The sequence below is a fragment of the Bacillus sp. UNC69MF genome (assembly GCF_000746035.1).
Classification (GTDB): Bacteria; Bacillota; Bacilli; order Bacillales; family Bacillaceae; genus Bacillus; species Bacillus velezensis.
The window spans coordinates 461373-692058 of the sequence record NZ_JQKM01000003.1; the positions used below are offsets into that span (position 1 = coordinate 461373).

The 230686-nt window shown below is 46.7% G+C and carries 224 protein-coding genes, 1 tRNA gene, 1 other RNA gene, 2 pseudogenes and 1 other annotated feature (2 of these 229 only partly in view); of the genes and pseudogenes, 177 read left to right on the forward strand and 51 right to left on the reverse strand.

All coding sequences use genetic code 11. The annotated features are described in order from the left end of the window. A protein-coding gene (locus BR62_RS0102325; protein WP_007407503.1) for an N-acetylglucosaminidase crosses the window boundary here: on the forward strand, positions 1-1916 show its 3' portion. 730 nt of this gene lie to the left of the window's left edge; 1916 of the gene's 2646 nt are visible here — the last part of the coding sequence; its start codon lies beyond the left edge, outside the window; the stop codon is at positions 1914-1916. Positions 1917-1977: 61 nt separating this feature from the next. On the opposite strand, the gene BR62_RS0102330 is transcribed toward BR62_RS0102325, so the two are convergent. Beyond that, entirely contained in the window at positions 1978-3144 is a 1167-nt protein-coding gene (locus BR62_RS0102330; RefSeq protein ID WP_032869531.1) for a CDP-glycerol--glycerophosphate glycerophosphotransferase, read from the reverse strand. Positions 3145-3176: 32 nt separating this feature from the next. Next, positions 3177-3947: a WecB/TagA/CpsF family glycosyltransferase gene (locus BR62_RS0102335; RefSeq protein WP_007407501.1), complete on the reverse strand. Its 771-nt coding sequence runs from the start codon at positions 3945-3947 to the stop codon at positions 3177-3179. A 355-nt stretch (positions 3948-4302) separates the two neighbouring features. Here BR62_RS0102335 and tagD point away from each other — a divergent pair, with 355 nt between their 5' ends. The 5 genes from tagD to tagH all read left to right on the forward strand — a co-directional run bounded on the left by tagD (position 4303) and on the right by tagH (position 11646). Then, the gene (tagD, locus tag BR62_RS0102340) at positions 4303-4692 is read left to right on the forward strand and encodes a glycerol-3-phosphate cytidylyltransferase (protein ID WP_003151361.1); all 390 of its coding nucleotides are present in this window, start codon (positions 4303-4305) and stop codon (positions 4690-4692) included. 162 nt (positions 4693-4854) lie between these two features. Continuing rightward, on the forward strand, positions 4855-6873 hold the full coding sequence (locus BR62_RS0102345; protein ID WP_032869533.1) for an alpha-glucosyltransferase N-terminal domain-containing protein: 2019 nt from the start codon (positions 4855-4857) through the stop codon (positions 6871-6873). A 49-nt stretch (positions 6874-6922) separates the two neighbouring features. After that, positions 6923-9091: a teichoic acid poly(glycerol phosphate) polymerase gene (locus BR62_RS0102350; protein WP_032869535.1), complete on the forward strand. Its 2169-nt coding sequence runs from the start codon at positions 6923-6925 to the stop codon at positions 9089-9091. 154 nt (positions 9092-9245) lie between these two features. Then, positions 9246-10073, forward strand: coding sequence for a teichoic acids export ABC transporter permease subunit TagG (gene tagG / locus BR62_RS0102355; protein WP_015240701.1), 828 nt, complete (start codon positions 9246-9248; stop codon positions 10071-10073). Between the two features lie 19 nt (positions 10074-10092). After that, positions 10093-11646 (forward strand): teichoic acids export ABC transporter ATP-binding subunit TagH, encoded by a 1554-nt coding sequence (gene tagH / locus BR62_RS0102360; RefSeq protein WP_025285364.1) that lies wholly within the window; start codon positions 10093-10095, stop codon positions 11644-11646. Between the two features lie 34 nt (positions 11647-11680). Here tagH and galU read toward each other — a convergent pair whose 3' ends face one another. Next, a complete protein-coding gene (galU, locus tag BR62_RS0102365) occupies positions 11681-12559 on the reverse strand; it encodes a UTP--glucose-1-phosphate uridylyltransferase GalU (protein ID WP_015240700.1) in 879 nt (292 codons plus the stop codon). A gap of 277 nt (positions 12560-12836) precedes the next feature. Here galU and wecB point away from each other — a divergent pair, with 277 nt between their 5' ends. Then, positions 12837-13976, forward strand: a complete 1140-nt coding sequence (wecB, locus tag BR62_RS0102370) for a non-hydrolyzing UDP-N-acetylglucosamine 2-epimerase (protein WP_032869538.1) — start codon at positions 12837-12839, stop codon at positions 13974-13976. Between the two features lie 51 nt (positions 13977-14027). Here wecB and tagU read toward each other — a convergent pair whose 3' ends face one another. Then, positions 14028-14948 carry a polyisoprenyl-teichoic acid--peptidoglycan teichoic acid transferase TagU gene (gene tagU, locus BR62_RS0102375; protein WP_015240698.1) on the reverse strand — a complete coding sequence of 307 codons (921 nt, stop codon included), beginning with the start codon at positions 14946-14948 and terminating at the stop codon, positions 14028-14030. A gap of 176 nt (positions 14949-15124) precedes the next feature. On the opposite strand from tagU, the gene BR62_RS0102380 reads away from it, so the two are divergent. From BR62_RS0102380 to BR62_RS0102435, 12 genes are all read left to right on the forward strand, one after another. Further along, positions 15125-15427, forward strand: coding sequence for a membrane protein (locus BR62_RS0102380; RefSeq protein ID WP_017418804.1), 303 nt, complete (start codon positions 15125-15127; stop codon positions 15425-15427). Positions 15428-15449: 22 nt separating this feature from the next. Next, positions 15450-17567, forward strand: coding sequence for a SpoIID/LytB domain-containing protein (locus tag BR62_RS0102385; protein WP_015240696.1), 2118 nt, complete (start codon positions 15450-15452; stop codon positions 17565-17567). A gap of 25 nt (positions 17568-17592) precedes the next feature. Further along, on the forward strand, positions 17593-19083 hold the full coding sequence (locus BR62_RS0102390; protein WP_032869540.1) for an N-acetylmuramoyl-L-alanine amidase: 1491 nt from the start codon (positions 17593-17595) through the stop codon (positions 19081-19083). A 239-nt stretch (positions 19084-19322) separates the two neighbouring features. Then, positions 19323-19982 (forward strand): exopolysaccharide biosynthesis polyprenyl glycosylphosphotransferase, encoded by a 660-nt coding sequence (locus BR62_RS0102395; RefSeq protein WP_003151373.1) that lies wholly within the window; start codon positions 19323-19325, stop codon positions 19980-19982. Between the two features lie 36 nt (positions 19983-20018). Continuing rightward, entirely contained in the window at positions 20019-21467 is a 1449-nt protein-coding gene (gene tuaB / locus BR62_RS0102400) for a teichuronic acid biosynthesis protein TuaB (protein WP_032867093.1), read from the forward strand. Next, positions 21464-22660: a teichuronic acid biosynthesis protein TuaC gene (gene tuaC, locus BR62_RS0102405; protein WP_032869542.1), complete on the forward strand. Its 1197-nt coding sequence runs from the start codon at positions 21464-21466 to the stop codon at positions 22658-22660. Before tuaB ends, tuaC begins: the two co-directional genes overlap by 4 nt. A 4-nt stretch (positions 22661-22664) precedes the next feature. Beyond that, positions 22665-24005 carry a UDP-glucose 6-dehydrogenase TuaD gene (tuaD, locus tag BR62_RS0102410; RefSeq protein ID WP_007407490.1) on the forward strand — a complete coding sequence of 447 codons (1341 nt, stop codon included), beginning with the start codon at positions 22665-22667 and terminating at the stop codon, positions 24003-24005. A 66-nt stretch (positions 24006-24071) separates the two neighbouring features. After that, positions 24072-25559: a teichuronic acid biosynthesis protein TuaE gene (gene tuaE / locus BR62_RS0102415; protein WP_032869544.1), complete on the forward strand. Its 1488-nt coding sequence runs from the start codon at positions 24072-24074 to the stop codon at positions 25557-25559. Beyond that, positions 25556-26236 (forward strand): teichuronic acid biosynthesis protein TuaF, encoded by a 681-nt coding sequence (tuaF, locus tag BR62_RS0102420; RefSeq protein ID WP_007407488.1) that lies wholly within the window; start codon positions 25556-25558, stop codon positions 26234-26236. The genes tuaE and tuaF overlap by 4 nt, the downstream gene beginning before the upstream one ends. 23 nt (positions 26237-26259) lie before the next feature. Then, positions 26260-27018, forward strand: coding sequence for a teichuronic acid biosynthesis protein TuaG (gene tuaG / locus BR62_RS0102425; RefSeq protein ID WP_012118576.1), 759 nt, complete (start codon positions 26260-26262; stop codon positions 27016-27018). Between the two features lie 19 nt (positions 27019-27037). Then, entirely contained in the window at positions 27038-28225 is a 1188-nt protein-coding gene (gene tuaH / locus BR62_RS0102430) for a teichuronic acid biosynthesis protein TuaH (protein ID WP_032869546.1), read from the forward strand. Positions 28226-28366: 141 nt separating this feature from the next. After that, on the forward strand, positions 28367-29443 hold the full coding sequence (locus BR62_RS0102435) for a glycosyltransferase family 4 protein (RefSeq protein WP_003151382.1): 1077 nt from the start codon (positions 28367-28369) through the stop codon (positions 29441-29443). 98 nt (positions 29444-29541) lie between these two features. On the opposite strand, the gene BR62_RS0102440 is transcribed toward BR62_RS0102435, so the two are convergent. Together BR62_RS0102440 and BR62_RS0102445 are read right to left on the reverse strand one after the other, a co-directional pair. Next, positions 29542-30822 carry an LCP family protein gene (locus BR62_RS0102440; protein ID WP_032869548.1) on the reverse strand — a complete coding sequence of 427 codons (1281 nt, stop codon included), beginning with the start codon at positions 30820-30822 and terminating at the stop codon, positions 29542-29544. Between the two features lie 4 nt (positions 30823-30826). Next, on the reverse strand, positions 30827-31474 hold the full coding sequence (locus BR62_RS0102445) for a YigZ family protein (protein ID WP_007407485.1): 648 nt from the start codon (positions 31472-31474) through the stop codon (positions 30827-30829). A gap of 222 nt (positions 31475-31696) precedes the next feature. On the opposite strand from BR62_RS0102445, the gene degS reads away from it, so the two are divergent. The 26 genes from degS (at position 31697) to ftsX (ending at position 53966) form a co-directional block, all read left to right on the forward strand. Next, positions 31697-32860: a two-component sensor histidine kinase DegS gene (gene degS / locus BR62_RS0102450; protein ID WP_007407484.1), complete on the forward strand. Its 1164-nt coding sequence runs from the start codon at positions 31697-31699 to the stop codon at positions 32858-32860. Between the two features lie 76 nt (positions 32861-32936). Continuing rightward, positions 32937-33626: a two-component system response regulator DegU gene (gene degU / locus BR62_RS0102455; RefSeq protein ID WP_003219701.1), complete on the forward strand. Its 690-nt coding sequence runs from the start codon at positions 32937-32939 to the stop codon at positions 33624-33626. Positions 33627-33723: 97 nt separating this feature from the next. Further along, the gene (locus BR62_RS0102460) at positions 33724-34572 is read left to right on the forward strand and encodes a DegV family protein (RefSeq protein WP_032869550.1); all 849 of its coding nucleotides are present in this window, start codon (positions 33724-33726) and stop codon (positions 34570-34572) included. 108 nt (positions 34573-34680) lie between these two features. Continuing rightward, complete coding sequence (locus tag BR62_RS0102465; RefSeq protein ID WP_032869552.1) at positions 34681-36066, forward strand: ATP-dependent helicase ComFA; 1386 nt, start codon at positions 34681-34683, stop codon at positions 36064-36066. A 57-nt stretch (positions 36067-36123) separates the two neighbouring features. After that, a complete protein-coding gene (locus BR62_RS0102470; RefSeq protein WP_007407481.1) occupies positions 36124-36408 on the forward strand; it encodes a late competence protein ComFB in 285 nt (94 codons plus the stop codon). Positions 36409-36413: 5 nt separating this feature from the next. After that, positions 36414-37103 carry a phosphoribosyltransferase family protein gene (locus BR62_RS0102475; RefSeq protein ID WP_231559573.1) on the forward strand — a complete coding sequence of 230 codons (690 nt, stop codon included), beginning with the start codon at positions 36414-36416 and terminating at the stop codon, positions 37101-37103. Between the two features lie 73 nt (positions 37104-37176). Then, positions 37177-37596 (forward strand): TIGR03826 family flagellar region protein, encoded by a 420-nt coding sequence (locus BR62_RS0102480; RefSeq protein WP_012118571.1) that lies wholly within the window; start codon positions 37177-37179, stop codon positions 37594-37596. Positions 37597-37665: 69 nt separating this feature from the next. Further along, positions 37666-37932, forward strand: coding sequence for a flagellar biosynthesis anti-sigma factor FlgM (flgM, locus tag BR62_RS0102485; protein WP_003151393.1), 267 nt, complete (start codon positions 37666-37668; stop codon positions 37930-37932). A 14-nt stretch (positions 37933-37946) separates the two neighbouring features. Then, positions 37947-38429: a flagellar protein FlgN gene (locus tag BR62_RS0102490; RefSeq protein ID WP_003151394.1), complete on the forward strand. Its 483-nt coding sequence runs from the start codon at positions 37947-37949 to the stop codon at positions 38427-38429. 15 nt (positions 38430-38444) lie between these two features. Further along, positions 38445-39962 carry a flagellar hook-associated protein FlgK gene (gene flgK / locus BR62_RS0102495; protein ID WP_032869556.1) on the forward strand — a complete coding sequence of 506 codons (1518 nt, stop codon included), beginning with the start codon at positions 38445-38447 and terminating at the stop codon, positions 39960-39962. Positions 39963-39973: 11 nt separating this feature from the next. Further along, positions 39974-40891 carry a flagellar hook-associated protein FlgL gene (gene flgL / locus BR62_RS0102500; protein WP_032869558.1) on the forward strand — a complete coding sequence of 306 codons (918 nt, stop codon included), beginning with the start codon at positions 39974-39976 and terminating at the stop codon, positions 40889-40891. 90 nt (positions 40892-40981) lie between these two features. Next, the gene (locus BR62_RS0102505) at positions 40982-41551 is read left to right on the forward strand and encodes a DUF6470 family protein (RefSeq protein WP_032869560.1); all 570 of its coding nucleotides are present in this window, start codon (positions 40982-40984) and stop codon (positions 41549-41551) included. Between the two features lie 29 nt (positions 41552-41580). Beyond that, positions 41581-42012, forward strand: coding sequence for a flagellar assembly protein FliW (gene fliW, locus BR62_RS0102510; RefSeq protein WP_007407475.1), 432 nt, complete (start codon positions 41581-41583; stop codon positions 42010-42012). After that, on the forward strand, positions 42006-42230 hold the full coding sequence (gene csrA, locus BR62_RS0102515) for a carbon storage regulator CsrA (RefSeq protein WP_003151402.1): 225 nt from the start codon (positions 42006-42008) through the stop codon (positions 42228-42230). The genes fliW and csrA overlap by 7 nt, the downstream gene beginning before the upstream one ends. A gap of 143 nt (positions 42231-42373) precedes the next feature. After that, the gene (gene hag / locus BR62_RS0102520) at positions 42374-43204 is read left to right on the forward strand and encodes a flagellin Hag (protein ID WP_007614094.1); all 831 of its coding nucleotides are present in this window, start codon (positions 42374-42376) and stop codon (positions 43202-43204) included. A gap of 250 nt (positions 43205-43454) precedes the next feature. Continuing rightward, complete coding sequence (locus BR62_RS0102525; protein WP_025285350.1) at positions 43455-45002, forward strand: flagellar hook-associated protein 2; 1548 nt, start codon at positions 43455-43457, stop codon at positions 45000-45002. Positions 45003-45021: 19 nt separating this feature from the next. Continuing rightward, a complete protein-coding gene (gene fliS / locus BR62_RS0102530) occupies positions 45022-45423 on the forward strand; it encodes a flagellar export chaperone FliS (protein WP_032869562.1) in 402 nt (133 codons plus the stop codon). Continuing rightward, positions 45423-45767 (forward strand): flagella biosynthesis regulatory protein FliT, encoded by a 345-nt coding sequence (fliT, locus tag BR62_RS0102535; RefSeq protein WP_007614086.1) that lies wholly within the window; start codon positions 45423-45425, stop codon positions 45765-45767. The genes fliS and fliT overlap by 1 nt, the downstream gene beginning before the upstream one ends. A gap of 9 nt (positions 45768-45776) precedes the next feature. Next, positions 45777-46154 carry a DUF8042 domain-containing protein gene (locus BR62_RS0102540; protein WP_003151412.1) on the forward strand — a complete coding sequence of 126 codons (378 nt, stop codon included), beginning with the start codon at positions 45777-45779 and terminating at the stop codon, positions 46152-46154. A 194-nt stretch (positions 46155-46348) separates the two neighbouring features. Then, a complete protein-coding gene (gene hpf / locus BR62_RS0102545; protein ID WP_003151413.1) occupies positions 46349-46915 on the forward strand; it encodes a ribosome hibernation-promoting factor, HPF/YfiA family in 567 nt (188 codons plus the stop codon). Between the two features lie 166 nt (positions 46916-47081). Next, positions 47082-49607: a preprotein translocase subunit SecA gene (secA, locus tag BR62_RS0102550; protein WP_015240681.1), complete on the forward strand. Its 2526-nt coding sequence runs from the start codon at positions 47082-47084 to the stop codon at positions 49605-49607. Between the two features lie 74 nt (positions 49608-49681). Beyond that, a protein-coding gene (prfB, locus tag BR62_RS0102555; RefSeq protein ID WP_096034905.1) for a peptide chain release factor 2 occupies positions 49682-50783 on the forward strand; the annotation gives its coding sequence in 2 pieces (ribosomal slippage) (positions 49682-49753 and positions 49755-50783; 1101 coding nt in all). A gap of 169 nt (positions 50784-50952) precedes the next feature. Then, positions 50953-51801, forward strand: a complete 849-nt coding sequence (locus BR62_RS0102560) for a YitT family protein (RefSeq protein WP_012118565.1) — start codon at positions 50953-50955, stop codon at positions 51799-51801. Between the two features lie 35 nt (positions 51802-51836). After that, positions 51837-52178: a cytochrome c551 gene (gene cccB / locus BR62_RS0102565; RefSeq protein ID WP_007614074.1), complete on the forward strand. Its 342-nt coding sequence runs from the start codon at positions 51837-51839 to the stop codon at positions 52176-52178. Positions 52179-52396: 218 nt separating this feature from the next. Then, the gene (gene ftsE, locus BR62_RS0102570; protein ID WP_007407465.1) at positions 52397-53083 is read left to right on the forward strand and encodes a cell division ATP-binding protein FtsE; all 687 of its coding nucleotides are present in this window, start codon (positions 52397-52399) and stop codon (positions 53081-53083) included. Then, the gene (ftsX, locus tag BR62_RS0102575; RefSeq protein WP_007407464.1) at positions 53076-53966 is read left to right on the forward strand and encodes a permease-like cell division protein FtsX; all 891 of its coding nucleotides are present in this window, start codon (positions 53076-53078) and stop codon (positions 53964-53966) included. The genes ftsE and ftsX overlap by 8 nt, the downstream gene beginning before the upstream one ends. A gap of 46 nt (positions 53967-54012) precedes the next feature. Here ftsX and BR62_RS0102580 read toward each other — a convergent pair whose 3' ends face one another. Then, complete coding sequence (locus BR62_RS0102580) at positions 54013-55419, reverse strand: right-handed parallel beta-helix repeat-containing protein (protein WP_032869564.1); 1407 nt, start codon at positions 55417-55419, stop codon at positions 54013-54015. Between the two features lie 209 nt (positions 55420-55628). Between BR62_RS0102580 and ctpB the strand changes: the two genes are divergently transcribed. From ctpB to BR62_RS0102595, 3 genes are all read left to right on the forward strand, one after another. Further along, positions 55629-56987, forward strand: coding sequence for a carboxy-terminal processing protease CtpB (gene ctpB / locus BR62_RS0102585; RefSeq protein ID WP_395940148.1), 1359 nt, complete (start codon positions 55629-55631; stop codon positions 56985-56987). A gap of 372 nt (positions 56988-57359) precedes the next feature. Next, positions 57360-57713: a swarming motility protein SwrAA gene (gene swrA, locus BR62_RS0102590; RefSeq protein ID WP_014305920.1), complete on the forward strand. Its 354-nt coding sequence runs from the start codon at positions 57360-57362 to the stop codon at positions 57711-57713. Positions 57714-57787: 74 nt separating this feature from the next. Continuing rightward, positions 57788-58978, forward strand: coding sequence for a cell division topological determinant MinJ (locus tag BR62_RS0102595; protein WP_032869568.1), 1191 nt, complete (start codon positions 57788-57790; stop codon positions 58976-58978). 229 nt (positions 58979-59207) lie between these two features. Here the strand turns inward: BR62_RS0102595 and BR62_RS0102600 are convergent, their stop codons facing one another. From BR62_RS0102600 to BR62_RS0102610, 3 genes are all read right to left on the reverse strand, one after another. After that, entirely contained in the window at positions 59208-60545 is a 1338-nt protein-coding gene (locus tag BR62_RS0102600; RefSeq protein ID WP_022553858.1) for an MFS transporter, read from the reverse strand. Continuing rightward, entirely contained in the window at positions 60518-61141 is a 624-nt protein-coding gene (locus BR62_RS0102605) for a TetR/AcrR family transcriptional regulator (protein ID WP_015240677.1), read from the reverse strand. Before BR62_RS0102605 ends, BR62_RS0102600 begins: the two co-directional genes overlap by 28 nt. A 71-nt stretch (positions 61142-61212) precedes the next feature. Then, the gene (locus tag BR62_RS0102610; protein WP_032869571.1) at positions 61213-63714 is read right to left on the reverse strand and encodes a PEP/pyruvate-binding domain-containing protein; all 2502 of its coding nucleotides are present in this window, start codon (positions 63712-63714) and stop codon (positions 61213-61215) included. A 301-nt stretch (positions 63715-64015) separates the two neighbouring features. Between BR62_RS0102610 and BR62_RS0102615 the strand changes: the two genes are divergently transcribed. The 3 genes from BR62_RS0102615 (at position 64016) to uvrA (ending at position 69294) form a co-directional block, all read left to right on the forward strand. After that, positions 64016-64252 (forward strand): CsbA family protein, encoded by a 237-nt coding sequence (locus BR62_RS0102615; protein WP_003151438.1) that lies wholly within the window; start codon positions 64016-64018, stop codon positions 64250-64252. Positions 64253-64427: 175 nt separating this feature from the next. Further along, positions 64428-66413 (forward strand): excinuclease ABC subunit UvrB, encoded by a 1986-nt coding sequence (gene uvrB / locus BR62_RS0102620; RefSeq protein WP_003151439.1) that lies wholly within the window; start codon positions 64428-64430, stop codon positions 66411-66413. 7 nt (positions 66414-66420) lie between these two features. Continuing rightward, entirely contained in the window at positions 66421-69294 is a 2874-nt protein-coding gene (uvrA, locus tag BR62_RS0102625) for an excinuclease ABC subunit UvrA (RefSeq protein ID WP_020954334.1), read from the forward strand. Between the two features lie 25 nt (positions 69295-69319). Here uvrA and BR62_RS0102630 read toward each other — a convergent pair whose 3' ends face one another. Next, positions 69320-69580, reverse strand: a complete 261-nt coding sequence (locus BR62_RS0102630; protein ID WP_007407450.1) for a hypothetical protein — start codon at positions 69578-69580, stop codon at positions 69320-69322. A gap of 197 nt (positions 69581-69777) precedes the next feature. Between BR62_RS0102630 and BR62_RS0102635 the strand changes: the two genes are divergently transcribed. The 6 genes from BR62_RS0102635 (at position 69778) to BR62_RS0102660 (ending at position 76489) form a co-directional block, all read left to right on the forward strand. Next, the gene (locus BR62_RS0102635) at positions 69778-70104 is read left to right on the forward strand and encodes a hypothetical protein (protein ID WP_003151444.1); all 327 of its coding nucleotides are present in this window, start codon (positions 69778-69780) and stop codon (positions 70102-70104) included. Between the two features lie 24 nt (positions 70105-70128). Next, positions 70129-71226, forward strand: a complete 1098-nt coding sequence (locus tag BR62_RS0102640; RefSeq protein WP_032869573.1) for a DUF4097 family beta strand repeat-containing protein — start codon at positions 70129-70131, stop codon at positions 71224-71226. Between the two features lie 4 nt (positions 71227-71230). Next, a complete protein-coding gene (locus BR62_RS0102645) occupies positions 71231-71425 on the forward strand; it encodes a PspC domain-containing protein (protein WP_003151448.1) in 195 nt (64 codons plus the stop codon). Continuing rightward, on the forward strand, positions 71426-71785 hold the full coding sequence (locus tag BR62_RS0102650) for a phage holin family protein (protein WP_020956409.1): 360 nt from the start codon (positions 71426-71428) through the stop codon (positions 71783-71785). Positions 71786-71878: 93 nt separating this feature from the next. After that, complete coding sequence (locus BR62_RS0102655) at positions 71879-75748, forward strand: metallophosphoesterase (RefSeq protein ID WP_032869575.1); 3870 nt, start codon at positions 71879-71881, stop codon at positions 75746-75748. Between the two features lie 165 nt (positions 75749-75913). Continuing rightward, a complete protein-coding gene (locus BR62_RS0102660) occupies positions 75914-76489 on the forward strand; it encodes a TetR/AcrR family transcriptional regulator (RefSeq protein ID WP_015418312.1) in 576 nt (191 codons plus the stop codon). Positions 76490-76632: 143 nt separating this feature from the next. On the opposite strand, the gene BR62_RS0102665 is transcribed toward BR62_RS0102660, so the two are convergent. The 3 genes from BR62_RS0102665 to nagA are packed head-to-tail and all read right to left on the reverse strand — an operon-like array spanning position 76633 to position 79290. Further along, positions 76633-77364 carry a GntR family transcriptional regulator gene (locus BR62_RS0102665; protein WP_015418311.1) on the reverse strand — a complete coding sequence of 244 codons (732 nt, stop codon included), beginning with the start codon at positions 77362-77364 and terminating at the stop codon, positions 76633-76635. 13 nt (positions 77365-77377) lie between these two features. Then, positions 77378-78103: a glucosamine-6-phosphate deaminase gene (nagB, locus tag BR62_RS0102670; RefSeq protein ID WP_032869576.1), complete on the reverse strand. Its 726-nt coding sequence runs from the start codon at positions 78101-78103 to the stop codon at positions 77378-77380. Next, on the reverse strand, positions 78100-79290 hold the full coding sequence (gene nagA / locus BR62_RS0102675) for an N-acetylglucosamine-6-phosphate deacetylase (protein ID WP_032869577.1): 1191 nt from the start codon (positions 79288-79290) through the stop codon (positions 78100-78102). The genes nagB and nagA overlap by 4 nt, the downstream gene beginning before the upstream one ends. Before the next feature lie 169 nt (positions 79291-79459). On the opposite strand from nagA, the gene hprK reads away from it, so the two are divergent. Genes hprK through BR62_RS0102695 form a run of 4 tightly spaced genes read left to right on the forward strand, consistent with a single transcriptional unit; the run spans position 79460 to position 82420 of the window. Beyond that, the gene (hprK, locus tag BR62_RS0102680) at positions 79460-80392 is read left to right on the forward strand and encodes an HPr(Ser) kinase/phosphatase (RefSeq protein WP_003151456.1); all 933 of its coding nucleotides are present in this window, start codon (positions 79460-79462) and stop codon (positions 80390-80392) included. A gap of 14 nt (positions 80393-80406) precedes the next feature. Next, positions 80407-81222 carry a prolipoprotein diacylglyceryl transferase gene (gene lgt, locus BR62_RS0102685; protein ID WP_032869578.1) on the forward strand — a complete coding sequence of 272 codons (816 nt, stop codon included), beginning with the start codon at positions 80407-80409 and terminating at the stop codon, positions 81220-81222. A gap of 25 nt (positions 81223-81247) precedes the next feature. Further along, positions 81248-81898 (forward strand): pyrophosphatase PpaX, encoded by a 651-nt coding sequence (ppaX, locus tag BR62_RS0102690; RefSeq protein WP_007407439.1) that lies wholly within the window; start codon positions 81248-81250, stop codon positions 81896-81898. A 3-nt stretch (positions 81899-81901) separates the two neighbouring features. Next, positions 81902-82420, forward strand: coding sequence for an acyltransferase (locus tag BR62_RS0102695; protein ID WP_007407438.1), 519 nt, complete (start codon positions 81902-81904; stop codon positions 82418-82420). A 16-nt stretch (positions 82421-82436) separates the two neighbouring features. Here BR62_RS0102695 and BR62_RS0102700 read toward each other — a convergent pair whose 3' ends face one another. Next, positions 82437-83162, reverse strand: a complete 726-nt coding sequence (locus BR62_RS0102700) for a C39 family peptidase (protein ID WP_032869581.1) — start codon at positions 83160-83162, stop codon at positions 82437-82439. Positions 83163-83403: 241 nt separating this feature from the next. Between BR62_RS0102700 and BR62_RS0102705 the strand changes: the two genes are divergently transcribed. The 20 genes from BR62_RS0102705 to BR62_RS0102800 all read left to right on the forward strand — a co-directional run bounded on the left by BR62_RS0102705 (position 83404) and on the right by BR62_RS0102800 (position 102902). Next, entirely contained in the window at positions 83404-84576 is a 1173-nt protein-coding gene (locus BR62_RS0102705; RefSeq protein ID WP_032869583.1) for an ATP phosphoribosyltransferase regulatory subunit, read from the forward strand. Further along, entirely contained in the window at positions 84569-85210 is a 642-nt protein-coding gene (hisG, locus tag BR62_RS0102710; RefSeq protein WP_012118547.1) for an ATP phosphoribosyltransferase, read from the forward strand. Before BR62_RS0102705 ends, hisG begins: the two co-directional genes overlap by 8 nt. Next, positions 85207-86520: a histidinol dehydrogenase gene (hisD, locus tag BR62_RS0102715; RefSeq protein ID WP_032869585.1), complete on the forward strand. Its 1314-nt coding sequence runs from the start codon at positions 85207-85209 to the stop codon at positions 86518-86520. The genes hisG and hisD overlap by 4 nt, the downstream gene beginning before the upstream one ends. Then, positions 86486-87070, forward strand: coding sequence for an imidazoleglycerol-phosphate dehydratase HisB (hisB, locus tag BR62_RS0102720; RefSeq protein WP_015240671.1), 585 nt, complete (start codon positions 86486-86488; stop codon positions 87068-87070). Before hisD ends, hisB begins: the two co-directional genes overlap by 35 nt. Next, complete coding sequence (hisH, locus tag BR62_RS0102725) at positions 87071-87709, forward strand: imidazole glycerol phosphate synthase subunit HisH (protein ID WP_007407432.1); 639 nt, start codon at positions 87071-87073, stop codon at positions 87707-87709. Then, the gene (gene hisA, locus BR62_RS0102730) at positions 87706-88443 is read left to right on the forward strand and encodes a 1-(5-phosphoribosyl)-5-[(5-phosphoribosylamino)methylideneamino]imidazole-4-carboxamide isomerase (protein ID WP_032869587.1); all 738 of its coding nucleotides are present in this window, start codon (positions 87706-87708) and stop codon (positions 88441-88443) included. The genes hisH and hisA overlap by 4 nt, the downstream gene beginning before the upstream one ends. Next, positions 88440-89198, forward strand: coding sequence for an imidazole glycerol phosphate synthase subunit HisF (hisF, locus tag BR62_RS0102735; protein ID WP_032869589.1), 759 nt, complete (start codon positions 88440-88442; stop codon positions 89196-89198). The genes hisA and hisF overlap by 4 nt, the downstream gene beginning before the upstream one ends. Then, positions 89195-89815 (forward strand): bifunctional phosphoribosyl-AMP cyclohydrolase/phosphoribosyl-ATP diphosphatase HisIE, encoded by a 621-nt coding sequence (gene hisIE, locus BR62_RS0102740; protein ID WP_007407429.1) that lies wholly within the window; start codon positions 89195-89197, stop codon positions 89813-89815. The genes hisF and hisIE overlap by 4 nt, the downstream gene beginning before the upstream one ends. Before the next feature lie 211 nt (positions 89816-90026). Then, positions 90027-91796, forward strand: coding sequence for an ABC transporter ATP-binding protein (locus BR62_RS0102745; RefSeq protein WP_012118541.1), 1770 nt, complete (start codon positions 90027-90029; stop codon positions 91794-91796). A 201-nt stretch (positions 91797-91997) separates the two neighbouring features. Beyond that, on the forward strand, positions 91998-92675 hold the full coding sequence (locus BR62_RS0102750; RefSeq protein ID WP_012118540.1) for a response regulator transcription factor: 678 nt from the start codon (positions 91998-92000) through the stop codon (positions 92673-92675). Then, complete coding sequence (locus tag BR62_RS0102755) at positions 92672-93733, forward strand: sensor histidine kinase (RefSeq protein ID WP_032869591.1); 1062 nt, start codon at positions 92672-92674, stop codon at positions 93731-93733. The genes BR62_RS0102750 and BR62_RS0102755 overlap by 4 nt, the downstream gene beginning before the upstream one ends. Positions 93734-93848: 115 nt before the next feature. Beyond that, positions 93849-95303, forward strand: coding sequence for a tetratricopeptide repeat protein (locus BR62_RS0102760; protein WP_032869593.1), 1455 nt, complete (start codon positions 93849-93851; stop codon positions 95301-95303). A 396-nt stretch (positions 95304-95699) separates the two neighbouring features. Continuing rightward, entirely contained in the window at positions 95700-97112 is a 1413-nt protein-coding gene (locus BR62_RS0102765) for a peptidoglycan DL-endopeptidase CwlO (protein WP_007407424.1), read from the forward strand. A 206-nt stretch (positions 97113-97318) separates the two neighbouring features. Next, on the forward strand, positions 97319-98269 hold the full coding sequence (trxB, locus tag BR62_RS0102770) for a thioredoxin-disulfide reductase (RefSeq protein WP_007407423.1): 951 nt from the start codon (positions 97319-97321) through the stop codon (positions 98267-98269). Positions 98270-98542: 273 nt separating this feature from the next. Further along, complete coding sequence (locus BR62_RS0102775) at positions 98543-99010, forward strand: 8-oxo-dGTP diphosphatase (protein ID WP_003151491.1); 468 nt, start codon at positions 98543-98545, stop codon at positions 99008-99010. A 25-nt stretch (positions 99011-99035) separates the two neighbouring features. Beyond that, positions 99036-99923, forward strand: coding sequence for an RNase adapter RapZ (gene rapZ, locus BR62_RS0102780; RefSeq protein ID WP_012118535.1), 888 nt, complete (start codon positions 99036-99038; stop codon positions 99921-99923). After that, positions 99920-100873 (forward strand): gluconeogenesis factor YvcK family protein, encoded by a 954-nt coding sequence (locus BR62_RS0102785; protein ID WP_007407422.1) that lies wholly within the window; start codon positions 99920-99922, stop codon positions 100871-100873. The genes rapZ and BR62_RS0102785 overlap by 4 nt, the downstream gene beginning before the upstream one ends. 26 nt (positions 100874-100899) lie before the next feature. Continuing rightward, the gene (gene whiA, locus BR62_RS0102790; RefSeq protein ID WP_007407421.1) at positions 100900-101850 is read left to right on the forward strand and encodes a DNA-binding protein WhiA; all 951 of its coding nucleotides are present in this window, start codon (positions 100900-100902) and stop codon (positions 101848-101850) included. 23 nt (positions 101851-101873) lie between these two features. Next, positions 101874-102131, forward strand: a complete 258-nt coding sequence (locus BR62_RS0102795; RefSeq protein WP_003151495.1) for an HPr family phosphocarrier protein — start codon at positions 101874-101876, stop codon at positions 102129-102131. A 24-nt stretch (positions 102132-102155) separates the two neighbouring features. Next, a complete protein-coding gene (locus tag BR62_RS0102800) occupies positions 102156-102902 on the forward strand; it encodes an arylamine N-acetyltransferase family protein (RefSeq protein WP_007407420.1) in 747 nt (248 codons plus the stop codon). A 60-nt stretch (positions 102903-102962) separates the two neighbouring features. Here BR62_RS0102800 and BR62_RS0102805 read toward each other — a convergent pair whose 3' ends face one another. Together BR62_RS0102805 and BR62_RS0102810 are read right to left on the reverse strand one after the other, a co-directional pair. Beyond that, positions 102963-103352: a ribonuclease gene (locus tag BR62_RS0102805; RefSeq protein ID WP_223204413.1), complete on the reverse strand. Its 390-nt coding sequence runs from the start codon at positions 103350-103352 to the stop codon at positions 102963-102965. A gap of 204 nt (positions 103353-103556) precedes the next feature. Continuing rightward, positions 103557-104522 carry a 2-hydroxyacid dehydrogenase gene (locus BR62_RS0102810; protein ID WP_007407418.1) on the reverse strand — a complete coding sequence of 322 codons (966 nt, stop codon included), beginning with the start codon at positions 104520-104522 and terminating at the stop codon, positions 103557-103559. A gap of 400 nt (positions 104523-104922) precedes the next feature. On the opposite strand from BR62_RS0102810, the gene BR62_RS0102820 reads away from it, so the two are divergent. Together BR62_RS0102820 and BR62_RS0102825 are read left to right on the forward strand one after the other, a co-directional pair. Further along, on the forward strand, positions 104923-105504 hold the full coding sequence (locus tag BR62_RS0102820; RefSeq protein WP_003151503.1) for a beta-class carbonic anhydrase: 582 nt from the start codon (positions 104923-104925) through the stop codon (positions 105502-105504). 2 nt (positions 105505-105506) lie between these two features. Beyond that, the gene (locus tag BR62_RS0102825) at positions 105507-107096 is read left to right on the forward strand and encodes a SulP family inorganic anion transporter (RefSeq protein ID WP_032869864.1); all 1590 of its coding nucleotides are present in this window, start codon (positions 105507-105509) and stop codon (positions 107094-107096) included. A 44-nt stretch (positions 107097-107140) separates the two neighbouring features. Here the strand turns inward: BR62_RS0102825 and BR62_RS0102830 are convergent, their stop codons facing one another. Beyond that, positions 107141-107461, reverse strand: a complete 321-nt coding sequence (locus BR62_RS0102830; protein ID WP_003151506.1) for a MazG nucleotide pyrophosphohydrolase domain-containing protein — start codon at positions 107459-107461, stop codon at positions 107141-107143. 115 nt (positions 107462-107576) lie between these two features. Between BR62_RS0102830 and BR62_RS0102835 the strand changes: the two genes are divergently transcribed. Further along, a complete protein-coding gene (locus BR62_RS0102835) occupies positions 107577-108152 on the forward strand; it encodes an LOG family protein (RefSeq protein WP_015240657.1) in 576 nt (191 codons plus the stop codon). A 242-nt stretch (positions 108153-108394) separates the two neighbouring features. On the opposite strand, the gene BR62_RS0102840 is transcribed toward BR62_RS0102835, so the two are convergent. After that, a complete protein-coding gene (locus BR62_RS0102840; protein WP_032869595.1) occupies positions 108395-109771 on the reverse strand; it encodes an MFS transporter in 1377 nt (458 codons plus the stop codon). 43 nt (positions 109772-109814) lie between these two features. After that, positions 109815-110945, reverse strand: coding sequence for a 2-methylaconitate cis-trans isomerase PrpF family protein (locus tag BR62_RS0102845; protein WP_032869597.1), 1131 nt, complete (start codon positions 110943-110945; stop codon positions 109815-109817). A gap of 173 nt (positions 110946-111118) precedes the next feature. Between BR62_RS0102845 and BR62_RS0102850 the strand changes: the two genes are divergently transcribed. Then, a complete protein-coding gene (locus BR62_RS0102850; protein WP_003151510.1) occupies positions 111119-111979 on the forward strand; it encodes a LysR family transcriptional regulator in 861 nt (286 codons plus the stop codon). 42 nt (positions 111980-112021) lie between these two features. Here the strand turns inward: BR62_RS0102850 and clpP are convergent, their stop codons facing one another. Both clpP and BR62_RS0102860 read right to left on the reverse strand, forming a co-directional pair. After that, positions 112022-112618 carry an ATP-dependent Clp endopeptidase proteolytic subunit ClpP gene (clpP, locus tag BR62_RS0102855; RefSeq protein WP_003151513.1) on the reverse strand — a complete coding sequence of 199 codons (597 nt, stop codon included), beginning with the start codon at positions 112616-112618 and terminating at the stop codon, positions 112022-112024. Positions 112619-112865: 247 nt separating this feature from the next. Next, positions 112866-113840: a LacI family DNA-binding transcriptional regulator gene (locus BR62_RS0102860; RefSeq protein WP_029325818.1), complete on the reverse strand. Its 975-nt coding sequence runs from the start codon at positions 113838-113840 to the stop codon at positions 112866-112868. 390 nt (positions 113841-114230) lie between these two features. On the opposite strand from BR62_RS0102860, the gene BR62_RS0102865 reads away from it, so the two are divergent. The 3 genes from BR62_RS0102865 (at position 114231) to BR62_RS0102875 (ending at position 117239) form a co-directional block, all read left to right on the forward strand. Then, positions 114231-115463, forward strand: a complete 1233-nt coding sequence (locus BR62_RS0102865; RefSeq protein WP_020956388.1) for an MFS transporter — start codon at positions 114231-114233, stop codon at positions 115461-115463. Between the two features lie 14 nt (positions 115464-115477). Beyond that, positions 115478-116947, forward strand: a complete 1470-nt coding sequence (locus BR62_RS0102870) for a glycoside hydrolase family 32 protein (RefSeq protein ID WP_032869599.1) — start codon at positions 115478-115480, stop codon at positions 116945-116947. 216 nt (positions 116948-117163) lie between these two features. Beyond that, positions 117164-117239, forward strand: a tRNA-Arg gene (locus BR62_RS0102875). Between the two features lie 57 nt (positions 117240-117296). On the opposite strand, the gene BR62_RS0102880 is transcribed toward BR62_RS0102875, so the two are convergent. After that, the gene (locus BR62_RS0102880; protein ID WP_007407407.1) at positions 117297-117608 is read right to left on the reverse strand and encodes a hypothetical protein; all 312 of its coding nucleotides are present in this window, start codon (positions 117606-117608) and stop codon (positions 117297-117299) included. A 16-nt stretch (positions 117609-117624) separates the two neighbouring features. Continuing rightward, a complete protein-coding gene (locus BR62_RS0102885; RefSeq protein ID WP_032869600.1) occupies positions 117625-119043 on the reverse strand; it encodes a lipase in 1419 nt (472 codons plus the stop codon). A gap of 110 nt (positions 119044-119153) precedes the next feature. Here BR62_RS0102885 and BR62_RS0102890 point away from each other — a divergent pair, with 110 nt between their 5' ends. Then, entirely contained in the window at positions 119154-119441 is a 288-nt protein-coding gene (locus tag BR62_RS0102890) for a DUF1433 domain-containing protein (RefSeq protein ID WP_017418857.1), read from the forward strand. 272 nt (positions 119442-119713) lie between these two features. On the opposite strand, the pseudogene BR62_RS19995 reads toward BR62_RS0102890, so the two are convergent. Continuing rightward, positions 119714-120101: pseudogene (locus BR62_RS19995) on the reverse strand (hypothetical protein); the annotation flags it as partial. Between the two features lie 21 nt (positions 120102-120122). Here BR62_RS19995 and BR62_RS0102900 point away from each other — a divergent pair. After that, positions 120123-120437, forward strand: a complete 315-nt coding sequence (locus BR62_RS0102900; protein WP_020954330.1) for a DUF1433 domain-containing protein — start codon at positions 120123-120125, stop codon at positions 120435-120437. 180 nt (positions 120438-120617) lie between these two features. On the opposite strand, the pseudogene BR62_RS19665 reads toward BR62_RS0102900, so the two are convergent. Further along, positions 120618-120728 (reverse strand): annotated as a pseudogene (locus BR62_RS19665) (sporulation transcription factor Spo0A); the annotation flags it as partial. A gap of 66 nt (positions 120729-120794) precedes the next feature. On the opposite strand from BR62_RS19665, the gene BR62_RS0102905 reads away from it, so the two are divergent. The 3 genes from BR62_RS0102905 (at position 120795) to BR62_RS0102915 (ending at position 122398) form a co-directional block, all read left to right on the forward strand. Next, positions 120795-121136 (forward strand): DUF1433 domain-containing protein, encoded by a 342-nt coding sequence (locus tag BR62_RS0102905; protein ID WP_032869603.1) that lies wholly within the window; start codon positions 120795-120797, stop codon positions 121134-121136. Between the two features lie 296 nt (positions 121137-121432). Beyond that, positions 121433-121888, forward strand: a complete 456-nt coding sequence (locus BR62_RS0102910; protein WP_031378297.1) for a DUF3237 domain-containing protein — start codon at positions 121433-121435, stop codon at positions 121886-121888. 21 nt (positions 121889-121909) lie between these two features. Continuing rightward, on the forward strand, positions 121910-122398 hold the full coding sequence (locus BR62_RS0102915; RefSeq protein ID WP_007407400.1) for a phenolic acid decarboxylase: 489 nt from the start codon (positions 121910-121912) through the stop codon (positions 122396-122398). 41 nt (positions 122399-122439) lie between these two features. Here the strand turns inward: BR62_RS0102915 and BR62_RS0102920 are convergent, their stop codons facing one another. Then, positions 122440-122958 carry a spermidine/spermine N(1)-acetyltransferase gene (locus BR62_RS0102920; protein ID WP_032869605.1) on the reverse strand — a complete coding sequence of 173 codons (519 nt, stop codon included), beginning with the start codon at positions 122956-122958 and terminating at the stop codon, positions 122440-122442. 133 nt (positions 122959-123091) lie between these two features. Here BR62_RS0102920 and BR62_RS0102925 point away from each other — a divergent pair, with 133 nt between their 5' ends. Both BR62_RS0102925 and BR62_RS0102930 read left to right on the forward strand, forming a co-directional pair. Continuing rightward, a complete protein-coding gene (locus tag BR62_RS0102925; protein ID WP_032869607.1) occupies positions 123092-123721 on the forward strand; it encodes a YczE/YyaS/YitT family protein in 630 nt (209 codons plus the stop codon). Positions 123722-123800: 79 nt separating this feature from the next. Further along, positions 123801-124331 (forward strand): dihydrofolate reductase family protein, encoded by a 531-nt coding sequence (locus BR62_RS0102930; RefSeq protein ID WP_032867038.1) that lies wholly within the window; start codon positions 123801-123803, stop codon positions 124329-124331. Between the two features lie 31 nt (positions 124332-124362). Here the strand turns inward: BR62_RS0102930 and BR62_RS0102935 are convergent, their stop codons facing one another. From BR62_RS0102935 to slrR, 3 genes are all read right to left on the reverse strand, one after another. Further along, entirely contained in the window at positions 124363-124563 is a 201-nt protein-coding gene (locus BR62_RS0102935) for a hypothetical protein (RefSeq protein WP_020956378.1), read from the reverse strand. Positions 124564-124714: 151 nt separating this feature from the next. Continuing rightward, a complete protein-coding gene (locus BR62_RS0102940) occupies positions 124715-126163 on the reverse strand; it encodes a carboxylesterase/lipase family protein (protein WP_020956377.1) in 1449 nt (482 codons plus the stop codon). An 80-nt stretch (positions 126164-126243) separates the two neighbouring features. After that, positions 126244-126699, reverse strand: a complete 456-nt coding sequence (gene slrR, locus BR62_RS0102945) for an HTH-type transcriptional regulator SlrR (RefSeq protein WP_007407395.1) — start codon at positions 126697-126699, stop codon at positions 126244-126246. Positions 126700-126942: 243 nt separating this feature from the next. Here slrR and BR62_RS0102950 point away from each other — a divergent pair, with 243 nt between their 5' ends. The 15 genes from BR62_RS0102950 (at position 126943) to BR62_RS0103020 (ending at position 142657) form a co-directional block, all read left to right on the forward strand. Further along, the gene (locus BR62_RS0102950) at positions 126943-127650 is read left to right on the forward strand and encodes a YveK family protein (protein WP_032869609.1); all 708 of its coding nucleotides are present in this window, start codon (positions 126943-126945) and stop codon (positions 127648-127650) included. A gap of 5 nt (positions 127651-127655) precedes the next feature. Continuing rightward, positions 127656-128336 carry a CpsD/CapB family tyrosine-protein kinase gene (locus BR62_RS0102955; protein ID WP_007407393.1) on the forward strand — a complete coding sequence of 227 codons (681 nt, stop codon included), beginning with the start codon at positions 127656-127658 and terminating at the stop codon, positions 128334-128336. A gap of 221 nt (positions 128337-128557) precedes the next feature. Further along, positions 128558-130375 (forward strand): polysaccharide biosynthesis protein, encoded by a 1818-nt coding sequence (locus tag BR62_RS0102960; protein ID WP_180375362.1) that lies wholly within the window; start codon positions 128558-128560, stop codon positions 130373-130375. A 15-nt stretch (positions 130376-130390) separates the two neighbouring features. Further along, on the forward strand, positions 130391-131530 hold the full coding sequence (locus BR62_RS0102965; RefSeq protein ID WP_032869610.1) for a glycosyltransferase family 4 protein: 1140 nt from the start codon (positions 130391-130393) through the stop codon (positions 131528-131530). After that, on the forward strand, positions 131527-132369 hold the full coding sequence (locus BR62_RS0102970) for a glycosyltransferase EpsE (RefSeq protein WP_032869612.1): 843 nt from the start codon (positions 131527-131529) through the stop codon (positions 132367-132369). The genes BR62_RS0102965 and BR62_RS0102970 overlap by 4 nt, the downstream gene beginning before the upstream one ends. Next, on the forward strand, positions 132362-133498 hold the full coding sequence (locus BR62_RS0102975) for a glycosyltransferase family 1 protein (RefSeq protein WP_032869614.1): 1137 nt from the start codon (positions 132362-132364) through the stop codon (positions 133496-133498). The genes BR62_RS0102970 and BR62_RS0102975 overlap by 8 nt, the downstream gene beginning before the upstream one ends. A gap of 3 nt (positions 133499-133501) precedes the next feature. Next, on the forward strand, positions 133502-134605 hold the full coding sequence (locus tag BR62_RS0102980) for an EpsG family protein (protein ID WP_032867035.1): 1104 nt from the start codon (positions 133502-133504) through the stop codon (positions 134603-134605). A gap of 18 nt (positions 134606-134623) precedes the next feature. Next, positions 134624-135661, forward strand: a complete 1038-nt coding sequence (locus BR62_RS0102985) for a glycosyltransferase family 2 protein (RefSeq protein WP_032867033.1) — start codon at positions 134624-134626, stop codon at positions 135659-135661. Positions 135662-135665: 4 nt separating this feature from the next. After that, positions 135666-136742 (forward strand): polysaccharide pyruvyl transferase family protein, encoded by a 1077-nt coding sequence (locus BR62_RS0102990; protein WP_032869616.1) that lies wholly within the window; start codon positions 135666-135668, stop codon positions 136740-136742. Then, a complete protein-coding gene (locus BR62_RS0102995) occupies positions 136739-137773 on the forward strand; it encodes a glycosyltransferase (RefSeq protein ID WP_032869618.1) in 1035 nt (344 codons plus the stop codon). The genes BR62_RS0102990 and BR62_RS0102995 overlap by 4 nt, the downstream gene beginning before the upstream one ends. After that, positions 137770-139287, forward strand: coding sequence for an MATE family efflux transporter (locus BR62_RS0103000; protein WP_007407384.1), 1518 nt, complete (start codon positions 137770-137772; stop codon positions 139285-139287). The genes BR62_RS0102995 and BR62_RS0103000 overlap by 4 nt, the downstream gene beginning before the upstream one ends. Next, on the forward strand, positions 139284-139892 hold the full coding sequence (locus BR62_RS0103005; RefSeq protein WP_012118505.1) for a sugar transferase: 609 nt from the start codon (positions 139284-139286) through the stop codon (positions 139890-139892). The genes BR62_RS0103000 and BR62_RS0103005 overlap by 4 nt, the downstream gene beginning before the upstream one ends. After that, positions 139889-140536, forward strand: a complete 648-nt coding sequence (locus BR62_RS0103010; protein ID WP_007407382.1) for an acetyltransferase — start codon at positions 139889-139891, stop codon at positions 140534-140536. Before BR62_RS0103005 ends, BR62_RS0103010 begins: the two co-directional genes overlap by 4 nt. Positions 140537-140540: 4 nt before the next feature. Beyond that, on the forward strand, positions 140541-141713 hold the full coding sequence (locus BR62_RS0103015) for a DegT/DnrJ/EryC1/StrS family aminotransferase (protein ID WP_007407381.1): 1173 nt from the start codon (positions 140541-140543) through the stop codon (positions 141711-141713). Then, entirely contained in the window at positions 141692-142657 is a 966-nt protein-coding gene (locus BR62_RS0103020) for a polysaccharide pyruvyl transferase family protein (protein WP_032869621.1), read from the forward strand. Before BR62_RS0103015 ends, BR62_RS0103020 begins: the two co-directional genes overlap by 22 nt. A 13-nt stretch (positions 142658-142670) precedes the next feature. On the opposite strand, the gene yvfG is transcribed toward BR62_RS0103020, so the two are convergent. After that, on the reverse strand, positions 142671-142889 hold the full coding sequence (gene yvfG, locus BR62_RS0103025; RefSeq protein WP_003151570.1) for a protein YvfG: 219 nt from the start codon (positions 142887-142889) through the stop codon (positions 142671-142673). 77 nt (positions 142890-142966) lie between these two features. On the opposite strand from yvfG, the gene rpoN reads away from it, so the two are divergent. After that, on the forward strand, positions 142967-144277 hold the full coding sequence (gene rpoN, locus BR62_RS0103030) for an RNA polymerase factor sigma-54 (RefSeq protein ID WP_015240629.1): 1311 nt from the start codon (positions 142967-142969) through the stop codon (positions 144275-144277). A 37-nt stretch (positions 144278-144314) separates the two neighbouring features. Here the strand turns inward: rpoN and lutP are convergent, their stop codons facing one another. Continuing rightward, the gene (lutP, locus tag BR62_RS0103035) at positions 144315-145991 is read right to left on the reverse strand and encodes an L-lactate permease LutP (RefSeq protein ID WP_032869623.1); all 1677 of its coding nucleotides are present in this window, start codon (positions 145989-145991) and stop codon (positions 144315-144317) included. A 205-nt stretch (positions 145992-146196) separates the two neighbouring features. Between lutP and BR62_RS0103040 the strand changes: the two genes are divergently transcribed. The 5 genes from BR62_RS0103040 (at position 146197) to BR62_RS0103060 (ending at position 151215) form a co-directional block, all read left to right on the forward strand. Beyond that, positions 146197-146916, forward strand: a complete 720-nt coding sequence (locus BR62_RS0103040; protein WP_032869625.1) for an L-lactate utilization/bacilysin biosynthesis transcriptional regulator LutR — start codon at positions 146197-146199, stop codon at positions 146914-146916. A 30-nt stretch (positions 146917-146946) separates the two neighbouring features. Next, positions 146947-148137, forward strand: coding sequence for an aminotransferase-like domain-containing protein (locus BR62_RS0103045; RefSeq protein WP_032869627.1), 1191 nt, complete (start codon positions 146947-146949; stop codon positions 148135-148137). Between the two features lie 181 nt (positions 148138-148318). Next, on the forward strand, positions 148319-149035 hold the full coding sequence (locus BR62_RS0103050; protein WP_007613889.1) for a (Fe-S)-binding protein: 717 nt from the start codon (positions 148319-148321) through the stop codon (positions 149033-149035). Between the two features lie 27 nt (positions 149036-149062). Continuing rightward, the gene (locus BR62_RS0103055; protein WP_007407375.1) at positions 149063-150493 is read left to right on the forward strand and encodes a LutB/LldF family L-lactate oxidation iron-sulfur protein; all 1431 of its coding nucleotides are present in this window, start codon (positions 149063-149065) and stop codon (positions 150491-150493) included. Further along, positions 150493-151215, forward strand: a complete 723-nt coding sequence (locus tag BR62_RS0103060) for a LutC/YkgG family protein (protein WP_032869628.1) — start codon at positions 150493-150495, stop codon at positions 151213-151215. The genes BR62_RS0103055 and BR62_RS0103060 overlap by 1 nt, the downstream gene beginning before the upstream one ends. 35 nt (positions 151216-151250) lie before the next feature. Here the strand turns inward: BR62_RS0103060 and BR62_RS0103065 are convergent, their stop codons facing one another. The 3 genes from BR62_RS0103065 to BR62_RS0103075 form a co-directional block, all read right to left on the reverse strand. Then, positions 151251-152579 carry a GntP family permease gene (locus tag BR62_RS0103065; protein ID WP_007407373.1) on the reverse strand — a complete coding sequence of 443 codons (1329 nt, stop codon included), beginning with the start codon at positions 152577-152579 and terminating at the stop codon, positions 151251-151253. Positions 152580-152605: 26 nt separating this feature from the next. Then, positions 152606-154150 (reverse strand): gluconokinase, encoded by a 1545-nt coding sequence (gene gntK / locus BR62_RS0103070; protein ID WP_007407372.1) that lies wholly within the window; start codon positions 154148-154150, stop codon positions 152606-152608. Positions 154151-154322: 172 nt separating this feature from the next. After that, positions 154323-155180 (reverse strand): MurR/RpiR family transcriptional regulator, encoded by an 858-nt coding sequence (locus tag BR62_RS0103075; protein WP_003151588.1) that lies wholly within the window; start codon positions 155178-155180, stop codon positions 154323-154325. 502 nt (positions 155181-155682) lie between these two features. Between BR62_RS0103075 and BR62_RS0103080 the strand changes: the two genes are divergently transcribed. The 3 genes from BR62_RS0103080 (at position 155683) to BR62_RS0103090 (ending at position 158278) form a co-directional block, all read left to right on the forward strand. After that, the gene (locus tag BR62_RS0103080) at positions 155683-156570 is read left to right on the forward strand and encodes a Cof-type HAD-IIB family hydrolase (protein ID WP_032867017.1); all 888 of its coding nucleotides are present in this window, start codon (positions 155683-155685) and stop codon (positions 156568-156570) included. Continuing rightward, entirely contained in the window at positions 156567-157235 is a 669-nt protein-coding gene (locus BR62_RS0103085; RefSeq protein ID WP_012118492.1) for a YczE/YyaS/YitT family protein, read from the forward strand. The genes BR62_RS0103080 and BR62_RS0103085 overlap by 4 nt, the downstream gene beginning before the upstream one ends. Before the next feature lie 68 nt (positions 157236-157303). Beyond that, positions 157304-158278: a LacI family DNA-binding transcriptional regulator gene (locus tag BR62_RS0103090; protein WP_007407368.1), complete on the forward strand. Its 975-nt coding sequence runs from the start codon at positions 157304-157306 to the stop codon at positions 158276-158278. Between the two features lie 29 nt (positions 158279-158307). Here BR62_RS0103090 and BR62_RS0103095 read toward each other — a convergent pair whose 3' ends face one another. Beyond that, positions 158308-159615, reverse strand: a complete 1308-nt coding sequence (locus BR62_RS0103095) for an amidohydrolase family protein (protein ID WP_032869630.1) — start codon at positions 159613-159615, stop codon at positions 158308-158310. Positions 159616-160298: 683 nt separating this feature from the next. Further along, positions 160299-160538 (forward strand) — a binding site (T-box leader). Between the two features lie 61 nt (positions 160539-160599). On the opposite strand from BR62_RS0103095, the gene BR62_RS0103100 reads away from it, so the two are divergent. Next, complete coding sequence (locus BR62_RS0103100; RefSeq protein WP_007407366.1) at positions 160600-161940, forward strand: amino acid permease; 1341 nt, start codon at positions 160600-160602, stop codon at positions 161938-161940. A 33-nt stretch (positions 161941-161973) separates the two neighbouring features. Here BR62_RS0103100 and BR62_RS0103105 read toward each other — a convergent pair whose 3' ends face one another. Then, positions 161974-162891, reverse strand: a complete 918-nt coding sequence (locus BR62_RS0103105; RefSeq protein ID WP_003151595.1) for a DMT family transporter — start codon at positions 162889-162891, stop codon at positions 161974-161976. 97 nt (positions 162892-162988) lie between these two features. On the opposite strand from BR62_RS0103105, the gene BR62_RS0103110 reads away from it, so the two are divergent. Beyond that, positions 162989-163867, forward strand: coding sequence for a LysR family transcriptional regulator (locus BR62_RS0103110; RefSeq protein WP_007613879.1), 879 nt, complete (start codon positions 162989-162991; stop codon positions 163865-163867). Between the two features lie 33 nt (positions 163868-163900). Here BR62_RS0103110 and BR62_RS0103115 read toward each other — a convergent pair whose 3' ends face one another. After that, positions 163901-164308, reverse strand: coding sequence for a hypothetical protein (locus BR62_RS0103115; RefSeq protein ID WP_003151600.1), 408 nt, complete (start codon positions 164306-164308; stop codon positions 163901-163903). A gap of 275 nt (positions 164309-164583) precedes the next feature. On the opposite strand from BR62_RS0103115, the gene BR62_RS0103120 reads away from it, so the two are divergent. Beyond that, positions 164584-165591 (forward strand): LLM class flavin-dependent oxidoreductase, encoded by a 1008-nt coding sequence (locus BR62_RS0103120; protein ID WP_007613877.1) that lies wholly within the window; start codon positions 164584-164586, stop codon positions 165589-165591. A gap of 35 nt (positions 165592-165626) precedes the next feature. Here the strand turns inward: BR62_RS0103120 and BR62_RS0103125 are convergent, their stop codons facing one another. Then, on the reverse strand, positions 165627-166715 hold the full coding sequence (locus tag BR62_RS0103125; RefSeq protein ID WP_007409953.1) for an arabinose utilization transcriptional regulator AraR: 1089 nt from the start codon (positions 166713-166715) through the stop codon (positions 165627-165629). 256 nt (positions 166716-166971) lie between these two features. On the opposite strand from BR62_RS0103125, the gene BR62_RS0103130 reads away from it, so the two are divergent. The 17 genes from BR62_RS0103130 (at position 166972) to BR62_RS0103215 (ending at position 186625) form a co-directional block, all read left to right on the forward strand. After that, entirely contained in the window at positions 166972-168366 is a 1395-nt protein-coding gene (locus BR62_RS0103130) for an arabinose-proton symporter AraE (protein WP_032867015.1), read from the forward strand. A gap of 264 nt (positions 168367-168630) precedes the next feature. After that, positions 168631-169665 carry a gapA transcriptional regulator CggR gene (gene cggR, locus BR62_RS0103135; protein WP_003151607.1) on the forward strand — a complete coding sequence of 345 codons (1035 nt, stop codon included), beginning with the start codon at positions 168631-168633 and terminating at the stop codon, positions 169663-169665. Between the two features lie 33 nt (positions 169666-169698). Continuing rightward, a complete protein-coding gene (gap, locus tag BR62_RS0103140; RefSeq protein ID WP_003151611.1) occupies positions 169699-170706 on the forward strand; it encodes a type I glyceraldehyde-3-phosphate dehydrogenase in 1008 nt (335 codons plus the stop codon). Positions 170707-171027: 321 nt separating this feature from the next. Then, positions 171028-172212, forward strand: coding sequence for a phosphoglycerate kinase (locus BR62_RS0103150; RefSeq protein ID WP_016937889.1), 1185 nt, complete (start codon positions 171028-171030; stop codon positions 172210-172212). A gap of 25 nt (positions 172213-172237) precedes the next feature. Further along, the gene (gene tpiA / locus BR62_RS0103155; protein WP_003151618.1) at positions 172238-172999 is read left to right on the forward strand and encodes a triose-phosphate isomerase; all 762 of its coding nucleotides are present in this window, start codon (positions 172238-172240) and stop codon (positions 172997-172999) included. Next, positions 172992-174527 (forward strand): 2,3-bisphosphoglycerate-independent phosphoglycerate mutase, encoded by a 1536-nt coding sequence (gene gpmI, locus BR62_RS0103160; protein ID WP_007409955.1) that lies wholly within the window; start codon positions 172992-172994, stop codon positions 174525-174527. The genes tpiA and gpmI overlap by 8 nt, the downstream gene beginning before the upstream one ends. A 27-nt stretch (positions 174528-174554) precedes the next feature. Continuing rightward, the gene (gene eno, locus BR62_RS0103165; RefSeq protein WP_007409956.1) at positions 174555-175847 is read left to right on the forward strand and encodes a phosphopyruvate hydratase; all 1293 of its coding nucleotides are present in this window, start codon (positions 174555-174557) and stop codon (positions 175845-175847) included. Positions 175848-176015: 168 nt separating this feature from the next. After that, positions 176016-177296: a M20/M25/M40 family metallo-hydrolase gene (locus BR62_RS0103170; protein ID WP_032869635.1), complete on the forward strand. Its 1281-nt coding sequence runs from the start codon at positions 176016-176018 to the stop codon at positions 177294-177296. 265 nt (positions 177297-177561) lie between these two features. Further along, positions 177562-178896, forward strand: a complete 1335-nt coding sequence (locus BR62_RS0103175; RefSeq protein WP_007409958.1) for a nucleotide sugar dehydrogenase — start codon at positions 177562-177564, stop codon at positions 178894-178896. Positions 178897-178944: 48 nt separating this feature from the next. Beyond that, positions 178945-180075, forward strand: a complete 1131-nt coding sequence (locus BR62_RS0103180) for a DegT/DnrJ/EryC1/StrS family aminotransferase (protein ID WP_032869638.1) — start codon at positions 178945-178947, stop codon at positions 180073-180075. Further along, positions 180072-181001, forward strand: coding sequence for an NAD-dependent epimerase/dehydratase family protein (locus tag BR62_RS0103185; protein ID WP_032869640.1), 930 nt, complete (start codon positions 180072-180074; stop codon positions 180999-181001). The genes BR62_RS0103180 and BR62_RS0103185 overlap by 4 nt, the downstream gene beginning before the upstream one ends. Next, positions 180967-182223, forward strand: a complete 1257-nt coding sequence (locus BR62_RS0103190; RefSeq protein WP_032869643.1) for an aminotransferase class V-fold PLP-dependent enzyme — start codon at positions 180967-180969, stop codon at positions 182221-182223. The genes BR62_RS0103185 and BR62_RS0103190 overlap by 35 nt, the downstream gene beginning before the upstream one ends. An 11-nt stretch (positions 182224-182234) precedes the next feature. Next, a complete protein-coding gene (locus tag BR62_RS0103195; RefSeq protein WP_032869646.1) occupies positions 182235-183116 on the forward strand; it encodes a GNAT family N-acetyltransferase in 882 nt (293 codons plus the stop codon). After that, positions 183089-183847 carry a WbqC family protein gene (locus tag BR62_RS0103200; protein WP_007409964.1) on the forward strand — a complete coding sequence of 253 codons (759 nt, stop codon included), beginning with the start codon at positions 183089-183091 and terminating at the stop codon, positions 183845-183847. The genes BR62_RS0103195 and BR62_RS0103200 overlap by 28 nt, the downstream gene beginning before the upstream one ends. Beyond that, positions 183810-184487, forward strand: a complete 678-nt coding sequence (locus BR62_RS0103205; RefSeq protein WP_007409965.1) for a PIG-L deacetylase family protein — start codon at positions 183810-183812, stop codon at positions 184485-184487. Before BR62_RS0103200 ends, BR62_RS0103205 begins: the two co-directional genes overlap by 38 nt. 7 nt (positions 184488-184494) lie before the next feature. Beyond that, the gene (locus BR62_RS0103210) at positions 184495-185415 is read left to right on the forward strand and encodes a sugar phosphate isomerase/epimerase family protein (protein WP_032869649.1); all 921 of its coding nucleotides are present in this window, start codon (positions 184495-184497) and stop codon (positions 185413-185415) included. Next, a complete protein-coding gene (locus BR62_RS0103215; RefSeq protein WP_015418240.1) occupies positions 185390-186625 on the forward strand; it encodes an MFS transporter in 1236 nt (411 codons plus the stop codon). The genes BR62_RS0103210 and BR62_RS0103215 overlap by 26 nt, the downstream gene beginning before the upstream one ends. Before the next feature lie 43 nt (positions 186626-186668). On the opposite strand, the gene BR62_RS0103220 is transcribed toward BR62_RS0103215, so the two are convergent. Further along, positions 186669-187130 carry a GNAT family N-acetyltransferase gene (locus tag BR62_RS0103220; protein WP_007409969.1) on the reverse strand — a complete coding sequence of 154 codons (462 nt, stop codon included), beginning with the start codon at positions 187128-187130 and terminating at the stop codon, positions 186669-186671. Between the two features lie 131 nt (positions 187131-187261). On the opposite strand from BR62_RS0103220, the gene BR62_RS0103225 reads away from it, so the two are divergent. After that, positions 187262-189052, forward strand: a complete 1791-nt coding sequence (locus BR62_RS0103225; protein WP_020956357.1) for a zinc ribbon domain-containing protein — start codon at positions 187262-187264, stop codon at positions 189050-189052. Positions 189053-189092: 40 nt separating this feature from the next. Here BR62_RS0103225 and BR62_RS0103230 read toward each other — a convergent pair whose 3' ends face one another. Beyond that, positions 189093-189803 carry a hypothetical protein gene (locus BR62_RS0103230; RefSeq protein WP_032869650.1) on the reverse strand — a complete coding sequence of 237 codons (711 nt, stop codon included), beginning with the start codon at positions 189801-189803 and terminating at the stop codon, positions 189093-189095. Positions 189804-190240: 437 nt separating this feature from the next. Between BR62_RS0103230 and BR62_RS0103235 the strand changes: the two genes are divergently transcribed. Continuing rightward, entirely contained in the window at positions 190241-190873 is a 633-nt protein-coding gene (locus BR62_RS0103235) for an NAAT family transporter (RefSeq protein ID WP_007409973.1), read from the forward strand. A gap of 20 nt (positions 190874-190893) precedes the next feature. Here BR62_RS0103235 and BR62_RS0103240 read toward each other — a convergent pair whose 3' ends face one another. Next, a complete protein-coding gene (locus tag BR62_RS0103240; protein WP_007409974.1) occupies positions 190894-191451 on the reverse strand; it encodes a GbsR/MarR family transcriptional regulator in 558 nt (185 codons plus the stop codon). Between the two features lie 260 nt (positions 191452-191711). Between BR62_RS0103240 and opuCA the strand changes: the two genes are divergently transcribed. From opuCA to opuCD, 4 genes are read left to right on the forward strand one after another with little or no spacing between them, the layout of a single operon-like run. Beyond that, positions 191712-192851: an osmoprotectant ABC transporter ATP-binding protein OpuCA gene (gene opuCA, locus BR62_RS0103245; protein WP_003151651.1), complete on the forward strand. Its 1140-nt coding sequence runs from the start codon at positions 191712-191714 to the stop codon at positions 192849-192851. 20 nt (positions 192852-192871) lie between these two features. Then, complete coding sequence (locus tag BR62_RS0103250; RefSeq protein ID WP_003151654.1) at positions 192872-193525, forward strand: ABC transporter permease; 654 nt, start codon at positions 192872-192874, stop codon at positions 193523-193525. A 37-nt stretch (positions 193526-193562) separates the two neighbouring features. Beyond that, a complete protein-coding gene (gene opuCC / locus BR62_RS0103255; RefSeq protein ID WP_088005516.1) occupies positions 193563-194456 on the forward strand; it encodes an osmoprotectant ABC transporter substrate-binding lipoprotein OpuCC in 894 nt (297 codons plus the stop codon). A gap of 17 nt (positions 194457-194473) precedes the next feature. Continuing rightward, the gene (gene opuCD / locus BR62_RS0103260; protein ID WP_012118473.1) at positions 194474-195148 is read left to right on the forward strand and encodes a glycine betaine/carnitine/choline/choline sulfate ABC transporter permease OpuCD; all 675 of its coding nucleotides are present in this window, start codon (positions 194474-194476) and stop codon (positions 195146-195148) included. A 33-nt stretch (positions 195149-195181) separates the two neighbouring features. On the opposite strand, the gene BR62_RS0103265 is transcribed toward opuCD, so the two are convergent. Further along, complete coding sequence (locus BR62_RS0103265; RefSeq protein ID WP_003151660.1) at positions 195182-195715, reverse strand: GbsR/MarR family transcriptional regulator; 534 nt, start codon at positions 195713-195715, stop codon at positions 195182-195184. A 285-nt stretch (positions 195716-196000) separates the two neighbouring features. Here BR62_RS0103265 and BR62_RS0103270 point away from each other — a divergent pair, with 285 nt between their 5' ends. From BR62_RS0103270 to BR62_RS0103310, 9 genes are all read left to right on the forward strand, one after another. Then, positions 196001-197146 (forward strand): betaine/proline/choline family ABC transporter ATP-binding protein, encoded by a 1146-nt coding sequence (locus tag BR62_RS0103270; RefSeq protein ID WP_032869653.1) that lies wholly within the window; start codon positions 196001-196003, stop codon positions 197144-197146. A gap of 16 nt (positions 197147-197162) precedes the next feature. Continuing rightward, entirely contained in the window at positions 197163-197816 is a 654-nt protein-coding gene (locus tag BR62_RS0103275) for an ABC transporter permease (protein ID WP_007409977.1), read from the forward strand. A 14-nt stretch (positions 197817-197830) separates the two neighbouring features. Next, a complete protein-coding gene (locus tag BR62_RS0103280; RefSeq protein WP_015240602.1) occupies positions 197831-198748 on the forward strand; it encodes an osmoprotectant ABC transporter substrate-binding protein in 918 nt (305 codons plus the stop codon). An 18-nt stretch (positions 198749-198766) separates the two neighbouring features. Further along, positions 198767-199441, forward strand: coding sequence for an ABC transporter permease (locus BR62_RS0103285; RefSeq protein WP_032869656.1), 675 nt, complete (start codon positions 198767-198769; stop codon positions 199439-199441). A gap of 113 nt (positions 199442-199554) precedes the next feature. Continuing rightward, entirely contained in the window at positions 199555-200268 is a 714-nt protein-coding gene (locus BR62_RS0103290) for a lantibiotic protection ABC transporter ATP-binding protein (protein ID WP_003151665.1), read from the forward strand. Continuing rightward, entirely contained in the window at positions 200265-200999 is a 735-nt protein-coding gene (locus BR62_RS0103295) for a lantibiotic immunity ABC transporter MutE/EpiE family permease subunit (RefSeq protein WP_007409981.1), read from the forward strand. The genes BR62_RS0103290 and BR62_RS0103295 overlap by 4 nt, the downstream gene beginning before the upstream one ends. Next, entirely contained in the window at positions 200996-201766 is a 771-nt protein-coding gene (locus BR62_RS0103300; protein WP_015240598.1) for a lantibiotic immunity ABC transporter MutG family permease subunit, read from the forward strand. Before BR62_RS0103295 ends, BR62_RS0103300 begins: the two co-directional genes overlap by 4 nt. Positions 201767-201787: 21 nt before the next feature. Continuing rightward, a complete protein-coding gene (locus BR62_RS0103305; protein ID WP_007409983.1) occupies positions 201788-202450 on the forward strand; it encodes a response regulator transcription factor in 663 nt (220 codons plus the stop codon). Beyond that, positions 202441-203844, forward strand: coding sequence for a sensor histidine kinase (locus BR62_RS0103310; protein WP_032869659.1), 1404 nt, complete (start codon positions 202441-202443; stop codon positions 203842-203844). The genes BR62_RS0103305 and BR62_RS0103310 overlap by 10 nt, the downstream gene beginning before the upstream one ends. 84 nt (positions 203845-203928) lie before the next feature. Here the strand turns inward: BR62_RS0103310 and BR62_RS0103315 are convergent, their stop codons facing one another. From BR62_RS0103315 to BR62_RS0103325, 3 genes are all read right to left on the reverse strand, one after another. Next, entirely contained in the window at positions 203929-204246 is a 318-nt protein-coding gene (locus BR62_RS0103315; RefSeq protein ID WP_003151672.1) for a winged helix-turn-helix transcriptional regulator, read from the reverse strand. An 81-nt stretch (positions 204247-204327) separates the two neighbouring features. Continuing rightward, on the reverse strand, positions 204328-204759 hold the full coding sequence (locus tag BR62_RS0103320; RefSeq protein ID WP_032869661.1) for a helix-turn-helix domain-containing protein: 432 nt from the start codon (positions 204757-204759) through the stop codon (positions 204328-204330). A gap of 24 nt (positions 204760-204783) precedes the next feature. Next, a complete protein-coding gene (locus BR62_RS0103325; RefSeq protein ID WP_003151677.1) occupies positions 204784-205194 on the reverse strand; it encodes a transcriptional repressor RghR in 411 nt (136 codons plus the stop codon). Between the two features lie 195 nt (positions 205195-205389). Here BR62_RS0103325 and BR62_RS0103330 point away from each other — a divergent pair, with 195 nt between their 5' ends. The 8 genes from BR62_RS0103330 to BR62_RS0103360 all read left to right on the forward strand — a co-directional run bounded on the left by BR62_RS0103330 (position 205390) and on the right by BR62_RS0103360 (position 211568). Next, entirely contained in the window at positions 205390-205575 is a 186-nt protein-coding gene (locus BR62_RS0103330) for a helix-turn-helix domain-containing protein (RefSeq protein WP_087920807.1), read from the forward strand. Between the two features lie 123 nt (positions 205576-205698). Next, complete coding sequence (secG, locus tag BR62_RS0103335; protein WP_003151681.1) at positions 205699-205929, forward strand: preprotein translocase subunit SecG; 231 nt, start codon at positions 205699-205701, stop codon at positions 205927-205929. A gap of 118 nt (positions 205930-206047) precedes the next feature. Continuing rightward, on the forward strand, positions 206048-206788 hold the full coding sequence (locus BR62_RS0103340) for an alpha/beta hydrolase (RefSeq protein ID WP_007409986.1): 741 nt from the start codon (positions 206048-206050) through the stop codon (positions 206786-206788). An 18-nt stretch (positions 206789-206806) separates the two neighbouring features. Then, a complete protein-coding gene (gene rnr / locus BR62_RS0103345; RefSeq protein WP_031378334.1) occupies positions 206807-209140 on the forward strand; it encodes a ribonuclease R in 2334 nt (777 codons plus the stop codon). Between the two features lie 139 nt (positions 209141-209279). Then, positions 209280-209750 carry an SsrA-binding protein gene (gene smpB / locus BR62_RS0103350; RefSeq protein WP_003151688.1) on the forward strand — a complete coding sequence of 157 codons (471 nt, stop codon included), beginning with the start codon at positions 209280-209282 and terminating at the stop codon, positions 209748-209750. A 167-nt stretch (positions 209751-209917) separates the two neighbouring features. Further along, positions 209918-210280: a transfer-messenger RNA gene (gene ssrA / locus BR62_RS18975) on the forward strand. Positions 210281-210353: 73 nt separating this feature from the next. Next, positions 210354-210620, forward strand: coding sequence for a barstar family protein (locus tag BR62_RS0103355; protein ID WP_032869663.1), 267 nt, complete (start codon positions 210354-210356; stop codon positions 210618-210620). Positions 210621-210773: 153 nt separating this feature from the next. Further along, complete coding sequence (locus tag BR62_RS0103360; RefSeq protein ID WP_015418226.1) at positions 210774-211568, forward strand: SDR family NAD(P)-dependent oxidoreductase; 795 nt, start codon at positions 210774-210776, stop codon at positions 211566-211568. A gap of 38 nt (positions 211569-211606) precedes the next feature. Here BR62_RS0103360 and BR62_RS0103365 read toward each other — a convergent pair whose 3' ends face one another. After that, positions 211607-212497, reverse strand: coding sequence for a LysR family transcriptional regulator (locus BR62_RS0103365; protein WP_032869665.1), 891 nt, complete (start codon positions 212495-212497; stop codon positions 211607-211609). A 151-nt stretch (positions 212498-212648) separates the two neighbouring features. Here BR62_RS0103365 and BR62_RS0103370 point away from each other — a divergent pair, with 151 nt between their 5' ends. The 9 genes from BR62_RS0103370 to BR62_RS0103410 are packed head-to-tail and all read left to right on the forward strand — an operon-like array spanning position 212649 to position 219707. Continuing rightward, a complete protein-coding gene (locus tag BR62_RS0103370) occupies positions 212649-213188 on the forward strand; it encodes a GNAT family N-acetyltransferase (RefSeq protein ID WP_003151702.1) in 540 nt (179 codons plus the stop codon). Then, positions 213185-213997: an amino acid ABC transporter substrate-binding protein gene (locus BR62_RS0103375; protein ID WP_032869667.1), complete on the forward strand. Its 813-nt coding sequence runs from the start codon at positions 213185-213187 to the stop codon at positions 213995-213997. Before BR62_RS0103370 ends, BR62_RS0103375 begins: the two co-directional genes overlap by 4 nt. Before the next feature lie 25 nt (positions 213998-214022). Beyond that, entirely contained in the window at positions 214023-214835 is an 813-nt protein-coding gene (locus tag BR62_RS0103380; protein ID WP_020956346.1) for an amino acid ABC transporter substrate-binding protein, read from the forward strand. Between the two features lie 22 nt (positions 214836-214857). Continuing rightward, complete coding sequence (locus tag BR62_RS0103385) at positions 214858-215580, forward strand: amino acid ABC transporter permease (RefSeq protein WP_007409997.1); 723 nt, start codon at positions 214858-214860, stop codon at positions 215578-215580. A 15-nt stretch (positions 215581-215595) separates the two neighbouring features. Beyond that, positions 215596-216303, forward strand: a complete 708-nt coding sequence (locus BR62_RS0103390; RefSeq protein WP_020956345.1) for an amino acid ABC transporter permease — start codon at positions 215596-215598, stop codon at positions 216301-216303. Beyond that, positions 216300-217079, forward strand: a complete 780-nt coding sequence (locus tag BR62_RS0103395) for an amino acid ABC transporter ATP-binding protein (protein ID WP_015418222.1) — start codon at positions 216300-216302, stop codon at positions 217077-217079. The genes BR62_RS0103390 and BR62_RS0103395 overlap by 4 nt, the downstream gene beginning before the upstream one ends. After that, the gene (locus tag BR62_RS0103400; protein WP_021494132.1) at positions 217076-218083 is read left to right on the forward strand and encodes an LLM class flavin-dependent oxidoreductase; all 1008 of its coding nucleotides are present in this window, start codon (positions 217076-217078) and stop codon (positions 218081-218083) included. Before BR62_RS0103395 ends, BR62_RS0103400 begins: the two co-directional genes overlap by 4 nt. A gap of 11 nt (positions 218084-218094) precedes the next feature. After that, positions 218095-218382, forward strand: coding sequence for a glutaredoxin family protein (locus BR62_RS0103405; protein ID WP_031378341.1), 288 nt, complete (start codon positions 218095-218097; stop codon positions 218380-218382). Then, on the forward strand, positions 218379-219707 hold the full coding sequence (locus BR62_RS0103410) for an LLM class flavin-dependent oxidoreductase (RefSeq protein ID WP_032869669.1): 1329 nt from the start codon (positions 218379-218381) through the stop codon (positions 219705-219707). Before BR62_RS0103405 ends, BR62_RS0103410 begins: the two co-directional genes overlap by 4 nt. A gap of 201 nt (positions 219708-219908) precedes the next feature. Here the strand turns inward: BR62_RS0103410 and BR62_RS0103415 are convergent, their stop codons facing one another. The 3 genes from BR62_RS0103415 to BR62_RS0103425 are packed head-to-tail and all read right to left on the reverse strand — an operon-like array spanning position 219909 to position 222331. Then, positions 219909-220694 (reverse strand): amidohydrolase family protein, encoded by a 786-nt coding sequence (locus BR62_RS0103415; protein ID WP_032869671.1) that lies wholly within the window; start codon positions 220692-220694, stop codon positions 219909-219911. A gap of 3 nt (positions 220695-220697) precedes the next feature. Beyond that, the gene (locus BR62_RS0103420; RefSeq protein WP_007410005.1) at positions 220698-221114 is read right to left on the reverse strand and encodes a carboxymuconolactone decarboxylase family protein; all 417 of its coding nucleotides are present in this window, start codon (positions 221112-221114) and stop codon (positions 220698-220700) included. Beyond that, entirely contained in the window at positions 221114-222331 is a 1218-nt protein-coding gene (locus tag BR62_RS0103425; protein WP_032869673.1) for an MFS transporter, read from the reverse strand. The genes BR62_RS0103420 and BR62_RS0103425 overlap by 1 nt, the downstream gene beginning before the upstream one ends. A 103-nt stretch (positions 222332-222434) precedes the next feature. Between BR62_RS0103425 and BR62_RS0103430 the strand changes: the two genes are divergently transcribed. Both BR62_RS0103430 and azoRB read left to right on the forward strand, forming a co-directional pair. After that, a complete protein-coding gene (locus BR62_RS0103430; RefSeq protein ID WP_007410007.1) occupies positions 222435-223286 on the forward strand; it encodes a helix-turn-helix transcriptional regulator in 852 nt (283 codons plus the stop codon). 354 nt (positions 223287-223640) lie between these two features. Further along, positions 223641-224276, forward strand: coding sequence for an FMN-dependent NADH-azoreductase AzoRB (gene azoRB, locus BR62_RS0103435; protein WP_032869675.1), 636 nt, complete (start codon positions 223641-223643; stop codon positions 224274-224276). A gap of 44 nt (positions 224277-224320) precedes the next feature. Here azoRB and BR62_RS0103440 read toward each other — a convergent pair whose 3' ends face one another. Further along, a complete protein-coding gene (locus BR62_RS0103440) occupies positions 224321-225361 on the reverse strand; it encodes an oxidoreductase (RefSeq protein WP_032869676.1) in 1041 nt (346 codons plus the stop codon). Between the two features lie 138 nt (positions 225362-225499). Between BR62_RS0103440 and csoR the strand changes: the two genes are divergently transcribed. The 4 genes from csoR to BR62_RS0103460 all read left to right on the forward strand — a co-directional run. Next, on the forward strand, positions 225500-225805 hold the full coding sequence (gene csoR, locus BR62_RS0103445; protein WP_003151723.1) for a copper-sensing transcriptional repressor CsoR: 306 nt from the start codon (positions 225500-225502) through the stop codon (positions 225803-225805). Positions 225806-225880: 75 nt separating this feature from the next. Then, positions 225881-226087, forward strand: coding sequence for a copper chaperone CopZ (gene copZ / locus BR62_RS0103450; protein ID WP_015240581.1), 207 nt, complete (start codon positions 225881-225883; stop codon positions 226085-226087). An 83-nt stretch (positions 226088-226170) separates the two neighbouring features. Beyond that, positions 226171-228600 (forward strand): heavy metal translocating P-type ATPase, encoded by a 2430-nt coding sequence (locus BR62_RS0103455; RefSeq protein WP_032869677.1) that lies wholly within the window; start codon positions 226171-226173, stop codon positions 228598-228600. Positions 228601-228749: 149 nt separating this feature from the next. Then, positions 228750-230686 carry the 5' portion of a heavy metal translocating P-type ATPase gene (locus BR62_RS0103460; RefSeq protein WP_032869680.1) on the forward strand. Its footprint extends 175 nt past the window's final position, so only the first 1937 of its 2112 coding nucleotides appear in the window; it begins with the start codon at positions 228750-228752; the stop codon falls past the right edge of the window.

Below are 230686 nucleotides of genomic sequence, written 5' to 3' on the forward strand. Positions count from 1 at the left end.
CAAATGCAAATGATGCGGCAGGTTTAGCGAAACAGCTGCAGCAGAAAACGGGCGTCAAAGGGAATGTTCAAAAGTATGCCCATAGCAAAACAGCAACCGTGTACAACGTGCAGTCAGGATATTTTAACGGAGTAAGCGCCGTACAAAATGCTATCACCCAAATCAAGAAGAATACGGGTGTCAGCGGAAACTATCAAAAAGCCGGCAAGAAAAATAATTACACGGTCGCGATGAGCGGACTGACGGCTAAGCAGCTGCAAAGTGTTCAAGCTTTCTTTAAAAAGAAAAAATGGCATTGCGACGCATCGCCTGTCAAAAAGACAGCATCAGTGTCCGTTTATCGGATCACGGCAGGGCAGCTTACCGCTGCACAGGCAGATCAAGCGGAGGCGTTTTTCCGCCAGCAGCATGTAAAGACGGCAAGAACAGCGGCGGGAAAAACAGCAGAAAACGAATATCAGCTGCTTTCTCAGCAGACGGCAGACCAGTCGAGGATAAAAAAAGGATTGAATCTGCTGGCGGGATATAAACTGACCGCCATTTCAAAAACAATATCCAAGCAGACGGACACAACGTACGAAGTCACAACCGAATCACTGCTTGATACGGCAAAGATCAATCGTTCGCTGGACTTTTTCAAAGGGAAAAAAGTATCCGCCTCCGCACAGAAAACAGGTGAAGCAGCGTATACACAATTCAGAATTGAAACGGCACCGCTGCTTAAAAAGGAAGACATTGACCGCGTGACTGCTTTTTTCAAGCAAAACAAAGCGGCCGGCACTGTGAAGGAGACGGGGAAAACCGGCTCTGCACAGTACGTCATCAAAACCGAAACATTCAGCAGTAAAACCGTTTTAAATAAAAGTATGAGCTTTTTCAGCGCCAAACAATTACAGGCCGGCTATACGAGTGAAAGCCATCCGGTTTATGAACTCCGCATTCGCGATCAATTCACGGGAGCGCAGTCAGCGGACGCCGCCTCCCAAAAGCTGAAAAAGCTGTACGGATGGACGATGGCTATTTTGAAAATAAAAAACGGACCGCAAATCATGAATACCAATTACAACATCTCGCTGGCAGATATGGTCAAAAAACAAATGACAGTCAGCCCGCAGACTGATGCCGCGGCTTATGCATCGCTTACGTACATCAATACGGCCTCCGGAACGGTCACAGCCGACGTCCTGAACGTCCGGTCAACCCCGGAAGTCAGCTCCGGCAATATTATCGGGCAGTTGAAAAAAGGCGATAAAGTCAGCATCACAGGCCAGACAAACGGCTGGGCCAAACTCAGCATGGGCTGGAGAAACGCCAGCAGTGACGAAGTCGGGCAGTATGTCAATCCGGCTCACTTCGCACAAGACAGCAAGTATTACTTTCAATTTCTGAAGCTCTCTCAGACAGCCGGACTGAACGCATCGGAACTGAATCAAAAAGTGCTGGTCAATAAAGGAATACTGACAGGGAAAGGCCAGGCCTTTATTACAGCCGCCGGCAAATACAGCATCAATGAAGTGTATTTGATTTCGCATGCTTTGCTTGAAACTGGCAATGGCACGTCAGAGCTTGCGAACGGCATTATGTATAATGGTAAAAAGGTTTACAACATGTACGGCATCGGGGCTTATGACAGCAACCCGAATTACTACGGCGCACAATACGCGTATAATCAAGGCTGGTTTACTCCGGAAGCCGCGATTATCGGCGGAGCCCAATTTATCGGTGCGTCTTATATTCACAATCCTTCATACGAGCAGGATACGCTGTATAAAATGAGATGGTCTCCAGCCGCGGCCCATCAGTATGCGACAGACATCGGCTGGGCGTATAAGCAGGTAAACCGCATGTACAGCTTATACTCACTGCTGGATGACTATACGCTTTACTATGATGTTCCCGTGTATATGAAAGTATAAAAAAAGGGCTGAAGTGTATGCTTCAGCCCTTTCTTCATGCAAAAAACACCCGCTGTCGGATTCAGGCAGGTGCTTCAGCACAATTCTTCATTTTTGTTTCCGCAAATTTCAATAACGCTTCACTCGAATTCCCATCTGAATACATATTCCATTTGTCCGAGAACCGCTTCATTTCTTCTGCACGAAATGGCTTTTTCGTCATTTCCTCCAGAAGGGCTTCGCTGTCATGACAAGCCTTTCCGGGGATGACGGACGTATAATTGTCGATTAAACCGCGCTTTTGATCATATTCTTCCAGATCATACGTGAAAAAGAAAATCGGTTTATTTAAGAGCGCGAATTCAAAAGGCACGGAAGAGTAATCCGTAATTAAAATATCAGCCGCTTTCAAGAGATCATGAAGACGCATGTCAGACACGTTCTTGATCAGTTCGCTTTCAAACGAAGCCGAAATCTGATGCAAAACGGCAGGGTGAAGCTTTACAAGCAGCATATACTCTCCGTTTAACGCGTTTGTGAGCTGTTCTTCGGTGAATGGCAGCCGGAAGGATTGCATATCATAATCTCTGAATGTCGGTGCGTACAGGATGATTTTTTTCGGCCATTTGTGCTTCAGTTCCGGCTTGTGTTCTTCATAATAGTCGTCAGTCAGGGGGACACCCGTTTTTAACAGCTGGCCGTCCCGTATGCCGAACGACTTTTTAAAAACGTCAGCCATCGCGTCTGAACCGACGGTGACAAAGTCAAACGAGCGGTACACTTTTTTAAACCGGCTGATATCTGATGCCGGACGGTTTTGATTCGTCACATCCTCAAGGCCGAACTTTTTCAAAGAGCCGTTCGCATGCCACACTTGAATGCATGTCGTTTGCGGCCGGCGGTTTAAGACGCTTGTCATGAGGAAATAGTTATCCGTTATCACCACTTTGCTCTTAAAAAGGATCAAAACAGCCTTCAAAAGATGCAGCGGATGTTTTTCGTTCAGATAAAAAGAGCCGATACCTTCCAGCTCTTTTTTCAGACTGACGGCATGTCTCGTATACAAAACCGTCATTTCATAAGAAAGCGATTCAGCGTGCGCTTTGTAAGAACGGATGAGAGCCTGCGCATTCTCTTCAAAAGATACCAGCAGGGTCAGATGGTTCTTGGGCTTTACAGGCTTGAACAAAACGCCGAGAACAGACAGATATATAGAATAAAAAGCGGCGAATAAAGATCGCAAGTTCATAGATTACCAATCTCTTTTGCTGTTTTATTTGTTTAAAGCTGTTTCGTTTGATCTTCTGCCTGCTTGGAATACAGGCTTTTATTTGATTTATTATTTCTCAAAACGGTAAAAGCATACTTCGGAATGTTCAGCATCCTTTTCCATCTCCACGGATTCGTCACCAGTCTGTACAGCCATTCCAGATTCGTTTTGATCATCCATTCAGGGGCGCGTTTCACCGTTCCGCTGAACACATCAAAGCTTCCGCCCAAACCGATCGATACAGCCTGAGGGAAAAGATGTTTGTATTCATAAATAAATTGTTCCTGATGGGGATATCCTAAGGCGACAAACACGAGATCGGGTTTCGCCCGGGAAATCTGTTTGGCGACGAAGCGTTTATCCGCTTCATAACCGTTGCTGGCTCCGACAACCTCAATATTCGGATACTCTTTGCTGATCCGGTTCAAAACGGCGTCAAGCACGTCTTGCTTAGCTCCGTATAAAAATATTTTTTTAGACTGCCGGTTTGCGAGGCCGAGCAGCGCAAGAAACACATCGAATCCCGCAATTCTTGATTTCAGCGGGTGCTGCGTCAAACGTGACATTAACACGACGCCGATACCATCCGGCAGGACGAAATCCGCGGAAGAAATGACTTGATGATAACCTTTGTCTTTCGCCGCAGCGTATCCGATCTCAGGATTGACCGTCGCAATGACGGCTCCTTGCTTTTGTGCGATATAATAAGTGTCTAAATATGAAATAAACTCCTGTAAATTTCCATTAACGTAAGAAAGGTTGTGCACCATTTCAGTCTGCATCTGCCGTCCTCCTTTTTGTACGGGATTTTCTTTCACTTTTTCGTGACTTAGGCTAAGCTTTATTTTAACATAATACCTTCAGATAAACTTAACAATAGTTTTACAAAAATATAAATAAGATAACAATTTCTTTAATCATACGCGCAAAAACCCTGCTAAACTCCTATTGTAATAACATTTGTTAATAAGTGGATTTTAACTTCGTTTTACATTGGCTTAACCTTTTCAGGGCTATGTGATATAATGAGGTTCCATGAGTACGAAATTGGCACTTTAGTGATTAAGGATACAGCTGCGCAGCATTTCAGGGCAGTTGCTTGTTATACGTATGATGATAGAAAGGAGCTTTTGTTTCATGAAGAAGGTCATTACTTACGGTACGTTTGATTTACTGCATTGGGGTCATATTAAACTGCTTGAGCGCGCAAAGCAGCTTGGAGATTACCTTGTTGTTGCCATCTCAACAGACGAGTTCAACCTGCAAAAACAAAAAAAGGCCTACCACAGCTATGAACACAGAAAGCTGATTCTGGAAACGATCCGTTATGTCGACGAAGTCATTCCGGAAAACAGCTGGGATCAAAAAGTACGTGACGTAGCGGATCACAACATCGACGTGTTCGTAATGGGAGACGATTGGGAAGGCAAATTCGATTTCCTTAAAGATCAATGCGAAGTCATCTACCTCCCTAGAACCGAAGGCATTTCCACCACACAGATTAAAAAAGAAATTGCCGGGGTGTAATACGGAAATATAATAGATTGAGTGAAAAACCATCAAAGTACTTCTTATTTATTGATAAGAAGTACTTTTTGATGCTTAAATTGGTTTTGCTAATTTAATCTGCGGGAATAGTATTATTTTGCAGTGTTTTACTAAATTCATATGGTGAAAGGGAGAAAAAATTTGTCCAATCAGCCTATTAACTATAATAATGAGCTTCCCGATATGATGTATTATTTTATCTCAGGCGGACTGCCGGATAATTACGGCGGTCTGACCAAATCACTATTATTGCGTTCTAAACTATTCGGAGAAGAAAGCCAAAAGAAAACCGCCTTTCTTACTTTTAGATTTGATTTAGAGTTTGCTAGAAAAAAGAACGAGCTGTTTGAAAAGGGAAAAGCTGACTCTGAATACACTCAAGTTATAAACATGTATGATGACTTTTTAAGTAAAAAAACAAAAGGCAAGCGGATTTATTCGGAGAAAATTGAGCTGGATCAAATAAAAAGACATGTCAGCAAGGGGAAAGTAAGCAAGGCAATTTCAAAAATCTTCGGCAAATCATCAAATGATTATATTCTTTCCTATTATTCAGGCGGTGCGGCGGTGCGTTACGTAGACTATCTGAATGATGAGAAACAAGTAATCAAAAGAGAAGAATACAATAAAGAAGGAAAACCCGTCATTGTCTCTCATTTTGACACAAAGATTAATCAAATTTTCCTTCAGGAGTTTATCAACAGCGAAAGTGTCGTTTACCTGGAAAAACACTACATGTGGGACAGCCAAAGTGAAGAAGTGAAATTTACCCATTTTACGTGGTACACGGAGGAAGGTCCATTAACATTTAGAGATGAATCTGAGCTGCGCCGGTATTGGATAGACGTTCTTCAAAATGAAAACGATCAGCCTAAACTATTTCTGGTAGACAGCAGACCTCAGGACAAACATGTCTTCAGAGTGAAAAAAGCGCCGTCATCATATTATGCCGCGATTATTCACAATAAACATTATGGTGATAATAAATTCCAGATCAAAGGGCGTTATAAAGAAGTTTTTGGCCAGATGAATAATCTGGATGCTGTATTTTTTATTACTGAGGAGCAGATTGCAGATTTCACCTTGATTACAGGGGAAAAAGAGACTTTCTTTTTTACGCCGCATACCATTAATAAACCGCTTGATGAAGAGGTACTGAACGTTCCGAGTGAACGAAATAAAGCGGTTATTATCTCAAGGCTTGCCGCAATGAAAAACCTGACGCATGCCGTTAAAGCGTTCAAACTTGTCGTAAATGAAATCCCGGATGCAAAACTGGAAATATTCGGGTCCGGAGAAGATACAGAAAAAATCAAAAAGGAAATTGAAGCTCAAAACCTCCAGAAAAATGTATTGCTGAAAGGCTACACGAATAACCCTGATTACGAGTTTCAAAAAGCGTGGCTGACAATTTCAACTTCTCACTTTGAAGGCTTCGGTCTGTCCAACATGGAAGCATTGAGCAACGGATGCCCTGTGGTAACTTACGATTATGATTACGGTGCCAGAAGCTTGGTAGAAGACGGAGTAAACGGCTATGTAATCGAGCAATATAATATAGAAAAATTAGCCGAGGCCATTGTCTCTTTAATGAGAGATGACAGCACTCATCAACAATTTTCACGTCAGGCCTTTAAAATGGCTGAGAAATACTCAAAACCAAATTATGTTAAAAATTGGTCATATGCTCTTTCCAAAATGATTGAAGTGAGAAAAGAAAAGGAACGGCTCGCTGAAAAAGCGGGTTCTAAAGAACAGCCGATTACATCCTTTGAAAATAACGGCACCGGATTGACGATCAGCGTTTCAGTGTGCGATCAGAATGATGGCTTTGAAAAAGTCAGACTGGTCGGGATTGATCGGAAAAACAAAGCTGAAATCATCTCCGTATCCGCTGATCAACCGGCTCAGCCGTTTACTATTGATTTTGAAAAGGATATCAAAAAAGAAAAAATCGATGCTAATCATACTTCGGTTCTTGACTTTTACATTCAGTTTGTAACAGCTGACCATATCAGTATTCTTAGAAGGGTATCCAGCCGTGAAGTTATTTTCGGCGAAAAGGAACGGTTTATGAATAACGGATATACTTTCGAACCTTATACGACTGTGAAAGGGAATTTCTCTATTAAGTTAAACAAAAAGGATCACATCGATTAAGTAAATCGGCAAAGTGAAGAGCTTTAATACAGAGGAGCAGAAAATAAGTATGGATGAAAATACTGTGAGTAAATGTATTTTGAAAAGCTTAAAAAATAATGTGGGCGATCTGGCGCTCTCTATTTCACTTGAAAGCGAAGAACCGTTAGCTGAGGAAGTGAAATGTTATTTAAAATTAAAAGAACGGCGTTCCGGAGCCGAGGACTTTATTATTTTAGAGAAAGAGAGCCCGGCTCAATACAGCGCATCAATTAATATTCACTCGTTTCCTGAACCTTTAGAAATGGGACAGACTTATGATTTTTATGTGGTACTTGGTGAACCGGAAGCGGAAGAAGAAGAAGCACAGCCTCAGCAGGTGCGTTTATCTGTGGAAGCTGAAGCGATTGAGCGTGCCTACCACCTTGATCATACGACTGAGCTGTTAATTTTGCCTTATACAACCGATAAGGGGAATTTTTCCTTAAAGGTAAAAAGAGAAGCGAAGATTGTGAAGTTTGATGAGATTCAGCTGAAGGCAGAAGAGATTATGATTTCAGGGTATGCAGGATATCTAAGTTCGGAGAATCAGCTTTCAGTTAAAAACCTGCAATTTGTCATTAAAAAAGGGGGAGAAGACCCCGTAGAAAAACATTTCCCTATTGAAATGACGAAAAAAACGGAGAATATTGAACAGCTTCGGGAAGATGCATTCACCCCTGAAATTTTTGATTTCCAAATAAAAATTCCATTAAAAGATATTCCTTATTCTCTGGAAAAACGGTTTGTCTACCGTATGTTTATGGAGTTTCATTGTGAAAACGACGAAGCTGAACCTATTGTTCTCAGCAGCACTCCGCTTGTGCTCGGAGACAGAAAAAATAAACTGAAAGGCCTAATAAGCGTTGTGAATAAAGACAGCGGGCCGGTCAGATATGAAGTATATAAAAAGAAGAAAAAGCAGACTGTCTGTATCCGTGTGAACGACTACAGCCTGAAAACAAGGATGAGATACTTCATAAAAGGGAAGAAAAAACGTTTCATTTCCAAAATGAAAAAACTGAAAAAACGCAGAAATTCCCTTATTACGAAAGGTTATAAAGTTGTTTTCAGAATGGCGAGCAAAATGCCAGTTAAAAGCAAGACCATTATTTTTGAAAGCTTTAACGGCAAACAATACAGCTGTAATCCGAGAGCAATTTATGAATACATGCAAATCAATCACCCGGAATATAAAATGTATTGGAGCGTAAATAAACAGTATGCAGCGCCTTTTAAAGAGAAGGGCATTCAATACGTTAACAGGCTTTCTATCAAGTGGCTGTTTGCTATGGCGCGGGCAGAATATTGGGTCGTCAACAGCCGTCTGCCTTTATGGATTCCAAAGCCGGAACATACAACCTATCTTCAAACATGGCACGGGACGCCTTTAAAAAGACTTGCAATGGATATGGAAGAAGTTCATATGCCGGGTACTAATACGAAAAAATATAAAAAGAATTTTATTAAAGAGGCATCCAATTGGGATTATTTAATTTCCCCTAATGCCTACTCGTCTGAGATATTTGCGCGCGCCTTCCAATTCGATAAAACTATGATCGAATCAGGTTATCCGAGAAATGATTTTCTTCATAATGACAATAATAATGAGACAATCACAGCGATAAAAAGAAGGTTAAACCTGCCTGAGGATAAGAAAATTATTCTTTATGCGCCGACATGGAGAGATGACCAGTTTTATGCTAAAGGGCGTTATAAATTTGACCTTGATTTAGACCTGCATAAATTAAGGGAAGAGCTCGGGGATGAATATCTCGTTATTCTGAGAATGCATTATCTTGTGGCCGAAAATTTTGACCTCGGTCCGTTTGAAGGGTTTGCTTACGACTTTTCTGCACACGAAGATATTAGGGAATTGTATATGATTTCAGATCTGTTAATCACCGATTACTCTTCTGTATTTTTCGATTTTGCAAATCTGAAACGCCCGATGCTGTTTTTTGTTCCCGATATTGAAACATACCGGGATAAACTCAGAGGGTTTTACTTCGATTTTGAGAAAGATGCTCCTGGTCCGTTAGTGAAAACGACAGAGGAAACGATCGAGGCAATTAAACATATTTCATCACCGGATTATCAGCACCCGGTTTCATTCAAACCTTTTTATGACAAATTCTGTTACCTTGAGTCAGGACATTCTTCTGAGAAAGTCGTAAAGATTGTGTTTGAATCTGAATAATAGAAAAACCCCTTTGTATCAAGGGGTTTTTCTATTATGCTTTACAAACCTTTTAGCAGCATTTGCATGCGGCTTGAAAGTGAAAAAAAATTTGATTTCTGGTACAATTATCAGCGATGCTTTATAAAATCAAATCAACCTAAGGAAGATTAAAATGAATGCTGTAGTGAAAATACTAAAAGAGCAAGTAACATCATTTCCTTTAATCATGCGATTAGCGGCCTACGAAACAAAGTCTAAATATCAAATGAATTATTTAGGCGTTTTATGGCAGTTTTTAAATCCTCTTATTCAAATGCTCGCCTATTGGTTTGTTTTTGGATTGGGGATCAGAAAAGGGGGGCCGATGGCTACAGGTGCCGGAGAAGTGCCTTTTATTCTGTGGATGCTTGCAGGTCTGATACCGTGGTTTTTTATAAGCCCGACAATACTGGACGGATCAAATAGTGTATTTAAAAGAATTAAAATGGTTGCTAAAATGAATTTCCCAATCAGTTCTTTGCCGTCTGTCGCCATCGCTTCTAATTTGTTCAGTTATGCAATTATGATGGTGATCTATATCATTGCATTGCTCGCCAGCGGAATCTATCCGAGCCTTCATTGGCTTCAATATATTTATTATTTTGTTTGTCTGATGGCTTTCTTATTTTCGTTCAGCTTGTTTAATTCGACAATCAGCGTGCTGATCCGAGACTATCAGTTTCTTCTGCAGGCAGTGACAAGACTTTTATTTTTCCTGCTGCCGATTTTTTGGGACATTCACTCGAAACTGGGGGCAGATCACCCGGAATTGGTGCCGGTCCTGAAGCTGAATCCGCTGTTCTATATTATTGACGGATTCAGGAACAGTTTCTTAGATGGCCAGTGGTTCTTTCAAGATGTGAAGTATACACTGTATTTCTGGCTGTTTACCTTATTTTTATTAACAGTCGGTTCTGTTTTACACATGAAATTCAGAGATAAGTTTATTGACTTTCTTTAATACGTAAGGAGATTGTACAATGAAACTAAAGGTTTCGTTTCGAAATGTTTCAAAGCAGTATCATCTTTATGAAAAACAGTCGGACAAAATAAAAGGTTTGTTTTTCCCTGCTAAAGATAACGGCTTTTTCGCTGTGCGAAATGTCTCCTTTGATGTATATGAAGGGGAGACAATCGGCTTTGTAGGAATTAACGGATCGGGTAAATCGACGATGTCCAATCTGCTTGCAAAAGTAATACCGCCGACAAGCGGTGAAATTGAAATGAACGGCCAGCCGTCGCTGATCGCGATTGCAGCCGGTTTAAATAATGCTTTGACGGGCCGGGATAACATTAGACTCAAATGTTTAATGATGGGGCTGACCAATAAAGAAATCGATGAGATGTATGAAAGCATAGTTGAGTTTGCTGAGATTGGTGATTTTATTAATCAGCCGGTGAAAAACTATTCTAGCGGTATGAAGTCCCGCCTCGGCTTTGCGATATCCGTGCATATAGATCCGGATATTTTAATCATTGATGAAGCCCTCTCTGTCGGGGATCAGACATTTTATCAGAAATGTGTCGACCGAATCCAGGAATTTAAAGAACGAGGAAAAACCATTTTCTTTGTGAGTCATTCCATCGGTCAGATTGAAAAAATGTGTGACCGTGTGGCTTGGATGCACTATGGTGAATTAAGAATGTTCGACGATACTAAAACCGTAGTCAAAGAGTACAAAGCATTTATCGATTGGTTTAATAAGCTCTCCAAAAAAGACAAAGAGAAATATAAGAAAGATCAGGTTGCTGAACGTAAAAAAGAATCGCCTGAGCAGCAGGCAATTGTGAAGGAACAAAAGAAAAAAAATAAATCCGGATCAGCAGTCAATGCTGTTCAAATTGCTATTTTATCAATACTGCTTGTGTTTATGGCCGGAACCATGTTTTTCAGCGCCCCGCTTCGTACGATCGCTTCGTTCGGTAAGATCGGATATCAAGATGATGTTAACAAGGGGAAAGACCAGATATTGGTGAACAAAAAAGGTTTCGTATTAAAAGACCAGACGCAGGCCTATAAAGATACAGAGCTGAAAAAAAAGGCGGACTTCCTTATTCCGTTCGGTGCTCAGGTAAAAGTGGTATCTGAAGACAGGCAATCAGCAAAGATCGAGGTCAACAATAAAACGTACTATATCCCGGAAAACGCAGCGGTCTATAACGAAAAAATTTCAAATGTGAAAGCATCCGCTTTTTCTCCGTATGTAAAGCAGGGTGATGCTGATCAACTTGTGTCGCATCTTGGTGAGCGCGTTAATGATATCCAGCAAGAAATGAAAGAGCTGCAGAAAGAAGTGGTGAACGGCCGGGAGACGCTATATCTTAAAAATGGCGAGGTCAGTTATGCAGTGAATAATGGCAAGGCCGAGCAGCTTGTTTTCAGAGGAATATCAGCTATTACTCCGGCAGATCTATCCCTGAATAATAAAGGTGTTATAAAGGGAAGCAGTGATCGGCAATTTATTGCGGCAAATGATAAATACGCTTTTATTATCAATAACGATAATCAAACTTTAACCTGCATTTTAAAATAAAAAGCTGTTGGAATAAATCCAACAGCTTTTTTTCTTATAATTCATCTTTTCTTAACAGGTCTTCCATGAAAGGGATAAGGTGATCACGCAGTTCACGATCCTGCATCGCAAATTCTAATGTAGTGGTAATAAAACCTAGTTTTTCACCAACATCATATCTTTTGCCCTCAAAATCGTAAGCAAAAACCCGCTGGATTTCATTCAGCTTTTGAATAGCGTCTGTAAGCTGAATTTCTCCTCCGGCACCAATTTGCTGTTCTTCAAGATACATGAAGATTTCAGGAGTGAAGACATAACGTCCCAGTATTGCCAGATTGGACGGAGCAGTCCCTTGAGCCGGCTTCTCAACAAAGTTCTTCACCTGATATCTGCGGCCTTCACTTGTCAGCGGATCAATAATTCCGTAACGATGGGTTTCTTCTTCAGGCACTTGCTGAACCCCTATAATAGAAGAAAGTGTTTTTTCATATTCATCCATCAGCTGGCGAAGCCCTGGTTTTTCAGCTTGAACGATATCATCTCCGAGAAGGACGGCAAATGGCTCGTCACCGATAAAATTACGTGCGCACCAAACGGCATGTCCAAGACCTTTTGGCTCCTTTTGCCGGATATAATGAATGTCAGCAAGATTAGAGGCTTTTCGGACTTTTTCTAAGAGTTCGACCTTCCCTTTTTCTTCTAGGTTTCTTTCCAGCTCTGGTGAGTAATCAAAATGGTCTTCAATGGCTCTCTTGCTTTTTCCCGTAACAATAATAATGTCTTCAATACCCGCTTCAACCGCTTCTTCAATTATGTATTGAATCGTTGGTTTGTCTACAATCGGAAGCATCTCTTTCGGCATGGCTTTTGTTGCCGGCAGAAAGCGTGTCCCTAAACCTGCAGCGGGAATTATGGCTTTGCGTACTTTTTTCACTTTAAAGCACCTTCCTTAGCATCACTTAAATATAAGTTATGATATCTATACAGACTCAGGCTTGCTGATATTTTCTGTATACCCGATATTTCATTTTTAACACTTTTAATGATATAAGATAAACCATTATTAAACAAGTTTTATCCGTAAAGCCTTAATGATATATCCTTTTTCATTTAGGGGAAAAATAATACAAGATATTTAACCGGTGGATCATATCGTGTAAAATGGGTTGATAATGAAAAATGATCACAAACTTGATACAGGAGAAAGAGATATGAAAAAACTTAAAGTCATGACGGTATTCGGTACAAGGCCTGAAGCGATAAAAATGGCGCCCCTTGTGCTCGAATTAAAAAAACGCCCTGAAATAGAATCATATGTCACTGTGACTGCACAGCATAGACAAATGCTGGATCAAGTTCTTCACGCATTTCAAATTAAGCCTGACTTTGATTTGAATATTATGAAAGAACGGCAGACGCTGGCTGAAATTACTTCAAACGCCCTGGTAAAACTGGACGGCCTGTTTAAGGAAATCAAACCTGATATTGTTCTTGTTCATGGTGACACGACAACAACCTTTGCCGGAAGCCTTGCAGCTTTCTATCACCAGATTGCAGTCGGACACGTGGAGGCCGGATTGCGGACGGGCAACAAATACTCACCTTTTCCGGAAGAATTGAACCGCCAAATGACCGGAGCGCTTGCTGATATCCACTTTGCTCCGACTCAGCAAGCGAAGCAAAATTTATTGAATGAGAATAAAAAAGAAAGCTCCATTTTTGTTACTGGAAATACAGCGATTGATGCTTTGCATACAACGGTTCACTCTGAATATTCCCATAACATTATTGAGAAAATCGGCAATGACAGAATGATTTTACTGACGGCGCATCGCCGGGAAAATTTAGGTCAGCCGATGGAACATATGTTTAAAGCCATCCGCCGGATCGCAGATGAATTCAGCGATGTGCAAGTCGTTTATCCGGTACACCTGAATCCTGCTGTACGTGAAGCTGCTGATAAGCACTTTGGTGATTCGGAGCACGTCCATTTAATTGAACCTCTTGAAGTGATTGATTTCCACAATTTTGCGTCAAGGTCGTATTTTATTTTAACTGATTCAGGAGGCGTTCAGGAGGAAGCTCCTTCCTTAGGAAAGCCGGTTCTCGTATTGCGCGATACTACTGAACGGCCCGAAGGAGTGGAGGCGGGCACTCTGAAATTAGCCGGTACTGATGAAGAAACGATTTATCAGATGGCAAAACAGCTGCTAACAGACAAGCAGGAATATGAAAAAATGTCGCGGGCATCTAATCCCTATGGAGATGGCATGGCGTCAAGAAGGATTGCTGAGGGACTGCTCTATCAATTCGGACTGCGTTCAGAGCATCCTGATTCTTTTGAAGTGTAACAAAAAAGCAGCTCCGCATAAAGTATGCGAAGCTGCTTTTTCTGCATTAGTTTAAAGGTTGAGGTTGCTTCTCAATTCTTTAGTAATGGAGGCAAGTCCATTTTCATCTGCTTTATAATAGTAAATTCCGTCAATTTTGGTGCCGTCACCCTTCAGCTCATGCTGAATCACTTTCTTGCGGGCATCTTTATAACCGGATTGAATATCCCACATATCATCAAAGGTTAAATTCGTTTTTACATTGTTCTCTACTACTTTAAACATATCTCCGAATTTCGTGACAGAAGAGATACTTGCCCCTTTATTGATAATACCCTCTATAATCTGCCGCTGTCTGTCTTGGCGGCCGAAATCCCCTTTAGGATCTTCTTTTCTCATTCGTGAGTAAGCGAGGGCTTCATCACCGTTTAATGAAATATTGCCTTTGCTGAAGGAATAACCGTCATAGTTGAAAGCGAATGTACTGTTGACAGTGATGCCTCCTAAAGTGTCAACGACATCTTTAAAGCTTTCCATGTTTACTTTAATGAAATAATCTACAGGCAGGTTCAAGAAATTCTCCACAGTATCTACTGCCATTTGCGTACCGCCAAATGCATATGAATGATTGATTTTATCCATCGTGCCCTTGCCGATAATTTTTGTATAAGTGTCACGCGGAATACTGACCATTTCCGTTGTTTTTGTCTTTGGATTGACTGTAAGGTAAATGAGCGAGTCTGCCCTTCCTTTATCATTTTTACGTTCGTCTACTCCCATGATCAAGACAGAGAACGGTTCGTGTTTATTTATTTTCACCTCAGTCCTGCGTTTATTCGATTTGTTAATGTCTTCGTGAATGCTTGCGACGGTTGATGCCGCTTTATGCCATAGGTAGTATGTAAAGCCGCCGGAAACTAAAATAAAAATACCGATGATTGTCAGAAAGACCAGTAACAAAGTCTTTTTCTTTTTTCTTCGTTTACTTCTCATCTCAATACACCTCATCTGTTTTAATTGGAAATCGGACTCCCAGCAAATGCATTTTTTTATAATAGAATACAATAAATCCTAATATAGTCGAATGTTATCGAAAAAAGTTTCAATGTTTCTTAATTTTTCTTTAAAATAATAATATAATGTCGATAATCCATAATGAGGTGAAAAAAATGAAAAAAATTTTCGGATGTTTGTTCTTTATACTGCTTCTCGCCGGGTGCGGAGTTAACAATGAAAAATCTCAGGGCGAGGATGCGGGTGAAAAGCTGGTCACGAAAGAGGGCACTTATGTAGGACTGGCGGATACTCATACAATAGAAGTCACTGTGGATCATGAACCAGTAAGTTTTGATATCACTGAAGAATCAGCCGACGATGTTAAGAATTTGGATAATGGCGACAAAGTGACAGTAAAATATCAAAAAAATAGCAAGGGACAGCTTATGCTGAAGGATATCGAACCGGCAAATTAATGAACAGGGGGACGCTGTAATCTTGAAAACTTGCAAACATTTAATAGGACTGACTCTAGCTGCTGTTATATTGCTTATACCGGCGGTTTCCTTTGCGGCAGATTCAAATATATCTGTTAAGCTGACAAATTACATAGGAAATCAATCAAGCATTTCTTTATCTCCAACCGGTTTTTATCAGGTTACCGGTGATCATGTGTCTGTAACCAACCGCTTTTCGGGGGCATCCCGATATGAGACGGCGGCTCTTGCATCTGACTCCCAATGGACGAATCCTAAAACCGTTATTCTCGTCAATCGTGATGTTTTTATCGACGCATTACCAGTAATTCCTCTGGCGAAAAAATTGGATGCGCCGGTGTTATTTACACAGCCGGACACTTTGACAAAAACAACAGAAAAACAGATTGCCAAGTTCAATCCCGATAATATTCTGGTCATCGGCGGGGCTAAAAGCATTTCAAAGGACGTTGAAAATAAGCTTAAGTCTTATGGAGCTGTGAAAAGAATCAGCGGGAAAAACCGTTATGTTCTGTCTGAAAACATTGCAAAACAAATGGGGAATTACGATAAAGCAATTGTTGTAACAGGGAATGTTTTTCAAGACGCTTTAGCCATTGCTCCGTATGCTGCTGCAAACGGCTATCCCATTTTACTGACTGAAAAGGATAAATTGCCGGATTATGATCTTCCGAAGCAAGTCATAATTATCGGGAGTTCGTTCAGCGTGAGTGATGCTGTAGAAAATCAAATTAAAAAAACTTCAACTGTGCAGCGAATACCCGGATCAACACGGTATGAATTGACTGCTAATATTATTAATCAGCTAAAGTTGAAGGCTGATAAAGTCGTCATGACTAATGGAACGAAATATGCTGATGTCCTGGTTGGCGCTTCTTTAGCCGCCAAAAAAAACAGCCAAATATTATATATCAAACAAGATGATGTTCCTTCAGCAGCTAAATCAGTGACAAAAGAGAAGGCGTCGTATGCATACGACTTTATCGGAAGTACAAGCTCCATTTCCGCCGCGGTTGAAAATGAGCTTTCAAACCATTTTTACTTAGCCGGCGGAAGCACATACAACTTACAAATCAATAATGGAAAGTTAAATCTTAATCATATTAAAACATATGGGAATTCATTGAGAATAAAACCGGAAACGTACAATGAATCCAACCGGATCAGTTTGAATGGAAAAGAATACTTGGGGACGGTTAATTTTTCAATAGAGTCAGGCAAATATATCAGACCTGTAAATGAAAACATTCCTTTTGAAGATTATTTAAAAGGTGTCGTACCGAATGAAATGCCTGCAAGCTGGTCTCTTGAAGCGCTGAAGGCGCAAACGGTTGCGGCAAGAACATACTCAATTACGAAGACCGGGAGCACTGTTGCTGATACTACTGCTTTTCAAGTATATGGCGGGTACAGCTGGAATGCCAATACAACGAAAGCGGTGCAGCAGACAAAAAATAAGGTGCTGACTTACAAAGGGAATTTAATTACGGCGGCTTATTCATCAAGTAATGGCGGTTATACAGAATCAAGCGGCGAAGTATGGGGTTCAAGCGTTCCTTATTTAACTGCGAAAAAAGACACAAAAGATCCTCAAACTGCCTGGAGTCTGACGCTTTCTAAGCAGCAAATCAATCCGGATTCAATTGATGTAAATAAGCCGGCCTCTTGGTTTGCTTCAAAGAATGAGACAAATGCATCTCAACTGAGCGGTATTAAAAATTGGATTTTGAAAAATAAGGAAACAGGCGCTTCCGCCATTAAAATTTTAAAAATAGAAGATTTTACATTCAGCGGAACAACTAAAGGACAGCGGGCTAAAACAGCAACTTTGAAAGTGAATTACGCTGTCAAACAAAACAATGGAAATTACGAGGCAAATAAAACATCTGCAATGACTGTGCCGGTGACTGAACTGAGAACGATGATCGGAGCCTCCGTGTTTAAAAGCACTTATGTGACCGTCAGTCAAAACAGTTCTGCTTTTACAATCAGCGGAAAGGGATATGGACACGGCATCGGTATGAGCCAATACGGCGCTAAGGCAAGAGCGGATTCAGGAGATTCATATAGTTCAATTTTAAAATTTTATTATCCGGGCACCACATTGACTGACTATTAAATAAACGAGAGCAGGAGGAAGGCAATTGCGTTCTTATCTTAAAGTCCTGATCATTTCTATGCTGGGACTCATCTTATTTATCCCGTCAGCCTTAGCTGACAACGCGGTTAAAAGAGTAGGGGGAAGCAACAGGTACGGTACGGCTGCTGCGCTTTCCAAGCAGGTGTATTCAACAGCGAGTACAGCTGTTGTCGTCGGCGGAGGTTCGTATGCAGATGCTATATCTGCTGCCCCGATGGCATATCAGAAAAATGCGCCGCTGCTTTACACAAACAAAGATAATTTGTCATCAGAGACGAAAACCCGTCTGAAAGAATTAAAAACAAAAACGGTCATTATTGTCGGCGGAACGCCTGCTGTGTCAGCAAGTACAGCAAATCAAATCAAAGCGCTCGGCATCAGTGTTAAGAGAATTTCAGGAAGCAACCGATATGATACGGCAGCTAAAGTAGCAAAGGAAATGCCTGCCGCTTCAAAAGCCGTTATTGCAAACGGATTTTTATATGCTGACGCAATAGCTGCAATTCCATATGCCGCAATGAACGGATATCCAATTTTGTTTACGAATCAAACAGATATCAACAGTGCGACAGCAGGAGCTATAAAAAGCAAGGGGATCAAAAGCTCTATTGTAGCAGGGGGAACCGGGAGCATAAATGCCTCTGTCTTTAATAAACTTCCTTCTCCAAAAAGAATCAGCGGAAGCAATCGATACGAACTTGCGGCCAATCTAGTTCAGCAATTAAATCTTCCGACAGGCAATGTATTCGTCAGCAATGGTTTCGGGTATGCAGACTCCATAGCGGGTGCTGCTCTTGCTGCAAAGAAAAAACAATCTATCATTCTGACAAACGGCAGCAATCTTTCAAAAGAAACAAGAGTCATCATCGGGAGAAAAAAATTAAGCAGCTTTACCATTATCGGGAATACCCCGGCTGTCAGCTCAAATGTTGCAAACCAGCTGAAAAATCCGGCAGCAGGAAAAACAATTTTAATTGATCCGGGTCATGGAGGGAAAGATTCCGGTTCTATAGGTAACGGCATTTTAGAAAAAGACGTCAATCTTGATATCGCTAAAAGGCTGAATACAAAATTAAATGCTTCAGGTGCTCTGCCGGTCATGACGAGGTCTAATGATACATTTTATTCCTTGCAGGAAAGGGTAAATAAAGGTGCAACCGCAGGAGCGGATTTATTCATCAGCGTTCACGGCAATGCAAATGATGCAACTTCTGCAAACGGAACTGAGACCTACTATGATGAGACATATCAAGCCGCTGCAAGCAAACGCCTGGCAGGACAAATTCAGCCTAGGGTTGTTAATGCATTAAAAACAAGAGACAGAGAGGTTAAAACAGCTCCGTTCTATGTCATTAAGTATTCCAAAATGCCTAGTGTATTAGTAGAGACGGCTTTTATTACGAATCCGTCTGATGCAAGTAAATTAAAGCAAGCATCCTATAAGGAAAAGGCAGCTGCAGCCATCAATGATGGAATCGTGTCTTATTATAAGTAAAACTTTTATATATTTGTGTACGAGCCTGCTGGTCAAAATTGACCGGCAGGCTTTTTCATTGTGATCCTTTTCAATTATAGTAACCGCCGTTTATGGATATGAATAGATTTACAATAAAAAAACAATAATCGAAACATTCTAATAAACATTAACGCTTCCTTTACTTCCAATTAACATCCATCTGCTAAACTCACGGCATAGGTCATCAAACATCCCAACAAATCGTGAGGTGTGTGTCAGTGGGAGCAGAGAAAAGCATGAATGTAAATAATAACTATGCAGTGCGGCAGGGGACTTCCGCTGCCGTTACGGAAAGAACGGCCCGTTATTTGGCTTTTAAGCGATTCATGGACATTGTGTTTGCGCTTGCGGGGCTTTTGGCGGCGCTCCCGGTGATGGGCCTGTTCTCCATACTGATTCGTTTGGAGTCGCCCGGCCCGGCTTTTTATAAGCAGGAGCGGGTAGGCAAAGACGGGAAGCCGTTTTATTTGTATAAGCTCCGCTCTATGAAAATAGATGCTGAAAAATCGGGGGCGGTCTGGGCGCTGAAAAAGGATCCCCGCGTGACAAAGGTCGGCGCTTTTATCAGAAGGACCCGTATTGATGAGCTGCCGCAGCTGGTAAATGTGCTTCGGGGAGAAATGAGCCTGATCGGCCCGCGTCCCGAGCGTCCCGTGTTTACGGAACAGTTTCAGGCTGAGATTCCGGGGTTTACGGAGCGGCTGGCCGTTAAGCCGGGATTAAGCGGCTGGGCGCAGGTCAACGGGGGATATGACATGACACCGAGGGAAAAACTGATGTTTGACTTATATTATATCCGCAACCTGACCTTTTCATTGGAACTGAAGATTATGCTCAAAACGTGCAAAGTGATCTGGACCGGTGACGGGGCGCGATAAAAATTCTGGTCAGCAGACAAAAAAGTAGGGAAAACGATGCCTAGTATTACAAATCAAATCTTGAGCGGCGCCAAATGGACAAGTATTTCGACAGCGTGTATTACGGTCATTCAAATCGTCCAATTCGCCCTGCTCGGGCGGGTCATGTCACTGGCTGAATTCGGCCTTGTCGGCATGATCACAACGGTAGTGGTGTTTGCCCAAATTGCGCTGGATATGGGTTTTGGCGCCGCGCTCATTCAAAAAGATCATGTGACTGATAAACAGATGTCTTCCTTGTACTGGCTGAATATCATAACGGGGCTTGCGCTGTTTGCGCTGCTGTTTTTCAGCAGTCCGCTCATCGCCGATTTTTATCGGCGGGAGGAGCTTGTCTATTTAATCCGCGTGCTGGCCGTCATGTTTTTAATCGCGCCGATCGGTCAGCAATACCAGTATATGCTGCAAAAAGCGCTGGCATTTAACACGTTAAGCAAGATTGAAATCTTTTCAAATGTGCTGTCCTTCGTGTATTTGGCGGCCGCGGTTTTTTATACGGACCCGATTCTCGCCTATGTGATTTCCCAGGTGCTCCTGCAATCGTCAAAAGGTATTCTGTACTGGATGGCCTGCAGAAAAACATGGAGACCGGCGTTGGTTTTTGATCTGAAAGGAATGAAAGGCTTCTTTTCTTTCGGGGCCTTTCAGCTGTCTTCCCGGCTTGTGAACCGGCTCGGAGCGAATATTGATATGATTCTGATCGGCAGTTTTATCGGCGCTGAGGCGCTCGGCATTTACAATCTGGCCTACCAGATTGTCACGCTTCCGGTATTAAAAATTAATCCGATCATTACGAGAGTCGCGTTTCCCGTCTTTGCGAAAAACAAGCATGAAAACAGCGTTATCAGAGAAGGATTTCTCAATATGACCAAAATACTCGCGCTGATATCCTTTCCGCTTTTGCTCGGTTTGGTTTCAGTGTCGGATGCATTCGTGGCTTCGGTATTCGGAGAAAAATGGCTGGCGGCTGTCCCGGTTTTAAACGTTCTCGCCATCGTCGGGATATTAAGGGTTCTGATGAATCCGAACGGATCTGTGCTGCTCGCAAAAGGGCGGGCCGATCTGGCGTTTTATTGGGACGCCGGGGTGATGCTGCTGTATGGTGCATCTTTGTACGCCGCCGTGCTGTCCGGAAATCTCTTGACGGTAGCCTGGACGTACGCTTTCATCAGCATCCTGAATTTCCTGATCGGGCGCTGGCTGTTGGCATATGTCATTAAGCTGCGGCTGTCGGCTTACTTCAAAGCCGTGGCCAAACCGTTTGTGCTTACGGCGGCAATGGGTGTCATCGCCTTTACAGCCAGCTTCGGCACGGAGCGGATCAGCCTTGATGTCAAGCTGCGGCTGGCGATCTCCGTAGCCTGCGGCGCGTTGTGTTATTTATTCCTGTTAGGAAAAGCTTATCCGCATATGAAAAGTAAATTAAGAAAAGGACGTTTGCTATGAAGGTATTGTGGATGACAAGTGTCTATCCGAGCAGTGAGAAGCCGGGAGAAGGCGTTTTTCATGAGACGCAGGCCCAAGAACTGAGAAGGCTTGGCGCGGAGATGACCGTCATTTGTCCGCGGCCGAAACTCGCCGCGCCATTCCGGGTGCTGAAAAAGACGTATCGGCAAAAGGATATCAGGCCGGCGCATGAATGGCGGAAAGGCGTGTCCGTCCACCGGCCGTTTTATCAGGCGGTTCCCGGGCAGCTGAAATGGGCGCAGCCGCATAAAAGAATGGCGGAATCCATTCTTTCCGAAATTAAAAATCATGGCCTGAAGCCCGATCTGATTCACGCGCATTTCGCCATGCCGTCAGGCGGAGCGGCCGCCATTGTGTCAAAGGCTTTAGGCATTCCGTATGTGCTGACCTTGCATGGCAGTGATGTCAATGTCTATCCGCATTACAGCAAAAGCGCTCATCGCGCATTTACATTTGCGGTGCGGGAAGCAGCCGATATTTACGCTGTGAGCGGCAGTCTGCGGGAACAAATGAAAAAGCTTATCGAAGCGGAGTGCACCGTGCTTCCGATCGGCATCACGCTTGACGCCTTCCGAAAAAGGAACGAGACGAAAGAAGCCGTCAGAAAACGGCTCGGCCTTCCTCCGGATAAAAAACTGATCGTGTTCATCGGCAGGCTTGTCAAAGAGAAAGGTGTTTTCGACTTATCAAAAGCCGCTCAGTCATTGGATGAAAGATATGAAGCCGTCTTTGTCGGTGACGGTCCCGCCGCATCTTCATTGCGTGAAGCCGCTCATATCGTCACGGGGCAAGTGCCGAACGACAAGGTACAGGACTATCTGCTGGCTTCGGATGTAATGGCGCTGCCGTCCTACAGCGAAGGCATGCCGACTGTGGTCATTGAGGCGCTCGCTCTGAAGGTGCCGGTGATCTGCACCGATGTCGGAGGATTAGCTTCTTTATTCGGGAAACACCGGGGGTTGCTGATCAAGCCGGGTTCACCTGAGACGCTTGCAGAATCGATTCTGCAATATGACGAAGGAGAGGCTTGGACGCCGCAAACAGCCGAGGAACTTTATCAAACCGTCCGCACGTATTTTGACGCAAGCCAAAACGCGAAAGCGCTGAAAGAGAAATACCGATCCGTAATGAACCGGGCCGGGCAAGAGGAGAACCTTTCGAAAGAGGGATGAAGCTGTGAAAAAAATCGCTGTATTAGGAACAGGGTATGTAGGTCTTGTATCTGGAACTTGTTTTGCGGAAATCGGCCATCATGTGACTTGCTGTGACATCAATGAAGCGAAAATCAGAAGCTTGCAAAACGGAGTCATCCCGATATATGAACCGGGGCTTGAGGAATTAGCCGAAAAAAATGTCAGTGCCGGGCGCTTATCCTTTACGGCCGGCACTGAGCCGGCTGTGAAAGCCGCTGATATCATCTATATCGCCGTCGGTACGCCGATGTCAAAGACGGGTGAAGCCGATTTGACCTACATTAAGGCAGCGGCGCAAACAATCGGAGAACAGCTGAACGGATACAAAATCATTGTCACCAAAAGCACTGTTCCGGTCGGGACAGGAAAGCTCGTTTACCAAATCGTCAGCGAAGCGTCAAAGGGAAAATATCCGTTTGATGTCGCGTCAAATCCTGAATTCCTCCGCGAAGGTTCGGCGGTGCGGGATACGATGCAGATGGAGCGGGCGGTCATCGGCGCCACAAGCGAACATGCCGCTTCGGTCATTGAAGAGCTTCATAAGCCGTTCCGTACGAAGATCGTAAAGACCAATCTTGAAAGCGCGGAAATGATTAAGTATGCCGCAAATGCTTTTTTAGCCGCCAAAATATCTTTTATTAACGATATCGCCAATATTTGCGAACGTGTCGGGGCGGACATTTCCCACGTGTCAGAAGGCGTCGGTCTTGACAGCCGGATCGGGAATAAATTTCTCCAGGCGGGCATCGGATTCGGCGGATCCTGCTTTCCGAAGGATACAACGGCTTTATTGCATATCGCAAACGCCGCCGGCTATCCGTTTCAAATGATGGAAGCCGTCATTGAAACCAATCAGAAGCAGCGGGTCCGTATTACGGAAAAATTGAACCGCGCCATCGGTCCCTTAAAAGGGAAAACCGTGGCCGTACTGGGGCTGGCCTTTAAACCGCACACAAATGACGTCCGCTCTGCCCCGGCTCTTGATATCATCACAAGTCTTAAAGAGCAGGGCGCTCACGTGAAAGCGTATGATCCGATCGCGATTCCCGAAGCGTCAGCGATATTAGGAGACGGCGGCATTGAATATCACACAGAGCTGTACAGTGCCATCAAAAACGCGGACGCATGCCTGATTACAACAGATTGGCCGGAAGTCAAGGAGATGGATCTTCAGAGAGTGAAGCAGCTGCTCAAACAGCCGGTCATCATTGACGGCAGAAATATGTTTCCGTTGGAATATATGAGGGTTTCAGGATTCACTTATCATTCCGTCGGACGTCCGGCGGTTCATGCCGATCGGCAAATAAAAGAACTGGCAAGATAGAAAAAGATTGTCTTCAGGCTCTCGGCAGCCCGGCTCGGCTGCCGGTTTTGGAAAGGGGTTTGCCATGTGAGTATCAAACGTTCAGCGGCACATGTTCTTGTGCTGCTTGCCGCTCTCATTACAGGAGGATTCATCATGCTGGAGGCGGTCAGGGCGGATGCCGGCTTCGGAAAAATCACCGTGCTGCTGTTTGCCGCCATGATCGGCTTTGCCGGACTTGCTTTGCTATCCGCCTTTACAACAAACGGTCAGATGTTTATGGGGCTCATTTATATACTGATCGCGTGTACATTTTTAAACCAGGCCTTCTTTGCGGTCCATCTCGGATTTTTCAGCTTATTTATATACCGGCTGTTATTAATCGGAGCGGGCGCCCTTCACGTCGCCGGCATCCTGACAAACCGCCATCATATTGACAGATGGAATCGGGTGAATGTAAAAGGGGTTCTGATGTTTTTCGCCTTATGGTTTACATACGGTCTCCTATCGTTATTGTGGGCAAAATCCGTGACGTACGGGATTAAATATTTAGCTTTAATGGGAATGGGCATGTTTTTGATTTATCTTATTGTCATGTTCATTCAGCGCTTTGATCAGCTGATGGTTTTTTACGGCATATGGCTTGTGATGACCATTTTTGTGATGGCGATCGGCTTTTACAACCATTTTACACACCACCATCTGCCGAGCTCCACGCTTTATAACGGCCCGCAGTACAAACAGCATTATCCGACGTCCGTTTTCTTTAATCAAAATGATTTCGCAACGTTTTTGTGCATCAGTTTCTTTCTGTATGCGGCGGCGGTGAAAAATATGAAAAACGGCTATGTGAAGGCCGTCAGCCTGCTCTTTGCGATCTGCGCTTTGTATTTAATCATTTTGACCGGTTCGCGCGCGAGTCTGCTGGGCATATGCGCGGGGGCGGCTGTATACGTCTTCATCCTGCTGCCTTCCCTGTTGAAAAAACTCGCGCTGTACGCAGCGGGAGCGGGTGCGGCGCTGTTTGCGGTTTTATTTGCGGGCCGTATCACCAATGCCGTCTTGAATCTGTTTTCAGCTCCGCAGGCGATGCCGGGACAGCAACCGCTTCCTTCCAACCTTGCGAGGGCGAATCTTTTAAAAAACGCCTTTCACTATGTGATTGATTCCTGGGGGTTCGGAGTGGGTGCCGGAAACGTCTCTTACTATTTAAAAGCGGAGCCCGTTTATGATACGGGCGGCGTAGTTGAGGTGCACAACTGGCTCGTCGAGATTATGGCGAACTTCGGCGTTCTTACGATGCTCGGTTACCTGACAGTCTATTTGTTCCTTTTTTGGACACTTTATAAATGTCATGAAAGAAAATCGGAAAATCAGTCAAGACTGATCACAGAAGGACTTATCACGGCGATGGCCGGTTTTTTGGTAAGCAGCATCAGCCCAAGCTCCGTATCAAATTTATTTTTCCACTGGGTATTTCTCTCGCTCGTGATCGCGGCGGTCAATATATTGAGGCGTTTACAAAAGGAGCCTGCCGTCACGGCGTACTATGAAAAACAGGGAGATGCGAGATGAAGGATATGTTGACAAGAATAACCCGGCGTATCAAAAAGAATATCATTTGGATCATTGCGCTGCCCGTTGTGTTAGGGGCGGCGGGATATGTATTGCCGTCAAAAATCAGCGGGGGCAGCAGTTTTACATCAGAAGCCGCGATCGCCGCGGGAAATTATGATCATCCGCTTTATAACAATACAAAAGAAATCCCGCTCCTTTTGACGAGCGATGCCTTTTTAAAGCAGGCTTTGCCTGATAAAACAGACGAAGAAAGAGCGGCCGTGAAAAGTAAACTGACTGTCGAAACACAATCAGATTCATTGATCACGGTCAGCTACAGCGGCCAAAACAAGCAGGAGACCGAATCGGTGTTTCAAGCCGTCATAAAAACTTTTCTGAAGAATGATCAGGACCTGTTTGAAAAACGGGCAAAAGTAGTGCGGCAGAGTATTGCTGCGCTTGAAGGAGAAACCGTCAGCGCGGACGCCAAAGTGGATAAGGAACGATTTTTATACGAATTGAAAAATACGCAGCTGAACCTGAAAGCGGCCGGCATCATCAATTCAGAGCCGATGAATGAAACGGCGGGACAAGGCATGCCGCCGAAAAAGAAAGCGGTTCTGGGCGTTTTAATCGGTATTGCAGTTGCATTTATGTTCATTGTCATTCCTGAGTTTTTTAGAGAGTCCTTGTAAAAATCTGCGATGGAGATGTGACCATGACAAACTGGAAACCTTTCGTATCTGTCATTACACCGTCTTATAATGCAAGTGAATATATCGAAGACACGATTCAGTCCGTTTTACATCAAAGCCACCCGCATTGGGAAATGATTATCGCGGATGATTGTTCAACGGACGGAACGAGAGATATTTTACGGCAATATGAACAAAAGGATGAGCGGATCCGCGTCGTTTATTTAGAGAAAAACGGGGGAGCCGCGGCTGCCAGAAATACAGCCCTTAAACATGCCAAGGGCCGTTATGTCGCTTTTCTGGACAGCGATGACAGATGGAAAAAGGAAAAGCTTCAAAAACAGCTTGCGTTTATGGCAGAGCGGTCCTGCGCTTTTTCATTTACGGGCTACAGCGTCATGGAGCAGGACGGAACGCCGACGGACAAAACGATTCAAGCCCCTGAAAGCCTGTCATATGATGAAGCTTTAAAAAACACGATTATCGGATGTTTAACGGTCATGATTGACAGAGAGCAGACGGGACAGATTCAAATGCCTGATATCAGAACGCGGCAGGATTTAGCGACATGGCTTTCCCTGCTGAAAAGGGGATTTACGGCTTACGGCCTGAATGAGTGCCTTTCAGAATACAGGCTTGTGCAGAATTCGATTTCAAGCAACAAGTGGAAAGCCGCAAAAAAAACGTGGTTTGTTTATAGAGAAATTGAGCGCCTGCATTTTATCAAGGCTTCGTGGTGTTTTATGCAATATGCAAAAAACGCGGTCTTGAAAAGACTGTAGGCGTCAGAGGAGCTGGGTGATGAAGGTGGAACCGATTATTCACGTAATCGTCGGAGCGGCGGAATGGGGTCATGACCGGCTGAGATACAGACGGCACCGGCTGGCTGAATTTCTCGCCCGGCAAAAAGAAACGAAAAGCGTCATTTGGGTATGCCCGTCTCCGCGAGCCAATGATGGTCAGATGGCCGGGATCGCCGAGGGAATCCGGCAGTTCACTGTAAAGGATCTCATGCGGCACAAAGCTTTCCGCTTCGGCAGGTATACAGACATGTGCTACAGGCATAAGCTTTCACCATTGGTGAACATGCTGAAGGAAGAAGGAGAAGGGGCCCGCTGCTGCTTATGGTACACCTTCCCCGGTTTTCCGCTTCTGGCAGATCTGTTTCCTTGGGATGGAGTGATTTATGATTGCAGTGATCTGTGGGCCGCTCCGATCAGCGGCCGGTCCGGGGTGCTGTCAAATGTTAGAAGAAACATCATTAAACAGGCGGAATTGAGAATCATTCAGCGTGCCGATTCCATTACGTGTACATCTGACTGTCTGCACCACGAGGTCGGAAAAAAGCTGGAGAACCCGCACCAGAAAGTGTTCACCATTGAAAACGGAGTGGAATATGACCTGTTTTCACGGGAAAATAAACAGCCGGATGAAGACATTTTACGGGGACGGAACGGAACGGTTCTCGGTTTTATCGGCGGAATCAAACCGAAGCTCGATTTTGCGCTTATGGCGGAAACGGCAGATGTGAGGCCTGACTGGACGATTTTATTGGTAGGCCCGAACACGGCTCAGGACGATCCGGATTTCAAGTCGCTTCTGGAGCGTCCGAATGTCATCTGGACGGGACCTGCCGCGCCGAATGAAGTGCCGTCCTATATGCAGCTTGTCGACATCGGCATCATGCCGTATAAAAATTCACCTTATAATGACGCGGTATTTCCGCTTAAGCTTTTTGAATTTTTAGCCGCCGGGAAACCGGTTGTCGGCTGCAACCTTTCTTCTACGTCAAAAATCAAAAGGCCTTTCGTCTATGAATACGTTGAAGGCAGTGACCCCGCAGATTTCATTGCGGCCTGCGACGCGCTTCTGGCAGCGGACCGCAGCGGATCATATGAGGCTTTGCGCCGTGAATTGGCCCGGAGACGGGATTGGAATGTTTTATTCGGCCGAATGCTCGAATGCACGGGTATATTGAAAAATGCGTAATCCCATTAAAAGGGAAAGCGCATTTTTTGATTTGCGTGTTTCTTTTTGATGATGCTTGTTATAATAACTAGTAAGAATTATAATGGAAGGAACGGTTCAATATCAGAAAAGACTTCATATAATTCCAAAGGAGACTTCTTTATGCTTGACGAACGCATGTTTCGCATAGTTGTTGCGTTTTTTGTCTCTCTGCTAACGGTTTTAATCCTAACTCCTATCGTAAAAAAAATTGCGATCAAAATAGGTGCAGTTGACCAGCCCAGCAACCGAAAAGTACATGATAAAATAATGCCCCGTATGGGCGGCCTGGCCATCTTTATCGGCGTAGCGGCGGGTGTGCTCGCGGCCGGCATATATAATGAAACGAAAATGACCGCCATTACAGTGGGTGCGTTTATTATTGTTATTTTAGGAATCCTTGATGATAAATACCAATTAAGCGCAAAGGTAAAGTTTTTCGTCCAGCTGGCCGTGGCCATTATGATTGTGAGCACGGGACTGAAAATGGACTTTTTCTCCGTACCGTTTTTAACGGAACGTTTAGAATTGGGATGGGTCGCTTACCCGCTGACTGTGTTATGGATCGTCGGTATTACGAACGCGATGAACCTGATTGACGGTTTGGACGGACTCGCTGCCGGCCTGTCGGTCATCGGACTCTCCACTATCGCCGTTATGGCGTTGTCCGGAGGGAAAATCCTTATTCTGTCACTTTCACTTGTCGTGATAGGAAGCACACTCGGATTTTTATTTTATAATTTTCACCCGGCAAAGATATTTATGGGAGATACCGGATCGCTCTTTCTCGGATACGTCATCTCAGTACTCTCATTATTAGGTCTTTATAAAAGTGTTACTTTATTCAGCATCATCATTCCGATCATCATTTTGGGCGTGCCGATTTTTGATACGACATTCGCCGTCATCAGACGGATTTTAAACAAACAGCCGATCTCAGCGCCTGATAAGTCACATATACACCACCGGCTGATGGCCTTCGGGCTGTCACACCGTACGGCTGTCATTATCATTTATTTAATCGGCTTTATTTTCAGCGTCAGTGCCATCCTGCTGAAAAGCGCGACCATATGGCTTTCGCTGTTTATTATTTTTGTATTGATTGTATTTATGCAAATCATAGCAGAGGTCACAGGGTTAGTAAATGAACAATTTAAACCATTTACCAAGTTTTACAAGAGATTGGTAAAGAAAAATTAAAAAGAGCAGATCATGCGAATGGTCTGCTTTTTTGTGGATTCTGCTATTCTCTTATTATATAAAAAAACCCGATCCTTCTCAAAGGATCGGGTTTACTCTTAATAGCCTGTTGTGCCGCCGGACTGTGTGCTGCCGGACTGTGTGCCGCCGGACTGTGTGCCGCCGGACTGTGTGCCGCCGGACTGTGTGCTGTCCGTACCGTTTGCACCGGCAGTACCGTTGGTTGAATCAGTGGTACCGCTTGTTCCTGCGCTGCCGGAAGTCGAATCAGCCGTACCGCCTGTTCCTGTGCTGTCAGAAGTCGAATCAGTCGTACTGTCCGTTCCGGTGCTGTCAGAAGCAGGATCGGACGCCGTGCTGCTTCCGGACGGGTAATCCAGGTGTTTCTGCAATTCCTGCCGTACTTTTTCGAGATTGGTCGGATCGGGCTGGAAATAATACGTTCCGCCCGTAGACGCGGTTCCGCCGCCGCCTAAATATAAATCTGATCCTGTTATGGTCAGTGTATCAATCTTTTTGCTGGTAAAGCCGTTGTAAATCTGCTGAAGGGCGAGTCCTTCAGTGATTCGAATATTCGTTTGGACATTATTGCTTGCTGTTTCAGCGATTTTATCGATTTTAGCAATATTTCCAGCCTTAGACATTTGGTCGATCAGTGCATTTAGGATTTGCTTTTGGCGGTCATTACGGCCGAAGTCTCCGCGTTTATCCTGCTTTCTCATGCGTGCGTAAGCCAGAGCCTGCTCACCGTTCAAATGCATGTTTCCTTTCTTGAAGTAGATCCGTTTCTTTTTACTGACGTCACTCATCTCGTCGAAGTCAAAAGGCACTTTTACATTGACTCCGCCGACTTCATCAATAACATCCTTAAAGCCGTTAAAATCGACAGTGACATACTTATCAATCGGTATGCCTAATAAGTCTTCGACGGTTGAGACGGTTTCATCCGCCCCGCCTTTAGCAAAAGCCGCATTGATTTTTGATTTTTTACCGGTTGTATCGCCGGCAAGCGTCACCCGCGTATCACGCGGAATACTCAGCATTTTCATTGTTTTATTTCTCGGATCAAGGGTAACGACAATAAGAGAGTCTGATCGTCCGCCTTTTCCGCTTGTAGCATAATTTTCGATCCCCATAAACAAAATGGAGAACGGTTTTTTCTTCATATCGATGACTTTATCCCGAAGTTTTGATTTGTCTCCGCGGGAAAGGGCATCATATGCATTATCTGCCGCATTGATCGTTTTGTATACTTTGTATCCGCCAAACCCGGCAGCGACTAACAAAACGAGGGTAAGCAGCAGCAAAATTCGTTTGAATATGATCTTTCGTTTGCTTTTCTTTTTCTTTCGAACACGCACTCTTACACGTTCAGCCATTACATTAGTCTCCTTTAGGGCTGACGTCTGTTTCTAAATACGTCAGTTCTCCCTCTGTATTCTTACTCTTGCCGTTCGTCAGCTCTGTCATCCATTTGATAAACGCTTCTTTGTCTTTTTCTTCAACGTACGTTTCAAATTCGACATGATCCGCATAATGGATATCTTTCAGTAAAAAAACTGATTCTCTCAGTTCGTTCTCTATCTTGCCGAGCCACGTATAATCCGCTGATGTATGCATAATCCGCATCAGCTTCCGCTCCGTAACTCCTATATGATTTAAGCCTTCAGACACTGACTTCCCATATGCACGAATCAATCCGCCTGCACCGAGCTTTATTCCGCCGAAATACCGGGTAACCACCGCGCAGGTATCTTTCAGACCGCGTTTTTTTAGCACTTCCAGCATGGGGACGCCGGCTGTGCCGCTTGGTTCTCCGTCATCATTCGCCTTTTGTATATGGTCGGTTTCGCCGATCAGATAAGCTGAGCAGTTATGAGTCGCATTCCAGTGCTGTTTTTTTATCTTTTGTATAAATTCCTGCGCTTCCTCTTCAGAAGCAGCACGGCTCAGGTGACAGATAAAACGCGATTTTTCAATCACAATCTCATGTTCACCCGTTTCTTTAACTGTTAAATAGCTGTGCAGCATGATTGCTGGACCCTCCTGACAAGCATTAAAAGACTTGTTTCTACAAATTCGAACAGACTTTAGAATTTTTGCGCATATTTTGGTATCATGAAAGAGTAAGATACTATATAAAAATGTTTTTTTCTAGAATATACGCATTCTTTCATTATAATTCGACATAAATTGCAGTTCAATTACATTTATAATAAAAATACATAACAACACCGTTACGGAGGGAGACAGATGAATAAATCGAAGATGGACTCCAAAGTTTTGGATTCTATACTTATGAAAATGCTGAAAACCGTGGACGGGAGTAAGGACGAGGTTTTTCAAATCGGAGAGCAGTCGCGCCAGCAATATGAGCAGCTGGTTGAAGAACTTAAACAGATCAAACAGCAGGTCTACGAAGTCATTGAGCTGGGCGACAAACTTGAAGTTCATACGCGGCACGCACGAAACCGCTTGTCTGAAGTAAGCAGAAATTTCCATAAGTTCAGCGAAGAAGAAATTCGCAACGCCTATGAAAAGGCGCACAAACTTCAAGTGGAACTGACGATGATCCAACAGCGTGAAAAGCAGCTGCGGGAGCGCAGAGATGATTTAGAACGCCGGCTTTTGGGGCTTCAGGAAATCATTGAACGGTCAGAATCATTGGTCAGCCAAATAACCGTCGTTCTGAATTACCTGAATCAAGACCTTCGCCAAGTAGGGCTTCTTCTTGCCGATGCGCAGGCTAAACAAGATTTCGGTTTAAGAATCATTGAAGCCCAAGAGGAAGAAAGAAAAAGAGTTTCCAGAGAAATTCATGACGGTCCCGCGCAAATGCTGGCAAATGTCATGATGAGATCGGAATTAATTGAACGGATCTTCCGCGACCGCGGCACGGAGGACGGATTTCAGGAAATCAGAAATCTGCGGCAGAATGTGCGGAATGCCCTTTACGAAGTCAGAAGGATTATATATGATTTAAGACCGATGGCATTGGACGATCTCGGGCTGATTCCGACACTGAGAAAATATCTTTATACAACTGAAGAATACAACGGAAAGGTGAAAATACATTTTCAGTGTATCGGAGACACGGAGAACCAAAGGCTTGCCCCGCAATTTGAAGTGGCGCTTTTCCGTCTCGCTCAGGAAGCCGTCACAAATGCACTCAAGCATTCAGAATCAGAGGAAATTACAGTAAAAGTGGAAGTAACCGCTGATTTTGTCGTTCTCATCATTAAGGACAACGGAAAAGGCTTTGATATTAAGGATGCTAAACAAAAGAAAAACAAGTCATTCGGCTTGCTGGGAATGAAAGAAAGAGTAGATCTGCTTGAAGGAACGATAACGATAGACTCTAAAATAGGTCTTGGGACATTTATCATGATTAAGGTTCCGTTATCTCTCGGCCTATAATTTGTTAAATAGAGCCAAAAGACATATTGACCGAACAGCGGCGTATATAGAACAATAGGATAAGGAGGCGTAGCGTGTGACTAAAGTAAATATTGTTATTATCGACGACCATCAACTATTCCGTGAGGGTGTAAAAAGAATATTGGATTTTGAACCTACCTTTGAAGTGGTAGCAGAAGGTGACGATGGAGATGAGGCGGCTCGAATCGTCGAGCATTATCATCCCGATGTTGTCATAATGGACATCAATATGCCGAATGTAAATGGAGTAGAGGCTACTAAACAGCTTGTTGAGCTGTACCCTGAATCTAAGGTGATTATCCTCTCCATCCATGATGATGAAAACTATGTGACTCATGCTTTAAAAACAGGTGCAAGAGGCTATCTCCTGAAAGAGATGGACGCAGATACTTTAATCGAAGCAGTGAAAGTGGTAGCCGAGGGCGGTTCTTACCTTCACCCGAAAGTAACCCACAATCTTGTCAACGAATTCCGCCGTCTTGCGACAAGCGGAGTTTCTGCTCATCCTCAGCATGAGGTTTACCCGGAAATCCGGAGACCATTACATATATTAACGAGACGGGAATGTGAAGTGCTGCAAATGCTTGCAGACGGAAAAAGCAACCGCGGAATCGGTGAATCATTGTTTATCAGTGAGAAAACAGTGAAAAACCACGTGAGTAATATTTTGCAGAAAATGAACGTTAATGACCGGACACAAGCCGTTGTCGTGGCCATTAAAAACGGCTGGGTAGAGATGCGTTAGCCATGTGTGAGAAGACTTGCCTGTTATGGCAAGTCTTTTTTTACAGCTGCATATCTATTAAAATACTTATTAAGTACTTAATAAGGCAGGTAAAGTGATGAAGATTGCAGTTGTAACAGACAGTACAGCATATATTCCGAAAGAGATGAGAGAAGAACATCATATTCATATGATTCCTCTCCAAGTGGTTTTCGGTGAAAAAACATTCCGCGAAGAAACAGAACTCGACTGGAGAAGTTTTTATAAAGAAGTAAAAAATCATGATGAGCTGCCGACTACGTCTCAGCCTTCTTTCGGTGAATTAATCGCATTGTACGAAGAACTGGGCAAAACATATGATGCAGTCATAAGCATACATTTGTCCAGCGGAATCAGCGGAACATATAACAGCGCCGCCTCGGCAAACACTATGGTTGATCATATTAAAGTTTATCCCTTTGATTCAGAGATCAGCTGTTTGGCACAAGGTTTTTATGCATTAAAGGCAGCACAGCTCATTAAAGACGGTATTGACTCACCGGAAGAGATTATAAAAGAGCTGGAAGAAATGAAAAAAACAGTCCGTGCGTATTTTATGGTGGACGATTTATCACACCTCCAGCGGGGCGGGCGTCTAAGCAGTGCTCAGGCTTTTATCGGTGGTCTGTTAAAGGTAAAGCCTATTCTTCATTTTGACAATAAGGTAATTGTTCCTTTTGAGAAGATTCGGACACGCAAAAAAGCGATTTCGAGAATTTTTGAGCTGTTTGGGGAGGATGCAAGTAAAGGAATCCCGATGCGGGCCGCTGTCATCCATGCAAACAGGGAAGAAGAAGCGGCGGATATTATACAGGAGTTAAGCGGTAAATATCCTCATGTCGAATTCTATAACAGCTATTTCGGTGCCGTGATCGGAACCCATTTGGGCGAAGGCGCCATCGGAATCGGCTGGTGCTTTAAAAACTAAGTGAAAATCTCCGTTTTCAAGGGCGGAGATTTTTTTATTTTTTAATTTTCGCAATTCGACAAGTGGGTTCCCGACAAGGCATACTTTGAGCAGAAAGGAGGCAGGGAGATGTCCGAAGGTGCTTCAGAATTTTCAGAGGTGCGGGATTTCTTTTACGGCCGGCATTTATTGAGATCTGAGATACCGTTTTCAGACCAGCGCATCAAGCGTTTTACAGAAAAAGAATATATAACGGCCGAGCCGTCAATCATCCGCCGGAAAAACCGTTACGTCTGCCAACGATGCGGTCAGTCTGATCAAGCCTGCTTTGCGGCATTTTGGGCGCCCTCTGCCAAAAGGCAGATTACCTATTGCCGTGCCTGTGTCGTGATGGGAAGGGCTGATGAACTGACATCATTATATTCTTGGAATCAAGCCCATGAAAACAGCTGGGAGCCTGTAAAGCTTTCTTGGGAAGGAACACTGACAGACGGACAGAAGCGGGCGGCCGCCGCGCTTACAGATGCGATAAAAGAGAGACAAGAGCTGTTAGTATGGGCGGTTTGCGGATCGGGGAAAACAGAGATGCTGTTTCCGGGTATCGAGTTTGCGCTGAATCACGGTTTGCGCGTCTGTGTCGCGACTCCGCGTACAGATGTCGTACTTGAACTGCTGCCGAGACTGAAAAAAGCATTTGAGAAAGTCGAAGTTTCTGCTTTGTACGGCGGCAGCGAGGACAAAGGCCGTCTGACTCCGTTAATGATTTCAACCGCTCACCAGCTGATGCGCTACCGAGACATTTTTGATGTCATGATAATAGATGAAGTAGATGCGTTTCCTTTTTCAGCCGATGAGACATTAAGATTCGCTGTTGATAAAGCGAGGAAGAAAAACAGCGCCCTTGTTTATGTAACGGCAACTCCTTCAGACACATTAAAAAAGAAGGCTGAAGCCGGTTTGCTGAAAAGCGTCCGCATACCGGCCAGATATCATCGGAAACCCCTCCCGGAGCCGCGTTTTTTGTGGTGCGGAAATTGGAAGAAGAAGCTTCAGAAAGGAAAACTGCCGCGCCCTGTAACGGATTGGGTCCGCCAAAAACTTCAATCACAGCTGCCGGTTTTCTTATTCGTTCCGTCTGTACATGTATTGAAAAAGACAACGGATTATTTTCAGAAATTAAATGTAAGGGCAGAAGGCGTTCATGCGGAAGACACATTCAGAAAGGATAAAGTGAAACGGTTCAGAGACGGCCGGCTTGACCTGCTGGTAACGACTACGATTTTAGAAAGAGGGGTTACCGTGCCCAAAGTTCAGACATGTGTCCTCGGCGCAGAAGCACCTATCTTTACTGAGAGCGCGCTCGTACAGATCGCGGGCAGAACGGGAAGGCATTATAAACATTTCAGCGGTGATGTCGTCATGTTTCATTTCGGAATTACAAACGGAATGAAAAAAGCAAAAAAACATATAGAACATATGAACAAATTGGCACAAAAAAGTAAATTGTTGGACTAGTTAATTTCAGAAAACGTGATACAGTATACTCATACTTTCCTATGAGGAGCTGTCAGCATGCTTGTCAATTCAAAAGAAATCGTATTAAAGGAACTTCTCGACCGCCATATGTCTCAGCTTCATATGAAATGCACATGCCGGGTATGCAAAAATGATGTACTGGCACTTTCATTAAACCGGGCTGAGCCGGCATATGTTACAGATAAAAAGAAAGTTGCTTATGCAAAAGCAGAGATAGTTGATAAACAGAAAAATACGGCGCTGCTTGTCATTCTGGCTGAATCAGCGGCGATTGTTTCGGTTAATCCAAGCGAGTTCTGTGAAACTCGGGAAGGAGCGTAATATCTCTGAATTGTTTATTGTGTGACTCACCAATTTCAAGTTCATTGACTTGGAGATCTCTGTTTTCTCTGGCACCCGAGCAAGAGATGTGCAGCATATGCAGCAGCCAATTCGAAAAAATTGAAGGCCCCGTATGCAGTATATGCGGGAGGCCTCAGGAATCAAATGAAAAATGCGCTGATTGTGCGGCCCGGGAATCAAAAACGGAAAAGCGCTTTTTGCTGCGGCAAAACCGTTCGGTATATTTGTATAATGATGCGATGAAGGACTCATTGGCCCGTTTTAAATTCAGGGGTGATGCGAAAATCATTCAAGCATTTGAACGTGACTTTTCTGCCGGCTTTAAAGCGGCATATCCATCAAATACACATACTCTCATCCCTACTCCGCTGAGCGGCGAACGGCTGGCGGAACGCGGATTCAATCAATCCGAACTGCTGGCCTCTCTGCTCGGAATGCCCGTCATTTCCCCCCTCATCCGACTGAACAACGAAAAACAATCCAAAAAGAGCAAAACAGACAGGCTGTCTGCAGAAAAAAAGTTTTCAGCAGCCGAAAACTCCGCCGAAGGTATGAACGTCATTTTAATAGATGATATTTATACGACGGGCGCCACACTTCACCAAGCCGCCGAAGTCCTGCTGACAGTGGGTAAAGCGTCATCGGTCTCCTCTTTTACTTTAATCAGGAGCTAAATCATTCTTTTTTTCTGCCGATATAATTGATAGAAATATAAGGCAGATTAAAGAAGGAATAGGAGTTAATACGATGGGTGAATTGGCGAATTGTCCAAAATGCAATGCTTTATTTTTTAAAACGAACCTGCAGACCGTGTGCCAGGCATGTATTAAAGAAGAAGAAAAAGCATTTGAAACCGTCTATAAATTTTTGAGAAAGCAGATCAACAGACAGTCGACGATGCAGCAGATCACTGAGGAAACAGGTGTGGATGAAGAGCTGATCCTCAAGTTTATCAAACAAAAAAGAATTCAGATCAGCCAGCTTCCGAATTTGGCATATCCTTGCGAAAGGTGCGGAAATCCAATCAGGACGGGGAAATTTTGCAAGTCCTGTCAGACAGATATTGAGTCGCAATTAGACCATATGAACCAAAAAACAGCCGCTGAATTCGAAGAGAAAAACAGTACAAAAGACACATACTATGCCTATAATACCAAAAACACCTGATTCCCTAAACTAACTGATAACGCAGTCGATAAAAGAATTAGACTGCGAACAGAAAGCGAGAGGAATCCTATGAAAATCAATCAGTACGGAACACAATCCGTTAATCCATACCAAAAAAATTACGAAAAGCAAGCCGTACAAAAAGAGGCTGCAAAGCCGAAGGACAAAGTGGAAATTTCTTCTCATGCAAAAGAGCTTCAAAATGCGTCAGATGCGGTCACTAAAACACGACAGGAAAAAATCGCTCAGCTTAAAGCGGATATAGAGAGCGGAACATATAAAATAGATTCAAACAGCATCGCTGAAAACATAGTGAATTTCTATAAAAAGCAATAAAAAGGAGAAAGCCAATGTCAGCAAAGCCAATTATTGATCAACTGAAGCGACTTTGCGCACTGCATGAACATCTGCTCACGCTGTCTGAGGAGAAAACGGAAGCGCTGAAAGCAGGTAAAACAAAAGAGCTCTCCAACATATTGACCAAAGAGCAAAAGTATATTCAGGCAATCGGGCAGACTGAGGAAGAGCGAATCAGGTTAACTTCTCAGTTTCTCAGCCGCGGTGAGGACAATACAATTGCTGCATGCATCTCCAGAACTTCAGGCAGTGAAAAACAGGAGCTTGAAGGGTTATTTCACTCTTTGTCTGCGCTTCTTGACCGTCTGAAAGAAGTGAATGAGATGAACAAACAGCTCACGATTCAGGCTTTACAATTCATCTCCGGGGCATTCGATATGATCATGCCGGGTGAAAAAGAGAATATGAATTATAAAGAGCCGCAAGCGGCGCGCAAGCCTGTCAGCCGTTTGACATTATTCGATTCAAAAGCTTAGAACGGAGGATTTTCAATGCCATCGACTTTTATGGGGCTCGAAACAGCAAGGCGTGCATTGAGTGCGCAGCAGACTGCATTGAGCACAGTTTCAAATAACGTTGCAAATGCAAATACAGAAGGATATACGAGGCAGCGCGTCACATTACAATCGACGAGCCCTTATCCCGCAGTATCAAAAAACAGTGATCTGACGGCCGGCCAAATCGGAACAGGAGTAAAAGCCGGTTCAGTTGAGCGCGTCAGAGACAGTTTTTTAGACTATCAGTACAGAACTGAAAATACAAAATTAGGGTACTATACAGCCCGTTCCAATTCATTGTCGCAAATGGAAGGCGTCATGAAAGAGCTTGATGATAACGGATTAAACGGATCGCTCAGTTCGTTTTGGAATGCCCTTCAGGATCTGGCGACGAATCCGGAAAATACGGGAGCGCGCTCAGTTTTGCAGGAGCAGGGGAAATCTCTTGCCGAAAGTTTTAACTATATATCTACCTCTTTGACTAACATTCAGGGTGATATTAAAAAGAACCTGGATAACACAGCGGATCAGGTCAATTCCATTCTCAATCAGCTGAATGACCTTAACAATCAAATAGCGGCAGTTGAGCCGAGCGGTATGCTCCCTAATGATTTGTATGACCAAAGAGACAGATTGATTGATCAATTATCTTCTATGGCAAATATTAAAGTTTCATATAATAAGTCGGGCGGACATGCCTTGGCGACTGCTGAGGGCACGGTTAACGTCGAATTGCTGAACGGAAACAACAATTCTCTCGGTACGCTGCTCGACGGTAACACAAAAACAGTTTCAGAAATGAAAATCAACTACGATAAGGACAGCGGCCTCGTGTCGAGTGTGTCAGTCGGCAGCAATACGGTCAATGCGGATGCATTTACCGGAAAAGGCTCACTCTTAGGTCTTATTGAATCATACGGCTATATGTCAAACGGAGAAGAAAAAGGTCTTTATCCTGAAATGCTGACGGCTCTTGACAATATGGCGCTGTCCTTTGCTGACGCGTTTAATGCAGTTCATGAAAAAGGGAAGACCTATACAGGCGAACAGGGTGCAGCATTTTTTGATTTCAGCGGCGGTGAAGCGGTGCCGGCAAAAGGTGCGGCAGCGAAAATAAAAGTCAGTGACAAAATCCTTGCGTCTACTGATAATATCGCAGCGTCGTTAAACGGAGAAAAAAGTGACGGCACCAACGCGACAAATCTTGCAGCCGTACAGAACAGCAAGCTGACTATTAACGGTGAAACCACTACAATTAATGACTTTTATGAATCCCTTATCGGAAAGCTGGGCGTTAATTCACAAAAAGCGGCCAATCTTATGAACAACTCTGAAAGCAACACCCTTTCAGCCGATGAACGGAGACAATCAGTCAGTGCAGTGTCTTTAGATGAAGAAATGACAAATATGATTCAGTTTCAGCACGCTTATAATGCTGCTGCGCGGATCATAACGATGCAAGATGAAATATTCGATAAAATTATTAACGGTATGGGCACCGGAGGAAGATAGGAGATAAGTAAATGAGAGTAACTCAAGGGATGATCGCAAAAAATTCTCTTCGATTTATCGGCTCAAGTTATGACAAGCTCGATCGGCTTCAGCAGCAAGTGTCTACGGGGAAAAAAATCACGAAAGCTTCTGATGATCCGGTCGTTGCAATGAAGGGAATGCAGTACCGTACTCAGCTTGCGCAGGTAAACCAGTATCAGCGGAATGTTTCGCAAGGCTTTACATGGCTGGAAAACTCGGAATCAAGCGTAAACTCGGAAACGGATATTATGGGGAAAATCCGGGACTTGATGGTTCAGGCGAAAAGTGATTCGAACGGTGAAACAGAATTGAAAGCAATCGGTACAGAAATCGGCCAGCTGAAAAAGCAGCTCGTTTCTGTCGCGAATACTCAGGTAAACGGACGTTATCTGTTTAACGGAACAAATTCAGACGTCCCGCCGATCACTGAAAATGCCGACGGCACATATACGTACAACTATGAGAATTATACAGGTACTTCGGATGTTAACATCAACATCTCGAACGGAGCAGTGCTGAAAGTGAATTCTGATCCGAACTCAGCTTTCGGAGGCGTCGCACAAAATGGAGATAATGTTTTTGAATTTCTTAACTCCTTAGAAGCCTCTTTAAGCAAAGGCACGCTGTCCGAAGCAGATTCAGATCAAATTCTGTCAGATATTGACGGTTTTACTGATAAAATGAATGCTGAAAAATCCAATATCGGCGCACGCACAAACCGGTTGGAACTCATTCAGACAAGATTGGAATCACAAGCGGCAACCGCTGAAAAAGTATTGTCCGATAATGAAGATGTAGAAATGGAAGATGTAATTGTTGATTATTTATCTCAACAGACGGTTCATAGAGCAGCGCTGTCAGTGAATGCGAATATCATTCAGCCGTCACTGATTGACTTTCTGAAATAATATAACTGACCGTCTTCAGTATATAAAAAAGCGACTCACACCAGGGAGATCGCTTTTTTTACTAAAATATTATAAATAGGAGGGGTCTCTGTGCAGATGCCGAGATTGATTATTGACAGTGTGCCTGCTAAAATCGGTATAACCTTTCAAAAGGAAGAAATCGAGATGGAACAGCCGCCCGCTGACCTGGAAATCGAGCAGCCGCCGGCAGAGCTGAACATTGAAAGCACGCCGGCCAAACTGACGATTGACCAGACGAGGGCGTGGGAGAACTTGAATCTCAAATCATTTGAAAAGCTGAACGCTGAAGCCGCCCAGAAAGGTGCGGAAGCCTGCAGCGAGTTTATCGCAAAAACAGTCAGGGAAGGGAAGGAAATGGCGGCTATCGAAAAGAAAACGGGCAATGTGATGGCCCGGCAGGCAGCAGATGTCAGACCGCCCGATCCATTCGGCGAATTCAGCGACTTTCTGCCTGCGCAGTTTCTCGTCGACATTGACTGCATTCCTTCAAAGCTTACGATTGGTATTGAAGCCCGCAAACCTTCAATTGAAGCAGCCGTCAATAAACCTGTATGGAATTATACGCCGGGGAAAGTTCAGATTGATATGATGCAAGACCCTAAGGTGACGATTTCGGTTGACGATGGCAACGCAGAATAAAAGATGAAAGTGGTAAAGGATTGTGAAGCATGATAATTAAAACAAAATATCACGGAGAAATCAGAATAGACGAAGGGCAGATTATCTCATTTGAAAACGGCCTGCCGGGATTTAATGACGAGACTCAATTTGTTGTTCTTCCTTTGTCGGAAGATTCACCGTTTTTGGCGCTGCAGTCTGTCAAACAGGAGCACATCGCCTTTATTGTCGCCAGTCCGTTTATTTTCTTTAAAGGGTACGAATTTGACATTGACCATGCGACGCTTGAACTTTTGCATATTGAAGATATAGAGGACGTCGAAGTGATGGCGATTTTAACGCTGGAAGAGCCTTTTGAAAACACGACCGCCAATTTAAAAGCGCCGATTATCGTCAATAAAAAGGAAATGAAGGCGAAACAAATCATTTTACATGATGCTTCCTATGAAACAAAACATCTGATAGGAGGAGGATCATGCTAGTTCTCTCAAGAAAAGTGAATGAGTCCATTCAGATCGGGCCGGATATTGAAATAAAGGTGATCGCCATCGAAGGAGAACAAGTGAAGCTGGGAATTGAAGCGCCTCAGCACGTAGATATTCACAGGAAAGAAATCTACTTGTCGATCCTGGAAGAGAACAACAGAGCTGTATCTTTTAATACTGATTTATTACTTAACTTATCCTCACAAAAAAAGTGAGGATTTTTTTATTTTCAATATAAACAATAGAAACGGCCATCCGATATATATAGTGTAGCCAATGAGAGGAAATATTTTCTTCAGAATGACGCTGCGCAAATGCACAAGGACGTGCGAAAAACAATTCAGGGAGGAAATACAAAATGAGAATCAACCACAATATCGCGGCTCTTAACACTAGCCGTCAGCTGAATGCAGGTTCAAACTCTGCTGCAAAAAACATGGAAAAATTATCTTCAGGTCTTCGCATCAACCGCGCTGGTGATGACGCTGCGGGTCTTGCGATCTCTGAAAAAATGCGTTCCCAAATCCGCGGTTTAGACATGGCTTCTAAAAACGCTCAAGACGGAATCTCTCTTATCCAAACGGCTGAGGGTGCATTAAACGAAACTCACAGCATTCTTCAGCGTATGAGCGAGCTTGCTACACAAGCGGCTAACGACACGAACACTACTTCTGACCGTGCTGAGTTACAAAAAGAAATGGATCAGCTTTCTTCTGAAGTAACTAGAATTTCTACAGACACAGAATTCAACACAAAGAAATTACTTGATGGTACAGCAACTGACCTGACTTTCCAAATCGGTGCCAATGAAGGTCAAACTATGAAACTTTCAATTAATAAAATGGATTCTGAAAGTCTTGCTGTTGGGACTGCTACTGCAGGAATTGATATCTCTACTTCCGCAGATGCAGCATCTACTGCTCTTACAACAATCAAAACAGCTATCGACACAGTTTCAAGCGAGCGCGCTAAACTTGGTGCGGTTCAAAACCGTTTAGAGCACACAATCAACAACCTTGGTACTTCTTCTGAGAACCTGACTTCTGCTGAATCACGTATCCGTGACGTAGACATGGCTTCTGAGATGATGGAGTACACGAAAAACAACATCCTTACTCAGGCTTCTCAAGCTATGCTTGCGCAAGCTAACCAACAGCCTCAGCAAGTTCTTCAATTGCTGAAAGGTTAATGACGGAAAGATCCTGGTTCTCCAGGGTCTTTTTTTTATTTCTTCAGCTATCTCCCCCTTCAGCAAGCCAAAGAACCCTATTGACAAAATGAAACATTATATTTTGCAGTTAAATTATTGAAAACCTTTTAATATGACCGATATAAGAATAAGATCATACATTTATGGAGCTGTGATATGATAAACAGTCGGAAACTCACTGTTGTCATAGAGCCGTCTACGACTAAACGCCGAAAAGGAGAGGGTACATATGGTCACAAGAATCACAGGCCTTAATTCCGGTCTTGATGTAGATTCTCTGGTGAAAAAAATGATGGATGCCGAAAAGCAGCCGCTTAATAAATTAAACCAGCAAAAGCAGACGCTTGAATGGAAGCGCGATGCTTATCGGGAAGTGAATACCCAGATTGCCGACATGTATTCTACGACATTTAATAATATGCTGATGTCCACAAACTGGAATAAAAAAACAGTAACAAGTTCGGATTCCAGTGTCAGCGCGGTGGCCGTCAGTGCTGAGCAGAATATTTCAACGAGTATGTCTGTACAGCAGCTGGCCACTTCGACGACATATAAATCATCAGGGGCCATCAATTTCACTTCAGGTCAGAGCCAAACATTGAAATTCAATGTCACAAATCCGGGTGAAACGAAGCCGACTGAGGTAAACGTCACGATCGCCGCAACCGATACGATTGACGATGTCATTTCCAAACTGAACAGCTCGGGTCTCGGAGTGACGGCTTTAAAAGAGAAAATTTCCAACGGCACGGATTATGTGGACACGATTGCGTTCACTTCCAATAAAACGGGGGAAGGATTTACCCTTGCCGCAGGTGATGACGCAACCAAAAGCTTTCTGAAAGATCAGCTCGGTTTTGCCGTTGATGATGCAACAAATGAACTGACGGCCAATGCCGAAGGGAAAAACGCGAAGTTTACGTTCAACGGGCTTGAAATGACAAAAACGTCAAATAACTTTACGATCAACGGCATCAAATACACGCTGAACAGCGTGACGGACAGCAATAAAACGGTTACGATTAACAGCACGACTGATACGGACGGCATTTTTGACAACATTAAAGATTTCGTTGATAAATACAATACGTTAATTAAAAGTGCAAACGAGAAGGTAACAGAATCAAAATACCGCGATTATAAGCCGCTAACCGATGAACAAAGAGAAGCGATGACCGATAAGCAGATTGAGCAGTGGGAGGCAAAGGCCAAAAGCGGGTTATTACGGAGCGACAGCACGCTGCAGAACGGTTTGGCTGAAATGCGGCTTGATCTGTACTCAACGGTTACGATTGACGGAAAAAAATATCAGCTTGCCGATTTCGGTATAGAGACGTCTAGTTATGAGGATCAAGGAAAGTTTGGAAAGCTCGTCATTAAAGACGAAGCGAAACTGAAACAGAAAATTACCGAGAACCCCTCTCTCGTGGCTAAGCTGTTTAATGCAGACAGTACAAGTACGATTACAGACAGCTCAACCGGTAAGACTATCAAAAACCCGGAGGAGCAGGGGATTGCCCGGAGATTAAAAGACACATTAAACAAAATGCAGACTCAAATTTCAAAACAGGCGGGTACAGAAAGCTCGGTATCATCCAGCTTTGCCATCGGAAAAAGTTTGAATGAAATAGAAACAAATATTTCCAATATGAAAACGAAGCTGGATGACATCGAATCGAGATATTATAAAAAGTTCAGCGCACTGGATACGGCATTGGAGAAATTGAACAGCCAATCTTCATATCTCACGTCAATGTTAGGATCTTCAACATCATAACCTTGGAGGTTTTATAAAAATGGCAATAAATAATCCTTTTGCTGCTTATCAGCAGACATCCGTCTTTACAGCCGCTCCGGAAGAGCTGACCCTTATGCTTTATAACGGCTGCCTGCGATTCATTAAGCTGGCAAGGCAGGCGATGAAGCAAAACAACCTTGAAGCCAAAAATGAAAATATCGTAAAGGCGCAAAACATCATTCAAGAGCTCAGCATCACGTTAAACCGGGAGATTGAGATATCTGAACAGATGTCATCCATTTATGATTACATCCGCCGCCGACTGATCGATGCGAACGTGCAGAATAACGAAGAGTTTTTAGATGAAGCGGAAAAGCTCGTTACTGAATTTCGCGACACGTGGAAGCAGGCCATGCAGAGTGAACGGAAAAACAGCCACGGCGCGGGCGGCCTTGCCTGATGAACAGCAATGTCTTTTCTTTGTATAACGAAACGAAGAACATGTACGCCGCACTGAAGGACGCCCCGGAAAGCGACGGTCTCATCAGCAGCGTTACGGCATTTACGGAGAAAAGGGAGGAGATGCTTGCGGGCATAAAGCCGCCTTTTTCCGAAGAAGAAAAAACGCTGCTTCAGCAGGTGGCCGCGATGGACCGCCTGATTACCGGCGAAGTAAAACGGATTCAGGATGGTATCCGAAATGAAATAAAAACGCTTAAGAAAAAACGAATCTACCATAATACGTATTTCAATCCGTATCATCAAACGACAAGTGACGGCCGTTTTTACGACAAACGCAAATAGGTGAGTGTTTTGAGAAGTTTGAACGATTACCATTTGGTGTCAGCCTACTACCAGCTTCTTTTTACGATTGATGAGGGGCTTTGCTACCTGTTGGACACGCAGGATGATTTTTTTAAGACGGAGGGCGAGCGGATTTACAACGATTTGATTCAGGCTTTTTTTCATCTCGATTCCTCTCATGCGCTTCTGCTGTCTATCATTGAGTGCCGATGCGTGGAGACGGCGATCCGCTCATTTGACGAGATCTTTCAGGATTTCAGCATGTTAAATGATTATGATTTCCCGTCCGCCCCTTTTCAGGAGTTTTTAAAAACCATCTTTCTGCCGCATTATAAGCTGTGGATGGAGCAGACGCACGACTGCATCAAACCGTATGTTCTTCACTAGACCTGCTGCAAGCGGCAGGTCTTTTGCCTGCGTCCTCCGCATATACTTATAATCCTGGCGGAAGCTGCCGGATAAAACCGACACCATTCGTCATCGTTCACCGAATTTACACATTATTTTAACGTTTCAGCAGGGATCAGAAGGGGTAAAAGAGAAATAGTTACATATCCTTAGATAAAGGGAGGCGTTCTTTGATGAACTACAATATCAGAGGAGAAAACATTGAGGTTACACCTGCGTTAAAGGATCATGTGGAGAGAAAAATCGGCAAGCTGGAGCGATATTTCGAGCAGAGCGTCAATGCCGATGTGAACGTCAACTTAAAATTCTATAATGATAAGGAATCCAAAGTTGAAGTCACCATTCCGATGACTGATCTGGCGCTTCGTTCTGAAGTGCACAACGAGGATATGTACAATGCAATTGATCTCGCAACAAACAAGCTGGAACGTCAAATCCGAAAGCATAAAACTAAAGTCAACCGAAAATTCCGCGAGCAGGGTCTTCCGAAACATTATTTCGAGAACGGCAGCGCTGCTGATACGGGCGTAGCGGTTCAGGACGAAATTGAAGATGACAGCCCGGAAATTGTCCGTCAAAAGCGTTTTAATTTAAAACCGATGGATAATGAAGAAGCGATTCTCCAAATGAATATGCTCGGACATAATTTCTTCGTATTCACCAACGCGGAGACGAATCTCACAAACGTCGTTTACCGCAGAAATGACGGCAAATACGGATTAATTGAACCGACTGAATAAACCCATCCAGCCTTCCGTGAACGCGCGGAAGGTTTTTCTCTATCTTTACCTGCAAATTCTTTGGAAATAGCAAAAGGTATGTTATGATAATGAGAGGTATACATGGACAGAAAATTATCATTTATTCCATGCAAAATCTGCATGTGAACATAGAGGAGCGTTATAGATGCTTGGGATTTTAAATAAAATGTTTGATCCGACCAAACGTGCGCTGAACAAATACGAAAAAATAGCAAATGACATTGATGCCGTAAGAGGAGATTATGAAAATCTCTCTGACGAGGCGCTTAAACATAAAACGGCAGAATTTAAAGAGCGGCTTGAAAAAGGAGAAACGACGGATGACCTTCTTGTCGAAGCGTTTGCCGTCGTTCGTGAAGCTTCCCGCCGCGTAACCGGCATGTTCCCGTTTAAAGTACAGCTGATGGGGGGCATCGCCCTTCATGAAGGGAACATCTCCGAAATGAAAACAGGGGAAGGGAAAACGCTGACGTCCACGCTTCCCGTGTATTTAAATGCGTTGACGGGAAAAGGCGTTCACGTCGTAACGGTCAACGAATATCTGGCGAGCCGTGATGCCCAGCAAATGGGAGAGATTTTTGCGTTTCTCGGGCTTACAGTCGGCCTGAACCTGAATTCGATGTCAAAAGACGAAAAGCGCGAAGCTTACGCAGCCGATATCACGTATTCAACGAACAATGAACTCGGTTTTGATTATTTGCGTGACAACATGGTGCTCTATAAAGAACAGATGGTGCAGCGCCCGCTTCATTTTGCCGTTATTGATGAAGTCGATTCAATTTTAGTCGATGAAGCGAGAACGCCATTGATTATTTCCGGACAAGCTCAGAAGTCCACAAAACTGTACGTGCAGGCAAATGCGTTTGTCCGCACACTCAAGAAAGATCAGGATTATACGTATGACGTCAAAACGAAGGGCGTTCAGCTGACGGAAGAAGGAATGACGAAGGCTGAAAAAACGTTCGGCATCGACAATCTGTTTGATGTCAAAAACGTGGCCTTGAACCACCATATCAACCAGGCTTTAAAAGCCCATGCGGCGATGCAGAAAGACGTGGATTATGTTGTTGAGGACGGCCAGGTCGTCATCGTTGATTCCTTCACCGGCCGTCTGATGAAAGGACGCCGCTACAGCGAAGGTCTTCACCAGGCGATTGAGGCGAAAGAAGGCCTGGAGATTCAAAATGAAAGCATGACATTGGCGACGATTACGTTCCAAAACTATTTCCGTATGTACGAAAAGCTGGCCGGTATGACCGGTACCGCAAAAACGGAAGAGGAAGAATTCCGCAATATTTATAACATGCAGGTTGTATCCATCCCGACCAACCAGCCGGTCATCCGTGACGACCGTCCGGACTTGATCTACCGCTCAATGGAAGGGAAATTCAAGGCGGTGGCGGAGGATGTCGCCCAGCGCTACATGACCGGACAGCCGGTTCTTGTCGGTACGGTTGCCGTTGAAACGTCTGAATTGATTTCTAAACTTCTGAAAAACAAAGGGATTCCGCATCAGGTGCTGAATGCCAAAAACCATGAGCGTGAAGCTCAGATTATTGAAGAAGCGGGACAAAAAGGCGCTGTCACGATTGCGACCAACATGGCGGGACGCGGAACCGACATTAAACTCGGCGAAGGCGTAAAAGAGCTTGGCGGCCTTGCAGTCGTCGGTACGGAACGCCACGAATCCCGCCGGATTGACAATCAGCTCCGCGGACGTTCAGGACGTCAGGGAGACCCGGGCATCACACAATTTTATCTTTCAATGGAAGATGAATTGATGCGCCGTTTCGGAGCTGAACGGACGATGGCGATGCTTGACCGTTTCGGTATGGATGACTCCACGCCGATTCAGAGCAAAATGGTGTCACGCGCCGTGGAATCATCTCAAAAACGTGTCGAAGGAAACAACTTTGATTCACGTAAACAGCTTCTTCAATATGACGACGTGCTCCGTCAGCAGCGCGAAGTCATTTACAAGCAGCGTTTTGAAGTCATTGACTCTGAAAACCTGCGTGACATTGTGGAAGGCATGATCAAGTCTTCTCTGGAGCGTGCGATTGCCGCTTATACGCCGAAAGAGGAGCTTCCGGAAGAATGGAATCTCGACGGCCTCGTGGAGCTGGTGAATTCAACGTATCTTGATGAAGGCGCACTTGAAAAGAGCGATATCTTCGGAAAAGAACCGGATGAGATGCATGAGATGATCATGGACCGCATCATGACAAAATATAATGATAAAGAAGAGAATTTTGGCACAGAGCAGATGCGTGAATTTGAAAAAGTCATCGTATTGCGTGCCGTTGATTCAAAATGGATGGATCATATTGATGCGATGGATCAGCTGCGTCAAGGGATTCACCTCCGCGCTTATGCGCAGACAAATCCGCTTCGTGAATATCAAATGGAAGGCTTCGCAATGTTTGAGCACATGATTGAGTCCATTGAGGACGAAGTTGCGAAATTCGTCATGAAGGCCGAGATTGAAAGCAATCTGGAACGCGAAGAAGTTGTTCAGGGCCAAACGACGGCTCATCAGCCGCAGGACGGCGATGAGGCCAAACAAGCGAAAAAAGCGCCGGTGCGCAAAGTTGTGGATATCGGACGCAACGCGCCTTGCCATTGCGGCAGCGGAAAAAAATATAAAAATTGCTGCGGCCGGACAGAATAGTCTCGACTGTATGAAGCGAACATGACCGGGTCTGCGTCTTATGGCGCCCCGGATCTTTTAATGAGGTGAATGGAATGGAATTATCAGAAATCAGGGCAGAGCTCGAAAATATGGCTTCTCGTTTAGCGGACTTCAGGGGGTCTCTTTGACCTCGAATCAAAGGAAGCCCGCATTGCAGAATTAGATGAAAAGATGGCGGAACCGGAATTCTGGAATGACCAGCAGAAGGCCCAAACCGTCATCAATGAAGCGAACGGTCTGAAAGAATACGTGAACTCCTATCATCAGCTGAGCGAGTCTCACGAAGAGCTGCAAATGACACATGATCTTTTAAAAGAAGAACCTGACCAGGACCTTCAGCAAGAGCTTGAAAAAGAGCTGAAGTCATTAACGAAGGAATTGAATGAATTTGAGCTTCAGCTGCTGCTCAGTGAACCATATGACAAAAACAACGCGATTTTAGAACTTCATCCGGGGGCCGGCGGTACGGAATCCCAGGACTGGGGTTCCATGCTGCTCAGAATGTATACCCGCTGGGCGGAAAGACGCGGTTTCAAAGTTGAAACGCTTGATTATCTCCCAGGAGATGAAGCAGGAATTAAGTCAGTCACACTGCTTATTAAAGGCCACAATGCATACGGCTATTTAAAAGCGGAAAAAGGCGTACACCGCCTCGTGCGGATTTCTCCATTTGATTCATCAGGCCGCCGTCACACGTCATTCGTGTCATGTGAAGTCATGCCTGAATTCAATGAAGAAATCGACATTGATATTCGTACCGAAGATATTAAAGTTGATACGTACCGGGCGAGCGGTGCCGGCGGACAGCACGTCAATACGACTGATTCAGCCGTTCGGATCACCCACCTGCCGACAAATGTAGTCGTCACGTGCCAGACGGAACGTTCACAAATCAAAAACCGCGACCGGGCGATGAAAATGCTCAAAGCGAAGCTGTATCAGCGCAGAATTGAAGAACAGCAGGCGGAGCTTGACGAAATCCGCGGCGAACAGAAAGAAATCGGCTGGGGCAGCCAAATCCGCTCGTACGTCTTCCATCCGTACTCCATGGTGAAAGATCACCGCACCAATACAGAAATGGGGAACGTGCAGGCGGTTATGGACGGAGATATCGATATCTTCATTGACGCCTATTTACGTTCTAAACTGTCGTAATCCGGGAACACACCTGCCTTTGGCAAGGTGTGTTTTTTTATCCGTTCTCTTTTTCCATTTTTCACAACAGCGCTTTAGCAAATTAATACGGTATTTGGCTGTTATTTACTTCTAAGCCGGGAAGACTTAAAATGCTATCGAGAGAAAATCGGAGAACGGAGGATTTTGCATGGATGTGAATCACAATAAGCCGCTCCGTCTGATCAAAGATTATATATACATCATGATCGGCGCGGCGATTACGGGGATCGTGTTTAACGTATTTTTGCTGCCGAACCGTATAGCAGCGGGGGGAGTAAGCGGGATCAGCACCATTTTAGAAACGTTTGGTTTTGAACCGGCTTACGTGCAGTGGATTATTAACATCCCTTTGTTTATCGCCGGAGTGATCATTCTCGGCGGGAAGTTCGGAATGAAGACACTGGTCGGTTCCATCGTTCTGCCGCTCGCCGTCTATTTAACAAGAGATCTGCCTGCCGCGACGACCCATGAACTGCTGGCGGCGATTTTCGGAGGCGTCGGGATCGGAACGGGAATCGGCATCGTGTATCTCGGCAAAGGCTCCACGGGGGGAACGGCTCTGGCGGGGCAGATCATTCACAAATACACGGGGCTGTCGCTGGGAACGTGCCTTGCCATCATGGACGGATTAATTGTGCTGAGCGCGATGCTCGTTTTCGGAGTGGAGCAGGGACTGTATGCGATGCTCGGGGTATTTATTTCAAGCAAAACGATTGATGTCGTGCAGGTCGGGTTCAACCGCTCCAAAATGGCTTTAATCATTACGCAGCATGAAGAAGCCGTCAGATCGGCTGTGTTTAAAGAAATCGACAGGGGCGTGACGAAGATTTCCGCAGTCGGCGGGTATACGGAACATGACCGGCCGATCTTAATGTGTGTCGTCGGCCAGACCGAATTCACAAAACTGAAACAAATCGTCAAACAAATTGATGAGTCAGCCTTTGTCATTGTCGCAGACGCAAGCGAGGTGCTCGGCGAGGGTTTCAAACGCGCGTAAACGGGGTTATAATAGCGAAGGGGTGCATCTTACATATGAAATCAAAATGGGCGCTGCTGGCGCTGGTTCTGACCATGTCCGTCCTGCTGGCGGCATGCGGCGGATCCAATGAATCGAAAAAAGAAAGCTCTGACAGCTCAGGCGGATCAAAAGCTTCTGCGTCAGCAGGAGAAGAGCTTTATCAGCAAAGCTGTATCGGCTGCCACGGAAAAGACTTAGAAGGCGGCGGAGGTCCGAATTTACAGGAAGTCGGCGGGAAGTATGATGAAGCTAAAATTGAAAGCATCATTAAAAACGGACGCGGCAATATGCCGAGCCATCTTGTAAATGATAAGGAAGCCGCTGAGATCGCAAAATGGCTGTCACAGAAAAAATAACAGAAAAACCTTGCCTGTTATAGGGGCAAGGTTTTTTCACGGTCTGGGAATGAAAAGAAACTGTAATAGTAATATGTCTAAATTTGACGTATAATGAAGTGTACTGAGGAAAAGGAACTTTCAGATTTTTCATCTGTTTCCTGGTAAACCGGCCATAAACCGCAGTATTTTTACGAACTCTATGGCTGCAAGACATAATTAAAAGATTAGGTGATTTCATGATAGAGATGAAAGAAGTATATAAATCCTATCCGAACGGTGTAAAAGCGATTAACGGGCTGTCAGTCATGATTCATCCCGGAGAATTTGTATATGTCGTGGGACCGAGCGGAGCCGGTAAATCTACTTTTATTAAAATGATTTACAGAGAAGAAAAGCCGACAAAAGGACAAATATTGATTAATCATAAAGATCTCGCGTCTGTAAAAGAAAAAGAGATTCCTTTCGTGCGGCGTAAAATAGGTGTTGTTTTCCAAGATTTTAAACTTCTTCCGAAACTGACGGTATTTGAAAACGTCGCGTTCGCGCTTGAGGTGATCGGAGAGCAGCAGTCCGTTATTAAAAAACGCGTGCTCGAAGTGCTCGATCTTGTGCAGCTGAAGCATAAAGCGCGGCAGTTTCCCGACCAGCTTTCCGGAGGAGAACAGCAGCGTGTTTCCATCGCAAGATCCATCGTCAACAATCCTGACGTCGTGATAGCTGACGAACCGACGGGCAACCTTGATCCGGTAACATCATGGGAAGTCATGAAGACGCTGGAAGAGATTAATAACCGCGGAACGACCGTCGTGATGGCGACACACAATAAAGAAATAGTAAACACCATGAAGAAACGGGTCATCGCGATCGAAGACGGAATTATTGTGCGTGATGAGTCAAGAGGGGAGTATGGTTCTTATGATTAAAATTCTCGGGCGCCATTTGCGTGAGAGTTTTAAATCTCTCGGAAGAAACACATGGATGACATTTGCATCCATCAGCGCCGTTACCGTTACATTGATTTTGGTCGGCGTGTTTTTAGTCATTATGCTGAATTTAAACAACATGGCTAAAAATGCTGAAAAAGAAGTGGAAATTAAAGTATTAATCGATCTGACGTCTAATAAGAAAACGCAGGATACGCTGCAGAATGAGATTAAAGACATCTCGGGAATCCAAAGCGTAGAGTTTTCATCTAAAGATAAAGAGCTTGATCAATTGGTCAAAAGCTTCGGCGACAGCGGAAAGGCCATGAAAATGCAAGATCAGGAAAACCCGCTGAACAACGCGTTTATCGTCAAAACGACAGATCCGCATGATACGCCGAAAGTCGCGAAAAAAATTGAGAAGCTGGATCATGTGTATAAAGTGACATACGGGAAAGAAGAAGTCAGCCGTCTGTTTAAGATCGTCGGGGTGTCACGCAATATCGGGATTGCGTTAATCATCGGCCTTCTGTTCACGGCGATGTTCTTAATTTCAAATACAATTAAAATCACGATTTTCGCCAGAAGAAAAGAGATTGAAATCATGAAGCTTGTCGGCGCGACAAACTGGTTTATCCGCTGGCCGTTCTTCCTGGAAGGGCTACTGCTGGGGGTATTCGGTTCTATCATACCGATCGCTCTCGTGCTGAGTACGTACCAATCGATGGTCGCTTGGGTGGCCCCGAAAGTTCAGGGCTCATTTGTTTCACTTCTGCCGTACAGTCCGTTTGTGTTCCAAGTATCACTTGTGCTCATTCTGATCGGCGCGGTTATCGGAGTATGGGGAAGTCTGACTTCCATCCGGAAATTCCTTCGTGTATAAATACAAAAGCCAGTCTGATATAGACTGGCTTTTTTTAATGGTTTCGTTACTGAATGACGGGCAGGGCCGGTGATCCGGGCTTTAATGTAAAGTCATAAGACGATTCGTCACGGTACATCGGGTCCGCATAAATGGAATCCGAATCGTTTGCCGTTCCTTTTTGGTACGCTGTGAATGAATCATATTCTCTGTTCTTCCAATTCCAAATGCCGTCTTTTCCCGCTTCTTTGTGATAGACGTTATGATTAACGGTATTGCCTTCGTTTTTCGTATAATCATTTGCGATAAAAATCCGTGAACCGCTTGCCGTCATGATGTTTTTTTCGATCGTGTTCCCTTTTGTGCCGTACTGCAGCAGCAGCTGGCCGCCGTCAAGGTCCTTCGTGTCATTTCGATACATAATGTTATGAGCGATCACCGAATTGATGGTGCCGCCGCGTTTCGTGTCATAGCCTCCGATTGAAATACCGGTGTAAGCATTGCCGTACACCTTGTTATCCGTAATCCGGATATCTTGTGCGTATTTCCCTTTATGTTCGGAAGTGGCTTCAATGCCGAGGTCATTGTTGTAAACGGTGTTATTCTTAATGTCCACATGTTCTGCGCCGTCAACGTAAATACCGCCCGCTGAATATTCATCTCCGTAAGCGGGATTTCCGTAAGAAGAGTTATGGCTCACCGTATTGTTTTCAATGACGCCGTTTCGCGCATAGTCGTTTTGCTTGGACGTTCCTTCGTATCCGATCACGTCAATCCCGATATTGTTATTGTCCCGGATGGTATTGCCGGCAATCTTAAATCCGTCAACATTCCCGTTCAGCACGACCGCTTCGCTTGCGCCGAGCGTCAGTTTTTCAACCGTATTATTTGTGATGCTGACATCCTTCATGGCGCCTGTGCCGTAAAATGCGATGCCGTGTGCATTTCCCTCATCAGCCGTGGTTTTAATGTTTCGGATATGGTTGCCGTCAATGTTGATATGACTGCTTGATCCGGTGACGCAGATCCCCATGGCCGTCGCATCTTCTGATGATACGGAGAGATTCTCAAGCGTAACGCCGTGAATGGTAATGTACTGTTTATTGCGGATTTGAATTAACGGAGTTTCAGAATTGCTTTTTGGCGCAGATTTGCCGCTGATTGAGACATGCTCATTCTGATAGTTCCGAAATGTAATCGGCTTTTCGGCCGTGCCGCTGTGCTTTACTTCAAACGTTTCATCGTACGTCCCTTCCCGAATCAATACGGTTGTTCCGGCCTCTGCCTTTTCAGCCGCATGTTTTAATGTGCGGAACGGCTTTTCTTTCGTTCCTTCATTTTGGTCGCTGCCTGCGGGAGAAACATACAAGGCGTCCGCCTGCATTTTTTCATTGGCCTCTGTTTTTGGCCAGACAAAGGCGGTAATTCCTGCGGCCAGAACCGCCGCGGATAAAATCGATAATTTTATTTTCATATCACATTCTCCTGTATATTTAATGAATTGCATACAAAATATTATACGTTACCCATATATATGTAACAATCTCGCGTTTTCATTTTTTTGTTGCCGTTACATGAATTCTTTGCAATTTACACATACTATCTCCAGGTTTTCGTAAAAGGACTAAGAGGAGGTAAACGATGAAGCAGAAAATGATCGCAGTGATAGCGGCCGTCAGCATCATGTGCGGCGGAGCTCATATTGCCGGGGCGGCACAGCCGAATTCATCAGACGCAGAAAGAAGCCGGGCAATGGAAAAAATCGAAAAAGCATATGAGCTGATCTCGAACGAATACGTGGAAAATGTAGATAACGAAAAGCTTCTTGAAGGAGCGATTCAGGGGATGCTGTCTACATTAAACGACCCTTATTCCGTTTATATGGACAAGCAGACAGCTAAGCAGTTTTCCGATTCTCTTGATTCTTCTTTCGAAGGGATCGGCGCTGAAGTCGGTATGAAAGACAATAAAATCATTATCGTATCACCGTTTAAGCAATCTCCGGCGGAAAAAGCGGGACTCAAGCCGAATGATGAAATCATCAGCATAAACGGCGAGTCAATGAACGGGAAAGGTTTAAACGAAGCCGTGCTGAAAATCAGAGGAAAAAAAGGATCGAAGGTTTCTATTAAAATACAGCGTCCGGGTACTGATAAACAGCTGTCATTCCGGATTAAAAGAGCGGAAATCCCGCTTGAAACCGTATTTGCTTCCCGCAAAGAATCAGGCGGTCATCATGTCGGCTACATCGGCATATCGACATTTTCCGAGCATACCGCCCAGGACTTCGCCGCGGCGCTGAAAAAGCTTGAAAAACAAGGGATTGACGGTCTCGTCCTTGATGTAAGAGGGAATCCCGGCGGCTACCTTCAAAGCGTCGAACAAATTTTAAAGCATTTCATCACAAAAGACATGCCGTATATCCAAATTGCGGAGCGTAACGGCGATAAAAAACAATATTTCTCAACCTTAAAACATAAGAAGCCGTATCCCGTCAATGTCATTACGGATAAAGGAAGCGCCTCCGCTTCAGAAATTCTTGCGGGCGCGTTAAAAGAAGCGGGACATTATGACGTTGTCGGCGACACTTCTTTCGGTAAAGGAACGGTTCAGCAGGCCGTGCCTATGGGAGACGGGAGCAACATTAAATTGACGCTTTACAAATGGCTGACACCGAAAGGCAATTGGATCCACAAAAAAGGCATTGCTCCGACAATTGCCGTGAGCCAGCCGGATTATTTTGCGGCGGGACCGCTTCAGCTGAAACAGCCGCTTCAGCCTGATATGAACAGCGCGGATGTCAAACACGCCCAAATCCTGCTGAAAGGCCTAGGCTTCGACCCGGGCAGAGCAGACGGCTATTTCAGCAAAACAATGAAAAAAGCCGTTCTGGCGTTTCAAGACCGGTACAGGCTTGATAAAACAGCGGTCATTGATAAAAAGACAGCGGAAAAAATGAATCAACTGATGAATGAAAAGAAATCTGACGAAAAAAATGATTTACAGCTGCAAATGGCGTTAAAATCATTATTTGTAAAATAAATGAAAAGGAGGCGTTTTTTTCGTCTCCTGTTTCTTTTGTCATACCCTAAAAATGAACTAAAAGACATATAATTATGTCGGTTTTGACAAGATATTAAAAAAATTTTCACATTTAAACATTTATAAAGGACAAACATTACCCGATATTTATAGAGAAGAGAGACTTTATGCCGAGTTAATATGTATTCAAAATGAAACTTTTGAAAGTTGCCTCAGTCAGTTTTAGTTCTTACAATAAAAGAAGGTTCTAATAGAGAACAGTTTTAGTTTGGCAGCTGCATTTCAGTATCGAAAGCAGAAGTGTTTGCGGCGCTTCAGCACGGCAGCTGTAATCACCCGTGCTTATCTGGATAAAAAAATGGGGGTTCACAATTGAAGAGGGCAAGTATTGTGCGTGAAAAAAAATATTATGAATTAGTGGAACAACTAAAAGACAGAACAAAAGACGTCACATTTTCATCAACAAAAGCACTAAGTCTTCTTATGCTGTTCAGCAGATACCTGGTCAATTACACAAATGTTGAATGCGTTCACGAAATCAATGAAGAGTGTGCGAAGCATTATTTCACTTACTTAATGAAAAACCATAAACGTTTAGGGATCAATCTGACGGATATTAAGCGGTCCATGCTTCTGATCAGCGGCGTGATCGAGGTGGAGGTTGACCACTATCTGAAAGATTTCTCTCTCTCAAATGTAACGCTCTGGATGACGGAAGAGAGATAAACGTTTGAGATATTCAAGCCAATGATTATTTGGTAGAATAGAATTAAAATGTTTGGCTTGAGGCGGTGAAAGCAGTGTCTGTTCAATGGGGAATTGAACTTCTGAAAAGTATCGGTCTGTTTTTTTTGCACCCGATGTTCTGGTTTTTTATCATCATAAGTCTCGCATGCGGATATTTGCGGATCAAACGTGAACGCCATACGTTTCATACAAAAATCGCGGATATGTATGACGAGCTTATCTTTACATACATAAAAGGACTTATACCGGGTATTCTTCTCTCCATATTATTTTTTGGACTGGGAATTTCGATTCCATTCGGTCTTCTCGGCATAATCGCGGCTGTGACGGCTTTGGCTTCGCTGACGTTCCGTATGAATTGGCTGTCCTCAGCTTATATTGTCAGCGCCGGCATGTTCATTGCGTTTATCCTTCAGTATACCCACACAGTGCCGTTTGCGGATCGGTTTCCGCAGGCATTCGGCGTGAATTGGGCATCGGCGGCCGTGTTTATGGGCCTTTTGATTATCACGGAGGGAGCGGCTGCCTGCCGTTCAGCGCATCTGAAAACATCTCCGGCGCTTGTCGTCAGCAGCAGAGGCCTGCCCATCGGCCGACAATTGGCGAATCGCGCATGGCTGCTTCCGCTTTTCTTATTGGTGCCGGGCAGCGGGCTTGAGTCACACCTTTCTTGGTGGCCTGTCTTTACCGTGCCGGGCGGCTCTTTCCATTTGATCTGGATTCCTTATATCACCGGCTTCGGACAGCGTGTGCAGGGGTCACTTCCGGAAGTCAGCATAAGGATAACGGCGAAACGTGTCATGATTCTCGGGGTTATCGTGACCGCATTCGGGGCAGCGGCCCTTTGGTGGACTCCGCTTGCCGGAGCTGCCGCTTGTATTGCGGTGCTCGGACGCCTGTTTTTATCATTAAGACAGCGGCTGAACGATAACGCGGCTCCGTTTTATTTCTCTAAGCGGGATCAGGGCTTAATGGTGCTCGGCATCATTCCGAATACACCCGCGGACGATCTTGAGCTGAAGATCGGTGAGATTATTACGAAAGTAAACGGCATCCCCGTGAAGCATGTATCGGATTTTTATGAAGCACTTCAAAAAAACCGCGCATTTGTAAAAATGGAGATCATCGGCCTGAACGGTGAGATCCGGTTTGATCAGCGCGCGTCCTATGAAGGCGAACATCATGAATTAGGTATTTTATTCGTGCAGGATGAACACGAGCACGAAGAAATGACAGCATTATAAAAAAGCCCGGTGCCGCTAACAACACGGCGGCCGGGCTTTTTTTACGGCCGGATTACGATGTCAGCGCCGAACTTGATCGGAACTCTCAGCCATTTACATTCACCTTTTCTCTTGTGAATCAAAAGATTCTCATAGAGCAAACGGCATTGCGGTGACACTTTGAGAGAGAAAATGAAGAAGGAAAACTAGAAAAGGTTCCGGAAAGCAGATGCTTACGGAACCTTTTTCGTTATGCCGAATGGCTTTTTTTCGTCTGAACGGTTTCCCCGGACTTGATACCAAGCGATACGAACAAGCCGATCACAGAAACTCCGATCAATATGATAAACAGAATATGAAACCCGGAGATTAAACCGATCAGCGCTGAAGAAATAATGCTTCCGAAATAACGGAAGGTGGAGAAAATCCCGGATGCGATGCCGGACATGCCCGGTTCTACCGTCGCAAGGGAAGATACCTGCATGCTCGTCAGCCCCGCACCTGACGCGATGCCTCCGACTATAAGCGATGCCATAAGAAACGGAACGGAATGGGAATAAACCAAAAGCAGAAATAAGAGATTGGCTACGGCCATCAGCCCGAAGGACAGAAAAATCATTCTTCGCGCGCCCCATTTCTGATGCAGCTGAGCTCCGCCCCAGTTGCTGGCGGACATGAAAACAGAAAAGACTGACAGCGCCATGCCGCTGTGCGACGTATTCATGCTGAAGTGGCCGGTCATAAAGAGCGGCATAATCAATAACACGGCGTACATCATTAAATTGCTTAACAGAACCGACAGATTGGCGCTCGTAAAGGTCGTGTTTTTAAACAGGTCAAAATCAATAATCGGATGTTTCGTGCGCAGCTCCCGCCTGAAAAATAGCGGAACAAATATGAGAATGAGCAGCGCGTACACCCAATAGCCCAAAGAGCTTTCATTTTTCGTCAGAAGAATAATAGATACAATGCTTCCGGCAAGCAAAACGGACCCGATGATATCAAGCGGAGCGTCAGACGTTTCTTCTTTATATTTAGGAAACATCACTAATGCCGTCACGAGTGCGATTGCAAGAAACGGAATGTTGACCCAAAAGATCGAATGCCAGCTGAAGCTCTCAATTAAAAGAGAGCCGATAAACGGACCGAGAGCCGCGCCCAGCCCGGCACCGAGGCCGAAAAAGCCGAATACTTTCGGAAGCCGTTTTTCAGACACGACATGGCGGATGATGGCGATGCTGTTTGGCGTAAGCAAAGCGCCGCCGGCAGCCTGAAGCGCCCGGAAGAAAATCAATAAGAAAAGACTTGGCGAGAGGGCGCACCCCAATGATGCGATGAGAAAAAGGCCGACGCCCCATAAATACATTTTTTTGTTTCCGTACATATCACCGAGTTTGCCGGCAATGGGCTGTGTCACGGCCATCACGATTAAATACACGGTCACTACCCATGTGATGCTGGCAATTGATTCGCTGAATGAGCGGGAAATGGATGAAAGGGCGACTGCGATCATCGTAGAATTGATGGGAACGAGTATGGCTCCCAGCAAAAGCGAAACAATCAGCGCCCATTCTTTCTTTGAACCCATCCTTCATCCTCCTTGGAGCCGGAAAATGACCGGCCGGTAATGCCTTTCATGAAAATCTCAGTGCTGTGTTTCAGCATCGTTTCCTCAGAGAGAGTAATGACTCTTTTCCCCAGCTGCAGCCGGTGTATAAAATAACCGAAAATCATCGTCATAAAGACGTCTGCATTAGCTTCTTCACTGCCGGGGCTTATCATATTTTTCTTTGTCAGCTCCTTAAAGTAAACGATTAAATGCTTTTTCACGGATTGCGGATATACGACAATATCCTGCAGGACGTCTTCGAATAGTTCCGGTTCGCGCAGGCAGATGCGGAACACTTCTTTTTTTTGTTCCAATTGCTGAAGAAGGGTCGCGGCGAAATGAAGAAGATCCTCATACAGATCGCCTTCCGCCTTAGTGATCATGCTTTCCGGAACCGGCGTCTGCTGTTCAATCATGGCTTTCATTAATCCTTGTTTGTTTTTAAAATTACGGAAAATCGTTGCTTCGCTTACTTTTGCTTTTTCTGCGATTTCTTTTGTTGTCGCTGCGCGGTATCCTTTTTGGATGATCAGATTCATCGCGGCGTCAATAATTCTCTTGTTCGTCGTTCTCAACATGTTTCACCTCGCGTAAATACTGGCAGGACAAGTATACACCCGCCCTGCCCGTCAATAAAGAGGGAAACCTAGCATGAAGCGCGTTTGACAATCGTAATCTTGCCGTTTGTCCCGTCCACCGTGACGATATCTCCGTCGTTGAGCCTGTCAGTCGCGGCACGTGTGCCGAGAACGGCCGGGAGCCCGTATTCCCTCGCGATGATCGCCGCATGTGACAGGATGCCGCCCGTGTCCGTAATGACGGCCTTTGCATCCTGGAACAGACTGGTCCACAGCGGTGTCGTCATTTTGCAGACAAGCACGTCTCCTGTTGAAAAACGGGAAAATTCACTTGCGTCACGAATGACTTTCACCGGGCCGCTTGCGATTCCGCTTGACGCCGCAAGTCCGTAAATTTGATGTTCAGTGTTTTTTTCATCTTCTGTGATGGAGCCGGTAATCTGTTCAGCCGTTTTCAGCTGTTCCGAAGTCGGAGTCCCGAGATAAGCGGGGGCTTCAAGCAATTGATATTGCTGGAAGAGCTGTTTTCGTTCAGCGGCTTTTTCCTGCATCGGAACCGGCGACACGAGCGCTTTCTCGACTTCATCGCTGTATAAGTACCACATATCCTCCCGATCATCGATTACGCCTTGTTTTTGAAGCAGCTCGCCGATTTTCAGAAGGCAAAGGCGCGCTTTGGCGTCCAGCATCGCATCAATATAAAAATGGTGATCATCTTTGATGACGGATGAAGACAATGTCCACTGATAATAGCGGTCAAACGTCTCCCGGAAGCCGTCATCTTCAATTCTATCCATAAAGTCGGCGTAGAGCTGTTTTCGTTTTTCTATCGTTTTATGAAACTCACTGTCAAAATCGTATCCGTTCCGGACATAGTTCTGAATGTTGGCCAAAGCGAAATAAGGGTTTTCCGCCCAAGTTTCTTCAATGAGATCATGACTTTTCACGGATCTCCAGCCGTATTCCTGTAAAAATTCACCGACTTGTTCGAGAAAGCGTTTTCCCTCATTTGATTGCAGAAGCGTCTGATGCAGCTCATCGGCATGAGAAACCGTAAAGACGCGCCGCAGCTCAGGGCTGTCTTTTACTTGTCCGGAAAGCAGCCAGAGCTGTCTGTCGGTCTCCAATGACTTATTCATGACGCCAGCCAGCATTTCGTACAGAAGGGATGTGTTTTCTTTCTCAACCTGTCCGTACATGGATTCCAGTATCATGTTTAACGCAACCTGCGGAAAGACAATATTGAAATGTTCTGCGTATCCTTTTAAATAGAAGTCTTGCAGGTTTCGGAACGCATTAAGGGCAGTCTCCGGCGTATGGTCTGTATGCGCCAGTTCGTCCAGCTTTTGATAAAAAGGCAGAAAGGTTTCCTGAATAATATCGTACATGCGGTCAGCCAAGACGGGGAAAAGCGCTTCTAACTGTTCTGCGGGCAGCTTGTCGTCCGTCTTATGCTGTCTGGAAAAAACACGGCCCTGATGAAGTTTGACACGCTCGATTTCGATGCCCATTACAGGGAATGCCTTCGTGCTCTCTTTGAGGCCGTATTCCAAAGCCGGCACAATGAGTGAGGCGAATAACGGGCTGACGGGGCCTTCTATATTGGCCTCCATATTGAGCCAAAACTCTTTCTGATCCCGGGGCGTCATGATAAATTCCCGTTCTTCGTCTGCCGCTTTCTGATCCTGCACGATCGTTGTAATCGGCCTGGCCTGAAGCAGATACAGCTTATTTTCGGCAAATCCGAATTCGAGATCCACGGGATAACCGTACAGTTCTTCCGTCTTTATCGTCAGCATGGCAAGCTCTTTGATGCTCTCGTCATCAAGGCAGAATCGGTTTCTCATGTCAGCGGTCGTCTCTTTTTCCGTCACGCCTTCGTCTTTAGAAACGATATACATTTCTTTTAAGCCGATTTCTTTTTCAATCTGAAATGTGTCTTTATTGACGATAAATGTGTCGGGCGTCACGCTGCCGGAGACGATTGCTTCTCCGAGACCGTAGCTCGCGCTGATCATCAGCTCTCCGTCATCGTGCGTGACGGGGTTTCGGCTGAAAATGACTCCTGAAACCTCGGAATTGATAAGCCCTTGCACGACAACGCCCATTAACGGTTCTGCGGTGTCATTGTTCATTTTCTCTTTATAACCGCTGACCCGCGCCGAGAAGAAGGAAGCCCAGCATTCTTTCACTTTTCCGAGAAACTCTTCTTCTGTTTTGATATTTAAATAGGTTTCGTACTGGCCCGCGAAAGAAGCCCCTTCAAGATCTTCGGACGCGGAGGAGGAACGTACGGCGACAGAGGCGTATGATTCTCTCAATTCATAAAACGACGCGGTCAGTTCCTCCCGAAGCTCTTTTGAAAACGTGCCGTTCATAATGGCGCGCTCCATCTGTTCCTGATCTGCTTGAAGCCCGTTGTCTTCCATAAAACGTGTCAGGGCATTCGTCTGAATGATGAAACCGCCGGGAACGGGCAGCCCGTTTTTCGTCAGTTTAATCAGGTTCATTCCTTTTGCTCCTGCAGAGCGGCTCGATTCTTCCGCTTTTTGAAATCGCACTGAATACATGCGGTATGACCCCCTTTTTTTCTTCATCCAAGAAAAATGATAGTAAACACTATCATTACATTGTAAAGAGGGAGGAAGAAACTGTCAAAGATACAAAGACCTAAACCTTCTCATCCTTTCGGCTGAAGAAAGGTAATTCGGTTCATCTGGTTAATGGTTCAATGGATTTATATTCACATTTTTTTTGACAGATGATTGAAGACTGCTGAAAAAGGGTATTGTGATAGCAGGGGAACGATTGTCCGATTCTTCATTTTTTACTATAATCAGATGAGATGAAGAATTCCCGAGGAGGGTTTTTGTGATTACAAAAGCCGTTTTTGCATTATGTTTCCCTTTTATGCTGGTCGTCCTTTTTACGCGCGTCACGTTTAACCACTATGTGGCGATCGCTCTCACAGCCGCACTGCTTTTCGCATCCTATTTAAAGGGTTACACCGAAACGTATTTTATCGTTGGATTGGATGTCGTATCGCTGGTGGCCGGAGGGCTGTACATGGCCAAAAAAGAAGCAGACAAAAAGAAAGACAATGCCTGACATGGTGAATATGAAATAGAATGCCTGCTTTTACGCCATAAAAGCAGGTTTTTTATACAAAAATTGACTTGGTAAAAATAAACCATCGAACTTTAGTTCGTATTTTTAGTGATTTTGCCCGTCATTGTGTTACTATATCAATAGGAAGATTTCGTAAAGAAACGGAGGCTTTTTTGTGAAAGATCGTTTTGAGTTAGTCTCGAAATATCAGCCCCAGGGAGATCAGCCGCAAGCGATTGAGAAGCTTGTCAAAGGCATACAGGAAGGCAGAAAACACCAGACTCTCCTGGGTGCGACAGGGACGGGCAAAACCTTTACCGTGTCCAATCTGATTAAAGAAGTGAATAAACCGACACTGGTCATTGCCCATAACAAAACCCTTGCCGGACAGCTGTACAGCGAGTTTAAGGAGTTTTTCCCGAACAACGCTGTCGAATATTTTGTCAGCTATTACGATTACTATCAGCCGGAGGCGTACGTGCCTCAAACGGATACTTTTATAGAGAAAGACGCAAGCATTAATGATGAAATTGATAAACTGAGACACTCCGCGACATCCTCTCTGTTTGAACGGAGAGATGTCATTATTATCGCGAGTGTGTCATGCATATACGGTCTCGGTTCGCCTGAAGAATATCGGGAAATGGTTGTGTCGCTCAGACCGGAAATGGAGATTGAGCGAAATGAGCTGCTGAGAAAGCTTGTGGATATCCAGTATGCCCGCAATGATATCGACTTTCAGCGCGGGACGTTCCGCGTGCGCGGAGACGTTGTGGAAATCTTTCCGGCTTCCCGTGACGAACATTGTATCAGAGTGGAATTTTTCGGAGATGAAATTGAGCGGATCAGAGAGGTCGACGCTTTGACCGGAGAAATTCTCGGCGACCGTGATCATGTGGCGATTTTCCCGGCTTCCCACTTCGTCACCCGGGCGGAAAAGATGGAAAAAGCGATTCTGAATATTGAACAGGAGCTTGAGGAGCGCTTGAAAGTGATGCACGAAAACGGCAAGCTCCTTGAAGCGCAGCGGCTTGAGCAGCGGACGAGATATGATCTTGAAATGATGCGGGAAATGGGTTTTTGCTCAGGGATCGAGAACTATTCAAGACATTTGACACTCCGACCGCCGGGCTCTACGCCGTATACGCTGCTTGATTATTTTCCGGACGATTTTATGATTGTCGTTGATGAATCACATGTGACGATTCCGCAGGTGCGCGGCATGTTCAACGGTGATCAGGCGAGAAAACAGGTGCTTGTCGATCACGGGTTCCGCCTGCCGTCAGCGCTTGACAACCGTCCGCTCCGATTCGAGGAATTTGAGAAACACATGCACAATATCGTGTACGTGTCGGCGACTCCGGGACCGTATGAAATTGAGCATACGCCGGAAATGATCGAGCAGATCATCAGACCGACGGGACTCCTCGATCCCCTCATTGACGTCCGGCCGATCGAAGGACAGATTGATGATCTGATCGGCGAGATTCAGGCGAGGATTGAACGGAATGAACGCGTTCTCGTGACGACTTTAACGAAAAAAATGTCAGAGGATCTGACCGATTATCTCAAGGAAATCGGCATCAAGGTCAATTATCTGCATTCCGAGATTAAGACGCTTGAACGGATTGAAATCATCCGTGACCTCCGCCTCGGAAAACATGATGTGTTAATCGGCATCAACCTGCTGAGGGAAGGGCTTGATATTCCGGAAGTGTCACTTGTCGCCATTCTCGATGCGGATAAAGAAGGCTTCCTCCGTTCTGAACGTTCGCTGATTCAGACGATCGGACGGGCGGCGCGAAACGCGGAAGGCCGCGTCATCATGTATGCCGATAAAATCACGAATTCGATGGAAATCGCGATTAATGAAACGAAGCGCCGCCGGGAACAGCAGGAGCGCTTTAACGAAATTCACGGCATTACGCCGCAAACGATCAATAAGGAAATCCGCGATGTGATCCGCGCGACGCAGGCCGCTGAGGATAAAGAAGAATATAAAACAAAAGCCGCGCCTAAACTGGCGAAGATGACGAAGAAAGAACGCCAGAAAGTCGTTGAGCAAATGGAGCACGAAATGAAAGAAGCGGCCAGAGCGCTTGATTTCGAGCGGGCGGCAGAGCTTCGTGATTTACTGTTAGAGCTTAAAGCGGAAGGATGATGAACACATGGCAATTGACCGGATCGAGGTGAAAGGCGCAAGGGCGCACAATTTAAAAAACATTGATGTAACGATTCCGCGGGATCAGCTCGTCGTCGTGACGGGGCTGTCCGGATCGGGAAAATCATCCCTTGCCTTTGACACCATTTACGCGGAAGGACAGAGGCGGTATGTTGAATCGCTTTCTGCCTATGCACGCCAATTTTTAGGGCAGATGGATAAGCCGGACGTTGATGCGATCGAAGGGCTTTCCCCGGCGATCAGCATTGACCAGAAAACGACAAGCCGCAATCCGCGGTCAACCGTCGGAACGGTAACGGAGATTTATGATTATCTCCGGCTGCTGTACGCGAGAGTCGGGAAGCCGCACTGCCCGGAGCACGGCATTGAAATTACGTCGCAAACGATTGAACAGATGGTTGACCGGATTCTTGAATATCCGGAGCGGACGAAGCTTCAAGTGCTTGCGCCTATCATCTCAGGCAGAAAAGGCGCCCATGTCAAAGTGCTTGACCAAATCAGAAAGCAAGGTTACGTAAGGGTGCGGATTGACGGAGAAATGGCCGAGCTTTCCGACGATATTGAACTTGAAAAAAACAAAAAGCATTCCATTGAAGTAGTCATTGACCGGATTGTCGTCAAGGAAGGGGTTGCCGCCCGGCTTTCCGACTCGCTGGAAACCGCGCTCCGTTTAGGGGAAGGCCGTGTCATGATAGATGTCATCGGTCAGGAGGAGCTGATGTTCAGCGAGCATCACGCCTGTCCGCTGTGCGGTTTTTCTATCGGGGAGCTTGAACCCCGGCTGTTTTCGTTTAACAGCCCGTTCGGCGCCTGTCCGACTTGCGACGGTCTCGGCTTGAAGCTGGAAGTGGACCCTGAGCTCGTCATCCCCAATCCCGAGCTGTCATTAAAGGAACACGCCATCGCGCCGTGGACGCCGATCAGTTCACAATATTATCCGCAGCTGCTTCAGGCGGTCTGCCGCCATTACGGCATTGATATGGAGACTCCGGTCAAAGACCTGCCGAAGCATCAGCTTGATAAAGTGCTGTACGGCAGCGGCAATGAACGGATTTACTTTAAATACGAGAATGATTTCGGACAAGTGCGCGAAAATGAAATTGAATTTGAAGGTGTGCTGCGCAATATTGAGAGACGGTATAAAGAGACAAGCTCCGATTATATCCGTGAACAGATGGAGCAGTACATGTCACAGAAATCGTGCCCGACGTGCAAAGGCTACCGGCTGAAGAAAGAAGCGCTTGCCGTTTTGGTCAACGGGCGTCATATCGGAACCATTACCGAGCTTTCCGTCGGCGATGCGCTGGAATTTTTCAAAAACCTGACGCTGTCGGAGAAAGATATGCAGATTGCCGATTTAATTTTAAGAGAGATTGTGGAGCGGCTCAGCTTCTTAGATAAAGTCGGTCTTGATTACCTGACGCTGAGCCGGGCGGCGGGCACGCTGTCAGGCGGAGAAGCCCAGCGCATCAGGCTTGCGACGCAGATCGGCTCCCGTTTGTCAGGCGTCCTGTATATTCTTGATGAGCCGTCCATCGGCCTTCACCAGCGTGACAATGACCGTCTGATCAGCGCGCTGAAAAACATGAGGGATCTCGGCAACACACTGATTGTCGTTGAGCATGATGAGGATACGATGATGGCTGCCGATTATTTGATAGATATCGGTCCGGGCGCCGGCATTCACGGCGGCCGCGTCATATCGGCGGGGACGCCTGAAGAAGTGATGAATGATGCGGACTCTCTGACCGGACGCTATTTGTCAGGGGCTCAATTCATCCCGATGCCTCCGGAGAGAAGAAAGCCTGACGGCCGGTTCATTGAAATCAAAGGCGCTTCAGAAAACAACCTGAAAAAAGCGAACGCCAAATTCCCGCTCGGCACTTTTACGGCGGTGACAGGTGTGTCCGGTTCCGGAAAAAGCACGCTTGTGAATGAAATTCTGCATAAGGCGCTTGCGCAAAAGCTTCATAAAGCCAAAGCGAAACCGGGAAGCCATAAAGAAATCAAAGGCCTCGACCACCTTGATAAGGTGATCGACATCGACCAGGCGCCGATCGGCCGGACACCGAGATCAAATCCGGCAACTTATACGGGCGTGTTTGATGATATCCGCGATGTATTCGCGCAGACAAATGAAGCAAAGGTGCGCGGCTATAAAAAAGGCCGGTTCAGTTTTAATGTAAAAGGCGGGCGCTGTGAGGCCTGCCGCGGCGACGGCATCATCAAAATTGAGATGCATTTCCTTCCTGACGTGTACGTCCCGTGTGAAGTGTGCCACGGCAAACGTTACAACCGGGAGACGCTGGAGGTCACATACAAAGGAAAAAGCATTTCTGACGTTCTGGATATGACGGTGGAAGATGCTCTGTCCTTCTTTGAAAATATCCCGAAAATCAAACGCAAGCTTCAAACGCTTGCCGATGTCGGACTCGGGTATGTGACGCTCGGCCAGCCGGCGACGACGCTGTCAGGCGGAGAAGCGCAGCGCGTTAAGCTTGCTTCCGAACTGCATAAGCGTTCCACAGGCCGGACGCTGTATATTCTGGACGAACCGACGACAGGCCTCCACGTTGATGATATCGCAAGGCTATTGGTTGTGCTTCAAAGACTCGTCGATAACGGTGATACCGTTTTGGTCATTGAACACAATCTCGATATCATTAAAACGGCGGACTACATCGTAGACCTGGGACCTGAAGGCGGAGCGGGCGGCGGCACGATCGTAGCCTCCGGGACGCCTGAAGAAGTTGTCGAAGTGAAAGAATCATATACGGGCCGCTATCTGAAACCGGTAATGGAACGTGATAAAAAACGGATGAAAACATTGCTGGCTGAAAAAGAAACGGCAGCCACATAATAGATCAATAAAAACAGCCCAAAACTCATCGGTTTTGGGCTGTTGTGTTACAGGCTTTTTTCTGTTGGGGAAGCTGTCTGCTTAAATGCATTAAGTCCTGCAGAATATGGGTGCTGCTGCTGTCCAGCAGCACTTTTATATATTGGATATCATGGGAAATGGGAAGAGGGGCTGCTTTGATCTGTTCCAATTCAGCCAGCATTTCGCTGTTCATTCTTTTTTGTTCGCGAATTAAATTTCGCAGACTCTCTTCCGTTACTTGGGCGTTTTCGGGATCTTTCTCCATTTGTATGTCCTCCTTGCATACGGTCAGGCTTTGTTACATATTGTAATCGGTTCGGGGAAAAGATTCTATAGTGAAATCTCTGAAATCAAAAATTACGTATAACGAAGCATGTCCTTAGCATGAAAATGAAACCCGCCCATTCGTCATACGTATGTATAAGGAAGGGTTTTTACATCAAGGCACAGGGAGTGTTTTTATTGAACCGAAATCAAGCGATTATCGCATCAATCTGTTATTTCAGCGTGTTTCTCGCGCCGCTCATTCTTCCGATTGTGGCTTACTTTGTCGTCGATGAAAAAGAGACGAAGCGGCATGCCATGCGAGCTCTGATTTCCCATATCATTCCGTTTGCGGGATTGCTGATTGTGACCGCGGGTGTTGTCGGCGGATTGATTACGGCTCAGGGGGAGAGTATGGTGCCCGTTTTTGTTATGATAACAGGAGCAGCTGTTTATTTTCTGATCCTCATCGGAATGGTCATTTGGAATATCGTGCAGGGAATTAAGGTGTTACGCCAGGTGTAAGAAAAGTCGGGGGAGGCGTTTTGTATGAAACAGGAGAAAGAACGGATTTTAAAGCTTGTGGAAGACGGCATGCTGACGGCGCAGGAAGCACTGACGCTCATTGAAAAACTGGATCATGAATATAAAGAAAAAGAAGAGCAGATCACCGCATTATCTGCAGAGGTCCAGGAACCTGCGGAAGATTTCGAAAGCGGAGCAAAAGGAAGCCAAAAGCCGTCGCTCGGGGCGAAGCTGTTCGACTGGATTGATTCTGCCGTCAAAAAAGTGAAGGAAGCGGATCTTGATCTGAATTTCGGCCACGCACACGAAGTGCAGCATATTTTTCAATTTAAAGACAGTGAATTCTCGGCCATTGATATGCAGATCGCAAACGGCAGCGTCAATATCGTGCCGTGGGCGGATGAAGATATCAGAGCGGAGTGCCAGGCGAAAGTGTACCGGGCGGACAGTCAGGAGGCGGCGCGCACCGCATTTCTTCAGCACATTGAGTGTGAAGTGAAGGGCAATAAGTTTTTTGTCCGCACGGAAAAGAAAACGATGAAAACCAATGTCACGCTTTATGTTCCCCAGAAAGAGTACGATAAGATAAGAGTGAAGCTGTTTAACGGACCGATCAGAGGGGAACATTTACATGTAAAAGAATTCTCGGCGAAAACGACAAACGGCGTTCTGTCATTCTCTCATTTGACGGCTGATAAAGCGTCGGCGGAAACGGCTAACGGACAAATCAAGCTGGCCGGACATCAATGCAGCGCGATTGAAGCGGAAACGATAAACGGCTTGATTGATTTGCGCGGATCGAGTGAATCCATTGACGTTCAAAGCTTTAACGGCAATATCATGCTTACCGTGACAGCGCCGCACTGCCGCTCCATCTACACGAAAACGACGACCGGAAACGTGGATATCGCTCTGCCTGATGATTCGGCGGTGAAAGCGGAGCTGAAAAGCAATCTCGGCTCTCTCAGCCATGAGCTGATTGATGCGGAAATTTTAAAGGAAAAGAATGATACCATTCAAAAAGAACTGATGCTGGCATCAAATCAAGGCCATGATCAGCATCTCTCGATTTTCTCAGAATCGTTAACAGGAGCCATTAAGCTCAAGCATACTCAGAGGTGATTGGATGAAAAGACTTTACCGTTCAGAAAAAAACCGTAAAATCGCCGGCGTTGTCGGCGGTTTGGCGGAGTACATCAATATGGATGCATCGCTTTTGCGCATTATCACCGTTGTATTAGCGCTTGTCACGAGCGGAATCGTGCCGATTGTATATATTATCTGGTGTTTTGTTGTACCTTTAGAAGGAGATTTGAAATAAATGATCAAATGGGCAGTCAGCATTTTAGTAAATGCTTTATTATTAATCGTTATCGCGGGATATTTTGATTCCGTCCATATCAGCAGTATCGGAGCGGCTGTCATCGCCAGTGTGGTTCTTTCTGTGTTAAATGTGCTGATCAAACCGATCATCGTCATATTGACATTGCCTGTCACGGTTGTGACCCTCGGCCTCTTTCTGTTTGTCATCAACGCCATTACGTTAATGATGACCGCAGCCTTGATGGGAGACAGCTTTCAGATTGACGGGTTCGGCACCGCCATTTGGGCGTCTGTCGTGCTGTCCGTTTTCCACTTGCTGATCCAAAAAGGCATATTGGAGCCGCTTAGAAAAAGGTAAAAAACGAGCTGTCCCGAGAGGGCAGCTTTTTTATGTGTGATTTACATAAGCGGCAGCCTCCTGACGCAACATAATGTATAGGGAGGTAATGAGATGAAACTTGTGATGACGCTCTTTTTTCTGATTGGTTTGCTTTGTGTGAGTCCTTCTGCGGATGCGGCGCGCAAAGAATCGGCAATCCCCGTGAATCAGCAGGAATTCGGACAGCCGCCTCATTACATACCGCTTCTGGAGAATCCTCCCCAAATCGAAGTAAAGGCGGAAATGAAAAGAAACCTGTTCATACAGGCTCATGTACGGAATGCTGACTATCAAGCGTTTTCGGCGTTTCTTTTTTATAAACAAAGCAATGAGCTGGGGTTTAAAATGGTGCCGATGGAGCCCGCGCCAGGCGCAATCCGGCTGTTTACGGCCCAGGTTTCAAAACGGGATATCTGGAATGGAGAATTGGAATATTACCTCGTTTTCACCAACGGCAGACAGCGGGCGGAATCGGAGAAAAAGCGGCTGAAGCTGGACGGCTATCAAGCCGATTTGAATCATATTCCCGAGCTGATGATTACGGAGCTTGCGGTTGATACGAAAAATGAAGACGGCGCTGATGCCTATGAATTTATCGAGGTGTATAACACGACGGACAGACCCATTCATTTTAAAGACTATCACATCCGCTACCGCTATCCGAAGGAAGGGCCGGAATCAGATATGATATGGAGGCCGAAAGAAGATACCGTCATTCCGTCAGGCGGGACTTACGTGTTTTGGCTGAGACGCGCCGCATCAGAACTGACGATAGATGATTTCAATCGCTATTACAGGACACGCCTGAAGGAGGGAGAACATCTCGCCGTCATCGAAGGGACGGACGGAATGTCCAACGGCCGCCCGCGTACGGTGGTGCTGTCGGCAAATACCGGAAAGGGTATCGCCTCGGCGCAATACCGGAAACACGCTTTCCGCCGGCTGACTTCTTTGCTGTACAAATATCCGCTGAACGGAACGGGAGAATTGCTGAAGATCTCCACGAGCGAGCATAAGCCGTCACCGGGCTCCGTTTTTCAGGCGCAGATCCCGCAGCAGAAAAGGGTGATAAAACCCGACAAGGAAAAACCGGTCATCGAAGACCTTACAGACAGAAAGCCCGTCCGGCCCGCTGAAAGCATTGAATTAAAGGCTGACATAAAAGACAAAAACCTTGTCAAAACAGCCGCGTTTTATTACCGGACCAATGAGAAAAAACCATTCAAACGAATTCTGGCCGAAAAAGACCGCAACGACAGCTTATACCATCACATTCTTTATTCCCCGGAGCTGCTCGGCCAGGATCAGCTTGAGTATTATATCGCAGCCAGTGATGGAGAAAATGAAGCAAAAACGCCCGTCAAAATGATTGACATTGAACAGACGAGCAAATCACACGGACTCAGAATGAATGTTGAATCCGAAGATACGATATCCGGCACCTATCTGCTCAAAGCGACTTCCGACGTCAGCGCCGATAAGATCAAGCTGTGGATTGACGGCAAGCGGCAGGAGACCCGGCCGGCGCTGGAAAAAGAGGTCTATTTCGCCTTCGATGCCCGGAAAACGAATCTTTATTTTCAAAACACCGTCATAATGGAAAATGAGGTACTGCACATTTTTGACGATCCGTCTCACCGCTACAGAACGCACTCGGTTCTCCTTCCGGAACGTCTGCTGCAAAAAGGGGGCAAAACGCAGAAAGTATCCATCCGTTCGGGCTCAAAGGTTTCTCCGTATGACACGGGAGAGAATCGGGATGATTTTGTCGTGAAACATGCCCGTCTGGTGCTTTCGGACGGAACGGTGATCAAAGACGGGAAGACGGATCCGGCTGAGCAGCTCTTTATCGGTGACGGCAGGCGGGCGAATCAGCAGAAGACCTTCTCATTCAGCCTGCCGGATCATTTGTTTACGTCACGGCTGCTGCCGTGGAACACGGCGAAGCTTTCTGAAGGCAATCACCATATTTTTGTTAGCGACGGGGAGGAGCAGCTGAGCCAATCTGTGCGGGTGGACAATACGGGGCCGAAGATTATCCCGGGTATCAAAGAAGGCGCGGCGCTGAAAGGTAATGTTGAGCTGAATGCGGACATCCGTGACAAATGGAGCAAAGTGGAAGAGGTCAAAGCGTTTTTGGACGGAGAAAGCATTACGCTCCCGCATCACACGTCATCAGCCGATCTCAAGCCCGGAAAACATACCCTTACCATCATTGCGGCAGACCTTGCCGGAAATGAAACAACGTCCGTCCGCACCTTCCATATCAAACGGGAGGAGCCGAACCAGCCGGAGCTTGCCGATCAAAAAATCGGCGCCCACAAAGCAAAGCTGTCCGTCCGGGTAAAAGACCCGACGAAGGATGACATGAATGTATCATTTTATCGCGGCTTCCGTTATACCGCGCGGAATCCGGGCAGCGTGAAAGTGTATAAACACGCCTCATTAACGGAACCGCCGAGGGGCATAAAAGAAAATGAAATGCCGTTTACCCTGCCGGAAATGAACTGCATCTCGGCAAATGACGGAAAAACCGTTTCGGCGGAAAGTATGGAGCGTTTTCCTTATCACCGATTCGAAGTCTCCGTTGACCCGTCTATCGACGAAACGGATCTGGCCGAGGCGGTCTGGAAAGGAAGCTCTCTCCCTGGCCGAAAGGTAACCATGTATATTTGGAATTACCGGACAAGCCGCTGGCAGGAGGCGGACAGCGTTCTTGCCAAAGATAAAAAGCCGTTTACATTAAAAGCCGCCGTTTCCGCAGCGGATGTGGTGAAGAACTCAAAAATGAATGTCATCGTTCAGGATCAAATACCGGCGAAAGGCAATTACACGTTTGTCTGGATGTCGGATACACAGTATTACGCACAAGGGCACCCGCACATTTTTGACAAAATGACGGAGTGGATCAAAGAAAATAAGGAAAAGCACAATATTAAATATGTCTTTCATACCGGCGATATCGTCGATGATTCAATGGTGATGAAACAGTGGAAAAACGCCGATCACTCCATGCGGACGCTTGACAAGGCGGGGATTCCGTACGGAGTGCTTGCAGGCAATCATGACGTCGGCCATAAAGACGGCACATACCGAACCTTCGGGGATTTCTTCGGGAGCCGCCGGTTTGAACAGAACATGCATTACGGCGGATCATACAAAAATAACCGCGGGCATTATGACCTGCTGTCGGCAAGCGGGAACGATTTTATTATGATTTATATGGGCTGGGGCATTGCGGAACAAGAGATTGACTGGATCAATCAAGTGCTAAAGAGGTATCCGGACCGAACCGCCATCTTATGCTTTCATGAGTACTTGCTTGTGAGCGGAAATCGAAGCCCGATCGGGGAAACGATCTATCGAAAAGTCGTCAAGCCGAATCGCAATGTGGCGATGGTATTAAGCGGCCATTACCATAACGCCATGAAAAAAACCGATGCGCTTGACGATGACGGGGACGGAAAACCGGACCGCCTCGTCCACCAAATTCTGACCGACTACCAGGACGGTCCGGAAGGGGGGCAGGGCTTTATGCGCATGATGCAATTCGATCAGGCCGCCAATCAGGTTCACATGTTCTCCTACTCGCCGTACACGGATGACATCAATTACTATGACACCGATCTGTTCGCTGATAAAGACGAATTCTCAGCAGAAATGGATTTACAGCCGAAGAGGAAAAGGGTAGCGACCGATTATTTTGAATGCAACGTCTATACGAACGAACTGCTCGGTCATAAAAAACACGTAAAAAGCGGAAAAACCGCAAATTGGGTCTGGGACGGCCTGCATCCTGATTCCGTTTATTACTGGTACACCGTCGTGAAGGACCCGTACAACGGCAAAACAATATCACCGCTGTGGATGTTCAAAACGGGAAATACGCCGTATCGCCCGGCTCCGGATCAGTTTGATTTCAGGCATGCCTCAAACCCATAACGAAAACATACAGCCTGCTGATCGTCAGAAGAAAATCTGACGGTCAGCAGGATTTTTTCTGTGCGTAAATGGCGGCGCCCTGCTGTGATAAGTGCTTTTGACTTTTTTATGTCCCTTTTCTATACTAAAATCGATTGGTTTTCGTAATATGCAGGAGGAAACATAATGAACAGTAAAACCGGGACAAAAGAAAGAATTATTCAAACCTCTGCATATCTTTTTCAGATTCAGGGATATCATGCGACTGGTTTGAATCAAATTATAAAAGAGAGCGGAGCACCCAGAGGGTCTGTGTATCATCACTTTCCAAACGGAAAAGCAGAACTCGCCATTGCGGCGATCAAATATACGGGAAGATGCGTTGAAAAGCAAATACAGAATAGTATGTCTCAATTCGCGGACCCTATAGAAGCGATTCAGCACTTTATTCATGTAACGGCTGAACAGTTTAATGATCCGCAGAATATTGAGGGCGTGCCGGTTGGATTGCTGGCGGGTGAGACCGCTCTGATCAATGAAACGTTAAGATGCACATGTGTTGAGGTGTTCAAGAAGTGGACGGATGTGTTTGCGGCAAAATTTCTTGAGCATGGGTTTGAACAAGAGGAAGCGGAGAAGCTCGGGGTGACAATCAACTCGATGATTGAAGGCGCAATCATGTTTTCACTGGCTCATAAAAACAAAGAACCGCTGCTGCTGGTTTCAAAGCAGGTTCCGTATATTGTCCAAAACAGAGGGTAGCATTTTATTACTTTTTTCTTTATAAAAATAGATACCAGAACCACAGCCTCTCCATTTTGACAGAGTCATAGAGAACATTCACCGGCTTGATTTGAAAATGGCAGATCAAAAAACATCTCCAACCCGTAACGGTTGGAGATGTTTCATTTCACCCTGTCCATATAATGCACGAATGTGTAGCGGTCGCCTCTGTAGGCGGATTTGACGTGCTCAAAGGCAGTGCCGTCCTGCAGATAAGTGGTCCGCTTGATATAGAGGACGGGGGCACCGGGCTGGATACCGAGCAGCTCAGCTTCTTCCTCGGAAGCGGCTCCCGGTTCAAGCTCTTGTTTTGCCCGTGAGATCGGCATCTGATTGTACGCTTCAATATGCTCATACATGGATGATTGAAAATGAGAGGCGTCCAGTTTTCCCGCTTTGTCAAACGGAATGTACGAGGCTTCAATCGCCATCGGGATATCATTCGCCAGCCGGACGCGGATGATTTTATGAAGCGTTGCCTGATAGCCGCATCCCAGGATAGAAGATAATTCTTCCGTCGCCTGAATCAGCTGGTATTCGGCAAGTCTGCTCCCCGGCTTCATGCCCCGGCTTCTCATATCTTCCGTAAAACTTGTCAGCCCTTGAAGCGGCTGTTCCATCTTCAGTTTGCTGACGAACGTTCCCCGGCCTTTCTGCCTGTATAAAAATCCTTCATTCACCAGATTGGAAAGCGCCTGGCGCACCGTCATTCGGCTGATGCCGAATTGTTCGGCGTATTCCCGCTCCGACGGAAGCAGCGCATCCGCTTTCAGCTCGCCGTTTTTGATTTGTGTTTTTAATTGTTCCATAATCTGAAAGTAAATCGGAATCGGAGATTGTTTATCAATCTGCATAGGTCAAATCCTTTCAATCGCCGCCCGCAGCCTTTTCATCAATCAAGACCGTCACATCCGGATGCGCGTGCAGGGCGGAGGCGGGGAATGCTTCGCTGATGCGCCCGTCCAGAAGCTGCTTCACCGCTTGGGCCTTGCTTTTTCCGGATGCCATGATCAAAATCCGTTTGCCGGACAAAATCGTCCCGATCCCCATTGTCAGGGCTTTTACAGGGACTTGATTAATTGACGGAAAGTACCGCGCATTCGCCTGTCTTGTCTCTTCATTCAGCTCAACGACATGGGTTCGGGATTCAAATGGCGTCCCGGGTTCATTAAAGCCGATATGGCCGTTGTGTCCGATGCCTAAAAGCTGTATATCCGCTCCGCCGAGTGTTTGAATCAATCGGTCATATCGTCCGCATTCGGCATCAAGATCGTCTGCCCGTCCGTCAGGGAGAAAGTGGCGGTCCTTTCGGCTGTCGATATGTGCAAAAAAATGTGTATTCATATAATAATGATAGCTGTTTTTGTCCTCGGGAGAAAGCCCGGCGTATTCATCAAGGTTGATCGTCGTGACATTTCGGAATGACAAGCCCTCTGAGCGGTGCATCCGCACAAGTTCTTTGTATACGCCTTCAGGAGTGCCTCCCGTCGCAAGGCCGAGAACGGCATCCGGCTTTTGTTTCACTGTTTCAGCGATAATCGATGCGGCTTTTTCACTTAATTCTTCATAATGTCTGCATGTGATAACGTTCATGTCCAATCAGCCTCCCTTGAGATATATGCGGTGTTTCCGCGGCAAATCGTTGCCAGCACGCCGCACTGTCCGTCCGTCAGAACAACGTCGGCGTCTTTTCCTTCGGCGATGCTTCCTTTACGGTCGAATATGCCGAGGCGGCGGGCCGCATTTGCCGATGTCATATTTGCTATATCCAGCCATGAGCAGTTTGTAAACCTGCGCATGAGCGCCGCGCCTTCATTCATTTTTAAAATGGAACCGGCCAGCGTCCCGTCAGAGAGAAGCGCCGTGTCCCCGCGAACGGTGACTTTTTGTCCGCCGAATTCGTATTCTCCGTCCTTAAGCCCTTTTGCCCGCATGGAGTCTGTAATCATGATCAGGTTTTTGCTTCCTTTCGCCAAATAGGCAAGCTTAACGGCCAAAGGATGGGAATGAATGCCGTCAGTGATCAGCTCCGCCGTGATGCGGCCGCAGGCGAGAGCCGTACCGATGCCCCCCGGCTCACGATGATGAAAGGAGCTCATGGCGTTGAAGAGGTGCGTCATATGCACCGCCCCGGCATCCGCCGCTTTTTGTAAAAGCTCGGCTCCCGCGTCTGTGTGTCCCATTGACGGGATGATGTTTTGGTCTTTTAAATAACGGATCAGGCTGAAATCAGGATCTTCTTCCGGCGCAAGCGTCACAATTTTGATCATCCCTCCCGAGAGCCGCTCCCATTTCTGAAAGAGCCCGGCATCAGCAGGAGTAATCCATTGTTTCGGCTGTGCTCCCGCCTTTTTCGGAGAGACAAATGGTCCTTCTAAATGAATGCCGATCAACTCAGCGCCTTTTTGGGCCTGCGGTGAGGAAGACGTCCATTCTTTGGCGTTGACGAGCGCTTTTTCAATGTTTTCGTGCTGCTGTGTGATCGTTGTCGCTAGAAAAGAGGTTGTTCCTTCTTCGGGCAGCCGGGCGGACATTGTATCAAGAGCTGCAACATCAGCATCCATCGTATCCGCGCCGTATCCGCCGTGAATATGAATATCAATCATTCCGGGAAGCGCATATGAACCCTCGGGCGCCTTCCATTCCTTCTCATACGTTTCTTGCGGTCTTGTTTTCCCCGCGTAAGAAATGATGCCGTCCTTTATACCGAGAAAACCGTTTCGGATGATTTCTTCTTCTGTTACGATGTCCGCACCGCTGATTAACAAGCTTTCAGCCACTTTAAAACACGCCTTTCTGGTTAGTTGTTAGTTTTATTTTACTCTTTTTCAGACTAGTTATCTAGACCAGTTATGCCGGAATTGTATAAATCTGTTTTGGTTCAGACGGTAAAGTGATAAAATATAACTGTTCAAAGCTCGGAACATCCCAGAACAGGAGGAACATATCTTGGCAAAGGTTCGGACCAAAGACGTAATGGAGCAGTTCCATTTAGAATTGATCAGCGGAGAAGAAGGGATTAACCGCCCGATTACGATGAGTGATTTATCACGGCCCGGTATTGAAATCGCCGGTTATTTTACATATTACCCGAGAGAACGGGTGCAGCTTTTAGGAAAAACGGAGCTGTCATTTTTCGATCAGCTTCCCGAGGAAGATAAGAAACAGCGGATGAAATCGCTGTGCACCGATGTGACGCCGGCTATCATACTTTCCAGAGATATGCCGATCCCGCCGGAGCTTGTAGAAGCTTCCGAGCAAAACGGCGTGCCTGTGCTCAGATCCCCTCTGAAAACAACCAGGCTGTCAAGCAGACTGACGAATTTTCTTGAGAGCCGTCTCGCGCCGACAACGGCCATTCACGGCGTGCTTGTGGATATATACGGCGTCGGCGTGCTCATTACGGGAAAAAGCGGCGTCGGTAAAAGTGAAACAGCGCTGGAGCTTGTCAAACGAGGCCATCGTCTTGTCGCGGATGACTGCGTTGAAATCCGGCAGGAGGATCAGGATACCCTTGTCGGGAACGCGCCTGATCTGATTGAGCATCTGCTCGAAATCAGGGGGCTCGGCATTATAAATGTCATGACGCTGTTCGGAGCGGGCGCCGTCAGAAGCAATAAAAGAATTACAATCGTCATGGACCTTGAGCTATGGGAGCAAGGGAAACAATACGACCGTCTCGGACTTGAAGAAGAAAAAATGAAAATCATTGATACGGAAATTACAAAACTGACCATTCCTGTCCGCCCGGGGCGGAATCTCGCCGTTATTATCGAAGTTGCGGCGATGAACTTCAGATTGAAGCGGATGGGCTTAAATGCTGCCGAGCAATTCACGAATAAGCTGGCGGATGTCATTGAGGACGGCGAACAAGACGAATAGGAGTTGGCAATGATATGAACGAAGCAGGAACACCAATCAATCCGATTGCCTTTCAGCTCGGGCCATTATCCGTGCACTGGTACGGAATCATTATCGGAGCGGGCGCGTTATTAGGGCTTTGGATGGCCATGAGGGAGAGTGAAAAGCGGGGGCTGATAAAGGACATTTTTATTGATCTTGTTCTTTTCGCCATCCCGATCGCAATCATTTGCGCACGGGCATACTATGTGCTTTTCGAGTGGAGCTATTACTCGGAACACCCCGGGGAAATCATTAAAACCTGGAAAGGCGGCATCGCGATTCACGGCGGATTGATCGGCGCGATCGCGACGGGAATCGTCTTTTCAAAAGTAAGAGGCATCTCATTCTGGAAGCTGGCGGATATTGCCGCGCCGAGTATTCTGCTCGGCCAGGCCATCGGGCGCTGGGGGAACTTTATCAACCAGGAGGCTCACGGTGAAGCGGTCAGCCGGTCATTTTTGGAAAGTCTGCATCTTCCGGATTTCATCATTAATCAGATGTACATAGACGGACAATATTATCACCCGACGTTTTTGTATGAATCGCTGTGGAGTTTTGCGGGCGTCGTGATTCTGCTTCTGCTCCGCCGCGTGAACCTGCGCAGGGGCAATCTGTTTTTGACGTATGTGATCTGGTATTCGATCGGCAGATACTTTATTGAGGGAATGCGGACGGACAGCCTGATGCTTACGAGCCAGCTTCGGATCGCGCAGGTCATTTCCATTGTGCTGATTGTACTTGCGATTATTTTAATGATTTTCAGACGCATGAAGGGGTATGCCGATAAGCGGTATGCTGATACGGACTGACGCCTGAAATCGGAAAGGACATAAGATGACTGATAAACGTGTAACCGCCATTTTATTTGATCTCGACGGCACGCTGATTGACACGAATGAACTGATTATCGCTTCTTACCTTCATACGCTTGATCATTATTGCCCGGGGCAGTTTAAAAGGGAAGATGTGCTTCCATTTATCGGCCCGCCTCTGTATGAAACGTTTTCAGGCATTAATGCTGAAAAGTGCGATGAGATGATCTGCATGTACAGAGCATTCAACCATGAAAAGCACGATGAACTCGTCACGGAGTACGAAACGGTTTATGAAACGCTGGATGAATTGAAAAAAGCGGGCTATCAGCTTGGTATTGTCACCACAAAGCTGAGGGATACAGTCAATATGGGATTGAAGCTGACAGGCATCGGGGCGTTTTTCGATACTGTCGTCACGCTTGATGATGTTAAGCACCCGAAGCCTGACCCCGAACCTGTGCGGCTTGCTCTCAGCCGGCTTGGGTGCGATCCGTCGGAAGCCATAATGGTCGGTGACAATTATCACGATGTCATGGCGGGAAAAAACGCCGGCACGAAAACAGCCGGCGTCGCGTGGACGATTAAAGGCGCACAGACGCTTTCCGCCTATGAACCCGATTATATGCTCGAGAAAATGAGTGATTTATTGCACATCACCGGAGTGAAGTAATCCGTGAGAAAAACAGACCGCCATCCGGTTTCAGGTGCAAATTCATTGTGGCATGTTTATCAGACGGTTCCCTTTCTGAAGGTGATGAAAAATTTCATCATCATTCAGATCGCAAGGTATACGCCGTTTTTAAGCGTGAAAAACTGGCTGTACCGAACCTTTTTGAAAATGAATGTCGGAAAACAGACGTCATTCGCGCTGATGGTGATGCCGGATATCATGTTTCCCGAAAAAATCACTGTCGGAAAAAACAGCATCATCGGCTACAATACGACGATTTTGGCTCATGAATATTTAATACATGAGTACCGGACCGGTTTTGTCACAATCGGTGACGAGGTGATGATCGGGGCAAACACAACTATTCTGCCCGGCGTCACCATCGGGAGCGGAGCCGTTGTATCAGCCGGCACACTGGTGCACAAAGATGTCCCGGCCGGGGCGTTTGTCGGAGGAAATCCGATGCAGGTGATCTATACGGACGAAGAAATGAAAAAACGAATGGAAAACCCCGCTGATTAACGTCAGCGGGGTTTTTTTATGACTTGATCACAATGGCCTGGCTGCCCATCTGCTTCCAGGCTTTTTCGAATTCAGTCCGGTCTGTTTTTCTGTTTTTATAGCCGTAAGGATCATTGACGTATACATAATCGTGATCATAACCGGTGACGGCTACGCTATGCATGCTGAACGTAATGTCGATCTTTCCGTTCGGCGTATTCCAAGTCTGCATATGATCAACCGGCTTAAAGGATGTGGTGGTAATCACCCAGACCGGCCGCCCTTTTTCAAGCTGGCGGTACACTGAAGAAATGTCTTTTCCTGTCAGGTCATATACTTTGTTTCCCGCATATTCTTTGGCAAGTTTATCAATCGGCTCATGATAAACGCCTAAACCCGGGCCGTTTTCCATATCTCCGGCAAATCCTTCATTCGGATCTCCCTTCAGCCCGCTGCTGTATGTGAGCGGAACTTTATTGATTTTATCCGCCAATGTATTTTTTGATACATGATATCCGGCATTGTTCAAAATCATGGCAAGGCTTGTCACCTCACAGCCATTGTACAGTCTGGGTGAATCCATCTGTCTGTACAGAACGACATTCAGCGGTGACGCGCTCCCTTTTAACGGTGTTTTCTCATCAGGCTCGTCGGACTGCTGATTGAAAAAATTCAAATGAATATCGTTTGTATAGATGTTATATCCCAGATAGACAAGGACGGCTGTCAGAATCAGCACACATAATGTTCCAAGCGTCTTCATTATCAATTCTTCTCCCTTGTTTCTGTTGAAGCTATTCTATGTATTATAGCACTTCTGCTCAATATGATTCGATCGTTCCGATATGTTTACAGGTTTGTTCATTCTTTAGCCATGTTTATGGAAAAGAATAGGCGGACATTGGGCGTTGCAATTCATTCTTTTATCTGCTAACATATTATCATATTAGCGAACTAAAGGATTCGGAATTTTCCTTCAGACAAAGCGGAGGTGTAAAAGGCAAATGTTTATGTTTGAGAAACCGCATGGCATGAGAGATACGCTGCCCGGTTTATACGAAGCCAAGAAAAAAGTCCGTTCCACACTGACGGATTTAATTGATAAATGGGGTTATCAGTTTATGGAGACGCCGACCCTTGAATTTTATGAAACAGTAGGCGTCCAGTCAGCCATTGAAGAACAGCAGCTGTTTAAGCTTCTCGATCAGGACGGGAAAACGCTTGTGCTTCGGCCTGATATGACCGGACCGATTGCCAGGGTGGCGGCGTCTAAGCTGCACAAACACAATCATCCGCTCAGAGCGGGGTACGCGGCAAGCGTCTATCGCGCTCAAGAGCGGGAAGGCGGACGTCCGGCCGAATTCGAACAGGTCGGCGCGGAGCTGATCGGCGACGGATCAACAAGCGCGGACGCCGAGGTGATTGCGCTGGCGGCCGGCGCTTTGAAAAACGCGGGATTGCACCGGTTTAAAATCGCGATCGGCCATGCCGGACTCGCTGATGAGCTGTTTGTCGAGGTTCTGGGCAATGCTGAGCGGGCGGATGTTCTGCGGCGCTTTCTCTTTGAGAAGAATTACGTGGGATACAGGGAACATGTCAAATCGCTTCCGCTTTCTTCAATAGATAAAAGCCGGCTGCTCACACTTCTGGAATTGCGAGGCGGGAAAGAGATCTGCGCCAAAGCGGAGGAGATCATCGGCATCTCCGGACAAAGCTTGATTCAGGAGCTGGAAGACCTGTGGGACATTCTTGAGGATTACGGATGTGCCGAGCATATTCGCCTTGATCTGAATATGGTAAGCCATATGAGTTATTACACGGGAATTTTATTCGAAGTGTATGCGGCAAATGTCGGTTTTGTCATCGGAAGCGGCGGACGCTATAACAATCTCCTCGGCCATTTCGGCAGTCCCGCTCCCGCCACGGGTTTCGGGCTCCGTATCGACAGGCTGATTGAAGCGCTCGGCATCCAGGAAGAAACTAGTGAAGCGGACGCCGTGATTTTCAGCAAGGAGCAGCGGGCGCAGGCTATTTTATTCGCGGAGGAAGAAAGGGCGAGAGGCAGAAAAGTCGTCCTGCAGGATCTGGCGGGCATTGAAAATATCGATCATATGACAAAATCATTTGCAAACGTCACATACTTTATCGGTGCCAGAAAGGAAGAGCAGAATGGGTAAGGTACTCACAATGGCAATGCCAAAAGGACGGATATTCGAAGAAGCGGCCGGGTTGCTGCGGCAGGCCGGGTACAGGCTGCCCGAGGAGTTTGAAGAATCGAGAAAGCTGATCATTGACGTTCCTGAAGAAAATCTCCGCTTTATTCTGGCAAAGCCGATGGATGTGACGACTTATGTCGAGCATGGCGTCGCTGATGCCGGTATTGCCGGAAAGGATGTCATGCTTGAGGAAGAGCGTGACGTGTATGAGGTGCTCGATCTGAAAATCAGCAAATGCCATCTCGCCGTTGCGGGGCTTCCAGGAGCGGATTGGAACGGAGTCGCCCCGAGGATTGCGACGAAATATCCGAATGTTGCGTCAAGTTATTTCAGAGAGCAGGGCGAGCAGGTGGAAATCATTAAGCTGAACGGTTCGATTGAATTGGCGCCTTTAATCGGGCTTGCTGACAGAATCGTAGATATCGTATCAACCGGGCGGACATTAAAAGAAAACGGTCTCGTTGAATCAGAACATATTTGTGACATCACATCGCGTTTTATCGTCAATCCGGTCAGCTACCGCATGAAGGATGATGTAATCGACGAAATGGCGGCCAGGCTGGCCAGGGTTGTGGAAGGAGAAACGGCACAATGAAAATAACCGCAGTAAAAAGAAGCGAGCGGTTCTCACTGAAGCGTTCCATCGACAGCGGAACCGAAGAGCAGCGGAAAACCGTCAGGGGGATTATTGGAGACGTCAGACAAAACGGTGACAAAGCCGTTTTGGCCTATACAAAAACATTTGACGGCATCAGCCTGAACCAAATGGCCGTGAGTGCAGAGGAAGTCACCGAGGCGTACCGTCTGCTTGATGATCAGCTGCTGGAAGTGATCAGACAGGCGATTGCCAATATTAAAGAATATCACGAACGCCAGCTGCAATCCTCGTGGTTTTACCATCGCAAAGACGGCTCGATGCTCGGGCAGAAAATAACGGCGCTCGATTCCGCGGGCGTATACGTGCCGGGCGGGACGGCCGCTTATCCGTCTTCCGTTTTAATGAATGTCATCCCCGCTCTCGCTGCGGGAGTGGAACGGATCGTTCTCGTCAGTCCTCCGGGAAAAGACGGCCGCCTTTCGCCGGGCGTTCTGGCGGCGGCGTCTGAGCTCGGCATAAAGGAAATTTACAAAGCGGGAGGCGCGCAGGCGATTGCCGCGCTCGCTTACGGAACCGAAACGATACAGCCTGTTGATAAGATCACGGGCCCCGGCAATATATTTGTAGCACTCGCGAAGCGCGAAGTCTTCGGCGTTGTGGATATTGACATGATTGCCGGGCCCAGTGAAATCGTGGTCCTTGCAGACGATACGGCGGTGCCCAAAGAAGTCGCTGCTGACCTGCTTTCACAGGCAGAACACGATACGCTCAGCTCAAGCGTGCTTGTCACCGACTCACGGAAGCTTGCCGAAGCGGTATCAGATGAGGTGAATAAACAGCTTCAGACGCTGCCGCGCAAAGAAATCGCCGAAGCGTCGATCAAGGATCACGGCCGCATTTATATTACGGAATCGATGGAAGATGCGGTGGACACGGTGAATGCGCTGGCACCCGAGCATTTAGAAATCATGACGCATTCGCCGGAGGCTTTGCTTGGAAGCATCAGACACGCGGGGGCGATTTTCTTAGGGCGATACAGCGCTGAACCGGTCGGCGATTATTTTGCCGGACCGAATCACGTTTTGCCGACAAACGGAACGGCGCGGTTTTCAAGCCCGTTGAATGTAACAGATTTTCAAAAGAAATCGAGCATCATCTCATACAGCCGGAAGGCATTTGAAACGCACGCGGACAGCATTTCCGCCTTCGCGAGACTGGAAGGGCTTGAAGCGCACGCAAGATCGATTGAAGCGAGAAACGGAGGAATGACCGATGAGAAAAGCGGAACGCGCCAGAACAACAAATGAGACCGATATTAAGCTGGCTTTCGAAATAGACGGAGAAGGAAAAGCCGACATCAGCACGGATGTGCCGTTTATGACTCATATGCTTGATTTGTTCACAAAGCACGGGCAATTCAATTTAACTGTTGACGCAAAAGGCGATACGGAGATAGATGATCACCACACGACTGAAGATATCGGCATCTGCTTAGGGCAGGCTTTTTTGGAGGCGCTCGGTGATAAAAAAGGGATCAAACGGTACGGATCAGCGCTAGTACCGATGGACGAAGCGCTCGCCCAAGTCGCCGTAGACCTGAGCAACCGGCCGCACCTTGAGATGCGCGGTGCATTTCCGCAAGCGAAAGTCGGAACGTTTGATACCGAGCTGGTACACGAATTCCTATGGAAACTGGCGCTGGAAGCGAGAATGAATCTGCACGTCATCGTTCATTACGGAACGAATACCCATCATATGATAGAAGCCGTGTTTAAGGCGCTTGGCAGAGCGCTTGATGAAGCGTCATCCATTGATCCGCGCGTCAAGGGTGTGCCGTCTACGAAAGGAATGCTGTAAATGATCGGTGTAATTGATTACGGTATGGGCAATTTATTCAGCGTGTCGAAGGCGCTGGAACGCGTCGGTGTCCCGTATGTCGTATCAGACCGGCCGGAAGAGCTTGAAAAAGCGGATGCTTTTATTCTCCCCGGTGTCGGATCATTCAGTGACGCCATGGACAATTTACGCAGCGCGAAGCTTGATCAATTCATACACCGTATGGTTGACGAGGGTAAGCTGCTCCTCGGCATCTGCCTCGGCATGCAGCTCATTTTCGAAGAAAGCACCGAAAACGGCTCTGCAAAAGGACTCGGTTTATTAGCCGGAAAAGCTGTGAGACTCAAAGACAGAGATGCCGAAGGAAACAAGCTGAAGGTGCCGCATATGGGCTGGAACCGGCTGACGTTTCACCAAACGTCTCCTTTGCTTTCGGAAGCGGAAGAAGGCTTCGTTTACTTTGTCCATTCCTATTATATAGACGGGATGGAAGACGGCGATCTTCTGGCAAGCGCTGAGTACGGCGTTCGTGTTCCGGCGGTCGTCGGGAAACGCAATGTCTTCGGTGCACAGTTTCACCCGGAAAAAAGCGGTACGGCCGGAATGGCGATCTTAACGCAATTTACAAAAATGGCAGCGGAACAGAAGGTGAAGAAATGAACGCTTTTACATTATATCCGGCAATCGATATGAGAAACGGCAAATGCGTCCGCCTCATCCAAGGCGATTACGGCAAGGAAACGATATACGGTGACTCTCCTTTAGACATGGCGGCGCAATTTGCACAAGAAGGCGCCGAATGGATTCATCTCGTGGATCTTGACGGCGCGAAAGCAGGCAGGAAAGTAAACGACAGGCATGTTCTTGACATTGCGCGGCAGCTTGATGTCAAAGTCGAGATCGGCGGCGGGATCCGTTCTGAAGCGGATGTGTACGGTTATTTATCACAAGATGTTGATCGCGTTATTCTCGGCAGCTCGGCTGTTTCCGATCCGGCATTTGTGAAGAGCATGCTGAAACAATACGGCGGCAAAATCGCGATCGGTCTTGATGCAAGGAACGGATATGTCTCGACGGAAGGCTGGCTGGAAACATCCTCGGTAAGGGCGGCCGATCTGGGCCGTGAATTGGCGAAGGAAGGAGCGGAAACCTTCATTTTCACGGATATTGCAACTGACGGCATGCTGTCAGGACCGAACATCGAAAGCACCGTTCAGCTCGCAAAAGCAACGGGAAAAACCGTCATCGCTTCAGGCGGAGTCAGCTCAGTCGCCGACCTCAAAGCACTGGCCCGCTTCAAAGACGCCGGCGTATCGGGAGCGATTATCGGAAAAGCGCTGTATACAAAACAATTTACATTGGCTGAAGCGCTCAGCGGGGTGAAGGACGCATGATCACGAAACGAATCATTCCGTGTCTCGATGTGAAAGAAGGCCGCGTCGTCAAAGGCATTCAATTTCTCGGGCTGAAAGATGCGGGCGATCCTGTCGAGCTGGCCGAATCTTACGACAGGGAGGGCGCTGACGAACTTGTTTTTCTCGACATTTCCGCCTCTCACGAAGGCCGCAAGACGATGACAGACGTCGTAGAACAAGTTGCGGCAAAACTGGCGATTCCGTTTACAGTCGGCGGCGGAATCAATCAATTAAGCGATATGAAACGAATGCTTCGCGCCGGCGCTGATAAAGTATCCGTTAATACAGCGGCCGTCCTCCGCCCCGAGCTGATTACGGAAGGAGCGGATTTTTTCGGCTCGCAATGCATCGTCGCGGCGATTGACGCAAAGTATGATGAAGATTCGGATTGCTATAAAGTGTACACACACGGCGGCAGAAAGAAAACCGAGTGGGAAGTCACGGCCTGGGCAAAAGAAGCCGTCAGCCGGGGAGCGGGTGAAATCCTGCTGACAAGCATGGACGCAGACGGTGAGAAAACAGGCTTTAATCATACGCTCACACAGCTTGTCACACGTGCCGTCCCGGTGCCTGTCATTGCGTCAGGGGGAGCCGGCAGCGCGCGCCATATGCTTGAAGCCTTCACGATCGGTGAAGCGGACGCCGCGCTTGCAGCTTCCATTTTCCATTACAAAGAGACATCTATAAAAGAAGTGAAAGATTATATGAAGAAACACGGGGTGAATGTGAGATGAAACGGGCAGATGAACTGCGGTTTGACGAGGCCGGACTGATTCCCGCCATCGTGCAGGATGCGGCAAGCAAAGAAGTACTGACACTGGCTTATATGAATCGTGAATCCTACGAAAAAACGATAGAAACGAAAGAAACCTGGTTTTACAGCCGTTCACGCGGGGAGCTGTGGCATAAAGGAGCGACGTCGGGGAATACCCAAAAGGTGAAAGCAATCCGCTATGATTGCGATCAAGATGCTCTTGTCGTGCTTGCGGAGCCTTCAGGACCCGCATGCCATAAGGGAAGCTACAGCTGCTTTTCTCCGGAAAAAGCGGATGCGCAGGATCGTTTCGGCATCTTAAATGAACTGGAAAGCGTAATCGCCAAACGGCAGGCGGAGATGCCTGACGGAGCCTACACAACGTATCTGTTTCGGGAAGGCGTCGATAAAATCCTCAAAAAAGTCGGCGAAGAAGCCGCAGAGGTTATTATCGCCGCGAAAAACCGGGACCATGAAGAATTAAAATGGGAAGCGGCGGATTTGCTGTATCATTTGCTCGTTCTTCTGCGTGAGCAGTCGCTTCCTTTGGACGACGTGCTTGACGTCCTTGCGAAACGCCATTCAGCATCTGAGTAAAACAAACCTCACGGAGAGATCCGTGAGGTTTTTAATCTGTCAAACTTAAACATTCAATTAAATATTCCTTATTTCCGCAACCGGAGGCAGATGAATTTGATAATATTGACTAATAGAGTTTATTTTGGTTTTTATCAAAAATATACGTTTTGTTCATATTCCGTTCATGCACATCCGTTATAGTATAAACAGTGATATAGGAGGAAAACTTATGCCGAATAAACAACCAAAACCTAAAGGGAAATTCAGCTCATTCTTTTCATTAGTCAAAAAAACAAAACCATCATACGGTATGCTGGCCTTCGCGCTGTCTCTCAGTATTGTGACAACGCTCGTCAGCCTGCTGATTCCGCTGTTGACAAAGCAGCTCGTTGACGGCTTTTCCATGTCGTCGCTGTCAGGCGTGCAAATCGGAATCATCGCAGCCGTGTTTATCGTACAGGCCGCATTAAGCGCCTACGCCACCTACGCCCTGAACTACAGCGGCCAGAAAATCATCTCGGGCCTGCGTGATTTGTTGTGGCAGAAATTAATTAAACTGCCCGTCTCTTATTTTGACAAAAACGCCACGGGAGAAACGATCAGCCGTGTCACCAATGACACAATGGTGGTAAAAGAGCTGATCACAAACAATATCAGCGGATTTATTACCGGAATCATTTCCGTTATCGGGTCACTGACGATCTTATTTTTCATGAACTGGAAGCTCACATTGCTCGTGCTGATCGTCGTGCCGCTGGCTGCGGTGATTTTAGTGCCGATCGGCCGGAAAATGTTTAAAATTTCTCGGGAAACACAGGATGAAACGGCGAGATTCACCGGATTATTAAACCACATCCTCCCGGAAATCAGGCTTGTAAAAGCGTCAAACGCTGAAGAAGCGGAATACGGACGCGGAAAAGCAGGCATCATGGCACTCTTTAAACTCGGGCTGCGTGAAGCGAAGGTGCAGTCGCTCGTAGGCCCGCTTATTACACTTGTATTAATGGCGGCGCTGGTCGCTGTCATCGGGTACGGCGGGATGCAGGTGTCATCCGGTGAACTGACAGCCGGCGCACTCGTTGCCTTTATCCTGTATTTGTTTCAGATCATTATGCCGATGGGCCAGATCACTTCATTTTTCACACAGCTTCAAAAATCCGTCGGCGCAACGGAACGGATGATTCATATTCTTGCAGAAAAAGAAGAAGATATCCAAACCGGAAAAGCCATTGAAAACGCAGATCAGCCGATTAAGCTTGAACAAGTCTCATTCGGCTACAAAACAGATCAAACCATCTTAAAAGACATTACGGCTACGATTGAAGCCGGCAAAGTCACCGCGATCGTCGGACCGAGCGGCGGCGGAAAAACAACGTTATTTAAGCTGCTTGAACGATTCTACAATCCGACTGCGGGCAGCATCCTGCTCGGAAATGAACCGATTGATGCGTATTCCCTTGAGTCATGGCGGGAGCATATCGGCTACGTGTCGCAAGAAAGCCCGTTAATGTCAGGCACCATCCGCGACAATATCTGCTACGGATTAAAACGCGAGGTGACCGATGAGGAACTGAGGCAAGCGGCTGACATGGCCTACGCTCTGCAATTTATTGAAGACTTACCGAAGAAATTTGAAACAGAGGTCGGTGAGCGGGGAATTATGCTGTCAGGCGGACAGCGCCAGCGCATCGCCATTGCCAGAGCGCTCCTTCGCAACCCGAGCATTCTGATGCTTGATGAAGCGACATCAAGTCTGGACAGCCAATCTGAAAAATGGGTGCAGCAGGCGCTGGAAGTTCTAATGAAAGGCCGCACCACCATCGTGATTGCCCACCGTTTATCCACGGTTGTGGATGCAGATCAGCTTCTCTTTGTCGAACAGGGTGAAATCACCGGACGGGGCACACACCATGAATTAATGGCATCCCATTCGCTGTACCGCGATTTTGCGGAGCAGCAGCTGAAGCTGAATGCCGACTTAGAAAACAAAGCTGTGTAAAGCAAGACTTTATGAATCAAAAGCAGCTGAAAAAGCTGCTTTTTATTTTGCAGCCGGAGTCCTGTTCTTACGGGTGTACGGTCGGTAACGATGAAGAGCCAAGCCATAAGCGTGTATGCCGGTACAGGAGACAATGAAAAAATTCGGTTTATAGACATCATGTCGATTCATGAAAAGAAAAAAGCAGAAGGAGGGATTTTCATGGCTGTCATATTGGTTGCGGATGATGACCGCCATATCCGTGAGCTTGTCCGCCTTATGATGGAGCAGAGCGGTTTTGACGTCGCAGAAGCGGAAGACGGGGAAGCGGCGGTGCGGCTGATCGAATCAGCACCTATAGATCTCATCATACTGGATGTGATGATGCCGAAAATGGACGGGTTTGAAGTCAGTGAAGCCGTCCGCAGCTTTACGGACATTCCGATTTTGATGCTGACGGCAAAAGGCGAAACGCTGGACAAAGTTCAAGGTTTTACTTCCGGAGCGGATGATTATCTCGTCAAACCGTTTGAGCCGCTTGAGCTGGAAGCAAGGGTCAAAGCATTGCTGAAACGGTACCGGATCACCGCTGAAAAACTGCTGACCATCGGAACGGTCACATTAGATAAGCAATCCCGCACTGTAACGCGCGGCGGCGGAGCGGGATTGACATTGCCCCGGCGGGAATTTGAGCTTTTATTTAAGCTCGCCGGTTATCCGAATAAGACGTTTTCAAGAGAACAATTAATAGAAGATATTTGGGGCTTTGATTATGAAGGTGACGAGCGTACCGTTGATGTGCATATTAAAAGGCTGAGAGAACGGTTTCCGGAAAAAGACTATCCGTTTGCCATCCATACGGTGCGGGGGCTCGGGTATCGGTTTGTGGTGACAGGATGAAACGGATCTTCAGAACGGCTGGAAAAATCATCATCCTTCTCACCGTCACCGCATTCTTATGGCTGGCGGCTCACCTGATTGTTCAGGGATTCGGTCTCATATGGCCGATTTTGCTTATGCCGTACGCCGAGCAGATTCTGACGCTTTGGCTTGTTTTCGGCCTGCTGTTCGTAACGATGTTTATTTTTTCAAAGTCAGCACGTGAAAGGCATCATGCGATCTGGGATTCGCTGACCGCCACGATCAAGCAAATGTCGAGCGGCAACTTCACAGCGGCCGCTTCCCGGAAAATGGAGAAGATTGAGCGGAACCATCCCGTGACGAAATTGGCTGATGAACTGTCGACACTCGCCGCGGAACTGAGTGAAATGGAAAAACTGAAACAAGAATTTATTTCGAACGTTTCCCATGAAATCCAAACCCCGCTCACTTCATTAAAGGGCTACGCGCATCTTCTGAAAAAACCGGATTTATCATATGAGGAGCGGGGGCGCTACTTACACATCATCGAAACAGAAACAGAACGATTATCAAAAATCAGTGAAAATCTGCTGAAGCTCACTGCGCTCGAACGCCAAACCGAACCGATACAAAAAAAACCGTTCCGCATTGACAAACAGCTGCGGCGCACCATATTGACCTGTGAGCCTGAATGGTCCGCCAAACAGATTGAGTTTCTCATTGATTTACAGGAGTCGTATGTGTACGGAGATGAAGCGCTGCTCAGCCAAGTATGGATGAATCTGATTCACAATGCCGTAAAATTTACCGGTGAAGGCGGCCGCATTTCCGTTAAAATTGCAGATCTGCCGGGAGCGGCGGCTGTCGAAATCGCCGACGACGGAATCGGAATGGAGCCTGAACAGGCGGAGCGTGTATTTGAACGGTTTTATAAAGCGGATAAGGCGAGAAACGAAGGAGGAAGCGGGCTCGGTCTGTCCATCGCCCAAAAAATCGCCGAGCTGCACGGCGGTTCGATAGAGGTTGAGAGCAAGCGCGGCGAAGGAACCCTTTTCCGCGTCATTCTTCCAGCCGAGCCTCGTGAAAAAAACAGCTAAAATCTGGTCGAACCAGCCAGTAAAAAACGAAGCCGATCCTGTCTTTTGAACTATTGAGGTGAAACCGTTTTATGGTATACTACTGACGGTAATACGTATAAAACGGAGGATATTTGTGGGAAAACACACTTCTGAACAGAAAAAGCACGCGCAAATTGTCCAGCTGCTTCAGGATGGACAATATTTTTTTCATAAAGGCTTAAAAGCATATAAAGAGCGGAATTTAAAGCGGGCCAGCAAACTGATTCAGCGGGCCGTCCACCTCGAGCCGAATGATTCCGAAATGCTGTCCCGGCTGGCCGTCATTTATTCTGAAATGGGCCACTACCAACAGTCAAATGAGCTGTTCGACTTTATTTTGGTGAACCTGAAAGAAGAAATGCCCGAGTGTCATTACTTTAAAGCGAATAATTTCGCGCATTTGGGGCTCTTTCAGGAAGCATACAAAGAAGCGGCGGCTTATTCAGATGCCGATCCGGACGGTGAATTCAGCGAAGAAATTGAAAATCTGATGGAGCTATTGGATTTCGGCGAAGCGGGTGAAAACGAATCGCTCTATGACCAGGATGAACTGCTGATCAGGCAGGATCGGGCAAAAACGCTTCTTGAGAGCGGCCAGCTTCATGAAGCGGTTGTCATGCTTGAAGAGATTACTGCCGATTACCCCGAGCTTTGGTCTGCATACAACAACCTGGCGCTCGCTTACTTTTACTCAGGCAATGTCACAAAAGCGAAACAAACGGTATTCGAAGTGCTTGAGAAAAATGAAGGCAATCTCCATGCCCTGTGCAACCTCCTTGTATTCTGCTATTACGAGAGGGAAGATGAAAAAGTCGGAGAATTGAGCGGAAAACTCGCCAAGGTGTATCCGATTTTATTCGAACAGCGCTATAAGCTGGGGGCGACGCTTGCGCTTGTCGGCAGACATGATCTCGGTTATAAATGGCTCCGTTCTCTTTACAAAAGCGGGTTTGAAGGCGACGAAACGTTTTATTACTGGCTTGCCGCTTCAGCCTACGGGACAGGCCGCACAGAATTTGCGGAAACCATTTGGAAAAAGGCCGAAGCCGAATTTCCCGAATCAGATCGGCCCGCGCCTTGGGCGGAGCGGCAGGAACCGCTGCCTGCTTCACTTGAACAGCGGCTTGCCGCCTATTATATCAGCAGCGCTGAAGGAGAGCGGAACCAGCTTGAAAAAGTTCTGACGGCAAAACGCGCCGTTTCACCGTTTGAACAAGATTTCGTCAGACTGCTGCTTTCCGGTGAAAAAGGCGCTTCAGGCGTTTCCGGTGATGCGTTGTTCACGTATCGGACGGTCAAGCTTCTGGAGAAAGCGGAAGCCGACAGTTTAAAAACTGACGTCATGAGCTGCTGGGTTTTTCACGTCATTCAGCACATCCGCGCCGCCGCTGCCGTACAGAATGAGCGGGCGTGGGCCGCAGCCATCGCATATGTATGGAAAGAAGCAAACGGCGAAAAAACGACGAAAAAAGAAACGGCCGCCGTTTACGGTATAACGCCGGCAACACTTTCGAAATACATCAGACAAATAGATGATATATTAGAATAAAACCGATTCTTTCTATATAAAGAGTCGGTTCTTTTTTTATCAGAAAGGGGCAAAACAGAACTTTACCGCCGAAAAAAGAGGTATTCATACGTATTTTTTTGCTTTTCGAATCGAAATCAGGCCGTAATCACCGTTTATTTTGCAAAATATGAGATTTGCAATCACATTGAAATATAACTGTAATAAAAATTGTCGAAACATGATGGTATAATGAGTCTCGTACATAAGAGATTAGTTTATTTTACATGTGCTGTATAATCTATACCAATTTAAAAGATTTAAAGATTCATACATAAAAATCATCAGCCTCACGGGTATGTGAGGGAGCGTAACTTTGATGTTCATAATAGAATTCCAAATGAGAACAGGTTTAAAGTAAAAGGGAGGAAAGAAAAAGTGAAAAAGAGTTTATTAACACTTGGTTTGGCTTCCGTCATCGGGACAAGCAGTTTTTTGATCCCGTTTACAAAAACTGCATCGGCGGAAACATTAGACAGCAAAAAAGCAAAAATTGAAAGCAAGCAATCTGAGGTGGCTTCAAGCCTTGAAGCAAAAGAAAGAGAATTGTCTAAGCTTCAGGACAAGCAGGCTAAGATTGAAAAAGAACTGAAAGACATTAACGCTAAAGCGTTGGATACAAGCAATAAAATCGAAGATAAAAAAGCTGAAAACGAAAAAACGAAAAAGCAGATCGCTGATTTGAAAAAAGAAATCAAAGAAACAGAAGCGCGTATTGAAAAACGCAATGAAATCCTGAAAAAACGCGTTCGTTCTTTACAGGAAAACGGCGGTTCTCAAGGATACATAGATGTTCTTTTAGGGGCGACAAGCTTCGGAGACTTCATTTCCCGTGCGACTGCGGTATCTTCTATCGTTGATGCGGATAAAGAGCTGATCAAACAGCAGGAGCAGGATAAAGCGAAACTCGAAGACGCAGAAGCTGAACTTAACGTGAAGCTGAAAAAAGTTCAAGATGATCTTGCGAAACTCGAGTCTATGCAAAAAGACCTGAACAAACAGCTTGATCAGAAAGACAAGCTTTTCGACGAAGCGAAAAACGGTCAGAAAAAAGCGGCTTCCGCTATCTCTGATCTGAAAAAAGAAGCATCAAAGCTTGCAAACGAAAAAGCTGACACTGAAAAAGAACAGAAGCGCATTAAAGCTGAGCAGGCTGCAGCGGCTGCCCTGATCAAAAAACAGGAAGAAGCGCAAAAAGCTTCTGAAGACCAAAACCAAAAAGATGACAGCCAGCCGGCACCGGCGGTTAAAACTGTGAAAAAAGCGGCTGTTTCAACATCATCTGATTCATCTGACAGCTCAAGCAAACCGAAGAGCACTTCAGGCGGATCATCTCATAACAGCGGCGGTTCAGATGATTCTGACGGCGGATCTGTTATTTCAAATTCAGGCGGTATTGAAGGCGCGATCAGCGTAGGATCAAGCCTTGTGGGTCAATCCCCGTACAAATTCGGCGGCGGACGCACTCAATCTGATATTAACAACCGTATTTTTGACTGCTCTTCATTCGTACGCTGGGCTTATGCTAACGCAGGCGTTAATCTCGGACCTGCAAGCGGCACAAACACAGATACATTAATCGGAAGAGGTAAGGCAGTAAGCGCGTCTGACATGAAACGCGGAGACTTAGTATTCTTCAACACGTATAAAACAAACGGCCACGTCGGCATCTACTTAGGTAACGGAACGTTCCTGAACGATAATACATCACACGGTGTATCCATTGATTCTATGAGCAACCCTTACTGGAAGAAAGCATTCAACGGCAATGTAAGACGTGTCGTGCAATAATGAATAAGACAAGGGCCTTCTATCCCGGAAGGCTCTTTCTTTATTTGTATACCCGCTCAGGAGCTGCCTAATCACGGTTTTTCAGAAAAATGAGCAAAAAAATAGCGAATTGCCTTCAGATTTAATAGGATATGGGTAAGGAATACGATTGATGGGGATTCTTAGTCATATAGGGTGCGCCCCATTTCGAAAAGGAGTGAATCATGGTGTCAGAAGAAAAAATTTATGATGTGATCATTATCGGCGCGGGTCCGGCGGGGATGACCGCTGCTGTTTACACATCACGAGCGAACTTATCCACATTAATGATCGAAAGAGGAATTCCGGGCGGCCAGATGGCCAACACGGAGGATGTTGAAAACTATCCGGGTTTTGAAAGCATTCTCGGCCCTGAACTTTCTAATAAAATGTTTGAACATGCGAAAAAATTCGGTGCGGAGTATGCGTACGGCGATATTAAAGAAATCGTTGACGGCAAAGAATATAAAACGGTCAAAGCCGGTTCAAAAGAATATAAAGCGCGTGCCATCGTCATTTCTGCCGGAGCGGAATACAAAAAGATCGGTGTTCCCGGCGAAAAAGAACTGGGCGGCCGCGGCGTATCGTACTGCGCGGTTTGTGACGGCGCGTTCTTTAAAAATAAAGAGCTTGTCGTTGTCGGCGGCGGAGACTCCGCCGTTGAAGAAGGCGTCTATCTGACACGCTTCGCTTCAAAAGTCACCATCGTTCACAGACGTGACAAATTGCGTGCGCAAAGCATTCTTCAGGCGCGTGCCTTTGACAATGAGAAAATTGACTTCAAATGGAACAAAACCGTAAAAGAAATCCATGAGGAAAACGGAAAAGTCGGCAGACTTACTCTTGTGGATACCGTGACGGGAGAAGAAGAAGAATTCAAAGCTGACGGCGTCTTTATTTATATCGGTATGCTTCCGCTTTCTAAACCGTTCGAAAACTTGGGCATCACAAATGAAGAAGGCTACATTGAAACAAACGCTCAAATGGAAACAAAAGTTCCAGGCATTTTCGCCGCGGGAGACATCCGTGAAAAAACGCTCCGCCAGATCGTAACGGCGACAGGCGACGGAAGTATTGCGGCTCAAAGCGTTCAGCATTATGTGGAAGAGCTTGAGGAAACGCTCAAAACCGTTAAATAATCACTGTAATGTTCAGTTTTTGAATCGTTACTGTGTTTTAATTACGCTGTAACACGGGTGAAACACTGATGTCTTAAGATGAATGTAGTAATTGACCCCCTTTTTAATGAATACACTTTGGCACGGATTCCAGTATCCGTGCCCTTTTTTTGCGATTTTCTGTTTTCTGTCAAATAAAAGAAAAGGATGTCGGTGTCTCTGCATTGTGAGAGACATGCCGAAACGGTATAATGAAGAGACGATGATTTGTTGAGAAGGTTAGGTGACGTACTTGTGCAAAGAGTGACAAATTGTGTGCTGCAGACAGATGATCAGGTTCTCCTTCTCCAAAAGCCGAGACGGGGCTGGTGGGTCGCGCCCGGCGGGAAGATGGAAAGCGGCGAATCCGTCAGAGATTCCGTCATCAGAGAGTACAGAGAAGAGACGGGCATTTATATACTAAATCCGCAGTTAAAAGGCGTGTTTACCTTTATTATTAAGGAACAGGAACAAATCGTGTCAGAGTGGATGATGTTTACTTTCGTCGCCGACTCGTACACGGGGCGGAATGTCGCTGAATCAGAGGAAGGCGTTCTGAAGTGGCATGACGTAAAAGATATCCACAGCCTTCCGATGGCCCCCGGAGACGGGCATATCCTTGATTTTATGATCAAGGGCCAAGGGCTTTTGCACGGCACCTTTACGTATACGCCGGACTTCGAGCTGCTCAGCTATCGTTTAGATCCGCAGCTTATCAAATAAAAGAAAGACCGCAGGGGGGAGAAAGATGAGTATGAATGAAAACCATGATATTCAGCTCGTCATCATTACGGGAATGTCTGGAGCGGGGAAAACCGTCGCCATTCAAAGCTTTGAGGATCTCGGCTATTTTTGCGTCGACAATCTGCCGCCTTCCTTGCTGCCGAAATTTTTGGAGCTGATGAAAGAATCAAGTTCAAAAATGAGCAAGGTCGCGCTTGTCATGGATCTGCGGGGACGTGAATTTTTTGACAGGCTGATTGAGGCGCTGGATGAAATGGCGGAAAATCCGTGGATTACACCGCGCATTCTCTTTTTAGACGCTAAGGATTCCATCCTTGTGACGAGATACAAAGAAACGAGGCGTTCTCACCCGCTGGCCGCTACCGGGCTTCCTCTCGAAGGAATCGCGCTGGAACGCCAGCTGCTTGAAGAATTGAAAGGGCGCTCTCAGCTGATCTATGACACATCGGATATGAAACCGCGTGATCTGCGTGAAAAAATCGTGGCTCATTTCGCCACGAACCAAGGTGAAACATTTACAGTGAACGTAATGTCATTCGGGTTCAAATACGGGCTTCCGATAGATGCCGACCTCGTGTTTGATGTAAGGTTTCTGCCGAATCCGTTCTACATTGAAAGCATGAGGCCGCTTACGGGGAAAGATGAGGAAGTGTCATCCTATGTGATGAAGTGGAACGAAACACAAAAGTTTATTGAAAAGCTTGTTGATCTGCTCGGCTTTATGCTTCCGTCTTATAAGCGGGAAGGTAAAAGCCAGCTTGTCATCGCGATCGGCTGTACGGGCGGCCAGCACCGCTCCGTCACGCTCGCTGAATATTTGGCTGACTATTTTAAAAAAGATTTCTATACTCATGTCACTCACCGGGACATTGAAAAGAGAAGCCGGAAATGAATAAGAAGCCGAAAATCGCAATCTTCGGCGGCGGAACGGGTCTGTCCGTGCTGCTTCGGGGGTTAAAGCATAAGCCCGTTGATATTACGGCGATTGTGACAGTTGCTGATGACGGCGGAAGTTCAGGCCGTCTGCGGGATGAACTTCAAATTCCGCCGCCGGGTGACATCCGTAACGTACTGGCCGCTTTGTCAGATGTTGAGCCGCTCGTTGAAAATCTGTTTCAGCACCGTTTCAACAAAGGAAGCGACTTAACCGGACATTCGCTCGGCAATTTGATTTTGGCAGCGATGACAAATATAACCGGTGATTTCTTTCACGCTGTCACCGAAATGAGCAAGGTGCTGAATGTCCGCGGCAGAGTGCTGCCGGCTGCCAACACCAGTGTCGTTCTTCACGCTGAAATGGAGGACGGGCAGGTCGTCTCCGGAGAATCGACAATCCCTTCTTACGGCCAGCGGATTAAACGGGTGTTTCTTACGCCTGAAAAAATTGATCCGCTCCCGGAAACGATTGACGTCATCCGTCAGGCCGATTTAATCATTATCGGCCCGGGAAGCCTGTACACAAGCATTCTTCCGAATCTGCTCGTGCCGAAAATCGGAGAAGAAGTCGTCAAGGCTGCGGCCAAAAAAGTATATATATGCAACGTCATGACACAGCCCGGCGAGACGCTGCAATACAGTGCGGCCGACCATGTCAAGGCGCTGAACGATCATATGGAGCAGCCGTTTATCGACACGATCTTAATCAACAATGAGGAGATCCCTGACGAAATCAAAAGCAAATATGCGAAAGAGCTGGCCCGGCCCGTCGACTTCAATGTTGAAAAGCTGAAATCCATGGGGCTTGAGGTCATCAGGGATCAGATTATCACGTATAAAAATGGCGTAATCCGTCACGATACACATAAAGTGGCTTCTCTTCTTGTCGATTTATTAAGGGACTAGAGGCCTTTTGAAATGAGGTGGCTAATATGTCATTTGCATCGGAAACAAAAAAAGAACTGACGAATCTGGAAGTGAAGGACTGCTGCGCCAAGGCTGAGCTGTCCGCGCTGATTCGGATGAACGGTTCCCTGTCATTTTCAAACCGCCATCTCGTGCTTGACGTTCAAACCGAAAATGCGGCGATTGCCCGCCGCATTTATACATTGCTGAAGAAACAATATGATGTATCGGTCGAACTGTTAGTCAGAAAAAAAATGCGGCTGAAAAAAAACAATGTTTATATTGTGCGCTTTTCTGAAAATGCAAAGCTGATTTTAGAGGAATTGAAAATCCTCGGAGAGAACTTTGTATTTGAACGGAATATTTCTGAGGAACTGGTGGCGAAACGCTGCTGCAAACGTTCTTATATGAGAGGGGCGTTTTTGGCGGGGGGATCTGTGAATAATCCCGAAACATCGTCGTACCACTTGGAAATCTTCTCGCTTTATAAGGAACATAACGATTCATTATGCGCGCTGCTGAATGAATTTCATCTGAACAGCAAAACGCTTGAACGGAAAAAAGGCTATATTACGTATTTAAAAGAGGCGGAAAAAATCACTGAATTTCTGAATGTCATCGGCGCTCACAATTCACTGCTGCGTTTTGAAGATGTGCGGATTGTCAGAGACATGAGAAACTCAGTGAACCGCCTCGTCAATTGTGAAACAGCAAACTTAAACAAAACCATCGGTGCTTCTCTCAGACAGGTGGAAAATATTAAATACATTGATGAACGGATCGGTCTTGAAGCGCTGCCGGAAAAGCTTCGCGAAATTGCGCAGCTGCGGATTGATTATCAGGAGGTCACGCTGAAAGAACTGGGGGAAATGGTTGCAAGCGGGAAAATCAGCAAATCCGGCATCAATCACAGGCTGAGAAAGCTCGATGAAATCGCAGAACAGCTGCGTACAGGACAAAGCATCACTTTGAAATAACCGTACAGAAAAGGGGAGATCTTATGGTTCAGGGGAAAGTGGAAGTGCGTTTAAAGACGGGATTGCAGGCGCGTCCCGCTGCATTGTTTGTACAGGAGGCAAATCGTTTTGCATCAGATGTGTTTCTTGAGAAAAACGGCAAGAAAGTGAATGCCAAAAGCATTATGGGATTAATGAGTCTGGCGGTCAGCACGGGGACGGAAGTCACTCTGATCGCTGAAGGCGACGATGAAAAGGAAGCGCTGGAAAAGTTGTCCGCTTATGTGCAGGAAGAAGTGTAAACACTTTGTAAGGGGGACGGAACGATGAATGAGTTTCTGAAAGATTGTTATCAAACGATAGGCTGGGAAAAGGATTCCCTCGATTTCAGCAACCTGCCGGAGTTTTTAAAGGCGCTCGCATATCGGTTTCCGTTTGAAAATCGCGCGGTTTTGTCCAAAAAAGAATATGACGTCACGAAAGAAGGACTGTGGCGGCACATGGTGAAGGAACCTCATGGCGGCCTTTGTTATGACTTGAACGGACTGCTTTATTTCATCCTGAAAGATGCCGGATTTGATGTCAAATTGATCCGCGGAACGGTCTGGAAAAACGGCTGGGCGCTGCCCGGCACACATGCGGCCGTACTTCTTTCCGCCGGGGGGAATGAGTACATCGCTGATGCAGGCTTCGGCCTCAATCTCGCCATGCAGCCTGTGCCGATGTCGGGAGACGAGACGGTATCAGCGGCCGGAGCGTTCCGCGTGAGGATAGAAGAGACGGAATTCGGGACATACCTGCTTGAAATGAACAAAGGGGACGGCTGGCAGACAGGTTACGCATTTTCGCTTGAAGAAATCGATGAAAAGGACCTCAAGTCTATGAAACAAACAATCTTTGAACATGAACGCTCTCCTTTCAACAAACGCCTGCTTGCTTCTAAGCGGACACCGGAAGGGCACATGGTTCTGTCTGAACGCAATATAACAATAAAAAAACACGATGGCACGGCGGAAAACAGCAGAATAGACCGGTCAGAGTTTGAAGAAAAATTTACTGCTCATTTTATATGAAGCTCGCAGGTTCTCTGCAAAAAAAACGGCCTCCGCAGGGAAGCCGTTTTTTGTATGTGTTTATCTCATTTTTGTAAAGGTTTTATAATGATCTGTCGTCTTATAAATCAGCCAGTCGCTTGAGTAAAGAATCCGGTCTGAATTTCTGAAGCCTGATGTATAGTTAATATCCGCTTCACGCCACGTCCGTCCGCTTTTGGCAGGGAGTTTGCCTTCCCTGTTTGAGAAGATGTCTCCGCCGATGCTTTTCCCCGGAGCGACGTCTGCAAGATTCCCCTTTGATGCAACCCAGCCGAGGGCCTGCGCTTCTGACTTTGTAATGTAATTATCAGGAAGCTTATGATAGGTCTGAAGATAATCCGCAACCCCGTCAAACGTGTTGATAACCTGTGCTTCAGTGTGCGCCTTGTGAGAAGATGTATCCGTCTTGGCAGCCGTGGAAAACAGCATCCCCGCCGCGGAGAACAGCACCAGCAAACAAACGGAAATCCACGATAATCGTTTTTTCAAAGCAATACCTCCCATTTTTATCATGTGAAGCTGATTCCTTTTCATTGTATCAGCATCGAGAGAAAGGAATAGAAAGAATTTAAAAATAGTTCTTTTGATCTAGCAAAAAATAAACCCCGGCTGAAACGGCCGGGATTTTTCATCTCATTGAAATTCCTTCGTGAGGTTTTTCGGCGTTTTTCCGTATACGGCGTCAATCATGTTTTGTGCGGCTTGCTTGAACATATTCAAACGGATTTTTGCCGTTGCTGACCCGATATGCGGAAGCAATGTGACGTTTTCCAGCTGCAGGAGCGGATTGTCTTCGGCGATCGGCTCTTTTTCAAACACATCTAAACCGGCGCCTTTTATCCAGCCCTCCTGCAATGCGCGGATGAGCGCTTTCTCATCAACCGTCTTTCCCCGGGAAATATTGACGAAACATGCCGTATCTTTCATCAATTTAAATTCCCGCTCTCCCATCATATGATACGTTTCGTCAGTAAGCGGCGTAATTAACAGCACAAAGTCTGATGTTTTCAGCAGTGTATCTAAGTCGGCATATGTAACCCCGAGTTCCTTCTCAGCGTCCGGTTTTCTGCTGCGATTATAATACAGCACGTCCATATCGAAGCCGAATTTTGCCCGTTTGGCAGCTTGTTCACCGATTCTGCCCATGCCGATAATTCCTAATGTCTGATGGTGGACATCCATACCGAAAAGAGATTCTTCCTCAACGGTTCCCCATTTGCCGGCGCGGACGAATCGATCCAATTCGGCAACCCGTCTGGCGGAAGACAGAATTAATGAAAAAGCCAGATCAGCGACAGTGTCATCTAAGGTGTACGGCGTATGCGTACCGACAACCCCGCGTCTTTTCATTTCTTCAATATTAAAATTATCATAGCCGACAGAATTATTGCTGACGACCTTCAGCTTCGGCGCGTGATCCAGTAAATCACTGTCAATCGCCGTTCCGGATGTCAGCAGCCCTTCAGCATCTTTCATTTTTTCGTACAGTTCCTCTTTTGGAATGGTATCTTCTTTCCAGATGTCATAGCGGCAATGCTCGCCTATCATTTGCTCGACTTCCGGCGGTACCGGTTTCGCGATGAATACATAGGGTTTCAACGGGCTTCTCCTCCTTTGTCTTTCTTCTCTATTTTATTATATAAGAGAAGCGGTAACGTGAGAAATATTCAAACGCATCACGATAAATTTCTGGTTCTTTTGAACTTAAAATGAAAGAAAAAGAAATGTACATGCTTGATTTCTCCAAACAATAACAGAATCCGCCTATATTTCTGAAGGCAAAATGAGCGGAACCGCTGTTTTTAAAAGCTTTATAGGTTGGTGTAAAGATAAATTTTATTATTTTTGAAAGATATAAATGAACATAATCTGAATTTACAGTTAAATTATCGTGTCTTTTTTTGAAAGCGCTTTTGAGGCCTTTTTCTGTGCTATAATTCCTTACTGTAAGCTGGGTAAGAAGGCTTGCAATACAATCGGATGGGAGATGAATAGAAAAATGGTTTCTTTATCAAGCATTTTGGAGCACAACCAGCAGTTTGTCCAAGAAAGGAAATATGAACCTTACCAAACGACAAAATTCCCGAAAAAAAAGCTTGTCATCGTATCCTGTATGGATACAAGGCTGACGGAGCTTCTGCCGCAGGCGATGGGACTCAGAAACGGCGATGCCAAAATCATAAAAAACGCGGGAGCCATTGTTTCTCACCCATTTGGAAGTGTCATGCGGAGCATTTTGGTTGCCGTTTATGAACTGCAGGCAGAGGAAGTCTGCATCATAGGTCACCGCGAGTGCGGAATGTCGGGATTAAATGCGGCTTCCATATTAAATAAAGCGAAAGAGCGCGGCGTGGAAGACAAATGTCTCAGCCTTCTGCAGCATGCGGGAGTCGATTTGGAAACATGGCTGACCGGTTTTCACAGCGTCGAAGAAAGCGTGGCCCACAGCGTGAATATGGTCAGGCATCATCCGCTCTTGCCTGAAGAGGTGCCGGTGCACGGGCTGGTGATCGATCCGGGGACGGGGACGCTGGATGTTGTCGTTGACGGTTATGAAACAGTCAAAGGAGGATGCAGCTGACGATGCAATTTACCGGCAGATATCAGGGATACAATTTGCAGAAATTTCAGAAAGACCTAATCGCGGGAATTGTGGTCGGAATTGTAGCGATTCCACTGGGAATGGCCTTTGCCATCGCCTCGGGGGTCGGTCCGGAATACGGGCTTTACACCGTTATTGTGGCCGGAATTCTGATTTCGCTGTTGGGCGGCTCTAAATATCAGATCGGCGGGCCTACGGGGGCGTTTGTTCCCATTTTATTTGCCATTGTGATGCAGTATGGTTTTGAGAATTTACTTGTAGCCGGTTTTATGGCAGGCGTCATGCTCGTCCTGTTTGGCGTATTTAAGCTTGGAAAGATTATGAAATTCGTGCCGAAGCCGGTGATCGTCGGATTTACGGCCGGAATCGCGGTGCTGATTTTCTCGGAGCAGATTGCCCATTTTCTCGGTCTGCGCGATATCCAAAAGCATGAAAGCTTTATCCTCAACATTGCGGAAATAGGCAAGAAGCTCGGAACCCTTAATTTATACAGCATCCTCATCGCGGGAATTGCTTTGGCCATCTTGCTGTTATCAGCCAGGCTGATGCCGAAGATTCCGGGCGCGCTTGTGGCGCTGCTTGTCTCTACAGCCGCGGCGGTCGTGTTTTTTCCTGACAAAATGGCGACAATCGGTTCTGCTTACGGGGAAATTCCGCGGCAGCTTCCGGCTTTCCAGCTTCCGGATTTCTCAATCGATAACATGATCATGATGTTTCCGTCGGCTCTGATCATTGCGCTTCTCGGCGGACTTGAATCCATATTATCGGCGATGGTCGCGGACAATATGAAAGGATCACGGCATGACAGCAATAGGGAGCTTGTCGGGCAGGGCATCGCCAATATGGCCGCGCCGCTTTTCGGCGGCATACCGGCAACGGGAGCGATTGCGCGGACCGCAACAAATATTAAAAACGGCGCAGTTTCTCCGATTTCCGGTGTTGTCCACGGAGTCACCGTCCTCCTCGTCCTGCTCGTCTTCGCCCCGCTTGCCGTTCACGTACCGCTGGCAAGCATGGCGCCGGTATTGATGGTTGTGGCTTGGAACATGAGTGAGCGGAGGGAAGTCGCCAATATGATGCGGCTGAAAAACACTGATTCATTCGTACTGGCGGCAACCTTTTTGCTGACGGTTCTGTTTGATTTAATCATCGGCGTTTCTGCCGGTCTCGTGCTCGCTTTTGTTTTCTTTATCAGAAAAATGAGCGAATCAACACGTATCAAAACACCGCATGCCGCTGTCAAATCGGTTAAAAATGATTCGTCCGTCAGCACATATTCCATTGAAGGGCCGCTGTTTTTCGGTTCAATTGATTCACTGGAAACATCGCTGCTGGAGAGGCTTCAGGAAAAGCCGAAGACGCTTATTCTGCTGATGAATAATGTACATTACATGGATACCTCCGCAGAAGCGGTGCTGGGGAATGTGATGAACCGGATCAAACGGCATAACGGGAGATTGATGATCGTCGGATTGCAATCACAGCCGAGAGAGCTGATCCGGAAGACGGGGCTGTTTCATAAAATCGGGAAACAGCATTTCTTTGAGCATCAGGACGAGATAACGGGATAAATTCAGATACGGCCTGTCCATGAAAAAGCGGACAGGCCGTGTTTTTATTCGGTTTCAAAGCGCTTGATCAGTTTTTCCTGATGGGCTTTCATCGCATCTTCTAACGTGATTCCGTACTTATCGGCAAGGATGGCCAGATTTCCGAGGACGTCACCCATTTCTTCAATCAGCTCCTGCCTGCGTTCAGCCTGGGTCGCGTCTTTTTCATCCGGCCGGTCTCTGCCGATTTCATATGCTCTTACCGCCCGGGCGAGCTCACCCGCCTCTTCCATTAAAAAACCGATTCTGATAAATGGCCCGTACGCCGTCCATCCTCGTTTTTCATAAAAATCTTTCGTCCATTGTTCTGCTTCAGCCATCTGCATGTGAAACACTCCTTATGTCCTGTATGATTCTTATTGATATTATCATATAGAGATGGGACAATATATAGTGTATTTTGATTTATTGATGTACATATATAGATATGGAGATGAAAAAATGAAAACCATTTGTGTATTTGCGGGGTCAAACCCGGGGGTAAATGAAGAGTACAAACGCAAAGCGGCCGAACTGGGTGAATATATGGCGGAGCAGGGAATCGGCCTTGTTTACGGCGGTTCACGGGTCGGTCTGATGGGAACCGTCGCCGACGCGTTAATGGCAGGCGGCGGAAAAGCTGTCGGCGTCATGCCGAGCGGACTGTTCAGCGGAGAGGTTGTTCATCAGAATCTGACGGAGCTGATTGAAGTCAGCGGCATGCATGAGCGGAAAGCGAAAATGAGTGAACTTGCCGATGGGTACATTGCCATGCCCGGCGGCTTCGGAACATATGAAGAGTTATTTGAAGTGCTATGCTGGGCGCAAATCGGCATTCATCAAAAACCGATCGGACTGTACAATGTGAACGGGTATTTTGAGCCGATGATGAAAATGGTCAAGTACAGCATTCAGGAAGGATTTTCGAATGAGTCTCATTTGAAGCTGATACACAGTTCCTCCCGGCCGGATGAGCTGATTGAGCAGATGAATCGGTATACATACCCGATTTTAGATAAGAAATGGCGGGAATTGTAAGAAAGAGGTCTGAAATATGTTTCGGCGGTTGCATCTAACCATTCTGATGGAAAATTCTCCGCCTATAGAATACCTTTTCTTTCTGGAAATCGTTTTCTCTTTCTCATGCGTATCACACCTTTCTTCAGGATAAGACATATGTATGAGAATAAGATGAGAAAGAGAATGCTGTTGGGGTTGAAAGAAGAACATCCATTTCCTCAGAGGAGATGGATGTTTTGCGGTTTGCAGACTGTATGCGTTTACAACTTTTGTTGCACGAATGTTTCCTCCGATATGAAATCATCCTGCTGCATCTTTTGTTTTTTTGAACTGATTCCAAATATACCGACTGTCAGTGCACAAAGAAACCAGCAGCCTGTAAAAAACAAGAAAACACTTAAAAATCCGTAGCCTGAATACAGGAAACTGACGACAAAGGGACCGGCTACATTCGCAAGACGTCCTACGCCGTAAGTGAGACCATTTCCAGATGCCCTGGCTTCAACCGGATATAATTCCGGCGTATAGGCATATGCGATTGAACTGAAAGTGCGCTCAAACATATGCATGAGAAATCCGCATATGACAATGACCATCGGCAAAGGATTGATGCCGTAAAAGAATCCAAGCGCCATAATAATTAACGATAAAACAGAAATGGCCCACTTTCGATCCACACGGTCAGAGATTTGCGACGCAATGAGAGCGCCCAGCGGGGCACCGATCGTTCCCAGAGTGACGTATACGATAGACTGATCCATTGATACGCCTTCTTTTACCAAAAGGGTGGGAACCCACGTGCCAAAGCCTTGAATTGCAATCGTGGAAGCTGCCCACATCGTCATTAAAACAAAAGTTCTTCCTGCCAAAGGCTTTTGAAATAACGTCCGATATGGAACGGATTTTACAGCGGTTTGTCTGCTTCGCAGAGCCGGAGCTGGTTCAGGCAGTTCACCCTTTTCTTTTTCTGCTTTTGCCTCCAGTTCAAGCAGAATGCGGTGTGCTTGTTCGCTTTTTCCTTTCGTGTCCAGCCATTTCGGTGATTCTTCCAGTTTTCTGGCGATCAGCGGAAAAAAAATACCGACCGCGCCGAATAGAAAGATAAACCGCCAGCCGTAAGAGGCGGACGGCACGACCAATTTAGCCACCCAGCCGGCTGCAGGAATTCCGCATATGCCGATTGTAATACAGATTGCCTGGTATTTACCCTTAGTTGCGGATGGGAAAAATTCGCTGATATACGTACTTGCCACAATCGTTGTGGCGCCGATACCTAAACTCGTAAGAAATCTAAAAACACCGAGTATTTCTGGGTTCCAAGCCAGAGAAGAGAGGAGGGAGAAGAAAGAGAAAAAGGTGACAACCAGAATTAAACCTTTTTTCCTTCCGAACCGGTCTGAAAACCATCCTCCGGCAGAGGCGCCGATAAACATTCCGAAATAGGAGACAGACGTAATAAAAGCGATGGTATGAGTAGAAATGTTCCATTCCTTTAAAAGTGAAGGCGCCGCATATGAAAACGTATTTAAATCGATAAAATCAAAAAAGTAAGCGAATGAAAGGATAACGAGCACTGCTTGATGGGCCCTTGAAAAAGGCAGTCTGTTTAATCGATTAGACGCATTTACATTGATCATCTCGTATTCCTCCGTTTATCTTTGACTTGTCTGAAGACTGGTATTAACCAATGTGATTCAGCGTATTCAGGTTGTAACTTTGCTTTGTAAACACATAGCCTTCAGAGATTTTTCTTGCTGTGCGTACTACTTTAATCGTTGTTCCATCCGGATCAACATCTGCCTCGGTTTCTAAAATGCCGCTTGGATGTCCCAATCGAATCGTTCTGCCATAGAATGAAAATTCAGATAATATTGTATCCTGCAATAGCATACCGGCAGTCGTACAAACCGCCCCTGTAATGGCTAAAGCTTGATGCGGTTTTTGCATGGACATCATACGAATGACAAGATCCATCTCTTCTGCGTGTCTCTTTATCCCTTTTGTATCGATATAATCCGCTGGAGATGAGATTAATGTTAGTTTTGGTACGGCCGGTGATTTTGCAGCAGCCTCATGTCTCGGAGCGAATCTGCATTTCTCGGCTGCAATCGATCGGATCATTTCGAGCTTTTCCAATATATCCGGAGTATATTCATCCGGAAGTTCTAAGCCGGTAAGCCCCGTGTCCTCTGCTTTTACAAAGACAAGCGGATTAGCGTAATCAATAATCGAGACCGAGATATTTCCATACGGTGTATCGAGAACATCAATAGGCTGACCAGTGGGAAACAGCTTACCGGTCACCGCTCCTTCAGCCTGGTGAAATGAAAGATAAATAGGAGAAGCTGTACCTGGAACCCCGGGGATAGAGCAGTCCCCCTGGTAATGAAATGTTCCATTTCTGACTTCAACTTCTGCTACGATCACTTTTTGAGTGTTTGTATTTAACATTCTGACTTTTGTAACCGGCTCTTCAGCTTGAACGAGCCCTTTCTCAATAGCATAAGGGCCTACGGCAGCAGAGATATTTCCGCAATTGCCTTTGAAGTCGGTAAAATGGTCAGTCAAACTGACCTGAGCAAACGTATACTCAACATCTGCATCCTTTCTGGCGGATTTCTTAATAATGGCTGCCTTGCTTGTGAGAGAATGGCCGCCGCCGAGACCGTCAATTTGTCTCTCGTCAGGGCTCCCCATAATGTCTAAAAGAAAATCGCTCCATAGGTTTGTATCGTCTGGCATGTCTTTTTGATGAATAAAAACGCCTTTGCTGGTGCCGCCTCTCATGACGGTTACAGGAACTTTTTCCATGCTGTCTCATCCTTACATCATTTTGTGTGGATAAAAAGGTACCGGTCCCTTTGGAAAATATCGTATGATAAATAAGGATTATAAGTAAAACATATAATTTTTATAAAGTTGAATAAAAAACTTTTATAATAGGAGGAAATTTTATAGCAGAAAAATATTTTGGGGGATTTCATATGGATGAAAAGGATTGGATTGTGCTCATTACATTATTCGAAGAAAAAAATATGACGAAGGCGGCAGAGCGATTATATATGACACAGCCGGCGTTAAGTTATCGGCTCAAAAACCTGGAAGCACAATTCGGAGTGCGCCTTTTTTATAAAAGAAAAAAAGGGATGGAGTTCACTTCAGAAGGTGAACATCTGGTTGATTATTCGAAAGAGATGCTGCAGGAATTCAGAAGAGTGAAGGATGATATGCTCAATATGAGCCATGAAGTCAGCGGGGTTCTCAGATTAGGAGTCTCAAGCAATTTTGCTCAGTATAAGCTCCCGGCGATTCTAAAACGGTTTTCTGATCAGTATCCGTCTGTTCAATTCCACGTCAATACGGGATGGAGTGCGAAGGTGATGGATCTGCTTCATCATTCGGGGGTACACCTTGGGATTATGAGGGGAAATTATGATTGGCAAGGGGAAAAACAACTGCTAAATGAAGAGAGACTGTACCTTATTTCAAAAACTGAAATCAACAGTGAGGACCTTCCCAAATTGCCGATGATTTATTATCAAACTGATGCTTCTTTGAAAAGTTTGATTCAAAAATGGTGGAATAACCAATTTACTGAACCGCCTTTCATTGCGATGGAGGTAGACAGGCAGGAAACCTGTAAAGAGATGGTGAAAAACGGTCTCGGTTATTCTGTTGTGCCGGAAATCTGTCTTCAGCCTTCTGATGAATTATACACATTGGCGCTATCCTATAAAAATAACGAGCCTGTGATACGCGATACTTGGCTTATGTATGATTCTTCAGCGTTAGAATTATCTGTCGTCAAAGCATTCATTACTTTTTTGAATGGGAATAAAGCATAAAAAACCTGCAAGAGACATCATCTCTTGCAGGTTTTTTGGGCATTACTTCTGGTCTTCTGTATTGCGTGTCAGCACTTTATCGATTAAGCCGTATTCTAAGGCTTCATCAGCTGATTTGAAGTTGTCGCGGTCTGTATCGCGCTCAATGACTTCAAGCGGCTGGCCGGTACGTTCAGCAAGCACTTTGTTTAATTTGTCGCGAAGCAAGAGAATGCGTTTTGCCGCGATTTCAATTTCTGTCGCCTGTCCTTGCGCTCCGCCAAGCGGCTGGTGAATCATAACTTCACTGTTAGGAAGCGCGTAACGTTTGCCTTTTTCTCCGGCTGCAAGTAAAAATGCTCCCATAGAAGCGGCCATACCGATGCAGATCGTGGATACTTTCGGTTTAATGAACTGCATTGTATCATAGATTGCCATACCGGCAGTGATTGATCCGCCAGGGCTGTTAATGTAAATGGAAATATCTTTTTCAGGGTCTTCCGCTTCAAGGAATAAAAGCTGTGACACGATGGAGTTCGCAACGTTGTCATCAATCGCAGATCCAAGCATGATAATACGGTCCTTCAAAAGACGGGAGTAAATGTCATAAGCTCTTTCTCCGCGGTTCGTTTGTTCAATGACTGTAGGTATTAAATTCATAATGCTCCTCCTTCACCTTTTAGGTAAGTATGTATTTACATGATACATTTTTGGTCAATAAAGGTCAAACAAAACGCTGACCAAAATGCCAACCTTTTCTTCTAACACCATTTTTCCCATAAAACAAAAAGTTCAAACAGCAAAGTGGAAATGAGGATGATCAATGCCGGAGCCTTGAGAAAATGATATGGCCGGAGCGCTCAAAATAGACCGCAATCGCGTCGCTACGTACGGCTGAAGGGTCTGACTACGTTGTCCGCCCTTCCAAAAGCCGTACCGGCAAATATGTTTCCAGCGGCAAATCATCAAATTCGCCTTCAATTTCTTTTGCTAAAATCTCGATGGCTGTTTTGGAAATCAATTCAATCGGCTGCTGGATGGTTGCCAAGTCCGGCAGAACCGATTGAACGGTTTCAGTGCCGTCATAACCGATCACTTTTAATTGATTCGGGATGTCTATTCCCCGTTTTTTGGCCTCGGTCATCACTGCAGCCGCCATGATATCATCGCTGGCAAAAATTCCGTCGGTGTCGGGCTGTTCATCGAATAATGTTGAAATAATGTCATGGTAATGCTGATAAAAGGGTACTTCATATGTAATAGGCTTCCGTCCGTGTTCATGCATGACGTCTTCGTATGCTTTTCTTCTGAGGTTTGCCGGTGTTTCGAGTTCAAGCGGGCCGTTGATATGGACGATGTGCCGGCACCCTTTTTCAATCAGCAGTTCTGCCGCCTTTTTTCCGCCGTCATAGTTGTCTGAGCCGACGACGGGAATCGTGTCCGATAAGTAATGATCAATGGCGACAATCGGCAGATTTTGCTTGTGATAATTGAGAATTCCCCGGTTGTAAGTCACGGCGATCACGCCGTCCACTTGGTTTCTTATCAGCATCTCCAAATATTTTTCTTCCTTATCCTTTCGATGTAAACTGTTGCAAAGCAGCAGTTTGTAGCCCATGGACGTACAAATGCTTTCAATATGAAAGGCGAGTTCGCCGAAAAACGGATTGCTGGAGTTTGGGATGATAAGCCCTATTAAATTGGTTCGTTTTCGGAATAAAGAGCGGGCCAGATCGTTTGGAAAGTAATTGATTTCTTCCATCGCCTTGTACACTTTTTCTTTTGTTTTTTCGCTGATATAGCCGCGGTTATTTAATACCCGCGAAACGGTTGTAGATGAAACTCCCGCTATTTTCGCAACATCATGAATGTTAGGCTTCATTCCCGTGCCCTCCTGCTTACTGAAATGGCTTACAATTTCCGTCACGCACTTATTTTAGAGAATCAGGCTGACATGTGCAAGGACATTCCGTGTTTCTGTTTTCATATAAAGAGGGTGCGTTTTGTTTGATTAAAATAATCAGAAAATTATATGTCAACCGATTGACATATGGAACCGGTTGACATACAATTCTTTTTGAAAGCGCTTTATTTACGGAGTGAAGGGAAGTGACGGGTATGGAGAGATGGCTGGCGGCAATAAAGTGAAAGAATTAAGCAGCGATAGAAAGTAAGCGCTTACTCAGAGATCGCATGTATGTGATGAAAATGAAGAGGGAAGTATGCGGCTCTAAAACGGCTATTAAAAGGTCCTATTAAAGGAGCGGTGCAAATGAAAAGCTCAAAAAGTCTGTATTGGAAACTGAGTGCTTATTTTTTCTTTTTCTTTTTTACTTGGTCTTCCAGCTATTCTTTATTTGCGATTTGGTTAGGGCAGGAAATCAATTTAAACGGATCAGCGACAGGCATTATCTTTTCTGTAAACGCCGTATTTGCCCTGTGCATGCAGCCTCTTTACGGTTTTATCTCTGACAAATTGGGGCTGAAGAAAAAGATATTGTTTATGATCAGCTGTCTTCTCATATTCACGGGTCCGTTTTATATCTTCGTCTATGGGCCGCTTTTACAATACAACGTCTTTCTTGGCGCCGTTGTCGGAGGCTTATATTTGGGAGCCGCTTTTTTGGCAGGGATAGGCGCGATTGAAACGTACATTGAAAAGGTCAGCCGTAAGTATGATTTCGAGTATGGTAGATCAAGAATGTGGGGCTCGCTGGGCTGGGCGGCGGCTGCATTTTTTGCAGGGCAGCTTTTCAATATCAATCCCAATATCAACTTCTGGATCGCGTCTGTTTCAGCCGTCATATTAACGGCCATTATCATGTCTGTGAAAATAGAAATGACCGATCATGAGAAAAACAGAGCGGATTCGGTCCGGTTAAAAGACGTGGGGCGGCTCTTTTTACTAAGAGATTTCTGGTTTTTTATGCTGTACATTATCGGGGTGACTTGCATTTACGGCGTATATGATCAGCAGTTTCCGATCTACTATGCGTCTTTGTTTCCTTCAGTGTCGACGGGTAACCAAGTATTCGGCTATCTTAATTCATTCCAGGTGTTTTTGGAGGCCGGCATGATGTTTCTTGCGCCTTTTATCGTCAATAAGTTCGGGGCGAAAAACAGTTTGATTTTAGCGGGGTTTTTAATGGCTTTCCGCATCGTCGGGTCCGGAATTGCAGTTGAGCCTGTAGGCATTTCATCAATGAAACTCATCCACGCACTGGAATTGCCGATTATGCTGATCGCCGTTTTTAAATATTTGGCTGCCAATTTTGATACGCGTCTGTCGTCCGTCCTTTATCTCGTCGGTTTTCAATTCGCATCTCAGGCAGGCGCGTCGATTCTGTCGCCGCTTGCGGGAGGATTATATGACAGTGCGGGGTTCCGTCAAACCTATCTCATCATGGGAATCGTCGTCTTCGGTTTTACCGTCATCTCCATATTTACTTTATTGGGCCCGAAACAAAACAGCAGGCGTGTCCAGCGTCTGCAAAAAATCGGATAGAGAGGATGTTACAAATGGATAGAATTCAGCAGGCGGAAGAAGCTCTGAAGGAAGCCGAGGGTAAAGTGAAACAAAGATATCGATTGGGGTACCATATTATGCCCCGGGCGAATTGGATCAATGATCCGAACGGGCTTATTCAGTTTAAAGGAGAATACCACGTCTTTTTTCAGCATCATCCGTATGATGAGCATTGGGGGCCGATGCATTGGGGACATGTAAAAAGTAAAGATCTCATTCATTGGGAGCACCTGCCGGTTGCCTTAGCTCCGGGCGATGCATTCGACCAAAGCGGCTGTTTTTCGGGAAGCGCGGTCGATGATCATGGAAGATTAGCCCTCATCTATACAGGACATAATATAATTGATCAAGAGAAAGACCTATTCTATCAAACTCAAAATATCGCTGTCAGCCAAGATGGAATCGTGTTTGAAAAGCTTCAGGAAAACCCTGTTATTGCGGAACCGCCGGAAGACAGCGCCCGTCATTTCCGCGATCCAAAAGTATGGAAGCATCGCGATGTTTGGTATATGGTCATCGGCAACTCTTCAAAAGAAAACGTCGGACGGGTCGTTTTATACCGTTCACCTGATTTGAGTGATTGGGAATACGCGGGGGTTCTCGCCCAAAGTGACGGTAATCTCGGCTATATGTGGGAATGTCCTGATTTCTTTGAATTAGGCGGCAAGCATGTCCTGCTGATTTCGCCCCAGGGGATCGAGGCGGACGGTGATTCATATCAAAATTTACATCAAACCGGTTATTTAATCGGTGACTATCATGATGAAACAAACAAATTTACACACGGTGCTTTTAAAGAACTGGATCACGGCCATGACTTTTACGCCGTGCAAACATTATTAGATGATAAAGGACGCAGAATTGCCATCGGCTGGATGGATATGTGGGAATCTGAGATGCCGACAAAAGCGGACGGATGGTGCGGTGCATTGACTTTGCCGCGAGAACTGACTTTGCGTGATGATCATAAACTTTTGATGAATCCCGTGGAAGAAACCAAGCAGCTGCGGAAAATGGAGTATCGGGAATGTGCCGGACGATCGCTTTCAGGGAGTTACTTGACAAAGACATCCGAAGACCTGCTTGAAGTCCGAGTCGTGTTTGATATAAACGATTCTGATGCCGAAACGGCAGGTTTTAAGATTCGCGGCCTTGACGAAGAAGAACTTGTGCTGACATACAATCTAACGGATAAAAAGCTGACACTTGATTGCACCAAGATGGGGAAAGCGAAAGACGGTGTGAGAAGGGTGCAGACGGATACAAACGGCAAGCTGGCGCTGCGTATCTTTATTGACAGATCCTCGATTGAAGTATTCGCCAATCATGGAGAAACAACGATGACAAGCCGTATCTATCCGAATGAAGGCAGATTGGGGATTGAGCTGTTTTCTGAGAAAGGCGCCGTAAAAGTTGAGGAATTCACCTATTGGACGTTAAAGGACATTTGGAAAAGAAGCTGAAACGGGTGATTACCGCTTTTTCTGCAGTGATTGAAAATGAACCGAGCCGGGAGGCAGTACGCCTGAAATGGGTTTTTTGTGAAAATCAATGCCGGTAAACGATGCAGGATTATGCTGCATGAGGACGCTGCATAATCCTGTTGTGCATTATCAAAAAAGAGTTGCTTTCTGCGCGTTTCTTTATTATAATATAAAGGTATCTGATTGAAAAAACGTGCGCTCGTAGCTCAGTTGGATAGAGCGGTGGTTTCCGGTACCACGTCTGTCGGGGGTTCGAATCCCTCCGAGCGCGTCTCAGTTAAGAGGATAGGAAAAACCTCGCAGATGATAAATCTGCGAGGTTTTTATTTTATCTTGTTTTGAAACTGTTAACGAATGTGTCTCTGTTATGTTCGGTTCCGGCAATCAGCCGCGCACTTTCACTGATCCGCTGCGCGAGAGCTTTTTGCGCCTTGCCTTCAAAGCTGTTCAATAGTGCTGAATACACTTCATATAATTCATCTTTCAACGTATCCATTTCGAATGTCGGTTTCAGCGTTCGGCGGACTGTTTCAAGTTTTGTCCCCGCTGCCTGCGTCATCCCTGTTTTCAGCATCTGCCGCTGCAGCATTTTCTTCATTGGATCGTCCTTGTGTTCTAAAAGTTCGTCTAATGTCGGCATTATGTATACACCTCTATCATCTTAACCAGTTTGCGAGCAACTGGTCTTTTTCCTGAAATTCGTCTGCTATTTTATGTAAGAATCCGCCGATCTCTTCAAGGTCTGTGATCGCTGCCTGCAAAGAATCAATAAACGCCTGCTCAGCCTGAGTGTCGTAAAAAATCGGGCCTTTCTCGTAAGATAGCGCAATATCTTCAATTGTATTGGTCACGTCCTGTGCTTGAAGCTGGTCATACAAGCCGTGTCCGACTTGACCGTAGAATTCCGTTTTCAGCTCGGCGATTTTTTCATCGTGCTCCTGATAGGCGTTCTGCGCTTCTTTTTTCATCGTCCGCAAATCCTCAGCCATGGCCTGCACCTTTTCAGCCAGCTTCTTTGCGTTTGTCGGCGTTACTTTTATTGTATCTGCGCTTCCGATCGCACCGGCCGGCAGAAGAGCGCCGAGGTTTTTGTCAAAGACTAATTCATCTCCGTTCGGATTTGCGATAGTTCCGTTTCTGTCGAACACGAAATTTGCTTCGTTTAAGCCGTGTGTATCCGGATTTCTCAGAATGACGGTAGTGAAGAAATAAGCGAGATTTTTTCCGATCTGCTCGCTCAATTTTCCATCAAGCCGCTGCTTTCGGCTGAACTGTGAGAGCGAGGGGTTTTTCGTATAAATTGTGGTCCCGTTGTGGCGGTCATATTCGTTCCAATAACCTGCCCCGACCATGTCGTCCGGATTGATAATTGACCGGATATAAGGATCATATATGCCGTTGTTGATCTCTTTCTGTGTTTCTTCATCGTGCAGTTTCACGACGGAAGGACTGTTAAACGCGACGGCGTACACATCATTATTCACCGCGCTGTATTCGGCCTCAGCGCCGCCGAGTGAATGGCCGGTTGTTGAAATAATCGTTGACGTTCCGGCATACTTTTTCTTTACGCTGCGTACCAGCTGATCGGCTTGATCAATTTGCGATGTTTTCGTTATCAGCTTATACTTTCCGGTTGTGAGCATGGCGTCTTGAGAGGGCGTTCCGTGATAGGCTCCGAGCGTTTTCGAGGTATCCTTTGCGTCTTTTTTTACAATATAATGTACTTCTTTTTTCGGATCATTTCCGAAAACAATATTGCCGCCGTCCGCTTTTGCGCCGTCATTGATCGGGTCTTTTGCGATATCGGTTCCCGCAAAGGCGACGACCACGTTTTCGGGGTTTTTTGATTTTGTCCAGTTACCGTTGTTCTTTTCAGCTTGTGACAGAACAACCGCGTCAAGTCCGGTATCGTTGTCCGATTTTATTTGATCGACGTACCATCTGGTGGAAGATTTAAATTTTAATGGCTTTTGTGTTTCTAAGTGATTCTTAAGAGTTTCATAATCATAAGATACTTGGCTTAAATAAAAGTATTCTCGGTCACTGATATTTGTTACATTGATGTTTTTAGACATGTACAACACCCCGGAGTTGATGTAAGATTAATCTAAGAAAGGATGAGTTTATGAAGAAATACATAATTATCCTAATCTCTGTAATAATTATAGCATTAGGAGGTATTTACATGAAGTACCAACATGATAAAAAAGAAGCAGAACAAGAACTTTTTATCCAAGCGAAAAATAAAATGAAAAGCTATATAAAAGCTAATTACAAAAATATAAAGCAAATTACATACATTAACGATTATAAAATAAATCCTATGGGTGGTATTTCCGTGAAGGGGTACTTGAATGGTAATAAGGAAAAAGAATTTTTCGGGCTTTATGACAAAACGAATGATGAAATAGGAGTTTCGTCAGTCGATGCGGAAGAGAAACCTGAGTGTCAGGAAAAAGAATGTGAATACTAAAAAGACGTTGGAATAGAGAAGAATTCTTTATGTTTATTTTATTGATTTAGCTGGCGAAATTACAGTTTAGTGATATTTGAATAATGTAATACCAAACGAATTTGCCGGTTTATATGATCCTCCAGATGACAAAATAGGGAGCTCCTCTGTGGATGCGGAAGAAAAATCTTAAGACGCCTAACTGGCGTCTTTATTTTTGTATTGGCTGGCCCCAAAAACTCTAACGGATAAATCCCTTTCCTTAAAGAGTAGCCATTCTTGTTTTTCTCCTTGTAATACACTTCTTTTTGCGGATCATTACCGAAAACAATATTCCAGCAGTCAGAGATCGGGTCTTTTCCGATATCGGTTCCCGCAAAGGCGACGACCACGTTTTCGGGGTTTTTTGATTTTATCCATTTTCCGTTTTTGGACTTGATGCCTTTTGAGAATACAAAGGCATCAAGACCCGTATCAGAATCCTGCTTCACTTTCTCAACGTACCAATATGACGTCTTACTTATTTTATAAGGAGTTTTATATTTCATATGCAGGGCTAACATTTTATAATTGTAAGCTGCTTGACTCAAACAAACGGTAATATTCTTTATCTGTGACATCAGAGACGGTTATTTCTTTTCCTTTTGTGAAATATACATCACCTTTCTTATATTGTAAAATAGTTCCGAAAGGATGATACGCATGAGAAAATACATTATTATCCTAATTGTTATAATTATAGCAGTGGGAGTTTTTTTCGTGAAGCATCAATATGATAAACATAAAAACGAAGAAAAACTTGTGATTGAGGCGCAAGAGCACATGAAGAATTACTTGAAAAAAGACTATAAAAATGTAAAGGAAGTTCATTTTTCAAAAGACTACAATATCGATCCGACAGGCGGAGTTGAAGTTTCAGGCTACATAAATAATAATAAAGAAAAAGAATTTTCCGGTATATATGATCCAACGAATAAGGAGATAGGGATTTCAGTGGTCAATGCCGAAGAAAGGTAAAATACCCACCTCAGGATGAGTGGGTATTTATTTTGTTTAATTATCTTACAAGATTCGAGATATGTTTCTCATACAGTTCAAACCTATTCCTGAGATCAATCGCCTCTACCGTCTCATTTGTCGAGGTATCCCCGATATTAACGGTACAAATATCATGACAACTCAACGATAGGAAAAACGTCAGATCAGCATTTCACTCGCTTTAAGTTCCAATCTTAACTTGTCAGCAACAATCGCGATGAATTCTGAATTGGTTAGCTTTGCTTTTGACATGCTGAAAGTATATTCATATCGAGTTTTCGCTCATTTCGTTTACTTAAGAACGACAGTTATTTATAGGAAGGGGTTGATTTCCAAATGAAGAAAAAGTACATAATTATCCTTATTTTAATAATTATAGCAGTTGGGGGACTTTTTATGAAGCATCGGTATGATCAAAAGGAAAAAGAGTTTGCTCTACTCGAAGAAGCCCAGAATCATATGGAAAAGTTTTTAACAACGAACTATAAAAATGCGGATGATATCCATTTTTCTGAGAATTATTATATTAATCCAATGGATGGTATTAGTGTTAAGGGTTATACTAACGGAGAAAAAGAGTTTGAAGGTCTGTATGATCCAGGCAATAAAGAAATATTATCATATACGGTTGATGCCGAACAAAAAGAAGAATGTAAAGATAAGCTTTGTACAAGATAAATTAGCCTGCTCACTTGAGCTGGGCTAATTTTGTTTTATTGCTAGGATATCGCGAACCATCTTTCTAGTCCGCGAGCTGCATATGGTGCATGAAGCGGTAATGAATTTACACTAAACGAAAAAGACAAGGGTTTCGGCATTTGCCGCCCTTGTCTTTTTTGTTGAACACCTCTTTTTCCGGGTAAACTTTATCAGAGGCAGCTCATTATTTGACAGTCCATTTTAACAGCGTTACAATTAAACGTGTAAATAGTTACATGTTTAAGTGAACATAATACCTCGGGAGGTGATACGTCTTGAAGGAACCTTCTTTAAAAAAAGTGATGTCTCTGCAGATTGAAGTGGATGAACCGATCGTTGCGGGGCAGACTGGATTAGGGAAAAGGCAGTTGATTCCGATACGGGGCGGAACGGTCAGCGGCGCCGTAAAGGGACGTGTGCTTCCGGGCGGGGCAGATGCCCAGATCATTCGTCCGAACGGCCGGGTCGATCTTTCTGCCAGATATGCGCTGGAGACGGAGGAGCATGAAGTCATCTATGTAGAGAACAACGGCATCCGCCAAGTCAGTGAACCGTTCCGCCAACAGGCTGCAGAGGGGCGCATCATTGATCCCGAGCACGTGTATTTCCGCACTGTGCCTGTGTTTGAAACAAGCAGCGAGGCATATCAGCATCTGCAGGACCGGCTGTTTATCGGGGCTGCGGTCAGATGGCCGGATGACATTCGGTTAGATATTTATGAAGTTCAATAATAAGATGGAGAGTGAGTCAACATGGAAAACTTTATCGGAAGCCATATGATTTACACGTATGAAAACGGCTGGGAGTATGAAATCTATATTAAAAATGATCATACCATCGACTATCGGATTCATAGCGGAATGGTGGGCGGCCGCTGGGTGCGCGACCAGGAAGTGAATATCGTCAAACTGACAGAAGGCGTATACAAAGTGTCATGGACTGAACCGACAGGCACAGACGTTTCCTTAAACTTTATGCCGAATGAAAAACGGATGCACGGAATTATTTTCTTCCCGAAATGGGTGCATGAGCATCCGGAAATCACGGTGTGCTACCAAAATGATTACATTGACGTGATGAAAGAGTCACGTGAGAAATATGAAACGTATCCGAAATATGTCGTTCCCGAGTTTGCGGATATTACGTATCTCAACAATGCGGGAATCAATAACGAAGCACTGATTTCAGAAGCGCCGTACGAAGGAATGACCGATGATATCCGTGCGGGAAAATTAAAATAAGAGAAAAAACCCGGCAGCTTGGCCGGGTTTTTTGTATCCTTTTACGACAGGGTTTTGGTCATGATAAAGTCGACTTGCTTATCATCCCCCATATAAAAAGAGTGTTCTCCGGTTTGGACAAACCCCATTTTTTGATAAAAGGCGATTGCATTTTCGTTTTTTTCCCATACGCCCAGCCAGATTTTCTTTTTATTGTGTGCTGTTGCGATTTTCACAGCTTCATTCAGCAGATATTTGCCGAGTCCGTGTTTCTGGTGGTTTTTTCTTATATAAATTCTCTCAATCTCAAGAGAATCTTCACCCATTTTTTCTGATTGTGCTTCGTTCATGTTGACTTTTACATACCCCGCAAGGTCATTATGATAATAAACAAAATAGAATTGAGAAGACAGATTGGATAATTCCTTTTTCAGCTGTTCAGAGCGGAATGCATTTTCCAAATAAGCTTTCATATTTTCTGGTGAATTTTGATCTTTAAATGTATCATTGAATGTTTCAATGCTTATCTCCCGGAGCTCTGTTATATCGTTAAGGCTGCACTTTTTTAATTGAATACTCATGGTCATACAGCTCCTTTCTTCATTTATCATATCAGCTGATTTTTTGTTGTATTTGCAATGAAAATACCGTATAGTAAACATACCGTATTTTTGTTGTATTTGCAACATAAAATAAGAAAATGAGGACGATAAAGTGAAATATGTTTTTTATGTTTTAGGAATCATGATCTTGACCTTTGGTATTTCTGTCACGATTCAATCAGATCTTGGAACGTCTCCTTTTGATGCGCTTATTGTGGGATTATCCGTCCATGCAGGGCTTACCGTGGGAAGCTGGGAAATCATCATCGCTTTCCTGTTAATTTGCTGTAATTCAATGTTAAAAAGACAAAGACCGGAATTTACAGGGATGATTACGGCGTTTATAACGGGAATCGGGATTGATATGTGGCTTTTTTTCCTGCACCGAATCATAACGCCTGAACCATGGTACGGAAAGGCGGGCTGTTTTGCAATCGGTTTAGTTGTGATAGGGATAGGAACCGCAACCTATCTGCACACAAATTTCGCCCCGATCCCGGTTGATCGGTTAACGTTAATTGTCCGCGAATTAACCGGGAGAAGCATCTTTTTTTCAAGAACGGTCATTTACTTCATATTTTTCATACTGGCCGTGATGCTAAAAGGTCCGGTAGGCATCGGAACGTTATTAACCGTTTGTTTAGGAGGGGGCATTCTCCATTTCTTTATGCCGATTACCGGAAGATGGATAGACGGCATATTAACAGCATCTCCAAAACAGGAAGAAACGAAAACCCGGTAACGGGGGTTTTTACCCGATTCTATCATTTTTCATTTCATCCGCATGTTCAGGGTATAATAAAAAAGGGGGAGGGATTTTTATGAGCGGTCAAAGAAAGCTCGTTTTTTACGGAGCTGTCAGCGCAGATGGCTATCTTGCGCGGGAAAATCACTCTTTAGATTGGTTAATCGGAACTGAAGGTGAAGACGGCACCGATTATGAAGCTTTCTATGAATCTGTCGATACGATCATCATGGGCAGAAAAACATACGAGGACATATTGGTTTTATTGCCTGAGGAATTTCCGTACAAAGGTAAAGAATGCTATGTGTTTTCGCGGACATTGACCGGGCGTACTGAACATGTGCGGTTTGTTCATGAAGAGCCTGCCGATTTTATAAAAGCATTGAAACGCCAAGAAGGCAAGCGGATTTGGATTGTCGGCGGGAGTGATCTGCTGCACCCGGTTTTGGAGGAAAAACTTGTCGATGAGTTTATCATTCAGATCGCCCCCGTTCTGCTCGGACGCGGAATTTCTTTGTTCAAACCCGGAGACCGGGAGACAGGACTGAAGCTGACTGATGTCAGGCGTTACAAACAATTTGCGGAGTTGCATTATGAAGTGAGATAAAATGAAGTGTATGAAAGAAACCCAGTAAAGGTTACCGGGTTTCTTTTTCATGTCTGTTTTTATGTTTTGAAATGGTGTGGGCCGGCCCGCATGAAAATCCTGCAATCATGATAACAACCCCTATCCACCTCACGGCATAGAAATCAGTGTCGCGCAGGAAGATAAATGAAACTAAGGTCATAAGCGCCCCGATTATAACGGCAGCTGTGCCGATAATACTTGATTTCTCCATATAAAAACTCTTTTATGAATGTTTGGTTAACTTATTGGGTTAGAATATAACATATCAGGGGTAATGTGGAAATGGATATACTGCGAAACTGACTGATGTCTGAAGTAAGATGAAAACGAAACGCCAAGGGAGCCGGCTCCCTTGGCGTTTTTTATGCTTGAAACAGGATGCGGCGTTTTGCTGAATCGGGATCACTTTCGACAGCGGTATCCGTGTTGAAAAGCAAAGTTTCGCGTGAATCGGTATCATATTCAGGCCAATTGAAGTGAGAGGTGTTCGGGTTTCCGGTTTTTGCAAAAGTGAGCCATGCGGATTGGATTTGTTTGGAAAGCTGTTCTGCGTCATCACCGAGCGGTTCTTGCAGCGTCTTTCTCAAAGAATCAAAGTTTCCGAACACAAACGGCAATTCCAGAGCGTGAACGGCTTTATGAAACGGCGGTGTTTCGCCATGCCAATCAAAGCGGTACATCCAGACCGGTGCGTGCTGCGACTGTCCTTGTGCGAAAGCGACAGCCGGCCGCCAGAAAATCAGATCCGTCATCATATCGATTTGTCCCTTTAATGAATGCGGATATAAATCTGCCGCTTGCTCAGTGCAGTTCTCTCCGAGATGATAATGCAAATAATCTTGCTGTTTTTTCTCGGAATGAATGTCTGTATCAGGGGTGAAAAACAAATATGCTTCATCACGATTGGTTCCGATGATCATAGGTATGCCTTCTGCGGCCCCGTCTGCTATGGCTTTCACCGGTTCCGCAGGCAATGTGGCCGGATCGATGGCGGGCTGAAACAAAAGCTGAAAAATGTTTTGATCTAGTGAGCGCCGCACTTTATCCGCAGTCTTAAGCAGGTCATTAACGGAAAGCTCCTGCAATTGATCAGTGCCGGCTTCATGAATAAATGCCGCCGCGATGTCTTTTGCCATGTCCGCCGGGATCGTATGAGAGGCGCCGCTTTCTAAAATGGCTTTATGAAACAGGCCTTTTGCGTCAGGCATTGCCATAAGGGAGGCGATGCTCATGCCGCCTGCCGATTCACCAAATATCGTGACGTTATCCGGGTCTCCTCCAAATTCGGATATATTGTCCTTCACCCAGCGCAGGGCGGCGATCTGATCGAGCAGCCCGATATTGGCGGAATACGCGTCATGAATAGAAGACAAATGTAAAAAGCCGAACGGTCCGAGCCTGTAATTGAGTGTCACTACAATGACATCTCCGTCAGCGGCAAGGGCAGATCCGTCGTAAAGCGGTTCGCTTCCGGCACCTAAATAAAATGCCCCGCCGTGTATCCATACCATGACAGGCTTTTTTTCGCCCTCTGAATCGGGGGCGAAAACATTGAGGTAAAGGCAATCTTCAGATTGAGGCGGTACATCTCCGGAAAACGATATAGACAGCATATCATCCGGCTGCGGACAAACCGGTCCGAACGAATCGGCATGTTTTACGCCGTCCCAAGGTGCGGGCGGCTCCGGCGCTTTAAATCTGAGCTCTCCGACGGGCGGCTTCGCGTACGGTATGCCCTTCCATGTGCGGGCACCGCGGCCGGCAGTTCCTTTCAGTGCGCCGGAGCGGGTTTGAACGGTAAGTTTTGTCATGATTTCATCCCCTTTTTTCTTTTCATTATAAACAGAGATGAAGATATGAAGCGAATAAAAGCCCTTTCATCAGCATATCATCAGTAACGCTTCCGTTCTAAAAATGATCTGACTTCCTGAACGGACAAGCCGAGTTCTTTTGCTTCCTGCATCAGCGCTTTCCATTCTTCAATGTTGGATTCAGTCAGTTTTCTGTTGCGGTAGGGTGCGGGCTCCGGGCGTTTTTCAGTCAGTTTGTTCGTAAAGGTGAACAGTTCTTCTTTCGGCATGCCCGACTGCACGGCCTGCACAAGGTGGATGCGCCACTCATCTTCCGTGTCTCCCATGTGGTGCAGCATCGTTTCGGCATCAAAAAGCTCCGTCAGATCGACCTGCAGGGTGGCGGATACTTTTTTCAGAAATTGGATGGACGGATTTGAGTGAACCCCCCGTTCTATCTTGCTTAAATAAGATTTAGAGACACCTGCTTCAACTGCTAGCTGATTAATAGAGTAGCCTTTTCTTCTGCGGTATAAACGAATTATTCTTCCAATCATTGTGCTGAATTCTCCCCTGTATACTGGCATTTTTTGTTCATTATAAGAAATTTTTCGTTCTTTATAAAATTTAAAATTATAAGGTAAGTGCAGTAAATAAGAGGAAAATCATGATAATGTTCTTTAAAAAGAACCAAATGGCTTAATTTGAAATTTTCAAATTTCGACCTTTTCTTTTATAATCCAATCATTAACAGAAGGGGGCGTTTAAGCCTGATGCAATAAGGATGAGGCTGTAATTACATGAATGAGAATATGAGTTTTAAAGAATTATTTGACATTATTAAACACAGACTTTTACTGATTTTTATCATGACAGCAGTTGTAACGCTGGTGACGGGATACATCCAATTCCGGGTGATTTCGCCCGTTTATCAGGCATCGACCCAAGTGCTCATTCATGAAACAAGCGGTGAAAAAAATTCGAATCTCAGCGACGTTCAGCTGAATCTTCATTACAACAATACGTTTCAAACGATAATGAAAAGCCCGGTAGTGCTTGAGAAAGTGAAGCAGACGCTGCATCTTTCTGAGACGGCATCCGCTTTAAAAGCAAAGATCACGACAAGCAGCGAAACCGATTCAGAGATCATTACCGTAGCGGTGCAGGACGAGAACCCGAAACAGGCTGCCGCTATAGCGAACACGCTGATGAAGACATTTAAAAAAGAAGTCCGTGACAGGATGAATATAAAAGGCGTCATTGTTTTGTCTGAGGCAAAAGCATCGGAAAGCCCGATGGTCAAGCCTTCGCGCATCCGAAATATCATGATGGCGTTCGGTGCGGCTCTCATGGTGGGTGTGACGCTTGCGTTTTTTCTCCACTTTCTTGATGAAACCGTTAAAAGCGAGCGGCAGCTCAGCGAAAAAACAGACTTGCCTGTTTTAGGGGTTGTGTATGACATCAAAAATCAGCAGACACGGTCTGATGAAAAACATTTCGGGGAGTGAGGCGTTTGGGATTCAGAAAAAAGAAATCAAGAAGGGGACTGGCTCAAATATCCGTTTTACATCACAAATCATTGGTGGCTGAACAATACCGCACCATTCGGACAAATATTGAGTTCTCCTCTGTTCAGACCCATTTGCGCTCTATTCTCGTCACTTCTTCCGTTCCGGGAGAAGGAAAATCATTCAGCGCCGCCAACCTTGCCGCGGTATTTGCGCAGCAGGAAAAAAAGGTGCTGCTCGTCGATGCGGATTTACGAAAACCGACGATACACGAGACCTATCAGCTTGAAAATGTACAAGGCCTTACGAATGTGTTAGTCGGAAACGCTTCCCTCGGCGAAACGGTGCAAAAAACGCTGATTGATAACCTTTACGTCTTAACGAGCGGGCCGACGCCGCCGAATCCGGCTGAGCTTTTATCTTCAAAGGCGATGGGAGAGCTGATTCAGGAGATGTACAGCCGGTACAGTCTGGTTATTTTCGATTCACCTCCGCTTTTGGCTGTGGCGGACGGACAGATTTTAGCGAACCAAACAGATGGAAGCGTTCTCGTCGTCTTGAGCGGAAAAACGAAAATGGATACCGTCCAAAAGGCGAGAGACGCGCTCCAGCAGTCAAAGGCAAAGCTTTTGGGGGCGCTGCTGAATAAAAAGAAAATCAAAAAAACAGAGCACTACTCGTATTGAGCGGTGCAGGTGATGTCTCCTTACCTTTATCAACGGAGGCACTCGGCTCTGCTGTGGGCGGCGTTTTCCGCTGCCTTAGATGCTGGTCGTCGGTGGCGGGGTGTGAGGACGGGTTAAATGCCCAATTTTATCTTAAGATGATGCATTGTTATCGGCTTAGCTGTTATGTCTGTTTTTACGAAAACCGTATCAGCTAAACCGATAAATGAGGAGGGGAAAGATTGACTTACCGGAGAAGACTTTCAATGATTTTTGCATTGGATACGTATCTCGTTTTACTTTCCGTTGTTATAGGATATCAATTTTTTGAGGATTCTTATCACTTTTATGACTCCGGAGCGTTGCTGCTGACTGCCGTGAGCATGCTGATCAGCCATCATGTATGCGCTTTTATGTTTCACCAGTATAAGCAGGTATGGACGTACACGGGAATAGGCGAGCTGCTTGCCTTGATGAAGGGGATCACGCTGTCAGCAGCCGTAACGGCGGCCGTCCAATACGGGGTGTTCCACACGATTTTGTTCCGGCTGTTGGCCGTCAGCTGGATGGTTCAGCTATTGTTCATCGGAGGAAGCCGGATGATTTCCCGGGTGCTGAAAGAAACGATCGGCAGGAAGCAAAATGACTCTTCCCGGGCGCTGATCATCGGCGCAGGTGCGGGGGGGACGCTGCTTGTCCGTCAGCTTACCCAGAAAAATGATCTCGGAATCATGCCTGTGGCTTTTATTGATGATGACCAGACGAAGCATAAGCTCGAAATCATGGGCCTGCCCGTCATCGGCGGAAAAGAAAGCATTATGCCGGCAGTGCAGAGGCTGAGAATTCACCATATTATCATTGCCATTCCGTCTCTTTGCACCCATGAGCTTCAGACGTTATACAAAGAATGTGTGCAGACGGGCGCCCATATTAAAATCATGCCGCAATTTGATGAGATCCTGCTCGGAACGCAGGCTGCCGGACACATCAGAGATGTAAAAGCCGAAGATCTCCTCGGCAGAAAGCCGGTCACCCTTGATACGAGCAAAATTTCTGACAGCATCAAGGGAAAAACGATTCTGGTGACGGGCGCCGGCGGCTCAATCGGTTCTGAGATCTGCCGCCAGATCAGCGCCTTTCTTCCTCGGGAAATCGTCCTTCTCGGCCACGGGGAGAACAGCATTCATTCCGTACATACCGAGCTGTCCGCACGCTTCGGCAAAGAGGTGCTCTTTCACGCGGAGATCGCCGATATTCAGGACAGAGATAAAATCTTTACTTTGATGAAAAAATACGAGCCGCACGTCGTCTATCATGCGGCTGCCCATAAACATGTACCGTTAATGGAACATAATCCGGAAGAAGCCGTTAAAAACAACATTATCGGCACGAAAAATGTCGCCGAAGCCGCCGACATGTGCGGAACGGAAACCTTCGTGCTGATTTCTTCTGACAAAGCGGTCAATCCGGCCAATGTCATGGGCGCGACGAAACGGTTTGCGGAAATGGTCATCATGAACCTCGGAAAGGTCAGCAACACCAAATTCGCCGCCGTCCGTTTCGGAAATGTGCTCGGAAGCCGCGGCAGCGTCATTCCGATTTTCAAAAAGCAGATTGAAAAAGGCGGACCCGTCACCGTCACGCATCCGGCGATGACAAGATATTTTATGACGATCCCCGAAGCGTCAAGACTCGTCATTCAGGCGGGGGCGCTTGCAAAAGGGCGGCAGATTTTCGTTCTGGATATGGGAGAACCCGTCAAAATCGTCGATCTGGCCAAAAACCTGATTCATTTATCAGGCTATACGACAGAACAGATTCCCATCGAATTCTCCGGCATCCGCCCGGGAGAAAAGATGTATGAAGAATTGCTGAATCATAATGAAGTACATACGGAGCAGATTTTTCCGAAAATCCATATCGGGAAAGCGGTGGACGGGAATTGGGCCGTGCTCATCCGTTTTATGGAGGAATTCAGCCGTCTGCCTGAAGAAGAGCTGAGAAAAAGGCTGTTTGAGGCGATCGAATCAGTACATGAAGAAGCGGCCGCAGGCGTGTGATGGGAGGACAGAAAGATGACGAAAAAAGTATTATTCTGCGCCACTGTCGATTATCATTTTAAAGCCTTTCATCTCCCGTATTTTCAATGGTTTCAGGATATGGGCTGGGAGGTGCACGTCGCGGCAGGCGGCAATATGAATCTTCCGTTCGTTGATGAAAAGTTTACCATTCCGATCCGGCGCTCGCCGTTTCATCCCGAAAATCTTTCTGTTTACAGGCGGCTGAAACGGCTCATTCAGGACAACGGCTACGACATGATTCACTGTCATACGCCGGTCGGCGGCGTGCTCGCACGCCTTGCGGCGAGACAAGCGCGCCAAAAAGGGACAAAGGTGCTGTACACCGCGCACGGCTTTCACTTCTGCGACGGAGCGCCCCTGAAAAACTGGCTTCTTTATTACCCGATCGAAAAATTTCTCTCTTCTTACACGGATTGTTTAATTACGATTAATGAAGAGGATTACGAACGGGCCAAGCAAATGAAAAAAACAGCTTGCGGCGCGAAGAAAATACACGGCATCGGCGTGAATACAGACAGGTTTCGCCCTGTGAGCCGGGAAGAGAGTGAACGTCTGAGAGAAAAACACGGCTTCGGCGCCGGGGAATTTATCCTCATATACCCCGCTGAATTAAACGGCAATAAAAACCAGGGACTTCTCATTGAGGCTGCGGCATTGCTGAAGAACCGCATTCCGGAGCTGAAACTCGTATTTGCCGGAGAAGGCGCGATGGAAGAGCCGTACAGAAAAAAGGCTGAATCACTCGGTGTATCTGACATGGTGCGGTTTTACGGTTTTTGCCGCGATATTCATGAACTGATTCAGCTTGCCGATCTGTCTGTCGCCTCAAGCATCCGCGAAGGACTCGGCATGAATCTGCTTGAAGGGATGGCTGCCGAAAAGCCCGTTGTTGCCGCAGACAACAGGGGGCACCGTGAGATCATCGAAGACGGTGTGAACGGTTTTCTCGTGCCGGCCGGAGACAGCGCGGCGTTTGCCGATCGGATTGAAAAGCTGTACCGCTCCCCGTGTCTGCGAAAAGCAATGGGGCAAAAAGGGCGCAGGACGGCGGAATGTTTTTCGGAAACACGTACGGTAAAGGAAATGGCGCACATTTACGCCGGTTATATGGATAAAAAGGAGAAAAGCGTATGAATACAGGAGCACAACCGAAAATTTCCGTCATCATGGGAATTTATAATTGCGAAGAGACTTTAGCGGAGAGTATTGAATCCATCCTGAGCCAATCTTACAAGAATTGGGAACTGATTATGTGTGATGACGCGTCAACTGACGGAACGTATCAGATTGCGCGCCGTTACGCGGATCATTACGGCGACCGGATCACGCTGATTCAAAATAAGACAAATCAACGGCTTGCCGCTTCGCTGAACCGCTGTCTGACATACGCAACGGGGGATTATATCGCCAGGCAGGACGGTGATGACATCTCCAACCCGAGGAGACTGGAAAAACAGGCCGCTTTCTTAAACAAGCACGCCCACTATCAAGTCGTAGGCACGGGGATGCTCGTATTTGACGAATTCGGTGTAAGGGGCGCCCGGCTTTTGCCGCCCGTGCCGAAACCGGGAATTATGGCGAAAGGCACACCATTCTGCCACGGCACCATTATGATGCGGGCTGAAGCGTACAAAGCGCTTGGCGGCTACCGGTCAGTCAGGCGGACGCGGCGGATGGAGGATATCGATTTGTGGCTGCGCTTTTTTGAAGCGGGTTTCCGGGGGTACAATCTCCAAGAAACGCTGTATAAAGTCAGAGAGGACAGTGATGCGTTTAAAAGGAGATCGTTTACGTATTCCATTGATAACGCGGTCCTCGTTTTTCAGGCATGCAGACGGCTGAAGCTGCCGCTTTCCCATTACGCGTATATCGCAAAACCGCTCATCCGCGCCATTATGCCGCCCGCGGTCATGAACCGTTATCATAAAAACAGGGACATCCGCCAAAAAGAAGGGCTTGCCGAACATGACTGACAAACCGATGCGGGTGCTGCACATCTTCAGCGGGATGAACAGGGGCGGCGCAGAAACGATGATGATGAATTTGTACCGGAAGATGGACAGAACGAAGGTGCAGTTTGATTTTTTAACCCATAGGAACGATCCGTGCGCTTATGATGAGGAAATTCTCGCTCTCGGCGGACGGCTTTTTTATGTGCCGAGCATCGGCAGCACAAACCCGATTACATTTGTGAAACAGGTCAAGCGGGTGATTCAGGAAAAAGGCCCGTTTGCCGCCGTGCACGCCCATACCGATTTTCAGTCGGGATTCATCGCGCTTGCCGCTCGTTTAGCCGGCGTCCCGGTGCGGATCTGCCATTCGCACAGTACGTCGTGGCGGGGGCGGGCGTCGCGGCTTGCCGGGATGCAGCTGTTTGTTTTCAGACGGCTGATTACCGTAAACGCCACGGCACTGTGCGCCTGCGGAGAAGACGCGGGCCGTTTCTTATTCGGGAAAGAAAAAGACGTGCATCTTTTGCCGAACGGCATTGATCTCGACTTATTTGCCGGCGGGTGCGCGGATACAGAAGCTGAAAAAAGGAAGCGGGGCATTGCAGACGGCCGTTTGGTGATCGGCCATATCGGCCGCTTTACAGAAGAAAAAAACCACGAATTTCTGCTCCGGCTGGCCGCTGATATGAAAGAGCGGGGCATCGGTTTACACCTGATTCTCGCCGGAGACGGTCCGCTTCGCACCGACATGGAAAATCTGGCGGTGAAGCTGGGACTTGATGATGATGTGCGTTTTATCGGCATAGAAGACCGCGTTCATGCCCTGCTGAAAACGCTGGATGTATTTGTCATGCCGTCTCTTTATGAAGGGCTGCCCGTCACGCTCGTTGAAGCGCAGGCCTCCGGGGTGCCGTGCGTGATATCAGACGGCATAACGGAAGAAGCCGATGCCGGGCTCGGGCTGGTCAAAAGGCTCAGCCTCAAAGAACCGCCCGGACAATGGGCATCCGCGGTGTTACGGGCAGCAGAGGCGGCAAAGCCTGACGGGGCGCGCATTAAAGAAACCCTCAGATGGCAGGGATATGACGCGGGAGAAAATGCGGGGGCTGTTATGAAGCTTTACAATATGAATTGGAAAAAGGAACAGTAACGAATGATTGTATATGTAGTCAATATGGGAATTGTTTATATTTGGTCATGGTTCGCGAAAATGTGCGGCGGGCGTGATCAATCGCTTTCGACCGGATACCGGCCGAATCAGCTCGTCATGATCGTTCCGCTGCTTTCGCTCGTATTGGTCTCCGGTTTGCGCTACAGAGTCGGGACGGATTTTCAGACGTACGCGCTGATGTACAAGCTGGCGGGAAATTACGGCAGCATTTGGGAGATCTTCGGGTTCGGAGCGAAAAAAGCAGCCGTTGATCCGGGGTTTACGGCTCTCATCTGGCTCATGAATTTTATCACGAAAGATCCGCAAATCATGTATTTCACCGTGGCGGTCGTGACGTGCAGCTTTATTTTAAAGGGGCTCGTTGAGTTCGGCCGTCCGTTTGAGCTGAGTGTGTTTTTGTTTTTGGGCACGTATCACTATTACGCTTCCTTTAACGGGATCAGGCAGTATATGGTGGCGGCCGTTTTGTTTTGGGCCGTCCGCTACGTGATCAGCGGAAGCTGGAAGCGTTATATGTCAATCGTGCTGCTGTGTTCGCTTTTTCATTCCTCAGCGCTGATTATGATTCCGGTTTATTTTCTCGTCAGAAAAAAAGCCTGGTCGCCCGCGATTTTCGGACTGTCGGCATTGTTTCTTCTTATGACGTTTCTGTATCAGAAGTTCATTTCGCTTTTTGTCGTCGTGCTGGAAAACAGCTCATACGGCCATTATGAGAAATGGCTGATGACCAATACGAACGGGATGAACGTCGTAAAAATCGCGGTGCTGCTTCTGCCGCTGTTTTTGGCTTTCTGCTATCGGGAGCGGCTGCGGAAGCTCTGGCCCGACATTGATGTCATCGTGAATTTCTGTCTGCTCGGCTTGCTCTTCGGTCTTTTGGCGACAAAGGATGTTATTTTCGCCCGGTTTAATATATATTTCGGCCTGTACCAAATGATCCTGATCCCTTATTTTGTGAGGATTTTTGATGAAAAATCAAATGCGCTGATTTATATCGCCATTATTGTCTGTTATTTTCTTTACAGTTACTTGCTTATGCCGGTCGATTCGTCTGTGCTTCCGTACAGAACGATTTTTTCCCGGTAATGGATATTGGAGGTTTATATGGAAACACCCGCGGTCAGTTTATTAATTGCTGTGTATAATACGGAAACTTATTTAGAAAGATGCTTAGATTCATTGCTCAATCAGTCGCTCGCCAATATCGAAATCGTGGCCGTTAATGACGGGTCAACGGATCAAAGCCCGGCGATTCTTGAAACCTATCAGAAGCGGGATGAGAGAATCCGGGTCATTCATCAGCAAAACCGGGGGCTCGGCGCGGTCCGCAACAGGGGGATCGAGGCGGCGCGCGGCGAATTTATCGCTTTTATTGATGCGGACGACTGGGTTGAACCTCATTATTGCCTGCGCATGTATGAAAAAGCGAAGGCTGATCAGGCTGATCTCGTGATTTGCGAATATGCGGCCGAATTTGCGGATACGGGGAAAACCGCCGTTTCAACGATCGCTTCAGCGTACGCGGGCCGCCCGAAACAATGGTACCTGAAAGATTTATTTGAAGGAAGAGTCAGCGGTTTTTCATGGAACAAGCTGTACAAAAGAACCATGATCGAGCATCATCAGCTGCGCTTTCCGCTTCGTGATGAGCTGGAGCACGTGGAGGATCAGTACTTCAGCCTCCGGGCGCATGTTTTCGCAGGTGCGGTCTCGTACGTGGATCAGCCGCTCTATCATTATCGGATTCACTTGACTTCCATTGTGCAAAGCTATCAGAAAAAGCTGTTTGACTCAGGTCTCGTTCTCTATCGGCTGAACGAGGCTTTTTTGCGTGAAAACGGCTGCTTACAGGAATACCGGCAGGAGCTGGATTTTTTCATCGTTCAGCACGGAACAGTCTGCCTGCTGAATGAATGGAAGCGGAATAACGGCGGCCGGTTTTCTGAGAAGTGGAAGAATATCAGCCGGATATGCGCTGATCCCGTGTTTCGCCTGAGCCTTTCCAAAACCGGAACGGCGCCGTTTGACGCCAAACGCTCATGCCTTCTGCTTTTGGCGAAGCTGAAGCTGATTCCGTTCGTGTCGCTGGCATCAGCCGCGTATCAGCGGGCAATCGAGTACAAAATGAAAATCAGAGGGTGAAGACATGTCGATACAATCTTTAAAAATCAATCTCGCGGAATGGCTGTTGCTTAAGGTCAAATACCCGTCCCAATTTCATTTCGGAACGGCAGCGGATGGGGCGGGGCTTACAGCGGCAAGAAAAAAGATCATTCTGACGCTGCTCCCGTCCCACGATAATCTCGGCGATCACGCCATCGCCTACGCAAGCAAAACGTTTCTTGAACGGGAGTATCCCGATTTTGACATTGTCGAGGTGGATATGAAGGATATATACAGATCCGCAAAAGCGCTGATCAAAAAGCGCCACCCCGATGATATGGTATTCATCATCGGCGGCGGGAACATGGGGGATTTGTATCGGTATGAGGAATGGACGCGCCGCTTTATCATCAAAACATTCCGGGAATATCGGATCGTTCAGCTTCCGGCGACGGCTCACTTTTCTGAATCAAAAAAGGGACGGAAGGAACTGAAGCGCGCCCGAAAAGTGTACAATGCGCATCCCGACCTTTTGTTAATGGCGAGAGATGAGACGACGTATCAATGGATGAAGCGTCATTTTCCCGGAAAAACAGTGCTCAAACAGCCTGACATGGTCTTATATTTGGATAAAAGCGAGCGGCGCATCCCGCGGGAAGGGATCTACCTCTGTTTACGGGAGGATAAGGAGAGTGCGCTGACGGCTGAGGACAGAACGACGGTAAAAGAAGCTTTGGCAAAAGAGTACGGAGAGCTGTATTCCTTTACCACGACGGTCGGCCGGAGGGTAAGCCGCCATACACGTGAAAAAGAGCTGGAGGCGCTTTGGAATACGCTGAAAGGCGCGGAAGCCGTCGTCACTGACAGGCTTCACGGGATGATTTTTTGCGCGCTGACGAAAACGCCTTGTGTCGTCATTCGTTCGTTTGATCATAAAGTGATGGAAGGCTATCAATGGCTGAAAAACATACCGAACATGACATTGCTTGAACGTCCAGACCCTGAAGCCGTAACGTCCGCCGTAAACCGGCTGCTCAGCGGCAAGCATGAGGAAGGCGGTTCTTTGCGCAGTGTTTATTTTGCCGGGCTGCGCTCGAAAATCAGCGGTGATGCCCAATGACCGCGCCGCTTGTGAGCGTGATCGTGCCGATGTATAAGACAGAGCCTTTTATGAAAGAATGCGCGGTTTCTTTAACAAAACAGACGCTGAGAGACATCGAAATCATTTTCGTCAATGACGGTTCACCGGATCGGTCAGGCCGGATTGCTGAACAATTCGCCGCAGAAGATGCGAGAATCCGGGTGATTCATAAAGAAAACGGCGGCCTCAGCTCGGCCCGCAATGCCGGAATAAAAGCCGCCCGCGGCCGTTATATCGGTTTTGCGGACGGCGATGACTATGTGACGGAAACGATGTTCGAGCGGCTTTATGAAGAAGCGGAGAAGAACCGGCTGGATATCGCCGGCTGCGGCTATTATAAAGAAACGCCGTCTAAGAAAAGAACATATATGCCGCCGTCCCTTCCGCCGGGCCGCGTCTTCACAGCGGATGAAATGACTGCATTGCTGACCCGTGCGCACGAACATCGGTTTATTTGGTATGTGTGGCGCTATATATACCGGAAAGAAGCATTGCAAGGGCTGTTGTTCCATGAAGATATCCGGTTTGCCGAAGACTCTCCGTTTAATTTGGCAGCGTTCCGCCAAGCCGCGCGTATCAAAGTGATAGACGAAGGGCTGTATATCTACCGGGAAAATCCGCAAAGTCTTACAGAAACACCGTTTAAGCCCCACTTAGATCACGAACTGCAAAAGCAATATAAAGCGAAAATGGCTTTTTATGAGGAAAACGGGCTGACGGACGCCTGCCGGAGCGATATCGATACATATTTGTGCAAGCATCAGATTCCGATGCTGATCGCCAACGCATGCGCCGCCCCGCAGCCGTCACATCAGATTACGGCGCACATCGGCAGAATCTTAACGTATGACATGGTAAAAACGGCGGTGCGCAGGACGCCGTGCCGCCATAAACAGCTGCTGGCGGGGGAGCGCGTGGTGCTCGGTCTGTGCAAAATGCGCCTTCCTCTTCTTCTGCATGCGTTTTTCGAACGGAAATCGAAAGAGAAAGGCAGTGCGGAAGGAGCATGAAATTTGCCATTAATTTCGGCGCCAATGTGACGGCGTTTTTACTATCGGTGTTTTTATCAGTGTGGATGACGCCCTTTATTGTGAAAACATTAGGTGTGGAGGCTTTTGGATTTGTCCATCTGACACAGAATATCATTAACTATTTCTCTATTATTACCGTTGCGCTGAGCTCTGTCGTTGTGAGGTTTTTCTCCGTCGCCGCCCACAGGGGGAACAGGGATGAGGCCAATGCGTATGTAAGCAATTATTTAGCCGCGTCTGTCGTGATATCTCTATTACTCGCTGTGCCGCTCGCCGGGACTGCTTTTTTTATTGACAAGATTATGAATGTGCCGGCCGGGCTCTTAACGGATGTGAGGCTGTCTATCGTAATCGGCAGCGTGCTGTTTATGCTGACGTTTTTTATGGCGGGTTTCGCGACGGGGCCGTTTTTTGCCAACAAGCTTTATATCACAAGCTCCATTCAGGCCGTGCAAATGCTGGTCAGGGTGCTGTGTGTGCTCGCTCTGTTTACGTGCCTGCCGCCGAAAATCTGGCAGATCCAGCTTTCGGCATTAGCGGGAGCCGTCTGTGCGGCCGTGCTGACTTTTTTCTTCTTTAAGAAATTGATTCCGTGGTTTTCTTTCAGCCGTAAAACCTTGTCATTACAGACGAGCAAAGTGCTGTTTTCGGCCGGTGCCTGGAGTTCTGTCAACCAGATCGGCGTGCTGCTGTTTCTGCAGATTGACCTCATGACGGCCAACCTCGTGCTGGGGCCGTCTGAGGCGGGTGTCTATGCGGCGATTATTCAATTCCCGCTTCTGCTCAGAAGTCTTGCAGGGACGCTTGCTTCACTGTTTGCGCCGGTTTTGACTTCCTATTACTCAAAAGGGGATATGGAAGGTCTCCTGTCTTACGCCAATAAGGCTGTGCGGATGAACGGGCTTCTGCTCGCGCTTCCCGCCGCATTATTAGGAGGGCTTGCCGAACCGTTTCTGGCGATTTGGCTGGGCCCGTCGTTTGTGCAGACGGCGCCGCTTTTATACATTCACGCCGGGTATTTGGCGGTCAGTCTCTCTGTCATGCCGCTTTTTTACGTATGGACGGCTTTTAATAAACAAAAAACGCCCGCCGTCGTTACTTTATGTTTAGGCGGACTGAATGTCATATTGGCCGTGGTTCTCAGCGGACCGGCACATCTCGGGCTGTACGGCATCACCATCGCCGGTGCAGTCTCTCTCATTTTGAAAAATGCCGTCTTCACGCCGCTGTATGTTTCGCATATTACGGGCTTTCAGAAAACCGCGTTTTACAAAGGAATGTTCGGCCCGTTGGCGGCGGCCGTATTTGCCTGGGCTGTCTGCCGGGGTATCCGGCTGTTTTCACCGCTTGACAGCTGGGCCGGTCTGATCGCCGCGGGGCTTGCCGTATGCATGAGCTATGCCGCATTCGCTTTTTTCTTCATTTGTACGAAAGAAGAAAGGCGGCTTGCTTTACAGAAATGCCGAAAAGTGAAAGGAGCTGTTCAGATTTGAAGGCGAAACGTGTATTTGATATAGCGGCCGCGATGTTGTTATTGTGCGGCGCGAGCGTCATCCTTCTCTTCGCCATGGCAGCCGTCAGATGCGCCATCGGGTCTCCGGTATTGTTCAAACAGACGAGACCGGGGCATAACGGGCGTCCGTTTACGTTGTATAAACTCAGAACGATGACGGATGCGCGTGATGAAAACGGTGTGCTGCTTCCGGATCATCTCCGTCTGACCAAAACGGGAAGGCTGATCAGAAAACTGAGCATCGATGAGCTTCCCCAGCTTTTTAATGTGCTCAAAGGAGATATCAGTCTTGTCGGCCCCCGCCCTTTGCTGATGGATTATCTGCCGCTTTACACGGCGGAGCAGGCGCGGCGCCACGAGGTGAAGCCGGGGATTACGGGCTGGGCGCAGATTAACGGGAGAAACGCGATTTCATGGGAGGAAAAATTCAAGCTCGACGTGTGGTACGTCGACAACCGCACATTTCTTCTCGACTTAAAGATTCTGCTTTTAACAGTGAAAAAAGTTCTCGTGTCAGAAGGCATACATCAAGCCGGCCATGTGACGGCAAAACGCTTCACAGGCAGCGGAGATATGTCATCGTGAAAAAGGTCGTGCTGATCGGAAACGGCGGACACGGAAAAGTCGTGAAGGAAATCGTGCAGGCCCGTTCCGATATGGAGCTTGCGGGCGTATTGGATGACGAATTCAGCGGTTTTGCCGTTCGGAACGGTTTATATACGGGCCGGACGAAAGACGTGCACATGCTTCGGAAACTCGTCCCCGAAGCCGTGTTCACGATATGCATCGGCCGCAACGGCGTCAGAAAGCAGTTCGCTGAAACGCTTGGGCTTGAAGATGACGATTATGCCGCACTCATTCACCCCGGGGCGATCGTCAGTGAAACGGCTTCCGTCGGACACGGAACGGTTGTGATGGCGGGCGCCGTCATTCAGGCGGGCGCTGACATCGGCGCCCATTGCATCATCAATACGGGGGCGGTTGCCGATCATGACAATACAATCGGAGATTACGTCCATCTTTCACCGCGCGCGGCGCTTGCCGGCGGAGTGAAAGTCGGGGAAGGAACGCACCTCGGAATCGGCGCGTCCGTCATACCGCAGATTGACATCGGCCCTTGGTCCGTTATCGGCGCGGGGGCTGCGGTCATCAGCCGGCTTCCCGGCCATGTGACGGCGGTCGGCGTTCCGGCCCGCGTCATCTCCCCTATCCATAATGAAAAAGGATGATTTCATGCAAACAAACAAACGGATTTATTTGTCTCCGCCTCATATGAGCGGAAAAGAACAGGAATACATCGCAGAAGCCTTCCGTTCCAATTGGATTGCCCCGCTCGGTCCGCTCGTCAATTCGTTTGAAGCACGGCTCGCGGAATATGCGGGAGTGAAAAGCGCGGCGGCCGTAAGCTCGGGGACGGCCGCCATCCATCTTGCCCTGCGGCTTGCGGGTGTGAAAAAAGGAGACGTTGTATTTTGTCCTTCCTTTACGTTTGTCGCCACGGCGAATCCGATTGTGTATGAGCAGGCTGAACCCGTTTTTATTGATTCGGAATGGGAGACGTGGAATATGTCGCCCGATGCGCTGGAGCGGGCGCTGCGGGATGCAAAGCGGCGCGGCAGACTCCCGAAAGCGGTGATCGCCGTCAATCTTTACGGCCAAAGCGCGAAAATGGATGAATTAATGAGCCTTTGTGACGCATACGGCGTCTGTCTGATTGAAGACGCTGCCGAGTCCTTAGGATCAACATATAAAGGCAGGCAGAGCGGCACGTTCGGCCGTTTCGGCATTTATTCCTTTAACGGCAACAAAATCATAACAACATCGGGAGGCGGCATGCTCGTGTCTGACGATGAAGCCGCGATTGAAAAAGCGAGGTTTCTTGCGTCCCAGGCGAGAGATGCCGCCGTTCATTACCAGCACAGCGAGCTCGGGTATAACTACAGGCTCAGCAACATTCTCGCGGGCGTGGGGATATCGCAGCTGGAAGTGCTCGAAGATCGCGTTCGGGCGAGGAGAGAAATCTTTCACAGGTATCGGGAAGCGCTGGAAACGTATCCGGGCATCCGCATGATGCCGGAGCTTGAAGGAACGGTTTCAAACCGCTGGCTGACGGCTCTGACGCTTGATAACGGCGTGACGCCGGAAGAAGCCGTCGCCTGTCTTGCGGAACAGAACATTGAGGCCCGGCCGCTGTGGAAACCGCTGCATACGCAGCCGCTTTTCTCATCTTCCGTCTTTTATCCTCACAGCGAACATGAGCGTGTCTCTGAGAACCTTTTCAGCCGGGGCATCTGTCTGCCGTCCGGGTCTGACTTGTCTTCTGAGGAGCAGCAGCGTGTCATTGACGCACTTGCGCAACTGTTTGAAACGAAAGGGGAGAAAACATGGACAGCCGCCATGTTATGAGCCGATTAAAAGAAACGCTGACGGGTCTGCTCAGCGTTATACCGCCGCAATCTGACATCATATATGCCGACTATCCCCTCTACGGAAATGTAGGGGATTTATTGATAATGAAAGGGACGGAGGCGTTTTTTAAAGCGCACGGCATCCGCGTGAAACAGCGCTGGAATCCCGACAATTTTCCATTCGGGCGCCGGGCGGACAAAAAGACGATCATCGTCTGTCAGGGTGGCGGAAATTTCGGGGATCTCTATCCGTACTATCAGACGTTCAGGGAAAAAATCGTCAAATCCTTTCCGGAAAACAGGATCGTCATCCTGCCGCAATCCATCTATTATCAGGATGAGACACGGCTTGAGAAGACAGCGGCGCTTTTTGCGGAGCACAAGGATCTCCACCTGTTTACGAGAGATCATGTGTCATACGAAACTGCAAAACACTTCTTTTCGGCGAATCATATCGGGCTTATGCCTGACATGGCCCATCAGCTGTATCCGATGGCGGCGTCAGCGGCTCCGTCACGCGGCAGGCTTCATTTTATCCGCACGGATGGGGAAATCAATCCGAAGCTGCAAATCAATTCTTCCGTTAAAAGCTGCGACTGGCAGGATGTGCTGTCAGCAAGCGACCGCAGGGGAATCGCTTTTTTCCAAACGCTGAATGTTTTGAATAAAAAAGCGGGAAACCCGCTGCCGATTGCGCGGTTTTGGAAACGCTATTCCGATTTCTTAACGAAGAAAGCGGTCCTGTTTTTCAGCAGGTACGAATCGGTGGAAACGTCAAGGCTTCACGGCCACATTCTGTCCTCGCTTCTCGGGAAACCGAATACCGTCATTGATAATTCATACGGGAAAAACGCCAACTATTATTACACCTGGATGCACGAAGCGCCGGATGTCCGTCTGATCGGGGAAACCGCCGGCACGAAGGAAAACCTTCCGCTTTGAATGAGCGGAAGGTTTATTTTGTTTCTCCGCGTTTTACTTTGTTGTACGCCTCATCCAAATGCTGAATTCTTTTGAGCACAACCGAGTTTTTCGTCAGCTGATCCTGAACAAGGGTTGAGACGACGGAGCGGTAATAGCTGTTCATCGCATGAATTCGGTCTTCATTCGGATTCATTTCAATGTGCTGTGTAAAGTTTTCAATAAAATAAGGAACAGAAAAAAGTTCTGACATCTATAAAGCAACTCCTTTTAATAAGTATATACGGTATGAAACCAATCATGTACAATGAAAAAAGGGGAGTGAGCATGATGGATATCAAACTTCAGCAAACACAAATGTTAAAGCCTCAATTAACGCAAGAGCTTAAACAGGCTATCACATTACTCGGATACAATTCCGCGGAACTGGCCGGATATATTGATGAGCTCTCACTGGAAAACCCTCTGATTGAACGAAAGGAAACAGACACGCCGCCACTATCTTACCATAAAACAAGTAAAAACAGGATGAAAGAACGGGACGGAAGCCAGCAGATCAGACTTACCCGCAAAACACTGCAGGATTCGCTCAAACAGCAAGCCTTAGATATGAAGCTGTCCGATGATGAGAAAAAGATTTTCAATTATCTGATACATTCATTGGACTCAAACGGATATTTAAAAGAGGACATACCAGCTGCCGCCGACCATGTATCCGCTTCACAAGAGGAGACGGAAGCGGTTCTGAAAAAGCTTCAATCCCTTGAGCCCGCGGGAATCGGCGCCAGGTCTTTGCAGGAATGCATCCTTCTTCAGCTCCGCCGTCTTCCCGAGCGGAACGAACAGGCGGAATGGATTGCCGACGCCTATTTTGAGCTATTTGCAAGAAAGAACTGGAAAGCGCTTACACTAAAAACGGGCATTCCGCTTAAAGACATTCAGGACATCGCTGACATGATCAGCGCCCTTGATCCGAGGCCGGGGCTCCGTTATGCGCATGAGGAGCCGGGTTTTTACGTGGAACCGGATATTTTCATCACAGTGAAAAACGGCATCATTCAAGCGCGGCTCAACAGCCGTTCGTTTCCTGACATCCAGCTTCATACCCATTATCAGCCGCTCTTGTCAGCTGCCGGGTGCCGTGACACGAAAAATTATCTGTCGGCAAAATATCAGGAATGGCGCTGGCTGAACCGGGCTTTGTCGCAAAGAAAACAAACGATCACGAGAATTATCGGCGTCCTGACTGAACGGCAGGAATCCTTTTTTCTCACAGGAAAAAGCGGAATGCAGCCGCTGACCTTAAGAGAGGTGGCGGAAACGCTGGAGCTCCACGAATCAACGATCAGCCGGGCCATCAAAGGGAAGTACGTTCAGACGCCGTACGGACTGTATGAAATGAAAACATTTTTCTCGGCGAAAGCTGAATCGTCAGGGGACGGCGGCGCCTCCAATTATGCCGTAAAAGCGCATCTGGAGGCATTGGTCGGTAAAGAAGATAAAAAGAAACCTTTTTCAGATCAAAAGCTTGCCGATCTGCTGCATGAACAATATGACATCCGAATCTCAAGGCGCACCGTCGCCAAATACCGTGACCAATTAAATATTCCGCCGTCATCGGCGAGAAAACGGTACAGCTGAAACCTCCCCGAGCCAAACCCCGGGGAGGTTCTCCGTATTACGGGATCATCCATGAAAACAGATGATGCTGTAAAAATGTAATGAGACAGACGAGCAGAAGCAAAAACAGACTGTGCTTAATCGTAAAACGGAAAAGGTCGGCCTCCTTGCCCGCCAGACCGACAGCGGCACAGGCAACCGCAATGGATTGCGGAGAAATCATTTTTCCGGTGACACCGCCTGATGAATTGGCGGCAACGGAGAGAACCGGGTCCATCCCGACAGAGAGCGCCGTCACCTTTTGCAATCCGCCGAACAACAGATTGGCCGACGTATCAGAGCCGGTAATAAATACCCCGAGCCAGCCGAGCACCGGCGAAAAAAAGGTAAACATCGCGCCCGTCATGGCAAGCGCAAGACCGAGTGTCGTGCTCATGCCGGAAGCATTCGTCACATAAGCAAAGCCGACAACAGAAACAATGGTCACGACCGGAAGCGTTAACTCTTTCACCGTTTCTATAAACGCTTCGCCCCATGTCTTCCACGACATGCCGAGGGCGAACTTGGAGATGACGGCGGCAATCAGAATCGCCGTCCCCGCTGAACCGAAAAGCTCAAGTTTGTACACGGCTTCAATCGGCGTGCCGTCCGCCTGAAGAATCTGCTGATTTACAAATGGGACGGGAGGCGTGAAGGTCAATGCACGCCCGGCTGCATTCAGCCAGGAAAGCCACATTGACGTCCCTTCGTAATGACCGGTTAAGGCAGCCTTTACGCCGGAAATCCCCCAAACGGATATCATGGCCGTCAGAAGAAGGAAAGGAGACCACGCTTTAAACACCGCGGCGCCCCCGTACTTGATCGGCGCCCGGTCAGCGGCCGCTGCTGATTCCCGTTCTGCCGCGAAACGAAAGGCCGTTTTCGGTTTCCAAAATTTCAAAAACAGAGCGAGTGCGGCCATGGAAACAAGCGCCGACAGCACATCCGGGAGCTCAGGCCCTAAAAAATTCGAGCTTGCGTACTGCACGGCCGCAAAGGAGACGCCGGAAACAAGAATGGCCGGCCATACCTCAAAAGCCTTTTTAAATCCGCTCATCAAAATAATTAAGTACAGCGGAATAAAGACGGATAAAAACGGAAGCTGCCGGCCGACCATTTGAGAAATTTCCATTGCCGGTATTCCGGTCGGACCTTCGACGGCGGTAATCGGAATGCCGATCGCGCCGAAGGCAACGGGCGCCGTATTGGCAATCAGGCAAATTCCCGCCGCATACAGCGGCTGAAAACCAAGTCCGACGAGCAAAGCGGCCGAGATCGCGACGGGAGCGCCGAAACCGGCGGCGCCTTCTAAAAACGCCCCGAATGAAAAGGCGATGAGCAGCGCCTGCAAACGCCGGTCATCTGTAATTGAGAGCACCGAACTCCGGATAATCTCAAACTGTCCCGTTTTCACGGTGATTTTATACAAAAAGACCGATGTGACGATAATCCAGCCGATCGGAAGCAGCCCGTACACCGCTCCCTGAGAAGCGGACATCACCGCTTTTTCAGCCGGCATGCCGTAAACAAATACAGCGATTAAAAGTGAAACGGCTAACGTTAAAAGCCCCGCTATGTACCCCTTCATCCGTTTCACCGCAAGCGCCCAAAAAAAGAAGATAATCGGCACGAGCGCGCAAGCTGCCGATAAAAGCAAATTTCCCCCTAAAGGAGCGTACCCCTGTGTCCATTGCATCCCTAAAAAACCCCTCCTTATGTCATGTAAGCGATTACTTTTTATGATAAGGTCATCAGATGACCGGGTTAATTAGCATTATATTTTGAAAGTTTTGAAAGTACAATACTTTTCTTGAACAAATTGTCTGAACCTGTCGGCGGCACAAAAAAAGAAGTATAATAGACGATAAACATCAAGATTCACAAGTGACGGGGTGATCGCGTTGAAATATAAACAAATTAAAACGAAAAAAATCTACGAGGAAGTCGCTGACGCATTGCTGGAGAAGATAAAAGCGGGCGAGCTTAAGCCGGGTGAAAAGCTTGATTCCGTTCAGGCGCTTTCTGAGAGTTTTCAGGTCAGCCGCTCGGCGGTCAGAGAAGCGCTGTCGGCTTTGAAAGCGATGGGGCTCGTCGACATGAAGCAGGGAGAAGGCACATACATAAGAGAATTTGAGCCGTCTCATGTTTCCCAGCCGCTTTCTTCCGCCCTTTTGATGAAAAAAGAGGACGTCAAACAGCTGCTCGAAGTCAGAAAGCTGCTTGAACTCGGCGTCGCCGCCATGGCCGCTGAAAAACGCACCGAAGACGATTTACAAAAAATCCGCCAAGCTCTCCTGGAGATGAAAGACATTGACGGAGACGAAGAATTGGGCGAAAAAGCGGATTTCTCCTTTCACATGGCGCTGGCAGAAGCATCACAAAACGGGCTGCTCAAGCATCTCATGAATCATGTCTCCGCGCTCCTTTTGGAAACGATGAGAGAAACGAGAAAAATTTGGCTGTTTTCTAAACGAACGAGCGTGCAGCGATTGTATGATGAGCATGAACGCATTTACAGCGCCGTCGCCGCCAAAGACGCGGATGAAGCGGAAGCCGCGATGACGGCGCACCTGACGAATGTGGAAGACGTGCTGGGGGCTTATTTTGAAGAAAATGTATAGAAGCTGACTTGTGAAAGGGGATAACATCACATGCAGGCCGAATCTTTTTTTTCCGACCATGTAAAGAAAGCTCTGACAAACGATCCTCCCGGGGAATGGATGCCGGCAGTTCCGAAAGCGTGCATCCCCCTGCATTCCGGCTATCCCGATCCCGCACTCGTTCCTGACAAGGAGCTGAAAGAAGCCGCCGCCCGCCTTCTGGATGAGGAGCGCGATCTGCCGCTGCATTATATGGGAAGCCCGAGGACGGCCGTTTTAAAAAAGCAGATTCAAGAACGGTTAGCCATCCGCGGCATTCACTGTCGGGACGATGAGCTGCTCGTGACGTCAGGCGCCTGTCAGGCGATAGATCGGGCTGCACGTGTTTTCCTCGATGAACAAACCGCCGCTGCCGTTGAAGCTCCGGTCTACATGGAAGCGCTCGAGATGTTTAAAAATTACACACCGCATATCATGAGCATTCCGACAGATCAAGAGGGCCTGCAAACAGAAACATTAGCGTTCATGCTTGAGGAAAGAAAACGAAAAGGGCTTCTGCTTCCCCGTCTTCTCTACACGATACCCGCTTTTCAGAATCCTGCGGGAACCGTAATGTCAGCGAAGCGGAGAACCCGCCTGCTTCAGCTTGCCGAAACGTATGATTTTCTCATCTTGGAGGATGATGCATACGGCGAGCTCGGATTCACCGATATTCCGCCGCCCTTGAAAGCCATGGATCAAAACGGCCGGGTGCTGTACGCCGGTTCATTATCAAAAATCATCGCCCCGGGAATGAGAATCGGCTGGATTGCAGGGGACGCCGCATTCATCACGGCATTGTCTTGGTTAAAAAAAGACTTAGGCCACCCGTTTTCCCAAGCGGTGACCGCCGTCTATCTGGAACAAACGAATGTGGAAGAACGGCTCGCCGCCTTGCGGGAAGCATATCGAAGCAAACGTGACGTTTTGCTCGCCGCATCAGCGCGATATCTCCCGGAATCCGCATCCTGGCACGTGCCGGAAGGCGGTTATTTTGTATGGGTGAAAGCGCCGGGGGCGGATACGTCCGCACTGCTGGCGCGGGCTCTATCTCACGGCGTTTCCTATGTCCCCGGTAAATATTTTTTTCTGCATCAGGAAGACGGTGCGGAATATCTTCGCCTGTCGTTCAGTTATGCCGGTAAAGCCGCGATAAAAGAGGGTGTGCAAAAACTGGGCCGTCTGCTGGAAAACGGGATGTAGAGCAGCTTGAGGAGCTTTCGGGCTTCTCTTTTTTTGTCCCCTTCAGCGCATCGGACGAAAGGATTTTTCAGAAAAACCTTCCAATCCATATTCAGAATAGTGTAGGATATTCATAGAGCTTTCCTAAAAACAGGTCATCAGATGACCGGATCACATATTGAGGATGAAAGAGGGGTTCATCATGAAAGTCTCATTATTTGTCACGTGCCTTGTGGATATGTTCCAGACCAATGTCGGAAAGGCGACGGTTGAGGTGCTGGAACGGCTCGGGTGTGAGGTGGATTTTCCCGAGGGGCAGATTTGCTGCGGGCAGCCCGCATACAACAGCGGGTATGTGACGGATGCGAAAAAAGCGATGAAGCGGATGATTGCCGCATTTGAAGAAGCGGAGTACGTCGTTAGTCCGTCAGGTTCCTGTACGACGATGTTCCGTGAATATCCGCATCTGTTTCAGGACGATCCGAAGTGGGCGGCAAAAGCGCAGCAGCTTGCGGACAAAACATATGAGTTAACAGATTTTATCGTCAACGTTCTCGGGGTGGAGGATGTCGGGGCGGTGCTGCATAAAAAAGCGACAGTCCATACATCGTGCCACATGACGAGGCTGCTCGGCGTGTCGGAGGAGCCGATGAAGCTTTTGCGCCATGTCAAGGGGCTCGAGCTGACCGCGCTTCCCGGAAAGCACCAATGCTGCGGATTCGGAGGAACATTTTCTGTGAAAATGGCTCAAATCTCTGAACAAATGGTGGATGAGAAGGTCGCCTGCGTGGAAGACACGGAGGCCGAAGTGCTGATCGGGGCGGATTGCGGCTGTCTGATGAATATCGGCGGGCGTCTTGACCGTAAGGATAAAAACGTCAGAGTCATGCACATCGCCGAAGTGCTGAACAGCAGATAACACGAGAAACAACAAGGGGGGAAAATCATGGCGATGAAAATCGGTACCGCCGCTTTTAAAGAGCGGGTATCAGAAGGAATAGATAATGAGTTTATGAGAGGAGCCGTCTCCGGAGCGCAGGAACGGCTCAGGACAAGAAGGCTGCAGGCGGCCGAAGAATTGGGAAACTGGGAGGATTGGCGTTCACATGCGGAAGAAATCAGACAGCATGTGCTGGACAATCTTGATTTCTATTTGGAACAGCTCGCCGAAAATGTCGCCAACAGAGGCGGACACGTCTTTTTCGCCGAAACGGCGGAAGAAGCGTCCTCCTATATCCGCGATGTCATCCGGCAGAAAAACGCCAAAAAAATCGTGAAATCCAAATCCATGGTGACAGAAGAAATCAATATGAACGAAGTGCTTGAGGAAGAGGGCTGTGAAGTCACAGAAACGGATCTCGGCGAATACATTCTCCAGATTGACGATCACGATCCGCCGTCACATATCGTTGCTCCCGCTCTTCATAAAAACAAAGAGCAGATCCGTGACGTGTTTAAAGAGAGACTCGAATACAAACAGACGGAAAAACCGGAAGAGCTCGTCATGCACGCGCGCAGCGTTCTCCGGAAAAAATTTCTCGAAGCGGATGTCGGCATTACAGGCTGCAACTTTGCGATCGCGGATACCGGATCGGTCAGTCTCGTGACGAACGAAGGAAACGGCCGCCTTGTGTCCGCGCTGCCGAAGACGCAGATCACCGTGATGGGAATGGAGCGGATCGTTCCGTCATTTTCTGAGTTTGAAGTGCTTGTCAGCATGCTGACGAGAAGCGCGGTCGGCCAGCGGCTTACAAGTTACATTACGGCGCTGACGGGACCTCGGCAGCAAGGAGAAGCGGACGGGCCTGAGGAATTCCACCTCGTGGTTGTGGACAACGGGCGTTCCCGCATACTCGGCACGGAATTTCAATCAGTGCTGCAATGTATCCGCTGCGCCGCCTGCATCAACGTCTGTCCCGTGTACCGGCATGTCGGCGGACACTCGTACGGGTCCATCTATTCGGGTCCGATCGGCGCCGTCTTATCGCCTCTTCTCGGCGGATATGACGAATACAAGGAGCTCCCGTACGCATCTTCCTTATGCGCGGCCTGTACGGAAGCATGTCCCGTTAAAATTCCGTTGCACGAGCTGCTGCTCAAGCATCGGCAGAACATCGTGGAAAAAGAGGGCAAAGCGCCGATCAGCGAAAAACTGGCGATGAAAGCCTTCGGGCTCGGCTCGTCATCCCCGTCCCTTTATAAAATGGGATCGAAATGGGCGCCTGCCGCCATGACGCCGTTTACGGAAGATGACAAAATATCAAAAGGGCCGGGGCCGTTAAAAGAATGGACGGCAATACGGGACTTCCCGGCGCCGCATAAATCGAGATTCAGAGATTGGTTTAAAGACCGGGAAAAACAAAAGGGGGAAGAATGATGATGAAAGGGACGGTTACACATCAGGAATCCTTTTTAAACCGGATCGCCGAAAGTCTGGGCAGAGAGCGCAGGAAATCAGGCGTGTCCCTGCCTGAATGGAAGTATCAGCCTCAATATCAAACGCATGCGGGCTGTACGGAAGACGATCTTGTCACGATGCTGAAAGACCACTGCGTCAACATTCATACCGAACTGATCGAAACGGATGCAGCCGGGCTTTACGACGCTTTGCGCACGCAGGTGAACCGCTTTGAAGGAGGGCCTGTCATCATTCCGAAGGACAGCCGGTTTGAAACGTACGGCTTGCAGACCCTTATGACAGAAGAGTGGCCGGATGAAGGGGTTCCCGTTTGGGAATGGGACGCGGAACAAGGAGCGAAAAATATTGAAAAAGCGGAACAAGCGAATGTGGGCATCACATTCAGCGAGATCACGCTTGCGGAATCAGCCACCGTTGTTTTGTATGCGTCAGAGCATGCCGGCCGTTCTGTCAGCCTGCTTCCGACCACCTATATCGCAATCATCCCGAAATCTTCCATTGTGCCGAGAATGACACAGGCCAGCGATATACTGAAACAGCAGATCAGAGACGGCGTCACCGTTCCTTCCTGCATCAACTATATTACTGGACCGAGCAACTCGGCCGATATCGAAATGGATTTGGTTGTCGGCGTCCACGGACCCGTTAAAGCCGCTTATATCCTCGTGAATGACCGATAAAAAAACAACCCCCGGTTTGCGGCCGGGGTTTGTTTTTATATAAACGCGTTAATGATCATGATAAAACAGATTGCACTGACAGAAATAATCGTTTCCATCGCCGTCCATGTCAGGAACGTTTCTTTGACCGTCATTCCGAAATACTCTTTAATGAGCCAGAAACCGGAGTCATTGACATGTGACAGAATCAAAGAGCCCGCTCCCGTTGCCAATACGAGAAGCTCGCTGCTGACGCCCGGCATGACAGATGCAATCGGTGCAACAATGCCGGCCGCCGTCATCATGGCGACAGTCGCTGAACCTGTGGCGACACGGATGACCGCCGCGATCGTCCAGCTTAAAAGAACGGGAGAGAAGCTTGAATGCTTCGCCATGTCAGCGATATACGTGCCGACGCCTGAATCAATCAGGACGTTGTTAAAAGCGCCGCCGGCTCCGATCACAAGCAGAATGGAAGCAATCGGTCCCAGACAGTCATTGCTGAATTTTAAAATGCTTTCTCTGTCAAAGCCCTGATAAAAACCAAGGCTGAAAAAGGAGTAAACCGTGGCGATCAAAAGCGCCGTGACAGGGTCGCCGATAAATTTAAAAGTTTCATAGAGCGTGCTTTTTTCCGGAAGCGCAATTTCGGCAAGCGTTGCCATAAGCATCAGGATCACCGGTACCAATATCGTAAACAATGTATTTGCGAATCCCGGAAGCTTGCGTTTTTCATTCCGTTCAATAAATTGTTTTTTCAACAGTTCGGGAACGGGTTTATGAATGCGCTTACCAATCCATTTTCCGTAAAGCGGCCCTGCGATGATGGCAGTCGGAATGCCGACGATTAAAGAAAACAAAATCGTTTTTCCGACATTGGCGTGATAAATGCCGACAGCCGCCATCGCCGCCGGGTGGGGCGGAACCAATCCGTGCACGACGGAAAGTCCCGCAAGGAGCGGAATCCCGATCGTCACTAATGAAACCCCGGTTTCAATCGCAATCGTAAACAAAAGCGGCACGAGCAGGACGAAGCCGACCTGGAAAAAGACCGGGATGCCGACAATAAAAGCGACGGCCATCATCGCCCAATGCACTTTCTTTTTGCCGAAGCGGCCGATCAGGGTGTGGGCGATACGCTCCGCACCGCCTGATTCAGCCATCATTTTTCCGAGCATCGTACCGAGGGCCAGCACGATCGCAAGCAGCGACAGCGTATTGCCGAGCCCGGTTTTCATCGAAGCGATAATGTCCGGCAGATTCATGCCCGTTGCGAAACCGACAAGGATGGATGTAATCAAAAGACTGATAAACGGATTTAATTTAGCGACCGTAATCAATAAGAGTAAAACGATAATAGCGGCAATGACAATAAACAGTAACATGACCTTTTCACCCTTTCAAAGAAGAATTAACGGCTTTGTTTGAGCTGAAATTCACTGATGACGTCAAATTCATCTTTGAGCTTGTCATACAGCCGCTCGTATAAGTAAAACAGCTCAATATATGTTTCGCTGTTTTTGACGTTCGGTTCATGGCGGTGAGAAATTCTGATCCAGTCCTGAACATCCTCGATCCGTTCCATTTCGCCAAGGCTGTGCAAAGCGAGAACGGCCGCTCCGAGCGCCGAGGCTTCGTAACTTTCCGGAACGAGGACTTCCCGTCCCATCGTATCGGACAAAATCTGCCTCCACAGCGGCGATCTCGCAAATCCTCCCGAAGCCCGCACGTCTTTTGCGGGGCCCGCCAAATCTCTCAGTGCGACACCGATTGAAAAGACGCTCATGATGACGCCTTCCAGCACCGCTCTGATAAAATGCTCCCGTTTATGGCGGAGGCTGATGCCGAAAAACGTTCCGCGGGCATTCGGATTCCAAAACGGCGCGCGCTCCCCTGATAAAAACGGCAGAAACAGCAATCCCTCAGAGCCTGCGGGCACTTTATCAGCGATATCAATCATTAAATCATACGGATCAATGCCGAGCCGCTTCGCCGTTTCGACTTCCGGAGAAGCGAATTCGTCTCGAAGCCAGCGCAGCATAATGCCTCCGTTATTCGTCGGGCCTCCGATGACCCAATGCTTGTCAGTCAGCGCGTAACAGAATGTCCGCGCTTTTTCATCCGTAATCGGCGCATCCGTCACCGAACGCACGGCTCCGCTTGTTCCGATCGTAACGGCCACTTCGCCTTTGCCGATCGCGCCGACTCCAAGGTTGGCGAGCACGCCGTCATTTGCGCCGATAATAAACGGTGTATCCGCATGAATGCCCATCCGTGCAGCGATTTCCGGCGCAAGGCCGCGCAGCTGATGAGTGGTCGGCACGATGTCCGACAGCTGATCTTCCCGGATTCCGGCAATCCGGAGCGCTTCTTCATCCCAGGAAAGCGTATCTAAACGGAACAGCCCCGTTGCCGAAGCGATCGAATAATCGACGACATAAGTTCCGAAAAACTCGTGCAGAATATATTCTTTAATACTGATGAATTTGGCGGTTTTCGCGAATGTCTCCTTGTCCTGTTCTTTCATCCACACAATTTTGGAAAGCGGAGACATCGGGTGAATCGGCGTACCCGTTCTTTTATAAATATCAAAACCGTTCATCTCTTTTAAAATACGTTTTGATTGCTCGGCGCTGCGGTTGTCCGCCCAAATGATGCTTTTGGTCAGCAGGCCGCCGTTTTGATCGACAGCTATCAATGAGTGCATGGCGGTGCTGATGCCGATTGCAAGCAGATTGTCAGGGCTCAGTCCGGCCTTTGTGACGGCGCCTCTGATGCTTCCGATAACCGCTTCCAGAATGTGCTCAGGATCCTGCTCGGCCCATGCCGGCTTTGGCTGTATTAAATCATAGTGAACCGAATGCTTGGCTAACACTTTGCCTCTTGGTCCGAACAGAACGGCTTTCGTACTGGTCGTGCCGATATCCAGACCGATAACAGCTTGGGTTTCCTTCATAATATATCCCGCCTAATCTGATTGAATAATAAGATAGATTGATAATGTATGCCCTTACAAAGTCAATTATAGGAATAATTTTTTTATAAATCAACGATGAAGAAGAAAATTTTTTTCATAAAATTGCCTCAATTCCCGCTGTATCGGCATTTTCTCTTTTGAAAAATATATATTACAAACGTTTGTGCGCGATCATTTTTCTGATTTGCTGCAAGTTGGCGAGCGTTTTCTCCTGCCGCAGCCGGGCCGTGGCGAAATACAGTGTATCAATGACCGACAGCTGGGCAAGCCTTGCGGACATTGCTTCCGTTCTGAAAGCCGTCTCCCTTGTTGATGTATACAGCACCACGTCGGAAATCTGGGTGAGCGGCGACTTTTGGTAGCTTGTAATGCCGATCGTGCCGGCGCCGAGCGATTTGGCCGTTTTCACCGCGTCGAGCACGTCCTTGTTGCTTCCCGAATGAGAAATGCCGATGACTGCGCTTTCGGGACCGAGAAGACCCGCCGACATCGCCTGAAAGTGAGAATCCGTGTGCGCGATGCAATTTATACCCGTACGCATAAATTTATGATACGCGTCAGTGGCGATCAGCCCGGAACCGCCGTTTCCGTAAAATTCAATTCTGTCTGCTCGGTGGATCATTTCTACCGCTTTTTCAACGTCGGCCGGATCTAATAATTGAAAGGTATCTGTCAGACCGGAAATGTTTGTACGGAAAACTTTCCGGATGATGACTTCGATATCATCGTCGGGGCTCATTTCTTCATGAATGTGCTGCACCGGCTCCTGAACGATCTCCTGAGCAAGCGCGATTTTTAAATCCTGATAGCCGGAAAAACCGAGCCGTTTGCACAGCCTGAAAATTGTCGCTTCAGAGCTTTTCGTTTTTTCCGCCAGCTGAATGATGGAAAGGTGAACCACGTCTTTCGGTTCCTTCACGATATGGTCTGCAATCGCTCTCAATTTTGGCGACAAACCTTTGCTGGCCGCCTGAATCTTCCCGATGCTGCTTGAATTCACAGGGGTCATGCTATAACCTCCCTACTCGAATGTAAACGCATACTTTTATGATAAAGCAAGTTCTGTCATAAGGGAATCAGGTTTTGCTTTCTTTACCGCAAATGAAAGAAAAGAGAAAAGTATATCGGGGACACCGCCTCAATGACACTTCATACATCCGATTTTTACAAAAAGTGATCGTTCTCTGAAAAGTGCCGGTGCCCAAGTCGCCGGCCATAAGTCAAACACATGATGGAAAGCTGTCCTGCTACAGTCCGGTTTCTAGTGAGTTGCCAGCGCTTGAAGTTCCAGATGAATTTCTTCAAATTAGTGTTCCGCCATTAGCAGTCAGTTCTTTATTAACTGGATTAATCAAAAGAGAAGGATCATTAAGCAGGAGAACACTTGAGAAGCACAGGTCTAATCAGCTTCTGGAGAAAAACTTCAAATTAATATAATAATCTAATTGCTCTGAAACGCGTACCATACATTATACTTTCAATGATTTTTAAACTCTGAGGAGGAAATTCACATGAAAGTAATTGCAATTGACTTAGATGGCACGCTGTTATCAGAGAACTTAACTATCCAAGAACAAGATGTAAGAGCTTTAAAGCTTGGACAAAAACAAGGTCATCTTGTAACAATCGCTACAGGGAGAGCTTTATTTGATGCAAAACACATCATCAATAAATATGGTTTGGATTTTCCGATTATTGCTTCAAACGGCGCTCAAATTGATGTGGGAAATCAGGTAATATTCGAACATTTTATGGATTCAGATGTAATCCAACCTATCATAACATGGTTAAATAAAGAGGAAATCTATTATCAGCTTTACTTATCTGACAAAATTGCCGTATCAAATCAAGGAATTCAGCAGCTTGAAAAAGAACTTTACAATACAGTAATGGAAGAACCTCATTTTAATCAAGAAGTATTTTGGAATTCTATTAAAGCTCAAATACATCAATACGGGTTAGAGGAAATACCGGGTACAATTGACCCTATCGATTATCGGTATGTCATAAAATGTATGATCGTTTCGCCAAACCAAAGAAAATTAAAAAAAGCTAAAGAATATTTTGGACAACTGAAGGAGTGTGCCGTAACGAGTTCAGGAGCATTCAATCTTGAAATCACAAGTGCAGGAGTAGATAAAGGAGCGTCATTAAATAAACTTTGTGAACATTATGGAACGGATGCGCGGAATGCAATCGCAATAGGTGATAATTTAAATGATCTGCCTATGTTTCATGCAGCAGGAATAGGGATAGCCATGGGAAATGCAGATAAGAAGCTTATTCAATTGGCTGCTTTTAAAACGTTATCGAATGATGAGTGTGGTGTATCTTATGCTTTTGATCATTACATTCTGACGAAAGAAGAAGACCCTAAACCGCGGAGTATACAGCCATGAGCCATTTTGTGAAAAGGTGTTTAATCTATATTGTCGGATTGTTTATTTTATCCGTGGGGGTTGTATGTATGATTAAATCTAATACCGGGATTGCCCCCTGGGATGCTCTGAACGTGGCTTTATCAGAACTCATTGGCCTTACAATCGGGTCATGGGTTTTCATTGTCGGAGGAATCCTTATCTTTATAAACAGCCTCATAAAAATGCGGTTTCCTAATCTAGCCGGTTTTATTCCGATTGTTATTATTGGAAGTTTTGTTGACCTTTTAAACCTAAAGGTTCTTTCGTTCTTAAAAACAGATGCTGTCATTCTTCAATGGAGTTTATTTTTGATAGGGTTGTGTATATTGGCTATGGGAATCGCTATTTATTTAAGAGCATCTTTTCCTTCGATACCGAATGATGAATTAATGTTGGCTATTACTGAACGTACAGGTTGGGGTATTAATATTACAAAGACGATAGGGGAAGCTTTAGCTTTTGTGCTTGCAATCATTCTTCAGGGGCCGATTGGGATAGGAACCATCATTGTGTTGCTATGTCTGGGGATATTAGTAGGTTTATTTGACAAACTATTACACAAGATGGGGAAGCCCCGTTCTATCTATAGTGTGGGACAGGAAGGCGCACATATTCATGCAGGCCATGATAAAACAATTCATTAAATGCTTATTTTCCCTTGTGTTGTTCAGTGTAAAATCCTGATAACGCTGTCTAAGAAGGAGTAACAGTAATGACAAACATTACAGAGATAGCAAAGAAAGCGAACGTTTCTCGGACAACAGTTTCCAGAGTTCTCAATAATCATCCTTATGTAAAACCTGAGAAGCGGGACGCTGTGTTAAAAGCTATGAAGGAATTAAATTATGTACCAAATTTCAACGCGATTAACCTATCCAGGGGGAAGACAAATGTATTCGGAGTCATTGTTCCTAAAATCAACCATCCGTTTTTCAGTAAACTGATTGCCGGAATAGGCGAAGAGTGTAATAAACATAATTACAGTTTACTTGTGCACCAATCAAATAACGATCCTGAACAAGAAATGGAGTTTTTTAACAGACTGAAATACAAACTTATTGACGGTCTTATTTTGGGATCCTGTGTAAGCCCCCCTCACGTACTCGACGAGATATCTGGGTTTGGCAATATTGTTTCCTGTGAAGCTTCTGCAAGCAAACAGGTTGCACATATATTTATTAATCATGAGTCAGGAATCAAAATGGCAATTGATCATCTGCGAAATCAAGGACATCAATCCATTGGTCTGTGTATAGGAAATCCTAAGAGCGGTGTTGGCATAAGCAGAAAAAAATCATTTTTTCACTTTCAAAATGAATACGGATTGAAATGGAGTGATAATTGGTACTTTGAGGAACAGTACACTATTGAGAATGGTATAGAAATAGCAAAACTATTGCTAAATAAGTCACCTCGTCCTGCGGCAATGGTTGTAGGAAGTGATTATGTTGCGGCGGGGATCATTTATGAAGCGAAAAGACAGGGAATACGAATACCTGAAGAACTGGCGGTTATAGGATTTGATAATCAGCCGATATCTAAGGTAATAGAACTTTCAACGATACATCAACCTATTAAAGAGTTGGGACAAACAGCAGCAAATTTATTATATAACTTAATGAATAACAAAGATGTCCCCAATATAAATAAGTTGAACCTAAAACTTATGAAAAGAAAGTCAACTTAAAAAGACCACTTTATGGTGGTCTTTTTTGCTTAGCGTAGAACCAGCTCTGGGGCAGGCGCTTTGAAATGAGCTCTTTTTTTCGTTTCATCTATAAAACTGAAGGGCTTCATGGATAGGTTTTCAAGTTCATTTAGGAAATGACAAGCTTTTAATGGCACAAATGATGTCATATTCCATACAACTTTCTCATTAAAACCTATAGCACGAATATTATGCATAAGCCGATCAATTGTGTAAGACCCTGCTGCTACATACCCTTTCCCTTGATACCACAGATTATTCCCTTCAATTTTCTCCAGTGATTGGCCGCACATGGAATCTGTGTCAATGCGATCTGTCATTGCTATAATACCCTTAGAGCCAACAAGTTCTACAACCCGTCGTGCAACTTCTAAGTCTACATGTTCACTATCAAAATTCATACAAATGGTTAATAAACCTTCTTTCGCGGCTCTCATCAAAGTACCGGGAACTTCTCCGACAAGTGTGTTGATATTATCTATGTTCCATTTATCTAACCGAGCATCTTTTAACCCCTCTAATCTATGTACTCTTTCTTGGGGTGTTCTCCAGGTGTGTTTAAAATTGTTTGGCATATCATTAAACAAATGATCTGTTAAAACGGCATCTGATCCAGTGTAATTGCTGCGTTTTTGCGCTGTATCTATAACTTTCATTATAAGTTCAGAGGTTTCCTCTGGGTATGCTTTTTGGAAGTGACCCAGCGCCGGTTTTACTCCAGCCTCCACAAGTGTATCCACAATCCATTCTAAACTTGGATGTTCTTCTGTCATATATTTCTTTAGATAAGAGTTTTCAGTCATAGCATCTGGGGACAGTACAGTATAAATAAGACCGTATTCTCCGCAAGAAGCGATCTTTTCCCATTCTTCTTTTAAGGGTGCCCAATTCCCTTTTTCCGGTGTGCCTGCAAAGCTGGCCAATAATGGTCCTTCTAGTGAAATACCTAAAATATTACGGTAACGTCCTTTTCTCTTTTGTGTATGGAATTCTTTCATAAAGACTGCAAATTGGTCTAATTGATTATGAGGAAGAAAGATAGAGGGTACACAGAAAATCCCTTCTATTTCAGCTAGTGTATTGATCTTTTCAATATCTAATTGATCTAAATTGCTAAAATCATAGTCACCGATTCCATGACAATGAAATTCTACTGGAAGAGATGGAACTAAATAAGAACCTGATTTCTTAAAAATCCCTTCTCCTCCAATATCGAAGTTCAACCATTCATTATTACTATAGGTTATATCAGCGATTTTCATTACTCCATTTGTTTCAAGGTAAGCCGGGCTGTTAAATGATGTGCTAGACTGCATAGGAAACGCCTCCTGGAAATGTTTATTTAGTATTCAGTGAAGACACATCATCATCTTAAAGTATGAAACCCGTACCATATCAACCTTTTATTATCAATTTTTGTAAAAATATAGGTTTTTTATTCAACTTTCTACACCTGATGTTCTCGTTATTGTTATTTGTATCCTGAAAATCTCCTTTAAACACTCAAAAACACTAGCTGTAACGCCACAAATGCTTCTATACTGTTTCGTGTTACGCCAACTAGTGTTCTCCACGAGTTTAATTTGTGGAATTGGTTTCATGTCAATAGCTTTAATAAATGGAATATGAATTCGGGGTATAGAACCTTGTGGAGTCATTGGAGTTGAACGATTAGAAATGAAATGTGTACAGTTGCTAAGCTGGGATACCAGCATAAGAGTAAAACCTTTCATATTTCTGCTAACTTTTTGCCGCTCAGTCCATATATCGTGGAAAACCTTTCGTCGGAATTTCTGTTTGAACAATATATATAAAGTGCTGATTACGCTATATTAGGGGCCGGCTCACCCCGCATATGAATTTAAACATGTTCAGTCAAAATGTCTTATATAGGTGATAAGAAAACCAGCGGCAAAAATTAGTATTGACTTTGAAAATAGAAGACTGTATATTATGTTACTATATTCAGAAAATAAAAACTCAAGAGATTCATTTAACATAAAACACTGTGAACGGGAGCAGTAAAAGAATCCAGTCAGAAAAAGAGAGCCGCGGGTTGGTGCAACGCGGACTGATTGTTCTTTGAACTCGCCCGGAAGTGGCAGGGCGGAACGGAATTATCGGAATATTCCCTATGTCCTAACGGCTGACCTTCGTTAAAAGGTTTTTAAGCTGGATTCCGGATATTCGGGATCAACAAGAGTGGTACCGCGGCTGCCTGAGGCACGCCGTCTCTTTTCCCAAAGAGGCGGCGTGCTTTTTTATGTGATGAACACTTTTTGCGAGAGGGCGTGTGATAGATGGAAAAGGACAAGCAAACGTTAAAACGGACGATGTCGTCCAGACACATTATGATGATGGCGCTTGGAGGCGCAATTGGGGCCGGGCTCTTTAAAGGCAGCAGCACGGCGATTGATGAAGCGGGGCCGTCCGTGCTGCTGGCCTACCTCCTCGGCGGAATCATTCTGCTGTTTATTATGCAGGGGCTGGCCGAAATGGCAGTCAGAAACAAACATGCAAGGACGTTCCGTGATTTGGTTCAGCAGTCTCTCGGGTCGTACGCTGCATACTTTTTAGACTGGATCTATTGGAAAATGTGGGTGCTCAATATTGCCGCTGAGGCGGTCGTAGCCGCCATTTTCATTCAATATTGGCTGCCGGAATGTCCGATATGGATATTGGCTTTGATCATTTCCATTGTGGTGACGGTCGTAAACATGCTTTCTGTGAAACTGTTTGCCGAGACGGAGTACTGGCTCGCGCTCATTAAAATTACAGTGATTGTCATCTTTATTTTATGCGGGATTCTGCTTTTATTTTTCTCATTCGGCAATCACACGGCGCCGGGGCTGTCTCATTTAACGGATCACGGAGGGTTTTTCCCGCATGGAGCGGGGGGCGTCATTACGGCGATGCTCGTCGTGATCTACTCATACGGAGGAACGGAAATCATCGGCGTCACGCTGGCGGAGACAAAAAACCCCGAAAAGGTGATCCCGAAAGCTGTCCGAAGTACGTTAACGCGGATTGTCGCTTTTTACTTGCTGCCGTTTTTCATCATCGTCAGCCTGATTCCTTGGAATCAAGTCAACAGCGTTCCGGAAAGCCCGTTTGTCATAGTATTTAAGATGATCGGAATTCCGGGTGCCGACCATATTATGAATGCCGTCATTCTTCTTGCGATTATCTCGTCTATGAACTCGGGACTGTACGGATCATCCCGCGTCTTGTTTACGCAGGCTTCTGACGGCCGGCTGCCGAAAATCTTTTCAAAACTATCGAAGAAAAAGGTTCCCGTCTATGCGATTCTGACTTGTACGTCATTTTTATATGTAGGCGTTCTGATTTCATTATTCGCAGGAAGCCAGACGTTTAACTATTTGATGGGTTCCCTCGGCTATACCGTGCTGTTCATCTGGCTGATTATCGGATTCGCCCATTTGAAATCAAGAAAACATTCAACAGAACAGCCGGCTTATTACGTCAAATGGTTCCCGTACACGACATGGTTTGCGGTGCTTGCGCTTTTGGCCATTCTGATCGGCGTAATTGCGACGACATCCATCGTCATCACATGCATCACTGCGGCCATCTATCTCCTCATTACGGCTGCGTATCTCGTGAAAGGGAGACGTCAATAAATAAAAAACTCTTGCCCCGCGGCAAGAGTTTTTTTAATGAACGGCCTTTTTTTCTGCGGCCAGAGCAGGTGTTTTCAGTTTCTTTGGTGTTATATTCACAAAACAAATGCTTGTGACGATCAGAAGCAGTCCGGCTAAAAGGCTGACGGTCAGCGGCTCATGCAGGAATATCGAGCTGACGACAATGGATATGAGCGGGATCAGGAAGGTGTAAGAGGCAACCTTGCTTGCTTCCCCTGAACCGACAAGCGTAAAAAAGGCGAGCCAGCCGAGCGCGATAACAAAAACTGAAATGAACAGAAGGCTGAGAATGAACGGAGCTTTCCATTGAATCGCTGAAAAGCTTTCTGAAAAATGGCCGGAGCTGACAAGCAGCACGCCGCCGATCAGAAGCTGAAGAGCGACCATCCAGATAGAGTCCGCGCGTCCGCCCGTTCTTTTCACATATACCGTGCCGAGCGCCCAGCTGACCGCGGAGCCTAAGGCCAAAAGAATGCCGGCGATGGAAATATGGCCTCCGAAACCGGCTGCGCTGATGACGGCGACACCGGCAAAGCCCAGAATAAGACCGGCTATTTTTAAAGGATACATCGATTCCCCGAGCCACAGCCAAGAAAAAACGCCCATTAAAACCGGCTGGAAAAACACGATGGCTGAAAATAAGCCGGCAGGCAGGTAATTCAAGCCGACCGTTTGCAGGCCGTAAAATAAAGTAATATTTAAAATGGCAGAAATAAGATAGATCGGCCACGTTTCTTTAAAACGCAGCTTTTTAAAACGGGGCAGCGCCACCATTAATAATAGAAGTCCGCCGATCAGCGTGCGGATTCCGGCAAACAGAAGAGGCGGCGAATAGGCAAGCGCGGCCTTTGTCAGCGGCCAGTTAATTCCCCACACCGTGACTAGAAACGCCAGCATAAGAGCCGTCTGTATTTTCGAAAGCTGTTTCACGTCGTTCACTCCTTGTAGAACAATTCCATCATATGATACGGTAATCAGTAAGATAAATAAAATGAATCTTTTTTATAAGGAGCATAAGTAAAACGTTATGACGATTACACAACTGCGGGTTTTTGTTCAAATCGCTGAAACGGGAAGCTTTACAAAAGCGGGGCAGGCGCTGAATATGACGCAGCCCGCCGTCAGCCATGCCATCTCTGCGCTTGAGTCAGAGCTCGGCATCAAGCTGATCGTCCGCGAGCGCCGCAACGGCGTAAGGCTCACGGACACGGGCGGAAAAATTCTCGTCCATATCAGAGAGGTGCTCAAAGGGATAGAAAAAGCCGAGCAGCTGGCGGCCGCGGAAAGAGGGCTTGAACAGGGAACGATTCACATCGGCACATTTCCGGCCGCTTCCGCTTATTTCATTCCAAAGCTGATCAGCGTGTTTAAAAAACGGTATCCGAAGCTTGAGTTGGTGCTTCATGAAGGAACGGTTAACGAAGTAAAGGAATGGCTCCGCTCCCGGGTAATAGATGTGGGTATCACTCTTTTTCCTACGGAAGACATGGAATATCTGCCGCTGAAAAAAGATAAAATGGCCGTCGTGCTTAGAAATGATCATCCGCTTTGCAGCTGTGAGTCAATCACTCTGAAAGATCTTGACCGCCAGCCGATGATCATCTGTGACGGAGGATACGAATCACCGTTTATTGATATGTTTAAGGAGGCAGGATCTGTGCTGACTGCCGCATTCACTGTTTACAACGTCAATACGTCCATCAGCATGATCAAAGAGGGGCTGGGAATTGCGATATTATCACAAATGTCTATGTCGGGAATATCGCTGCCGGAAAATGTCGTGACAAGAGAACTCAATCAGGCGGTGTACCGAGATGTTCTGCTTGCCGTTCCTTCTATAAAGGAGGCTTCATTGGCGGCAAAACTTTTTATTCAAATCGCGCAGGAACTCACAAAGAACGAATAAAAAAAGACCCTAATAATCATAGGGCCCTGAATCTTATCGGTTAATTTTAAAAGAGTTTGTCGTATTGACAAGTTTTGAACCGCTGAACGTGGCTTTGACACGATAATAACCTGTCTTGCATCCTTTTAAAGAGAATGACTTAGTCACCCTTACTGAGAAAGAAAAGGTTGTTTTTTTACAAGTCGTCCATTTCTTTCCGGACTTTCGCTGTAAGTATAGGTTTCCTTTAAAAGTTCGATCTGACGGATACGCTGTACTGAGAGTAAAATCGACACTTTTCGCTTTTTTCGTGTAGTAGGAGGCATCGGTAAATCCGCTTACATTTAAATGCTGCTGAGTGCCGGAGTAAAAGTCTGCGGCATATGCCTTATCGGTGTTTCCTGTAAAGAAGATTGCTGCCAGTAAAGCTGTTGTGAGTGCCATTAAGATTTTTTTACGCATATAGACAATGACTTCCTTCCTATTCAATATCATACATATCTTAACATTATTGGGTTTGTTCTTTCAACGATAGATTTTCACTTTTATAGGATGAAAAGCTCATCATATCTGAATGTAATAGATTCATTCATACAGAGTTCACTAGTGACGACCGCTGACTGATTGTTCGAATATCATCGAATCAAATTGTTTAACTCACGGGAAAAGCTGTGGTAAGGTGTGTGGTAGAGACCTTGTTTAAGATCTGCTTACACTAAACCATAAAGGAGAAAACGATGGCTGAACATACATTGAAAGATACTGCGTTTTCCGTATTGAATTTATCGCCGGTCGTACAGGGGGGAACGGTTGCTGAATCGTTCCGCAACAGCATGGATTTAGCGCGCCGCGCCGAGGAGTGGGGCTATAACCGCTATTGGCTTGCGGAGCATCATAATATAGAAGGAGTTGCCAGCTCGGCAACGGCGGTGCTGATCGGCCACATCGCCGGCGGCACGAAAAAAATCCGCGTCGGTTCTGGGGGTATTATGCTGCCGAATCATTCTTCACTTGTGATCGCGGAGCAATTCGGAACCCTTGAAACGTTATATCCGGGGCGGATTGACCTGGGGCTCGGACGCGCGCCGGGGACCGACCAATTAACGGCCAGAGCCTTACGAAGAAACATAAACAGCGGGGAAGATTTTCCGGAGCAGCTTGAAGAATTGAGAAATTACTTCAAACCGTCCGGCAATGTGCGCAATCAAGTCCGCGCCATTCCGGGCGAAGGGCTGGACGTGCCGATCTGGCTTCTGGGCTCAAGCGGATTCAGCGCGCGTCTTGCGGGAGAGCTCGGGCTTCCGTTCGCCTTTGCGGCTCACTTTTCACCGAAAAACACCGTGCCCGCCCTCGAGCTGTACCGCAGCTCCTTCCGTCCGTCAGACGTACTGGATCAACCGTACGCGATGGTCGGCGTCACCGTCATTGCCGCCGATACGGATGAAAAGGCGGAGCATCTGGCAACATCGCATTATCAAAGATTTTTAGACCTCGTCCGCGGCACGCCGAACCAGCTGAAGCCTCCTGTTGAAGACATGGATCAAATCTGGTCGCCGTATGAAAAAGCGATGGTCAATGAACAGCTCAGTTCAACGATCGTCGGCGGACCGGAGCGTGTGAAGGAAAAGCTGGAAAGCTTCATCCGGACAACACAGGCGGATGAAATCATGGTGAATTCAGAAAGCTTTGAGCATGCCGACAGAATGAGATCATTTGAAATCATTGCCGAATTAAAAAACAGCTGAGCAAAAAAAGCAATGTGCCGCGCACATTGCTTTTTTTATTCGCCGATCCGCTTGACTGAATTCCGGATGACGAGTTCCGGTTCATACACGACGTCGTCCTTCTTCGGTTTTTTATGTTCTAAGCAGTCGATGACGTATTTTGCCGCCGCTTTCCCCATAATGGATTTCGGATGCTTGACAGAGGTGAGCTTCACCTCGGAAATCTGGGCGAAATGTGAATCGTCATAGCCCATGACCGATACGTCATCAGGTACCTTTAACCCGAATTCCCTGAGAAGATTAATCGTCTTCAGCGCAATTTCGTCATTGTAGCAAAGAATGGCCGTCGGGTGTGATCCGCTGTTTTGCTCAAGGGTATGCTTAATTTTTTGGAGAAGCACGGTTTCTTTTTCTTCAGTCGTGTAAGTGACGATCATGTCCGGAGACGGGAAAATCCCGCGCTCCCGATGCGCCTGCAGATAGCCGTTCATCCGTTTGACGCCCTGCGTGTCATCCGCTTTAAAGATTCCCATAATGTGCGTGTGGCCGAGGGACATGACGTATTCGCAAGCCATCATGCCGCCTTTGACATCATTGACGGAAAAGCTTGGTGCGGCCAGCTCCGCATAAGAGGCGTTAATCATGGCAAACGGAATGCCGTTTTTCTCCAGATTGAGATAGTAGCCGATGTTGGGCGTCTGCAGCGCGCTTTTCGTAGGCTCGACAATCAGCCCGTCTATATTTTTGGACAGCAGGTTTTCAAGACCGCGCCGTTCACTTTCTGTATTGTTGTTGGTGCTCGTCAGCAGCATGGAATAGCCCTGTTCGCTTAAATAAGATTCGATTCCCCTGATGATGCTCGGAAAAATATAGTCTGATATGTACGTTGTAATGACGCCGATCGTTTTGTTTGAATGCATGGCTGATTTCGCCGTGCGTGAAGCGACAAAGGTGCCTCCGCCCTGAACGCTGTACAGCAGCCCCTGCGAGACCAAATCTCCGATCGCCTTTCTGATGGTATGGCGGCTGACGCCGAACTGCTGCATCAGCTCATTTTCCGTAGGCAGCTTTTCGTCCGGCTGTATTTTTCCTTGATTCAGCCATGAACAAATTTCTTCTTTTACTTGAGCATATTTCGGTAGCATATCAATTCCTCCAAAATGTATACGGACAAATTCCAGTATAACATAGTAAGCCCTTTCATCAAGCTGTAAAAATAATTGACAGATTATGAAAAACTGCTTATTCTTTATTTGTACGTACTAATTTCCCTTATTTTTAGATAAAATTCTTTATAAGTACGTACAAATGTGGCGGTTCTGAAGAAAACAAAGCAACATCAAGCGCCGCACTCAGATTTGTAAGCGTTTTTATTCTATTATTCGCGGGAGGGTAAAATTCATGAAGAATCACCCGGCACCAATTGGCTCAAATGTACCTGTCACTCGGCAGCATTCCAAGTGGTTTGTCATTCTCATCTCATGCGCGGCCGGACTGGGAGGGCTTTTGTACGGTTATGACACGGCGGTGATTTCCGGCGCTATCGGTTTCCTGAAAGATTTGTACCGCTTAAGTCCTTTTATGGAAGGGCTCGTGATTTCAAGCATTATGATCGGCGGTGTTTTCGGCGTCGGGATTTCCGGATTTTTGAGTGACCGTTTCGGACGGAGAAAGATTTTGATGGCAGCGGCGCTGTTGTTTGCGGTGTCAGCGGTTGTCTCTGCGCTTTCTCAAAGTGTGTCTTCCTTAGTGATCGCCAGAGTCATCGGCGGTCTGGGAATCGGCATGGGCTCCTCGCTTTCTGTCACGTATATTACCGAAGCCGCTCCGCCGGCCATACGCGGCAGTCTGTCTTCACTGTATCAGCTGTTTACGATATTAGGGATATCCGGCACTTATTTTATTAACCTCGCCGTCCAGCAGTCCGGCTCGTATGAATGGGGAGTGCACACCGGCTGGCGGTGGATGCTCGCTTACGGCATGATTCCGTCCGTCATCTTTTTTATCGTGCTGCTTATCGTGCCGGAAAGTCCGCGCTGGCTTGCGAAAGCAGGGCGCCAGAATGAAGCCCTCGCCGTGCTGACGCGCATTAACGGCGAGCAGACCGCGAAAGAAGAAATCAAACAAATCGAAACGTCTTTACAATTAGAAAAAATGGGTTCATTGTCTCAGCTGTTTAAGCCGGGGCTGAGAAAAGCGCTTGTGATCGGGATTCTGCTGGCTTTATTCAATCAGGTCATCGGCATGAACGCAATTACGTATTACGGGCCGGAAATTTTCAAAATGATGGGCTTCGGACAGAATGCGGGGTTTATCACGACATGCATCGTCGGTGTCGTCGAAGTGATTTTCACCATTATCGCGGTTCTTTTAGTCGATAAGGTAGGCCGGAAAAAGCTGATGGGGGTCGGATCTGCCTTTATGGCGCTGTTCATGATCTTAATCGGGGCATCCTTTTATTTTCAGCTTGCAAGCGGGCCGGCTTTAGTCGTCATTATATTGGGATTCGTCGCCGCTTTCTGCGTTTCAGTCGGGCCGATTACGTGGATCATGATTTCAGAAATCTTTCCGAACCACCTCCGCGCACGCGCCGCCGGTATCGCGACGATATTCCTGTGGGGGGCGAACTGGGCGATCGGCCAGTTCGTGCCGATGATGATCAGCGGGTTAGGGCTCGCGTACACCTTCTGGATATTCGCCGTCATTAATATTCTCTGTTTCTTGTTTGTCGTGACGATCTGCCCTGAGACGAAAAATAAATCATTAGAAGAAATAGAAAAACTCTGGATAAAATGAAAGCGTTTTACGACAAAAGTCCGCTCCGGCGGGCTTTTGTCTGTCACCTTCATTCCGTTTCTGTATATAATGACTGTATCAAGGAGATACTGGAAAATCCTGCGAAGAATGTCGAGGAATTGACCTTTAACAGTTGAATTAACAATGTCATCCTGTTAAAATAATTAAAGAAAGCAGACATAATTTTTTTTGGCTATGATGGGACGTTTTTTGTCATAGCGGGACATTTTCTGTCCAGTATGAATAGGAAGGAACGTTTGAGTCATGAACCAGTTAATACAAGCTCAAAAAAAATTATTGCCTGATCTTTTGCTTGTGATGCAGAAAAGATTTGAAATCTTGCAGTATATCAGGCTTACCGAACCGATCGGCCGCAGAAGTCTTGCTGCCAGTCTCGGATTGACCGAGCGCGTTCTCAGAAGCGAGGTTCAGTTTTTGAAAGAACAGAATCTCATCGATATTAAAACAAACGGCATGACAATGACGGAAGAGGGCTATTCACTGCTTTCGATTCTGGAAGATACGATGAAGGATGTTTTAGGATTGACGCTTCTGGAAAAGACATTAAAAGAGCGGCTTAATCTGAAAGACGCCATTATCGTTTCCGGAGACAGCGACCAATCTCCTTGGGTCAAAAAAGAATTAGGGAGAGCGGCCGTTGCATGTATGAAAAAGAGATTTTCAGGCAAAAATATCGTCGCTGTAACCGGCGGTACGACAATTGAAGCCGTCGCCGATATGATGACGCCGGATTCAAAAAACCGCGAGCTCCTGTTTGTGCCCGCAAGAGGCGGTTTAGGCGAAGATGTGAAAAACCAGGCGAACACCATATGCGCGCATATGGCGGAAAAGGCTTCAGGCACTTATCGGCTTTTGTTCGTTCCCGGACAGCTGTCACAAGGCGCCTACTCATCTATTATTGAAGAACCTTCCGTAAAAGAGGTGCTTCACACGATTAAATCAGCGAGTATGCTCGTTCACGGAATCGGCGAAGCTAGAACAATGGCGGAGCGAAGAAACACGCCTTTGGAAGATTTGAAGAAAATAGATGACAATCATGCGGTGACAGAGGCATTCGGCTACTACTTTAATGCGGACGGAGAAGTCGTTCACAAGGTGCATTCAGTCGGAATGCAGCTTGATGACCTCGATGCCATTCCCGACATTATCGCGGTAGCGGGCGGATCATCAAAAGCAGAAGCAATCGAAGCTTATTTTAAAAAGCAGCGAAACACGGTTCTCGTCACGGACGAAGGAGCCGCAAAGAAGTTATTAAGGGATAACAGTCCCTCAATATAAATATCTCTCACTTATTTAAAGGAGGAAATAATCATGGCAGTAAAAGTCGGTATTAACGGTTTTGGTCGTATTGGACGTAACGTATTCCGCGCAGCATTAAACAATCCTGAAGTTGAGGTAGTAGCGGTTAACGATTTAACAGACGCTAACATGCTTGCTCATCTTTTACAATATGATTCCGTACACGGAAAATTAGATGCAGAAGTTAAAGTTGACGGCAGCAACCTTGTTGTTAACGGCAAAACAATCGAAGTTTCTGCTGAGCGCGATCCTGCGAAACTCAGCTGGGGCAAACAAGGCGTTGAAATCGTAGTTGAATCTACTGGTTTCTTCACAAAACGCGCAGACGCTGCGAAACACTTAGAAGCAGGCGCGAAAAAAGTTATCATCTCTGCACCTGCTAACGAAGAAGATATCACAATCGTTATGGGTGTTAACGAAGACAAATACGATGCGGCTAACCACCATGTTATCTCTAACGCATCTTGCACAACAAACTGCCTTGCGCCGTTTGCAAAAGTACTTAACGACAAATTCGGCATCAAACGCGGTATGATGACAACTGTTCACTCTTACACAAATGATCAGCAAATTCTTGATCTTCCGCACAAAGACTACCGTCGTGCGCGTGCAGCAGCTGAAAACATCATTCCTACATCAACTGGTGCTGCTAAAGCAGTTTCCCTTGTTCTTCCTGAACTGAAAGGCAAACTGAACGGCGGAGCTATGCGTGTGCCGACTCCAAACGTTTCTCTTGTTGACCTAGTTGCTGAACTTAACAAAGACGTAACGGCTGAAGACGTAAACGCAGCTCTTAAAGAAGCGGCTGAAGGCGATCTTAAAGGAATCCTTGGCTACAGCGAAGAGCCATTAGTATCCGGAGACTACAACGGCAATGCTAACTCTTCTACAATCGATGCTCTTTCTACAATGGTTATGGAAGGCAGCATGGTAAAAGTAATCTCTTGGTACGATAACGAAAGCGGCTACTCTAACCGCGTTGTTGACCTTGCAGCTTACATCGCAAAACAAGGTCTTTAATTCATAGCTCCCGGAAAGGGCCGGACTTGGTTCTTTCGGACAGAAACGCTATAATGAAAGCGGACAAGGGAAGGGGACGGACTCCCTTTCCCTTTTTCCATGAGAACCGGCTTTCAGAAAGCGCCGGATTGCTGCAGAACGTCCGCGTTTTGAAGTTTCCGCGGCACTTTCGTCTTCTGAGCCGCCTGCCCTGGCTCAGAAGACGATCTGCCCCGTGCCCGGAAGCTGCAATCTGCCCCGCGGCGGAAGCATCATGAGGCGGTTTCACGTTTCACGTTTTTCGTGCTATGCAAACCATTTTGAAGGAGGATCTCCTAAGGCATGAATAAAAAAACAGTAAAAGACATCGACGTAAAAGGCAAAGTCGTATTCTGCCGCGTTGACTTTAACGTTCCAATGAAAGACGGGGAAGTAACAGACGATACTCGTATCCGCGCTGCGCTTCCAACAATCAAACACCTTGCAGACCAAGGCGCGAAAGTCCTTCTTGCGAGCCACTTAGGCCGCCCGAAAGGCGAAGTGGTTGAGGAGCTTCGTTTAACTCCTGTCGCTGCACGCTTAGGCGAACTGCTCGGCAAAGAAGTGAAAAAAGCGGATGAAGCTTACGGCGATGCTGTAAAAGCACAAATTTCTGATATGAAGGACGGAGACGTTCTTGTATTGGAAAACGTACGTTTCTACCCTGGTGAAGAGAAAAACGATCCTGAGCTTGCTAAAGCATTTGCTGAGCTTGCGGATGTATATGTCAATGACGCATTCGGTGCTGCCCACCGTGCTCACGCATCTACAGCCGGAATTGCCGAGCATCTGCCGGCGGTTGCAGGATTCCTGATGGAAAAAGAGCTTGACGTTCTCGGCAAAGCCGTGACAAATCCTGAGCGCCCGTTTACGGCAATCATCGGCGGCGCGAAAGTAAAAGACAAAATCGGCGTAATCGAAAGTCTGCTTGATAAAGTGGACAACTTGATCATCGGCGGAGGTCTTGCTTACACATTCGTAAAAGCGCTTGGTTATGAAGTCGGTAAATCTCTTCTTGAAGAAGATAAAATCGAACTTGCAAAATCATTCATGGACCGCGCGAAAGAAAAAGGCGTTAAATTCTATATGCCGGAAGACGTTCTCGTTGCTGATGATTTCTCTAACGATGCAAACGTCCAAATCGTGCCGATCTCTGAGATCCCAAGTGATTTAGAAGCGATCGACATCGGAACGAAAACACGCGAAACGTATGCTGACGTTATCAAAAACAGCAAACTTGTCGTGTGGAACGGACCGATGGGCGTATTCGAAATCGACTTGTTCGCTCAAGGCACAAAAGCGGTTGCAGAAGCATTGGCAGAGGCTAATGATACATACTCTGTCATCGGCGGAGGAGACTCTGCGGCAGCCGTTGAAAAATTCGGCCTTGCTGACAAAATGAGCCATATCTCAACAGGCGGCGGCGCATCCCTTGAATTCATGGAAGGCAAAGAGCTTCCAGGTGTAGCTGCGCTGAACGATAAATAAAAACTGCTATAAGGAAGTGGAACAGATGAGAAAACCAATTATAGCCGGTAACTGGAAAATGAACAAAACACTCGGCGAGGCTGTCAGCTTCGTTGAAGAAGTGAAATCTTCCATTCCAGCAGCAGACAAAGCGGAAGCCGTTGTTTGCGCACCAGCTCTTTTCTTAGAAAAGCTGACTTCTGCTGTTAAAGGAACTGACCTGAAAGTCGGCGCCCAAAACATGCATTTTGAAGAAAACGGTGCGTTCACAGGTGAAATCAGCCCGGTCGCTCTGAAAGACCTTGGCGTGGATTACTGCGTCATCGGCCACTCTGAGCGCCGTGAAATGTTCGCTGAAACTGATGAAACAGTTAACAAAAAAGCGCATGCCGCTTTCAAACACGGCATTGTGCCGATCATTTGCGTAGGTGAAACGCTTGAAGAGCGCGAAGCCGGAAAAACAAATGATCTTGTTGCCGATCAAGTGAAAAAAGGTCTTGCGGGTCTTTCTGAAGAGCAAGTTGCCGCTTCCGTTATTGCGTACGAGCCAATCTGGGCAATCGGAACAGGCAAATCTTCTACAGCGAAAGATGCTAACGACGTCTGCGCGCATATCCGTAAAGTCGTTGCTGAAAGCTTCAGCCAGGAAACTGCTGACAAGCTCCGCATTCAATACGGCGGCAGCGTAAAACCTGCAAATATTAAAGAATATATGGCAGAGTCCGATATTGACGGTGCTTTGGTCGGCGGCGCAAGCCTTGAACCGCAGTCATTCGTTCAATTATTGGAGGAAGGTCAATATGAGTAAAAAACCAGCTGCACTCATCATTCTTGATGGGTTCGGATTACGCAATGAAACAGTCGGAAACGCAGTCGCACAAGCGAAAAAACCGAATTTCGACCGTTATTGGAACCAATACCCTCATCAGACGCTGACGGCATCAGGCGAAGCAGTCGGACTGCCTGAAGGACAGATGGGGAACTCTGAAGTCGGTCATTTGAATATCGGCGCAGGACGTATTGTGTACCAAAGCTTAACACGCGTGAACGTTGCCATCCGCGAAGGCGAATTCGAACGCAATCAAACGTTCCTTGACGCCATCAAAAATGCGAAAGACAACGACAGAGCGCTGCACCTGTTCGGCCTTCTTTCTGACGGAGGCGTACACAGTCATATCAATCATTTATTCGCGCTGCTGAAGCTTGCGAAAAGTGAAGGACTGACGAAGGTGTATATTCACGGTTTCCTCGACGGCCGCGATGTAGGTCCGCAAACGGCGAAAACTTACATTCAGCAGCTGAATGAGCAGATCGAAGAAATCGGTGTCGGCGAAATCGCCAGCATTTCCGGACGCTACTACTCCATGGACCGCGACAAACGCTGGGACCGTGTGGAAAAAGCGTACCGCGCAATGGCTTACGGCGAAGGCCCGTCTTACCGCAGCGCGATGGATGTAGTCGACGATTCTTATGCGAACGGCATTCATGATGAATTCGTCATTCCGTCCGTCATCACAAAAGAAAACGGTGAACCCGTTGCGAAAATTCATGACGGCGATTCTGTGATTTTCTATAATTTCAGACCAGACCGCGCCATCCAGATTTCAAACACGTTTACCAACAAAGATTTCCGCGATTTCGACCGCGGTGAAAATCATCCGAAAAACCTGTATTTCGTCTGCCTGACTCACTTCAGTGAATCTGTTGACGGATATGTGGCTTTTAAACCGGTAAACCTTGACAATACGGTCGGTGAAGTATTGGCACAGCACGGGTTAAAACAGCTTCGCATTGCAGAAACTGAAAAGTATCCGCACGTTACGTTCTTTATGAGCGGCGGCCGCGAAGAAGAATTCCCGGGCGAAGAGCGCATCCTCATTAACTCGCCGAAGGTCGCGACATATGACTTGAAGCCTGAAATGAGCGCGTATGAAGTGAAGGATGCTCTTGTAAAAGAAATCGCGGCTGACAAGCACGACGCGATCATCCTGAATTTTGCAAACCCTGACATGGTCGGCCACTCCGGAATGGTCGAACCGACGATTAAAGCAATTGAAGCAGTGGATGAATGCTTAGGCGAAGTGGTTGACGCCATCATCGCTAAAGGCGGACATGCCATCATTACCGCTGATCACGGTAATGCAGACATTCTGATTACAGAAACAGGCGAACCGCACACTGCCCATACGACAAACCCAGTCCCTGTCATTGTGACGAAAGAAGGTGTGACGCTGCGCGAAGGCGGAATCCTAGGCGACCTCGCACCAACGTTATTAGACCTTCTCGGTGTTGAAAAACCGAAAGAAATGACCGGAACATCTTTAATTCAAAAATAAGCGTAAATCAAAAGGAGAGACAAACTCATGCCATACATTGTTGATGTTTATGCACGCGAAGTCCTTGACTCCCGCGGCAACCCAACAGTTGAAGTTGAAGTATATACAGAAACAGGAGCTTTCGGCCGCGCATTAGTGCCAAGCGGAGCTTCTACAGGTGAATACGAAGCGGTTGAGCTTCGTGACGGCGACAAAGACCGTTACCTTGGAAAAGGCGTGTTAACTGCTGTTAACAACGTAAACGAAATCATTTCTCCAGAGCTTCTCGGCTTTGACGTAACTGAACAAAACGCAATCGATCAGCTTTTAATCGAGCTTGACGGAACTGAAAACAAAGGCAAACTCGGTGCGAACGCAATCCTTGGCGTATCTATGGCTTGTGCGCGCGCAGCTGCTGATTTCTTACAGATTCCTCTTTACCAATACCTTGGAGGATTCAACTCAAAAACGCTTCCTGTACCGATGATGAACATCGTAAACGGCGGAGAGCATGCTGACAACAACGTAGACATTCAAGAATTCATGATCATGCCTGTAGGCGCGCCTAACTTCCGTGAAGCGCTTCGCATGGGCGCTCAAATCTTCCACAGCCTGAAATCAGTTCTTTCTGCTAAAGGAATGAACACAGCTGTAGGTGACGAAGGCGGATTCGCTCCGAACCTTGGTTCTAACGAAGAAGCGCTTCAAACAATCGTTGAAGCAATCGAAAAAGCCGGCTTCAAACCTGGCGAAGAAGTGAAACTTGCGATGGATGCTGCATCTTCTGAGTTCTACAACAAAGAAGACGGCAAATACCATCTGTCTGGCGAAGGCGTTGTGAAAACATCTGCTGAAATGGTTGACTGGTACGAAGAAATGGTTTCTAAATACCCAATCATCTCTATCGAAGACGGACTTGACGAGAACGACTGGGAAGGCCACAAACTTCTTACAGAGCGTCTTGGCAAAAAAGTTCAGCTTGTCGGTGACGACCTTTTCGTTACAAACACGAAAAAGCTTGCTGAAGGTATCAAAAACGGCGTAGGCAACTCTATCCTGATCAAAGTAAACCAAATCGGTACATTGACTGAAACATTCGATGCGATTGAAATGGCGAAACGCGCGGGCTACACTGCCGTTATCTCTCACCGTTCAGGTGAAACTGAAGACAGCACAATCGCTGACATCGCTGTGGCAACTAATGCAGGACAAATCAAAACAGGTGCTCCGTCCCGTACGGACCGTGTTGCGAAATACAACCAGCTTCTTCGCATCGAAGATCAGTTGGCTGAAACTGCTCAATACCACGGTATCAACTCTTTCTATAACTTGAATAAGTAATGGAATGGACGCCGGGAGATATTCTCCCGGCGTTTTTTTATGCTCCCGGGCTTTTCCCTCCTTTTTCATCATCTTCATTTGGTCAATAATATTCATTTTTCCCCTTTTTAAAGGAATCAGTGTTCTTCAATCGAAAGGGAAGAGGTGTTAATAAGAGGAGGGATTATGATGAAATTTTCATTTATGTCAGCCGCGGTGGCAGCAAGCCTCATATGGGGCGCGTCTGCCGGGCCGCTGTCCGAAACTCATGCTTATTCAGCCGTGACCGCGCCGGTTTTTGATGCTGATGAGGCATTGGACACGATGCATGATCTGAGTGAAACCATCGGACCGCGGGAAACCGGAACTGCGAAAGAAAAGGAAGCGGCTGAATACATATCGAATCGTCTGCGGGCTCAGGGCGCCAGTGTCAAAGTACAGTCATTTCCGTTGAAAAAGTACTTTTCAGGTTCAGTCACAGCGGGAGATCATGAATTTCCGCTCCGCTCCGCTGATCAATCCGCTGTTGAAAAAGAGCTGAGAATTGAGGGAGGGATTTTTGACGGCGGCTGCGGATCACGCGATGACGTAACAGGAGCCAAAGGAAAGATTGCAGTGATACGCGAAGGAAAGATCCCCGTTTCTCAAAAGATCAAACATGCCGAACAAGCGGGAGCCAAAGCAGTCATTATTTATAATCAGACAACAAAACCGCTCGCCGTCCGTCCGCATACCGATAAAGGAATCACGATACCGGCGGCGGGTATGAAAAAAGAAGACGGTGAAGCACTGCTGCAGGAAAAGAAGGCAGTCATTCAATTTAAAAACTATAAAAACCGCACCTCACAAAATATTATAGGAACGCGCAAAGCAGCACAGGCCAACTCTTCTGATGCTGATATTATTTATGTCACAGCGCATTATGACAGCGTAAAAGGCGCGCCCGGAGCGGATGATAACGCCTCAGGCACATCTGCCGTTCTGGAAATCAGCAAGCAACTCAAACACATACCGAAAGACAAAGAGATCCGCTTTATCCTGTTCGGTGCAGAAGAATTATGGTCTGCGGGTTCATCTTATTACGTCAGTACACTCACGAACAATGAAAGAAAGCACAGCCAAGCCAATTTTAATGCCGATATGATTGCGACTGACTGGGAAGAAGCGAGTCAAATGTGTGTCACGACTCCTGACGGCAAGGAAAACCCGAGCGTCCGGTATGCTGAAAAAGCCGCTGAAAAATCCCGGTTGGTCAAGCCAAACCTGATTCAGCTCGGTTACTCAGACCATGTCTCTTTTTATGAAGCAGGGATTCCGTCGGCTAACTGGATTTGGCTCAGCCCCGATACACAGGAGCCGGGGCCCTGGTATCACACTGAGAATGATAATATGAAACACATCAGCAAAGAACGATTAGAGAAAGCGGGAGCACTCGTTTCCGCGGCTGTAACTGAGGCAGTGAAAGAATAAAAAACAGGCTTCGGCCTGTTTTTTTATATTGTTTTCTGTATATTCTCTCAATTAAGGGAGATTTTCTCACTCGTTACCAGATATATACCATTTGACAGGATTTTATTTTACAAATAAAAGAAAAATAAATAGATAATACCTAATTTATAAAAGGATGTAAAACTCATTTATCAAATTTTAACTTTTGTTATAATTGCGATATCGATCGATATTTGTTTTAAATTGTAAAAAACAATACTCTTTTCTATCTATTAGGGGGCGAAAAATGAATACTGTCACAAAAGAAGCCAGCAACCTTGGTCAAAAACGGCTGTTACATCTGATTGAAACGAAGCAGGCAATTGTAGGCGTGTTAGGCATGGGATATGTGGGATTTCCTCTTGCGCTGGAATGTGTCGATAAAGGATACAATGTTATCGGATTCGACAAAAACAGTGAAAAGGTTTCCTTGTTAGCCGCCGGAAGCAGCCATATTCAAGATATAGAGGACGACAGACTGAACTCGGCTTTACAAACAAAACGCTTTCAAATCAGCGCCGACATGTCGCTCATCCAAAAATGCGACATCATTGTGATATGTGTGCCGACACCCCTGAACAAAAAAGACAAGATCCCCGATTTAACCTACATCGACAGTGCAGTTGACAGCATGATTGCTTATGGAAGGCAGCATCAGCTTTTAATTTTAGAAAGCACCACCTATCCCGGAACAACGAAAAAAAAGATTGCCGACAGAATGGCATCAAGCCGCGGCATGAAAATAGGAACAGACTTTTTTACGGCTTATTCTCCGGAAAGAATCGATCCGGGCAACAGGCAATATGAAGTTTCAGATATTCCTAAAGTAGTCGGCGGAACCACACAGACTTGCACAGAACTTGCCTCAGCGTTTTACAGCACCATTGTTACAAGCATTCACCCGGTCACCTCACCCGAAGTAGCTGAAACAGCTAAACTCCTAGAGAATACTTATCGTTATGTCAATATAGCTCTTATCAATGAAATGGCGCTTAATTGCCGTGAACTTGATATTGATATATGGGAAGTCATCTGCGCGGCGGACACGAAGCCGTTCGGCTTTCAAAAATTTATCCCGGGTCCCGGAGTCGGAGGCCATTGTATCCCGATTGATCCTTTTTACTTCAAATGGATCGCGAATGAAAAAGGGCTGCAGACAAAATTAATTGATCTCGCGGACGAAATCAATTCCAACATGCCGATTTCTGTCTCTGACTATGCTTTGAAACTGGCGGGCAAAGACAAATGCAGCATCTTAATAATAGGGGCCGCTTATAAAAAAAATACAAATGACCCGCGTGAATCCTCAGTGTTTACGATAATGGAAGAATTGATGGACAAGGGATGCGCGATTGATTATCATGATCCGTTTATCAGCGAGATCCGCTTGAATGACGGAAGCTGCAAACAATCTGTCCCTTTCACAAAAGAACAAATCAATCAGTACGACGTCATCATCATTCATACAGATCACGATGTAATCGACTACAGTATTTTGAAGGATGCCTCACCGATTATCTTTGACACAAGAAATGTATGCAAGGAAAAATCAGCCGACAATTGCAGAGTTGTCACTTTATAGGAGGGAACGGTCATTAGTAATCGATTTATCTCTTTTCACAGACCTGATATGACAAACGAAGAAATCGCAAGCGTAACCGAAACGATTCAATCGGGCTGGATTTCGAAAGGCCCGAAAGTAATCAATTTTGAAAAAAAGCTGGGAGAATGTATAGGAGCCGAACACGTCATCAGCTGTAATTCAGGCACAGCTGCATTACATATGGCTTTATTGGCGCTCGGTGTGGGAGAAGGCGATGAAGTCATCGTGCCGAGCTTCACGTTCTGTTCCAGTGTCAATGTCATCCTGCACGCCGGAGCCGTTCCTGTGTTTGCGGATATATGCGAGAAAAGTCTATGTGCCGATCCTGAAGATGTCAGGAAGAAAATAACGCCGCGCACAAAAGCGGTAATTGCGGTTCATTTTGCCGGCTATCCGGCTGATCTGGAAAACTTGCAATCCATTTGTAAAGAAAACGGATTGTATCTGATTGAAGACGCCGCTCATGCGCTCGGTACAAAATATAACGGAAGCATGATCGGCACTCACGGCGATGCCGTGTGCTTCAGCTTTTATGCCACCAAAAATATTACAACGGGGGAAGGCGGAGCCCTCGTCATGAAAGACGAACAGGCCGCAGAAAGAGCGAGGCTGTACGGCTGGCACGGCATCACAAAAAATGCCTGGAACCGGTACGGTGAAAAAGGCAGCTGGAGATACGACGTTTTACTGCCGGGTTTTAAATATAATATGACGGATATTCAGGCTGCGCTCGGTCTGGTTCAATTGAAACGCGCAAACGAAATTCAAGAAAAACGGGAACAGATCGCTCAATTTTATGTACGTGAACTGTCGGGCCAATCTGATAAAGCGGCGCTTCCGCTTTCTGACATTCCAAACGGCATAACGCACTCATGGCATTTATTTATTTTACGGATTCGAGAAAACGGCGGTATGGACAGAGATCTGTTTATTGAGAAAATGAAAGAAAAACAAATCGGGCTGAGCGTGCACTTTATTCCCGTGCATTTGCATCCTTACTATCAAAAACATTATCCTGCCGAGCTGCCGGTAACTGAACGTGTTTTCCGGGAGATCGTATCACTGCCTCTTTACAGCCAGTTATCAGATGAGGATTGCAGTTATATTGTCAAGTCTATAAAAGAAGTTTTGACTATCAGCCAGGAGGTAGGATCATGAAACATATTGCGATTATCGGAGGAGCCGGTTTTATCGGAAGCGAACTGGCGGCATTATTACAGGCTAAAGGTTATCACACCATCATTGCAGATCAAAAAAAGCCGGCTTTTGACACTGAATACCGCCAAACGGATATCCTTGACCGGACGTCCCTCCGCGAATCACTGCGGGGAGCGGATGCGGTTGTCCATTTAGCGGCAATGGTCGGAGTGGACAGCTGCCGAAGCAATGAAGAAGACGTCATACGGGTCAATTTTGAAGGAACGAAAAACGTCACTGAGGTATGCGGTGAATTGGGAATCAGCACACTTCTTTTCTCATCGAGTTCAGAAGTGTTCGGAGATTCACCGGATTTTCCTTATACCGAGACAAGCAGAAAGCTTCCGAAATCAGCTTACGGAAAAGCCAAACTGCAATCAGAGGAATATTTGAGAGAACAGGCTACCGACGAACTTCATATTCGAGTCGTCCGGTACTTTAATGTATACGGGCCGAAACAGCGCGAGGATTTTGTCATCAACAAGTTTTTCAGCATGGCCGAGAATGGCTCTGAGCTGCCTCTTTACGGGGACGGCGGACAAATACGCTGCTTCAGCTACATCAGTGATATCGTCACCGGAACTTATCTCGCTCTCATTCATGAAGGAGCCGTCTTTGAAGACTTCAATATCGGGAACGACCAGCCGATCACGATAAAAGAACTGGCTGAAAAAGTCAATGTGCTCTCAGGCAGAGAGAAGGATAACTATCTGTTTAAAAAGCTGGGCGAAGACGGCGTGAGGGGAAAAGACATCGAGATTTTTAAACGGGCGCCGTCAATCGAGAAGGCGAAACGTTTGCTCGGTTACGCTCCGAAAGTAAGTCTGAATGAAGGCCTGGAGATCATAAAAGATGAAAGACAAAAGCACAAACTTTCACTTTCCTAAAAACCCGGAAGTGGTCAAATATCCCGTTTATCCCGGACAGTTTTCCGTCAGCGGCCGTCTGCGCGCAGTGAAACACTTGCTTACTGCCGGACAAAGCGGACTGACTGAAAAACTGGAAAAACGTTACGGAAAAGGGGTTGTGCTGACCTCCAGCGGCAGTGCGGCACTGGTGCTCGCATTAACTTATTCGGGAGCCGGGCCGGGGAAAGAAGTGATTTTCTCATCCTTCAGCTGCCCGAATGTCATTGATGCCGTGCTTCAATCCGGTGCGACGCCTGTGTTTGCGCAGCTGGATGAGCATCTATCCTTATCTTTTGAGGATGTCAAAAAAAAAGTGACGAGGCGTACGTGTGCGGTTATCCTCACACATGTATACGGCCGGAGAGAAAATACCGCTATCATTGACTGGGCGAAGGAAAACGGAATTGCTGTCATTGATGATGCCGCTCAAGCCATGTTTACAAAACAAGCCGATACATTTGCCGGCGGTTTGGGCGATTTCGGCATTTTAAGCTTCGGCCCCTCAAAGCCGCTTGCGAGTATCGGAGGCGGCGCGTTAATCGCGCCGAAAGAATGGCTTCGGCAAAAAGCAAATCTCCCGATGGAACAGCGCAGCCAAGTGGCAGCTGACTATCGAATCTATATCAGAAATCAAAGAATCCAAGCTGTAATGAAACGGAAACGGCATCATCCTATTTCATATATGTTTAGAAAAGCGGGCGCCATGCCTTCCATGAAAGCCACAAAGCTCGAAGCTCTGCCGGATAAACCGGCTGTTGTACCCGTGCTTCGTATGCATCCGGCAAGGGAAGCCATTATTGATGATCAGCTTTCACGTATAGATCAGCTTGTAACAGCTTCGCTTCGAAACTTACAGACGGCGGGAGAAATCTTTGCAAAGGCGGGAGAAACAAACGGCATAAGAATGATCCAGCCCCAAGAAGGAGAACATCTGAATTATTTAACAATTGTATTTCCCCGGGATGAAGAGCGGTACGGGTGTTCCGTTTATTTAGCCGAAAGAGGCATCCAAACATGCTGGAACTACCTTCCCCTCGGACGTATTCCGATTTATGAAACATACGCGGGGGAAGGCGGGGAAGACCCGCTTTGGAAGAGAGTTCTTTCCCTGCCGTTTAAACCTCCTCTTCAAAAGGAGCAAGTCAGATATATAGCCGAATCCGTTTTATCATATTGTGAGCAACAGAATAAGACTGAATAGTGGTGATAAATATGCAAAAAACAGCAGTATGCACGACCCGCCAGGCATGGGATCGGGCCGCTGACATGTATCAGGCGGGATTGTTTCAAAGCTATGATTGGGGAATCCTCATGGAAGAGCTTCCCGGCACGTCATTTCACCCTGTCAGACTGACAACGGACGGAGGACAAGTCATCTATCTTCCGCTTTTTGAACAGAAGGGCGTATTATCCGGCAACATGATCGGATACGGCGGCGTTATTTCAGATCGCCCCATCTCATTTGAATGGCTTCAAAGTGAAATCCAGGCCATATTCGGCCGGAACATATCCCGGATGCTGCTGCCGTACGGTCAGACTTCTTTTACAGAAGAAATCAGGGAAGGATGGACGGAAAAGGCAACGCGGATTCTTTCGCTTCCGGACACGTTTGACGAGCTTTGGACGGGCATTTCCGGAAAAGCCCGGACGGCAGTCAGATACGCTGAAAAAGAGAATATTGTCACCCGGCTGATCGGGCGAAAAGAACTTGGCGCGTTTTATGACCTCTACAAAGAGCATACGGCGGCAATCGGCGCGGCTTATGTGCTGAGCCAGGGCTTTTTCCAAAAGCTGCTTGACACGTTTGCGGACCGAATGTTTTGGGTCGGAGCATATCAGGATGAGACGCTGATCAGCAGCAGTATTTTTCTCTATGACCGCTCTCATTTCTATTATTGGCAGAATGTAAACAGCCTGGCGGGAAAAAAAGCGCAGGCCTCTTACTTATTGATGCGTGACGCCCTGCAATTCGCCATTGGCCGCAAGCTTCAATGGGCTGATTTTGGCTTTTCACACAGTAAAGAAATAGCGAGACCGAAACGATATTGGGGAGCTGAAGAAAAACAATGCCGACTTTTTACGAAACCGGAATGAAAACAATAAGCGGCCATCAATCCAGTTATCTGCCGTGGTACGGTTTTTTTGAAAAAATGTATAAGTCGGATCTGTTTGCCATTCATGACACAGCCCAATTTGAGAAAAAAGGATTTCTCAACCGCAACAGAATCAAAACGCCGCAAGGCCCCAGATGGCTGACAGTGCCTTTGCAGATGAAACAATATAAAGACATAGAGCTTCGGCATATGAAAATCGACCAGACACAGGATTGGCGGAAAAAACATTGGATGGCGATTAAAATGAACTATGCGAAAGCTCCCTATTTTGAGCGATACCAGCATTTTTTTCAAGATGTCTATCAGCGGGAGTGGGAATATCTCCATGATTTGAATATGCACATCATTGAATTTTTCCGAAAAGAGCTCCGAATTGAAACGCCGCTCTGTTATGTCTCTGAGCTTGAATGCCGGAAGGAGAAAAAAAGCGATTTTGTTTTAGCGCTTTGTCAGGAGCTGGGGGCGGACCGTTATTATTCAGGCAGTCAGGGTTCCGACTATTTAATAGAAAGCGATTTTGAAAGAAACGGAATTGTCATTGAGTATCAGCAGATCCGACATTTTGGCTATCCTCAATTATTCGGGGAGCATATCCCTCACCTCTCCATGCTCGATATGCTGATGAACTGCGGAGCGGATACAGCTGAAATGTTAGTTAAAGGAGGGCAATATGATGAAAGTAATGGTATTTGCAGCGCATCCCGACGATGAAATTATCGGCGTCGGCGGCACGCTCGCCAAACATGTCCGCCAAGGTGACAGCGTGTCGGCAGTCATTATGGCGGAAGGCAAATCATCAAGAAAAACGGATTACAAAAAGCCTGAAGATTCCGTTATGGAGCATTCTAATCAAGAAACGGAGCAGGCGCTCAGCACTTTGGGCATCCATGATTTTGTCAGGCTGAACCTTCCTGATAACAGAATGGATTCAATGGATTTGCTGGATGTCGTGAAGGAAGCGGAGAAACAAATCAATCGTTTTCAGCCTGACATTGTGTATACCCAGTACGGCGGTGACATTAATATTGACCACTCCGTCGTATTCAGAGCGGTCATGACGGCAACCCGTCCGCTTCCCGGTCATACGGTAAAACGGGTTTTTGCCTATGAAACATTGTCTTCGACGGAATGGAATTACTGTCAGAAGGATCAGTTTCATGCCAATTTCTTCGTTAATATTGAAGACGAGCTTGAAACGAAATTGAAATCGATGGCGTGTTACGGCTCCGAGCTCAGAGACTTCCCTCATCCCCGCTCTTTGCAGGCGATCGAACATAATGCCCATGTGTGGGGAGCAAAATCGGGTTTTACCGCTGCGGAAGCGTTTATGCTTGTGAGAGGAACATGGTGACTGTCCTATGATTGCTCAAATTCCGTTTTTCGGACTTGATCCGAAGCAAATCGATGAGAAATGGGTGGAAGCGGGATACGGTCTGGAAGCGAATATTTTTGACGGCCATTCCTTTGAGGAAGCGGATTATATCAAAACATTTAATCAGACGCTGGAATATGCGAAACAGCTTGATCCTTCATTATTGACGCTGCATTTCCCGACAGATCATGCCGATTATGTGAATGAAGATCACATCAAAAAACAGCTTTATCACTTTGCGGAGCTCGCTGTGAAATACGGCGCCAAAGGCATAACCGTTCATGCGAATCAATTTATGACGGTTGAGGAATTTCAAGTCTATGACCTGGAAGGAAACCGTAAAAAAATCGTTGAGTTTTTCGCGGAGTTTGATGAGCGGCTGAAAGGGACGGACATCTGGATCGGTGTGGAAAACCTTCCGATCATCGGGAATCTGGGAGAGGATTTTGATCCGATTTTCATTTATCCTGAGGATTTTACAGAGCTGGTGCAGATGGATCTGAAGCATGTCGGTATTACGTGGGATCTGTGCCATTGGGCGATTACCTATCAGACTCACTTGTCTTCCGCGCTTATGTTCAGAAATGATCAGCTGAAATATCCCGATTTCTTTCAGTTTCTGTCGATAAAAGAGAACATTAAGCATTATCACTTCAGCTCATTTCGCCAGCTTGCGTTCCCGCATGGCGGCGTCCGCTGTTTTGAGGGCCGCCATCCGAGTGAAGGGACGATCGCTGAGGAGCTGCTGAGACGGGCTGCAGATACTTTGCAGGAGCTTTATCGGAATCAAGATACCGGCATTGTATTTGAGGTGATGGAAGAGGATTATACGGAAAGACGGGAATCATGGAGAACGCTGGAATGGTTCGGCGGTGTTTCTGATGACGAGGATCAAAAAAGGGCCTGATATGACATATCGAACACCGAACTATGCAAAGCTTTGGTGTGCACAGGTGTTTTCTTCAGCAGCGGACGGGGTCTGGCTTATTGCACTGCCGCTGTTAGTGCTGGAATTGACCGGCAGCAAAATTCTTGTCGGCGTTATTTCTTTTATCGAACTCGTGCCGTTGACATTTGGCGTGCTGGCGGGACCGCTGATTGATTTATTCCGAAAAAAGTCGATCTTGTATTTGTGCAATACGGGCCGGGCCGTCATCATGATCCTCTTGGCGGTGCTCAGCGCGAACGATTTATTAACCGTGTGGATAGCCGGGGTGTGCGCCTTTTGTCTATCTCTGCAATCGATGCTGTTTGCGCCGGCGAAAGTTGCGATCATTCCGCTGCTCGTCCGCAAACAGCATCTTGATCAGGCGACATCTCTGATCAATACGAGTGACTTGATCGGACTCATCGTCGGAAAATTGATCAGCGGGATCATGATTGCGGCTATTCCGTTCGGGATGCTGTTTGCCATAAACGGAACTGCTTTTTTGATCTCTGCGGCATTTATCGCGTTTATTCGTATTTCAGAACAGCCCAATGAAAAAAGCAACGGAACTGAAGATGTAAAAGCCGGTTACAGAATGCTGAAAGGAAATGCGGCATGGCTGACATCGGTCGGATACTTTTTCGTCGTAAATCTCGTCATTGCCGGCCTTATTTCAGTAATGGGGCCGATTCTTGCTGTGGAGCGTTTTCAGCAGAACTATTCTGTATGGTTTGCCGTCATGTATTCAATGTTTCAGGCGGGGATGCTTTTGGGCAATCTGGCCGTATTTTTCAAATGGAATACAAAACGCTTGAACCGGCTGTACCCGCGGACGTTAACGGCAGCGGGACTGCTCATTATGCTCCTGTTTTTTCCCCTTCATGGATTTGAGTGCATCATCTTCCTGGTGCTTGGCATCATCATCTCGTATATTGATGTGCAAACGGTGCTGTATTTCCAAAAGACGGTTCCGGCCGCATATTTCGGAAGGGTCTTTGCACTGATTTTTTCCATTGTCAAAATGGGTGAACCGCTGTCGGCCGCTGTCTACACAGGGCTTCTGCTGTTGATGAATGCGGATTATATTTTTGCGGCGGTCGGACTGACCCTTACGATCGTTTTTGCTGTTTTTTCAGTCAGACAAGGGAGTCAAAGAAATACAGAGAAACAAGCGGATCAATCCGTCTGAATGGTAAACGAAGGGGCGCCGATGTCAGCCGGCGCCCTTTTTATCATAAATCCAAATAAAGCCGTATCATATCCCGGCATTGAATGCCGTTTTCAAAAATGTCTTCATCATAATGTCTGATAAAAAAATCATGGTCGACAGCCTGAATGCGGAATCCGCATTTTTGATAGAGTGACAGCTGATGAATACTGGAATTTCCGGTGCCGATTTCAATCGTGTCAGCCCCCGATTGTCTCGCTTTTTCAATGGCATCCCGCACCAGCTGTTTTCCGAATCCCCTGTTCTGCAGCGATTCTTTTACCGCGATGTTTACGATTTCTATCGTTTTAGGCCTTGTTTGCAATAAAACGTAAACCCCTGCAAGCTCGTCTGACGTCCAGGCCGTATAGCATTCTCCTCTTACAAGATAATCATCGACAATCTCTTTCGACGGATCGGCCAGCAGCAATAGTTCATACAGCGCTTCATCCGGCTCCGCGGCTTTTCGGATGCTCAGTTTTTGCATGTCCGTTTCTCCTCCTCCGTTATGATCGACAGCTATTTTTGAAAATAACTCCAAAATCATTCTACTTTATTATAAAATATGAAACATAGGAAAAGTTATACAAGTTTTGCAGATTGAATAGGAGGAAAGTCATGTTTTTTTGTAAGCATTGCGGCCAGCAGAACAATGAAGAAGCGCATTTCTGTAAAGAATGCGGAAAACCGATCGGGAAAGGAAGCCGGCTGGAGCGGCAGGCGGCTGTAAAAGCGGCTGAACCTGCTTCACAAATGAGAAAGCCGATCCCTAAAAAAACGCTCTTCATGTGGGGCGGCATTGCCGCAGCGCTGATCTTATTGATTGCCGCATATAAAACCGGAGCCTGGCTGACATCTGAAAAAAGGCTCACGGATCAATTCGAACAGGCGGTTCATGACGGGGACACGAAAAAGCTCGCAGCCCTGCTCACTCCTTCAGACAAAAAACTGAAGCTGAATGAGACCAATGTCAAACCGCTCCTTGCATACGCAAAGAAACACGATGAACTGCTGGCAGCGCTTCGCGGCAATTCATCAGAAACAGATGCGGTATATGTCAAAAAAGAGGGAAAAACCCTTCTTTTGTTTGACCATTACGAACTGAAAGTCGATCCGGTTTATTTCCGCGTCACAAGCAATTATAAAGGCGCCGATCTTTATATCAACAGCGAGAAAACAGGTACGGTCAAAAAAGCCGATGAAACCCAAATCTTCGGCCCGTATGCACCTGGTGTCTACACGGCGGAAGCCAAGCTTAAAAATGAGACGGTTGACGTTGTCAAAAAGCAAGAGGCAGAGGCGGCCGGAAGCCGGAATGTTGAGTTTGACCTGCCGTTAGACGCCGAGGATGTGACATTCACTCCGGCAGATAGCTTCAAAAGCGCGAAAGGCGATCTGCTGATAAACGGCAAGTCCGTCCATAAAGATCCGTTTACATCCGTTACATATGGTCCGCTCTTAACTGACGGTTCCATGACAGCCGCCGTGGAGGCTGATTTTCCTTGGGGGAAAATGAAAACTGCCGATGTCCCGATCAACAGTACTGATGTGGACTTAACGCTTATCCCGGATCAAGATACACAGCAAACAATCATGGACACGATTGTCAAAACAACGAAGCAGTATACAAAAGCGATGGCAGACGGAAATACCGATCAGATGACCGAGGCTGGTTCCGCCTGGAAAGAGCAGACGAAAGAAGTGGTATCCGGCATGAAGAGTTCCGGCACCTTTTTGAAGGATCAGTATAAAGAGACAAGCTTTGATCTGGATTCATTTGCGATTTCTCAAGAGAACGGCCGCTGGCAAGTAACTGTTACGGGTAAAGAGCTTCATGAGTCTGCTTATTTCGACGGGAATACGAAGCCTGATATGGAAGAGGCTGAGCCGAGCTTTCACTATGTACTCTCATATGATACAAAACATAAAAAATGGGTTTTCGAAAAAGCTGACCCTGCCTCAGATTCTTCTGGGACAAATGTAAAAAAAATAAAAAACGACCAGCCGAAAAACTATACATCCGCATGGGCATCTTCCAAAGGAAACACAGCTTCAGGCAGCGTGACAAACGAGCAAGTCACATCGTTTATGACTGATTACCTGACAAATCAATCAAGCGCCGTCAGCCTTAACAATTTTGCCATCATGGCGGGTAATTTAGAAGAGGGAAGCCCTTTGTATGCTGATCAGCAGAAACTGGTCAAAAAACTGCACAGCGAGGGGACGACCGAAGTATTTAATGAAGTGAATGTCAAAAGCTTTTCACAGAAAGGCTCTCATCTGACGATTCACACGTACGAGGAGTTTTATATTACGAAAGCCGGCGGCAGTCCGAAGCTCAGAACATACAATTGGACGTATGGCGGCGTTGTTAAAGACGGAAGAATTTATTTAACATCCATTCAATAAAAAAACCCCCGCGCCAATCAGGCGGCGGGGGTTTCCGTTTTTAAAAGAAGAAATAATTCATGAGTTCTTTTATATAATGCTTGATCGTGAATTGAAACGTTACGCAAATGATCAAATAGATGACGATAACAGAATAAATGATATCCGCCTTAGTAGTGAGCTGATGCTGATAGCTCGCCAGCATGAGCGGAGGCACGGCAAACGCCGCTCCTAAAAGACCGACAGCCAGAATGGTGAAGCAAACGGTTGTATGAAGCAGCATAAAAATGAGGGCAAGAAGCAAAATAGCTGTAAACGGAATCAAAAATGCCCCGAATCTGGACAGCGAATCTTTAAATGACACCTGGGCGCCGCCGGCCTTCAAAGCGATAAAAATCAAGAGATACAGGCAAAAAACGCATAATGCAAAGGTAAGCGCCGGCTTGATCACAACCGCGGTAAAACTGACGTCACGAAAGCCGTCTGATAAGAGAATATAAAACATAACCGGCGTCACCAGGCAGAAAAGCACCATGTTGATGATGCTGCTGACAAGCTGTTCGCCGCCTGTCGTTTTACATGTTTGATACGGTCGCTTTAACACATCAAGCACGAATAAGGCAAATTGCTTTGAAGCCTGCTTAGCCGCGGCGCCGGCCTGAGCGGCCTGGCCCTGCGTTTGGCCTGCGCCTCCCTGCCCGGGCTGGGGCGCCCCGCACTTTTCACAAAACTTTCCGCCATCAGTATGATGGCCGCATTGAGAACAATACATTCTAAAACTCCTTTTACAAGTAATATAGGGATTTTGTTCAATATTTACATTATAAAAGAAAATAGGGCGGATGTAACGGAGTTTTCTAAAGATATACAAATCACCTTCTCTATGAATTGATAATAGAGAAAAAGTACCCTTTATGGTAGAATTTTATTGGAGCTGATAGATATCATGTCTCTCGGCGCATTGATTCAGAGTGAAAAAGGAAATTAACGCATGCTAAAAAAATTGAAAATGCTTTATCGGCTGTTGAAATTCGGAAAAGGCTTATGGAGATAGCAAACAGAAAAAACCGTCCTTACAAGGACGGTTTTTTCTGTTTCCGGATCGTCCGGCTGAGGTTATAAAAAGCAGACCCCGGGGTAAAAACCATGCATAAGAAACAGCGGAGAACAAAACATAACTCAATAACGGCAAGTCATAAGGAGGTACGCATGTTTTCATTCATCATTCATGTCTTCATTTCACTGTTTGCAGTCTCCAATCCCATCGGAAACGTGCCGATTTTCCTTTCACTGACGGAAGGGTACTCGGAGAAAGAACGGACAGCGATCGCGCGCAAGGCTTCCGTGCTGTCGTTTATCATCTTGGCGGCTTTTTTAATCTTCGGCCATCTGATCTTTAAACTGTTTGACATTAACATTCATGCCTTACGTATCGCGGGCGGCATTTTTATTTTCGGCATCGCTTATAATCTTCTGAACGCGAAGAAATCTCATGTACAGTCTCTCCATCATGAAGAGAAAGGGGAGAGCAAGGAGAAAGCCGATATATCTGTGACGCCTTTGTCGATTCCGATTATCGCCGGACCCGGTACGATCGCGACGGTGATGAGTCTGTCGGCCGGCCATGGCGGCATCTTCCATTACATCAGCGTGCTTATCGGCATTGCGGCCGTCATCGCGATGACGTTCATCTTCTTTCACTATTCATCTTTCATCAGCAATAAGCTCGGGAAAACCGAAATGAACGTCATTACCCGACTGATGGGGCTGATTTTGGCGGTGGTGGCCATCGGCATGATCGGCGCCGGTCTGAAAGGCATGTTCCCGATATTGGTTTCCTGACTTAAAAAAGCAGCGCCCGGTTATCTTCGGGTGCTGCTTTTTTCTATTTTCGGCACATGCTGAAACACTTCTTCACTCTCAAAAAATTCTATCAAACGGCTCAGCCAGTCATAATAATGGAGCCAATCCGTCAGTTCATCCAAAAGCTGACGGGCTTTTTCTTCAATATCGGGACTGAGATTTTCCGATTCCAGAAGCTCAGTCAGCTCGCGGTTCAGTTTTTTATAGAGCATTTTGTTTTTGCTGACCGCCTTTGTCCAATTTGCCGTAAACAGGGAGATAAACGTCTGGTAATAATCACGCTCCACGTCATAAAGGTCTTTGCGAACGCCTTTTTCAAACACTTTTTCAGCCAGATTGACATCGGTCATTTCGCGGACCACCTGGCTCATCCTCGTTTTGCTCATCCCGGTCGCCTCTGACAGCTCATTTAACGTCATCGGCTTGCGGTTCATATAAATAATACCGAGCACACGTCCCAGTGTGGCCGGCATTCCGAATGTATGCATATTCTCGGCGATTCTCTCAATGAGATGCTCTTCAGCATGCCCGATGATATCAAGAGCGTTTTTTTCCACGGCTGATCATCCCTTCACTGGCTTTTCATGCTGACAATATATCATATTTTTTACAGTTGATGAAAAAGATGATGCGGCAGGATATGCGAGCTATCGGGAGCGATTGTAAGAACATCCGCATTGTCAGCGGGATAACATGAAAAAATACGTATATTGTATATAATTTCAACACATTGTAAACTTTTTATTTTACAAATTTCATCTTATAATAAAGATTATACTTTTCAGAAAAATAACGGAACCCTTCGGAGGTGCACGGATTGCTGAGATTAGAAAATGTATCAAAAGTCTATAAAGGCGGAAAAAAAGCTGTCAACAGCATTGATTTAAATATCGAAAAAGGCGAATTTATTTGTTTTATCGGGCCGAGCGGCTGCGGAAAAACGACGACGATGAAAATGATTAACAGACTGATTGAGCCGTCATCCGGAAAGATTTTTATCGATGGCGAAAACATTATGGAGCAGGACCCGGTGGAGCTGAGACGGAAAATCGGCTACGTCATTCAGCAGATCGGACTTTTCCCTCATATGACCATTCAGCAGAACATTTCCCTCGTGCCGAAACTGCTGAAATGGCCGGAACAAAAGCGGAAGGAACGGGCGCGGGAGCTTTTGAAGCTCGTCGATATGGGCCCGGAATATTTAGACCGCTATCCTCACGAGCTGAGCGGGGGACAGCAGCAGAGAATCGGCGTGCTGCGCGCCCTTGCAGCGGAACCGCCTCTTATTCTCATGGATGAACCGTTCGGAGCGCTTGATCCGATTACGCGGGATTCCCTTCAGGAAGAATTCAAAAAACTGCAAAGAACATTGAATAAAACGATTGTGTTTGTAACACACGATATGGATGAAGCCATTAAGCTGGCTGACCGGATCGTCATTTTAAAAGCGGGAGAGATCGTTCAGGCCGGCACTCCTGATGACATTCTCCGGAATCCGGCTAATGAGTTTGTCGAAGAATTTATCGGCAAAGAACGGTTATTGCAATCAAGACCGGATATTGAACGCGTCGAGCAGATGATGAACAAAAAGCCTGTCACCGTTACGGCGGACAAAACGCTTTCGCAGGCGATACAGGTGATGCGGGAACACCGTGTCGATTCCCTGCTGGTCGTTGATGACCTGAATGTGCTGCAAGGATATGTGGATGTCGAAATCATTGATCAGAACCGGAAAAAAGCGAGCCTCGTCGGCGACGTGCTCCGCTCTGATCTGTATACAGTCGAGCAGGGGACACTGCTGCGCGATACCGTACGCAAAATTTTAAAGCGCGGAATGAAATATGTACCCGTCGTTGATGAACAAAGGCATTTAGTCGGAATTGTCACGAGAGCGAGCCTTGTCGACATCGTTTACGATTCAATCTGGGGTGAGGAAGACCAGCTGGTGACAGGCTGACAAGGGGAGGAACGCTTACAATGAATGAAATGATCAAGTTTTTGCAGACGAACGGCGGAGAACTGTTATATAAAACGTGGGAGCATTTATACATTTCGATCATCGCCGTCATATTAGGCATTGTCGTCGCCGTTCCGCTCGGAGTGGCGCTGACGAGAATGAAAAAGGGCGCAGGCGCCGTCATCGGCGCCGTCAACATTGTGCAGACCTTGCCGAGTCTCGCGATACTGGCGTTTTTTATCCCGCTGTTAGGCGTGGGAAAGGTGCCCGCGATCGTCGCGCTGTTTTTCTATTCGGTGCTGCCGATTCTCCGGAACACGTATACCGGCATTCAAGGCGTAAACAAAAATCTGCTGGAATCGGGAAAAGGCATCGGCATGACGGTCTGGGAGCAGATCAGGCTTGTGGAACTGCCGCTTGCGGTTCCGGTGATCATGGCGGGCATCCGCACATCCACCATTTATCTGATCGGCTGGGCGACGCTTGCTTCCTTTATCGGGGGCGGCGGGCTCGGAGACTATATTTTTATCGGCCTGAATCTCTATCAGCCTGAATATATTATCGGCGGCGCCGTGCCGGTCACCATTTTAGCCATTATCATTGATTATCTGCTAGCGGCGACGGAACGGAAGGTGACGCCGAAAGGGCTGAAAGGACTGAAGGAAGTATCATAAGGAGTTGGCTGTTTTGAAAAGAAACCAAAAGAGATGGATGTGCGCACTGGCGCTGTCAGCTGCTCTGCTTCTAGGCGGCTGTTCCCTTCCCGGCCTGAGCGGGGCTTCCGATGATACGATCAAAATCGGGGCGCAAAGCATGACGGAATCAGAAATTATCGCCAATATGCTCGCACAGATGATTGAGCACAATACAGACTTGAATACGGCATTAATTAAAAACCTCGGATCGAACTATGTCCAGCAGCAAGCGATGCTCGGCGGTGAAATCGATATCGCCGCGACGCGCTACTCGGGAACGGATTTAACGAGCACCCTCGGCATGGAAGCGGAAAAAGACCCGAAAAAAGCATTATCCATCGTACAGAAAGAATTTGAGAAACGCTTCCATTACAAATGGTTTGATTCATACGGATTTGAGAACACATACGCTTTTACCGTCACGAAAGAGCTTGCGGAAAAAGACCATTTAGACAAAGTGTCCGATATTAAGAAGCATGCGGATCAATTTAAGCTCGGTGTAGACAATGCGTGGCTGAAAAGAAAAGGTGACGGCTATAAGGGCTTTACCGACACGTACGGCTTTGAATTCGGCACAACCTATCCGATGCAGATCGGACTTGTATACGATGCCGTGAAAAACGGGAAAATGGACGCCGTCCTCGCTTATTCAACGGACGGACGGATTAAAGCGTACGATCTGAAAATTTTAAAAGACGACAAGCAGTTTTTCCCGCCGTATGACTGTTCGCCGGTCATTCCCGACAGCGTGCTGAAGCAGCATCCTGAACTGAAGGGCATTGTGAATAAACTGATCGGCAAAATCGATACGGAAACGATGCAGGAATTGAATTACGAGGTGGACGGCAAGCTGAAAGAACCGTCCGTCGTCGCTAAAGAATTTTTGGAGAAACATCATTATTTTGAATAAGAAATGAGGTGGGGCAAATGGAAGTGCTGCAGCAGCTCGGCACTTATTATTCTCAAAACGGCGCCTATGTGCTTCAGGAGTTTTACCGCCATTTTCTCATGTCGGTATACGGCGTTTTATTTGCGGCGATCGTCGGGGTTCCGCTCGGCATCTTCATTGCCAGGCACAGAACATTAAGCGGCTGGGTATTCGCGGTGACAAACGTGATTCAGACCGTGCCGGCGCTTGCGATGCTTGCGGTGCTGATGCTCGTCATGGGGCTCGGCGCCAATACGGTGATATTGTCGCTGTTTTTATATTCGCTTCTTCCGATCATCCGGAATACGTACACGGGCATCGCCAGCATTGAACACGCTTATCTTGAATCGGGAAAAGCGATGGGCATGACCAAATTTCAGGTGCTCCGCATGGTGGAGCTGCCGCTTGCGCTTTCCGTCATCATGGCGGGGCTGCGGACGGCGCTCGTCATCGCGATCGGCATTACGGCAATCGGTACGTTTGTCGGCGCGGGCGGACTCGGTGACATTATTGTCAGGGGCTCAAACGCCACGAACGGAACCGCGATTATTTTGGCCGGCGCCATTCCGACAGCGCTGATGGCCGTTATCGCAGATCTTGTGATGGCATGGCTGGAGCGGGCGCTGAGTCCGGTGAGAAAGAAAAAACGAACCAAAGCGCCGAATGCGGCATGAAAAAAACGCCTTGCGGGTCAGGGCGTTTTTTTCTTATGGCTTCGGAACATGCTTGAAAATTTCTTCGCTTTCAAAAAACTCGATCAGACGGCTGATCCAATTGTAGTAATCTAGCCAATCCTTTAATTCTTTCAGCAGTTCGTTGATTTTTTCCTCAGCTTCTTCCGGCACGCCGTTTTCAAGGACGGCTGTCAGTTCGCGGTTCAGCTTTTTATGCATCATTTTATTTTTGCTGACGACCTTGCTCCATGTGGCCGTAAACAGCGTAATAAAGGTTTGGTAATAATCCTGCTCGACGTCGTATAAATCTTTGCGGACGCCTTTTTCAAACACTTTTTCCGCCAGATTGACGTCAAGCATTTCACGGACCGCCTGACTCATTCTCGTCTTGCTCATGCCGGTCGCTTCTGATAATTCAGTTAAGGTCATCGGCTTGCGGTTCATATAAATAATGCCTAAAATGCGCCCCACCGTCGCGGGCATTCCGAATGTATGCATATTTTCAGCGATTCGTTCTATCAAATGATCTTCAGCTTGTTCGATTACGTGTAACGGATCTTTCTCCAACAGTTTCAATCCTTTCAGTCAGCAATTCCGATGTCAATATACCACATTTTTAAACCGGCGGAAATGCTCTTCCGAGAGAATTTGGCAGTAATCCGGAGCAATAAGAAGAACTTTGCCGGTCAATACGGGTTAATCAGTGCTTACACAACCTTTATATATAATATGGACAAATTGTAAACTTTTTAATTTACAAAGTTTAATTTATAATGGAAAACGTTCAATTGTCTGAAAAGTTAAATTTGAATTTAACGAATTGAATAAACTTAATCGTGGAGGTGTGAGTGTTTGCTGACATTAGAAAATGTCTCGAAAATGTATAAAGGCGGGAAAAAAGCCGTCAACAGCATCAACCTGAATATCGCCAAAGGCGAATTTATTTGTTTTATCGGGCCGAGCGGCTGCGGCAAAACGACGACGATGAAAATGATCAACCGCTTAATTGAACCGACAGAAGGCAGAATCCTGATAGAGGGCCGAAACATTATGGAACAAGACCCGGTGGAACTCAGAAGAAGCATCGGCTATGTCATCCAGCAGATCGGGCTGTTTCCGCATATGACCATTCAGCAGAACATTACGCTCGTTCCGAAGCTTTTAAAGCATCCTGCCGAAAAACGGAAGGAACGGGCGCGGGAGCTTTTAAAGCTCGTTGATATGGGGCCTGAATATTTAGACCGTTACCCTCATGAACTGAGCGGAGGACAGCAGCAGCGAATAGGTGTATTACGGGCACTTGCCGCAGAGCCGCCGCTCATCTTAATGGATGAACCGTTCGGGGCACTTGACCCGATTACGAGAGATTCCCTTCAGGAAGAATTTAAAAAACTGCAAAAAACCTTACATAAAACCATCGTATTTGTTACCCATGATATGGACGAAGCCATCAAGCTTGCGGACAGAATCGTCATTCTGAAAGCGGGAGAAATCGTCCAGGCCGGAACGCCTGATGAGATTCTCAGATTTCCGGCGAATGAATTTGTTGAGGAGTTTATCGGCAAGGAACGGCTGATCCAATCATCCAGCCCTGATATTGAACGGGTGGAGCAGATCATGAATCCCGATCCCGTGACGGTAACACCTGAGAAAACACTGTCAGCCGCCATTCAGCTGATGCGTGCCGAGCGGGTGGATTCGCTGCTCGTCATTGATGAAAAGAACGTTCTCCAAGGTTATGTCGATGTGGAGATGATTGACCGCAATCGAAGACAAGCGGTAACCGTCGCGGAAGTGCTTGACCGGGATCTGTACACGGTCAGAAGCGGCACTCTGCTCCGCGACGCCGTCCATAAAATTTTAAAAAGAGGCATGAAATTTGTGCCGGTCCTTGATGAAGCCGGCCGGCTAACGGGAATCGTGACAAGGGCAAGCCTCGTTGACATCGTCTATGACTCCATCTGGGGAGAAGAGAATCAGCTCGCGGTGATGTCATGAGGAGGCTTCAATTGATATGAATCAGACCGTGCAATTTTTACAGGCAAATGGAGGAGAGATGCTTTATAAAACATGGGAGCATCTGTACATCTCATTAATCGCCGTCATGGCGGGCATTCTCGCCGCCGTTCCGCTCGGCGTCCTGCTGACGAGGATGAAAAGAGGAGCCGGTGCCGTCATCGGCATCGTCAACATCATTCAAACCTTGCCGAGCCTTGCCATTCTTGCGTTTTTTATTCCGCTTTTAGGCGTAGGAAAGATCCCGGCCGTTGCGGCGCTGTTTTTCTATTCCATGCTGCCGATTCTCAGAAACACGTATACGGGGATTCTCGGCGTCAATCGGCATCTTCTGGAATCGGGAAAAGGAATCGGCATGACGGCATGGGAGCAGATCAGGCTTGTAGAACTCCCGCTTGCCGCTCCTGTCATCATGGCGGGCATCAGGACGTCTTCGATTTATTTAATCGGCTGGGCGACGCTCGCCTCCTTTATCGGCGGAGGCGGGCTGGGAGATTACATTTTTATCGGCTTGAACCTTTATCAGCCGGAGTATATTATCGCAGGCGCCGTTCCGGTCACAGTGCTGGCGGCAGCCGTCGATTACATGCTGGGGATGACAGAACGGAAAGTCACGCCTGACGGGCTGAAAAGCATAAAGGACGCTTCATAAGGAGGAGGTCTCTCATGGGGAATAGATGCAAAAAACGGCTGCTCGCAATCGCCTGTATCGGCATGCTGCTCCTTGGCGGATGCTCGCTCCCGGGATTGAGCGCCGCATCGGAGGACACCATTAAAATCGGCGCGCAAAGCATGACCGAATCAGAAATCATCGCGAGCATGCTCGGACAGATGATCGAACATCACAGCGGGTTGAAGACAACGGTTATTAAAAATCTCGGCTCCAATGCCGTACAGCAGCAATCCTTGATAAACGGTGATATTGATATCGCCGCGACGCGCTATACAGGAGACGCGCTGACGGGCACGCTTCGCATGGAGCCGGAAAAAGACCCGGACAAAGCGCTGCGGCTCGTTCAGCGTGAATTTCAAAACAGATATGACATGAAATGGTTTGATTCTTACGGCTTTGATAATACATACGTCTTTACCGTTTCCGGACAGCTTGCCCGCAAGTATCATTTAGAATCGGTATCCGATGTCAAAAAAGAAGCGTCTCATCTGAAATTCGGCGTCGATAACTACTGGATGAAGCTGAGAGGCAACGGATATCAGGATTTTATGAACACATACGGAATGTCATTTGAAGGTACGTATCCGATGCAGATCGGCCTTGTTTACGACGCGCTGAAAAGCAGAAAGATGGATATCGCGCTCGCTTATTCCACCGACGGAAGAATCATCGCTTACGGACTGAAAACGCTGAAGGATGATAAGCGGTTCTTTCCTCCGTATGACTGTTCACCCGTCGTTCCGGATCAAGTATTAAAAGAGCATCCCGAACTGGAGGGCGTGATCAATAAAATGATCGGCGCGATTGATACAAAGATGATGCAGAAAATGAATTACGAAGTTGACGGCCGATTAAAAGAGCCGTCCGTCGTGGCCAAGGAATATTTAGAAAAACATCATTACTTTGAATAACGGAAAGGAGATGTGCGGATGGACACGATGAAGGAGCTGTTTACGTATTATGCTCAAAACGGCAGTTATGTTCTGTATGAGTGCTGGCGGCACTTTCTCATGTCGGCGTACGGCGTCGTTTTCGCCGCCGTTCTCGCCATTCCGGCCGGAATTGTGACAGCAAGGCACGGGCGTCTCGCCGGCTGGGTGTTTGCTGTGGCGAACGTGATTCAAACCGTTCCGGCGCTTGCGATGCTCGCCGTCCTGATGCTCGTCATGGGACTCGGCGCCAATACGGTCATCACGGCTTTGTTTTTGTATTCACTGCTGCCGATTCTCAGAAATACGCACACGGGCATTATCAATATCGAGCACGCTTATCTCGAGTCGGGAAAAGCGATGGGCATGACGAAATACCAAATCCTTCGTATGGTGGAGCTGCCGCTTGCGCTTTCCGTCATTATGGCGGGTCTCCGAACGGCGCTCGTCATTGCGATCGGCATCACGGCGATCGGCACCTTCGTCGGTGCGGGCGGCCTCGGCGATATGATCGTCAGAGGGTCGAACGCGACAAACGGAACCGCCATTATTTTGGCGGGCGCCATCCCGACCGCGCTGATGGCGGTAGCCGCAGACCTGCTGATGGCGTGGCTGGAACGAGCCCTCAGCCCGGTGAAAAAACAAAAAAGAAAGCTGATCGTACGCTCAGCCTAATGAAAAAAGCATTCTTCCGCGTGAAGGATGCTTTTTTTTGATTTCTTGATTAAATTTTGATAACTGCGCTGTAAAGTCTTACTTATCAAATAACAAAGCAGAGGGGTAATCAAATGAGCAACATCATAGAAACGAGACAGCTGCAAAAATCATTCGGCAGACAACAGGCAGTGGCTGATGTGTCTCTATCAGTAAAACGCAACAGTATATACGGCCTGCTCGGTCCGAACGGCGCGGGAAAATCAACGACACTTAAAATATTGACCGGCATGCTGCAGCAAACATCCGGCGAGGTTCTGTTCGACGGACATACATGGAAGCGCGAAGATTTGAAAAGCATCGGTTCCCTGATTGAAGCGCCGCCGCTTTACAGCAACCTGACAGCCGCTGAAAATCTGAAAGTCCGCTGCGTGATGCTCGGACTGCCTGATTCAAGAATTGCGGAAGTGCTGGAAATCACGGGATTAACGGGAACCGGAAAAAAGCGCGCCGGACAATTTTCTATGGGAATGAAGCAGCGTCTCGGCATTGCGTTAGCATTATTAAACCGTCCGTCGCTCTTAATTCTTGATGAGCCGACAAACGGATTGGACCCGATGGGAATTCAGGATTTGCGGGAATTTATCCGCTCTCTGCCCGGACAGGGAATGACGGTTATTTTATCTAGTCACCTGTTATCAGAAGTCGAGCAGATCGCAGACCATATCGGAATCATCAGTGACGGCGTTTTAGGATATCAGGGAGAAATCAGCCGGGAAGACGATCTGGAGCGGCTGTTTCTGGAGGTAGTCAAATCAACACGGGAGAAAGCGGGGACAGGGAAATGATTCAGTACATGCAGGCGGAACATCTTACATCTAAAAGAACATTTATCAGAAAGCTGATCATTCTGATTCCGCTTCTGAACACGGCTTTTTCTTTTCTGCTGAATGCCGCCTATTTTATGACGGGCACGTTCAATTGGTGGGCGGTTATTTTCATGCCGCTTATGATTGCTCTAATGTGCGGTTTATCTGTTAAAAAAGAGAAAAAATCTGCGAATGACCGTGCGGTGTACTCACTGCCGGCTGACTTGAAGAGCATATGGTTCTCAAAAATAAGCTTGATCGCGCTGTATTCACTCCTGTCGCAAATCGTCTTTTTAGTCATCATGTTTTTGCTTGGCCTTATGTTTCCGGCAATTGCTGCGGTTCAGCTGAAAGGTATTGAAGCAAGCTCCCTTTTGTGGCTGTCTACGCTTTGGGAAATTCCGTTCTGCTTATGGATTGCCAGACAGTTCGGGTTTACGGCAGTCATCCTCATGAATATGATCGCCGCCTTTGTTTTAGGCATTGTGCCGGCGTCAGGTTCATTGTGGTGGCTGAGTCCATGGAGCTGGTCAGTCCGGGTGATGTCACCGATTCTCGGGATCCATCCGAACGGAATTCCGCTTCCTGCAAACAGCGGCTTATTAAACGGAAACGTGATCATTCCGGCTATTATTCTTTCTATTCTTTCTTTTATCGCGGTAAGTTTTGTTTCCGCCGTGTCTTTTTCAAAAGGGGGAAACCGGTCATGACCGTGCTTTTACGATATATGTGGGCCGATGTATTAAAAATGAAGCGCACGCCGCTCATATGGATGCATGCTGCGGCGCCGGTTTTATGCGCGGGATTTTTCCTGTTGTATATGTATGGAAGGGTTCAGGAGCCTTATATGCTGTACAGTGTGTTTTTCAGCGCGATTGCCGTTTTATACCCTTTAATCATCAGTATTGTCTGCGGCATGTCTGCCTCGGTTGAGGAACAGGCGGGCCATTTTCAGATGATGCTGGCGGTCCCGCATTCTAAAATCATCAGTTTTGCGGGCAAGCTGCTTTTGCTGCTCCTATTGAATGTGTTATCGGTAGGTCTCGCCATCTGTCTTTATTTGGCGGGGATGAAATTTGTTCTTCACATCAATGATCTCCCGTATCTTCTCTTTTTAAAAGGAGGGGCGTGGCTGATTGCCGGCAGTATTCCGCTTTATATGATGTCTTTTTTTGTCGGCATAAAGTACGGCATGGGACCGTCCGGGCTTTTAGGGGGAGCAGGTTTATTAATGGCGGCGCTCATGAATACGGGACTTGGCGATACCATCTGGCGTTTTTTCCCGTGGGCATGGAGCGTACGGCTTTCAGGCCTTGCAGGACTGCTGCATTTTGACAAAGTCAAAAAAGAGTTCCTCCCTTATGTAAGATACGATATGAGATTCGGAGAAATAATGTTATATTTTTCTATAGTGATATTATGTCTGGCCGGCCTCTATTGGTGCAGAAGATGGGAAGGGCGGCGTTCATATGAATAAAGGCAAGGAGCGATTCGGCCGGTGGCAAACATTTTAGCAATTGATGATGAAAAAGATATTCTCGTTCTGATCAGAAACATTTTACAGCGTGATCAGCATACAGTAACGATTCTGGAAAAAGCGGAGGATCAGTCATTGGATTTTTTTCAAGGCTATGATTTGATTCTTCTTGATATCATGATGCCCGGAACGGACGGGATTGAACTCTGCCGGCGGATTCGCCCGCTGGTGGACAGCCCGATCCTGTTTTTAACGGCAAAGTCTGACGAAGAATCCATTGTGAAAGGCCTCATGACAGGCGCTGATGATTACATCACAAAGCCGTTCGGCGTACAGGAATTGATGGCAAGGGTAAACGCGCATGTCAGAAGGGAACGGCGGGAAAAGCATCAGACGAAACGGCTGATATCAGGCTTCATGTTTGATTTTGACAATAAAGAAGTATGGATTGATGACCGGAAACTGCCTCTTACGAAAAACGAATATAAAATCGTTGAATGTCTGGCACAGCATAAAAACAGAACATTCTCACGGGAGCAGATTTACGAGGAAGTGTACGGCTTGGACGGCGATGCGCTCTATTCAACCATTACGGAGTTTATCAGAACCATCCGGAAAAAATGTAAAGAACACGGGGCTGATCCGATCAAAACGGTGTGGGGTGTCGGATACAAATGGGAATAGCAAAAGGAAAATCCAGCATCCGCAAAGAGCTTGTCAAATTTACGATCACACTGTGTCTGAGCACGATGGGGGTGGCGGCATTATGTGTCGCCTTAAATGCCATTGCTATGAATGCCGGAGCGATCCTGCCCGCAAACTACAGCGAGCATGAGGCGGAACAGATCAAACCCCGCCTGAAATCAGCGGAAAAGATAACAGAAGACATGATCCCCGCAGGTATGACATACGCCGTTTTTGATAAAAAAACAAAGCGGATGACAAAAGGAACGATGACGGAACAAGATGCGGCCAACGCGAGAAAAAAGATTCAGCATCAGCCGTATTTTAATTATGCTCAAAAAGGATTCATGGTGATAAATCGGAAAGATGAATACGGCGTTCTCCAATATTCACTCAGGTCGGAATTTCAGTCGCTGCTGTTAAGGCGCTATCTGCCGAATTATGAATGGACGGGTCTTACGATTCTGATCACTTTGCTTCTTTTGACCGTTTTTATTGTGACGACGCGTTTCGCCAATCAGCTGAGACGGCATTTCAGCACACTCAGCTCCATTACGGCAAGCATTCAAAAACAGAATTTAAATATCAATCCAAAAAGGTCGCGTATAAAAGAATTTGACGATGTCATTGACTCTCTGCTGAAAATGAAAGACGCGCTTCAGGCATCTCTGGCGGCGCAATGGGAGGCGGAGCGGATAAAGAAAGAACAAATCGGCGCGCTTGCGCATGATATTAAAATTCCGGCAACGATCATTAAAGGAAATGCCGAACTGCTTCAGTTAACAAAGCCTGATGAGGAGCAGGCGGAATATGCGCAGTATATTCTGGATGCCGGAAACAAAATCGAGCATTATGTCGGACAGCTGATCCAGCTTTCTAAAGCGGAGGAGGCAGTTGCCGTTCATGTGGAATATACCGACCTCAAAGAGTGGATTCAAAACATATATCGTGACGCGGCGGCGCTTGCGGGCCCGAAACAGATTGATCTCGTCCTCAGCGAACGGGGAATTGACAGAAAAGAAGCGCCGATCGATCATGAGCTGCTCCACAGGGCGGTCATGAATATCGCGGCAAATGCCGTCGACTATACGCCGGAAGGAGGGGAAATCCGTGTGGACGTCCTGTGCACCGATTCCGCCCTCCATCTCGCCGTATCCGACAGCGGAAGCGGGTTCTCGCCGGAAGCGCTGAAAAGAGCGACACAGCTTTTTTACACGGAGGATAAAAGCAGACATTCGGCGGGGCATCACGGCATGGGGCTTACATTCGCCCATCATGTCGTACATCTTCACCACGGCGAATTAATACTTGAAAATCAGGAGTCTGGAGGAGCCCGGGCGGAGATTCGAATTCCGCTGGAAGGCGTCAGACAAAAACAAGCCCTGCACGCCTGAGGGCTTGTTTTTCTGTTTAAGAAAAGCAAAAATAAAAACGGCTGTCCGTTTGAGAGATCAGCCGCTTATGCGGAAAAGAGTTTATCAGGAAGGATCAATCCATGTTGAAGACCACTTGGAAATTTCCTCTAAAATAGGGGCTAATGCGCAGCCTTTTTCCGTTAAAGAATACTCAATGCGGACAGGCGTTTCGGGGATAACATCCCGTTTGATGACACCTTCTGTTTCAAGTTCTTTCAGACGTTCTGACAAGACTCTTCCGCTTAAATTCGGAAGCGCCGCTTCAATTTCGCTAAATCGCTGCTGTCCGTTCAATAACTGAAAGACGATTAGAGCCACCCAGCGTTTACTTAGGATGTCGACCGCTTTTTCGAATCTGGGGCACATTTCTGATTGGTTCATGCTTTTTCACCTCGTCTTCTGCTATTATACCGCAAAATCGGAGGGAACGTACGTCTGGCGCTTGTTAAGTTGAGGAGAGGATCAAAAAGAGGATGAGGAATCCGGGGAGCGTTTTTTCGCTTCAGCCGCAATAAAATCAAAGTATTTGCTGACGCTTTCAATATCTTCTTTTGTGAAGTGCTGCCACTTTTTGCTGTCAAACAGCGGCAGATGCTCCGCGCCTCTGTCAACGGCGGTCTGATAGATGGCGCAGATGGATTGATAGCTTTCGGAGGTTTCGCGGATTTCTTCCTGAAATGCCTGGATGTGTCCGGCCCGCGCCATTAACTCCTCGTACGGAATTTTTAATGTGTCCGCCAATTTTCGGATGGTCGCGGGTTTAGGAATGCCGCGGTGCCCGTTTTCAATTCTGGAAATGGTCGCCGAGCTGACGCCGGAATAGACGGCAAGCTGATTGACGGTAAGCTTCCGGGCGCGGCGCAGCTCTCTTAATTGCTTTCCGAATGTGTTCAATAAGATCGCCTCACATGTGCAAAGTCATGAGTCTTCATTTGTTCTTTTTTTGGCTTCAGCCGATAAGAACGCAAAGTATTTATCAAGCAGAACCAAGTCTTCTTTCGACAGGTGCCGCCAGTTCTCCCGCTCCAATAGGGATAAATCATGCAGCTCATACGTTTCGGCTTTTTCCAGCAAGGTGCAGCCCGTGTCGTACGGGGCTCTCGTTTCCTGAACGGTCTCTATGTATCCCGCCGTCTGCATCAGTTCCTCATACGGGATTTTTAACGCATCTGCGAGCTTTTTAATGGTTGCAGGTTTCGGCACCCCGCGTTTGCCGTTTTCAATCCGCGAGATTCCCGCGGCGCTCACGCCTGAATACGTTGCCAGCTGGTTCACTGTCAGATGCCTTTTTTCCCGCAATGTCCGCAATTGTTTCCCGAAGCTTTCCACAGTCTCTCCCCCTCCCGCGGTCTATTTATATTCTAGTATGTTTATTGACTAAAGGGAATAGCCAGGCTGGAAAAGTATTGACAAAAGTTAACAAAAGCCGTATCTTATGTATAAGAAAGAAAGTATTTGACAGAACGGAAGGTGAAGAAAGTGGTCGAAAAGATACAGATCAGAAGAGATTATGTGCTGCAGTATATGGTCAATAATGACTACTCGTTAAACCAGCTCGCCCTGGAGATCGGAATATCTCCCGCCACACTGAGCCGTGTACTGAATGGAGAGCGGAGGCCGGGCCAGCTGGTCATCGGAAAAATGCTCTATTACTTTGACATGAAATTTGAAGATCTTTTTTACTACGACTTTGTTGACAAAAGTCAATGATGATGGAAGATTCAAACGCATTTCCGTTTTTCTGACATGATGTGCACCGATACGGCGTGACATGCCTTTGTTTTTCATGTAAAATAGAAGCAATGTAGGCCAGTCAGTCTGGAGGTGTATGGGATGCACACATTATTGATTACCTTATTGGTCATCGTCAGTATTGCACTTATTATTGTCGTATTGCTTCAAACCAGCAAAAGCGCCGGTTTATCGGGTGCAATTTCAGGCGGGGCGGAGCAGCTTTTCGGAAAACAGAAAGCAAGGGGCCTTGATCTGATTCTTCACCGCACAACCGTTGTGCTGGCAGTCTTGTTTTTCGTGTTGACGATTTCGCTAGCGTATATCGTATAAGGCAATGTTTGTATAAGGTCTGATTTAATATCAGGCCTTTTTCTTGTTGAGAGACGGCGTTTGTTTCTCGCAAAACTGTGGAAAACTAAATTGAATGTGCAAAAAAGGGGTTATGAGCATGAAAATTGTGACACCAAAACCATTTACATTTAAAGGCGGAGACAAAGCGGTGCTTCTGCTGCACGGATTTACGGGAAATACGGCAGACGTCAGAATGCTCGGCCGCTACTTGAATGAGCGCGGCTACACTTGTCACGCGCCTCAATATAAAGGGCACGGCGTTCCGCCGGAAGAGCTGGTACATACAGGGCCTGAAGATTGGTGGAAAGACGTCATGGACGGTTATGAATATTTACGGTCTGAAGGCTATGAAAACATTGCGGCCTGCGGACTGTCGCTTGGCGGGGTTTTTTCATTGAAATTGGGTTACACTGTACCCATAAAGGGAATTGTTCCTATGTGTGCGCCGATGCACATTAAAAGTGAAGAGGTTATGTACGAAGGAGTTCTTTCCTACGCGCGCAATTATAAAAAATTCGAAGGAAAACAGCCGGAGCAGATTGAAAAGGAAATGAAGGAGTTTGAAAAAACACCGATGAATACGCTCAAATCGCTTCAGGAGCTGATTGCCGATGTGCGCAAAAACGTCGACATGATCTATTCCCCGACATTTGTGGTTCAGGCACGGCATGACCATATGATTAATACAGAAAGTGCGAACATCATTTACAACGAGGTGGAAACGGACGACAAACAGCTGAAATGGTATGAAGAATCAGGCCATGTCATTACGCTCGATAAAGAACGGGATCTCGTTCATCAGGATGTGTACGAATTTTTAGAGAAACTCGATTGGTAACAAACAGGAGGTCGAATAATGGAAAAAGAAGCGTTTATGGACCGTCTTCTCGCGTTTATGAAGGAAGAGGCGTACAAGCCCCTTACCGTTCAGGAACTTGAGGAGATGCTGAACATCACGGAAGCAGATGAATTTAAAGAGCTGGTAAAAGCGCTGGTGGCGCTCGAGGAGACGGGACAGATCGTCCGCACCAGAAGCAACCGCTACGGGCTTCCGGAAAAAATGAATTTAGTAAAAGGAAAAATTTCCGCGCATGCAAAGGGATTCGCGTTTCTATTGCCGGAGGATACCTCTTTAAGCGACGTGTTTATTCCGCCGAATGAGCTGAATACGGCCATGAACGGCGATATCGTCATGGTGCGGCTCAATTCCCAGTCAAGCGGATCGAGACAGGAAGGCACGGTCATCCGCATCTTGGAAAGAAGCATCGACCGCGTCGTGGGCACATACACAGAAACGAAAAGCTTCGGTTTTGTCATCCCGGATGATAAGAAAATCACGAGTGATATTTTTATTCCGAAACATGCCAATAACGGCGCTGCGGAAGGCCATAAAGTCGTCGTCAAACTGACAAGCTACCCTGAAGGCAGAATGAACGCCGAAGGAGAAATCGTTGAAATACTCGGCCATAAAAATGATCCGGGCATCGATATTTTATCAATTATCCATAAGCACGGCCTGCCGGGAGATTTTCCGGCTGAAGCGATGGAGCAGGCAACAAGCACGCCGGATACCATCGATGAAAAAGACATCAAAGACCGCCGTGATCTCCGCGATCAGGTCATTGTCACCATTGACGGCGCGGATGCGAAGGATCTGGATGACGCCGTCACCGTGACAAAGCTTGATAACGGCAGCTACAAGCTCGGCGTCCATATTGCCGACGTCAGCCATTACGTCACGGAGAATTCCCCGATTGACAAAGAAGCGCTGGAAAGAGGGACAAGCGTGTACTTGGTTGACCGGGTCATTCCGATGATTCCGCACAGACTGTCTAACGGAATCTGTTCTTTAAATCCGAAGGTCGACCGGCTGACGCTTTCCTGCGAAATGACAATCAACCAGCAGGGCCAGGTGACAGAGCACGAGATCTTCCAAAGCGTCATTAAAACGACGGAAAGAATGACCTATTCAGATGTCAACCAGATACTCACAGAAGACGACGCCGAGCTGAAAGAAAGATATGAGCCGCTCGTCCCGATGTTTAAAGACATGGAACGTCTGGCGGAAATTCTCCGGGCGAAACGGATGGACCGCGGCGCCGTGGATTTTGATTTCAAAGAGGCGAAAGTGCTCGTCGATGAGGAAGGCGCCGTTAAAGACGTCGTCATCAGAGAGCGCTCAGTAGCGGAAAAGCTGATTGAAGAATTCATGCTTGTCGCAAACGAAACGGTGGCCGAGCACTTCCATTGGATGAACGTGCCGTTTATTTACCGGATTCACGAAGAGCCGAACGCCGAAAAACTGCAAAAGTTCTTGGAGTTCGTCACGACATTCGGTTATATCGTTAAAGGAAAAGCCGGAGACATTCATCCGCGCGCGCTGCAAAGCATTCTTGATGAAGTGCGGGACCGTCCGGAAGAAACGGTGATTTCAACCGTCATGCTCCGTTCCATGAAGCAGGCGAAATACGACCCGCAAAGCCTGGGCCATTTCGGGCTGGCGACTGAATTTTATACGCACTTCACATCGCCGATCCGCCGTTATCCTGACTTAATCGTTCACAGGCTGATCAGAACGTATTTGATCAACGGACAATCGGACGAAGCGACTCAAGAAAAGTGGGCCGAACGCCTTCCGGAAATCGCTGACCATACGTCAACAATGGAACGGCGCGCCGTTGATGCAGAGCGGGAAACGGACGATCTGAAAAAAGCGGAATATATGCTTGATAAAATCGGCGAGGAATTTGACGGCATGATCAGTTCCGTCACGAATTTCGGAATGTTTGTCGAGCTGCCGAATACGATTGAAGGTCTTGTGCACGTCAGCTTTATGACGGATGATTATTACCGTTTTGACGAGCAGCATTTCGCCATGATCGGCGAACGCACGGGCAACGTTTACCGGATCGGAGACGAAATCACGGTCAAAGTCGTCGACGTCAATAAAGATGAGAGAAACATCGACTTTGAAATTGTCGGCATGAAAGGCACCCGCCGTCCGAGAGAAACGACAGGCGACCGCAGAAAACGCGGCAGACCGGCGCGGAAACGCGTGTTAAACAGCAATACCCCGGCTTCACCGCCGAAATCGGAGGAAAAAGGGGAATGGTTTACAAAACCGAAGAAGAAAAAGAAAAAACGGGGTTTCCAAAACGCGCCGAAACAAAAACGCAAAAAGAAGAAGTAAATGCGAAAAGCAAATGGGGCAAAATGCTCTGTTTGCTTTCTTTCGCAAGCCGCATTTTCATTGTCGCGGAACGCTCCATTTGCTAAAATAAAGCGTATCGCACACATGAACGGTTTTTGCGGAGAGAGGAGGAGAAGGCATGCCAAAAGGATCAGGCAAAGTATTATCGCAAAACAAAAAAGCAAACCATGATTACTTTATAGAAGAAACCTATGAAACAGGCATCGTGCTGCAGGGAACAGAGATTAAGTCCATCCGCGCCGGCCGCGTAAACATGAAGGATTCCTTTGCGAAAATCGAGCGCGGCGAAGTGTTCCTCCACAACATGCACATCAGCCCGTACGAGCAGGGAAACCGCTATAACCACGACCCGCTCCGGACGAGAAAGCTTTTGATGCACCGGAAAGAAATCAATAAGCTGATCGGCCTGACAAAAGAGAAAGGCTATTCCCTCGTGCCGCTGAAGCTGTATTTGAAAAACGGCTTTGCCAAAGTGTTAATCGGCCTCGGAAAAGGGAAGAAAACATACGATAAACGCGAAGATTTAAAACGAAAAGACGCCAAAAGAGAAATCGAAAGAGCGTTCAGAGACAGACAAAAAGGCTTCTGATGCCTGAGCCTTGATGTGATAACTGCCGTATGCTATACTGTTCACACATCAAATTCACAGGCTGTTTATTGAAGACATTCCCAATTGAATTTGTCTGTGATCATGATATAATAACAGTACAGCCAGTTAAGCAAGAGCTTGATAGATCTCCCGTATACCCTTAACAAGGGGACGTTACGGATTCGACAGGGATGGATCGAGCTTGAGCTGCGAGCCGAGAGGCGATCTCGTTAACACGCACCTAAATATAACTGGCAAAACTAAAAGTTTTAACCAAAACTTAGCACTAGCTGCCTAATAAACGCAGCGAGCTCTTCCTGACATTGCCTATGTGTCCGTGAAGAGCACATCCAAGTAGGCTACGCTTGCGTTCCCGTCTGAGAACGTAAGAAGAGACTGACAGACTAGCTCTCGGAAGGCCCGCCCGCAGGCACGAAGACGAGTGAAACACGAAATATGCAGGCTACGCTCGTAGACGCTTAAGTAATCGATGTTTCTGGACGTGGGTTCGACTCCCACCGTCTCCATACATAACAGAGGAACCGCAGTGCTGTCACATGACGCACTGCGGTTTTTTCATGCCGAAAAAAGGAGTGAATGTAAATGGAAATCGTCATCATAGACGGAAAAGATGTTACAAGCACAGAAGCATTACACCGAATCTTAAAAGATCAATTAGAATTCCCGGACTTTTATGGTGAAAATCTGAATGCCTTATGGGATTGTCTGACAGGCTGGATCGAACTTCCGCTGACTTTGGTGTGGAAGAATTTTGACATCAGTCAGAAGGAATTGGGTTCGGATGCTGATAATGTATTAAGGATATTAAAAAAGGCTCAGGCAGAATTAGATGGTGAATTTTTCATTTAAATCGATCAGCCGTCAGCCGGGACAACGGACAGGCACTAAAAAGTGCGTACTTCCCCTCATCTATTTTTCTATCCGATAATAGGGACGGAAGGTTTCAGGCTTTCGATTTCTGTCCATATATAAGAAGAGACTTGCGATAGGGAGGAATGGATGATGGATTTGCAGTTGAAAGGAAAGACGGCGCTTGTGACGGGATCTACGTCAGGCATCGGGAAGGCGATTGCGGCTTCGCTGATTGCAGAAGGTGCGGCCGTGATCATTAACGGCCGCCGTGAAGAAAAGGTGAACGAAACGATCCGGGAACTAGAGAAACAGACGCCGGATGCCCGTCTCTATCCGGCCGCATTTGATTTAGGCACGGCGGAAGGATGCGGCGCGATTTTTCAGCAGTACCCTGATGTGGATATTCTCGTCAACAATTTAGGAATCTTTGAACCTGCGGAATACTTTGATATTCCTGACGAAGAGTGGCTCCGGTTTTTCGAGGTGAATATCATGAGCGGCGTGAGGCTGACACGCCGGTATGCAAAGCGGATGATTGAACGGAAGGAAGGGCGGGTGATTTTTATCGCGAGTGAAGCGGCCGTCATGCCTTCTCAGGAAATGGCCCATTACAGCGCTACGAAAACAACGCAGCTGTCGCTGTCACGCAGTCTGGCCGAGCTCACGGAAGGGACGAATGTGACGGTGAATACGGTCATGCCCGGCTCCACGAAAACAGAGGGCGTCGAAACAATGCTCGAGTCGCTTTATCCCGGTGAAAACCTGACCGCGGCGGAGGCGGAGAGACGATTTATGAAGGAGAATCGTCCGACGTCGATCATTCAGCGATTGATCCGTCCGGAAGAAATCGCCCACTTTGTCGCCTTTTTAAGCAGCCCGCTGTCGTCTGCCATTAACGGATCTGCATTGCGGATCGACGGCGGCTTGGTGCGGAGCATTATATAAGATGAACGTACAAAAACCCCCGTAAAGCGGGGGTTTTTTTAATGCGGATCATGCTGAAACCGGCTGATGATCCTGCTGATTAAATCTTTTGTGGCGGAGTCAAAATGCTCTTCTATTTGGTTTGTCAACAGCCCGACCGGCGGTGAAATTGTTAAGTTATGAATCGGAATGACCTTCGTGCCCTCGATCGGTTCTGAGTGCGCCGTCGCCGTAAAGATTGAGACGCCGATATTTTCCCTGACATAGTATTGGTGAGCCATGCTGCTGGTCAGCTCCATTTTTCGATAGCGGCTGCCGATGGCCCGCTGCAGGTGCTGTTCAATTTGAATCCGGATCGGGCAATTGGCGGGCGTAAAAATCAGGCATTCATTTTCTAAATCCTCGAGATTGACGCTTGCTTTGGCGGCAAGGGGATGTCTGTCGGACACGATGACATTGAGCGAGTCATGGAAAAACGGATCGAAATAATTTTCCAGAATCAGCTCCGGCTCGCCGCATACGGCAAAATCAATGGCGCCCTCCAGCAGTTTGCGGCTGCATGTATTGGCATCATCCACGCTGACATTGACCGACATGTCAGGATAATCATCTAAAAACCCCCGCAGTACGGCAGGGAAGATCAGGCTTGCCGTCGGTTCGGATATGCCGATCTGAATAAGGCCGGCCTGGCCCTGTCTGATATCGGCCAGAGTATGGTCAAGCACCTCGTATTGCGCGAGAAGCTGCCCGGCCCGCTCATGAAACAGCCGCCCCGCCCTTGTCAGCTTCAGCTTCTTTCCCCGTTCAAACAGCTGCGCGCCTACATCCTGTTCCAGCTGTTTAATCCGCATTGAAATTGTCGGCTGTGAGTAGTTCAGAATTTCGGCGGCTTTATAAAAGCTGCCTGACTGTACGATCGTATGGAACGTTTTAATGGTGCGTAATTCCAACGAAATCCCCTCCCGGCTGTTCATTAATTTTCTTGAACCTTTCCTTTACTTTTTTTGATTAGTCAAATAAATCAGTTTGCTTTATAGTATAAACAATCAAAGCTTAGTAAACAAATTGGAATTATATATTTTTGCGGGGAGAGTGACCGGAATGAGTGAAGACATATTTCGATTGGCTGAGAAAAAGGATGCGCCGGAGTTTTTAGAGCTGCTGTACAGCGCGTTTCAGCCGATCCGCAATTTGGAGATTGACTGGCCGTCGGCGCGGGCCGACATCGATATGGTAACAGAAAATATTGAAAATCATTCAGCCGTCGTGCTCGAACGGGACGGACGGCTTCTTTCAACCATTACGATCCGTTTTCCGTGGGAGAGTGACACGCCTCCGTCAAAATATCCGTTCGTCTGGTGGTTTGCGACGCTTCCTGAGCTGAAGGGGCAGGGCATCGGCAGCAAACTTTTGACTTATGTGGAGGAACACGTGCTGCGGGATACGCTGAAGGCCCCGGCCATCACGCTCGGCACTTCGGCGCGCAAGCATCCCTGGCTTGTCGATATGTACAGACGGAGGGGGTATGAAGTGTATTTTGAGCAGGAGAAAGACGGAGACATCGGAGTCATGATGAGAAAGGTGCTCATACCGGAGCGGTTTGACGCGTCGCTGTTAGGCACACCGAGCTGGGCGCAATGATAAAAAAACGGATCAGAGCCGGCTGTCTGCTTCTGCTGCTCGGTGTGCTGGCCGGGTGCGGGCAAGGAGAAAGCACAAAAGCGGGGAGCGGCGTGCAGACCGTCATTGTCGGCACGGGAACTGATTTTCCGAACATTGCTTTTATGGATGAAAAAGGCGAGCTGACCGGCTATGACATTGAAGTGATAAAAGCCATTGATAAACAGCTGCCGCAATACAAATTTGTCTTTAAGACGATGGATTTTTCGAATCTGCTTACAAGTCTCGGAAACCGGAAAATTGACGTGATCGCGCACAATATGGCGAAAAATAAGGAACGGGAGAAACGCTTTTTGTATCACAAAATCCCGTATAACTACTCGCCGATGTACATCACGGTGAAGGCGGATAATGACGCGATACACACGCTCCGGGATTTAAAAGGGAAAACCGTCATCGTCGGCGCAACGTCAAACGCGGCGGATTATATGACGGCATACAACAAAACCCACGGCAGCCCGATACATTTGAAATACGCCGGGCAGGGCAGCAGTGATACAGCAAACCAAATTGAGACAGGACGCGCTGACGCCACCGTATCCACGCCGTTTGCCGTCGATTTTCAAAATAAGACGCACGCGTTCAAACAAAAAACGGTCGGTGATGTGCTGCTGGATACCGAGGTGTATTTTATGTTCAATAAAAACAGCCAAACCCTGGCGGACGATACGGATCGGGCGATTCAAAAGCTTGAGAAGGACGGCACATTGAAAAGACTGAGTGAAAAATGGCTCGGCGCGGATTATTCAAAATCAAGTTTCACGAAATAATTGAAGCAGAAAACGGGGCGATCACATGAAAATAAGATTGGCGGTCATGTCATTAACAATTGCCGCAACGGCGGCGTTATCAGCCTGCGGCGCGGGCGGGGAGGCGGCATCAGGAAATCAGAAAAACGTGAAGAACATTACGGTCGGCACCGGCACTCAATTTCCGAATATTTGCTTTATTGATGATAAAGGCAAATTGACGGGCTACGACGTTGAGCTGGTGAAAGAGCTTGACAGGCGCCTGCCGGACTATCGTTTCACTTTTAAAACGATGGATTTCTCCAACCTGCTTGTCAGCCTCGGCCAGCATAAAGTCGATATCGTAGCCCATCAAATGGAGAAAAGCGCCGAACGGGAGAAAAAATTTCTGTTCAATCAAGTCGCGTATAACAACTTCCCGCTGAAAATCACGGTGCTTCAAGATAACGGGAACATTCACGGCATTGAGGACTTGAAAGGAAAGCGGGTCATTACAAGTCCGACGTCAAACGGCGCGCTTGTGCTGAAAAAATGGAATGAAAAACACGGCAGTCCGTTTGAAATTGCTTATGCCGGCCAAGGCTCCAACGATGCGGCCAATCAGCTGAAATCCGGCCGCGCCGATGCGACGATTTCTACGCCGTTTGCCGTCGATTTCCAAAACAAAACGAGCGCGATCAAAGAAAAAACGGTCGGCGGGGTGCTGTCAAATGCCAAAGTGTTCTTTATGTTTAACAAAAATGAACAAACGCTGAGCGATGACATTGATAAAGCCCTGCAGGAAATCATTGATGACGGCACGCTTAAAAAGCTGAGTGAAAAGTGGCTCGGCGCGGATTATTCAAAGGAGCAATATTAAGTGAAAAAGAGAGGGATCGGCAATGGAAAAAGCGTTTGATATCAGTATGATCGCGTCCTTTGTGCCGACATTGCTCGGGTATTTGCCCGTCACGCTGTATATATTGGCGGTGTCTTTGCTGTTCGGCTTTCTATTGGGGCTGCTTTTGGCGCTGCCCCGCATCTATCGCATTCCCGTTTTGAATCAGTTTGCGAAGCTGTATATCTCTTTTTTCAGAGGAACGCCCATCATGGTGCAGCTGTTCATTGTATTTTACGGTATTCCGGCGCTCACGGCGCTCGCCGGGATTGATACCTCCAAAATGGACCCTTTGTATGCGGCCATCGCCACGTATGCGCTGAGCAGCGCGGCAAGAGCGGCCGAAATCATCAGGGGAGGTGTGAACAGCGTCGACCGCGGGCAGGCGGAGGCGGCTTTCAGCATCGGGCTGAACGGGGGGCAGACATTCCGGCGCATCATTCTGCCGCAGGCGCTTGTGCAGGCCTTTCCCAACATCGGGAATATGGTGATCGGTTTCTTAAAAGATACATCGCTCGCTTTTTCGATCGGGGTGATGGATATGTCGGGCAGAGGACAGACCTTGATTACATCGAGCAATCATTCTTTAGAAGTGTATATCTCGCTTTCTGTTCTGTATTATGCGGCCGCCCTTTTATTTGAATGTGTCTTCAGATGGGCCGAAAAACGAATCAAGAAAGATGAGACGCGCCTTGTGACGGTTTTTGACATGAGCGCGCACGGCTGAAAAGGAGGGAGAACAGTGGAGCTGGATATTCCATTTATCGGCACTGCGATCAAACAAATGATGAAAACCGTTCCGCTTACATTGGCGATGACGGTCATTCCGATTATTGCCGGATTTTTCATAGCTCTCGGCAATATCACGGTGCGTATATTCCGCATCAAATGGCTGCTGGCCTGCTCAGCGTTTTACGTGTCTTTTTTCCGCAGCACCCCGGCGATTCTCCATATTATGCTGATTTATTTAGGGGTTCCGCTGATTGCCGATCAATTCAGCCGCGCGTTTCATCTCGGCTGGTCGGCCAATCAGATTCCGGTCGCCGTGTTTGTCATCATGGCACTGTCATTAACGGCAGGCGCTTATATGACGGAAATTCTCCGATCCGGGATCATGGCCGTCGATACGGGGCAGGCGGAGGCGGCATATTCAATCGGCTTGACGCGGGGCCAGATGATTCGGCGTGTGGTTCTGCCGCAGGCGTTCATGATATCGCTGCCGAACTTCACCAACATAGGCATCGGCTTTTTGCATACCACTTCCATCGCGGCCATTGTTGCGGTGCCTGAAATTACAGGAACGGCGACGATTGCGGCATCCGATAACTATGCATTTCTGGAAGCATTTATCGGGGCGGCCGTGATTTATTGGGGATTAACGCTGATTCTCGAAGCTGTAAACAGTCTGGCAGAAAAAAGGGCAGCCAGATATCAAGGAGGCGCATTATGATCGAAATCCGAAACATTCAGAAACATTTTGGCAGTCATCACGTGCTAAAGGGCATCAATTTAAGTGTCCGGAAAGGAGAAGTCGTGACCATCATCGGCCCGAGCGGTTCCGGGAAAACCACTTTTCTGCGCTGCCTTAATTTACTTGAGCGGCCGGATGAAGGCGCCATTTCGCTGCACGGTGAAGTCATTAACTGCAAAAAGCCTGCCAAAAAAGACATTCTCAGACTGAGGAAACAGACGGCGATGGTTTTTCAGCAATATCATTTGTTTTCGCATAAAACGGCGATTCAAAATGTTATGGAAGGCCTGACGATCGCAAGGAAAATGAAAAAAACAGATGCGTACGCCATTGCCGAGCGGGAACTGGCCAAGGTGGGGCTTCAGGATAAATTGCACGCCTATCCGAATCAGCTGTCGGGAGGACAAAAGCAGCGGGTCGGAATTGCCAGGGCGCTTGCCATTCATCCTGATGTGATGCTGTTTGATGAACCGACCGCAGCCCTCGATCCGGAGCTTGTCGGCGAGGTGCTCGAGGTGATGCTTAACATTGTGCGGACCGGCGCCACCATGATCATTGTTACTCATGAAATGGAATTCGCCAGAAGAGTGTCCGACCGAATTGTGTTTATGGATGAAGGAGCAATCGTGGAACAAGGAACGCCTGAGGAAGTCTTTTACAAGACGAAAAAAGAAAGAACGAAGAAGTTCCTCCGCCGCGTGCTGCCTGATTACGGTTATGACATAAAAGAGCGCATAAAGGAGCCTGTCGTATGATTCGTTTAAGCATTTTAGACCAAAGTGTCACCGCGGAAAACCAAACCGCAGAAGAAGCCTTGCGGCAAACGGTGAAATTGGCTCAGGAGGCTGAACAATACGGATATGACCGTTTCTGGGCGGCGGAGCATCATAACAATGAAGAGATAGCGGGATCAGCGCCGGAAATTGTTCTGGGGTATCTTGCCGCAAGCACGAAAAAAATCCGTCTCGCATCCGGCGGGGTGATGCTGCAGCATTACAGTCCTTATAAAGTGGCGGAGCAGTTCCGGGTTTTGTCCGCTCTTGCTCCCGGCCGTGTGGCGCTTGGTGTCGGCAAAGCGCCCGGCGGATTTCAGCTGTCAACCGATGCGCTGCAGCGGGAGCTTATCCAGCCCGCCCGTTTATTTGAAGAAAAGCTTGAGGAGCTGACTCATTTCATCCGAAATGATTTTCCGGACTCACACCGCTATGCGTCATTGCGGCCGGCGCCGCATACTGAGTATGCGCCTGACCTCTTTTTGCTCGGCGGCAGCGCGGAAAGCGCGATATCCGCGGCCAAACTCGGCATTTCCTTCGTTTTCGCCTATTTCATAAACGGTGAAGAGGCTGCGTTAGAAAAAGCGCGCCACGCCTTTGACGAGCATCTGCCGAAAGGATCGAAGGCGGAATTTCACCTTGCGCCGATGGTATTTACCGCGCATACAAAAGCAGAAGCGGAAAAACACGTCGTATCGCGTGAGTCGGTCAAAATCATTCTCGAAGACGGCAAAAAGGTGAATGTCGGTTCCCGGGAACAAGCGGAAGCGTTTCTTGAACAAGTCACGCAGCCATATAAGCTGATTACACAAAAGACGGGTGTGATTGCCGGGACAAAAGAAGAGACTGCCGCCGAGCTGCGACGATTATCCGTTCAGTACAGCATTACTGATTTTGTGATTTTGTCGCCTATCAAAAACGCTGAGGAAAAACGATTGTCTTACCGGCTGTTAAGCGAAGCGGTGCAGCCGGCCCCACAATTATAGGAGGGATGAACATGAGTCATGAAGTAAACGTTGTGGTCTGGAGCAAACAGGGCTGTGCGTATTGCGATGAAGTGAAAGGATATTTGCGGGAAAAGGCCATTGCATACGAAACAATTGATGTGACAGAGCGGGACGAATTGCGTGACGTGCTGCAGATGAAATACGGCATCCGTCATGTCCCCGTCGTTGAACTCGGTAGCGGTGACAGCCGTGTGTATCAGGCCGTTACTCAAGTCGGCATTGAACATGTAGAACGGGCGCTTGCCGATTACGAGGGGAAAAAGGGGGAGAGAAAATGAGCCGGACGGATCTAATTCAATTCGGAGCCATGATTCACGGTGTCGGCGGCACAACGGACGGCTGGCGTCATCCCGACGCCGATCCGACAGCAAGCACGAATGCGGCGTTTTACAGGCAAAAAGCGCAGACTGCAGAAAGAGGGCTGTTCAGCTTTGCTTTTATTGCGGACGGCTTGTTCATTTCTGAAAAGTCCATCCCGCATTTCTTAAATCGGTTTGAGCCGATCACTATCTTATCGGCGCTTGCCGCCTCTACAACCCATCTTGGTTTAATCGGCACATTTTCCACATCGTTCACTGAGCCGTTCACCATCGCAAGACAGCTGATGTCTCTTGACCATATCAGCGGCGGCCGGGCGGGCTGGAATCTCGTCACCTCTCCGCAGGCGGGAGCCGCGCGCAATCACAGCAAAGAAAGCCTTCCCGACCACAGCCGGCGCTATGCCATCGCCCAGGAACATGTGGACGTGGTGCGCGGTCTGTGGAATTCCTGGGAAGAAGATGCCTTCGTCCGCAACAAAGAAACCGGGCAGTTTTTTGACCCTGACAAACTGCATCGCCTGTATCACAAAGGCGAGTATTTTCAAGTGGAGGGCCCGCTGAATATCGGCCGGTCCAAACAGGGAGAGCCGGTCGTTTTCCAAGCGGGGTCTTCAGAAACCGGCCGGTCGTTTGCCGCGAGGAATGCAGATGCAGTCTTTACGCACTCCAATTCACTTGAGGAAACGAAAGCTTTTTATGATGATGTGAAGAAGCGGGCGGCGGATTACGGCCGGGACGCTACCAAGCTGCGGATCTTTCCGGGAATCAGTCCGATTATAGCCGGCTCACAAGAAGAAGCGGAAGCGAAATACCAAGAATTCGCCGAGCTGATTCCCATAGAGAACGCCGTTAAATATGTGGCCAGATTTTTTGACGATTATGATCTGAGCCGTTTTCCGCTGGATGAGCCGTTTCCTGATTTGGGCGACGTCGGGAAAAACGCGTTTCAAAGCACGACAGACCGTATCAAAAGGGAGGCGAAAGCCCGGAATCTTACGCTGCGTCAAGTGGCGCGCGAAGCCGCGTTTCCGCGAACCCATTTTATCGGCACACCGGAACATGTGGCATCATTAATTGAAACATGGTTTCAGCGGGAAGCGGCGGACGGGTTTATCATTCACTCTGACATCCCCGGCATGCTTGAAGCTTTTGTGGATCATGTCATACCGATCCTCCAGGAAAAGGGGCTGTACCGAAAAAGCTATCCGGCGGATACACTGCGGGGGAATCTCGGGTTGGATATTCCGGTCTGTAAATCAAATCCGATGTTGAGCAGAAACTAAATGTTTCTGCTTTTTCTGCTGCTTGCCATTCCCGTCATTAAAGGGATCCCGCCAGCATTTTGGATAAGAAAAGAGCCGATTTACCCCGTTAACCGTTAAGAGTAAATCGGCTCTTTATTATTTAAAAGACGTAAGGAATGAAAACCTGCTGAATGCAATCCTTCAAACTTATATTCCTTAAGAAATTGTTATAAAAATAAGTTAAATCTTTAAGAGGTTAGCAATATTTCCGCCTAGTACTCGTTGTACGACTTCTTCACTTGAAGCATGGCGTTCAACTGCCAACTTATTTAGGAATGGATCACCATATGGAAAATCAGAACTAAATAAAGTTTTCTCTGGGAGTTCTTTTATAGCCAAAGATAATGCATAGGTTGTATAAAATGCAGAGATATCCAGGTAGGCGTTCTTTGTTTCTTTTGTTAATGCAATAACTTGCAGCCAATGAATTCCTCCCAAATGGCCATAGATTACAGGGACAGTGGGATATTTTCGAGTTAAAGCGAACAATTCCCGAATATCATTTAAATTGAGTGGATGGAATGTATGCACCCAAATCGGAAAGGAATTATAATCACTAGCTGCCTGGAATACAGGCTCAAGCATTTTAATTTGACCTGAACCAAGGGTGAATTCTCCAAGTCCCTTCATTTTATAATCTTTTACAATCTTCTCAACCCAATCATGCAGTTCTCCGGAGGAACTTAAAAGGGGAACTGATCCAAATCCAATAAAACGGTCAGGATATTTTGCGATAGCATCCCTCAATTCTTCTAAAGCTTTTGATCGTGCTTCTAGGGGATTTATTTCGTTATTTAAAATTTGATTCAGTACATCCATTTCCTGAATAAATTCATCGTAGCTTTCACTTTTTTCTGGATGAACAAGCGTAGAGAATAAAATAGTTTTATCTATCCCGCTTGAATCCATCATTTCAATGTGTTTTTCTACAGGTAGAACTACGTGGGCATGACTATCAATGATCATTTTTTACTCTCCTTCCAATAAATTGGCTGACAGCTGATTTCGTCTTTTAGAAAATACTTCAGTAGCTATTGTTAAAATGGTATTTAATGCGACAGGAAAGCCTGCATAAATTAACATTTGCATCATAGCTTCCACAATTTCTTCTTCGGTCCATCCGACATTTAAAGCTCCGTTAATATAAAATTTTAATTGTTCCGTATTTCCTAAAGCAGTTAGACCAGCAACTGCTGCAAGAAGGCGGGATTTTAAATCTAATCCTGGTCTGGAAAAAATTTGACCGTAATTAAATTCCACAGCCAAAGTTCCCAAGTCAGGTGCTGCTGAATCTTTAAAACTGTTCACGATATTTTGATAGTTGTGCGGATCTATTTTTGATAGAACTTCCAATCCCTTTTTGTAGTTTTCTGTATTTTCAGACATTAGATATGACTTCCTTTCTCGAATTCTCTATTTTTTACTGTTCTTTTTTTAGGTAAGCTAAATAAGGAACTAAAAGCAATACCTATCATGAGTATCCCAACTGTACATACTCCATACCAATGCCATTTGCTCCAAGCAAGTACACCTAGATATGATCCTAAAGATCCGCCTAAGAATGTAGATACCATGTATAAACCATTTAATCTGCTTCTCTTTTCAGGAGATAGTTGAAAGATAGCAGCTTGACAAGCAACTTGATTTGCTTGCGTGCCAACTGTTACTAATAGTGCGCCAAGAATTAATCCCGGTAACCAATATCCTAAGAATATTAAGGTCAGAAAAGCGATTAAAGAAATAAACATACATAAGGTATTAGCAAATTTTGATCCTTTTTTATCGATCACCCGGCCAATCATGGGAGTTGCAAAGGCTCCAGCTATTCCCACTAAACCTATTAAACCTGCCGCGGTGCTCCCATAAGAATACGGAGAAGTATTTAATAAAAAAATAAGAGTTGTCCAGAAGGCACTAAAGGAACCAAACATCATTCCTTGACTCAGGCAAGCTTTTTGCAACACTTTTTCTTTTTTAAATAACGGGCCTAAAGATGCAAGTAATGTTTTATACTGCATTGCATGATTTCCTTTGCTTTTTGGAAGATACATTGCCATTAAAATGATCATTATCATTGTGCCAGCAAAAGAAGCCCAATACATTGATCTCCATCCAAAATGGGAATCTGCAAAACCACTGATAAATCGAGCGCCTAAAATCCCACACACTAAGCCAATGGCAACATTCCCTAACACTTTTCCTCTGTTCTCTTCTGAAGCTAAATTAGCAGCAAGAGGAACAATAATTTGAGGGACTATGGTAACAAATCCAAGAATTAAGTTTGCTGCAATCAGCCACGTTACATTCATTGATAAAGCAGTTGCGGCTAAAATTATACATACAATAGATAATAAACTTAGGATCAATTTTCTCCGTTCAAAAATGTCACCTAATGGTACCAATAAAAGATTTCCCAATGCATATCCCACTTGAGTTAAAGTTGCTACAATTCCTATATAGTTTTCAGAAACGTGAAAAGTATTTGCCATACTGACTAAGAGCGTTTGATTTAAATAGACATTAGCTACTGTAAAACCACATGCTGCAGCCATGAGGAGAACTAATCCTTTTGGGAAAGGCTCAGCCCTATTTTTGAAAACCATAAAACTCACCTCCTTCATTTATTAGAATAGATGAAGGTTTATAATGGGAATAGGAGTGTGTTTATCCTATTATTAAAACTACTACTTATAAGGGGAGAAGTTCATGTTAAGTGACAAAGAAAGAAGGAAAGAACTAGGGGATTTCTTAAAAACACGACGGGCGCGATTATCTCCTCAAGACTTTGGTTTACCTATTGGTCCGCGCAGAAAAACAGAAGGACTGCGCCGAGAAGAAGCAGCTCAGCTGGCAGGAATAGGAGTAACCTGGTATACATGGTTAGAGCAAGGGCGTGATATACAGGTATCTTCAGACGTATTGGAGGCTATTTCGCGTGTATTCAGGTTAAATGAAGAGGAAAAAGAGCATCTATTTTTATTAGCAAATCGGCCATTGCTATCTAAGGTGGGAAGACCTCTCGTTGAAAGTGTAAATAGCGTCCTGAAAAATGTATTGAGTCAATTAGAATACTGCCCTACATATGTAACCGACGAAAAATTGAACATAGTAAGCTGGAATAAAGCTGCTGCCGTGGTTTTTGGTGACTTTAATAAAATGAATGATCGAGATCGTAATGCAGTCTGGCGTTGCTTTACGTCTAAAGAATACCGAGACCTCTTTCTTAATTGGGAAGATCATGCGCAACGCTTGATTGCTCAATTTCGTTTAGCCTATACACGTTTTGTCGGTGATGAGTGGTTCAAAGATATCATTAAAGAACTTACCAATAAGAGCCCTGAGTTTCGTAATTGGTGGTCCAAACATGAAGTTCTAGGTACTCCTTGCGGCAAAAAAACACTGCTGCATCCTTTAGTTGGAGAAATGATTATGGATCATATTACTCTTCAAGTGTACGATGCCCCTGAACTAAAATTAACCATTTACCAACCTCGCCAAGAAGGTGAAACAGAACAGAAAATGAAGCATTTGTTAAACTGGCAAGCAGACCTGCAATAAAAGAGTGTGATAAATTCGAACGTATGAAGCGGAATTCGTTTGTCTCTAATATAAGAGCAGGAACATTTTGCATGGATAAATTCCACACAACTGTCTGAAATGAAACAGCCGATTTAGGCTTAACATGGTCAAAATCGGTCTTTTCTTTGTCGAAATTTGCTTAACGCGGGTTTTTTTCGATTTGCTGGAGGTACTTCTTGCAGCCTTTTTTAAAAAATACACTGATTTCGAGATATTATTGTTGCGAAAAGATTTTTTTGTAACTATAATTATTACAGAACTGATCAGTATAAAAAAACATTCATATTTCATAATAAATGTGTGTGTAATCTGAAAACGAAAGGGCTGTTTACAATGGCAAAAGTACTTTATATCACTGCTCATCCTCATGATGAAAAGACATCTTACAGCATGGCGACAGGAAAAGCGTTTATCGATTCTTATAAAGAATCAAACCCGAATGATGAGGTTGTACATATCGACCTTTACAAAGAGAACATTCCTCATATCGATGCGGATGTATTCAGCGGCTGGGGAAAACTTCAATCCGGCACAGGTTTTGACGAGCTTTCTGAAAACGAAAAAGCGAAAGTCGGCCGTCTGAACGAGCTGAGCGATCAATTCGCGTCAGCTGACAAATACGTATTCGTCACACCGCTTTGGAACTTCTCATTCCCGCCTGTTATGAAAGCGTACCTTGATTCTGTGGCTGTAGCCGGAAAATCATTCAAATATACAGAGCAAGGCCCGATCGGTCTGTTGACAGACAAAAAAGCGCTTCACATTCAGGCGCGCGGAGGCTATTACTCTGAAGGACCGGCGGCTGATATGGAAATGGGCCACCGTTACATCGGCATCATGATGAACTTCTTCGGCGTTCCTTCTTTTGACGGATTAATCGTTGAAGGCCATAATGCTGAACCGGATAAAGCACAGCAAATTAAAGAAGATGCGATTGCCCGCGCGAAAGAAGCCGGAAAATCATTCTGATCTTAAAAAAACCCCCCCGCCGTACGGCTGGGAGGTTTTTCATATTAAAGGGCAATCGTCCGTTTTTGTTCGCTGCTTCTCATCGCCGCTTCAATGACACGGATGACATCGATGCCTTCTTTTGCCGTAACGGGAAGCGGTTTTCCGTTTAAGATGCTGTCTGCCAGCAGTTTGTAGTACGTAAGGTAAGAGCCGTTCTCAGAGGGGATTGTTTCTGTATGCCGTTTTTCATCCGCTGCGATTGTCAGCTCTCCGAAGTTGTCAGGATCATCGGCGCCCCAGCTGTCGTCAATCGGCTTTTTGCCCGCTGAAAGCGCATCTTCCTGTCCATCCATTCCGTATTTGATAAAGCTTGCATTCCGACCGTGAATCTGATAGCGCGGGCCGCTTGCCGCATTCATGGAGCCGGATTGAAGAATGACCTGAAGTTTGCCGTAATGGAGCGCGGCCAGAAAATTATCAACGGTTTCACTGTTGTCCCGCTGTTTCATCACATGTGCGGTGACGGATTCCGGCATTCCGAAAAGCAGAAGTGTCTGGTCAATAATATGTGAACCGAGATCATACAGCGTTCCCGTGGCGGGTCCGTTCTTTTCGCGCCATTTTTCCTGTACAACCGGGTTGTATAGATCGTAGCTGACTTGATATGTATGAATGTCTTGAAGCGCCCCGTCCCGAATCAGCTTTTGTATCGTTAAAAAGTCATTGTCCCAGCGCCGGTTGTGGTACACGCTCAGTAAGACGCCTTTATTTTCAGCCGTTCTTCTCAGCTCCTCCGCTTCTGCTGAAGTCGCCGTCATCGGTTTTTCCACGACGGTGTGTTTTCCCGCCAGAAGACATTTCATCGCTGATTCATAATGCGTTCCGCTCGGTGTCGTGACGATGACGAGATCAATGTCAGGATCACCGGTAATGTCTTCAATCGCGCGCACGGCTTCAGCCCCCGGCAGATCACGTTTGACCTCATCCGTTCTGGACGTCATGACTTTTTTGATCTGATAATCATCAAGGACGTCCAAAAGCGGCGCATGAAAAACTTTACCCGACAAACCATATCCCAATATGCCAACTTGTATCGTTTTCAATGAGTTTCCCCCTCTTGATAAGTGATAACATTATATACCCCGCGGGTGTACTGGTAAAACTTGTGTGTTGAAAATTTTTTACACCGGATTTTCAAGTCTGTATAATGAAGATAACGAAGAAAAAAACCGAGGTGGAAAATGGACAAACATACCGAGCATCAATCGTTAAATCATAAAAGCGCCAAGGAAAAAGACCAGATCCTGAACCGGCTGAAACGGATTGAAGGCCAAGTCAGGGGCATTCAGAATATGGTGGATAACGAACGATACTGCGTGGATATTCTCGTGCAGATTTCAGCCGTACAGGCGGCCATGCAGAAAGTCGCGTTTCATCTGCTGGAAGATCACGCCCATCACTGCGTAGCCGGCGCCATTGAGAGCGGAAACGGGGAGCAGGCGATTGCCGAGCTGCTTGATGTTGTGAAAAAAATCGCAAAATCGTAAAATAAAATGTTTTGAAATACCCTACAGGGGTATGGTAACATGAAGAAGAAAAAACAAGACGTGGAGGGAATCATCATGGAACAAAAAACACTGCAAGTCGAAGGCATGTCATGTCAGCACTGCGTCAAAGCAGTAGAGACCGGAGTAGGAGAACTGAACGGAGTGACGGCGGTTCAGGTGAAATTGGAAGCCGGACAGGTGGATGTGACGTTTGATGAGAACAAAGTCTCCGTATCAGATATAAAAGACGCGATTGAAGATCAAGGTTATGACGTCGTATAGGATTTATCGCGCTGCGGAAACGGGCGCGGTTTTCTTTTATCATAATTATACCCCCATGGGGTTTATGGAGAGAGATGAGGACATTGAGTGAACCGAAAGAAATGACCATTCAAGTGGGGGGCATGACATGCGCCGCCTGCGCTTCAAGAATTGAAAAAGGGCTGAAACGGATGGACGGCGTCAATGACGCTTCCGTCAATCTTGCGCTTGAGACTTCAAACATTTCCTATCACCCTGACAAAATCGAAGCAAGCGCCATAAAAGAAAAAATTGAAAAACTCGGCTATCACGTCGTGACGGAAAAAGCCGAGTTTCAGATTGAAGGCATGACGTGCGCCGCTTGCGCCAACCGGATTGAAAAGCGCCTGAACAAAATAGGGGGTGTTGTGAGCGCACCGGTGAATTTCGCCCTGGAAACGGTCACCGTTGAATACAATCCGAAAGAGGTGACACCGAAAGAACTGAAAGAGACCGTGGCAAAACTCGGCTACCGATTAGAAAAAAAGGAAGCGGACGGCCAAGACGGCGGATTATCTCAAAAGGAGAAAGAGCAGCGAAAACAGCTGATCAGGCTGATATTTTCTGCCGTTCTCTCATTTCCGCTTCTATGGTCGATGGTCAGCCATTTTTCTTTTACTTCTTTTATCTGGATGCCGGATATCCTGATGAATCCGTGGCTGCAATTCGCGCTTGCCACCCCGGTGCAGCTCGTCATCGGCTGGCCTTTTTATATGGGAGCGTATAAGGCGCTGAGAAACAAAAGCGCCAACATGGATGTTCTCGTGGCGCTCGGAACGACGGCCGCTTACGCATACAGCCTGTACATGACGATTGCGTCTCTCGGAGGAGACGGACATGTTGAGGGGCTTTATTATGAAACGAGCGCCATTTTGCTGACTTTGATTTTGCTTGGAAAGCTTCTAGAGATGAAAGCAAAAGGCCGCTCATCAGAAGCGATTAAAAAGTTAATGAAGCTTCAGGCGAAGACGGCGGCGGTTGAGCGGGAAGGGAAGGTACAGGTGATTCCGATTGACAAGGTCCGGACGGGGGATATCGTATATGTGAAACCGGGAGAACGTGTTCCTGTCGATGGCGAAGTGATTGAAGGACATTCCGCAATTGATGAATCGATGATTACGGGGGAGAGCATGCCTGTTGATAAGTCTCCCGGAAGCACCGTCACCGGGGCGACGATCAATGCAAACGGCTTTCTCAAAATCAGAGCGGTGAATGTCGGGAAAGATACCGCGCTTGCACACATTATTAAAATCGTGGAAGAAGCCCAAGGGTCAAAAGCCCCCATTCAGCGGCTCGCGGATCACATTTCAGGCATTTTCGTTCCGATTGTGCTGGGGCTGGCCGTGCTGACTTTTCTCATTTGGTATGTATGGGCCGCGCCGGGACAGTTTTCTGAAGCGATCGGCAAATTCATCGCCGTGCTTGTCATTGCCTGTCCGTGCGCACTCGGGCTCGCCACTCCGACGAGCATTATGGCGGGCTCCGGCCGCGCAGCTGAATTCGGCATTCTTTTTAAAGGCGGAGAGCATTTAGAAAAAACACAGCGTCTGACGACCATCGTACTGGATAAAACAGGAACGGTGACAAACGGCAGACCGGTTCTGACAGATGCCGTACCGGCAGCGGGAATGAACGAAGAGGAACTCCTGCGGCTGGCGGCGGCCGCCGAAACGGGATCAGAGCACCCGCTTGGAGAAGCCATCGTTTCAGGAGCCGAAAAACGGGGGATTGCCATCCCAAAAATCACCCGGTTCCAAGCCCGGATCGGTTCGGGGATATATGCCGAGGCTGACGGCAGAACGATTCTTGCCGGATCAAGACGGCTGATGGAATCAGAACACATCGAACATGAGGCGCTGCTTCCTCACATGGCCCGCTTGGAGGCGGAAGGAAAAACGGTGATGCTTATTGCGGCAGACGGCAAAGCGGCGGGGCTTATCGCAGTCGCCGATACAATCAAAGACACATCTCCGGCCGCGGTGAAACGCCTGAATGATATGGGGCTTGACGTCATCATGATGACCGGTGACAACAAAAAGACCGCGGAAGCCATTGCAAAAGCCGCGGGCATCGGCAGCGTGATCGCCGAAGTGCTTCCCGAACAAAAGGCAGCGGAAATTTCCCGGCTGCAAAAAGAAGGCCGGCGCGTGGCGATGGTCGGTGACGGCATCAATGATGCTCCGGCGCTGGCTGTGGCCGATATCGGAATGGCCATCGGCACCGGCACAGATATCGCAATGGAAGCAGCCGATATTACGCTGATCCGCGGTGACCTGAACGGCATTGCCGACGCCATCGGCATGAGCAGGCTGACCATGAGAAACATCAAGCAGAATTTAGGCTGGGCATTGGGATACAACAGCATCGGCATTCCGATTGCGGCGGCCGGCTTTCTGGCCCCGTGGGTGGCAGGCGCTGCCATGGCGTTCAGCTCAGTATCGGTCGTCCTTAATGCTTTGCGTTTACAGAAGGTGAAACAAGACAAAATGGGCTGATGCCTGTTTTGTCTTTTTTATTGACACTTTATTCAAAGCCTGCATATAATAGAGAAAACACATATATGAGTATATGTTCATATATATAAATTCGTTTAGCTGTATTGATGTTATGGGAATCCTATTACGGAAAGTAGGGTGAGTCGAAAATGAAATCAGCCAAAGGTGAATTTGTATTAGACGGACTTGATTGCAGCAACTGTGCAAAAAAAATAGAAAACGGCGTAAAAGCCATTGACGGCATAGACGGCTGTGCTGTCAATTTTGCGGCAAGCACCATCACGGTCTCAGCCGGCGGCAAAAACGAGCAATGGATGAAAGATGAGGTTGCGAAAAAAGTAAAGTCCATTGATCCTCATGTGACCGTTCGTTCGAAGCACGAAGACAAACCCGGCGAGGATGAATACCGCAAAAAGCTGCAGCTGATGTTAGTGAGATTGGGAGCGGGAGCCGTTTTGGCCGTCATCGCTTACTTCGCACACACGGGCGCCGTCCTTGAGTTTCTGCTCTTTTTTGCTTCATATTTGATTATCGGCGGCGATATCGTAGCCAGAGCGGGAAAAAACATTGTCCGCGGCCAGGTATTTGATGAGCATTTTCTGATGGCGCTTGCCACGATCGGCGCATTTATGATTCATCAGTATCCGGAAGGCGTCGCGGTCATGCTGTTCTACCAAATCGGTGAACTGTTTCAGGGAGCGGCCGTCAGCCGATCCAGAAAATCGATCAGCGCGTTATTGGACATCCGTCCTGAGTACGCCAATGTGAAAACGGAAAACGGCATGACTGCCGTTCCGCCGCAGGACGTCAAAGTCGGACAGGTCATCGTCGTGAATCCCGGAGAACGGATTCCGTTGGACGGAAAGGTGCTGAGCGGTTCTTCGATGGTTGATACATCCGCTTTAACGGGCGAATCCGTGCCAAGAAAAGCGGAGCCGGGGCAAGATGTGATGGCCGGATTTATGAATCAGAACGGCGTGCTTCATATTGAAACCTCTAAAGGATATGAAGACTCTGCCGTGTCAAAAATATTGGATCTGGTCGAAAATGCGGCCGGACGCAAAGCGAAAACGGAAAACTTTATTACGAAGTTTGCCAAGTACTATACACCGGCCGTTGTCATTGTTGCGGTGCTTCTCGCCTTTTTACCGCCGCTTCTCGTGCCTTCAGCCGCGCTATCCGACTGGGTGTACCGCGCGCTGATTTTCCTTGTGATTTCTTGTCCGTGCGCACTCGTCGTCTCCATTCCGCTCGGGTTTTTCGGCGGTATCGGAGCTGCGTCTAAAGCAGGGGTGCTCGTGAAAGGAAGCAACTATTTAGAAGCGCTCAATCAGGTGGCATACGCCGTGTTTGATAAAACGGGAACCTTAACGAAAGGGAATTTCGCCGTTACTGATATCAAACCGGCGGCAGGGTTTACAAAAGACAGCCTGCTTCATGCGGCCGCGCTTGCGGAAGCCCATTCCAATCATCCGATTGCTTCTTCCATCCGTGAAGCTTACAATCAACCGCTCTCGGCTGAGGAGATTGAAGAATATGAAGAAATACCCGGACACGGCATTCGGGTGAAAACCGGCGGATCAACGATTTTAGCCGGAAATCAAAAACTGATGGCAAAAGAACAAATCGCTTCCGGCACAGCTGAAAACAACGGAACCGTCGTCTATGTCGCCGTTGATCAGCAGTATGCGGGGGCGATCGTGATCGCCGATGAAATCAAAGAGGACGCCAAACAGGCCATTGCCAATTTAAAAGCGCTCGGCGTGAAGCGGACAGTGATGCTGACGGGTGATTCAAAGCAGACCGGAGAAGCTGTCGGCCGAGAGCTCGGTATTGATGACGTGTACACAGAGCTTTTGCCGGGTGACAAGGTAGACCGCGTCGAAGAACTTGAAGCGGCGCTTTTACCGAATGAAAAACTGATGTTTGTCGGCGACGGGATTAATGATACGCCTGTGCTTGCCAGAGCTGACATCGGAGCTGCCATGGGGGCTCTCGGCTCTGATGCCGCCGTCGAAGCGGCCGATGTCGTCCTGATGACAGACCAGCCGTCAAAAGCAGCCGAAGCCATCCGGATTGCACGCCG

Bases quoted from the DNA above. Each gene is read 5' to 3' on its own strand.
- BR62_RS0102795 (WP_003151495.1), top strand. From the start codon at position 101,874: ATGGTTCAGGGGAAAGTGGAAGTGCGTTTAAAGACGGGATTGCAGGCG.
- fliW (WP_007407475.1), top strand. From the start codon at position 41,581: ATGATAATTAAAACAAAATATCACGGAGAAATCAGAATAGACGAAGGG.
- BR62_RS0103340 (WP_007409986.1), top strand. From the start codon at position 206,048: ATGAAAATTGTGACACCAAAACCATTTACATTTAAAGGCGGAGACAAA.
- BR62_RS0102630 (WP_007407450.1), bottom strand. From the start codon at position 69,580: ATGGAGAAAGATCCCGAAAACGCCCAAGTAACGGAAGAGAGTCTGCGA.
- BR62_RS0102885 (WP_032869600.1), bottom strand. From the start codon at position 119,043: ATGTCTAAAAACATCAATGTAACAAATATCAGTGACCGAGAATACTTT.
- BR62_RS0103220 (WP_007409969.1), bottom strand. From the start codon at position 187,130: ATGCAAAAACTGAGCATCCGAAAAGCCGCGGAGCCGGATGAAGCGCTG.
- BR62_RS0103060 (WP_032869628.1), top strand. From the start codon at position 150,493: ATGATGAAAGGGACGGTTACACATCAGGAATCCTTTTTAAACCGGATC.
- BR62_RS0102465 (WP_032869552.1), top strand. From the start codon at position 34,681: ATGTCCGAAGGTGCTTCAGAATTTTCAGAGGTGCGGGATTTCTTTTAC.
- BR62_RS0103205 (WP_007409965.1), top strand. From the start codon at position 183,810: ATGAAAGTAATGGTATTTGCAGCGCATCCCGACGATGAAATTATCGGC.
- BR62_RS0102350 (WP_032869535.1), top strand. From the start codon at position 6,923: ATGGATGAAAATACTGTGAGTAAATGTATTTTGAAAAGCTTAAAAAAT.
- hisIE (WP_007407429.1), top strand. From the start codon at position 89,195: ATGAAACGGGCAGATGAACTGCGGTTTGACGAGGCCGGACTGATTCCC.
- tuaH (WP_032869546.1), top strand. From the start codon at position 27,038: ATGAAGGTGGAACCGATTATTCACGTAATCGTCGGAGCGGCGGAATGG.
- BR62_RS0103355 (WP_032869663.1), top strand. From the start codon at position 210,354: ATGGAAATCGTCATCATAGACGGAAAAGATGTTACAAGCACAGAAGCA.
- BR62_RS0102985 (WP_032867033.1), top strand. From the start codon at position 134,624: ATGGAAACACCCGCGGTCAGTTTATTAATTGCTGTGTATAATACGGAA.
- BR62_RS0103400 (WP_021494132.1), top strand. From the start codon at position 217,076: ATGATTCGTTTAAGCATTTTAGACCAAAGTGTCACCGCGGAAAACCAA.
- BR62_RS0102755 (WP_032869591.1), top strand. From the start codon at position 92,672: ATGAAACGGATCTTCAGAACGGCTGGAAAAATCATCATCCTTCTCACC.
- BR62_RS0103050 (WP_007613889.1), top strand. From the start codon at position 148,319: ATGAAAGTCTCATTATTTGTCACGTGCCTTGTGGATATGTTCCAGACC.
- BR62_RS0102915 (WP_007407400.1), top strand. From the start codon at position 121,910: ATGGAAAACTTTATCGGAAGCCATATGATTTACACGTATGAAAACGGC.
- BR62_RS0102750 (WP_012118540.1), top strand. From the start codon at position 91,998: ATGGCTGTCATATTGGTTGCGGATGATGACCGCCATATCCGTGAGCTT.
- tagG (WP_015240701.1), top strand. From the start codon at position 9,246: ATGAATGCTGTAGTGAAAATACTAAAAGAGCAAGTAACATCATTTCCT.
- BR62_RS0102700 (WP_032869581.1), bottom strand. From the start codon at position 83,162: ATGAAGACGCTTGGAACATTATGTGTGCTGATTCTGACAGCCGTCCTT.
- hisF (WP_032869589.1), top strand. From the start codon at position 88,440: ATGATCACGAAACGAATCATTCCGTGTCTCGATGTGAAAGAAGGCCGC.
- BR62_RS0103190 (WP_032869643.1), top strand. From the start codon at position 180,967: ATGAAAGACAAAAGCACAAACTTTCACTTTCCTAAAAACCCGGAAGTG.
- BR62_RS0103200 (WP_007409964.1), top strand. From the start codon at position 183,089: ATGCCGACTTTTTACGAAACCGGAATGAAAACAATAAGCGGCCATCAA.
- csoR (WP_003151723.1), top strand. From the start codon at position 225,500: ATGGACAAACATACCGAGCATCAATCGTTAAATCATAAAAGCGCCAAG.
- BR62_RS0103370 (WP_003151702.1), top strand. From the start codon at position 212,649: ATGAGTGAAGACATATTTCGATTGGCTGAGAAAAAGGATGCGCCGGAG.
- slrR (WP_007407395.1), bottom strand. From the start codon at position 126,699: ATGATTGGAAGAATAATTCGTTTATACCGCAGAAGAAAAGGCTACTCT.
- hisB (WP_015240671.1), top strand. From the start codon at position 86,486: ATGAGAAAAGCGGAACGCGCCAGAACAACAAATGAGACCGATATTAAG.
- hisD (WP_032869585.1), top strand. From the start codon at position 85,207: ATGAAAATAACCGCAGTAAAAAGAAGCGAGCGGTTCTCACTGAAGCGT.
- BR62_RS0102460 (WP_032869550.1), top strand. From the start codon at position 33,724: ATGAAGATTGCAGTTGTAACAGACAGTACAGCATATATTCCGAAAGAG.
- BR62_RS0103395 (WP_015418222.1), top strand. From the start codon at position 216,300: ATGATCGAAATCCGAAACATTCAGAAACATTTTGGCAGTCATCACGTG.
- rpoN (WP_015240629.1), top strand. From the start codon at position 142,967: ATGGATATCAAACTTCAGCAAACACAAATGTTAAAGCCTCAATTAACG.
- BR62_RS0102825 (WP_032869864.1), top strand. From the start codon at position 105,507: ATGCAATTTACCGGCAGATATCAGGGATACAATTTGCAGAAATTTCAG.
- tagU (WP_015240698.1), bottom strand. From the start codon at position 14,948: ATGAGAAGTAAACGAAGAAAAAAGAAAAAGACTTTGTTACTGGTCTTT.
- BR62_RS0103295 (WP_007409981.1), top strand. From the start codon at position 200,265: ATGATTCAGTACATGCAGGCGGAACATCTTACATCTAAAAGAACATTT.
- BR62_RS0102335 (WP_007407501.1), bottom strand. From the start codon at position 3,947: ATGCAGACTGAAATGGTGCACAACCTTTCTTACGTTAATGGAAATTTA.
- BR62_RS0102600 (WP_022553858.1), bottom strand. From the start codon at position 60,545: ATGGGTTCAAAGAAAGAATGGGCGCTGATTGTTTCGCTTTTGCTGGGA.
- ftsX (WP_007407464.1), top strand. From the start codon at position 53,076: ATGATTAAAATTCTCGGGCGCCATTTGCGTGAGAGTTTTAAATCTCTC.
- BR62_RS0103280 (WP_015240602.1), top strand. From the start codon at position 197,831: ATGGGGAATAGATGCAAAAAACGGCTGCTCGCAATCGCCTGTATCGGC.
- BR62_RS0103275 (WP_007409977.1), top strand. From the start codon at position 197,163: ATGAATCAGACCGTGCAATTTTTACAGGCAAATGGAGGAGAGATGCTT.
- BR62_RS0103090 (WP_007407368.1), top strand. From the start codon at position 157,304: ATGACAAACATTACAGAGATAGCAAAGAAAGCGAACGTTTCTCGGACA.
- BR62_RS0103230 (WP_032869650.1), bottom strand. From the start codon at position 189,803: ATGTATTGTTCTCAATGCGGCCATCATACTGATGGCGGAAAGTTTTGT.
- BR62_RS0102905 (WP_032869603.1), top strand. From the start codon at position 120,795: ATGAAGAAAAAGTACATAATTATCCTTATTTTAATAATTATAGCAGTT.
- ftsE (WP_007407465.1), top strand. From the start codon at position 52,397: ATGATAGAGATGAAAGAAGTATATAAATCCTATCCGAACGGTGTAAAA.
- BR62_RS0102805 (WP_223204413.1), bottom strand. From the start codon at position 103,352: ATGCTGTTTTCCACGGCTGCCAAGACGGATACATCTTCTCACAAGGCG.
- tuaC (WP_032869542.1), top strand. From the start codon at position 21,464: ATGAAGGTATTGTGGATGACAAGTGTCTATCCGAGCAGTGAGAAGCCG.
- secA (WP_015240681.1), top strand. From the start codon at position 47,082: ATGCTTGGGATTTTAAATAAAATGTTTGATCCGACCAAACGTGCGCTG.
- whiA (WP_007407421.1), top strand. From the start codon at position 100,900: ATGTCATTTGCATCGGAAACAAAAAAAGAACTGACGAATCTGGAAGTG.
- BR62_RS0103195 (WP_032869646.1), top strand. From the start codon at position 182,235: ATGCAAAAAACAGCAGTATGCACGACCCGCCAGGCATGGGATCGGGCC.
- BR62_RS0102975 (WP_032869614.1), top strand. From the start codon at position 132,362: ATGACTGACAAACCGATGCGGGTGCTGCACATCTTCAGCGGGATGAAC.
- BR62_RS0102930 (WP_032867038.1), top strand. From the start codon at position 123,801: ATGAGCGGTCAAAGAAAGCTCGTTTTTTACGGAGCTGTCAGCGCAGAT.
- clpP (WP_003151513.1), bottom strand. From the start codon at position 112,618: ATGAATTTAATACCTACAGTCATTGAACAAACGAACCGCGGAGAAAGA.
- BR62_RS0103285 (WP_032869656.1), top strand. From the start codon at position 198,767: ATGGACACGATGAAGGAGCTGTTTACGTATTATGCTCAAAACGGCAGT.
- BR62_RS0103000 (WP_007407384.1), top strand. From the start codon at position 137,770: ATGAAATTTGCCATTAATTTCGGCGCCAATGTGACGGCGTTTTTACTA.
- BR62_RS0103385 (WP_007409997.1), top strand. From the start codon at position 214,858: ATGGAAAAAGCGTTTGATATCAGTATGATCGCGTCCTTTGTGCCGACA.
- BR62_RS0102640 (WP_032869573.1), top strand. From the start codon at position 70,129: ATGAAACAGGAGAAAGAACGGATTTTAAAGCTTGTGGAAGACGGCATG.
- BR62_RS0102330 (WP_032869531.1), bottom strand. From the start codon at position 3,144: ATGAACTTGCGATCTTTATTCGCCGCTTTTTATTCTATATATCTGTCT.
- BR62_RS0103045 (WP_032869627.1), top strand. From the start codon at position 146,947: ATGCAGGCCGAATCTTTTTTTTCCGACCATGTAAAGAAAGCTCTGACA.
- BR62_RS0103250 (WP_003151654.1), top strand. From the start codon at position 192,872: ATGAATGAAATGATCAAGTTTTTGCAGACGAACGGCGGAGAACTGTTA.
- BR62_RS0103180 (WP_032869638.1), top strand. From the start codon at position 178,945: ATGACAAACGAAGAAATCGCAAGCGTAACCGAAACGATTCAATCGGGC.
- BR62_RS0102705 (WP_032869583.1), top strand. From the start codon at position 83,404: ATGTTTATGTTTGAGAAACCGCATGGCATGAGAGATACGCTGCCCGGT.
- BR62_RS0102665 (WP_015418311.1), bottom strand. From the start codon at position 77,364: ATGCAGATTGATAAACAATCTCCGATTCCGATTTACTTTCAGATTATG.
- BR62_RS0102995 (WP_032869618.1), top strand. From the start codon at position 136,739: ATGACCGCGCCGCTTGTGAGCGTGATCGTGCCGATGTATAAGACAGAG.
- BR62_RS0102560 (WP_012118565.1), top strand. From the start codon at position 50,953: ATGGATGTGAATCACAATAAGCCGCTCCGTCTGATCAAAGATTATATA.
- BR62_RS0102890 (WP_017418857.1), top strand. From the start codon at position 119,154: ATGAAGTACCAACATGATAAAAAAGAAGCAGAACAAGAACTTTTTATC.
- BR62_RS0102880 (WP_007407407.1), bottom strand. From the start codon at position 117,608: ATGCCGACATTAGACGAACTTTTAGAACACAAGGACGATCCAATGAAG.
- BR62_RS0102830 (WP_003151506.1), bottom strand. From the start codon at position 107,461: ATGCAGATGGCTGAAGCAGAACAATGGACGAAAGATTTTTATGAAAAA.
- BR62_RS0103375 (WP_032869667.1), top strand. From the start codon at position 213,185: ATGATAAAAAAACGGATCAGAGCCGGCTGTCTGCTTCTGCTGCTCGGT.
- BR62_RS0103415 (WP_032869671.1), bottom strand. From the start codon at position 220,694: ATGATCATTGATAGTCATGCCCACGTAGTTCTACCTGTAGAAAAACAC.
- BR62_RS0103125 (WP_007409953.1), bottom strand. From the start codon at position 166,715: ATGCTACCGAAATATGCTCAAGTAAAAGAAGAAATTTGTTCATGGCTG.
- BR62_RS0102990 (WP_032869616.1), top strand. From the start codon at position 135,666: ATGTCGATACAATCTTTAAAAATCAATCTCGCGGAATGGCTGTTGCTT.
- csrA (WP_003151402.1), top strand. From the start codon at position 42,006: ATGCTAGTTCTCTCAAGAAAAGTGAATGAGTCCATTCAGATCGGGCCG.
- BR62_RS0102845 (WP_032869597.1), bottom strand. From the start codon at position 110,945: ATGGAAAAAGTTCCTGTAACCGTCATGAGAGGCGGCACCAGCAAAGGC.
- BR62_RS0102525 (WP_025285350.1), top strand. From the start codon at position 43,455: ATGGTCACAAGAATCACAGGCCTTAATTCCGGTCTTGATGTAGATTCT.
- BR62_RS0102470 (WP_007407481.1), top strand. From the start codon at position 36,124: ATGCTTGTCAATTCAAAAGAAATCGTATTAAAGGAACTTCTCGACCGC.
- fliT (WP_007614086.1), top strand. From the start codon at position 45,423: ATGAACAGCAATGTCTTTTCTTTGTATAACGAAACGAAGAACATGTAC.
- BR62_RS0103410 (WP_032869669.1), top strand. From the start codon at position 218,379: ATGAGCCGGACGGATCTAATTCAATTCGGAGCCATGATTCACGGTGTC.
- tpiA (WP_003151618.1), top strand. From the start codon at position 172,238: ATGAGAAAACCAATTATAGCCGGTAACTGGAAAATGAACAAAACACTC.
- BR62_RS0102900 (WP_020954330.1), top strand. From the start codon at position 120,123: ATGAGAAAATACATTATTATCCTAATTGTTATAATTATAGCAGTGGGA.
- opuCD (WP_012118473.1), top strand. From the start codon at position 194,474: ATGGAAGTGCTGCAGCAGCTCGGCACTTATTATTCTCAAAACGGCGCC.
- BR62_RS0102785 (WP_007407422.1), top strand. From the start codon at position 99,920: ATGAATAAGAAGCCGAAAATCGCAATCTTCGGCGGCGGAACGGGTCTG.
- BR62_RS0103405 (WP_031378341.1), top strand. From the start codon at position 218,095: ATGAGTCATGAAGTAAACGTTGTGGTCTGGAGCAAACAGGGCTGTGCG.
- BR62_RS0103360 (WP_015418226.1), top strand. From the start codon at position 210,774: ATGGATTTGCAGTTGAAAGGAAAGACGGCGCTTGTGACGGGATCTACG.
- nagB (WP_032869576.1), bottom strand. From the start codon at position 78,103: ATGAACGTTATCACATGCAGACATTATGAAGAATTAAGTGAAAAAGCC.
- BR62_RS0103235 (WP_007409973.1), top strand. From the start codon at position 190,241: ATGTTTTCATTCATCATTCATGTCTTCATTTCACTGTTTGCAGTCTCC.
- BR62_RS0102920 (WP_032869605.1), bottom strand. From the start codon at position 122,958: ATGAGTATTCAATTAAAAAAGTGCAGCCTTAACGATATAACAGAGCTC.
- BR62_RS0103080 (WP_032867017.1), top strand. From the start codon at position 155,683: ATGAAAGTAATTGCAATTGACTTAGATGGCACGCTGTTATCAGAGAAC.
- BR62_RS0103095 (WP_032869630.1), bottom strand. From the start codon at position 159,615: ATGCAGTCTAGCACATCATTTAACAGCCCGGCTTACCTTGAAACAAAT.
- hisA (WP_032869587.1), top strand. From the start codon at position 87,706: ATGAACGCTTTTACATTATATCCGGCAATCGATATGAGAAACGGCAAA.
- tuaF (WP_007407488.1), top strand. From the start codon at position 25,556: ATGAAGGATATGTTGACAAGAATAACCCGGCGTATCAAAAAGAATATC.
- BR62_RS0102480 (WP_012118571.1), top strand. From the start codon at position 37,177: ATGGGTGAATTGGCGAATTGTCCAAAATGCAATGCTTTATTTTTTAAA.
- BR62_RS0102435 (WP_003151382.1), top strand. From the start codon at position 28,367: ATGCTTGACGAACGCATGTTTCGCATAGTTGTTGCGTTTTTTGTCTCT.
- BR62_RS0102660 (WP_015418312.1), top strand. From the start codon at position 75,914: ATGAACAGTAAAACCGGGACAAAAGAAAGAATTATTCAAACCTCTGCA.
- BR62_RS0103420 (WP_007410005.1), bottom strand. From the start codon at position 221,114: ATGTCTGAAAATACAGAAAACTACAAAAAGGGATTGGAAGTTCTATCA.
- BR62_RS0103110 (WP_007613879.1), top strand. From the start codon at position 162,989: ATGACGATTACACAACTGCGGGTTTTTGTTCAAATCGCTGAAACGGGA.
- ppaX (WP_007407439.1), top strand. From the start codon at position 81,248: ATGACTGATAAACGTGTAACCGCCATTTTATTTGATCTCGACGGCACG.
- BR62_RS0102380 (WP_017418804.1), top strand. From the start codon at position 15,125: ATGAAAAAAATTTTCGGATGTTTGTTCTTTATACTGCTTCTCGCCGGG.
- BR62_RS0102490 (WP_003151394.1), top strand. From the start codon at position 37,947: ATGTCAGCAAAGCCAATTATTGATCAACTGAAGCGACTTTGCGCACTG.
- BR62_RS0103185 (WP_032869640.1), top strand. From the start codon at position 180,072: ATGAAACATATTGCGATTATCGGAGGAGCCGGTTTTATCGGAAGCGAA.
- secG (WP_003151681.1), top strand. From the start codon at position 205,699: ATGCACACATTATTGATTACCTTATTGGTCATCGTCAGTATTGCACTT.
- BR62_RS0102935 (WP_020956378.1), bottom strand. From the start codon at position 124,563: ATGGAGAAATCAAGTATTATCGGCACAGCTGCCGTTATAATCGGGGCG.
- lgt (WP_032869578.1), top strand. From the start codon at position 80,407: ATGAACGAAGCAGGAACACCAATCAATCCGATTGCCTTTCAGCTCGGG.
- BR62_RS0102820 (WP_003151503.1), top strand. From the start codon at position 104,923: ATGGTTTCTTTATCAAGCATTTTGGAGCACAACCAGCAGTTTGTCCAA.
- BR62_RS0102940 (WP_020956377.1), bottom strand. From the start codon at position 126,163: ATGACAAAACTTACCGTTCAAACCCGCTCCGGCGCACTGAAAGGAACT.
- tagH (WP_025285364.1), top strand. From the start codon at position 10,093: ATGAAACTAAAGGTTTCGTTTCGAAATGTTTCAAAGCAGTATCATCTT.
- BR62_RS0103075 (WP_003151588.1), bottom strand. From the start codon at position 155,180: ATGACCCCTGTGAATTCAAGCAGCATCGGGAAGATTCAGGCGGCCAGC.
- BR62_RS0103430 (WP_007410007.1), top strand. From the start codon at position 222,435: ATGTTAAGTGACAAAGAAAGAAGGAAAGAACTAGGGGATTTCTTAAAA.
- BR62_RS0102965 (WP_032869610.1), top strand. From the start codon at position 130,391: ATGACGAAAAAAGTATTATTCTGCGCCACTGTCGATTATCATTTTAAA.
- opuCC (WP_088005516.1), top strand. From the start codon at position 193,563: ATGTGCGCACTGGCGCTGTCAGCTGCTCTGCTTCTAGGCGGCTGTTCC.
- gntK (WP_007407372.1), bottom strand. From the start codon at position 154,150: ATGAAGGAAACCCAAGCTGTTATCGGTCTGGATATCGGCACGACCAGT.
- BR62_RS0103225 (WP_020956357.1), top strand. From the start codon at position 187,262: ATGTTTTTTTGTAAGCATTGCGGCCAGCAGAACAATGAAGAAGCGCAT.
- BR62_RS0102610 (WP_032869571.1), bottom strand. From the start codon at position 63,714: ATGTATTCAGTGCGATTTCAAAAAGCGGAAGAATCGAGCCGCTCTGCA.
- gap (WP_003151611.1), top strand. From the start codon at position 169,699: ATGGCAGTAAAAGTCGGTATTAACGGTTTTGGTCGTATTGGACGTAAC.
- hpf (WP_003151413.1), top strand. From the start codon at position 46,349: ATGAACTACAATATCAGAGGAGAAAACATTGAGGTTACACCTGCGTTA.
- cggR (WP_003151607.1), top strand. From the start codon at position 168,631: ATGAACCAGTTAATACAAGCTCAAAAAAAATTATTGCCTGATCTTTTG.
- degS (WP_007407484.1), top strand. From the start codon at position 31,697: ATGAATAAATCGAAGATGGACTCCAAAGTTTTGGATTCTATACTTATG.
- BR62_RS0102655 (WP_032869575.1), top strand. From the start codon at position 71,879: ATGAAACTTGTGATGACGCTCTTTTTTCTGATTGGTTTGCTTTGTGTG.
- BR62_RS0103115 (WP_003151600.1), bottom strand. From the start codon at position 164,308: ATGCGTAAAAAAATCTTAATGGCACTCACAACAGCTTTACTGGCAGCA.
- BR62_RS0103015 (WP_007407381.1), top strand. From the start codon at position 140,541: ATGCAAACAAACAAACGGATTTATTTGTCTCCGCCTCATATGAGCGGA.
- BR62_RS0103215 (WP_015418240.1), top strand. From the start codon at position 185,390: ATGACGAGGATCAAAAAAGGGCCTGATATGACATATCGAACACCGAAC.
- ctpB (WP_395940148.1), top strand. From the start codon at position 55,629: ATGTGCGGCGGAGCTCATATTGCCGGGGCGGCACAGCCGAATTCATCA.
- BR62_RS0103300 (WP_015240598.1), top strand. From the start codon at position 200,996: ATGACCGTGCTTTTACGATATATGTGGGCCGATGTATTAAAAATGAAG.
- BR62_RS0102980 (WP_032867035.1), top strand. From the start codon at position 133,502: ATGATTGTATATGTAGTCAATATGGGAATTGTTTATATTTGGTCATGG.
- fliS (WP_032869562.1), top strand. From the start codon at position 45,022: ATGGCAATAAATAATCCTTTTGCTGCTTATCAGCAGACATCCGTCTTT.
- tagD (WP_003151361.1), top strand. From the start codon at position 4,303: ATGAAGAAGGTCATTACTTACGGTACGTTTGATTTACTGCATTGGGGT.
- BR62_RS0103290 (WP_003151665.1), top strand. From the start codon at position 199,555: ATGAGCAACATCATAGAAACGAGACAGCTGCAAAAATCATTCGGCAGA.
- flgM (WP_003151393.1), top strand. From the start codon at position 37,666: ATGAAAATCAATCAGTACGGAACACAATCCGTTAATCCATACCAAAAA.
- BR62_RS0102445 (WP_007407485.1), bottom strand. From the start codon at position 31,474: ATGCTGCACAGCTATTTAACAGTTAAAGAAACGGGTGAACATGAGATT.
- BR62_RS0102870 (WP_032869599.1), top strand. From the start codon at position 115,478: ATGGATAGAATTCAGCAGGCGGAAGAAGCTCTGAAGGAAGCCGAGGGT.
- BR62_RS0102865 (WP_020956388.1), top strand. From the start codon at position 114,231: ATGAAAAGCTCAAAAAGTCTGTATTGGAAACTGAGTGCTTATTTTTTC.
- BR62_RS0103315 (WP_003151672.1), bottom strand. From the start codon at position 204,246: ATGAACCAATCAGAAATGTGCCCCAGATTCGAAAAAGCGGTCGACATC.
- BR62_RS0103380 (WP_020956346.1), top strand. From the start codon at position 214,023: ATGAAAATAAGATTGGCGGTCATGTCATTAACAATTGCCGCAACGGCG.
- flgL (WP_032869558.1), top strand. From the start codon at position 39,974: ATGAGAGTAACTCAAGGGATGATCGCAAAAAATTCTCTTCGATTTATC.
- wecB (WP_032869538.1), top strand. From the start codon at position 12,837: ATGAAAAAACTTAAAGTCATGACGGTATTCGGTACAAGGCCTGAAGCG.
- BR62_RS0102800 (WP_007407420.1), top strand. From the start codon at position 102,156: ATGAATGAGTTTCTGAAAGATTGTTATCAAACGATAGGCTGGGAAAAG.
- BR62_RS0102440 (WP_032869548.1), bottom strand. From the start codon at position 30,822: ATGGCTGAACGTGTAAGAGTGCGTGTTCGAAAGAAAAAGAAAAGCAAA.
- cccB (WP_007614074.1), top strand. From the start codon at position 51,837: ATGAAATCAAAATGGGCGCTGCTGGCGCTGGTTCTGACCATGTCCGTC.
- BR62_RS0102580 (WP_032869564.1), bottom strand. From the start codon at position 55,419: ATGAAAATAAAATTATCGATTTTATCCGCGGCGGTTCTGGCCGCAGGA.
- eno (WP_007409956.1), top strand. From the start codon at position 174,555: ATGCCATACATTGTTGATGTTTATGCACGCGAAGTCCTTGACTCCCGC.
- flgK (WP_032869556.1), top strand. From the start codon at position 38,445: ATGCCATCGACTTTTATGGGGCTCGAAACAGCAAGGCGTGCATTGAGT.
- BR62_RS0103085 (WP_012118492.1), top strand. From the start codon at position 156,567: ATGAGCCATTTTGTGAAAAGGTGTTTAATCTATATTGTCGGATTGTTT.
- copZ (WP_015240581.1), top strand. From the start codon at position 225,881: ATGGAACAAAAAACACTGCAAGTCGAAGGCATGTCATGTCAGCACTGC.
- BR62_RS0102860 (WP_029325818.1), bottom strand. From the start codon at position 113,840: ATGAAGCCTAACATTCATGATGTTGCGAAAATAGCGGGAGTTTCATCT.
- rapZ (WP_012118535.1), top strand. From the start codon at position 99,036: ATGAGTATGAATGAAAACCATGATATTCAGCTCGTCATCATTACGGGA.
- BR62_RS0103170 (WP_032869635.1), top strand. From the start codon at position 176,016: ATGAAATTTTCATTTATGTCAGCCGCGGTGGCAGCAAGCCTCATATGG.
- BR62_RS0103020 (WP_032869621.1), top strand. From the start codon at position 141,692: ATGGACAGCCGCCATGTTATGAGCCGATTAAAAGAAACGCTGACGGGT.
- BR62_RS0103055 (WP_007407375.1), top strand. From the start codon at position 149,063: ATGGCGATGAAAATCGGTACCGCCGCTTTTAAAGAGCGGGTATCAGAA.
- BR62_RS0102970 (WP_032869612.1), top strand. From the start codon at position 131,527: ATGAATACAGGAGCACAACCGAAAATTTCCGTCATCATGGGAATTTAT.
- BR62_RS0103065 (WP_007407373.1), bottom strand. From the start codon at position 152,579: ATGTTACTGTTTATTGTCATTGCCGCTATTATCGTTTTACTCTTATTG.
- BR62_RS0103210 (WP_032869649.1), top strand. From the start codon at position 184,495: ATGATTGCTCAAATTCCGTTTTTCGGACTTGATCCGAAGCAAATCGAT.
- lutP (WP_032869623.1), bottom strand. From the start codon at position 145,991: ATGCAATGGACACAGGGGTACGCTCCTTTAGGGGGAAATTTGCTTTTA.
- smpB (WP_003151688.1), top strand. From the start codon at position 209,280: ATGCCAAAAGGATCAGGCAAAGTATTATCGCAAAACAAAAAAGCAAAC.
- BR62_RS0102840 (WP_032869595.1), bottom strand. From the start codon at position 109,771: ATGATCAATGTAAATGCGTCTAATCGATTAAACAGACTGCCTTTTTCA.
- BR62_RS0103310 (WP_032869659.1), top strand. From the start codon at position 202,441: ATGGGAATAGCAAAAGGAAAATCCAGCATCCGCAAAGAGCTTGTCAAA.
- hisH (WP_007407432.1), top strand. From the start codon at position 87,071: ATGATCGGTGTAATTGATTACGGTATGGGCAATTTATTCAGCGTGTCG.
- tuaG (WP_012118576.1), top strand. From the start codon at position 26,260: ATGACAAACTGGAAACCTTTCGTATCTGTCATTACACCGTCTTATAAT.
- tuaB (WP_032867093.1), top strand. From the start codon at position 20,019: ATGCCTAGTATTACAAATCAAATCTTGAGCGGCGCCAAATGGACAAGT.
- gpmI (WP_007409955.1), top strand. From the start codon at position 172,992: ATGAGTAAAAAACCAGCTGCACTCATCATTCTTGATGGGTTCGGATTA.
- BR62_RS0102650 (WP_020956409.1), top strand. From the start codon at position 71,426: ATGATCAAATGGGCAGTCAGCATTTTAGTAAATGCTTTATTATTAATC.
- BR62_RS0102745 (WP_012118541.1), top strand. From the start codon at position 90,027: ATGCCGAATAAACAACCAAAACCTAAAGGGAAATTCAGCTCATTCTTT.
- rnr (WP_031378334.1), top strand. From the start codon at position 206,807: ATGGAAAAAGAAGCGTTTATGGACCGTCTTCTCGCGTTTATGAAGGAA.
- yvfG (WP_003151570.1), bottom strand. From the start codon at position 142,889: ATGTCAGAACTTTTTTCTGTTCCTTATTTTATTGAAAACTTTACACAG.
- BR62_RS0103130 (WP_032867015.1), top strand. From the start codon at position 166,972: ATGAAGAATCACCCGGCACCAATTGGCTCAAATGTACCTGTCACTCGG.
- BR62_RS0103120 (WP_007613877.1), top strand. From the start codon at position 164,584: ATGGCTGAACATACATTGAAAGATACTGCGTTTTCCGTATTGAATTTA.
- BR62_RS0103100 (WP_007407366.1), top strand. From the start codon at position 160,600: ATGGAAAAGGACAAGCAAACGTTAAAACGGACGATGTCGTCCAGACAC.
- hisG (WP_012118547.1), top strand. From the start codon at position 84,569: ATGGGTAAGGTACTCACAATGGCAATGCCAAAAGGACGGATATTCGAA.
- uvrA (WP_020954334.1), top strand. From the start codon at position 66,421: ATGGCAATTGACCGGATCGAGGTGAAAGGCGCAAGGGCGCACAATTTA.
- BR62_RS0102835 (WP_015240657.1), top strand. From the start codon at position 107,577: ATGAAAACCATTTGTGTATTTGCGGGGTCAAACCCGGGGGTAAATGAA.
- BR62_RS0103175 (WP_007409958.1), top strand. From the start codon at position 177,562: ATGAATACTGTCACAAAAGAAGCCAGCAACCTTGGTCAAAAACGGCTG.
- hag (WP_007614094.1), top strand. From the start codon at position 42,374: ATGAGAATCAACCACAATATCGCGGCTCTTAACACTAGCCGTCAGCTG.
- BR62_RS0102950 (WP_032869609.1), top strand. From the start codon at position 126,943: ATGAATGAGAATATGAGTTTTAAAGAATTATTTGACATTATTAAACAC.
- azoRB (WP_032869675.1), top strand. From the start codon at position 223,641: ATGGCAAAAGTACTTTATATCACTGCTCATCCTCATGATGAAAAGACA.
- BR62_RS0103330 (WP_087920807.1), top strand. From the start codon at position 205,390: ATGGTCAATAATGACTACTCGTTAAACCAGCTCGCCCTGGAGATCGGA.
- BR62_RS0102850 (WP_003151510.1), top strand. From the start codon at position 111,119: ATGGATGAAAAGGATTGGATTGTGCTCATTACATTATTCGAAGAAAAA.
- BR62_RS0102645 (WP_003151448.1), top strand. From the start codon at position 71,231: ATGAAAAGACTTTACCGTTCAGAAAAAAACCGTAAAATCGCCGGCGTT.
- BR62_RS0103425 (WP_032869673.1), bottom strand. From the start codon at position 222,331: ATGGTTTTCAAAAATAGGGCTGAGCCTTTCCCAAAAGGATTAGTTCTC.
- BR62_RS0103150 (WP_016937889.1), top strand. From the start codon at position 171,028: ATGAATAAAAAAACAGTAAAAGACATCGACGTAAAAGGCAAAGTCGTA.